This window comes from Vibrio sp. SCSIO 43009, assembly GCF_023716525.1.
Taxonomy (GTDB): Bacteria; Pseudomonadota; Gammaproteobacteria; order Enterobacterales; family Vibrionaceae; genus Vibrio; species Vibrio alginolyticus.
Genome location: NZ_CP071842.1, coordinates 2,766,779 through 2,997,464 on the forward strand (window position 1 = coordinate 2,766,779; position 230,686 = coordinate 2,997,464).

Annotated in this window: 188 protein-coding genes, 5 tRNA genes, 3 rRNA genes, 1 other RNA gene, 3 pseudogenes and 2 other annotated features (2 of these 202 cut by a window edge); of the genes and pseudogenes, 75 read left to right on the forward strand and 125 right to left on the reverse strand. The window is 45.1% G+C overall.

Translation table 11 applies throughout. The features are described from left to right. Window positions 1-1,140 carry the 5' portion of a malate synthase A gene (aceB, locus tag J4N43_RS12850; RefSeq protein WP_017820561.1) on the reverse strand. 489 nt of this gene lie to the left of the window's left edge, so 1,140 of the gene's 1,629 nt are visible here — the first part of the coding sequence; its start codon is at window positions 1,138-1,140; its stop codon lies beyond the left edge, outside the window. 606 nt (window positions 1,141-1,746) lie between these two features. After that, entirely contained in the window at window positions 1,747-2,652 is a 906-nt protein-coding gene (locus tag J4N43_RS12855) for a hydrogen peroxide-inducible genes activator (RefSeq protein WP_005383681.1), read from the reverse strand. A gap of 199 nt (window positions 2,653-2,851) precedes the next feature. Here J4N43_RS12855 and J4N43_RS12860 point away from each other — a divergent pair, with 199 nt between their 5' ends. From J4N43_RS12860 to ppk2, 3 genes are all read left to right on the forward strand, one after another. Continuing rightward, complete coding sequence (locus J4N43_RS12860) at window positions 2,852-3,463, forward strand: peroxiredoxin C (protein ID WP_005381738.1); 612 nt, start codon at window positions 2,852-2,854, stop codon at window positions 3,461-3,463. A 283-nt stretch (window positions 3,464-3,746) separates the two neighbouring features. Beyond that, the gene (locus J4N43_RS12865; protein ID WP_154205211.1) at window positions 3,747-4,490 is read left to right on the forward strand and encodes a copper homeostasis protein CutC; all 744 of its coding nucleotides are present in this window, start codon (window positions 3,747-3,749) and stop codon (window positions 4,488-4,490) included. Window positions 4,491-4,560: 70 nt separating this feature from the next. Next, window positions 4,561-5,337 carry a polyphosphate kinase 2 gene (gene ppk2 / locus J4N43_RS12870; RefSeq protein WP_158159566.1) on the forward strand — a complete coding sequence of 259 codons (777 nt, stop codon included), beginning with the start codon at window positions 4,561-4,563 and terminating at the stop codon, window positions 5,335-5,337. 62 nt (window positions 5,338-5,399) lie between these two features. Here ppk2 and phoU read toward each other — a convergent pair whose 3' ends face one another. From phoU to J4N43_RS12890, 4 genes are read right to left on the reverse strand one after another with little or no spacing between them, the layout of a single operon-like run. After that, the gene (phoU, locus tag J4N43_RS12875) at window positions 5,400-6,098 is read right to left on the reverse strand and encodes a phosphate signaling complex protein PhoU (RefSeq protein ID WP_005381744.1); all 699 of its coding nucleotides are present in this window, start codon (window positions 6,096-6,098) and stop codon (window positions 5,400-5,402) included. A gap of 30 nt (window positions 6,099-6,128) precedes the next feature. After that, window positions 6,129-6,947, reverse strand: a complete 819-nt coding sequence (gene pstB / locus J4N43_RS12880) for a phosphate ABC transporter ATP-binding protein PstB (protein WP_005381745.1) — start codon at window positions 6,945-6,947, stop codon at window positions 6,129-6,131. Window positions 6,948-6,949: 2 nt separating this feature from the next. Next, window positions 6,950-8,623, reverse strand: coding sequence for a phosphate ABC transporter permease PstA (gene pstA, locus J4N43_RS12885; RefSeq protein ID WP_017633926.1), 1,674 nt, complete (start codon window positions 8,621-8,623; stop codon window positions 6,950-6,952). A 30-nt stretch (window positions 8,624-8,653) separates the two neighbouring features. Continuing rightward, window positions 8,654-10,858, reverse strand: a complete 2,205-nt coding sequence (locus tag J4N43_RS12890; protein WP_158159565.1) for an ABC transporter permease subunit — start codon at window positions 10,856-10,858, stop codon at window positions 8,654-8,656. Window positions 10,859-11,065: 207 nt separating this feature from the next. On the opposite strand from J4N43_RS12890, the gene ppk1 reads away from it, so the two are divergent. Together ppk1 and ppx are read left to right on the forward strand one after the other, a co-directional pair. Next, complete coding sequence (gene ppk1, locus J4N43_RS12895; protein ID WP_054579026.1) at window positions 11,066-13,156, forward strand: polyphosphate kinase 1; 2,091 nt, start codon at window positions 11,066-11,068, stop codon at window positions 13,154-13,156. Next, window positions 13,140-14,645, forward strand: coding sequence for an exopolyphosphatase (ppx, locus tag J4N43_RS12900; RefSeq protein ID WP_054579025.1), 1,506 nt, complete (start codon window positions 13,140-13,142; stop codon window positions 14,643-14,645). The genes ppk1 and ppx overlap by 17 nt, the downstream gene beginning before the upstream one ends. A gap of 34 nt (window positions 14,646-14,679) precedes the next feature. Here ppx and J4N43_RS12905 read toward each other — a convergent pair whose 3' ends face one another. The 3 genes from J4N43_RS12905 to phoB are packed head-to-tail and all read right to left on the reverse strand — an operon-like array spanning window position 14,680 to window position 17,667. Beyond that, window positions 14,680-15,639, reverse strand: a complete 960-nt coding sequence (locus J4N43_RS12905; protein WP_054579024.1) for a PstS family phosphate ABC transporter substrate-binding protein — start codon at window positions 15,637-15,639, stop codon at window positions 14,680-14,682. Next, complete coding sequence (gene phoR, locus J4N43_RS12910; RefSeq protein WP_005383667.1) at window positions 15,639-16,937, reverse strand: phosphate regulon sensor histidine kinase PhoR; 1,299 nt, start codon at window positions 16,935-16,937, stop codon at window positions 15,639-15,641. Before phoR ends, J4N43_RS12905 begins: the two co-directional genes overlap by 1 nt. Window positions 16,938-16,977: 40 nt before the next feature. After that, window positions 16,978-17,667: a phosphate regulon transcriptional regulator PhoB gene (phoB, locus tag J4N43_RS12915; protein WP_005381752.1), complete on the reverse strand. Its 690-nt coding sequence runs from the start codon at window positions 17,665-17,667 to the stop codon at window positions 16,978-16,980. A gap of 224 nt (window positions 17,668-17,891) precedes the next feature. Here phoB and rdgC point away from each other — a divergent pair, with 224 nt between their 5' ends. From rdgC to J4N43_RS12930, 3 genes are all read left to right on the forward strand, one after another. Further along, window positions 17,892-18,806 (forward strand): recombination-associated protein RdgC, encoded by a 915-nt coding sequence (gene rdgC / locus J4N43_RS12920; protein ID WP_017633930.1) that lies wholly within the window; start codon window positions 17,892-17,894, stop codon window positions 18,804-18,806. A gap of 165 nt (window positions 18,807-18,971) precedes the next feature. Then, entirely contained in the window at window positions 18,972-20,372 is a 1,401-nt protein-coding gene (trhP, locus tag J4N43_RS12925) for a prephenate-dependent tRNA uridine(34) hydroxylase TrhP (RefSeq protein WP_005383665.1), read from the forward strand. A gap of 2 nt (window positions 20,373-20,374) precedes the next feature. Next, the gene (locus J4N43_RS12930) at window positions 20,375-20,629 is read left to right on the forward strand and encodes a YfhL family 4Fe-4S dicluster ferredoxin (protein ID WP_005381763.1); all 255 of its coding nucleotides are present in this window, start codon (window positions 20,375-20,377) and stop codon (window positions 20,627-20,629) included. Window positions 20,630-20,671: 42 nt separating this feature from the next. Here J4N43_RS12930 and J4N43_RS12935 read toward each other — a convergent pair whose 3' ends face one another. From J4N43_RS12935 to rluD, 13 genes are all read right to left on the reverse strand, one after another. Beyond that, a complete protein-coding gene (locus tag J4N43_RS12935) occupies window positions 20,672-20,980 on the reverse strand; it encodes a hypothetical protein (RefSeq protein WP_005381765.1) in 309 nt (102 codons plus the stop codon). A 323-nt stretch (window positions 20,981-21,303) separates the two neighbouring features. Next, entirely contained in the window at window positions 21,304-22,140 is an 837-nt protein-coding gene (gene mepA, locus J4N43_RS12940; RefSeq protein ID WP_062730732.1) for a penicillin-insensitive murein endopeptidase, read from the reverse strand. A 26-nt stretch (window positions 22,141-22,166) separates the two neighbouring features. Then, a complete protein-coding gene (locus tag J4N43_RS12945) occupies window positions 22,167-22,499 on the reverse strand; it encodes a DUF1904 domain-containing protein (RefSeq protein WP_005381768.1) in 333 nt (110 codons plus the stop codon). A gap of 474 nt (window positions 22,500-22,973) precedes the next feature. Continuing rightward, a tRNA-Trp gene (locus tag J4N43_RS12950) sits at window positions 22,974-23,050 on the reverse strand. 35 nt (window positions 23,051-23,085) lie between these two features. Then, window positions 23,086-23,162: transfer RNA gene (locus J4N43_RS12955), tRNA-Asp, on the reverse strand. A 77-nt stretch (window positions 23,163-23,239) separates the two neighbouring features. After that, window positions 23,240-23,356: ribosomal RNA gene (gene rrf, locus J4N43_RS12960) — 5S ribosomal RNA — on the reverse strand. A 94-nt stretch (window positions 23,357-23,450) separates the two neighbouring features. Then, a 23S ribosomal RNA gene (locus J4N43_RS12965) occupies window positions 23,451-26,335 on the reverse strand. A gap of 303 nt (window positions 26,336-26,638) precedes the next feature. Further along, window positions 26,639-26,714, reverse strand: a tRNA-Glu gene (locus tag J4N43_RS12970). Window positions 26,715-26,724: 10 nt separating this feature from the next. Next, a tRNA-Ala gene (locus J4N43_RS12975) sits at window positions 26,725-26,800 on the reverse strand. Between the two features lie 95 nt (window positions 26,801-26,895). Further along, a 16S ribosomal RNA gene (locus J4N43_RS12980) occupies window positions 26,896-28,448 on the reverse strand. Together the 16S, 23S and 5S rRNA genes with 4 tRNA genes alongside form the textbook arrangement of a ribosomal RNA operon. 522 nt (window positions 28,449-28,970) lie before the next feature. After that, window positions 28,971-31,544 (reverse strand): ATP-dependent chaperone ClpB, encoded by a 2,574-nt coding sequence (gene clpB / locus J4N43_RS12985; RefSeq protein ID WP_005381873.1) that lies wholly within the window; start codon window positions 31,542-31,544, stop codon window positions 28,971-28,973. 144 nt (window positions 31,545-31,688) lie between these two features. Then, complete coding sequence (pgeF, locus tag J4N43_RS12990) at window positions 31,689-32,417, reverse strand: peptidoglycan editing factor PgeF (protein WP_005381874.1); 729 nt, start codon at window positions 32,415-32,417, stop codon at window positions 31,689-31,691. A gap of 1 nt (window position 32,418) precedes the next feature. After that, the gene (rluD, locus tag J4N43_RS12995) at window positions 32,419-33,396 is read right to left on the reverse strand and encodes a 23S rRNA pseudouridine(1911/1915/1917) synthase RluD (RefSeq protein WP_005381875.1); all 978 of its coding nucleotides are present in this window, start codon (window positions 33,394-33,396) and stop codon (window positions 32,419-32,421) included. A 136-nt stretch (window positions 33,397-33,532) separates the two neighbouring features. Here rluD and bamD point away from each other — a divergent pair, with 136 nt between their 5' ends. The 5 genes from bamD (at window position 33,533) to yjjX (ending at window position 38,522) form a co-directional block, all read left to right on the forward strand. Next, window positions 33,533-34,261 carry an outer membrane protein assembly factor BamD gene (bamD, locus tag J4N43_RS13000; protein ID WP_053350232.1) on the forward strand — a complete coding sequence of 243 codons (729 nt, stop codon included), beginning with the start codon at window positions 33,533-33,535 and terminating at the stop codon, window positions 34,259-34,261. 148 nt (window positions 34,262-34,409) lie between these two features. After that, on the forward strand, window positions 34,410-35,891 hold the full coding sequence (locus J4N43_RS13005) for an MltF family protein (protein WP_313895346.1): 1,482 nt from the start codon (window positions 34,410-34,412) through the stop codon (window positions 35,889-35,891). Between the two features lie 325 nt (window positions 35,892-36,216). Next, complete coding sequence (hpf, locus tag J4N43_RS13010; protein WP_005381889.1) at window positions 36,217-36,543, forward strand: ribosome hibernation-promoting factor, HPF/YfiA family; 327 nt, start codon at window positions 36,217-36,219, stop codon at window positions 36,541-36,543. 108 nt (window positions 36,544-36,651) lie between these two features. Next, window positions 36,652-36,773 (forward strand) — a sequence feature (Phe leader region). A 12-nt stretch (window positions 36,774-36,785) separates the two neighbouring features. Beyond that, on the forward strand, window positions 36,786-37,964 hold the full coding sequence (gene pheA, locus J4N43_RS13015) for a prephenate dehydratase (RefSeq protein WP_017636154.1): 1,179 nt from the start codon (window positions 36,786-36,788) through the stop codon (window positions 37,962-37,964). 24 nt (window positions 37,965-37,988) lie between these two features. After that, window positions 37,989-38,522, forward strand: a complete 534-nt coding sequence (gene yjjX / locus J4N43_RS13020) for an inosine/xanthosine triphosphatase (protein WP_053350230.1) — start codon at window positions 37,989-37,991, stop codon at window positions 38,520-38,522. 110 nt (window positions 38,523-38,632) lie between these two features. Here the strand turns inward: yjjX and trpR are convergent, their stop codons facing one another. Next, window positions 38,633-38,941 carry a trp operon repressor gene (gene trpR / locus J4N43_RS13025; protein WP_005381892.1) on the reverse strand — a complete coding sequence of 103 codons (309 nt, stop codon included), beginning with the start codon at window positions 38,939-38,941 and terminating at the stop codon, window positions 38,633-38,635. A 13-nt stretch (window positions 38,942-38,954) separates the two neighbouring features. Further along, a complete protein-coding gene (sltY, locus tag J4N43_RS13030) occupies window positions 38,955-40,901 on the reverse strand; it encodes a murein transglycosylase (protein WP_031812891.1) in 1,947 nt (648 codons plus the stop codon). Window positions 40,902-41,265: 364 nt separating this feature from the next. On the opposite strand from sltY, the gene ettA reads away from it, so the two are divergent. The 3 genes from ettA (at window position 41,266) to J4N43_RS13045 (ending at window position 44,564) form a co-directional block, all read left to right on the forward strand. After that, complete coding sequence (ettA, locus tag J4N43_RS13035) at window positions 41,266-42,933, forward strand: energy-dependent translational throttle protein EttA (RefSeq protein WP_005381894.1); 1,668 nt, start codon at window positions 41,266-41,268, stop codon at window positions 42,931-42,933. A gap of 230 nt (window positions 42,934-43,163) precedes the next feature. Continuing rightward, the gene (locus J4N43_RS13040; protein ID WP_005381897.1) at window positions 43,164-43,523 is read left to right on the forward strand and encodes a PilZ domain-containing protein; all 360 of its coding nucleotides are present in this window, start codon (window positions 43,164-43,166) and stop codon (window positions 43,521-43,523) included. A 39-nt stretch (window positions 43,524-43,562) separates the two neighbouring features. Beyond that, on the forward strand, window positions 43,563-44,564 hold the full coding sequence (locus tag J4N43_RS13045; RefSeq protein WP_005381900.1) for a M23 family metallopeptidase: 1,002 nt from the start codon (window positions 43,563-43,565) through the stop codon (window positions 44,562-44,564). A gap of 77 nt (window positions 44,565-44,641) precedes the next feature. Here the strand turns inward: J4N43_RS13045 and tyrA are convergent, their stop codons facing one another. The 3 genes from tyrA to nagZ all read right to left on the reverse strand — a co-directional run bounded on the left by tyrA (window position 44,642) and on the right by nagZ (window position 48,058). Further along, window positions 44,642-45,769 carry a bifunctional chorismate mutase/prephenate dehydrogenase gene (tyrA, locus tag J4N43_RS13050; RefSeq protein WP_005381901.1) on the reverse strand — a complete coding sequence of 376 codons (1,128 nt, stop codon included), beginning with the start codon at window positions 45,767-45,769 and terminating at the stop codon, window positions 44,642-44,644. Window positions 45,770-45,790: 21 nt separating this feature from the next. Further along, a complete protein-coding gene (locus J4N43_RS13055) occupies window positions 45,791-46,867 on the reverse strand; it encodes a 3-deoxy-7-phosphoheptulonate synthase (protein ID WP_053350229.1) in 1,077 nt (358 codons plus the stop codon). Between the two features lie 207 nt (window positions 46,868-47,074). Further along, window positions 47,075-48,058, reverse strand: coding sequence for a beta-N-acetylhexosaminidase (gene nagZ / locus J4N43_RS13060; RefSeq protein ID WP_053350228.1), 984 nt, complete (start codon window positions 48,056-48,058; stop codon window positions 47,075-47,077). Between the two features lie 99 nt (window positions 48,059-48,157). Here nagZ and J4N43_RS13065 point away from each other — a divergent pair, with 99 nt between their 5' ends. Together J4N43_RS13065 and murQ are read left to right on the forward strand one after the other, a co-directional pair. Then, on the forward strand, window positions 48,158-49,270 hold the full coding sequence (locus tag J4N43_RS13065; RefSeq protein ID WP_053304359.1) for an anhydro-N-acetylmuramic acid kinase: 1,113 nt from the start codon (window positions 48,158-48,160) through the stop codon (window positions 49,268-49,270). Between the two features lie 36 nt (window positions 49,271-49,306). Continuing rightward, window positions 49,307-50,236, forward strand: coding sequence for an N-acetylmuramic acid 6-phosphate etherase (gene murQ / locus J4N43_RS13070; protein WP_053350227.1), 930 nt, complete (start codon window positions 49,307-49,309; stop codon window positions 50,234-50,236). Window positions 50,237-50,286: 50 nt separating this feature from the next. Here the strand turns inward: murQ and J4N43_RS13075 are convergent, their stop codons facing one another. Beyond that, window positions 50,287-50,559, reverse strand: a complete 273-nt coding sequence (locus tag J4N43_RS13075; protein ID WP_053350226.1) for a hypothetical protein — start codon at window positions 50,557-50,559, stop codon at window positions 50,287-50,289. A 113-nt stretch (window positions 50,560-50,672) separates the two neighbouring features. After that, window positions 50,673-51,014 carry a DUF2799 domain-containing protein gene (locus tag J4N43_RS13080; protein ID WP_005381912.1) on the reverse strand — a complete coding sequence of 114 codons (342 nt, stop codon included), beginning with the start codon at window positions 51,012-51,014 and terminating at the stop codon, window positions 50,673-50,675. A gap of 280 nt (window positions 51,015-51,294) precedes the next feature. Here J4N43_RS13080 and J4N43_RS13085 point away from each other — a divergent pair, with 280 nt between their 5' ends. From J4N43_RS13085 to J4N43_RS13100, 4 genes are all read left to right on the forward strand, one after another. Further along, a complete protein-coding gene (locus J4N43_RS13085) occupies window positions 51,295-52,779 on the forward strand; it encodes a carbon starvation CstA family protein (RefSeq protein WP_005381914.1) in 1,485 nt (494 codons plus the stop codon). A 193-nt stretch (window positions 52,780-52,972) separates the two neighbouring features. Further along, window positions 52,973-54,643 carry a sensor histidine kinase gene (locus J4N43_RS13090; protein ID WP_005381915.1) on the forward strand — a complete coding sequence of 557 codons (1,671 nt, stop codon included), beginning with the start codon at window positions 52,973-52,975 and terminating at the stop codon, window positions 54,641-54,643. A gap of 31 nt (window positions 54,644-54,674) precedes the next feature. Continuing rightward, on the forward strand, window positions 54,675-55,403 hold the full coding sequence (gene btsR, locus J4N43_RS13095) for a two-component system response regulator BtsR (RefSeq protein WP_005381917.1): 729 nt from the start codon (window positions 54,675-54,677) through the stop codon (window positions 55,401-55,403). 71 nt (window positions 55,404-55,474) lie between these two features. Continuing rightward, window positions 55,475-55,948, forward strand: a complete 474-nt coding sequence (locus tag J4N43_RS13100) for an arsenate-mycothiol transferase ArsC (RefSeq protein ID WP_053350225.1) — start codon at window positions 55,475-55,477, stop codon at window positions 55,946-55,948. A 46-nt stretch (window positions 55,949-55,994) separates the two neighbouring features. Here the strand turns inward: J4N43_RS13100 and ispH are convergent, their stop codons facing one another. From ispH to murJ, 6 genes are all read right to left on the reverse strand, one after another. Continuing rightward, on the reverse strand, window positions 55,995-56,960 hold the full coding sequence (gene ispH, locus J4N43_RS13105; protein WP_005381920.1) for a 4-hydroxy-3-methylbut-2-enyl diphosphate reductase: 966 nt from the start codon (window positions 56,958-56,960) through the stop codon (window positions 55,995-55,997). A gap of 24 nt (window positions 56,961-56,984) precedes the next feature. Next, complete coding sequence (gene fkpB / locus J4N43_RS13110; RefSeq protein WP_005381922.1) at window positions 56,985-57,416, reverse strand: FKBP-type peptidyl-prolyl cis-trans isomerase; 432 nt, start codon at window positions 57,414-57,416, stop codon at window positions 56,985-56,987. Window positions 57,417-57,560: 144 nt separating this feature from the next. Continuing rightward, entirely contained in the window at window positions 57,561-58,067 is a 507-nt protein-coding gene (gene lspA, locus J4N43_RS13115; RefSeq protein WP_053350224.1) for a signal peptidase II, read from the reverse strand. A gap of 73 nt (window positions 58,068-58,140) precedes the next feature. After that, window positions 58,141-60,969: an isoleucine--tRNA ligase gene (ileS, locus tag J4N43_RS13120; protein WP_053350223.1), complete on the reverse strand. Its 2,829-nt coding sequence runs from the start codon at window positions 60,967-60,969 to the stop codon at window positions 58,141-58,143. Between the two features lie 64 nt (window positions 60,970-61,033). Beyond that, entirely contained in the window at window positions 61,034-61,969 is a 936-nt protein-coding gene (gene ribF / locus J4N43_RS13125) for a bifunctional riboflavin kinase/FAD synthetase (RefSeq protein WP_005381933.1), read from the reverse strand. Between the two features lie 69 nt (window positions 61,970-62,038). Then, complete coding sequence (murJ, locus tag J4N43_RS13130; RefSeq protein WP_005381936.1) at window positions 62,039-63,601, reverse strand: murein biosynthesis integral membrane protein MurJ; 1,563 nt, start codon at window positions 63,599-63,601, stop codon at window positions 62,039-62,041. A gap of 305 nt (window positions 63,602-63,906) precedes the next feature. On the opposite strand from murJ, the gene rpsT reads away from it, so the two are divergent. Beyond that, window positions 63,907-64,167 carry a 30S ribosomal protein S20 gene (gene rpsT, locus J4N43_RS13135; RefSeq protein ID WP_005381938.1) on the forward strand — a complete coding sequence of 87 codons (261 nt, stop codon included), beginning with the start codon at window positions 63,907-63,909 and terminating at the stop codon, window positions 64,165-64,167. Between the two features lie 133 nt (window positions 64,168-64,300). Here rpsT and tnpA read toward each other — a convergent pair whose 3' ends face one another. From tnpA to nhaR, 3 genes are all read right to left on the reverse strand, one after another. Then, window positions 64,301-64,735: an IS200/IS605 family transposase gene (gene tnpA / locus J4N43_RS13140; RefSeq protein WP_017633711.1), complete on the reverse strand. Its 435-nt coding sequence runs from the start codon at window positions 64,733-64,735 to the stop codon at window positions 64,301-64,303. A 350-nt stretch (window positions 64,736-65,085) separates the two neighbouring features. After that, window positions 65,086-65,394, reverse strand: coding sequence for an ArsR/SmtB family transcription factor (locus J4N43_RS13145; RefSeq protein WP_005381940.1), 309 nt, complete (start codon window positions 65,392-65,394; stop codon window positions 65,086-65,088). A gap of 288 nt (window positions 65,395-65,682) precedes the next feature. Then, window positions 65,683-66,573, reverse strand: coding sequence for a transcriptional activator NhaR (nhaR, locus tag J4N43_RS13150; protein WP_005381942.1), 891 nt, complete (start codon window positions 66,571-66,573; stop codon window positions 65,683-65,685). Window positions 66,574-66,959: 386 nt separating this feature from the next. Here nhaR and J4N43_RS13155 point away from each other — a divergent pair, with 386 nt between their 5' ends. Continuing rightward, window positions 66,960-68,105 (forward strand): Na/Pi symporter, encoded by a 1,146-nt coding sequence (locus J4N43_RS13155; protein ID WP_025768431.1) that lies wholly within the window; start codon window positions 66,960-66,962, stop codon window positions 68,103-68,105. A 147-nt stretch (window positions 68,106-68,252) separates the two neighbouring features. Continuing rightward, complete coding sequence (locus J4N43_RS13160) at window positions 68,253-69,395, forward strand: flavohemoglobin expression-modulating QEGLA motif protein (protein ID WP_062730733.1); 1,143 nt, start codon at window positions 68,253-68,255, stop codon at window positions 69,393-69,395. A 70-nt stretch (window positions 69,396-69,465) separates the two neighbouring features. Here J4N43_RS13160 and J4N43_RS13165 read toward each other — a convergent pair whose 3' ends face one another. From J4N43_RS13165 to rppH, 5 genes and pseudogenes are all read right to left on the reverse strand, one after another. After that, complete coding sequence (locus J4N43_RS13165; RefSeq protein ID WP_005381947.1) at window positions 69,466-70,317, reverse strand: thymidylate synthase; 852 nt, start codon at window positions 70,315-70,317, stop codon at window positions 69,466-69,468. A 9-nt stretch (window positions 70,318-70,326) separates the two neighbouring features. Further along, window positions 70,327-71,148, reverse strand: coding sequence for a prolipoprotein diacylglyceryl transferase (gene lgt, locus J4N43_RS13170; RefSeq protein ID WP_005381948.1), 822 nt, complete (start codon window positions 71,146-71,148; stop codon window positions 70,327-70,329). Window positions 71,149-71,235: 87 nt separating this feature from the next. After that, the gene (locus J4N43_RS13175) at window positions 71,236-72,027 is read right to left on the reverse strand and encodes a sulfite exporter TauE/SafE family protein (protein ID WP_005385965.1); all 792 of its coding nucleotides are present in this window, start codon (window positions 72,025-72,027) and stop codon (window positions 71,236-71,238) included. Window positions 72,028-72,033: 6 nt separating this feature from the next. Further along, a pseudogene (gene ptsP, locus J4N43_RS13180) lies at window positions 72,034-74,281 on the reverse strand (phosphoenolpyruvate--protein phosphotransferase). Window positions 74,282-74,283: 2 nt separating this feature from the next. Next, on the reverse strand, window positions 74,284-74,805 hold the full coding sequence (gene rppH, locus J4N43_RS13185) for an RNA pyrophosphohydrolase (protein WP_005381953.1): 522 nt from the start codon (window positions 74,803-74,805) through the stop codon (window positions 74,284-74,286). A 619-nt stretch (window positions 74,806-75,424) separates the two neighbouring features. On the opposite strand from rppH, the gene mutH reads away from it, so the two are divergent. Next, a complete protein-coding gene (gene mutH / locus J4N43_RS13190; RefSeq protein WP_005381770.1) occupies window positions 75,425-76,105 on the forward strand; it encodes a DNA mismatch repair endonuclease MutH in 681 nt (226 codons plus the stop codon). Between the two features lie 15 nt (window positions 76,106-76,120). Here mutH and J4N43_RS13195 read toward each other — a convergent pair whose 3' ends face one another. Beyond that, a complete protein-coding gene (locus tag J4N43_RS13195; RefSeq protein ID WP_005381772.1) occupies window positions 76,121-76,432 on the reverse strand; it encodes a DUF6482 family protein in 312 nt (103 codons plus the stop codon). 154 nt (window positions 76,433-76,586) lie between these two features. Between J4N43_RS13195 and J4N43_RS13200 the strand changes: the two genes are divergently transcribed. Further along, window positions 76,587-77,621 (forward strand): NADP(H)-dependent aldo-keto reductase, encoded by a 1,035-nt coding sequence (locus tag J4N43_RS13200; protein WP_017821502.1) that lies wholly within the window; start codon window positions 76,587-76,589, stop codon window positions 77,619-77,621. A gap of 134 nt (window positions 77,622-77,755) precedes the next feature. On the opposite strand, the gene J4N43_RS13205 is transcribed toward J4N43_RS13200, so the two are convergent. The 7 genes from J4N43_RS13205 to xerD all read right to left on the reverse strand — a co-directional run bounded on the left by J4N43_RS13205 (window position 77,756) and on the right by xerD (window position 86,487). Beyond that, window positions 77,756-78,007 carry a hypothetical protein gene (locus J4N43_RS13205; RefSeq protein WP_005381776.1) on the reverse strand — a complete coding sequence of 84 codons (252 nt, stop codon included), beginning with the start codon at window positions 78,005-78,007 and terminating at the stop codon, window positions 77,756-77,758. A 529-nt stretch (window positions 78,008-78,536) separates the two neighbouring features. Further along, window positions 78,537-79,871: a cyclic-di-GMP-binding transcriptional regulator VpsR gene (gene vpsR / locus J4N43_RS13210; protein WP_017635067.1), complete on the reverse strand. Its 1,335-nt coding sequence runs from the start codon at window positions 79,869-79,871 to the stop codon at window positions 78,537-78,539. 243 nt (window positions 79,872-80,114) lie between these two features. Beyond that, the gene (gene lysS, locus J4N43_RS13215; protein WP_005382861.1) at window positions 80,115-81,632 is read right to left on the reverse strand and encodes a lysine--tRNA ligase; all 1,518 of its coding nucleotides are present in this window, start codon (window positions 81,630-81,632) and stop codon (window positions 80,115-80,117) included. A 34-nt stretch (window positions 81,633-81,666) separates the two neighbouring features. Continuing rightward, window positions 81,667-82,765 (reverse strand): peptide chain release factor 2 gene (gene prfB, locus J4N43_RS13220; protein ID WP_100068604.1). Its coding sequence is split into 2 segments (ribosomal slippage): window positions 81,667-82,689 and window positions 82,691-82,765, totalling 1,098 coding nucleotides; the frame shifts between segments, so codons are not numbered across the junction. 173 nt (window positions 82,766-82,938) lie between these two features. After that, window positions 82,939-84,678, reverse strand: a complete 1,740-nt coding sequence (recJ, locus tag J4N43_RS13225; RefSeq protein ID WP_017635068.1) for a single-stranded-DNA-specific exonuclease RecJ — start codon at window positions 84,676-84,678, stop codon at window positions 82,939-82,941. Between the two features lie 43 nt (window positions 84,679-84,721). Further along, window positions 84,722-85,510, reverse strand: coding sequence for a bifunctional protein-disulfide isomerase/oxidoreductase DsbC (dsbC, locus tag J4N43_RS13230; RefSeq protein WP_005381786.1), 789 nt, complete (start codon window positions 85,508-85,510; stop codon window positions 84,722-84,724). Between the two features lie 59 nt (window positions 85,511-85,569). Beyond that, window positions 85,570-86,487, reverse strand: a complete 918-nt coding sequence (gene xerD / locus J4N43_RS13235) for a site-specific tyrosine recombinase XerD (protein ID WP_005381788.1) — start codon at window positions 86,485-86,487, stop codon at window positions 85,570-85,572. A 157-nt stretch (window positions 86,488-86,644) separates the two neighbouring features. Here xerD and fldB point away from each other — a divergent pair, with 157 nt between their 5' ends. After that, window positions 86,645-87,163, forward strand: a complete 519-nt coding sequence (gene fldB / locus J4N43_RS13240; RefSeq protein WP_005381790.1) for a flavodoxin FldB — start codon at window positions 86,645-86,647, stop codon at window positions 87,161-87,163. A gap of 85 nt (window positions 87,164-87,248) precedes the next feature. Here fldB and brnQ read toward each other — a convergent pair whose 3' ends face one another. Then, window positions 87,249-88,559 carry a branched-chain amino acid transport system II carrier protein gene (gene brnQ / locus J4N43_RS13245; protein ID WP_005381792.1) on the reverse strand — a complete coding sequence of 437 codons (1,311 nt, stop codon included), beginning with the start codon at window positions 88,557-88,559 and terminating at the stop codon, window positions 87,249-87,251. A 330-nt stretch (window positions 88,560-88,889) separates the two neighbouring features. Between brnQ and J4N43_RS13250 the strand changes: the two genes are divergently transcribed. Continuing rightward, on the forward strand, window positions 88,890-89,609 hold the full coding sequence (locus tag J4N43_RS13250; protein WP_158159564.1) for a tRNA1(Val) (adenine(37)-N6)-methyltransferase: 720 nt from the start codon (window positions 88,890-88,892) through the stop codon (window positions 89,607-89,609). Window positions 89,610-89,716: 107 nt separating this feature from the next. Beyond that, window positions 89,717-90,940, forward strand: a complete 1,224-nt coding sequence (gene srmB / locus J4N43_RS13255; protein WP_005381797.1) for an ATP-dependent RNA helicase SrmB — start codon at window positions 89,717-89,719, stop codon at window positions 90,938-90,940. Between the two features lie 109 nt (window positions 90,941-91,049). Here srmB and yaaA read toward each other — a convergent pair whose 3' ends face one another. Continuing rightward, window positions 91,050-91,826 carry a peroxide stress protein YaaA gene (yaaA, locus tag J4N43_RS13260; protein ID WP_062730737.1) on the reverse strand — a complete coding sequence of 259 codons (777 nt, stop codon included), beginning with the start codon at window positions 91,824-91,826 and terminating at the stop codon, window positions 91,050-91,052. 110 nt (window positions 91,827-91,936) lie between these two features. Continuing rightward, entirely contained in the window at window positions 91,937-93,370 is a 1,434-nt protein-coding gene (locus tag J4N43_RS13265) for an alanine/glycine:cation symporter family protein (RefSeq protein WP_005381800.1), read from the reverse strand. Window positions 93,371-94,091: 721 nt separating this feature from the next. Between J4N43_RS13265 and J4N43_RS13270 the strand changes: the two genes are divergently transcribed. Continuing rightward, window positions 94,092-94,277, forward strand: coding sequence for a DUF3545 family protein (locus tag J4N43_RS13270; protein WP_005381805.1), 186 nt, complete (start codon window positions 94,092-94,094; stop codon window positions 94,275-94,277). A gap of 236 nt (window positions 94,278-94,513) precedes the next feature. On the opposite strand, the gene J4N43_RS13275 is transcribed toward J4N43_RS13270, so the two are convergent. The 3 genes from J4N43_RS13275 to nfo form a co-directional block, all read right to left on the reverse strand. Continuing rightward, window positions 94,514-95,065, reverse strand: a complete 552-nt coding sequence (locus J4N43_RS13275; RefSeq protein WP_005381807.1) for a hemerythrin domain-containing protein — start codon at window positions 95,063-95,065, stop codon at window positions 94,514-94,516. A 113-nt stretch (window positions 95,066-95,178) separates the two neighbouring features. Further along, window positions 95,179-95,859: a uracil-DNA glycosylase gene (gene ung, locus J4N43_RS13280; RefSeq protein WP_005382846.1), complete on the reverse strand. Its 681-nt coding sequence runs from the start codon at window positions 95,857-95,859 to the stop codon at window positions 95,179-95,181. A 289-nt stretch (window positions 95,860-96,148) separates the two neighbouring features. Continuing rightward, the gene (nfo, locus tag J4N43_RS13285) at window positions 96,149-97,033 is read right to left on the reverse strand and encodes a deoxyribonuclease IV (protein WP_005382844.1); all 885 of its coding nucleotides are present in this window, start codon (window positions 97,031-97,033) and stop codon (window positions 96,149-96,151) included. A 326-nt stretch (window positions 97,034-97,359) separates the two neighbouring features. Here nfo and grcA point away from each other — a divergent pair, with 326 nt between their 5' ends. Continuing rightward, entirely contained in the window at window positions 97,360-97,737 is a 378-nt protein-coding gene (gene grcA / locus J4N43_RS13290; protein ID WP_005381814.1) for an autonomous glycyl radical cofactor GrcA, read from the forward strand. A gap of 111 nt (window positions 97,738-97,848) precedes the next feature. Here grcA and J4N43_RS13295 read toward each other — a convergent pair whose 3' ends face one another. The 5 genes from J4N43_RS13295 to thrL form a co-directional block, all read right to left on the reverse strand. Then, entirely contained in the window at window positions 97,849-98,508 is a 660-nt protein-coding gene (locus tag J4N43_RS13295) for an NADPH-dependent FMN reductase (RefSeq protein ID WP_158159563.1), read from the reverse strand. Window positions 98,509-98,647: 139 nt separating this feature from the next. Next, window positions 98,648-99,928 (reverse strand): threonine synthase, encoded by a 1,281-nt coding sequence (gene thrC, locus J4N43_RS13300; RefSeq protein WP_005381818.1) that lies wholly within the window; start codon window positions 99,926-99,928, stop codon window positions 98,648-98,650. Continuing rightward, window positions 99,925-100,881: a homoserine kinase gene (gene thrB, locus J4N43_RS13305; RefSeq protein WP_033906103.1), complete on the reverse strand. Its 957-nt coding sequence runs from the start codon at window positions 100,879-100,881 to the stop codon at window positions 99,925-99,927. Before thrB ends, thrC begins: the two co-directional genes overlap by 4 nt. A 20-nt stretch (window positions 100,882-100,901) precedes the next feature. Further along, window positions 100,902-103,361: a bifunctional aspartate kinase/homoserine dehydrogenase I gene (gene thrA, locus J4N43_RS13310; protein WP_104978801.1), complete on the reverse strand. Its 2,460-nt coding sequence runs from the start codon at window positions 103,359-103,361 to the stop codon at window positions 100,902-100,904. Between the two features lie 53 nt (window positions 103,362-103,414). Further along, window positions 103,415-103,534: a sequence feature (Thr leader region), on the reverse strand. After that, window positions 103,470-103,547 (reverse strand): thr operon leader peptide, encoded by a 78-nt coding sequence (thrL, locus tag J4N43_RS13315; protein WP_074192076.1) that lies wholly within the window; start codon window positions 103,545-103,547, stop codon window positions 103,470-103,472. Its footprint overlaps the feature before it by 65 nt. Before the next feature lie 423 nt (window positions 103,548-103,970). On the opposite strand from thrL, the gene J4N43_RS13320 reads away from it, so the two are divergent. Further along, window positions 103,971-104,441 carry a hypothetical protein gene (locus tag J4N43_RS13320; protein ID WP_047102035.1) on the forward strand — a complete coding sequence of 157 codons (471 nt, stop codon included), beginning with the start codon at window positions 103,971-103,973 and terminating at the stop codon, window positions 104,439-104,441. Here J4N43_RS13320 and J4N43_RS13325 read toward each other — a convergent pair. Both J4N43_RS13325 and J4N43_RS13330 read right to left on the reverse strand, forming a co-directional pair. Continuing rightward, window positions 104,438-104,920 carry a putative 4-hydroxy-4-methyl-2-oxoglutarate aldolase gene (locus tag J4N43_RS13325; RefSeq protein WP_005381822.1) on the reverse strand — a complete coding sequence of 161 codons (483 nt, stop codon included), beginning with the start codon at window positions 104,918-104,920 and terminating at the stop codon, window positions 104,438-104,440. The genes J4N43_RS13320 and J4N43_RS13325 overlap by 4 nt on opposite strands. Window positions 104,921-104,984: 64 nt before the next feature. Then, entirely contained in the window at window positions 104,985-105,392 is a 408-nt protein-coding gene (locus J4N43_RS13330) for a DUF3293 domain-containing protein (protein WP_053306886.1), read from the reverse strand. Between the two features lie 361 nt (window positions 105,393-105,753). Here J4N43_RS13330 and arcA point away from each other — a divergent pair, with 361 nt between their 5' ends. Then, the gene (gene arcA / locus J4N43_RS13335) at window positions 105,754-106,470 is read left to right on the forward strand and encodes a two-component system response regulator ArcA (protein WP_005381824.1); all 717 of its coding nucleotides are present in this window, start codon (window positions 105,754-105,756) and stop codon (window positions 106,468-106,470) included. 85 nt (window positions 106,471-106,555) lie between these two features. Here arcA and J4N43_RS13340 read toward each other — a convergent pair whose 3' ends face one another. From J4N43_RS13340 to mnmL, 4 genes and pseudogenes are all read right to left on the reverse strand, one after another. Then, a complete protein-coding gene (locus J4N43_RS13340) occupies window positions 106,556-107,005 on the reverse strand; it encodes a putative periplasmic lipoprotein (protein WP_158159562.1) in 450 nt (149 codons plus the stop codon). 1 nt (window position 107,006) lies between these two features. Further along, entirely contained in the window at window positions 107,007-109,361 is a 2,355-nt protein-coding gene (gene arcB / locus J4N43_RS13345) for an aerobic respiration two-component sensor histidine kinase ArcB (RefSeq protein WP_005381826.1), read from the reverse strand. A gap of 237 nt (window positions 109,362-109,598) precedes the next feature. Next, a pseudogene (locus J4N43_RS13350) lies at window positions 109,599-111,343 on the reverse strand (sensor domain-containing diguanylate cyclase). Window positions 111,344-111,378: 35 nt separating this feature from the next. Further along, window positions 111,379-112,338, reverse strand: a complete 960-nt coding sequence (gene mnmL / locus J4N43_RS13355; protein WP_017633631.1) for a tRNA modification radical SAM protein MnmL/YtqA — start codon at window positions 112,336-112,338, stop codon at window positions 111,379-111,381. 551 nt (window positions 112,339-112,889) lie between these two features. On the opposite strand from mnmL, the gene gltB (J4N43_RS13360) reads away from it, so the two are divergent. The 10 genes from gltB (J4N43_RS13360) to J4N43_RS13405 all read left to right on the forward strand — a co-directional run bounded on the left by gltB (J4N43_RS13360) (window position 112,890) and on the right by J4N43_RS13405 (window position 129,992). Further along, window positions 112,890-117,440, forward strand: a complete 4,551-nt coding sequence (gltB, locus tag J4N43_RS13360) for a glutamate synthase large subunit (RefSeq protein WP_158159561.1) — start codon at window positions 112,890-112,892, stop codon at window positions 117,438-117,440. After that, a complete protein-coding gene (locus J4N43_RS13365; protein WP_138938955.1) occupies window positions 117,440-118,909 on the forward strand; it encodes a glutamate synthase subunit beta in 1,470 nt (489 codons plus the stop codon). Before gltB (J4N43_RS13360) ends, J4N43_RS13365 begins: the two co-directional genes overlap by 1 nt. 448 nt (window positions 118,910-119,357) lie before the next feature. Continuing rightward, window positions 119,358-123,821 carry a glutamate synthase large subunit gene (gene gltB, locus J4N43_RS13370; protein WP_158159560.1) on the forward strand — a complete coding sequence of 1,488 codons (4,464 nt, stop codon included), beginning with the start codon at window positions 119,358-119,360 and terminating at the stop codon, window positions 123,819-123,821. Between the two features lie 20 nt (window positions 123,822-123,841). After that, window positions 123,842-125,254: a glutamate synthase small subunit GltD family protein gene (locus tag J4N43_RS13375; protein ID WP_005381833.1), complete on the forward strand. Its 1,413-nt coding sequence runs from the start codon at window positions 123,842-123,844 to the stop codon at window positions 125,252-125,254. Window positions 125,255-125,345: 91 nt separating this feature from the next. Next, entirely contained in the window at window positions 125,346-125,774 is a 429-nt protein-coding gene (locus J4N43_RS13380) for a DUF1499 domain-containing protein (RefSeq protein ID WP_158159559.1), read from the forward strand. A 63-nt stretch (window positions 125,775-125,837) separates the two neighbouring features. Beyond that, a complete protein-coding gene (gene mtnN / locus J4N43_RS13385) occupies window positions 125,838-126,533 on the forward strand; it encodes a 5'-methylthioadenosine/S-adenosylhomocysteine nucleosidase (protein ID WP_005381837.1) in 696 nt (231 codons plus the stop codon). A gap of 11 nt (window positions 126,534-126,544) precedes the next feature. After that, window positions 126,545-127,498 (forward strand): cobalamin biosynthesis family protein, encoded by a 954-nt coding sequence (locus J4N43_RS13390; protein ID WP_158159558.1) that lies wholly within the window; start codon window positions 126,545-126,547, stop codon window positions 127,496-127,498. Next, window positions 127,498-128,319 carry a vitamin B12 ABC transporter substrate-binding protein BtuF gene (gene btuF / locus J4N43_RS13395; protein ID WP_181881276.1) on the forward strand — a complete coding sequence of 274 codons (822 nt, stop codon included), beginning with the start codon at window positions 127,498-127,500 and terminating at the stop codon, window positions 128,317-128,319. The genes J4N43_RS13390 and btuF overlap by 1 nt, the downstream gene beginning before the upstream one ends. A 69-nt stretch (window positions 128,320-128,388) precedes the next feature. After that, on the forward strand, window positions 128,389-129,009 hold the full coding sequence (locus J4N43_RS13400; protein WP_005387377.1) for a TRIC cation channel family protein: 621 nt from the start codon (window positions 128,389-128,391) through the stop codon (window positions 129,007-129,009). A gap of 128 nt (window positions 129,010-129,137) precedes the next feature. Continuing rightward, window positions 129,138-129,992: a LysR family transcriptional regulator gene (locus tag J4N43_RS13405; RefSeq protein WP_017821479.1), complete on the forward strand. Its 855-nt coding sequence runs from the start codon at window positions 129,138-129,140 to the stop codon at window positions 129,990-129,992. Here J4N43_RS13405 and J4N43_RS13410 read toward each other — a convergent pair. Beyond that, window positions 129,934-130,713 carry a TSUP family transporter gene (locus J4N43_RS13410; RefSeq protein ID WP_005381847.1) on the reverse strand — a complete coding sequence of 260 codons (780 nt, stop codon included), beginning with the start codon at window positions 130,711-130,713 and terminating at the stop codon, window positions 129,934-129,936. The two genes, J4N43_RS13405 and J4N43_RS13410, sit on opposite strands and share 59 nt — an antisense overlap. A gap of 249 nt (window positions 130,714-130,962) precedes the next feature. Here J4N43_RS13410 and ssp4 point away from each other — a divergent pair, with 249 nt between their 5' ends. Both ssp4 and J4N43_RS13420 read left to right on the forward strand, forming a co-directional pair. Continuing rightward, complete coding sequence (ssp4, locus tag J4N43_RS13415) at window positions 130,963-131,877, forward strand: Ssp4 family T6SS effector (protein WP_005381852.1); 915 nt, start codon at window positions 130,963-130,965, stop codon at window positions 131,875-131,877. Beyond that, the gene (locus tag J4N43_RS13420) at window positions 131,867-132,286 is read left to right on the forward strand and encodes a hypothetical protein (protein ID WP_169644219.1); all 420 of its coding nucleotides are present in this window, start codon (window positions 131,867-131,869) and stop codon (window positions 132,284-132,286) included. The genes ssp4 and J4N43_RS13420 overlap by 11 nt, the downstream gene beginning before the upstream one ends. A 75-nt stretch (window positions 132,287-132,361) precedes the next feature. Here J4N43_RS13420 and carB read toward each other — a convergent pair whose 3' ends face one another. The 5 genes from carB to secA form a co-directional block, all read right to left on the reverse strand. Next, window positions 132,362-135,595 carry a carbamoyl-phosphate synthase large subunit gene (carB, locus tag J4N43_RS13425; protein WP_158159557.1) on the reverse strand — a complete coding sequence of 1,078 codons (3,234 nt, stop codon included), beginning with the start codon at window positions 135,593-135,595 and terminating at the stop codon, window positions 132,362-132,364. Between the two features lie 16 nt (window positions 135,596-135,611). Then, the gene (gene carA, locus J4N43_RS13430; protein WP_158159556.1) at window positions 135,612-136,751 is read right to left on the reverse strand and encodes a glutamine-hydrolyzing carbamoyl-phosphate synthase small subunit; all 1,140 of its coding nucleotides are present in this window, start codon (window positions 136,749-136,751) and stop codon (window positions 135,612-135,614) included. A 481-nt stretch (window positions 136,752-137,232) separates the two neighbouring features. Beyond that, the gene (gene dapB / locus J4N43_RS13435) at window positions 137,233-138,042 is read right to left on the reverse strand and encodes a 4-hydroxy-tetrahydrodipicolinate reductase (protein WP_005381860.1); all 810 of its coding nucleotides are present in this window, start codon (window positions 138,040-138,042) and stop codon (window positions 137,233-137,235) included. Window positions 138,043-138,152: 110 nt separating this feature from the next. Further along, entirely contained in the window at window positions 138,153-138,551 is a 399-nt protein-coding gene (gene mutT / locus J4N43_RS13440; protein ID WP_005387387.1) for an 8-oxo-dGTP diphosphatase MutT, read from the reverse strand. Between the two features lie 155 nt (window positions 138,552-138,706). Then, the gene (secA, locus tag J4N43_RS13445) at window positions 138,707-141,436 is read right to left on the reverse strand and encodes a preprotein translocase subunit SecA (protein ID WP_005381868.1); all 2,730 of its coding nucleotides are present in this window, start codon (window positions 141,434-141,436) and stop codon (window positions 138,707-138,709) included. Between the two features lie 407 nt (window positions 141,437-141,843). On the opposite strand from secA, the gene J4N43_RS13450 reads away from it, so the two are divergent. Next, complete coding sequence (locus tag J4N43_RS13450) at window positions 141,844-142,302, forward strand: DUF721 domain-containing protein (protein WP_005381869.1); 459 nt, start codon at window positions 141,844-141,846, stop codon at window positions 142,300-142,302. 113 nt (window positions 142,303-142,415) lie between these two features. Here the strand turns inward: J4N43_RS13450 and lpxC are convergent, their stop codons facing one another. From lpxC to rsmI, 16 genes are all read right to left on the reverse strand, one after another. After that, on the reverse strand, window positions 142,416-143,333 hold the full coding sequence (gene lpxC, locus J4N43_RS13455; protein WP_005381871.1) for a UDP-3-O-acyl-N-acetylglucosamine deacetylase: 918 nt from the start codon (window positions 143,331-143,333) through the stop codon (window positions 142,416-142,418). A 101-nt stretch (window positions 143,334-143,434) separates the two neighbouring features. Then, a complete protein-coding gene (gene ftsZ / locus J4N43_RS13460) occupies window positions 143,435-144,673 on the reverse strand; it encodes a cell division protein FtsZ (RefSeq protein ID WP_017633617.1) in 1,239 nt (412 codons plus the stop codon). Window positions 144,674-144,703: 30 nt separating this feature from the next. Continuing rightward, window positions 144,704-145,966: a cell division protein FtsA gene (gene ftsA / locus J4N43_RS13465; protein ID WP_005372946.1), complete on the reverse strand. Its 1,263-nt coding sequence runs from the start codon at window positions 145,964-145,966 to the stop codon at window positions 144,704-144,706. Next, window positions 145,959-146,741: a cell division protein FtsQ/DivIB gene (locus tag J4N43_RS13470; RefSeq protein WP_005387393.1), complete on the reverse strand. Its 783-nt coding sequence runs from the start codon at window positions 146,739-146,741 to the stop codon at window positions 145,959-145,961. Before J4N43_RS13470 ends, ftsA begins: the two co-directional genes overlap by 8 nt. 192 nt (window positions 146,742-146,933) lie before the next feature. Continuing rightward, a complete protein-coding gene (gene murC / locus J4N43_RS13475) occupies window positions 146,934-148,391 on the reverse strand; it encodes a UDP-N-acetylmuramate--L-alanine ligase (RefSeq protein WP_005387395.1) in 1,458 nt (485 codons plus the stop codon). Between the two features lie 23 nt (window positions 148,392-148,414). Then, window positions 148,415-149,482 (reverse strand): undecaprenyldiphospho-muramoylpentapeptide beta-N-acetylglucosaminyltransferase, encoded by a 1,068-nt coding sequence (gene murG / locus J4N43_RS13480; RefSeq protein ID WP_158159555.1) that lies wholly within the window; start codon window positions 149,480-149,482, stop codon window positions 148,415-148,417. Then, window positions 149,469-150,665 (reverse strand): cell division protein FtsW, encoded by a 1,197-nt coding sequence (gene ftsW, locus J4N43_RS13485; RefSeq protein ID WP_005372933.1) that lies wholly within the window; start codon window positions 150,663-150,665, stop codon window positions 149,469-149,471. Before ftsW ends, murG begins: the two co-directional genes overlap by 14 nt. Window positions 150,666-150,683: 18 nt before the next feature. After that, window positions 150,684-151,997, reverse strand: a complete 1,314-nt coding sequence (murD, locus tag J4N43_RS13490) for a UDP-N-acetylmuramoyl-L-alanine--D-glutamate ligase (RefSeq protein WP_053304337.1) — start codon at window positions 151,995-151,997, stop codon at window positions 150,684-150,686. 39 nt (window positions 151,998-152,036) lie between these two features. Beyond that, window positions 152,037-153,119: a phospho-N-acetylmuramoyl-pentapeptide-transferase gene (gene mraY, locus J4N43_RS13495; RefSeq protein WP_005372931.1), complete on the reverse strand. Its 1,083-nt coding sequence runs from the start codon at window positions 153,117-153,119 to the stop codon at window positions 152,037-152,039. Next, complete coding sequence (locus J4N43_RS13500; protein ID WP_005387401.1) at window positions 153,119-154,483, reverse strand: UDP-N-acetylmuramoyl-tripeptide--D-alanyl-D-alanine ligase; 1,365 nt, start codon at window positions 154,481-154,483, stop codon at window positions 153,119-153,121. The genes mraY and J4N43_RS13500 overlap by 1 nt, the downstream gene beginning before the upstream one ends. After that, window positions 154,480-155,961, reverse strand: a complete 1,482-nt coding sequence (gene murE / locus J4N43_RS13505) for a UDP-N-acetylmuramoyl-L-alanyl-D-glutamate--2,6-diaminopimelate ligase (protein ID WP_053304336.1) — start codon at window positions 155,959-155,961, stop codon at window positions 154,480-154,482. Before murE ends, J4N43_RS13500 begins: the two co-directional genes overlap by 4 nt. A gap of 62 nt (window positions 155,962-156,023) precedes the next feature. Further along, window positions 156,024-157,817: a penicillin-binding transpeptidase domain-containing protein gene (locus tag J4N43_RS13510; protein ID WP_086046525.1), complete on the reverse strand. Its 1,794-nt coding sequence runs from the start codon at window positions 157,815-157,817 to the stop codon at window positions 156,024-156,026. After that, window positions 157,814-158,131, reverse strand: coding sequence for a cell division protein FtsL (gene ftsL, locus J4N43_RS13515; protein WP_005387405.1), 318 nt, complete (start codon window positions 158,129-158,131; stop codon window positions 157,814-157,816). The genes J4N43_RS13510 and ftsL overlap by 4 nt, the downstream gene beginning before the upstream one ends. A 5-nt stretch (window positions 158,132-158,136) precedes the next feature. Further along, complete coding sequence (gene rsmH / locus J4N43_RS13520; protein ID WP_005372918.1) at window positions 158,137-159,087, reverse strand: 16S rRNA (cytosine(1402)-N(4))-methyltransferase RsmH; 951 nt, start codon at window positions 159,085-159,087, stop codon at window positions 158,137-158,139. A 175-nt stretch (window positions 159,088-159,262) separates the two neighbouring features. Beyond that, window positions 159,263-159,693: RNase P RNA component class A (rnpB, locus tag J4N43_RS13525), an RNA gene on the reverse strand. A 167-nt stretch (window positions 159,694-159,860) separates the two neighbouring features. Further along, entirely contained in the window at window positions 159,861-160,724 is an 864-nt protein-coding gene (gene rsmI, locus J4N43_RS13530; protein WP_005372907.1) for a 16S rRNA (cytidine(1402)-2'-O)-methyltransferase, read from the reverse strand. A gap of 68 nt (window positions 160,725-160,792) precedes the next feature. Between rsmI and J4N43_RS13535 the strand changes: the two genes are divergently transcribed. Genes J4N43_RS13535 through J4N43_RS13550 form a run of 4 tightly spaced genes read left to right on the forward strand, consistent with a single transcriptional unit; the run spans window position 160,793 to window position 164,243 of the window. Then, window positions 160,793-162,604 carry a penicillin-binding protein activator gene (locus tag J4N43_RS13535; RefSeq protein WP_005372905.1) on the forward strand — a complete coding sequence of 604 codons (1,812 nt, stop codon included), beginning with the start codon at window positions 160,793-160,795 and terminating at the stop codon, window positions 162,602-162,604. Beyond that, a complete protein-coding gene (locus J4N43_RS13540) occupies window positions 162,591-162,959 on the forward strand; it encodes a YraN family protein (protein ID WP_005372903.1) in 369 nt (122 codons plus the stop codon). The genes J4N43_RS13535 and J4N43_RS13540 overlap by 14 nt, the downstream gene beginning before the upstream one ends. A 3-nt stretch (window positions 162,960-162,962) precedes the next feature. Further along, a complete protein-coding gene (locus tag J4N43_RS13545; RefSeq protein ID WP_005372901.1) occupies window positions 162,963-163,553 on the forward strand; it encodes a phosphoheptose isomerase in 591 nt (196 codons plus the stop codon). 21 nt (window positions 163,554-163,574) lie between these two features. Further along, window positions 163,575-164,243: a BON domain-containing protein gene (locus tag J4N43_RS13550; protein WP_017633609.1), complete on the forward strand. Its 669-nt coding sequence runs from the start codon at window positions 163,575-163,577 to the stop codon at window positions 164,241-164,243. A gap of 71 nt (window positions 164,244-164,314) precedes the next feature. Here J4N43_RS13550 and sspB read toward each other — a convergent pair whose 3' ends face one another. The 8 genes from sspB to zapE all read right to left on the reverse strand — a co-directional run bounded on the left by sspB (window position 164,315) and on the right by zapE (window position 171,003). Continuing rightward, window positions 164,315-164,800: a ClpXP protease specificity-enhancing factor gene (gene sspB / locus J4N43_RS13555; protein ID WP_005387408.1), complete on the reverse strand. Its 486-nt coding sequence runs from the start codon at window positions 164,798-164,800 to the stop codon at window positions 164,315-164,317. A 17-nt stretch (window positions 164,801-164,817) separates the two neighbouring features. Next, a complete protein-coding gene (gene sspA, locus J4N43_RS13560) occupies window positions 164,818-165,453 on the reverse strand; it encodes a stringent starvation protein SspA (protein WP_005372897.1) in 636 nt (211 codons plus the stop codon). A 96-nt stretch (window positions 165,454-165,549) separates the two neighbouring features. Continuing rightward, a complete protein-coding gene (locus J4N43_RS13565) occupies window positions 165,550-166,287 on the reverse strand; it encodes a cytochrome c1 (protein ID WP_005372881.1) in 738 nt (245 codons plus the stop codon). Continuing rightward, window positions 166,284-167,549, reverse strand: a complete 1,266-nt coding sequence (locus tag J4N43_RS13570) for a cytochrome b (protein ID WP_005372880.1) — start codon at window positions 167,547-167,549, stop codon at window positions 166,284-166,286. The genes J4N43_RS13565 and J4N43_RS13570 overlap by 4 nt, the downstream gene beginning before the upstream one ends. Further along, window positions 167,549-168,139: a ubiquinol-cytochrome c reductase iron-sulfur subunit gene (gene petA, locus J4N43_RS13575; protein ID WP_005372877.1), complete on the reverse strand. Its 591-nt coding sequence runs from the start codon at window positions 168,137-168,139 to the stop codon at window positions 167,549-167,551. The genes J4N43_RS13570 and petA overlap by 1 nt, the downstream gene beginning before the upstream one ends. A gap of 672 nt (window positions 168,140-168,811) precedes the next feature. Further along, window positions 168,812-169,204: a 30S ribosomal protein S9 gene (rpsI, locus tag J4N43_RS13580; protein ID WP_005372876.1), complete on the reverse strand. Its 393-nt coding sequence runs from the start codon at window positions 169,202-169,204 to the stop codon at window positions 168,812-168,814. 15 nt (window positions 169,205-169,219) lie between these two features. Beyond that, on the reverse strand, window positions 169,220-169,648 hold the full coding sequence (gene rplM, locus J4N43_RS13585) for a 50S ribosomal protein L13 (protein WP_005372872.1): 429 nt from the start codon (window positions 169,646-169,648) through the stop codon (window positions 169,220-169,222). Window positions 169,649-169,899: 251 nt separating this feature from the next. Continuing rightward, window positions 169,900-171,003 carry a cell division protein ZapE gene (gene zapE, locus J4N43_RS13590; protein WP_005387411.1) on the reverse strand — a complete coding sequence of 368 codons (1,104 nt, stop codon included), beginning with the start codon at window positions 171,001-171,003 and terminating at the stop codon, window positions 169,900-169,902. A 195-nt stretch (window positions 171,004-171,198) separates the two neighbouring features. Here zapE and zapG point away from each other — a divergent pair, with 195 nt between their 5' ends. The 3 genes from zapG (at window position 171,199) to degS (ending at window position 174,465) form a co-directional block, all read left to right on the forward strand. Further along, a complete protein-coding gene (zapG, locus tag J4N43_RS13595) occupies window positions 171,199-171,642 on the forward strand; it encodes a Z-ring associated protein ZapG (protein ID WP_005379861.1) in 444 nt (147 codons plus the stop codon). A gap of 200 nt (window positions 171,643-171,842) precedes the next feature. Then, window positions 171,843-173,210 carry a Do family serine endopeptidase gene (locus tag J4N43_RS13600; RefSeq protein WP_025768400.1) on the forward strand — a complete coding sequence of 456 codons (1,368 nt, stop codon included), beginning with the start codon at window positions 171,843-171,845 and terminating at the stop codon, window positions 173,208-173,210. Window positions 173,211-173,400: 190 nt separating this feature from the next. Then, window positions 173,401-174,465 carry an outer membrane-stress sensor serine endopeptidase DegS gene (degS, locus tag J4N43_RS13605; protein ID WP_017633606.1) on the forward strand — a complete coding sequence of 355 codons (1,065 nt, stop codon included), beginning with the start codon at window positions 173,401-173,403 and terminating at the stop codon, window positions 174,463-174,465. Window positions 174,466-174,502: 37 nt separating this feature from the next. Here degS and parC read toward each other — a convergent pair whose 3' ends face one another. The 6 genes from parC to nudF all read right to left on the reverse strand — a co-directional run bounded on the left by parC (window position 174,503) and on the right by nudF (window position 181,515). Beyond that, complete coding sequence (gene parC / locus J4N43_RS13610; RefSeq protein ID WP_017633605.1) at window positions 174,503-176,788, reverse strand: DNA topoisomerase IV subunit A; 2,286 nt, start codon at window positions 176,786-176,788, stop codon at window positions 174,503-174,505. A gap of 3 nt (window positions 176,789-176,791) precedes the next feature. Next, window positions 176,792-178,672 (reverse strand): DNA topoisomerase IV subunit B, encoded by a 1,881-nt coding sequence (parE, locus tag J4N43_RS13615; RefSeq protein WP_005387417.1) that lies wholly within the window; start codon window positions 178,670-178,672, stop codon window positions 176,792-176,794. A 249-nt stretch (window positions 178,673-178,921) separates the two neighbouring features. Continuing rightward, a complete protein-coding gene (gene yqiA, locus J4N43_RS13620) occupies window positions 178,922-179,506 on the reverse strand; it encodes an esterase YqiA (RefSeq protein WP_005379875.1) in 585 nt (194 codons plus the stop codon). A 47-nt stretch (window positions 179,507-179,553) separates the two neighbouring features. After that, complete coding sequence (cpdA, locus tag J4N43_RS13625) at window positions 179,554-180,360, reverse strand: 3',5'-cyclic-AMP phosphodiesterase (RefSeq protein ID WP_005387419.1); 807 nt, start codon at window positions 180,358-180,360, stop codon at window positions 179,554-179,556. A 61-nt stretch (window positions 180,361-180,421) separates the two neighbouring features. Next, entirely contained in the window at window positions 180,422-180,865 is a 444-nt protein-coding gene (locus J4N43_RS13630; RefSeq protein ID WP_017633603.1) for a DUF1249 family protein, read from the reverse strand. After that, the gene (nudF, locus tag J4N43_RS13635) at window positions 180,865-181,515 is read right to left on the reverse strand and encodes an ADP-ribose diphosphatase (protein ID WP_025768397.1); all 651 of its coding nucleotides are present in this window, start codon (window positions 181,513-181,515) and stop codon (window positions 180,865-180,867) included. The genes J4N43_RS13630 and nudF overlap by 1 nt, the downstream gene beginning before the upstream one ends. 229 nt (window positions 181,516-181,744) lie before the next feature. Here nudF and tolC point away from each other — a divergent pair, with 229 nt between their 5' ends. Beyond that, window positions 181,745-183,073 (forward strand): outer membrane channel protein TolC, encoded by a 1,329-nt coding sequence (gene tolC, locus J4N43_RS13640; protein ID WP_005379884.1) that lies wholly within the window; start codon window positions 181,745-181,747, stop codon window positions 183,071-183,073. 177 nt (window positions 183,074-183,250) lie between these two features. Here the strand turns inward: tolC and hldE are convergent, their stop codons facing one another. The 3 genes from hldE to J4N43_RS13655 all read right to left on the reverse strand — a co-directional run bounded on the left by hldE (window position 183,251) and on the right by J4N43_RS13655 (window position 188,962). Then, window positions 183,251-184,681, reverse strand: coding sequence for a bifunctional D-glycero-beta-D-manno-heptose-7-phosphate kinase/D-glycero-beta-D-manno-heptose 1-phosphate adenylyltransferase HldE (gene hldE / locus J4N43_RS13645; protein WP_017633601.1), 1,431 nt, complete (start codon window positions 184,679-184,681; stop codon window positions 183,251-183,253). A gap of 67 nt (window positions 184,682-184,748) precedes the next feature. After that, window positions 184,749-187,592, reverse strand: coding sequence for a bifunctional [glutamate--ammonia ligase]-adenylyl-L-tyrosine phosphorylase/[glutamate--ammonia-ligase] adenylyltransferase (gene glnE, locus J4N43_RS13650; RefSeq protein ID WP_064368976.1), 2,844 nt, complete (start codon window positions 187,590-187,592; stop codon window positions 184,749-184,751). 113 nt (window positions 187,593-187,705) lie between these two features. Beyond that, window positions 187,706-188,962, reverse strand: coding sequence for a methyl-accepting chemotaxis protein (locus J4N43_RS13655; protein WP_005379890.1), 1,257 nt, complete (start codon window positions 188,960-188,962; stop codon window positions 187,706-187,708). A gap of 105 nt (window positions 188,963-189,067) precedes the next feature. On the opposite strand from J4N43_RS13655, the gene J4N43_RS13660 reads away from it, so the two are divergent. After that, a complete protein-coding gene (locus tag J4N43_RS13660; RefSeq protein ID WP_025768395.1) occupies window positions 189,068-189,841 on the forward strand; it encodes a potassium channel family protein in 774 nt (257 codons plus the stop codon). Window positions 189,842-189,882: 41 nt separating this feature from the next. Here the strand turns inward: J4N43_RS13660 and J4N43_RS13665 are convergent, their stop codons facing one another. Then, on the reverse strand, window positions 189,883-191,415 hold the full coding sequence (locus tag J4N43_RS13665; RefSeq protein WP_158159554.1) for a CYTH and CHAD domain-containing protein: 1,533 nt from the start codon (window positions 191,413-191,415) through the stop codon (window positions 189,883-189,885). Window positions 191,416-191,627: 212 nt separating this feature from the next. Here J4N43_RS13665 and J4N43_RS13670 point away from each other — a divergent pair, with 212 nt between their 5' ends. The 3 genes from J4N43_RS13670 (at window position 191,628) to J4N43_RS13680 (ending at window position 194,489) form a co-directional block, all read left to right on the forward strand. Then, window positions 191,628-192,308, forward strand: a complete 681-nt coding sequence (locus J4N43_RS13670) for a TIGR00153 family protein (RefSeq protein WP_005379896.1) — start codon at window positions 191,628-191,630, stop codon at window positions 192,306-192,308. Between the two features lie 131 nt (window positions 192,309-192,439). Continuing rightward, entirely contained in the window at window positions 192,440-193,699 is a 1,260-nt protein-coding gene (locus tag J4N43_RS13675) for an inorganic phosphate transporter (protein WP_005379898.1), read from the forward strand. A gap of 178 nt (window positions 193,700-193,877) precedes the next feature. Beyond that, on the forward strand, window positions 193,878-194,489 hold the full coding sequence (locus J4N43_RS13680) for a TIGR04211 family SH3 domain-containing protein (RefSeq protein WP_005379900.1): 612 nt from the start codon (window positions 193,878-193,880) through the stop codon (window positions 194,487-194,489). 88 nt (window positions 194,490-194,577) lie between these two features. Here J4N43_RS13680 and ggt read toward each other — a convergent pair whose 3' ends face one another. From ggt to J4N43_RS13695, 3 genes are all read right to left on the reverse strand, one after another. Next, entirely contained in the window at window positions 194,578-196,308 is a 1,731-nt protein-coding gene (gene ggt / locus J4N43_RS13685; protein ID WP_025768393.1) for a gamma-glutamyltransferase, read from the reverse strand. 273 nt (window positions 196,309-196,581) lie between these two features. Continuing rightward, complete coding sequence (locus J4N43_RS13690; RefSeq protein ID WP_005379904.1) at window positions 196,582-197,268, reverse strand: general secretion pathway protein GspB; 687 nt, start codon at window positions 197,266-197,268, stop codon at window positions 196,582-196,584. After that, window positions 197,268-198,884, reverse strand: a complete 1,617-nt coding sequence (locus J4N43_RS13695) for an ExeA family protein (protein WP_025768392.1) — start codon at window positions 198,882-198,884, stop codon at window positions 197,268-197,270. Before J4N43_RS13695 ends, J4N43_RS13690 begins: the two co-directional genes overlap by 1 nt. A gap of 138 nt (window positions 198,885-199,022) precedes the next feature. Here J4N43_RS13695 and J4N43_RS13700 point away from each other — a divergent pair, with 138 nt between their 5' ends. Continuing rightward, the gene (locus tag J4N43_RS13700) at window positions 199,023-200,243 is read left to right on the forward strand and encodes a multifunctional CCA addition/repair protein (protein ID WP_158159553.1); all 1,221 of its coding nucleotides are present in this window, start codon (window positions 199,023-199,025) and stop codon (window positions 200,241-200,243) included. A 52-nt stretch (window positions 200,244-200,295) separates the two neighbouring features. On the opposite strand, the gene J4N43_RS13705 is transcribed toward J4N43_RS13700, so the two are convergent. From J4N43_RS13705 to folB, 3 genes are read right to left on the reverse strand one after another with little or no spacing between them, the layout of a single operon-like run. Further along, window positions 200,296-201,099 (reverse strand): undecaprenyl-diphosphate phosphatase, encoded by an 804-nt coding sequence (locus J4N43_RS13705; RefSeq protein ID WP_137281697.1) that lies wholly within the window; start codon window positions 201,097-201,099, stop codon window positions 200,296-200,298. Between the two features lie 14 nt (window positions 201,100-201,113). Further along, window positions 201,114-201,596: a 2-amino-4-hydroxy-6-hydroxymethyldihydropteridine diphosphokinase gene (gene folK, locus J4N43_RS13710; protein WP_005387457.1), complete on the reverse strand. Its 483-nt coding sequence runs from the start codon at window positions 201,594-201,596 to the stop codon at window positions 201,114-201,116. Continuing rightward, window positions 201,593-201,952 (reverse strand): bifunctional dihydroneopterin aldolase/7,8-dihydroneopterin epimerase, encoded by a 360-nt coding sequence (gene folB, locus J4N43_RS13715; protein ID WP_005387458.1) that lies wholly within the window; start codon window positions 201,950-201,952, stop codon window positions 201,593-201,595. Before folB ends, folK begins: the two co-directional genes overlap by 4 nt. Before the next feature lie 250 nt (window positions 201,953-202,202). On the opposite strand from folB, the gene plsY reads away from it, so the two are divergent. Further along, entirely contained in the window at window positions 202,203-202,814 is a 612-nt protein-coding gene (gene plsY, locus J4N43_RS13720) for a glycerol-3-phosphate 1-O-acyltransferase PlsY (RefSeq protein ID WP_005379857.1), read from the forward strand. Between the two features lie 34 nt (window positions 202,815-202,848). Here the strand turns inward: plsY and J4N43_RS13725 are convergent, their stop codons facing one another. Together J4N43_RS13725 and tsaD are read right to left on the reverse strand one after the other, a co-directional pair. Next, window positions 202,849-203,664, reverse strand: a complete 816-nt coding sequence (locus J4N43_RS13725) for an alpha/beta fold hydrolase (RefSeq protein WP_031781123.1) — start codon at window positions 203,662-203,664, stop codon at window positions 202,849-202,851. 176 nt (window positions 203,665-203,840) lie between these two features. Then, on the reverse strand, window positions 203,841-204,857 hold the full coding sequence (tsaD, locus tag J4N43_RS13730; RefSeq protein ID WP_005379854.1) for a tRNA (adenosine(37)-N6)-threonylcarbamoyltransferase complex transferase subunit TsaD: 1,017 nt from the start codon (window positions 204,855-204,857) through the stop codon (window positions 203,841-203,843). Window positions 204,858-205,087: 230 nt separating this feature from the next. Here tsaD and rpsU point away from each other — a divergent pair, with 230 nt between their 5' ends. From rpsU to J4N43_RS13760, 6 genes are all read left to right on the forward strand, one after another. Beyond that, window positions 205,088-205,303, forward strand: a complete 216-nt coding sequence (rpsU, locus tag J4N43_RS13735; protein WP_001145625.1) for a 30S ribosomal protein S21 — start codon at window positions 205,088-205,090, stop codon at window positions 205,301-205,303. Between the two features lie 27 nt (window positions 205,304-205,330). After that, complete coding sequence (locus J4N43_RS13740) at window positions 205,331-205,774, forward strand: GatB/YqeY domain-containing protein (protein ID WP_005379720.1); 444 nt, start codon at window positions 205,331-205,333, stop codon at window positions 205,772-205,774. Between the two features lie 149 nt (window positions 205,775-205,923). Further along, window positions 205,924-207,690, forward strand: coding sequence for a DNA primase (gene dnaG, locus J4N43_RS13745; protein WP_005379719.1), 1,767 nt, complete (start codon window positions 205,924-205,926; stop codon window positions 207,688-207,690). 99 nt (window positions 207,691-207,789) lie between these two features. After that, a complete protein-coding gene (gene rpoD, locus J4N43_RS13750; RefSeq protein ID WP_005395986.1) occupies window positions 207,790-209,652 on the forward strand; it encodes an RNA polymerase sigma factor RpoD in 1,863 nt (620 codons plus the stop codon). Between the two features lie 155 nt (window positions 209,653-209,807). Then, window positions 209,808-209,883: transfer RNA gene (locus tag J4N43_RS13755), tRNA-Ile, on the forward strand. Window positions 209,884-210,270: 387 nt separating this feature from the next. Then, window positions 210,271-210,456, forward strand: a complete 186-nt coding sequence (locus tag J4N43_RS13760) for a hypothetical protein (protein WP_158159552.1) — start codon at window positions 210,271-210,273, stop codon at window positions 210,454-210,456. A 393-nt stretch (window positions 210,457-210,849) separates the two neighbouring features. Here the strand turns inward: J4N43_RS13760 and J4N43_RS13765 are convergent, their stop codons facing one another. From J4N43_RS13765 to J4N43_RS13780, 4 genes and pseudogenes are all read right to left on the reverse strand, one after another. Beyond that, a complete protein-coding gene (locus tag J4N43_RS13765) occupies window positions 210,850-211,344 on the reverse strand; it encodes a hypothetical protein (protein WP_158159551.1) in 495 nt (164 codons plus the stop codon). A 77-nt stretch (window positions 211,345-211,421) separates the two neighbouring features. Continuing rightward, on the reverse strand, window positions 211,422-211,742 hold the full coding sequence (locus tag J4N43_RS13770) for a hypothetical protein (protein WP_164667181.1): 321 nt from the start codon (window positions 211,740-211,742) through the stop codon (window positions 211,422-211,424). A gap of 116 nt (window positions 211,743-211,858) precedes the next feature. Next, window positions 211,859-213,049 (reverse strand): site-specific integrase, encoded by a 1,191-nt coding sequence (locus J4N43_RS13775; protein ID WP_199266803.1) that lies wholly within the window; start codon window positions 213,047-213,049, stop codon window positions 211,859-211,861. A gap of 10 nt (window positions 213,050-213,059) precedes the next feature. After that, window positions 213,060-213,422 (reverse strand): annotated as a pseudogene (locus J4N43_RS13780) (hypothetical protein). A 238-nt stretch (window positions 213,423-213,660) separates the two neighbouring features. On the opposite strand from J4N43_RS13780, the gene J4N43_RS13785 reads away from it, so the two are divergent. The 3 genes from J4N43_RS13785 (at window position 213,661) to J4N43_RS13795 (ending at window position 216,771) form a co-directional block, all read left to right on the forward strand. Then, a complete protein-coding gene (locus J4N43_RS13785; protein ID WP_140062342.1) occupies window positions 213,661-214,575 on the forward strand; it encodes a zeta toxin family protein in 915 nt (304 codons plus the stop codon). Then, window positions 214,572-214,865, forward strand: coding sequence for a hypothetical protein (locus tag J4N43_RS13790; protein WP_039479183.1), 294 nt, complete (start codon window positions 214,572-214,574; stop codon window positions 214,863-214,865). The genes J4N43_RS13785 and J4N43_RS13790 overlap by 4 nt, the downstream gene beginning before the upstream one ends. A 1,102-nt stretch (window positions 214,866-215,967) precedes the next feature. After that, window positions 215,968-216,771, forward strand: coding sequence for a MetQ/NlpA family ABC transporter substrate-binding protein (locus J4N43_RS13795; protein ID WP_137281695.1), 804 nt, complete (start codon window positions 215,968-215,970; stop codon window positions 216,769-216,771). Between the two features lie 94 nt (window positions 216,772-216,865). Here the strand turns inward: J4N43_RS13795 and J4N43_RS13800 are convergent, their stop codons facing one another. Further along, on the reverse strand, window positions 216,866-217,141 hold the full coding sequence (locus J4N43_RS13800; protein ID WP_005379716.1) for a hypothetical protein: 276 nt from the start codon (window positions 217,139-217,141) through the stop codon (window positions 216,866-216,868). Between the two features lie 223 nt (window positions 217,142-217,364). Further along, a complete protein-coding gene (locus tag J4N43_RS13805) occupies window positions 217,365-218,084 on the reverse strand; it encodes an SIMPL domain-containing protein (RefSeq protein WP_054576654.1) in 720 nt (239 codons plus the stop codon). Window positions 218,085-218,317: 233 nt separating this feature from the next. Between J4N43_RS13805 and J4N43_RS13810 the strand changes: the two genes are divergently transcribed. The 5 genes from J4N43_RS13810 to dhaR all read left to right on the forward strand — a co-directional run bounded on the left by J4N43_RS13810 (window position 218,318) and on the right by dhaR (window position 226,577). After that, complete coding sequence (locus J4N43_RS13810; RefSeq protein ID WP_213893936.1) at window positions 218,318-220,081, forward strand: bifunctional lysophospholipid acyltransferase family protein/GNAT family N-acetyltransferase; 1,764 nt, start codon at window positions 218,318-218,320, stop codon at window positions 220,079-220,081. Window positions 220,082-220,676: 595 nt separating this feature from the next. Continuing rightward, on the forward strand, window positions 220,677-222,629 hold the full coding sequence (locus tag J4N43_RS13815; protein WP_005379710.1) for a PTS mannitol transporter subunit IICBA: 1,953 nt from the start codon (window positions 220,677-220,679) through the stop codon (window positions 222,627-222,629). A 111-nt stretch (window positions 222,630-222,740) separates the two neighbouring features. Next, window positions 222,741-223,889, forward strand: a complete 1,149-nt coding sequence (locus J4N43_RS13820) for a mannitol-1-phosphate 5-dehydrogenase (protein ID WP_005379709.1) — start codon at window positions 222,741-222,743, stop codon at window positions 223,887-223,889. A gap of 86 nt (window positions 223,890-223,975) precedes the next feature. Continuing rightward, window positions 223,976-224,506 (forward strand): MltR family transcriptional regulator, encoded by a 531-nt coding sequence (locus J4N43_RS13825; RefSeq protein ID WP_005379708.1) that lies wholly within the window; start codon window positions 223,976-223,978, stop codon window positions 224,504-224,506. Between the two features lie 145 nt (window positions 224,507-224,651). Further along, window positions 224,652-226,577, forward strand: a complete 1,926-nt coding sequence (gene dhaR, locus J4N43_RS13830) for a dihydroxyacetone kinase operon transcriptional regulator DhaR (protein ID WP_252094117.1) — start codon at window positions 224,652-224,654, stop codon at window positions 226,575-226,577. Between the two features lie 80 nt (window positions 226,578-226,657). On the opposite strand, the gene ptsP (J4N43_RS13835) is transcribed toward dhaR, so the two are convergent. The 3 genes in view from ptsP (J4N43_RS13835) to dhaK are tightly spaced (at most 15 nt apart) and all read right to left on the reverse strand, a layout consistent with a single transcriptional unit that may run on beyond the window. After that, the gene (gene ptsP / locus J4N43_RS13835; RefSeq protein ID WP_252094118.1) at window positions 226,658-229,057 is read right to left on the reverse strand and encodes a phosphoenolpyruvate--protein phosphotransferase; all 2,400 of its coding nucleotides are present in this window, start codon (window positions 229,055-229,057) and stop codon (window positions 226,658-226,660) included. Window position 229,058: 1 nt separating this feature from the next. Continuing rightward, window positions 229,059-229,694, reverse strand: coding sequence for a dihydroxyacetone kinase subunit DhaL (dhaL, locus tag J4N43_RS13840; RefSeq protein ID WP_213961948.1), 636 nt, complete (start codon window positions 229,692-229,694; stop codon window positions 229,059-229,061). A 15-nt stretch (window positions 229,695-229,709) separates the two neighbouring features. Then, window positions 229,710-230,686, reverse strand: the 3' portion of a protein-coding gene (gene dhaK / locus J4N43_RS13845) for a dihydroxyacetone kinase subunit DhaK (protein ID WP_005379704.1). Its footprint extends 82 nt past the window's final position; the window shows 977 of its 1,059 coding nt (coding positions 83-1,059); its start codon lies beyond the right edge, outside the window — the gene reads right to left on this strand; the stop codon is at window positions 229,710-229,712.

Genomic DNA, 230,686 nt, shown 5'->3' on the forward strand with positions numbered 1-230,686 from the left:
CAAACCTGGATGAGCCACCCAAGTACCGTCGTGGCCGTTGTTAGCTTCTAACGATTTGTCAGTCTGGATCTTGTCTAATACTTTTTGATTCTCTTTCGGGTCTTTAGCTGGGATAAATGCGGCCATTCCTCCCATCGCGAAAGCACCTCGTTTATGGCAAGTACGTACCAATAATCGCGAGTAAGCGTTTAAGAATGGCTTGTCCATCGTTACCACTTGGCGATCTGGCAGTACTCGGTCTGAGTGTTTTTTCAATGTTTTGATGTAGCTAAAGATGTAATCCCAGCGACCACAGTTCAAACCAACGATGTGTTCTTTAAGCGAGAACAGAATCTCGTCCATTTCAAATACCGCTGGTAAGGTTTCAATCAGCACAGTCGCTTTGATCGTGCCTGTATCCAAACCGAAATAGTCTTCCGTGAAATGGAACACTTCGCTCCACCACTTCGCTTCGTGATGCGATTGCAGTTTTGGAAGGTAGAAATAAGGGCCGCTGCCTTTTTGAAGTAACGCTTTGTAGTTGTTATAGAAATACAGAGCGAAATCGAATAGCGCACCTGGAATGATCTGACCGTGCCACGTAACGTGTTTTTCTTTTAAATGAAGGCCGCGAACACGGCAGATCAACACCGCTGGGTCATCTTCCAGCTGATAATGTTTGCCATTGCCAGGATTGGTGTAACTGATGGTGCCATTAACAGCATCGCGCAAGTTAATTTGACCATCTAGCACTTTACTCCATGCAGGAGACATTGAATCTTCGAAGTCTGCCATGAACACTTTTACATTCGCATTCAGTGCGTTAATCACCATCTTGCGGTCAGTTGGTCCGGTAATCTCCACACGGCGATCTTGCAGATCTTGTGGGATTCCTAGGATCTTCCAACTTCCTTCACGGATGTCTTGTGTCTCTGGTAGAAAATCTGGTAGCTCACCAGCATCAATACGTGCTTGCTTCTCTTCTCTTGCTTCCAGCAACTGTTCAACACGTCCGGCAAATTTTTCACACAGTAGAGATAAAAAGGTTTGGGCTTCAACAGGGAAAATTGCTTGATGTTCTGGAGCAACGACTCCATTCACCTCAAGCATGCCTTGGGTTTGCTTTAGTTGTTGTGTTTTTTGTTCTGTCTGAGCAAGCATAATCATTCATCCTTAACGTGCTTTATCAATCTTGGGCAGTCAGCGTAAAGCTACATTTGTAAGTTATGAACAACAAATTACATCCTTTAACTTTGTGTTCAACTCGTCTAGCCATGCCGATAGATTGCGTAATGCTACGTGTATTTTCAATCTAGACATAAGTCGTATCGGCCTTTAAATAAGCTATATCAACAAGGGGTTTAGTGAAACCCCCAATATAAACAAAACAGAAAATTCAAAGTTTTATTCCGCAAGGTAAAAACCATCTATCAAGCGCCTTATTTTGTAAGTTATTACGTAATAAAATTACATTAAATTTAAAGTCGTTTTATCATTTCAAACAAGCGTATGAATATAGACTGGTAAACAAACACCTTGTATTCACAAGGGCTGAAGAGATGTATTTAAACAGGGGTCAAACAAGGTATGCAGGGCTTTGTGTAAAATTAACATTGTGAAATTTCACTATTTTATGAAAGCTTCATCAAAGAAGGGCTGTAAAATTTTACAAGTCAAAGTTTACCAACAGAATAAAATACTAGAAAGCGCACTGTTTCCAGTGCGCTTTTAGATAAATAATGGAGAAGTAAGGGCTAATACTAATAGCTAAAGCAGCTCTGAAACGACTTCTGCAAGTTGATTAAATGTTTTCGTTCTTGACGAGCTCGGACGCCAAACTAAGCCGATTTCGCGATAAGCTTGTTTACCAGGAGGATCGATCACGACTAAATTCTGGTTATGCAGCAAGCCATGGTCGATAGCCATTTGAGGAATGAACGTTGTTCCCAAACCATTCGCAACCATTTGCACCAGTGTATGGAGGCTGGTTGCCGTAAACGGATTGATTTTTTCTTTGTCTGTTAATTTACACGCTGATACCGCATGTTCCGTTAAGCAATGTTCTTTCTCTAGTAGAAAGACGGATTCGTCAGGTAAATCCGCGTAACGAATCGGCACAGGGACCGATTGGGCTTGATTAGCGCTTATAACCATTCGAAATGGATCCTTACCCACTACTCGGCTTTCCATCCCATCAATTTCGACTGGTAACGCTAAAATAAGCACATCCAGCTCACCATGTCTGAGCGCTTGAAGTAAGTTTGTCGTCGTGTCTTCTCTTAATAAAAGATTCAGTTGTGGAAAACGGTAGTTCACCTCTTGTACCAAATCACACAGTAAAAACGGAGCAATTGTTGGTATACATCCTACTTTTAGCTGGCCTTGCATATCGTCGCCTTGGCACATACGTCCAAGCTCGACCAAATCTTGCCCTTTTGCTAACAGCTCTCGCCCCTGCTTTACTACCATTTCTCCTGTTTGGGTAAAAACCAGTGGACTTTTCTTATCTTTCTTTTCATATAATGGACAGCCAATCAATTCCTCTAAGTTTTGAATACCCTTACTTAAAGTCGACTGACTGACAAAACAACGCTCTGCAGCGTCACTAAAATGTCTTGTTTCATGCAGTGTGACTAAATAGTGTAACTGCTTCAAACTGGGCCATTTATTCATAATTGTATTTGTATCTACCGCCGTTCCAGTGATCGAGTTAAGAGTTTTGTTATTATCGTTTTTTTCGATTAACTCAATCTATTTATTTCGCTTTTTTCAATACTACAATCTGTACTATAGTTTGTCTCGTACAAACACGAACCAAACCGACACAACTGAATTCGGTTTGGAGCTAACCATACTTTTTAGGAGCAAAAAAATGGTACTAGTAGGTCGTCAAGCCCCTGATTTTACTGCAGCAGCTGTTCTAGGTAACGGTGAAATCGTTGAAAACTTCAACTTTGCAGAGTTCACTAAAGGTAAGAAAGCAGTAGTATTCTTCTACCCACTAGATTTCACTTTCGTTTGCCCATCTGAGCTAATCGCATTCGACAACCGTCTAGCTGACTTCCAAGCTAAAGGTGTTGAAGTAATCGGTGTTTCTATCGATTCTCAGTTCTCTCACAACGCATGGCGTAACACTGCTATCGAAGATGGCGGTATCGGTCAAGTTAAGTACCCACTAGTTGCTGACGTTAAGCACGAAATCTGTAAAGCTTACGACGTTGAGCACCCAGAAGCAGGCGTTGCTTTCCGTGGTTCTTTCCTAATCGACGAAGAAGGCGTTGTACGTCACCAAGTAGTTAACGACCTACCACTAGGCCGTAACATCGACGAAATGCTACGCATGGTTGACGCTCTTAACTTCCACCAGAAGCACGGCGAAGTATGTCCTGCACAATGGGAAGAAGGTAAAGCAGGTATGGACGCATCTCCAAAAGGTGTTGCAGCGTTCCTATCTGAGCACGCAGCTGACCTAGGCAAAAAATAATAGACCTTCACCCTAGCTCAACGGGTGTGATGGTTGGATGTATATAAAGCAATAAGCTAATGCGGAAAACCGCAAACGCCAATCAGTCTAAGTAAAGTCCTATCAAAGCCCAGAGCCTCTGCTCTGGGCTTTCTTTTTCCTTCAGATAAACCGCCAAAATGAGGTAACGCTTTAGCGTAAACTTTACCTCTATTTATCATCCCCTCCATACAGATTCTGCTTACTGGCCCTGTTAATATCTTAGCCACAACACTTATTTGTAACGTTAGCAGGATGAATGAACGTGGTTACTCACCTAGAAGTCTGTATTGATAATATTGAATCTCTGCACTACGCCATTGCTGGCGGCGCCACTCGGATTGAACTTTGCTCCTCTTTGGCTTTAGGCGGACTAACACCCAGTTATGGTTTTATGCAGCAAGCGGCTAAGCTTTCGAGTGTTCCAGTTTATGCCATGATCCGCCCACGCCAAGGTGACTTCTTCTACAATGAAGAAGAGATCGAAATGATGCGTTGGGATATTGAAGCGGCTCACCAATCAGGCTTGAGCGGTGTCGTGTTCGGCGTGCTCACTCAAGACGGTGATATTCATATGCCTTACGCGGCTGCGCTGTGTGAATTTGCTCAAGCGCTTGGCTTAGGCGTGACCTTCCATCGTGCCTTTGACCAGTGTCGTGACGCTGAAAAAACTTTGGAAGAAGTGATCAGCTTAGGTTGTGAACGTATTTTAACCTCCGGTCTTGCGCCTTCAGCACCACAAGGGATCGATGTGCTTAGAGCTTTGGTTAAGCAAGCCCAAGGACGCATAGCAATCATGGCGGGGGCTGGCGTTAATGCGAGTAACGTACGTGAGCTAGTAGAAGACACTCAAGTTCCTGAAATCCATCTGTCAGGCAAAACCACACGCCCTAGCCAAATGACCTTTGTTGCTGAACAAAGCAAAATGGGCGCATCCGATGTCGATGATTTTTTAATCCCCATCACAAGTACACAAGCCATTACCGATGTCGTAGCAGCTCTCAAATAGACTACCGTAACCTCACGCGCATAGCTTTTGAGTGCTAACATATTGTTTATCAAGGAGTGAGGAAAGGTGTATGTCTAAATTGAAGAAAAAGGAATACGAAAAGGAGCTCAAAAACCTTCAAGTTGAGCTCGTAAAACTTCAAGAGTGGGTCAAACACAAAGGGTTAAAAGTGGTGGTTCTGTTTGAAGGACGTGATGCTGCGGGCAAAGGCGGAGTGATAAAGCGAATTACAGAAAAGCTAAACCCGCGTGTTTGTCGCGTAGTGGCTCTGCCTGCACCGACAGAAAAAGAAAAAACGCAATGGTACTTCCAACGTTACGTCGCTCATTTACCATCTGCTGGTGAAATCGTTTTATTTGACCGAAGTTGGTATAACCGAGCAGGTGTCGAAAAAGTCATGGGGTTCTGTACTCCAGACGAATACGAGGAGTTTTTACGCTCTTGCCCTGAATTCGAGAGAATGTTGCAACGCTCTGGGATTATTCTGATTAAGTATTGGTTTTCGGTTTCAGACGAAGAGCAGGAAAAACGTTTTCTAGGTCGAATTAATACGCCGATCAAACGTTGGAAATTCAGCCCAATGGATTTAGAGTCACGTCATCGCTGGGCGGAGTATTCGAAAGCAAAAGATAAGATGTTTGCCTATACAGACACGAAAAACTGCCCTTGGTGGGTCGTCCCTTCTGATGACAAAAAGAAAGCGCGCTTGAACTGTATCAGTCATTTACTAAGCCAGATTGATTACAAAGCACTTGAGTACTCACCTATCGAATTACCTGAACTCAATAAAGAAGGTTACGTCAGAGCGCCCATTGATGATCAGACCTTCGTTCCTGATAAATATTGACGTGCTTTCCTTCTCCCTAATAAATAGACCAGCCTAAAAGCTGGTCTATTTATTGAAGTCAGTTACTTCAGTACGTCATCAATACTTTGATCACCTAGATGGCGTACATCTTTCCCTTTTACGAAGTAAATAATGTATTCACAGATGTTCTGGCAGCGGTCCCCCACGCGTTCAATCGCGCGTGCCGACCACATCACTTGCAGAATATTAGGGATATTTTTTGGATCTTCCATCATGTAAGTCATCAACTGACGAATCACCGCTTCATACTCGGCGTCTAGTTTGTCATCTTGTTTATGCACCTCTGCTGCCGCTTCTACATCCATGCGGGCAAACGCATCTAAAACCTGATGCAGCATGTTAATTGCCTGACGGCAGAGAGGCTCTAACGACACTTGGAATTGTCGTTCTTTTGATGATGGGCTTTCGATGGCAACGTAAGCAATGCGTGTCGCCACATCACCGATGCGTTCTAAATCAGTGATCGTTTTGATGATAGCCATGATTAAGCGCAAGTCTTTTGCCGTTGGCTGACGCTTAGCAATAATGCGTGTACAGGCGTCATCGATCGAGACTTCCATCGCATTCACTTTATGATCGTCACGCACAACCTTACGCGCCAGTTCGATGTCTTCTTTATGCAAGGCTTGAATAGCATACGAAAGCTGCTGTTCTACCAAGCCCCCCATGGTTAATACATGAGTACGAATCGATTCTAGCTCTACGTTAAATTGTCCTGAAATATGACGTCCAAAGTGCATGATGTTCCTTATTCCGTATAGAGTCGCGACTTAACCGTAGCGACCCGTAATGTAATCTTCGGTCTGTTTCTTCATTGGCGAAGTGAAGATCGAGTCCGCGTCAGAGTATTCAATTAACTTACCCATATGAATGAATGCAGTATGATCGCTCACTCTCGCCGCTTGTTGCATGTTATGGGTAACGATAACGACAGTATATTGAGTCTTCAGCTCATTGATAAGCTCTTCAATAGTTAAAGTTGAGATTGGATCCAACGCTGATGTTGGCTCGTCCAATAACAGGACTTCCGGCTCAATCGCCACCGCGCGCGCAATGACCAAGCGCTGTTGCTGCCCCCCAGATAAGCCAAATGCGTTCTCATGCAAGCGGTCTTTTACCTCATCCCACAACGCCGCCGAGCGCAAGGATCGCTCCACTGCGTCATCTAAACTGCGGCTGTTTTTTACACCTTGTAAGCGTAAGCCATAAACTACATTTTCATAAATAGACTTAGGAAATGGATTGGGTCTTTGAAACACCATTCCCACTCTGCGTCGAAGTGTCGCAACATCGACATTAGGATGATAAACATTCTTGCCATGGAGACGCACTTTACCTGTGACTCGACACCCTTCCACTAAGTCGTTCATGCGATTGATGCAACGTAATAACGTCGACTTTCCACACCCTGAAGGACCGATAAAAGCGGTGACTCGCCCTTTGGGAATTCGCATCGAAATATCATGCAGCGCCTGAGTTTGACCATAGAACAGATTAAGGTTCTCGATTGAGATGGCTGTTTGTTCATCCGTTAAATTATGAACATCCAATGGTGGCTCATAACCTAATGTACTATCAAAATTAAACATACTTAATCTTGTCCTAACGTTCTGTATTTTTCTCGTAAATTATTGCGAATACTGATTGCTGTTAAGTTTAGCCCGACAATCACTGTCACGAGTAAGAAAGAGGTAGCATAAACTAATGGTCGCGCCGCTTCGATGTTGGAGGTTTGAAAGCCAACATCGTAAATGTGAAAACCTAAATGCATGAACTTTCTATCCAAATGCACATAAGGGAATTGTCCGTCAACCGGTAAACTGGATGCCAATTTCACGACCCCCACCAGCATCAGTGGCGCTACTTCGCCAGCTGCACGTGCAATCGCAAGGATCAAACCTGTGATAATAGCTGGCGTCGCCATAGGTAAAACCACACGCCATAGTGTTTCGAACTGAGTTGCACCAAGCGCCAGAGAACCATGTCGTACTGAGCTCGGAATACGAGTTAAACCTTCTTCAGTAGTCACAATCACAACTGGAAGCGTCAGCACGGCAAGAGTTAGTGCAGACCATAACAAACCCGGCGTACCAAAGGTTGGTGCCGGTAGCTTCTCCGCATAGAATACGTTGTCGATAGAGGCACCAATCGTATAAACGAAGAAACCTAAACCAAACACGCCATAAACAATCGATGGAACACCCGCTAGGTTTATAACCGCAATACGAATAACTCTGGTTAGAGCGTTATTCTTAGCGTATTCATGTAGATAGATAGCGGCGATCACCCCGAGTGGCATCACAATGATCGACATAATGAGTACTAAGAAAACCGTACCAAATATCGCAGGGAACACGCCTCCTTCGGAGTTAGACTCTCTTGGATCTTCAGATAAAAACTTCCAAACCTGTTTTCCCCAATGCATGACTTTATCAGGCAGTGACATTTGGTTTGGATACCAGTAGTCCAAAATATCTTCGAGCGGAATCGATACTTGTGACCCCGTCATATCCTCGACAATCAAGGCATAGTCAGAGAGCTGAAGTCGTAAACCATCAAGTTGCAAATCTAACGTCGCAAGCGCTTTTTCTATCTGCTCTTTTTTCGTCTGATTTTCCTTTAAGAAGCTTTCTGTCAGCGTGTCATTCAATTCATGCTTGCGCTTTTCTAATCGCAACTGCTCTAGCTTCCAACCAAGCTCTTTAAGCTGATCGACCACCAAAGAATCAATCTCATGGCGCAGAGTTTCTGCATCATCAAGCTTTTTATTTAGTATCGATTGAATATCACTGGTGTATATATTATCGCCATCTTGAAACGCCACCAGCTTACCAAAGAAATAACCACCGCTACTGCGCTCTATCACCGCCCACTCTTTTGGCGTCGTGGGCTCATCCAACTGCATTTGCAATACGGAGATAAAATCGGCGGGATACAACTCTCGGTTAGCGATTTTGATGTTGAGTCGCGTGGCAAAATCTTCATCGTCTTCTAACTGTTGTGCTGCGCTTTCAGGCAAATAACTCTTCGGTACAAAGCTGCGCTCATACACTTGACCAATCAGAATAGTATTTTCATGTAGCACTTCACCTTGTACAGGAGTCAGCGCTGCAACATTCCACTGATACAAGGGCGCTGGCCAAAAGTAAGTCAGGCCTTTCCAGCCGATAAGGAGTAACAACCCTAATACCGACAACAAACTGATGCTGACTGCACCGCCTGTTAGCCATATCCACGGTGCGCCAGAACGAATCCAATTTAACACGTTATTACTCGCTCTTTATTCAAACCATTATTACAACGCACGGTACTTATCTCTCAGTCTCTGACGAACCCACTCCGCAAGCGCGTTTACTGCAAACGTAAACACAAATAAAATCAATGCAGCTAGGAACAGCAGGCGATAATGCGAACTTCCAACTTCCGACTCTGGTAACTCAACGGCGATGGTCGCCGACAGGCTGCGCAATCCTTCCAAAATATTCCAATCCATTAATGGCGTATTGCCCGTTGCCATTAACACAATCATAGTTTCGCCAACAGCGCGTCCTAGGCCCATCATAATGGCAGAAAAAATACCTGGGCTTGCTGTAAGCAAGACAACATAGATTAAAGTTTGCCAAGGCGTGGCCCCTAATGCCAAAGAGCCATCCGATAAATGCTTCGGTACAGAGAAAATGGCATCTTCGGCAATGGTAAAAATCGTCGGGATAACAGCAAACCCCATCGCTAACCCCACCACCAATGCATTGCGTTGATCGTAACCAATACCATGCTCGGTTAAGAATAAGCGCATATCGCCACCAAAGAACGTCTGCTCAATCGTAGGCGAAATCCACACTCCAAGCCCAATCAGTACCAATATGACAGGCATGAGCACTAAAGCATGCCAACCATTAGGCAGACGATTCCGCAAAGGCTGCGGTATTAATGCCCATAGCCCGCCCATAATCATGGTGCTCAAGGGCAAAACAAACAGCATAACGACGATCGTAATCAAATGATCTTCGACAATAGGCGCGAACCACAATCCCGCGAGGAAACCTATGATCACCGTCGGCAGTGCTTCCATTAGCTCAATCGACGGTTTTACTACACGACGCATGCGTGGCGACATAAAGTAAGCCGTATAAATAGCACCTAGCACTGCGAGCGGTACTGAAAACAGCATCGCAAACATCGCCGCTTTTATCGTTCCAAACGCAATAGGTACTAGGCTGAACTTAGCCTCAAAGTTATCGCTCGCCGAAGTCGATTGCCACACAAATTCAGGCTCAGGATACCCTTCGTACCACACTTCTTGCCATAATGAAGACAATGAAATTTCCGGATAGGCATTGTCCACTTCCGCAACATTTAACGCATTATTTTGCCAAGTGATTAAGTAGCGTTCATTGTTAGACATTGCTGCGATTGCGGGCGCTTGATGGTACGCACGCTTAAACAACACCAGTTTTTCACTGGTTGTATAATGGCTTTGCAACGTGCCGTTGGTGTAAAAGCTATAAAATCCTTTTCGATGAGAATCCGGCAACAAATACTTAAGCTCTGATGCCAATTTAAAATCACGAATATGCGTTAACGTGCGTTTTTCTTCTTGCAGCGTATCAAACCATTGCGACACCCGACCATCGTTGTGCGTCACCAAAAGCGAGTAAGCACCAGCCAATAAGTCTATCGTACGAACGGAATGCTTCTTATCACCTTGAGTGAGATCGACCACCTCTCGCACAGCAAATTTACGTGCGGTTTTCTTTAACACGATCAACTCAGAGCCATCGCGCAAATAAAGCGTTTCACCGTCAGGTGTCAATAACATTTGCTGAGGCGTATCAAAACCTGAAGAGAACGTAAAATCGATCGTTGTAGGAGGCGTACTCAAAGACGAAGCCACTTGCCAGCGAGCTTTCACTTCACCGCTTTGCGTCTGCCAAACAACCGTTGGTAAGGGCGTCGAAGCTGCAAATACAAACTGAGTCACAGGATCTTGAGGCGTACTTAGTGTCAGATCCATGCTGGTGTCTAGTTCAATCACTTCCGGAGGACGTGTATTTTCTCTCAACGTGGCATTAAATTCTGGCTTGAAAAGGTTCGCTTTACCCTGCCCATCAACAAATCCATACCAACCTAGCCCAGGAGCAGATTGAGAGAAAGCGACGGGTTTCTGGACGATTTGCTGTTTATACACCGCAGGTTTCGTAGGCTCGTCCATCGACAAATATTGAATCTCACCACTTTGGGTTAGGACGAACGCAAGCTGAGCGTAATCATCCACTGAAATCGCAAGTGGTGTTTCAATATGAGTGGCTCGAATAGCTTGGTTGGTTTTGATCTCCGCATCAGAAAAAAGCGGAATGATCACCATGGCGAGGTAGACAAAGATCAAAATAAGCGCGGCGAGTACGCCGACACCACCGGATGTCACTGCAAGTCGAACTAAACGATCTTTTATCAGTCGTTTCTTATCTTTTTCCTGCAATGAAAACTCGGCTTGTGCCATTTAAATCTCTACCTTTTTTGACTTAGTACTAGAATATGTCGTTAAGATGACAATTATATTACAGATCACATTAAACACCTGAAAAGAATACAACTCTTATGCAATGCGTGGTATGAAATAAATCTGTAATGAAAATCTCATAATGTTCTCACTCATCCATTTTTCCAAGATGAGTACGTAATACTTCACTTTTGGCTAGGTAAGGTTATGAGCGCAGAAAAACTATATATAGAAAAAGAACTGAGTTGGTTGTCTTTCAACGAACGAGTATTACAAGAAGCTGCCGATAAAACCGTCCCTTTGATCGAACGTATTCGCTTTCTTGGGATCTTTTCCAACAATTTAGATGAATTTTACAAAGTACGCTTTGCGGACGTGAAGCGCAGAATCCTAATCAGCCAAGAGCGCGGTGGCAGTGATAGCCCTAAACGACTGTTAACCAAAATGCAGTCGAAAGCACTAAAGCTTAACGAACAATTTGATGAGCTTTACAGCGAGTTGATTCGAGAAATGGCGCGACGTCGCATTTTCTTGGTCAACGAGCAACAACTGGATGAATCGCAACAAAAGTGGATCGCGAAATACTTCCGTAGAGAGGTAATGCCGCATATCACTCCCCTCCTAATGAAAGACGAGATCGATGTTCTGCAATTTCTCAAAGACGAGTACGCTTACATCGCCGTAGAACTGCGTAAAGAAGAACATTACCAGTACGCTCTGATCGAAATTCCGACCGATCACCTTCCCCGCTTTGTGATGGTACCAGAACAGAAAGGAAAGCGTCGAAAAACCATCATCTTACTTGATAATATTATCCGCCACTGTTTGGACGAGCTGTTCAAAGGCTTTTTTGATTATGATGAGCTTAGCGGCTATGCGATGAAAATGACGCGTGACGCTGAATACGATTTACGCAATGAAATCGAGTACAGCTTGCTTGAACAAATGTCAGAGGGTGTCAATCAGCGACTGACAGCAAAGCCCGTTCGCTTCGTCTACGAACGCGATATGCCGCCTCAAATGTTAGAGTTTCTGTGTAACAAACTTAATATCTCTAACTACGATAACCTTATCCCCGGCGGACGCTATCACAACTTTAAAGACTTCATCGGCTTTCCAAATGTTGGACGAGAATATCTTGAAAATAAACCTCTCCCGCCAATGAAATGTGCCGATTTCGAAGGTTATGCCAACAGCTTTGACGCGATTAAAGCGAAAGATATTCTGCTCTATTATCCCTACCACACTTTTGATCACATTAGTGAGTTAGTGCGCCAAGCCTCCTTCGATCCCAAAGTACTTAGTATCAAGATTAACATTTATCGCGTCGCGAAAGATTCTCGCTTGATGAACTCTTTAATTGATGCGGTGCACAACGGCAAAAATGTCACTGTGGTCGTCGAACTGCAAGCTCGCTTTGATGAAGAAGCCAATATCGAATGGTCAAAAGTATTAACCGAAGCGGGTGTGCACGTCATCTTTGGTGCGCCTGGTCTTAAGATTCACTCAAAGCTACTGATGATTAGCCGCCGCGAAGGTGAAGAAATTATTCGCTACGCACACATCGGCACAGGCAACTTCCATGAGAAGACGGCACGAATTTATACCGACTTCTCCCTGCTTACGGCAGATCAAGAAATCACTAATGAAGTCCGTAATGTCTTCGGTTACATTGAGAATCCATACCGACCAGTGAAGTTCAATCACCTTATGGTATCTCCTCGTAATTCTCGAACCCAAATCTACCGCTTAATTGATAATGAAATTGCGAATGCCAAGCTAGGGAAAAAAGCCGCTCTTACGATCAAGGTCAATAACCTAGTCGATAAAGGCATCGTCAATAAGCTTTATGGAGCAAGTACTTCCGGTGTAAAAATAAACATGATCATTCGAGGTATGTGCTCATTAGTACCGGGCATTGAGGGGATCAGCGACAATATTCGCATCATCAGTATTGTTGACCGCTTTCTTGAGCACCCTCGCGTGGTGATCACCCACAATGATGGCGATCCGCAAGTTTATATCTCCTCCGCAGACTGGATGACAAGAAATATTGATCACCGTATCGAGGTAGCAGTACCAGTCCGTGATCCACGTTTGAAACAGAGAATTATTGATATAACGAATATCCATTTTACCGATACAGTAAAGGCTCGTTTGATAGATAAAGAAATGAGTAACGCTTACGTACCACGAGGTAATCGCAAAAAAGTTCGCTCTCAAATCGCTATCTATGACTATCTTAAAAATATAGAAAAGCAAACTAGAAAACAAAATTCAGATGCCTCAAATTCTTGAACAAGATACTCGCTACATTGCCGCGATAGACCTCGGCTCAAACAGTTTCCATATGGTGGTGGCCAAAGTTGTCGGCAGTGACCTACAACTGGTTAGTCGTCATAAACAACGTGTTCGCTTAGCATCAGGACTCGACAGTGAATTGAACTTAAGTCACGCCGCAATGGAGCGTGCGCTAGAATGCTTAGCCATGTTCGCTGAGAGGCTGCAAGGGCTTGATGAGTCAAATGTACGTATCGCCGCCACACACACACTAAGACGCGCTAAAAATGCCCACCTTTTCATTGAGCGTGCGAAAGAAGTGATGCCTTTCCCGATAGAAATTATCCCTGGAGAAGAAGAAGCCCGCCTGATTTACTTAGGCGTCGCGCACACTCAAGTAGAATCCAACTCCAAACTAGTCATCGATATCGGAGGCGGCAGTACCGAGATGATTATTGGACAAGAATTTGAGCCTGAGCTTCTCAACAGTAAACAGATGGGATGCGTCAGTTTTACAGAGCAATACTTTAAAAACGGCAAACTGTCAGGAAAAAACTTCAGCAAGGCGATGTTAGCGGCCGAACAAAAACTCGAGTGCATCGCTTCAACATATCGTAAAAAGGGCTGGGATATTGCTCTCGGCTCATCAGGAACCATCAAAGCGATTCAAGAAGTGCTAGTAGGATTAGGTTTTGAAGATGGCCTGATCACAGCGAGTCGACTGGATACACTTATCGAAACTCTGTGTAAATTTGATTCCATTGAAGATATTGAACTGGCGGGTCTAACAGAAGAACGTAAACCCGTATTCGCAGCAGGCGTAGCGATTTTGTCCGCGATTTTCAAAGCGCTTCGCATTGAGCAAATGTTTTTCTCCGATGGTGCTCTACGCGAAGGCCTGTTGTACGAAATGGAAGAGCGTTTTGCGCGCTCCGATATTCGTATGCGCACCACAGAAAATTTAGCCAACAAGCACCGGGTCGACTTAGAGCATGCCGCTCGTGTGAAGGGGCATGCACGTGAGATGTTATGTCAGGTACGCTCTGAACTAGGCATTAAGAAAAAGAGTGAGTTATTTGACTTACTAGAGTGGGCAGCGTTGCTTCATGAAGTCGGATTAAGTATCAACTTGCGTAGTTTCCATCGCCACTCTTTTTATATTCTGTTGCACTCCACCCTACAAGGCTTCAACCGTGAGCAGCAATTAGTGCTCGCAACATTAGCTCGCTTCCAGCGTAAAGCGCTCAAATTGCAAGAACTACCAGATTTCAACCTCTATAAACAGAGTGACGTTATAAGCCTCATCAAAATATTACGACTTTCTATCGTATTAAATGGGCAGCGTAATGAAGATCCATTGCCTGATATCACCTTATCTATCAAAAATGACGAATGGATTCTCACATGCACAGATGAAGCATGGCTAGAAAACAATAAATTACTTCACGCGGATTTACAGGAAGAACAAGAACGTTGGGACAGCGCGAAGTGGACACTCACTTTCTGATCTCGTACAGTCCATACCTAAATAAAAAGTCGGCTTACAGGCCGACTTTTTTTAACTCTTCTTCTGCAAAGTCTGCCGTAATGGGCACATAACCATCTTTCTCAACCAACGCTTGTCCCTGAGCAGAAAAGATAAAGCGAATAAACTCAGCTTCAATTGGTGTTAATGGGTAATCAGGGTGCTTATTCACGTAAACATATAAGTAACGTGATAGTGGGTACTTACCACTAACAATATGTTCTCGCGTTGGAGTCACGTAGTCATTTCCCATTTTAGCCACAGGGACTAAGCGCACGCCTGCCACTCGATAACCGACACCGGAATAACCAATTCCACTGATGGTTGACGCTACAGCTTGCACAACTGACGCGGAGCCTGGCTGCTCGTTAACTCGAGTCTTGAAATCGCCGCCACACAAGGCATTGCTTTTGAAGTAACCATAAGTTCCAGAAACGGAGTTACGACCAAACAACTGTACGTTTCGCTTTGCCCACTGTGATTCAAGACCGAGTTGCTGCCAGTTTGTGACAAATTGACTTTCACCACAGCGCAGAGTTGCAGAAAACAAAGCATCTAACTGACTAAAGTTGAGCCCTTGAATTGGATTGTCTTGATGGACAAAAATACCGATAGCATCGATGGCTACCCTAAGCGCCGTTGGCTTGTAACCATGTTCACGTTCAAACGCTTCAACCTCTCTTAAACGCATAGGACGGCTCATGGGACCAAACTGAGCTGTTTGTTCGGTCAATGCTGGGGGAGCAGTGGAAGAGCCAGACGCTTGGACTTGCGCATTAATATTCGGGTAAATGGATTTAAACTCTTCCACCCAAAGTGTTGTCATGCCTGCAAGTGTATCGGATCCAACAGAGAGCAAATTCCCGACAATCCCAGTCGTTTTATGATAATTCGGCAATGGTTTATCTTGAGCGATAGCCATACCGGAACAAGCAAGAGCCAGGAGACTGAACACTTTTGCGACTCTTAATGCCATTATTTCACCACCAAACGTTCAGGCAATACAAAAGAAAACTTACTGCCCACGCCCACTTCACTGTGAATTTCCAAATGAGAATCATGGTGGCTCAGCGCATGTTTCACAATAGCCAACCCTAACCCACTCCCTCCGGTATCGCGTGATCTTGCTTTATCGACGCGATAAAAACGCTCAGTAAGTCGATGGAGGTGCTGAGGCTCTATACCATCACCACTATCCTCCACCTCTAAGCATGCGCCTTGAGAGGTCTGGAACCAACGAACATTAATGTTCGCGCCAGGCGGTGTGTATTTGACAGCATTATAAACGAGGTTAGAGATAGCACTACGTAACTGGTCATCATCGCCCAGTACGCGTAGGCTAGCATCAACATCAAATTTCAATTTATGTTGATTGTCCCCACTAAGGCTAACTGCCTCTTTTTCTAACACTTCAAGCATCGCAGGCACATTCACGACTTCCTCAAGTTCATGCATAGGTGCCGCTTCAATTTTAGATAGTGTCAGTAGTTGGTTCACCAAACTGTTCATGCGGTTGAGCTGCTCCGTCATGACACCATGAGCTTTGCTCCACATTGGACCCACGACCATATCAGGGTCTTCTGTCATCTCAAGATAACCTTGTAGCACCGTCATTGGTGTACGCAGTTCATGAGATACGTTGGCAAAGAAGTTGCGACGCATTCCCTCAAGTTGTTTTAACTGGCTAACATCACGCACCACCATCAAATGTTCACCTTCGGTATACGGTACGATACGTAGTTCTAGCATGCGTTCGACATTGAGTGGTGAACGCATTTCTAATGGCTCTGAGAAGTCTTTCTTGTTGAGGTACTTGATAAAATCAGGTGTACGAATGAGATTGGAGATAGGTTGACCTGAATCTTCTGGCCAATGGAAGCCCAGTAAGTGCTGAGCCAGCTTGTTGCACCAAACAATATTACCTTCAGCACGGAATACCACTACGGCATCGGGTAGCGATTCTGCACCATTTCGGAATCGACGAATAAGATTAGTAAGCTCTTTTCGTTTACGGCGTTGGCGCTGTTGTAAGCGATACAACCCATTGAACAAAGATTCCCAGTTACCACTACCAGATGGTGGCGTGAGGCGTTTTTCATCCCATAACCAAGAAGATAAACGTACTTGGTTATGCAAATGCCACACAAGCTGCAATGCCGTAGCAGCCAAAAGCAACCACGGCATATAACCGAATATCCAACCTACTATCACCCATGGGGTGTAAAAAAAAGCCAGCTCCCAGGCCAGCTTTTTCCACGTTAATCTTTCAACCACTCATAACTCCAGAAATGGTACCGATAAGCTGCGTGTTAATTTATGCCTTCGTCGAGAAGCGGTATCCAGCACCACGAACAGTTTGGATCAGCTTATCATGCCCTGCTGCTTCCAACGCTTTACGCAGACGGCGAATATGGACATCGACTGTACGGTCTTCGACATACACGTTGGTGCCCCAAACATTGTTTAATAGCTGCTCACGGCTGTATACGCGTTCTTGATGCGTCATGAAAAAATGAAGCATCTTAAATTCTGTTGGGCCCATGTCTAATGGCGCATCATTAGCCGTAACACGGTGCGATACAGGGTCAAGCTTTAATCCCTGTACATCAATTACATCTTCTAGTGCAGTCGGGGTAACGCGACGAATCACCGCTTTTAAGCGTGCAACCAACTCTTTAGGAGAGAATGGCTTGGTAATGTAGTCATCCGCACCGACTTCTAAACCGCGCACTTTATCTTCTTCTTCACCACGAGCGGTAAGCATCACAACTGGAATGTTGCGCGTTAATTCCTCTCGCTTCATATGTTTGATGAAGTTAATGCCACTACCGCCTGGTAACATCCAATCCAGTAAAACTAAATCAGGGAAGGGTTCAGCCAGTTTGGTTACTGCAGTATCGTAATCTTCCGCTTCTACCGCTTGGTAACCTTTCTGCTCAAGTACGAAGCACAGCATTTCGCGAATAGGAGCTTCGTCTTCAACAACCAGAATCCTTCTAGACATAATTGAGTAACCTTATGTTCGTTGAGCTAATGAATTTAAGAGACAAAGCGCCTCTCTATGCATAAGCATTATCACTACCAATTATGACACTTTTGTGACCTTTGAAAACAAATTTTCATATAACTTTCTTTTGAGGTTCATTCGGATATTTTTCATTTCTATTAAGACATCAGCACAAAAATTCCCTATGATTAGTCCCTTGTCATCAAGCCTAGAGAAGATTTATGTGGTTTAAAAACTGTCTGGTATACCGCGTTAACCGCGAGGTTACTTTTAACGCCGAACAACTAGAAACTCAGCTGTCTGAATTCCAATTCACCCCGTGTGGCAGTCAAGACAAACAGAAATTTGGCTGGGTCAGTGCAATGGGTAGACATGGCGATATGATGACTCACGTGTCAGAAAACCGCATTCTGATTTGCGCCAAGAAAGAAGAGAAAATGCTACCTGCCTCTGTGATCAAAGAATCATTGAATGCAAAAGTAGAAGCAATGGAAGCGCAAGAAGGTCGTCCTCTGAAGAAGAAAGAGAAAGACAACCTGAAAGATGACATCGTAATGGATTTACTGCCGCGCGCATTCAGCCGCAGCAGCCACACTCACGTGCTCATCATGCCAAAAGAAGGTTTTATCCTTGTTGATGCAAGCAGCTATAAAAAAGCAGAAGATGTATTAGCATTGCTTCGTAAAACCATGGGTAGTCTACCTGTTGTTCCTGCTATTCCAGAAGTGGCGATTGAAACTACGCTAACCGAGTGGGTGAAAAGCGGTGACACACCTCAAGGTATCAGCATGATGGACGAAGCTGAGCTAAAATCCGTACTTGAAGAAGGTGGTGTGATTCGCTGTAAGAAGCAAGAGCTAACCACTGATGAAATCCGCAACCACATCGCTGCGGATAAAGTCGTGACGAAACTTGCGCTTAATTGGCAAGATCGTATTGAGTTCATTATGACGGAAGATGCAGGCATCAAACGTCTAAAATTCTCTGATGAATTGAAAGATCAAAACGATGATATTCCACGTGAAGATCAAGCAGCTCGATTTGATGCAGACTTCTCTCTAATGTGTGGAGAGTTCAGTGCTTTCCTTCCCAACCTATACGATGCGCTAGGCGGCTTACCGAATCCTAACGCTTAATTTTGTATAAAGGTTAACCATAACGCCCTCACTTTTTTTGAGGGCGTTTTTCTATCTGAAGCACAATTACCCTAGTCACAGTTCACATTTTGACGTAAAATTTGCGCCCCATTTCCATTAGGTGGAATTGGCCTGACTTGTGATCAGATAAAAGAGAATTGAGCAATGACAACTGAGAAAGCATTCGTGCCTGAGCTACTATCTCCAGCGGGCAGCCTGAAAAACATGCGTTACGCATTCGCCTACGGGGCAGATGCAGTTTACGCTGGCCAACCTCGCTACAGCCTTCGCGTACGTAACAACGAGTTTAACCACGAGAACCTAAAAATCGGTATCGATGAAGCCCACGCCCTAGGCAAAAAGCTTTATGTGGTATGTAACATTCAACCACACAACTCGAAGCTAAAAACGTTCATCCGTGATCTTAAGCCAATCGTAGAGATGGGTCCTGACGCATTGATCATGTCAGATCCAGGCCTAATTATGATGGTTCGTGAAGCTTTCCCAGAAATGCCAATTCACCTTTCTGTACAAGCGAACGCTGTAAACTGGGCGACCGTTAAGTTCTGGGCAGCGAATGGCGTGGAACGTGTGATCGTTTCTCGCGAGCTATCTCTAGAAGAAATCGAAGAAATTCGTGAGCATTGCCCTGAAACTGAGCTTGAAGTATTCGTTCACGGTGCATTATGCATGGCTTACTCAGGTCGTTGCCTACTTTCTGGCTATATCAACAAACGTGACCCTAACCAAGGCACTTGCACTAACGCATGCCGCTGGGAATACAAAGTTGAAGAGGGTAAAGAAAACGACGCTGGTGATATCGTAGAGAAATTCGACCCGACTGAAGCACAGCCTGTCGAAGTACAAGACGAGCGCCCTGAAACCACAATTGGTCGCGGCAAACCAACAGATGAAGTCGTTCTGCTTTCTGAAGCGCACCGTCCAGAAGAAAAAATGGCGGCTTACGAAGATGAGCATGGTACTTACATCATGAACTCTAAAGACCTACGAGCGGTTCAGCACGTTGAACGCTTAACTAAGATGGGTGTTCACTCATTGAAAATTGAAGGTCGTACTAAATCGTTCTACTACTGCGCACGTACCGCTCAAGTTTATCGTAAAGCAATTGATGATGCTGTAGCAGGTCGACCATTCGATGAAAGCCTAATGGGTACACTAGAAAGCCTAGCTCACCGTGGCTACACTGAAGGCTTCCTACGCCGTCATACACACGATACTTACCAAAACTACGATTACGGTTACTCAGTCTCTGATGCTCAACAGTTTGTTGGTGAATTCACTGGCAAACGTCGTGGTGACATGGCTGAAGTAGAAGTAAAAAATAAGTTTCTTGTCGGTGATAACCTTGAACTAATGACGCCAAAAGGCAATATTGTTTTCACGCTAGAGGCAATGGAAAACCGCAAGTCAGAGTCTATTGAAGACGCGAAAGGAAACGGTCACTTTGTATTCATTCCAGTACCAGCAGAGCTAGATTTAGAATATGGCCTATTAATGCGTAATCTAAACTCAGGGCAGGACACCCGTAACCCGACTGGTAAGTAACCATGGCCTTGCTCATTACTGATAAATGCATTAACTGCGACATGTGTGATCCCGAATGCCCCAATGGGGCAATCAGTATGGGAGAGAGCATTTTCGAAATTGATCCAGCGCTATGTACAGAGTGTAAGGGGCATTACGAAAAGCCGACCTGTCAGTCAGTGTGTCCAATTACAAAATGCATAATCACTGATCCGAACCATGTCGAAACTGAAGAGCAGTTGCTTGAAAAATTCGTGATTATTCAAGGGTTAGCATAAGAGCAATTAGGTTCAACTTTGGCATCAAAGTTGAACCTTTTCTCAACCTGATTTTTCAATAGGGATAATATTGCAGAACAGCTCTTTTTCAAAATGATACTCTAGTCTCTCACGCCAATTTTCCGCTTGAGAAACAGGTATTAAATAAAAGTTTTCTCGGCTCGTATCAGTAACGAAAGCCATTCCATATTGCATCAGCTCATAATGCACATCATTAACAAAACCCGGATCAAGGCGTTGACGCCCAGTCAGGTGATTCACATCCTCTCGAGTCAAAGAGACTCCTTTAGTATCACTGCTAAATCTGTGTCTTAACCACTCTGCAAATTCTTTTGCACAAATCATAGTCATGGTTTTGTCCTTGATTTACTCTTCTAACAGGAAAAGGGCATATCCCTGCCTTACACACTTGTCTGCGTTGTTATCGCTTTTTAGCCAACTGACAGACATATTGCTAAGAAACCAGAGTATCGCGACGAAAGATCTTTTTCTAAACAGAGAAGTTACAACTTCCCCATACTACAACTCTTTGTTTAATTTAGATTTCTATAATATGTCCCCAAAACTGATTGGGTTAGTTTTTGTATTGGTACTATTCAATGTAGACAAAAGTATGATGTTTCTCCAGTTTCATAAAAGAGATCACCAAGTACAGATAAACCTGAAGAGTAACACTAATTAGGATTGATAAGCGGTAAGCATTGAGGTGGAACGACTTTTTTTCGTTTGGGCTTAGAGGTTGTTTTTACCCGTGGAGGGGTATCAATAGGTTTTGCTTTCGGGGCCCAACTTGCGAGCTCAACACCGCAGCCATCGCCTACTGGAGGTGGTGCTTGATCAACACAATAGTCGCTCGAATCAGGACAAGACAACCTGACGTGAAAGTGGTAATGATGCCCCCACCATGGACGCACTTTACGTAACCAAGAACGATCTTTGCCGTTTTCTTGCAAGCAAAGTTGCTCCTTAATAACAGGATGTACAAAAATTCGTGCAACATCCTTACTTTTTGAAGCGTACCGAATTAGCTTAAAGTGCCGTTCTTCCCAGCGATGATTAAGTATGGAATAACCTTTTAAATCCACCACACTCATGGGCTTAGGAAGTTGTAATTCGTTATAAGAAAGCGGTTGGTCAGCAAGTCTTAACCAGATATCGATATCTAACCCGGTTTGATGACTAGAATGACCAGAGGAGAACCTTCCACCTCTAGGTAAAGATAAATCACCAATCAGCAGAGTGGCGTTGAGATTTTGATGAGCTTTAAGCGCCAGATTTTCAATAAACTCTATCGTTTTAGGGTGCCCATAGTAGCGCTTCGTTTTACTACGTAAGACTTGATAACCAACGCCATCAAGAGGCAAGGGTAATGCACCATCTAAACAACCGTTAGCATAACTACCAATAGAGGAGGAAGAGTTTCGGGTAGGATTAACCGCGGACTCCCAAGGAGTAGAACATACTGAAGCTGAGAAACATAAACCCAAAGTTACAATGAAACTCAGCCTCATAACCTTTAACCTTTAACCTTTAACCTTTAGTAGTGTTCGCCATTATCGTAATAAGCTTTAGGAGATAAGGCGGAAAAGATAACTGCAACATCAATGTCGGCACCAGCGATACCGCGCACTTGTTGCGTAATAAGCTTGGCAACTTCATCTTGCACTTCCTGGCCACGGTCGAACCAAAGCACTTCGACAAAAGGATATGCAGCACTCACCTCACCCTCATTGAAAAACGTAGTGTAGATATACTCAAAAGTAAAATCCTCACGCGGACAGTCCATTAGAGGCTGAAGTTCATCCGTAAGAGGTTTTGATAATGCCTGAACAGCTTGTGGCTCTACAGCACGGAATCGAAAATGTGGCATAAACTTACTTCCTAATTATTAGCATCAATGCATGATGATAACAGGAACCAAGTCAGTAATCATCCAAGCCAATGTAACCACTGACCTTTCAATAGATTGTGAATCAGATGTGCTCGATAACGAAGAAAAAGCGTTATGAAAATTCGAAGGTAAAACAGAAAGAGCAAAGCGATACATCAACATTTAATAATTACATTACTAGAAAATAAAACTATCTGAAGCAAAGGTACGCCATATTCGTTGGATAAACATACACCTGACGTCGAAACTATACGTTAGGAATAAAAGAGCCCCTGACCTAAGCCAGAGCTTATGAACATGGGGGATAGGTGAAGTGGACCAATATCCCGGAGATATGAGCTTTCAATCCCCCGATACTTTGGTATCAGAGGAATCGACAACTCTCCAACTAGTCAGATTCTCTTTTCTTCAGATGCAAAAAAGCCCCAGCATTACTGCTGAGGCTTTAGAGTATGGCAGGGGTGGAGAGATTCGAACTCCCAACACGCGGATTTGGAATCCGCTGCTCTGCCAATTGGAGCTACACCCCTGTAATTCGTGTTTATTGAGACGACGCTCAAATAAGTGGCGGAGTGGACGGGACTCGAACCCGCGACCCCCGGCGTGACAGGCCGGTATTCTAACCAACTGAACTACCACTCCGCAGTGGTATCACTTGCTTTAATAAGCAAGCGTCCGCTTTTGTCTTCACTTTTCGAAAAAGTGAAAATAAAACTAAAGCCTGGCGATGTCCTACTCTCACATGGGGAAGCCCCACACTACCATCGGCGCTATTTCGTTTCACTTCTGAGTTCGGCATGGAAATCAGGTGGGTCCAAAACGCTATGGTCGCCAAGCAAATTCTTTAATCTGGAAAGCTGTTTTTTTAATTCTCGTTACTACACATTCAATGTTCTTTCATTGAGTCCATCAAAACCCCTTGGGTGTTGTATGGTTAAGCCTCACGGGCAATTAGTACAGGTTAGCTCAACGCCTCACAACGCTTACACACCCTGCCTATCAACGTCGTAGTCTACGACAACCCTTTAGGATACTTAAAGTATCAGGGAGAACTCATCTCAAGGCTCGCTTCCCGCTTAGATGCTTTCAGCGGTTATCGATCCCGAACTTAGCTACCGGGCAATGCGTCTGGCGACACAACCCGAACACCAGAGGTTCGTCCACTCCGGTCCTCTCGTACTAGGAGCAGCCCCTTTCAATTCTCCAACGCCCACGGCAGATAGGGACCGAACTGTCTCACGACGTTCTAAACCCAGCTCGCGTACCACTTTAAATGGCGAACAGCCATACCCTTGGGACCGACTTCAGCCCCAGGATGTGATGAGCCGACATCGAGGTGCCAAACACCGCCGTCGATATGAACTCTTGGGCGGTATCAGCCTGTTATCCCCGGAGTACCTTTTATCCGTTGAGCGATGGCCCTTCCATTCAGAACCACCGGATCACTATGACCTGCTTTCGCACCTGCTCGAATTGTCATTCTCGCAGTCAAGCGGGCTTATGCCATTGCACTAACCTCACGATGTCCAACCGTGATTAGCCCACCTTCGTGCTCCTCCGTTACGCTTTGGGAGGAGACCGCCCCAGTCAAACTACCCACCAGGCACTGTCCGCAACCCCGATAAGGGGTCGACGTTAGAACATCAACACTACAAGGGTGGTATTTCAAGGACGGCTCCACGCAATCTAGCGACTGCGCTTCAAAGCCTCCCACCTATCCTACACATGTAGGGTCAATGTTCAGTGCCAAGCTGTAGTAAAGGTTCACGGGGTCTTTCCGTCTAGCCGCGGGTACACTGCATCTTCACAGCGATTTCAATTTCACTGAGTCTCGGGTGGAGACAGCGTGGCCATCATTACGCCATTCGTGCAGGTCGGAACTTACCCGACAAGGAATTTCGCTACCTTAGGACCGTTATAGTTACGGCCGCCGTTTACCGGGGCTTCGATCAAGAGCTTCGACCGAAGTCTAACCCCATCAATTAACCTTCCGGCACCGGGCAGGCGTCACACCGTATACGTCATCTTGCGATTTTGCACAGTGCTGTGTTTTTAATAAACAGTTGCAGCCACCTGGTATCTGCGACTCTCAATAGCTCCATCCGCGAGGGACTTCACCGTCGAGAGCGTACCTTCTCCCGAAGTTACGGTACCATTTTGCCTAGTTCCTTCACCCGAGTTCTCTCAAGCGCCTTGGTATTCTCTACCCGACCACCTGTGTCGGTTTGGGGTACGATTCCTTACAATCTGAAGCTTAGAGGCTTTTCCTGGAAGCATGGCATCAATGACTTCACATCCGTAGATGCTCGACGTCGTGTCTCAGCCTTAGAAAACCGGATTTACCTAATTTAGCCTACGCACTTGAACCTGGACAACCGTCGCCAGGCCCACCTAGCCTTCTCCGTCCCCCCATCGCAATTGTAAGAAGTACGGGAATATTAACCCGTTTCCCATCGACTACGCCTTTCGGCCTCGCCTTAGGGGTCGACTTACCCTGCCCCGATTAACGTTGGACAGGAACCCTTGGTCTTCCGGCGAGGAGGTTTTTCACCCCCTTTATCGTTACTCATGTCAGCATTCGCACTTCTGATACGTCCAGCATGCGTTACCACACACCTTCAACCGCTTACAGAACGCTCCCCTACCCAATATACAAAAGTATATTGCCGCAGCTTCGGTTTACTACTTAGCCCCGTTACATCTTCCGCGCAGGCCGACTCGACCAGTGAGCTATTACGCTTTCTTTAAATGATGGCTGCTTCTAAGCCAACATCCTGGCTGTCTGAGCCTTCCCACATCGTTTCCCACTTAGTAGTAATTTGGGACCTTAGCTGGCGGTCTGGGTTGTTTCCCTCTCCACGACGGACGTTAGCACCCGCCGTGTGTCTCCCGGATAGTACTTACTGGTATTCGGAGTTTGCAAAGGGTTGGTAAGTCGGGATGACCCCCTAGCCTTAACAGTGCTCTACCCCCAGTAGTATTCGTCCGAGGCGCTACCTAAATAGCTTTCGGGGAGAACCAGCTATCTCCAGGTTTGATTGGCCTTTCACCCCTAGCCACAAGTCATCCGCTAATTTTTCAACATTAGTCGGTTCGGTCCTCCAGTTGATGTTACTCAACCTTCAACCTGCCCATGGCTAGATCACCTGGTTTCGGGTCTATATCCAGAGACTGAACGCCCAGTTAAGACTCGGTTTCCCTACGGCTCCCCTAGATGGTTAACCTTGCCACTGAATATAAGTCGCTGACCCATTATACAAAAGGTACGCAGTCACAGGACAAGCCTGCTCCTACTGCTTGTACGTACACGGTTTCAGGTTCTATTTCACTCCCCTCACAGGGGTTCTTTTCGCCTTTCCCTCACGGTACTGGTTCACTATCGGTCAGTCAGTAGTATTTAGCCTTGGAGGATGGTCCCCCCATATTCAGACAGGATATCACGTGTCCCGCCCTACTCGATTTCACTGAACACACGTCGTCAACTACGGGACTATCACCCTGTATCGTCGGCCTTTCCAGGCTGTTCGTCTAACGCGTGTAAAGCTTAAGGGCTAGTCCAATTTCGCTCGCCGCTACTTTCGGAATCTCGGTTGATTTCTTTTCCTCGGGGTACTTAGATGTTTCAGTTCCCCCGGTTCGCCCTGTTGAGCTATGTATTCACTCAACAGTAATACCTTATGGTATTGGGTTTCCCCATTCGGAAATCCCAGACTCAAATGGTTTTTACTACCTAATCTGGGCTTATCGCAAGTTAATACGTCCTTCATCGCCTCTGACTGCCAAGGCATCCACCGTGTACGCTTAGTCACTTAACCATACAACCCGAAGGAGTTTCGAGTTGATGTTCAAATCACCAAAGTTGTCTCTCATTATTTGAATGAGCGAGAGACATTCGATTTTGCCGGACTCATCTCTTTACCTTCATTTTTATAAAAAATGAAAACAAAAAGCCAAGAACACTTGAATGTGTTTTTTGGTGTTTGTCATAAAGACAAACATTGAGAACTTTACAAACAACAATAAATTGTTGTTTTGTCAGCTTTCCAAATTGTTAAAGAGCTAATCACTTCTAATGAAGTAACCATTTTTAAAAACTCTCAAGAGAGAATGTTTAAAGATGGTATCCCGTAGGGGAGTCGAACCCCTGTTACCGCCGTGAAAGGGCGGTGTCCTAGGCCTCTAGACGAACGGGACACTGAGTATGTGGTGGAGCTAATCGGGATCGAACCGATGACCTCTTCGCTGCCAGCGAAGCGCTCTCCCAGCTGAGCTATAGCCCCACATAAATTGCTTCAGCATTTTATGCAGAACCAATTTTGCTCTGAAATCTAAACCATATCAATCTGTGTGGACACTCATCGTAATAATCATCGTATAAGGAGGTGATCCAGCGCCAGGTTCCCCTAGCGCTACCTTGTTACGACTTCACCCCAGTCATGAACCACAAAGTGGTAAGCGTCCCCCCCGAAGGTTAAACTACCTACTTCTTTTGCAGCCCACTCCCATGGTGTGACGGGCGGTGTGTACAAGGCCCGGGAACGTATTCACCGTGGCATTCTGATCCACGATTACTAGCGATTCCGACTTCATGGAGTCGAGTTGCAGACTCCAATCCGGACTACGACGCACTTTTTGGGATTCGCTCACTTTCGCAAGTTGGCCGCCCTCTGTATGCGCCATTGTAGCACGTGTGTAGCCCTACTCGTAAGGGCCATGATGACTTGACGTCGTCCCCACCTTCCTCCGGTTTATCACCGGCAGTCTCCCTGGAGTTCCCGACATTACTCGCTGGCAAACAAGGATAAGGGTTGCGCTCGTTGCGGGACTTAACCCAACATTTCACAACACGAGCTGACGACAGCCATGCAGCACCTGTCTCAGAGTTCCCGAAGGCACCAATCCATCTCTGGAAAGTTCTCTGGATGTCAAGAGTAGGTAAGGTTCTTCGCGTTGCATCGAATTAAACCACATGCTCCACCGCTTGTGCGGGCCCCCGTCAATTCATTTGAGTTTTAATCTTGCGACCGTACTCCCCAGGCGGTCTACTTAACGCGTTAGCTCCGAAAGCCACGGCTCAAGGCCACAACCTCCAAGTAGACATCGTTTACGGCGTGGACTACCAGGGTATCTAATCCTGTTTGCTCCCCACGCTTTCGCATCTGAGTGTCAGTATCTGTCCAGGGGGCCGCCTTCGCCACCGGTATTCCTTCAGATCTCTACGCATTTCACCGCTACACCTGAAATTCTACCCCCCTCTACAGTACTCTAGTCTGCCAGTTTCAAATGCTATTCCGAGGTTGAGCCCCGGCTTTCACATCTGACTTAACAAACCACCTGCATGCGCTTTACGCCCAGTAATTCCGATTAACGCTCGCACCCTCCGTATTACCGCGGCTGCTGGCACGGAGTTAGCCGGTGCTTCTTCTGTCGCTAACGTCAAATAATGCAGCTATTAACTACACTACCTTCCTCACGACTGAAAGTGCTTTACAACCCGAAGGCCTTCTTCACACACGCGGCATGGCTGCATCAGGCTTGCGCCCATTGTGCAATATTCCCCACTGCTGCCTCCCGTAGGAGTCTGGACCGTGTCTCAGTTCCAGTGTGGCTGATCATCCTCTCAGACCAGCTAGGGATCGTCGCCTTGGTGAGCCCTTACCTCACCAACTAGCTAATCCCACCTAGGCATATCCTGACGCGAGAGGCCCGAAGGTCCCCCTCTTTGGCCCGTAGGCATCATGCGGTATTAGCCATCGTTTCCAATGGTTATCCCCCACATCAGGGCAATTTCCTAGGCATTACTCACCCGTCCGCCGCTCGACGCCGTTATCGTTCCCCGAAGGTTCAGATAACTCGTTTCCGCTCGACTTGCATGTGTTAGGCCTGCCGCCAGCGTTCAATCTGAGCCATGATCAAACTCTTCAATTTAAGATTTTGTTCGGCTCAATGAATACTGAACATTCCTTTCGCTAATAAATAGCAGAAGTAATGTTTGAATTGACTGTGCTGAATCTTTCGATTCAATGGTCACTTCGTATCATTGAAACCTAATTTGAAGCCTAAGCTTCTAATTGGATTATCATCAACGAGTGCCCACACAGATTGATAGGTCTATATTTTTAAAGAGCACACTTCGAAGTTCTCTTCAAAGTGGACGGCTATTTTAGCTAGATAACTTATCGTGTCAAACACTTTTTTAAGTTATTTATCTGCGAGTTAATTTTAACTCACTAACCGTAGTTGTTTAGGTTCCGCTTCACTTGCTTTCCCGTGACAACGGAGGCGCATTATAGGGAGTTCATTAAAGAACACAAGTGCATTTTTTAAAAAAACTCACCTTTTTAGTTTATTCGTATAGAAAACAGACAAAAGACTCTAAAAAACTATAGAAAAGGGGCCAAACGGCCCCTTTAGTGTGATTTTTATCTCAATTTTACTGTATCCATACAATTATTGATGAGCACAAATTTGGTCATTAGTAACAATTAGCTGCACTGTCTTGTCTGGAACGATTTCACCAGAAAGAATTGATTTGGCTAACGGGTTCTCGACATTCTGCTGAATTGCACGTTTTAAAGGACGCGCACCATACACAGGATCGAAACCAACTTGAGCGATCAAGTCGAGTGCTTTGTCGGAAACTTCTAGTTGATAGCCTTTCTCCTCTAGTCGTTTCGCCAAACGTTCCAATTGAATAGAAGCAATGGACTTAATGTGCTCTTGACCAAGTGGATGGAACACCACGATTTCGTCAACACGGTTCAAGAACTCTGGGCGGAAGTGTTTGCTAACCACATCCATCACTTCACTCTTGATACCTTGATAGTCTAATGTTGCGAAATTCTCTTGGATACGAGATGAACCCAAGTTAGATGTCATGATCACAACCGTATTACGGAAGTCAACAGTACGACCTTGACCATCCGTTAAACGCCCATCATCGAGAACTTGCAGCAGAATGTTAAATACATCCGGATGCGCTTTCTCTACTTCGTCTAACAAAATTACCGAATACGGCTTGCGACGAACCGCTTCAGTTAAGTAACCACCCTCTTCATATCCGACATAGCCTGGAGGAGCACCAACCAACCTTGCCACTGAGTGTTTCTCCATGAACTCAGACATATCGATACGGACCATCGCATCTTCACTGTCGAACATAAAGCTCGCAAGTGTCTTACAAAGCTCTGTTTTACCCACACCAGTTGGACCTAAGAATAAGAAGGAGCCAATTGGTCGGTTTGGATCAGAAAGCCCAGCTCGACTACGACGAATGGCATTCGATACAACAGAGACCGCTTCGCTTTGCCCTACCACACGATTATGCAGCACGTCTTCCATACGAAGTAGTTTCTCTTTTTCCGCTTCTAGCATCTTGGATACCGGAATGCCGGTTTGCTTAGAAAGTACTTCTGCAATCTCGTTGTCGGTTACTTTATTACGCAATAGCGTCATTTCCTGCATTTCAGCTTGGGTTGCAAGATCTAACTGCTTCTCAAGTTCAGGAATACGACCATATTGAAGCTCCGACATACGGTTTAGATCGCCAGCACGGCGAGCAAACTCCATGTCCATACGAGCTTGTTCAAGCTCAGACTTAATATGTTGAGTGCCAGAAAGAGCTGCTTTTTCTGTATTCCAAACCTCTTCTAGTTCAGCGTACTCACGTTCTTTTTCATTGAGTTCTTCATTAAGCGCTTTCAAACGCTTTTCACTCGCTTCATCGTGCTCGTTACTTAGTGCTTGTTGCTCAATTTTGAGTTGGATGATTTTACGCTCAAGCTTATCCAAGGACTCTGGCTTAGAGTCAATTTGTAAACGAATGCTTGAAGCCGCTTCGTCAATCAAGTCAATCGCTTTATCCGGCAACTGACGGTCGGAGACATAGCGATGTGACAAACTCGCCGCAGCAACAATCGCTGGGTCGGTAATTTCGACGTGATGATGAAGCTCATAACGCTCCTTCAAGCCACGTAAAATCGCCACGGTATCCTCAACGGTCGGCTCATCCACCAGCACTTTTTGGAAACGACGTTCTAATGCTGCATCTTTTTCGATGTACTGACGATATTCATCCAATGTTGTTGCGCCAACACAGTGCAGCTCACCACGAGCTAATGCCGGTTTTAGCATGTTGCCCGCATCCATTGAGCCTTCACCTTTACCAGCACCGACCATAGTGTGTAGTTCATCAATGAAGAGGATGACGTTGCCTTCTTCTTTAGCAAGTTCATTCAATACTGATTTTAAACGCTCTTCAAATTCCCCACGGTATTTCGCGCCAGCAACCAGTGCGCCCATATCCAGTGATAGCACACGGCGACCACGCAGACCTTCAGGTACTTCATTGTTAACTATGCGCTGCGCTAAGCCTTCAACAATTGCTGTCTTACCTACGCCTGGTTCACCGATAATCACAGGGTTGTTTTTAGTACGACGCTGCAATACCTGGATAGTACGACGGATTTCATCATCACGGCCGATAACCGGATCCAATTTACCTTGCTCTGCACGTTCGGTAAGGTCTATGGTGAACTTTTCCAATGCTTGACGAAGCTCTTCTGCATTCGGATCATTGACCTTTTGACCACCTCTGATCTTTTCGATTGCCTGGCTGACTTTTTGCTCTGTTAAGCCGATCTCTTTGAGCAATTGCCCCAATGGTCCGCGATCTTCTAAAGCGGCAAGCAGGAAGACTTCAGACGAGATATAGGAGTCTTGACGCTTTTGCGCCACTTTGTCACACAGGTTAAACAATGTGCCCATCGAGCTAGAGAGCTGAACATCCCCACCGATGCCACTGACTTTTGGTAATCGATCTAACATTTCACTCAATTTAGAGCGTAAATGCGTTACGTCCACATCCAGCATAGTAAGCAATGGACGAATTGGACTGCCATTTTGATCAAGCAAAGCCACCATGAGGTGAACTGGCTCGATATATTGATGATCGCGCCCTAACGCTAGTGATTGAGCATCAGAGATAGCGATTTGAAACTTACTTGTGAATCGATCAAGACGCATATCTACCTTCCTAACCTCAACTAAAGGAAATTCTTTTGACAGTTAGAAAGATGGATACTCAGGAGGGGAATTTCAAGGGAGTGAATGAATAAAGATAGCTTTGCAAAAATAGTAGTATGCATCTAAGCACTTTGGTGCTTATAGCTAGTCTTCGATCCAAATAAAGGTTGCTTGTCGACCTGTCTTACCATCACGGCGATACGAGTAAAAAGAGGCTTTATCTTGGTAAGTACAAAGTCCAGAATCAAACACTTGTGTCACACCAGCTCGGTTTAAACGTTGCGTTGCCAGCACCGACATGTCAGCAAACCATTTACCGTCGATATCGCGTGGAGCAAATGCTTGATTCGCCTGTGAATCAAAATCAACAAAAGCTTGCAGAACATCTTCACCCACTTCGAAGGCTTGAGGGCCAATGGCAGGGCCAAGCCACGCTATCACTTCACCAGAAAACAACGCTAACGCATTTTCGACAATGCCATTTGCTAAGCCGCGCCAACCTGCGTGAACAGCGGCTACTTGCGTACCTTGTGTATTAGTCAATAATACAGGTAAACAGTCGGCGGTCATCGCTGAACAAACAACATGGCTTGAAGAAGTAAATACACCATCCGCATCAAGCACCTGTGTTGTTGGTTCATTTGCTTGAGCCACAACGGTTGAATGCGTTTGGTTTAACCAGATTGGCGCATTTGGCATGCTTGCCTGTTGCGCCAACCAAGCTCGGTTCTTCTCTACTAAAGACAAATCATCCCCAACGTGAGTACCTAAATTTAGCCCTTGGTAAGGGCCTGTCGAAAATCCGCCTATGCGTGTTGAGGCGAAAGCTTTGACATTTTTAGGCGCTGGCCAATTCGGAATGATCGTCTTCATATTAGAATTCTTCCGGTAAGCCGTGCTCTTCTGTATCTTGACGAAGCGCTTCAGTCATCACAACCATGTCATCAGGCACTGGAGCATGAAACTCAAGAACTTCGCCCGTAATTGGGTGCTCAAAGCGCAGCATTACTGCGTGCAATGCTTGGCGATCGAAGCCCCGGATCATTGCCGTTAGCTCTTCAGACGCACCTGTCGGGATGCGAGCACGTCCACCATATGCAATATCACCGAGCAACGGATGCTGAAGGTAAGACATGTGCACACGAATCTGGTGCGTACGACCCGTTTCTAGACGCAAGCGAATACGCGTGTGTTCGCGGAAGCGTTCAGCAACACGGTAGTGCGTTACTGCTGGTTTGCCCATTGGTGCTACCGCCATAAGCGTGCGCTTAGTAGAGTGACGACCAATCGGCTGATCCACTTTACCGCCCGCAGTCATACGACCAATAGCGATCGCTTCGTACTCACGAGTAATATTACGTTTTTGCAGTGCGCGAACCAGACGAGTTTGTGCAGGAACGGTTTTCGCCACCACCATCAAACCCGTGGTGTCTTTATCCAAACGGTGCACGATACCTGCACGAGGTACTTCTGCAATATCAGGGTAATGATGCAACAACGCATTAAGCACAGTGCCATCAGGCGTACCAGCGCCCGGATGAACCACAAAGTCACGAGGTTTGTTGATAACGATAATATCTTCATCTTCATAGACGATATCTAGCGGGATATCTTGCGCTTCCCAGCGTTCTTCATCTTCTAACTCGGCTTGCAATGTAATTTCCTCGCCACCCATTACTTTGGTACGAGGTTTAGTGACAACTTCACCATCAACTTGAACTTTCCCATCAAGCAGCCACTCTTTTAGGCGCGAGCGAGAGAAGTCCGCGAATAATTCGGCGATAGCTTGGTCTAAACGTTGACCTAACTGGCTATCTTTTACGGTATTTGTTAATACAATCTGCTGAGCCATATCGAACTTTTTTAAAAACTGTGAGACTAATGCTCACGACTGTGAAAAAATAGACTATTACGACATTGTATCTGTTACTGGAAAGAAAGTAACGGCAGCTTAAGAAATATTTAGATTCAAGGAACAGACTCCTGATATGAAACGTCAGACTTTAACAGGCCTTTTAGCGGTATCCCTTCTGTTTGGATGTACAAGCAAAGAAGAAATCGTTCCTGATGTGCCGCCTTCGGAACTGTATGCAGACGCACAGATTTCTCTTCAAAGTGGTAATTGGCTTTCTGCAATTGAGAAACTGGAAGCATTAGACTCACGTTACCCATTCGGTGCCTACTCAGAACAGGTGCAGCTTGACCTAATCTATGCGTACTACAAAAACGACGACCTTGCTTTGGGCTTGGCAACCATTTCTCGCTTTATGCGTTTAAACCCAACCCATGAAAAGATGGATTGGGTGCTGTACATGCGAGGTCTAAGCCACATGGCGCAAGATCGTAACTTTATGCATGATTTATTCAGCGTAGATCGAAGCGATCGCGATCCTGAACCGGTAAAAAAAGCGTTTGATGACTTCAAAAAACTACTTCAACGTTACCCGAATAGCCCATATGCAGAAGATTCACAAAAACGTATGGTCGCGCTGAAAAACCGTCTAGCGAACTATGATTTAGCGACTGCTGACTTCTACCTTCGCCGTGAAGCTTGGGTCGCTGCTATTAATCGCAGCCAAGAGCTACAAAAAGCGTATCCAGACACAGAAGCTGCACGTAAGTCACTGACTATCCAGCTAGAGGCCTACAAGCAACTTGGTTTGGAAGACGCCGTAGCAAGAACTGAAAAGCTTATCGAGCTCAACCCTGTGAAGTAATTGAACTTGCTTTAAACTGAACCGCCACCGTTTTTACCGTGGCGGTTTTTTATTACTCTCAATAGTGTATTCAGCCCTTTCTTGATGATCTTCCTAGCTCCACATATGCTTAAAGTTCTCCTCCCCCCTTTATAAAAAGGATGTGAACGTGACGATATCTAAGCTTTGCGCAGTTATGCTGCTCCTATTGTCTGCTTCCGTTTGCGCACTGCAAATCTCGCCGCTCAAACAGCCTCCTTACACTGGGGACCTCGATGTCATCAAAGATAAGAATGTACTGCGCGTCTTAGTTTCTGCCGATTTAGGCTTTTACTACATTGAGGGCGGCACACCAAAAGGCATAGGCGCGGAATTGCTGGCGCATTTCGAAAAAGACCTTCGTAAACTCAAACCAAAGCTTAACGTACAAATTATTCCTGTTGCCCGCGACCAGCTACTGCCAGCCTTAGAAAACGGTTCAGGTGACTTAGTTGTCGCCAACCTGACTATTACCGACACGCGCAAACAGAAAGTGGAGTTCAGTTCACCCATTCTCACTGACATTCAAGAGTGGGTAGTGACAAACAAAAGCACACCAACGATGACGAAAATCGAACAACTGAGCGGCAAAGAGATTTGGGTGCGCGCCAGCTCTAGCTACTTTGAAAGCATTCAGACACTAAATAAGAAACTAAACAAAAAAGGCTTACCGCCTGTTATCGTGCACTTTATTGAAGAAACACTTCAAGATTATGAGCTGGTCGGAATGCTCAACAATGGTTACGTCAAAGCCATTGTTCTCGATAGCCATAAAGCCAAGCTTTGGCTGAAAGTGATGGATGATATTCGGGTGCACAAAAAAATTCCTATCCGCAAAAATGGCAAAATTGCTTGGGCAATGCGAGAAAATAGTCCCAAATTAAAAGCCGTCGTGAATAAGTTCATCCAGAAGTCTCGCTCTGGGACACTACTCGGTAACGTTATTTACGGTAAATACATCGATAACACGGGATGGTTGAACAGAGCTCTTAACCCTAAGAAAATTGCTCAACTAGAAAAACTCGCAGCGCTATTTTCACGCTATGGTGAGAAATACGATATCGACTATTTACTGATCGCTGCAATCGCTTACAAGGAATCAGGATTTAATAACGACCTAGTTGGAAGCCGAGGTGCCGTTGGCATAATGCAAGTCCTACCCAGCACCGCTCAAGATCCGAATATCAATATCAAAAATGTTCGACAATTAGAAAACAACATTCATGCTGGAGTGAAATACTTAGCTTTTTTGCGTAAGCAGTACTTCAGTGATCCTGATATTACTGCACAAAATAAACTCTACTTTACATTGGCGGCTTACAATGCGGGCCCCGGCAATGTAGAGCGTATTCGTAAGCGTGCAGCCCAACAAGGTTACGATCCTAATGTTTGGTTTAATAACGTGGAAGTCGTTATGCGGAAAAGTTTAAGCTCAACGGTTGGGTACGTCACAAGCATTAATCGCTACTACATAATATACAAACAACTAGAAAGTTTGGACCAAGTCAAAAGTCTAGAAAGGGTTTCACTAGCCCCAAAAGACCCCATTTTCATGATACCGCTACGAAAAGTCAGCCAAATGCCAGGCAGTAAAAAGCCGCTTGTACAGTAAGCGGCTTTTTAAATGGATTCATTGGAGAGACTCAGTGATCGCCATCACACCTTACATGTAGTTAAATTTTAACCACCTCAAATATTAGGCCGTAAAACTTCCCTAAAAACGAGGCCGTTTTCAGCTGAGTATTCTATCCAATCTACGGATTTACTAACCGATAACAAGCAATTTCACGATAAATCTCAGAAGTTCTTGAGTGAGATCACATTCATTTTTCATCATAAAAAACCCGAGCAAAATAATGATCTGAATCACATTTTTTTATGCTTAAAGCGGTAATCTGAACTCAACCCATGAGGGATGCAACAGAGGAAAAACACTTATGACAATGAATATCACTGGCAAAAACATCGAAATCACCTCTGCAATCCGAGCTCATATTGAGAGCAAATTTAAAAAACTGGAGAAATGGCAAGTAGACCTAATTGGTTGCCAAGCAACTTTCAGTGAGGAACCAAACAAACAGAAGAAATTCGAAGCGGTTATCAAAGTTCCTAAAGGCCAGCTCATTGCCTCAGCAACTCACGAAGATCTTTACGCAGCTATCAACGAAGTGGAGCAAAAACTAGAACGACAATTGAACAAGCTGACCCACAAACCTGAAGCTCGACGTGCAAGTAAGCCTGAGCTAGTAGAAGAAGAAGAGTAAACTGAACAGATTGAGGAAATAGCGCCGAAAGGCGCTATTTTTTTGCTTGACGCTCTCCCCAGCCTTGCTTATTGTGTTTAAACACTCATAAATTAAGCACTATTTATGCATTTAACCTCACTGTTTATTTTTGACTTCTTTTTCCTCCCATAGTTGGAGGGGCGAACTCGTTTGTGAAAGAAAAGTCAAAAACAAACAGAAAGCCTCCCAAATCGGGAGGCTTTTTTATAAGGAAAGAATTGATGACTGACCAACCTATTTCCCTCGAAGAAATTCGTTTACGCTTGAATGAGTTGGATGACCAACTTCTCAGCTTATTGTCTGAGCGCCGTAAACTCAGCATTGAAGTAGCCAAAAGCAAAGTACAAACCTCAAAGCCTGTTCGCGACGCCGTCCGTGAACAGCAATTATTGGTCAAGCTGATTTCTAATGGCCAAGATAAATACGAACTTGACGCGCAGTACATCACCAAACTTTTCCATACCATCATTGAAGACTCAGTTCTGCTTCAACAAAGTTATCTGCAAAATCTCGTTAACCCACAGCAAAGCCGTAAGCCACTTGCTCGCGTCGCATTTTTAGGAGCCAAAGGCTCTTATTCGCACTTGGCAAGTCGCGAATACTTCAGTCGTAAAAATACGGAGCTTATCGAGCTCAACTGCGAGCACTTTAAAGAAGTGACTCAAACGGTTGAATCTGGCCATGCTGATTATGGCGTTCTGCCAATCGAAAACACCAGCTCAGGCTCTATTAATGAAGTGTATGACTTACTACAACACACGACGCTTTACATCGTTGGAGAGCTAACTCAACCAATCGAACACTGCTTGGTTGCGAAAAAAGACATTCGTCTGGAAGATATTAAAACGCTGTATTCTCACCCTCAGCCACACCAACAGTGCAGTGAGTTTTTAAGCCGTATGAAAGGAGTAAAGCTGGAGTCCTGCGCGAGCACAGCAGATGCAATGCAGAAAGTCCAAGAGATGGATCGTGATGATGTAGCTGCAATTGGTAATGCATCAAGCGGTAAGCTATATGGCTTGCAAGCAATTCAAGGCAACATCGCAAACCAAACCGAAAACCATACTCGCTTTATCGTGGTTGCTCGTAAACCGGTTGAAGTTTCTACTCAGATTCCAGCAAAAACCACATTGATCATGTCGACCTCCCAAGAGGCAGGTTCATTGGTTGAAACACTATTAGTGCTGCAACGTTACGGCATCAATATGACCAAGCTAGAATCACGCCCAATTATGGGGAACCCGTGGGAAGAGATGTTCTACGTAGACTTGACATCACATCTTGCTTCGACAGAAATGCAACAGGCACTTGAAGAGCTAACAAAAATCACTAAGCACTTGAAAGTATTAGGCTGTTACCCGAGTGAGAACGTAAAGCCTACGCAAGTAAAATTGAGTTAATAGACACCAGTGAGTAAAAAGATCATGGCAACCCAAAAAGTCGTAATCGCATCGCTAAACCCAGCCAAAATTAATGCAGTTCAAAGTGCATTTCGTAATGCATTTCCGCATCAAGAATTCAACTTCGTTGGCATCAGTGTACCGAGTGAGGTCGCAGATCAGCCCATGACGAATGAAGAAACTCATCGTGGTGCGCTAAACCGCGTTAAAAACGCAAAAGTAAAGATGCCAAACGCGGATTACTATGTCGGTCTCGAAGCGGGAATTGAAGCAAACGTGACGTTTGCTTGGATGGTGGTTGAATCAGAGACTCACCGCGGTGAATCTCGTTCTGCAAGCTTAATGTTGCCGCCAAAAGTCTTGGAAAAACTCAAGGATGCGAATGAATTGGGAGATGTAATGGACGAAGTGTTTGGTACTGATAATATCAAACAGAAAGGTGGCGCTATTAGCCTGCTAACCCAAAACCAGCTAACTCGAAGCTCGGTCTATCACCAAGCCTTGATTCTGGCTTTAATTCCATTCACAAACCCTGAGCATTTTCCTTCAAATTTATAACACTCAGCCTAGTCTCTAGATACGCAAAAGGGCGGATATTTCCGCCCTTTGTAATACGTTATCTTAGTCACTTGTAACACCAAGGCCTAAAAGCAAATTGGATATACTGTCTACTTAGATACCGCAACTTGTTCTAACAAGACTTTCAACTTGTCTTTTTCTTCATCAGATTTCGACTTTAGTTCGTTAGAGCCACGAGTAATGGTGGCAATGCCCACACCAAGCATCTGACTGATCTGACGTTGAGATAATTCTCCTTTAAGAAGTTCGTTAATTATATTAACGCGTGATATTAATGACTCTCTCTCATCACGTGACATCAGCATAGTTAACAGCATGTCATCTTGCTGGGTGCCCATACTTGTTCGAATTAGCTCAATAATCTGTTGCCAGTCTTTGTACTCGGGTTCGTGCGACATCAAGTTACCTCACTCAATACTTGGTATTGATCTCATGTTGATTCAAGAACGCGCCATCGATACCCAAAAGATCACGATAGTATGTTTCAAACATCAAGATGTTTTGTACATAACCGCGCGTCTCTTTAAATGGAATTGCCTCAATAAAGGCATAAGCATCCACTTTTCCTTGGGTACGCTCTCGCCACGTTTTTACTCTGTTAGGACCTGCATTATAAGCAGCAAGAGCAAAAATACGATTATTATCGTAATCCTCTAATAAACCTTGCAAATAATGGCTACCAATTTCGATATTTTTTCCTACATTGTAGAGATCCTGCGTACCTTGATAACTCAACTTATATTTACGTGCCGTGTACTTCGCCGTCGCAGGCATGATCTGCATAAGACCACGAGCGCCAACTGGAGAGCGGGCTTCAACATCTAACGCACTTTCCTGTCGAGCGAGAGACATCATCGTGACGGGATCAATGTTGTGCTTTTTCGCATAAAAGTTAAACCACCAGCGGTGTGCTATTGGGAACCTAAGTTCGATATTATCCCACATCTGCGCTTGAATACTCGCGGTCACCGTTAGGTGATGCCAACGTTTAAATGATGCATAAGCCGCCAACATCGCCTTTTCATCTTTTCCTACGCGGCGCAGTAAGTGTGCCCATTCACTCTTCGCTGCTGCGATTTTATCCGTCGCGATCAACTCTTCGATACGAGCTAACGAGTCTTGATAGGGTTGAACAACTTTCTTATCCAACTTAACCGTATGCGTTGGGTATTTGATTGATTGTCCGATTGCATTGGCGGCAGCCACACTGTAGAAGTTTCGTTGCCCAAGCAGAGTTGCTAAACGCTGTTTCCCCGCGATGTCATCACCTAACGCTATTTCACTTCTTCCAAGCCAATATTGCCAGCGTAGCGTGGCTTGTTCTTCTTTATTTAGAACAGCAATCCACTCTTGTACGCCTTTCCAATCTGCATTTTGAATCGCTAAGCGGATGCGCGTTTCAATCAACGGTAAGTACTGACTGGTTTTCGTTTTATCATCGCGCCATTTAGCTAATGACTCAGACTCCGTACGAGTCAATCGAAATGCAATATAGTCGGCAAGTTCTTGCGCTTTTTCTGGAGAAAACTTCTGTCCTTTAATGACGGCATCGTACGCACCTTGTGCTTGGCTAGTGTTCATACGAGCCAACTTTTCTAACGCATATTCACTTTGCGCTCGATTAAAATCATTCGCAGGTTTTTTCTTCGCGAATTCCGCAACACTTGAAGGATTATCAAACAACGCTTTCATTTCTTTGGCTTGTTGCTTTGCCTGCGCTGATTTAGGCAGTTTGAGCAAGTAACTCATCAAACCGCCATTACGAGCATCAAACGCCAGTAACATACGCTGTAGAATCAGTTCATCGGTACGCTCACCCGCCTTGTCCCATGCTTCAAATAATGGGTCACACTCATCAGCAATGCTGATGCCACGTAACCACATATGTTCAGCCCCTTTAAACGCCGCGACTTTCTTGCCTTGCTTTAATTGAGCGACGTAGAAAATACATTGGTAACGCTCACCACTAGGAATGACTTTTTGAAACTCAGTAATAGTTTTCCAATCTTTTTGCTTATAAAGATGATTGAGGTATGGAGCGCGAACTCGACGAGAAAATGGAAAAGACTCGTGCTCAGAAATAAACTCGTTCACCTGTTGTGGTGACTTTTCCGGTAACTGTCTAATAAAAGTGCGGTAATCCACATAAGGCGTTAGTGGATAGTCAGAAATTTTAGGACGAATCGAAAGGTATCCGTCGATGTCATTTTTATCTAATAAATCTTGAGCTTGCTCATATACTTCGCGCTGCTTTTCCAAACTCAGCGCGGCATTAGCACTCAAACTCATAGCACACAACGCGGCGGCGCAGCATACGTTTTTAGCCAATTCAGATACGTTGAATCTCATTTGTGTCATTTTCCCCAGACATATACTGCCCTAAAGCCTAGTTTTGTTAGAGTTCATGTGATGTTAAGGCAATTTTCACACATGCATCTATTTACACAGAATGCAGATGTCCATGTAAAGCAACTTAGTGTATTAAAAATTGTACTCGTCAAACTTTTAAGACGATGGAGACAAAGCGTTTCTAACTCGCATAGAAAACACTTCGTCATTCTTAACGAATAACAAAAGTGTATACCCTAACCGTGTAAGTTTCCGGTCAGCTCAAAATAAGAAATCCATTCGTTAGGGAAATTCTTGCAATGCGGTAACAAAAACAAAGCACTTGGTATAAAATGATGGGTTTGAATGACAGTTAATTTAGGAACGATCGGCAATGGCTGAATACGTATATACCATGTCGCGGGTGAGCAAAATTGTGCCACCTAAGCGTCAAATTCTTAAAGACATCTCTCTGAGCTTCTTCCCTGGTGCGAAAATCGGTGTTTTAGGTCTGAACGGTGCAGGTAAATCCACACTGCTACGTATCATGGCAGGTATCGACACGGATATCGACGGTGAAGCGCGTCCACAACCTGGTCTAAACGTAGGTTACCTACCTCAGGAACCAGTATTAGACGAATCAAAAACCGTTCGTGAAGTTGTTGAAGAAGCGGTTGCTGACGTTGCTGACGCTCTGAAACGTTTGGACGCAGTCTACGCAGCATACGCTGAACCAGATGCAGACTTCGACGCACTTGCAAAAGAGCAAGGCGAGCTAGAAGCCCTTATCCAAGCGAAAGATGGTCACAACCTAGAAAATGCGCTTGAGCGTGCAGCAAACGCACTACGTTTACCTGAATGGGACCAAAAAATTGCGCACCTATCAGGTGGTGAACGCCGCCGTGTGGCTATTTGTCGCTTGCTACTTTCTAAGCCAGACATGCTATTGCTTGATGAACCTACCAACCACCTAGATGCAGAATCAGTGGCTTGGCTAGAGCGCTTCTTAGTGGATTACACAGGTACCGTAGTAGCCATCACCCACGACCGTTACTTCCTAGATAACGCTGCGGGCTGGATCTTAGAACTGGACCGTGGTGAAGGTATCCCATGGGAAGGCAACTACACCTCATGGCTGGAGCAAAAAGACGCTCGTCTACAACAAGAAGCCTCCCAAGAGAGTGCTCGCCAAAAGACTATCGAGAAAGAGCTTGAGTGGGTACGTAAAAACCCTAAAGGTCGTCAAGCGAAGTCAAAAGCACGTATGGCTCGCTTTGAAGAACTGCAAAGCTCTGATCACCAAAAACGTAATGAAACCAATGAACTGTTTATCCCACCAGGTGAGCGTCTAGGTGATAAGGTTATTGAAGTGAAGAACCTGACCAAGTCATTTGACGGTCGTGTTCTGATTGATGACCTGTCATTCAGCATCCCTAAAGGTGCAATTGTTGGTATCATCGGTGCTAACGGCGCAGGTAAATCGACGCTATTCAAGATGTTAAGTGGTACTGAACAACCAGACTCGGGCACAATTGAGATGGGCGATACAGTAAAACTGGCATCGGTCGATCAGTTCCGTGACAGCATGGACGATTCTAAAACCGTATTCCAAGAGATCTCTGAAGGTGCTGATATCATTAAGATCAACAACTTCGAAATCCCAGCTCGCGCATACTGTTCACGCTTTAACTTTAAAGGCAGTGACCAACAAAAGATTATTGGTGAACTATCGGGTGGTGAGCGTAACCGTGTCCACCTTGCGAAGCTTCTTAAAGCGGGCGGTAACGTGTTGCTACTCGACGAACCAACCAACGACCTTGACGTTGAAACACTGCGTGCTCTAGAAGAAGCATTACTAGAGTTCCCTGGTTGTGCAATGGTTATCTCGCACGACCGTTGGTTCCTTGACCGTATCGCGACTCACATCATTGACTACCGTGACGAAGGCCAAGTTAACTTCTACGAAGGTAACTACACAGAGTACATGGATTGGTTGAAGAAAACATTGGGTCCTGAAGCCGCAGAACCACACCGTATCAAATACAAGCGTATTGCAAAGTAATCGCAACCCACAAAGTTTGATTGTAATTTGTACAAAGGCCGCTATCATAGCGGCCTTTGTTTTCTTTGTTATAAAAAGAGCTCATTAGCCCGTCTCGTTCGTTAAGAACATGACATAGCACTTACGTCACTCTGTAGCGACCTCGACACTTTTCAAACAACAATCGAACATTTTTTGTTCGTATTGATATACTATTCAATTCTGTTTGACGACCTGACGAGAATATTCATATGACAGAGAGACGACGCTTTTCACGTATTCTCCATCAAGCTCCAGCTAAGATAGAACAACGTGACTTGGCAATTGAAGCTAGGATTCAAGATCTTTCCTTGCATGGTTTACTCATGAAAGTGGAAGAGACTGAGGCTTTGGATCCAACCCTTCCAGTCCATGTGACTTTTTCATTTGATCAATCCGAACAAGTGATTACGTTAAAAGCGCAAATTGTGAATGTCTCTAAGTGTGAGATTAGGTTGAAGATCGCTAAGATAGACATCGAAAGCATTAGCCAACTAAAACGATTTATAGAATTGAATGTAGGCAATAACGACCTTCTGAATCGAGAGTTAGAGCACCTCTCTGGTTTTTAGGAGAAAAATAAATGAACGCCTATTTAAGTAACAATAACTATGTCTAAAAAAATCATCATGCAGATCCCGACGAAAGACGGCGATCAGCAGTTCTATTTGGGCCGCAGTTCGGTCCTAGCAGTATTTGCTTCAGTATTGGCATTACCCGCCGTCGTTGGTGGCGCGTGGTACCTTAATCAGCAGCAGATGCACAATAAAGACGAACTAACACAAATCATCGCCAAACTGGAAAGTGAAAAGGCCGAAGTGACGGCTCTTTACGAAGAACAGCTTGATACCAATCATTCGCTTTCCCAGTCTTTGACGGACAAAAACAATCAAATTCAGCTATTGGGCAAACGGGTATTCGACGTTGAATCGGTTTTAGGTCTCGCAGACGAAGAGTTGATGATCGATGAGAACAGCATGGGGTTAGAGGAGCGAATTGACGCAGCCGCTATCGATTCTGCTGTTCGAGCGACGATGTTCCGTTTGATACCAAATGACAGTCCAGTCACATACCAACGTATTTCTTCTTCTTACGGCAGTCGTATTAATCCGATTTCAGGTAAGAGGCATGTTCATACTGGTATCGATCTGACTTGTAAAAGAGGAGAAGAGATCCTGGCACCGGCTGACGGTGTGGTGGAAACCGTTCGCCCGAGCAATCGTGGTTATGGTAACTATGTCACCATTCGTCACTCATTTGGCTTTATGAGCTCCTTTGCTCATCTACAACGCTTCAAAGTGAAAAGCGGTCAGTTTGTTAGTAAAGGCGACATCATTGCTCAATGCGGTAACTCTGGCAACTCCACAGGGCCACACTTGCACTATGAAGTACGCTTCCTCGGACGAGCACTCAACCCTCAATACTTAATGGAGTGGACGCCAGAAAACTTCAACGACGTCTTTGAAAAAGAGAAAAAAGTGAAATGGGGACCTTTGGTTCAATTGATTGATAACGTTGTGCGCCTACAAGTCAATTTAACCAATTCACCCTATCGCGATACCAGTATCAACACAGTATCAAGTGAAGATACGAGTAATACTGCGACGAACTGATTTGTCCATCAACACGAAAAAGAGCAGCTTACGCTGCTCTTTTTGTTTCGGACTCTGCACGGCTAAATGACCCGTGATTAGCCGCGATGAATATTATCATTCGCCTGTTTGAGTAAGTTTTGGCTCTCATTCATAAATTGTTGAGAATAAGTACCAAACCAATCACTCACCTGCTTAAAGCTTTCGATGAATCGCGCTTTGTCTCTGCTATCCAGAATCGCTACCGCATCACCTAAACGCTGATGGAATCGCTTGATCATATCGATATTCTCTTGAGAAGAGAAAATGATATCACCGTACAAGTTCGGATCCTGACCAAACAGTCGTCCCACCATCGCCAATTCAAGGCGGTAGATTGGCGAGCTTAACTTCAACAACTGATCGATGTTCGGATTCTCTTTGCTAAGGTGCATACCGTAAGCAAACGACGTGAAGTGGCGCAGCGCCTGAATCAACGTCATGCCATGATCGTGCTCTTGTGCATCGATTTGGCACAAGCTTGCGCCCCATATCCCAAACTGTTGCAATAGCCATTGGTAATGCTCGTGACCACGGCCATCACAGTACACAATAACCTGCTTGGCAAGGCTCGGAACATCTGGGCCAAACATTGGGTGCAAACCAACCACAGGACCTTGGTGCACATTCAACATTGCTTGCAGAGGCTTCGACTTGATAGAAGTCAGGTCACACAGAATGCAGTCTTGCGGCAAGTTCCCCAGTTTTTCGATCACCCCTTCCGTTAGATGAATCGGCACCGTGACCACGACTAAACCCGCGTTGTCTAGAATCTCATCCGCATGATCCCAGTCTTTACTACCGAGAACTTTGACCTGGTAGCCCGACAATTTGAACATACGCCCAAACAGGCCACCCAATTGACCATTACCACCAATAATAACAACTGAGCGTAAATCAGGGTTCAAACACTTAAAACCGGAATCTTTCTCGCTGGCATAAGACTCACGCATTGTTCGACGCAGAATATCTTCAATAAGCTGTGGAGGAATTCCCATTTTTTCAGCTTCAGCGCGACGAGAAGCTAACATCGCCGCTTCGCGGTCTGGAGCATAAATTGGCAAACCATGTTCGCTTTTTACTTCCCCAACTTTCTCTACGAGCGCTAAACGCTGAGCCAATAGCTCCAACATTTGCTTGTCGACTGCATCAATCTGATCGCGTAATGCGTTAAGTTCAACTGCCATTGATGTTCCTTAAATCCTGTATTAATTAGCCTTTAGACGATTTTCTAAGAAAGGCACTAGCTCTTCATGTGCATGACGTAATAGTGCCTCAGTTGAATCCCAATTGATACATGCGTCAGTGATAGATACACCGTATTTCATCTCTTCAAGAGCTAAGTCAGAAGATTGATTTCCTTCATTGATATGGCTTTCAATCATAAGACCGATAATAGATTTATTGCCTTCACGGATTTGATGAATCACATCCTCCGCGACTAATGGCTGGCGACGGTAATCTTTACGTGAGTTGGCGTGACTGCAATCCACCATTAATGAAGCATCAAGACCAGATTTCGCCATCTCTTGCTCACACTCAGTGACTGATACCGAATCGTAGTTAGTTTGCTTGCCGCCACGTAAGATCACATGTCCATTAGCATTGCCCTGGGTGGTCAACAGTGCGACTTGTCCCTCACGGTTAATTCCCATAAAACGGTGGCTAGAGGACGCAGCTTGCATCGCGTTAATTGCGGTTGCCAAACTGCCATCGGTGCCATTCTTAAAACCGATTGGCATAGACAGGCCGCTTGCCATTTCACGGTGAGTTTGTGACTCCGTCGTACGAGCACCGATGGCTGCCCAGCTAAAAGTATCCGCCAAGTATTGTGGGCTAATTGGGTCTAGAGCCTCAGTCGCGAGCGGGATTTCCATCTCTGCCAACTCCACCAGAAGTTCGCGTCCAACATGCAGACCGTGTTCAATATCGAAACTGCCGTCTAGGTGTGGATCATTGATCAAGCCTTTCCAGCCGACCGTGGTGCGCGGCTTCTCAAAGTAAACACGCATAACAATATACAGTTGGTCACTTAGTTGTTCAGAGAGTGCTTTAAGTCGCTTTGCGTAATCCTTCGCCGCTTCTACGTCGTGGATAGAACATGGACCGCATACAACAAGCAGGCGGTGATCCTTCTTGTGAATAATATTAGCGATAGTTTGACGAGACTCTTGAATAAAGCGACGTGCTTTTTCACTCAAAGGAAGCTTGTTTTTTAGTTCCTCCGGAGTAATAAGAACCTGTTCTTCGATAATATTAATATTGCTCAACTCACTTTTCTGCATAACTCTAACCTGTATATTTATTTTTACACCCAACCAAACCCTTGGTGAGACAACTAAGCTTTAACGACAAGATAACAGGCTAAAAAAGAAAAACAAGCGTACATAATAAAAAACATTTAGTGTAAATTAAAGTTTACAGTTAAATAAAAAGCCAAAGCATAATTAACTTTGGCTTCTCATCGCTGTTTTGAATCTTTTACAAGAGGTTTAGCTAGTCAAGCGTTTCATCGCTTCACTCGCCGCTTTCCACTCTTGAGATAGCTTAAGTTCGCTTGGAGAAAATGACTGTTTTTTCAGTAATGCATCCGCGAGTGGCACGGTTGAAACCGGTAAGTTGTCTAATATCTCAACGTGCGCTTCTCGTTTATTACACATTAACAACATATCGCAACCAGCTCTCAATGCTTGAGCACCTCGCTCGGCTGGGCTGCCCATAATCGCAGCGCCTTCCATGGTCAAGTCATCCGAAAAAACCAAACCTTTAAAACCCAATTGCTGACGCAGGACCTGTTTTAACCAGTATTCAGAACCGCTGGCTGGTTGAGCATCATAATGTGGGAAAATCACGTGAGCAGGCATCATGGCATCTAAAATACCGGCATCAATTTGCGCTTTGAAGATCGCCATATCTTGTTCAAAAATATCACTGCGCTCGTCGTATGGTGTTTCTAGATGTGAGTCTGCAATCACGCCACCATGTCCAGGGAAGTGTTTGCCTGTCGTTGCCATGCCAACACTCTTCATTCCTTGCATATAAGCAGTGCTATAGCGAAGAATGGTATCGGCATCTTCACCGAATGCGCGGTTACCGATCGCTTTACATTGATGGCCTTGGTCAAGTACCGGGGCAAAGCTTAAATCAATATCATGGGCAATCAGCTCTGCTGCCATTAACCAACCGCCCATACGAGCAAGCTCTTCACCATTTTGATGTTTAGCGTACTCATCAGCAGCAGGAATTAATGAGAAACCTTCACGAAAGCGCTGCACTCGGCCGCCTTCTTGATCCACACCGATCAAAAACGGGCGCTTAGCCGCCTTTCGGATGGATTGAGTAAGTGCTTGAAGCTGTTCGCTATCATGATAGTTGCGAGCAAATAGAATTAAGCCACCAACCGTAGGATGCTCCAAGATTTCTTTGTCTTCAGCGGTCAGTTCATACCCCGCAACGTCAACCCATAACGGTCCCATGTTTTCTCCTCAAAATCGGCTGAATATCTCGTATTCGATGAGGTTATTCGCTTCAGATTTGCTTTACAATAAGTGAATGAAGAATTGACGAGATCGGCTATGAAATTTAACGAACTGTACATTGGTGTGATGTCTGGAACGAGTATGGATGGTGTTGATACCGCTCTAGTTGAAATAAGCGATGAGCACGTTCGCCTGATTGCGCACGACGACTACCCAATGCCCGCAGCACTAAAAGACATGCTGTTATCTGTTTGTACCGGTCAAGCAACAAATTTAAAAGCCATAGGTGAACTTGACCACCAGCTCGGCCACCTATTTGCAGATGCTGTGTTACAGCTACTCAATAAGTCTGGTTACGTCGCAGAGCAAATTCGTGCGATTGGTAATCACGGTCAAACAGTATTCCATCAGCCTACCGGAAACTTGCCGTTTACCACTCAATTGGGCGATGCAAACATTATCGCAGTCAAGACAGGCATTGATACGGTAGCGGATTTTCGTCGTAAAGACATGGCGCTAGGTGGACAAGGTGCCCCACTCGTCCCTGCTTTCCATAAAAGCATTTTTGCGATGCAGGATTCCACAACTGTGGTACTTAACATTGGAGGCATTGCCAATATCTCGGTACTGCATCCAGAACAACCAGTCATTGGCTATGACACAGGCCCGGGCAATATGTTGATGGACGCATGGTGTGCGCTGCATACTGGGCAAAGCTTCGACGAAGATGCACAATTTGCACTTAAAGGAACGGTAAACGCTACTTTGTTGACTCAATTACTCAAAGAAGCTTACCTCGCCATGCCTGCCCCTAAAAGTACCGGGCGAGAACTGTTCAATATTGACTGGCTGCATCAACAACTGGCCCATCACAATTTACCAATCGAAGACGTACAACGTACACTTTGCGAGTATTCTGCAATTACCATTGCCAACGAAGTCGACAAGTTTTCTCATGGCATCACACCTCAGCTATTGGTCTGTGGCGGTGGAGCAAGAAACCCGCTTTTGATGCAACGACTGGCCAAGTTATTGCCACAATGGAGCGTTGCGACAACGGCAGAAAAAGGTGTTGATGGCGACTACATGGAAGCAATGGCGTTTGCTTGGCTTGCGCAGCGCCATATTCACGGCCTCCCTAGCAACTTACCGGAAGTTACGGGGGCAAGTCGTCTCGCTTCACTGGGTGTACTCTATTCAAAAAATTAAGGGCAATAGATCCTAAACAAAAAGGCTTAATTCATTATGACGAACGATGCACTTATCGCAGCTTTATCCCATCTGGTATCTGAAGGGCGAAATCCAGACACCATGGACATCGACTTGCTGCCTTCTCTCGATATTGTTCAACGCATCAACCAACAGGACAAACTCGTTCCTCTTGCCGTTGAAAAAGTGTTGCCTGAGATCGCTGAAGTCGTTGATAAGATCACGGAAGCATTTAAGGTCGGAGGTCGGTTGTTTTACATCGGTGCGGGTACCAGTGGTCGACTTGGCGTTTTGGACGCTTCAGAATGTCCACCAACTTTTGGCACAGATCCAGAGATGGTCGTTGGTATTATTGCCGGTGGAAAAGAGGCAATGTTCCGTGCAAAAGAAGGGGCGGAGGACGACCCTACATTAGGCGAGCAAGATCTTAAAGAGAATACGCTAACACAACGCGATGTCGTCGTTGGTATTGCGGCAAGTGGACGAACACCTTACGTGATTGGTGGCTTAGAGTATGCGAACGAGCTTGGTGCCACCACTGTAGCACTATCTTGTAACCCTGACTCTCCGATTGCAGATATTGCTGATATTGCGATTAGCCCCGTTGTTGGACCTGAAGCGTTAACGGGATCCACTCGCTTAAAATCAGGGACGGCACAAAAACTCGTACTGAACATGCTCACTACCGCAAGCATGATTCGCCTAGGCAAAAGTTATCAGAACTTAATGGTAGATGTGAAAGCGACGAATGCAAAGCTAGTTGCAAGAGCGGCTCGTATTGTTATGCAAGCAACAGATTGTACTAACCAAGAGGCTAAAACGGCGCTCAAAGAAACGGACTACGACGCCAAGTTAGCGATTTTGATGATTTTAACCGGGCTGGATAGAGAAAGCGCGACTGAGCAACTGAACGCCAAGCAAGGATATTTAAGAAAAGTCGTGATCGCGCAAACTAATCAATCTTAATCAATAAAGCGCCTCACTTATTTAAAAGTCAGGCGCCTTTATGGCTCAATTTAGTAGTTCAATCGTTCAATGTGAGTAATACCGACTTTACCTTCAAGGTCACTGAACATATGAACCATTGCTGGGTATGGTTGTGCTCCAGGGTAGACAACTTCTGCATTACAGAAAAACGCATAGTTTTGTCCGGCTACGACTTGAGTAGCCACAACCAAAGGGGAGTATTTGACACCGACAAACCCCTCGATACCTTTAGCAAATACTTCTTTATTATCTGCTGTGAGTTCATGAAATGGACTCCAGCCACCAGCCATTTGCGTTGACATAATGTGATTCCTTTTTTCTGTGCTCACTATCAAGCAGTATGAATATAGTTTAATAAGGAAGACTTTGCCACATTTATGTGATGCAGACAGTGTAACAACGGCTTTATTGACTATTAATTTGAGTATTCATTCCAACCACGTTGCCATTCCATGCGGAATTTTTGCGCTTGCTCAGTACCTTCACAAACCCCTTCGTAATACTGACCAGATAACCCCATTTGATACGCAAAAGCAGGATTACAGTACTCACGTAAACCTTCTAAATAACCTTGGTCGTAGTCACTTTGCTTAACACTACCCAATTCACGAAGCTCGCTCATCGTGCGCGATGTGTGTCCGGTTATGCCATCTTGATATCCGATCTGATGCCAATCTCCCGACTTGGCAAGATCTGCTGTCGTTGCTGTGCATCCTGCAAGTAAAGCCAGTGCCAGACCTACCGTTACCTTTTTCATGGTTCTTCCTTAAGTAATTGTTTTCAAAAATAAGCTTACCACTAATTATTGGCGCTTGCCGCTGAGCTTGCAGATTTAACCACTGATGACTCAAATCAGCAGCTCAAGACTGTCATCAACCTTTCGCCATTTTTAAAAACCGCTCAAGCAGCATATCGACCACTCAGTGCTCTATTCGACCACTCATCTACTAACCGAATGCATTTAACACAAGTGACGCATAACATGCATCCTGAGATTAAAAAATTACCCTACCCAACTAAGACCAAGGACAATTGCTATGATGTGGTTTCTAACCTGTGTCGCAGCCCTAATCGGCGGATACTTCATCTACGGCGCTTTCGTCGAGAAGATTTTCGGCATCAATGAAAAACGCCAAACGCCAGCTCACACCAAATCGGACGGTGTTGACTTCGTTCCAATGTCAACAAAGAAAGTTTACCTAGTTCAACTACTTAACATCGCAGGTGTTGGTCCAATTTTTGGCCCGATCATGGGGGCACTATACGGTCCTGCGGCGATGCTTTGGATTGTAGTCGGTTGTATTTTTGCTGGTGCAGTACACGATTACTTCTCAGGCATGCTTTCAGTGCGTAACGGCGGTGCATCTGTACCTACCATTACAGGTCGCTACCTAGGTAATGGCGCAAAACACTTTATGAATATTTTTGCCATTGTCCTATTGCTTCTAGTTGGCGTAGTGTTCGTTTCAGCCCCTGCTGGCATGATTACTAACCTCATCAATGATCAAACAAGCTTGAGCGTAAGCATGACGACGATGGTTATTGCTATCTTTGCTTACTACATCATTGCTACGATTGTTCCTGTCGATAAAATCATTGGTCGTTTCTACCCACTGTTTGGCGCCCTACTTATCTTTATGTCTGTTGGCCTAATGACAGCCGTTGCTTTCTCTAGCGAACACACAGTAATGGGTGACTTCCAAGTTTCGGACATGTTCTCTAACCTCAACCCAAATGACATGCCGTTATGGCCTGCATTGTTCATCACTATCGCATGTGGCGCTATCTCTGGCTTCCACGCAACTCAGTCTCCACTGATGGCGCGTTGTATGGAAAATGAGAAAAACGGTCGCTTCGTATTCTACGGTGCAATGATTGGTGAAGGTGTTATCGCGCTAATTTGGTGTGCTATCGCTCTGTCTTTCTTCGGCTCTCTAGACGCTCTATCAGAAGCTGTGAAAAACGGTGGCCCTGGTAACGTGGTATACAGCGCATCATTTGGTCTGCTAGGTGTGTTCGGTGGTATCCTTGCGTTCCTGGGGGTGGTTATCCTACCAATTACGTCTGGCGATACAGCGTTCCGTTCAAGCCGCTTGATCCTTGCTGAATACTTCAACATGGAACAAAAAACGCTACGTAACCGTCTACTGATGGCACTTCCACTGTTCGTTATCGGCGGTATCTTAACTCAAGTAGACTTCGGCATTATCTGGCGCTACTTCGGTTTTGCAAACCAAACAACAGCGGTAATGATGCTTTGGACTGCGTCCGCTTACCTACTGCGTCACAACAAGCTGCACTGGATTACCACTATCCCAGCTATCTTCATGACCACGGTATGTGTCACGTTCATCTTAAACAACAGCTCGCTAGGTTTTGGTCTGCCAATGCAACTATCAACTATCGTAGGTATTGTGTTTGCCCTAGCTGTGACAGGTTACGTTATCAAAACCTCTAAGGGTAAAGGTGAAACTGAACTGGCTGACGAAGAGAAACCACAAGCCGTATCAGAAACAGCGTAATACTCGTCACATCTGCGTGACTAAGATAGGAGCCTGCCAATTGCAGGCTCTTTTTGTTTTATACCCAAGTCACTTTAAGACTCAGAAAGCACAGCGCAGCATCATTTACTTAGCTGTTCTTATCTATCTGAGCCAAGCATCTTGAGGTTACTTAGGTATACAATAACAACATTGATTCTAGGTTAGGTTCACTATGGAACTGGTCATCTCCCTTTTACAACAGATGTGTGTGTACTTAGTTTTGGCTTACATGCTAAGTAAAACGCCAATCATCTTACCTTTGCTGAGTATTTCTTCGCGCTTAAGCCACCGCCTAATTTGTTACGTACTCTTCTCTGGCTTTTGTATTCTCGGCACCTATTTCGGTCTGCACATCAACGATGCTATTGCCAATACTCGTGCGATCGGCGCAGTTATGGGCGGGCTGTTTGGTGGACCTGTTGTAGGTTTCGCCGTCGGATTTACTGGTGGCATCCATCGATACTCTCTTGGTGGCTTTACTGACCTAGCCTGCGCAATTTCAACCACCGCCGAGGGCGTAATTGGTGGCTTGCTCCACGTTTACCTTATCAAGCGAAATAAAGGCGCATTGCTGTTTAATCCAAGCGTCGTATTCAGCGTCACGTTTGTTGCAGAAGTGGTGCAAATGATTTTGCTGCTCGCCGTCGCGAAACCTTTTGATCAAGCCTATGAACTGGTGTCCGCTATTGCAGCGCCTATGATCATCGCGAACTCATTTGGTGCGGCGTTGTTCATGAGTATCCTGCAAGACAGAAAAGCAATCTTTGAAAAGTTTTCTGCGACGTTTTCGCGTCGAGCGCTCACCATTGCTGATCGCTCAGTGGGAATTCTAAGCAACGGCTTCAACACCGAAAACGCAGAGAAAATCGCACGTATTATTTACGAAGAAACCAAAGTGGGCGCTGTCGCGATTACTGACCAAGAAAAGATCTTGGCGTTTGTGGGCATTGGCGATGATCACCATAAACCGAACACGCCGATTTCATCGCAAAGCACATTAGACTCCATGGAGAAAAACGACATCATTTATCTTGATGGTGCGGAGCGTCCATACCAATGCTCCATTGCAAAAGATTGCAAGCTCGGATCTGCGCTGATCATCCCACTGCGTGCAGGGAAAGAGGTCATTGGTACCATAAAGCTGTATGAACCGAAGCGTAAATTGTTCTCGACGGCCAACATGTCGATGGCGGAAGGAATAGCCCAGCTTCTATCTAGCCAAATCCTTTATGGCGATTACCAACAACAACAAGCCTTACTCGCCCAAGCAGAAATAAAATTGCTTCACGCTCAGGTGAATCCACACTTTTTGTTTAATGCACTCAATACTATTAGTGCGATTACTCGTCGTGACCCTGACAAAGCGCGCGAGCTAATCCAAAATCTATCGCACTTCTTCCGCAGCAATTTAAAGCAGAACATTAATACCGTGACGTTAAAGGAAGAGCTTGCACATGTGAACTCGTACTTGAGCATCGAAAAAGCGCGTTTTACGGACCGCTTAGAGGTTGAAATCGATATTCAACCTGAATTGCTGGACATCAAATTACCAAGCTTTACACTCCAGCCTTTGGTTGAGAATGCCATTAAGCATGGCATTTCAAACATGCTTGAAGGTGGTAAAGTTCATATATACAGCGAAGCACACCCACAAGGTCACTTGATTACCGTCGAAGACAACGCAGGCAGTTTTGAGCCGCCAAAAGAAAACCACTCAGGGCTAGGTTTAGAAATTGTCGACAAGCGTCTCACTAATCAATTTGGACGTGATGCAGCGCTAAAAATTACGTGCGAGCCACATCAATTTACTAAAATGAGCTTTATCATTCCCCCAAAATCATAAAAGCACGCTGAAGCAATAAAGGTAATGTTGGATGTTAACCGCACTCGTCATTGATGATGAACAGTTTGCTCGTGAAGAGCTAGCAGAGTTACTGGATGAAACAGGCCAAGTTGAGGTCGTGGGCGATGCCTCAAACGCAATCCTCGGCCTAAAAAAAATCAATGAACTCAAGCCTGATGTGGTGTTTCTCGATATCCAAATGCCTCAAGTCACGGGGATTGAATTACTAGGGATGCTTGATCCAGAAACCATGCCTTATGTGGTTTTTGTCACGGCTTATGATCAGTATGCGATTCAAGCATTTGAAGACAATGCCTTTGATTACTTGCTCAAACCTGTCGACCCATGCCGGCTAACTAAAACGGTAAAACGACTAAACAAAGTCATTAGCCAATCCGCCCTAACGCAACAACTGTCTGCTATTACACCTGACACGTTGGATCAGATACCGTGCATCGGACACAACCGCATCGTTATCATGGCCACCGACACGGTGGAATGTGCTTACAGTGATATCAGCGGCGTGCATGTACGCTCCACCAGCCAAACCGCGAGCACCCAACTGACATTAAAAACGTTGGAAGAGAAAACCCCTCTAGTCCGCTGCCATCGTCAATACTTAGTCAGTATTAAAGCGATTAGCGAAATCAAGTTACTGGAAAATGGGTTAGCGGAAATCATCACCAAAACAGGCTTTGAGATACCAGTAAGCCGCCGCTACTTAAAGGTGCTCAAAGAGATGCTCGGCATTAGCCACTAACACAAAAACTTCACACATCATCGCTGAGTTTCCGCTAGCGTATAAATAGGACGCTCTGAAAAGACGAGGCGATGATGTATAAAGTTTTATTCATATGTAAGCACAACGCTGGACGAAGCGTCCTCGCGGAGTCAATCGCAACCAATATCCTGTCAGCAGATTTTAGTGTCACCAGTGGAGGCTCACATCCCACAGGCAAGGTGCACCCAGTGGTGCAAAAATACTTAGATGACCACCAACTCCCCATTCCGCATACCCACACACATTCATGGGAGGAGCGAACTCAGTTTCTTCCCGACATCGTTATTATTCTCTGTGATTCTTTACATCAAGAAACCGCTCCTCAGTGGCTTGCAGGTGGTGTTCGAGTAAACTGGCAAGTTGATGCTTTTCCGACCGATGGTTCTGATGAAGACATGTACGCACATTGCGAAAAGGTTGCTCAATCGCTTGAGCGAAGAATCACGAAGATGTCTGATATGATTATCGATGGTTTAGGAAAAGACCAAATTCGTGATTACCTAAATGAGTTAAGAGAGATATAAAAAAGGCGACCCACATGTCGCCTTTTGAATATTCGATAAATGGAGACTAATCCACTTGCTTGATTTGCAGTTCTTTAGGTACTTCAAAGAACATATTCTCTTCACGGCCAAGTACTTCATCAACCGCTTCGGCACCAACGAGTTCTTTGATTCGCTCTAGAATCTGATTAACGAGCTCTTCCGGAGCAGATGCTCCCGCAGTCACGCCGACCTTTGTTTTGCCTTCGAACCACTCAGGTTTGATATCTTCCGGACAGTCGGTTAAGTAGCCAGGTGTCCCTAGCTTTTCAGCTAGCTCTTTAAGACGTGTAGAGTTTGATGAGTTTTTAGAACCCACCACAACCATCACATCTACGTCACCAGCTAATTCACGTACGGCATCTTGGCGGTTTTGTGTCGCGTAACAGATATCGTCTTTACGTGGACCTTGGATATCTGGGAACACGCGGCGTAGCTCTTCGATAACATCGGCAGTTTCATCGACAGAAAGCGTCGTTTGGCTTACGTAATGAAGATCGGATGGATCTTTCACAATCGCCTTCAGTTTCTCAACATCGGCTGGAGTTTCAACCAAGTACATACCACCGGTTTCACTGGCGTATTGCCCCATCGTACCTTCGACTTCAGGGTGACCTGCGTGACCAATCAGAACCACTTCCATATTACGACGGCTCGCACGCGCCACTTCCATATGCACTTTGGTTACTAAAGGACACGTTGCGTCAAATACGGTCAAATCACGCTGCTTGGCTTCCTGACGAACCGCCTGCGATACACCATGAGCGGAGAAAATCACAATGTTGTTGTCTGGCACTTCGTGCAGTTCTTCAACGAAGATAGCACCACGCTGTTTTAGACCTTCAACCACAAAACGGTTATGCACCACTTCATGACGCACATAAATCGGTGGCTGATACATCTCTAGCGCACGCTCTACGATGCTAATCGCGCGGTCAACACCAGCACAGAAACCACGTGGGTTAGCTAACAGGATTTTCATTTCATTGCTCATGGAAGTTATCTTTTATTTGGTTCGCTATTCTACTGACAAAATTTCGACTTCGAAAGTCACGTCTTGTCCCGCGAGTGGATGGTTGAAGTCCACAGTGACTGAATCGCCTGCAATCTCTGTAATAATGCCCGGGATTTCCATGCCATCAGGGCCACTGAAGGCCATGATTGTACCAACTTCCACTTCTGCATCACCTACAAATTTAGTGCGATCCATATAGTGAATATGATCAGGGTTTGGCATACCAAACGCGTCTTCTGCCTTTAGCTCAATCGCTTTTTGTGCGCCTGTTTCGAGGCCTATCAAGCACTGCTCAAAGTTTTCACTCAAGCTGCCATCACCCATAACAAACTTCGCTGGTTTACCCATGTTATGAGTACTATCTGCAACCGATCCGTCTTTCATTTTAATCGTAAAGTGAAGGGTTACTACCGATTCATTGGTTATTGTTGTCACGTTAATGCTTCCTTGTTCTTGGGTTATTACGCTGTCAGCTTGGTCTTTTTATACATTGATATGCTGATTGGCGCTCCAACATAATAAAAAGCGTCGCTCGAATCAACGGACGACGCTTAGGGTTATTCGATATACCGCAAAAGATTACTTGTCAGCGTCTTTTTTACGGAAGCCATCCAGAATAATCATTGCCGCACCAATACAGATCGCCATGTCAGCAAGGTTGAATGCTGGCCAGTGGTAGTTACCCCAGAAGAAGTCTAGGTAATCAACAACAAAGCCATGAACGACGCGGTCAAACACGTTGCCCACTGCACCACCAATAATCAGTGCATAAGCAATGTTGTTCCATTTTTCTTTTGCTGGAAGCTTACTCATCCAGTAGGTCAAAAGACCCGTAACAACAAACGCGATACCTGTAAATAACCAGCGCTGCCAACCAGCTTGATCGCTCAAGAAGCTGAAAGCGGCACCGTAGTTATGAACGTAAAGTAGGTTGAAGAATGGCAACACCTCAATTCGGTTTGCCCATCCGTAGCCCATGTTGCCCATCACCACCAATTTGATGCCAATATCTGCAATAAATACCAGAATTGCTAACCACAGCCAGCGAACTCCAGATTGCTTTAACGTCAGTGCTTTTTCACTCATTACTTTACCTACAAACAGCCCCAGTAAATACTGGGGCTGTTAATTTTAAAAAAAGTTCAGTCGTTCTAGGCAATTACGCGAATTTACGTACTTCACCTTCGCCGTCTACGTTAGACACACAACGACCACAGATCTTCTCGTGACCTTCGATTGTGCCTACGTCTGGCGTGTGGTGCCAACAACGGTCACACTTCTCGCCTTCAGCTGCTGCTACTTCAACAAACAAGCCTTCGATATCCGTCGCTTGTGCTGCATCCGTCTTCTCACCTAGAGGCTTAACTTTCGCAGCAGATGTTAGTAGAACAAAGCGCAGTTCATCTTCAAGTTTGTTGATCTTCGCCGCTAGTGCGTCATCAGCAAATAGAGTCACTTCAGCTTGTAGTGCACCACCAATGATTTTCTCTTTACGCGCATCTTCTAGAAGTTTGTTTACTGCACCACGAACCGCTTGGATCTCAGTCCAGAATTCGTTGTTCAGCTCTTCACCTTCAGCAAGACCGAATAGACCGTCGAACCACTCACCAGTGAATACGAACTTGTCGCGTTGACCTGGCATTTCGTTCCAGATTTCATCTGCAGTGAACGACATGATTGGCGCCATCCAACGAACTAGCGCTTCTACGATGTAGTAAAGTGCTGTCTGACAGCTACGTTGAGCGTTGCCGCCACGTTTTGCTGTGTACTGACGGTCTTTAATTACGTCTAGGTAGAAAGAGCCCATTTCGATTGAACAGAATTGCATTAGACGCTGAGTTACACCGTGTGTGTTGTACTCTTCGTATGCTTTAACAATCTCTTCTTGTGCTGCTAGTGCACGACCAACCGCCCAGCGATCTAGCGCAACCATCTCTTCAACAGGAACGATGTCTGTTTCAGGGTTGAAGCCGCTCAGGTTAGCAAGGAAGAAACGCGCTGTGTTACGGATACGACGGTACGCATCTGCGCTACGTTTTAGGATTTCATCAGAAACCGCAACTTCACCAGTGTAGTCTGTAGAAGCAACCCATAGACGAAGAATGTCAGCACCTAGCTTGTTGGTTACGTCTTTTGGCGCAACCACGTTACCGATAGATTTAGACATCTTACGACCCTGACCGTCAACCACGAAACCGTGTGTCAGTACTTGTTTGTAAGGCGCTTCGTCTTTCATCGCAATAGATGAAATTAGAGAAGACTGGAACCAACCACGGTGTTGGTCAGAACCTTCTAGGTATAGGTCTGCACTGTTGCCGTTGTACTCTTCACGAGCATCAACAACAGAGAAGTGAGTCACACCTGAATCGAACCATACGTCTAGCGTATCTAGCACTTTTTCGTATTGGTCAGCGTCAGCACCTAGTAGTTCAGCGGCATCTACATCCCACCATGCTTGAATGCCTTTCTCTTCAACCAGCTTCGCGACTTTCTCGATCAGCTCTAGCGTGTTTGGATGAAGTTCTGCTGTTTCTTTATGAACAAACAGAGCAATTGGCACACCCCAAGTACGTTGACGAGAGATACACCACTCAGGGCGACCTTCGATCATGCCTTCGATGCGGCTTTGACCCCACTCAGGCATCCACTCTACATTCTTGATTGACTCTAATGCTTTAGCACGTAGGCCAGCTTGGTCCATAGAAACGAACCATTGAGGTGTAGCACGGAAGATGATTGGAGTCTTATGACGCCAACAGTGTGGGTAGCTGTGCTCGTAAGCGTGGTGGTGTAGTAGTGCACCTTTTTCTTTTAGTACTTCTACTACTGCATCGTTCGCTTTAAATACGTGCTGACCAGCAAATAGCTCTGTATCTGGTAGGTAAACACCGTTTGAGCCAACTGGGTTTGCTACTTCTAGGTTGTACTTGTTACCAACCGCGAAGTCTTCTTGACCGTGACCAGGAGCAGTGTGAACAACACCAGTACCTGAATCAGTCGTAACGTGATCACCAAGGATCGCCGGTACAGTGAAATCGTAGAATGGGTGTTGGAATTGAGAAAGCTCTAGGTCCGCACCTTTAGCAAAGCCAAGGTTGTGGAAGTGCTCGATACCCGCACGGTCCATTACGTCTTTCGCTAGCTCAGCAGCAACGATGATACGCTCAGCGTTGTCGCCTTCTGTTTGGATAAGCACGTACTCTAGATCATCACGTAGACATACTGCGCGGTTTGCTGGCAGTGTCCAAGGTGTTGTTGTCCAGATAACGATAGATACGTCACCGTGACCTTCATGACCTTCAGTCAGCTCAAATTTAGACAACAGTGCCGCTTCGTCAGCCGCTTTAAAACGAACGTCGATAGATGGCGATACTTTATCTTTGTATTCTACTTCCGCTTCAGCAAGAGCAGAACCACAGTCTGTACACCAGTGAACAGGTTTGAAACCTTTTAGCAGGTGACCATTGCTTGCGATCTTACCAAGAGCACGAATAATGTTCGCTTCAGTAGCGAAATCCATAGTGCGGTATGGCTTGTCCCACTCACCCATGATACCAAGGCGTTTAAAGCTCTCTTTCTGACCTTCAACCTGACCTGCTGCGTATTCACGACATTTCTCGCGGAATTCCGCTGCTGTCACTTTTTGGCCTGGCTTACCTACTTTCTTCTCTACCATTAATTCGATTGGTAGACCGTGGCAGTCCCAGCCTGGGATGTAAGGTGCGTCAAAACCTGAAAGTGTTTTGGATTTAATAATAATGTCTTTAAGAATCTTGTTTAGTGCGTGACCAATATGAATGTCACCATTTGCGTAAGGAGGGCCATCGTGCAATACGAATGACTTTTTGCCTTTCTTAGCTTTACGGATTTCACCGTAAAGATCTTCTTTGTACCAACGCTTAAGCATTTCTGGCTCACGATTGGCCAGGTTGCCGCGCATTGGAAACCCTGTTTCAGGTAAGTTCAGGGTATCTTTATACTCACTCATCGATTCTTAATTCCGTTATATTGGGCGAAAATTAGACATTATGTTGAACGGTGGAATAAACCGCTCAACGCTTAAGCTGACGCAGCCACACCCTTGCTGCTTCAGCATCCAATTCGATTTGTTGTTTAAGTGCTTCAAACGACTCAAACTTTTGCTCATCTCGAAGTTTATGCAAAAGTTCCACTTCTAGTTGCTTGCCATATAAATTGGCATGAAAGTCGAATAAGTGCACTTCTAACTGTTGGCGAACACCATTGACGGTTGGTCTTTGACCAATATTAGCAACACCACCAACTGGCTTATTTCCTAAGCCAAGCGCTTGAACAACATAGACTCCGGAAACCGGAGAAACACAGCGTTTCAAAGGAATATTTGCAGTAGGGAACCCAATGGTTCGACCTAGCTTTCTTCCGTGAGAAACACGACCGCTGATGCTGTAGTTTCTTCCCAGCATCTGTTGCGCGGAATGCAAATCGTCACGCGCCAGCGCTTGACGGATAGCCGTACTGCTGACACGTAATTGTTGTAAACAAAAGCTCTGGGTACTTACGACATCAAAGCCGTATTTTTCCCCTGCTTCCTGCAGCATTGCAAAGTTACCTGTACGGCCTTTGCCAAAGCAGAAATCATCACCAACGACAAGAAACTTAACACCCAAACGCTCGACCAACAAGTCACGGATAAACTCTTCCGCGGTTAAACTTGCAAAATGGCGATTGAAATTGACACACAGTAAGCGGTCAATATCGAGCTTACTCAATTGCACGAACTTATCGCGTAATCGCGTCAACCTTGCAGGTGCCTTGTCTTTGGCAAACAGCTCCATCGGCTGAGGTTCAAAGGTCATCACAACAGAAGGCAAGGATAGCCTGTCCGCTTGCTCAGACACTTGCTGCAATACTTGTTGATGGCCTTTATGGACACCATCGAAATTGCCAATAGTCAGCACACAACCATGATGTCGCGGGTTGATATTGTGAATGCCTCTAATCAGTTCCATTGGATACTGCTTTCTGCCTCTGTTTTACTTTACACTGTGTGAAACTGACGGATTATATACTAATCACCCTCAGTCTGTCCCAGCTTTTAGGTCTTTTAAACGCGCACCAGTTAAAAATAGAACCACTAGGTAAACCACTGCTCCTAAACCGATCAACATCCCTAGCACCGCGCTTCGGTGAGCAAAGCTCCAGCCCAGCCATACTGACATATCTTCCAGTTGCCATAAGATTGCCGCCACCATCGCCGCGCCAGCAATAGCTAAACGTATAATAAAGAAGACGGTTCGCTTAGTGATTTGGTATACCTCTGCGATGTGCAGGCCACGATACAGTAGTGCCATATTCACAAATGCCGATAGTGCTGTCGCGATAGCCAAGCCAACGTAGCCATAGAAGTACGCAAAAATTGCATTAAATACCATGTTGGTCACCATCGCAATGATGCCGTATTTCACTGGCGTTTTGGTGTCTTGACGCGAGTAATACCCCGGAGCAAGCACTTTAATCAGCATAAAGTTCAACAAGCCTGAAGCGTAAGCAAAGAGTGACAGTGATGCTTGATGTACGTCTTGTGGCGAAAACTCACCTCGCATGAATAACACCATCAACATAGGTTTTGCCAGTACCATCAAACCAAGCATTGCAGGAAGGCCAAGTAAGATCACCATGCGCACCCCCCAGTCCATGGTTTGTGCGAATCCTTCATTTTGTGCGTCAACATGTTTGCGTGATAATGCTGGTAAAATCACCGTTGCAATAGCAATACCAAACAGACCTAACGGGAATTCCAACAAGCGATCTGAATAGTACAACCAACTGATCGAACCGGTTTGCAGAAAGCTGGCAATAAAAGTATCAAACAACAAGTTGATTTGGCTTACCGACACACCGAACAAAGCAGGAATCATTAAGGTTCGGATCTTCACCACGCCCGGATCGCGCCAGCCCCATTTTGGCTTAACCATAACCCCCGCTTTAATAAGGAAAGGGATTTGAAATAAGAACTGAACCAAACCACCAAGGAAAACACCGATGGCAAGACCAATCTCTGGCTGTGACATCTGCGGCGAGATAAACCATGCTGCCAAAATGATCATTACGTTGAGGAAGACGGGAGTAAACGAAGAAACCGCAAACTTACCTAGTGTATTAAGAATGGCTCCCGATAGGGCAACAAAAGTGATGAACCATAAATAAGGAAAGGTAATCTTGAGCATCACGCTAGCAAGTTCGAACTTCTCAGCCGCGGGACCACCATGCATCCAGTCTAGGAACCAACCAAAACCAAACAGTGCAGTCACCACACCGGAACCTAGAACACCTAAGATGGTAACAATTGAGACTATCACCCCCAACGTGCCCGCTGCACGAGCAATGAGCTCCCGAGTTTTATCCATGTCGCCTTGAGCATGGCTTTCCGTTAAAACAGGTACAAACGCTTGGGAAAAAGCACCTTCAGCAAACAAACGTCGTAAAAAATTAGGAATTTTATTGGCGAAGAAAAAGACGTCTGCGCTTGCTCCTGCCCCCATTAAATTTGCCACTACAACATCACGAACTAGGCCAAGAACGCGGGAAATAAATGTCATAGCACTGACGATCATGCCAGACTTGAGTAGTCGTTTACTCACTGTAACCTCGGAATATCACCATAAGACAGCTAACCCTATACTGTTTCTCTGACAGGTGCTGCAAATAGACGTCAAAAATCTATCCGCGGGTTGTAAGGAATAAGTGTGCCTTTCGCGGATAATTATTAGCATTGGTATAAAAATGCTGTTAGAATCCCCGCCATCTTAACCGCGATAACCTCTCTTACCAAAATTTGTTTTGGCTTAGATCGGTTTTTGCACAAATCATTTGACATTTAAGCGCAAATGAGGGATATTCCTCGCCCTTAAATTGTCACAGAACTAAGTTTTTGGGAGTTAGACCCTTGGCAAATAGTAAATCTGCTAAGAAGCGCGCTATCCAAGCTGAGAAACGTCGTCAGCACAATGCTAGCCGTCGCTCAATGATGCGTACTTACATGAAGAAAACTGTTGCTGCTATCGAAGCAGGCGACAAAGAAGCTGCAACTGCTGCATTCGCTGTAGTTACACCTATCCTAGACCGCATGGCAACTAAAGGCCTTATTCACAAGAATAAAGCAGCTCGCCATAAGTCTCGTTTCGCTGCACAAATCAAAGCTCTTTAATAGAGTCCTGATTTTACAGTGAAGAAAAAACCGACCTTGTGTCGGTTTTTTTATATCTACAAAATTTTCTTAGTAAATTACCACCTTCTAAAGAAGGTGGCTTTGTGTGAGCCCCCTAAAAGGGGGCCTTTGTTTAGTCCAGCGCCAATTGCTGCTGCTCTACTCGCTCTTGCTTCTCTTGATGTCTTACATATCGGCGTATTATTTCTTCATTGATTCCAACACTATCGACAAAATAGCCTCTTTGCCAAAAGTGATTACCCCAAAGCCTGTTCTTCCTAAGGTGAGGAAACTTGCTAAATAGCTTTAAGGCTATTTTGCCTTTCAATACCCCCATCAACTTGGATATCGAAAGCTTTGGTGGGACCTTTACAACTAAATGTACGTGGTCAACTTGTACGTTTAGCTCTACGACTTCACATCCAAGTTGATTACAGTAAACATAAATACATCGATAAACTTCTTTACCTATATTGTTCTTCAAGATCCTAAATCGATACTTTGGCGTCCACACTATATGGTATTGACAACGCCAAAATACGTGGGAAGCTTGATTGTATCTACTCATGTTATTTGTCCTCTTTGACTTCTGGAAAAATCAAAGACGCATTTAGCATGAGTAGTTTTACAGGCAAAGCCGAAACGGATGATAACCACCTACTGAAGTAGGTGGTTTAGGGCTGAAAATAAAAAAAGCTGGCAATGCCAGCTTTTCTTTTTCTGAATGTCCCATTTAAAGACATCAGCTTATTCATTACCCATATAACGCTCAAACTAGAAACCACTAATAAAACACTTGAGAACAAAGCAAATTGGCCGATGAGTAGTACCCTATCATCAAAAGTTTAACGCCACTCTCAAATATTCCAACAAGTTAGATTCACACTCTAAGATGAGCAGTATATTAGGACTATTTAATTAATGTTGAGCACTCTCAGCACAATAAAGACTATGCAGTGTTTTTATTAACGCTTTCACTTCATCACTCTTTAATGTGTAGTACACCGTTTGTGCTTCTTTCCTTGTCGTGACTAACTCATCACGGCGAAGCCAAGCAAGATGCTGAGATAATGCCGACTGGCTTAGCTCTAACTTTGCACACAGCTCTCCCACGGACAGCTCTTGGTTATGCAGCATACAAAGGATTTGTAGGCGTCTCTCGTTTGCCATCGCTTTGAGCAACACGACGGCTTTTGCGGAGTTCTGCTCCATTTCTTGTAGATTCATGTGTTGGACCTCTAGCTACAACTTACTTATTCCAACCCTGGCCAGCTTGTTGTGTTGCACTGATTTATATATCTAAGAAAATCAAGATACACTTCCAGAGTCTTCATTATTAGAACCTCTAATTTAGTTGTTAGTGATACACCAATATTATCCACCAAGGATTTTAATTGGTGCGCCATCAATAATTAATAGTTTTGCTCACTAAAACAAGTATCTTGCTTACTTAGATATTATTTAGAATTATATTTTTATTGATAGTAATCTATTTATTTACGCAACGATACGGGTTTACTCAAACATTTGACTGAAATCAGCATCACAAACATTTTTTACCGCGGGGTGTTGGATCATTCGTTCCGCAAAAATCACGTAGTACTCTTCTTTTAGCCCATCGACATGGCCAATTAGCTGTAAATTTCGGTCGTCTTCAATCTCCGACATGTATACGGTCGGTGCCAAGAAAATCACATCATCGTGGTACCGAGCAAAAGCTTTCATCAACGCAACATCATCAAACTCCCCCAGCACATTGGGTTGAAGACCTTGACGATCAAACCATTGAATAACTTTACGCCCCATAGCCGTTCGGCTCGCGGGAATCAGAAGTTTTTTTTGTTCCAAGATCTCAGGGAATCGCACATTTTCAATTTCAGAAGAAGCAAAAAAGCTCATGCTACTTTCACCTAACTTTTTACTATAAAGGCCAGGACTTTGAGTAGAATCAACGGGACAATCCGAAAGGATCATATCTAGCTTGTGCTGAGAAAGGCGTTCAAGTAGCAGTTCGTGGGTCGATTCATAACAGCGTAAATGAATACTGTTATCTTCCGGGACGGTCGTCATCAGTACTTTACTGACCAAGCGTTTAGATAATGCATCGGCTACACCAACTTCAAATAGAATGTTCGAGTGCTGGCTGTAATTGACGATATCTAACATCTCATAGCTCAAACCGAACATCCGGTCGGCGTACTTAAACACAAGCTGACCTAACTCAGTGGGCTCAACTGTACGACCATTGCGCTTGGTTAACTTTCCTTTCATGCGCTCTTCAAGCGCTTTAATCTGTCCTGTCACGGTTTGCGGTGTCAGGAAGAGCGCGTCAGCCGCCTTAGTTACAGAGCCCTGTTTGCACACCATCCAGAAATAATAGAGATGGTTGTAGTTTAGATGTGACATGATCGAGTCCCGAAAAGAAAGTGATACTTTTTATACCAAATGTGACAGAGACAAACAATAAACTCGACAAAACCATACAATACCTTACAAAAGCATAAGTTTTACCGAAAGTATAAAGTCAACACTGTCATAAAAGTTGAACTGAGGCGCATTTTCTCTACAAAAAAAACGCAAAAACCAAACAAAACGAAATCAAAATTTAACCATTAAAATCAACAATTTAAAAATTAATTTTCTTCCTCTTTTACGCCATTATCAAAAAGAACAATAAAAATCTCTCACAGCAAGAAATCTGTAATATTACTGAAATATTTGTTCTCTAACATCGCCCGCAGATTCAACTACAGACCGAAAAATGAACTGAAAGGTCAACGGAGAAAATTATGATGAACCAAGCTACTTCAACAGTGGCACCAATTTCGAGCACAGCTCGTTGGTTACGCTGGGCTAACTTGGCATTCATGTTATATCTGCTTCTTCTAGCAGTATCTATGGTTGGTAGTGGCTTTAAATGGGCAACTGGCGATCAAGCTAAGGTGCTATTTGAATTTGCCGCACACCCAGTTGCAGGTCTAATGATCGGCTTGGTGGCAACAGCCTTAATTCAGTCTTCAAGTACTGTAACGTCTATTATTGTAGGCTTGGTTGCAGGTGGCTTACCTGTAGAAACCGCTATCCCTATGGTGATGGGTGCTAACATTGGTACCACAGTGACCAATACGCTTGTATCTCTTGGCCACGTGCGCTGTAAAGAAGAGTTCAAACGTGCATTTGCAAGTGCAACCATTCACGACTTCTTCAACTTGCTTGCTGTCGCTATTTTCCTTCCGTTGGAAATGATGTTCGGCATTTTAGAGAAAGTTTCTCACTGGCTTGTTTCTCCACTGCTTGCTACTGGTGATATGAGCATTAAAGGCTTCAACTTTATTAAACCAATTACAAAGCCAGTCGTAGGCGCAATTAAAGAGCCACTTTCTACCTTCGGTGATACTGTTGGCGGCGTCATGCTTATTGCTTTGGGTATTGCGACTATCTTCGTTGCAATCACAGTGATGGGTAAATTAATGAAGAGCCTAATGGTTGGTCGCGCACGTGAAATTTTGAAAAACGCCATCGGTCGTGGTCCTATTCACGGCATCGTATCAGGCTCAATCGTGACCGTTCTAGTACAATCTTCCTCAACCACGACAAGTTTAATGGTTCCGTTGGTTGGTACTGGCGTGTTGAAAGTACGAGATATCTACCCTTTCACTCTGGGTGCTAACATTGGTACTTGTATTACGGCACTACTAGCAGCGACAGCGGTATCTGGAGAGTTCGCAGTATTCGCACTACAAATCGCTCTAGTCCACTTAGTATTTAACATCATGGCGACGCTGTTTATCTTTGGAATTCCATTCCTACGTGAGATTCCGGTTAAAGGCGCTGAGATGATTTCTGAAATGGCTATTAAGAATAAAGCAGTTGTTGGTGGTTACCTAATGTCAGTATTCGTTATTCTACCAGGTGCAATTCTAGCCCTAACAACGTAACAACAACGACATACCATCGCTTATTGTTTAGGCTCCACATCGTGGAGCCTTTTTTATGATAATTAAACTGTTCAAATCGATTGTCCGGTGATAATTTGAGCCACATCAGCATGCTTATGCTGAGCTATCTCATTTGGAGTCGACAACATGACGCAGCTTAATGACGCTATTTCTGATCAGCTACTCGCAATAGACGAAAACCTAACCCAACTGGTTGCTGATATTGATATCCTTAGTAGCGTGAATCCTCTTAATTATGCTCAAGAAAGAGAACGTTTCATTAAAAACAAATATTCTCAAGAGCCTAATTTTCAATATTCAATTACTAACGTAGATACCCACAGTGCAAAGCGACGTCTATATGAGCTACCTCTAGAAAACATTCAAGACACCCAACTGCAGAGGCTGTACGCGGATGTAATTCAGTCTTATGCAGATAAACTGGATCAAGTGAATACCATAGGCACGCAAGAGTTTCTTTATAACTCCTTACGCTATTATGGGGAACCGAGCGCCAAAGATATTGCCAACGCCCATTTCATATTGCACCTTCCTACAGAAGAAGAAAAAGAACCTCAGCACGATAGCCGTGCAATAGCACGTTTCATGCAAAATTTTGCTCAACGCAATGGGTATGAATGTGAAATACAGGTGTTGGACGGGATGTTAGCAAACGCACTAGTTTCAGGGTCTCGAGTCAAAATTAACCACGCGGCGTACATCACCACTGATGAGCTGGAGGCTCTTGCACATCATGAAATGGGAGTACATCTCCTGACTACGCTTAACGGTCGTCAACAACCGCTAAAAGTCCTGAGCTTAGGTTGTCCTGCCAATACCAACACTCAAGAAGGGCTGGCTATATTATGTGAGTATCTGTCAGGACATTTCAGTATCAAGCGCCTAAGAACCTTAGCCTTACGAGTTCTGGCAGTAGAGTCGATGATCAAGGATCGCGATTTCCGCCATACGTTCATGCTATTAAAAGAACAGTATAAAGCTTCTGATCTTCAAGCATTTACAACGACTGCCCGAGTCTATCGAGGTGGAGGTTTAACGAAGGATTACTTGTATCTTAGAGGATTCCGAGAGGTGCTCAATGCCTATGATAAATTGGGCGATGACTTTTCACTATTGTTGTGCGGGAAAACTGAGCTGAAGTACTTTGAGCTTATCCGTTCATTAGTGAGTAAAGAAATATTCACTCAACCTAAGTTTATTAGCCCGGCACTATCCACACCGATGCAGACCAGCCCAATTCACCGTTATATTGTCAGTGCACTAAAATAATACCTTCTAAGTACAAAAAAGAAAAAAGCTCCACTCGGAGCTTTTTCTATATCTTGAAGAACGATACTCGTTACACTGAGAATGGGTAACGAATAGGATCGTGATGCTCGTACCCTTCAACCCAAAAGTCATCCAGTGTGACCCATGTTTCCAAATCTTCTAGAGATTTAATCTCTGGGTTGATATGGAACGTCGGCGCTTTTAATGGCTCACGCTTCAACTGAACATCGCGCATCAGTTCAAGCTGGTCTTCATAAATGTGAGCATTCACAATCTTATGAAATGCCTGACCAGGTTTCTTGCCCGTAATTTGCGCCATAATCGCCAAGAATACGTAAACTTGAACCATATTGAAGTTTAAGCCAAGCGGTACATCACACGAACGCTGAGTACTATTCAGGTAAAGCGTATCATCCAGCAATGAAAAATGGTGACTGTACATACAAGGACGCAAGCACCCCATGTGGAACTCACCCGGGTTGTAGAAGTTCAAGATTTCACCGCGATCATCAACACCACGCGTTAAGTCATCCACTATCTTACGTAGCTGGTCAACATGACCACCATCAGGTTTCGCCCAGGCGCGCCCTTGAACCCCATAGACACGGCCCATGTCGTCTTCGCCTTTACGGTATGGGTTATTCAACCAGGCATCATTTAGGTTGGCATTGGCATCCCAGGTTTTCGTGCCCAGCTTACGAAAATCTTCCGCATTATCGTAACCACGAATATACCCTAATAGCTCTGCAACGGCCGCTTTCCAAAAACTTTTACGTGTGGTGACCAACGGAAATTGATTGTTCGCAACATCGTAGGTTAAATCCGCGTTGATTACGGTCAGGCAGCGCTTGCCTGTACGCTCATTTTCAACCCAAACACCTTGGTCAACGATGCGTTGACACAAATCTAAATACTGTTTCACACCAATACCTTACTTCGTCTTTTGTGGTAATTCGTCTTTGTAATGACCACGTTTGTATGCCCAAACCATCATGAGGACACCGATAACCACCATTGGCAGGGATAAAATCTGTCCCATGGAAATAAAGCCACCGAATAACCCCAAATGAGCGTCTGGTTCGCGCACGTATTCTACTAGGAAACGGAAGGTTCCGTAACCCGCAAGAAAGAGTCCTGAAACAGAACCTAGAGGACGAGGTTTCTTGATGAACCAATTCAAAATGAAGAAAAGGACGATACCTTCAAGCGCCATTTCATAAAGCTGTGATGGATGACGTGGCAGTGGACCGCCATTTGGGAAAACGATCGCCCAAGGCACATCCGTTACTCGGCCCCACAACTCGCTGTTCATGAAGTTACCTAAACGCCCCATACCCAAACCAAATGGCACAAGCGGCGCGATAAAGTCAGCAACACCGAAGAAAGTTCGCCCGTTTTTGTGTGCATACCAGAACATCGCAGTAATCACACCCAGTAAGCCCCCGTGGAAAGACATACCACCGGTCCACACTTTAAATAGATACAAAGGGTCAGCCAGGAAGAGCTCAAAATTGTAGAAAAGCACGTAGCCTACACGGCCACCAATCACCACGCCAAGGAAGCCTGCGAACAACAAATCAGAAACCTGCTCTCGTGTCCAACCACTTCCAGGCTTATCCGCACGTCGGTTCGCTAACCATAGAGCAAACATAAAGCCAACAAGGTACATCAAACCGTACCAACGAACCGAAACAGGACCAATAGAGATTAAAACCGGATCAATATTGGGAAATTCAATATATCCCTGAGACATAAATCATTCTCTTCTTATCACAACAAAATAAATATACCCAAGTAACCTCTAGATGCTTGGTTCAGCGAGAATGACTTGGGTACAAACTTAGAGCAGCATGGTCGCTGCAACAAACATTAAGAACACCGCGAATATCTTTTTTAATACCGCAGTTGGAAGGTTAGTTGCGAGCTTCGCACCCACTTTTGTTGTGAGCATCGAGGCCATAGCAATCGCTAATAAAGCGGGAAGATAAACATAGCCAATACTGTATGAAGGTAAGCCTTCCACTTTATAGCCATGTAAGATGAAGCCGATCATACCAGAAATAGCAATCACGCAACCACAAACGGAGGATGAGCCCACCGCTTTACGCATCTCTATCCCATGTTTATTTAAAAATGGTACCGACAGTGAGCCACCACCAATACCAGCAAGGCTTGATACGACACCAATTCCCGTGCCGTAAACTACAGTCACAGGGCTGCTCGGCATAGGTTTACTGCTCGTAACTTTAATGGAACGAAACATTTGTACTGACAGGCAAAGAACAATGACACCAAACACTTTCGGCAAATAGTGTGTAGGGATCCACTCAGCAATATTGGCACCAACAAAGCCACCAATGACCACACCAGGCATCAACCATTTTACGACAAACATATCGACATTGCCGAGCTTAAGGTGATTCATCGCCGATGAGCCAGACGTGACAATAATACTCGCTAACGAAGTGGCTAAGGCCATGTGCATACTCATTTCTGGAGAGATCCCAGCAAGAGGAAGCAAATACAACAAGGCAGGAACAACAATCAAACCACCACCGATACCGAGTAACCCCGCCATCACACCCACAAAAGCGCCTAGCGCCAACAATAACAAAAATAAAGAGACGGTCACGATTTCCTACTTTTTACCTGCACGGATAAAGCCCGCAAAGCCCTGTTGAATGAAGAAGTCATGCATCATTTGATGAATGTCCTCCCCATAGGACTTTGTCATTGCTTGCTCCGCTAATTTTTCTAATTCTTCTTGTTGGCTATGACGAATCAAATATTTCACCTTAGCCACATTGGAGGTGTTCATACTCAAACTGGTATACCCTAACCCAAGTAAGAGAAGAGCGCCAAATGGATCACCCGCTAGCTCACCACAAATACACACGGGCACCTGATATTTATCACACACCTCATGGATTTGCTTAAGCGCTAACAGTACCGCAGGATGCATAGATTCATAGACATCCGCTACGCGCGAATTGTTCCTATCTACCGCTAATAAATACTGAGTTAAATCATTTGTCCCGACAGAAACAAAATCAACACGGTGAGCAATCGTTGGCAACAGATACACCATCGATGGTACTTCAATCATGACCCCAATTTGTGGGAATTGAATTCTATCATCAAGCAAAACGGCTTCGCTGTGAGCTTGATTAATCAAGCTAATGGCATCGTCTAGCTCTTTTACCCCTGACACCATTGGCAATAAGATACTTAAGTTTCCGCTTTCTGCACTCCCTCTTAACATTGCACGCAGCTGGATCAAGAAAATGTCTGGATGATCCAATGTAAAACGAATGCCACGCCAGCCTAGAAACGGATTATCTTCTTCGATGGGCAAATACGGCAAAGGTTTGTCACCACCAATATCCAAAGTACGCATCACTACTCGTTGATTCGGATAGCTGTTAAGTATTGCTTGGTATTGATGATACTGCTCATCTTCCGAAGGAAAGTGATGCTGAAGTAAAAATGCAATCTCAGTTCGGTACAACCCAACACCATCAACACCTGTGTTGATGGCAATATTACTGTCTGCACTGAGTCCCGCATTCAGCATAATTTCGATATGGTGATTATCTTGCGTAACCGCAGGGAGTGCGAGGTCCTTTGTTTACCATGGCAAACAATTCAGACTCTTCGCTTACTAAGCTGCGATACTCTCGCAACAACTGGCGGTTTGGCTCTAAGAAGATCTCACCCGTATAGCCGTCGACTATCCCGAGTTTGCCATTAACCACATCCGGATTAATGTTGGCGCCCATGACTGCAGGGACCCCAAGAGCTCGAGATAAAATGGCAGCGTGAGAGTTAGCGCCTCCCTCTAATGATACGACAGCTAACAAAAACTCTTTAGGTACAGAAGCGAGCAAGGTGGCAGTGAGTTCATTCGCCACCAAAATAATGGGACGATTAATTGCAGAATTTTCTTGCTCGCTGTTGTGTAGAAAATAGAGCAGCCTTTGCCCTAACTCTCGGATATCTTGCGCTCTTTCACGCATGTATACATCCGACATTCTGGCAAATCGATTCGAGTATGACTCTACAACTTGGCGTAACGCCCAGTCTGCCCTATCTCCTTTTTCAATCTGCTTCTTCAAATCACCGCGAAGCATCGGATCATTCAGTAAGTGAGTAAACAGATCGAAGATCGCAAGCGCATCTTTGTTGATTTCACTGTCCAGCTTTTTCCGCATACGGCGAAAGTCATTTAACGCTCGCTCTATGGCCACCAGTAGTGTCTCGTGCTCGCGTTCCTTATCTAACGTGGACGAAGGGAAAACATCCGATAAACTCGGCTGGGTATTGTCGAACCAAAACTCTCCAATCGCGACACCAGTAGACGCAGGCAAACCTTTTAATACCGTGGGTTTAGATGCTAACTGCCAATGCCCAAGATTCTGCGCATGTGCAATGAGCACCGCTAACTGAGCGGATAAGGTAACAAGAAACGATTCTTCCATTTCACTAAACAAGCGCGGCGTTTTTTGTTGGATCACCAACACACCTAAAACTTGTTTACGATGAATGATTGGAGTAGCTAAAAAAGAGTGGTAAATCTGTTCGCCGAGTTGAGGAAAGAATTTGAACTCGGGGTGTTTTGAGGCTTCGGCAAGGTTAAGGGGTTCAGCGCTTCGTTTTACCAACCCAACCAAGCCTTCATTGAAGTTGATATGAATACTATCACCTTCAAAAATAAGGCCTTGAGTTGCCATTAACTCAAGGCGCTGCATTTCTTCATTAGCAAGATAGATAGTACAGCACTCAGTACTAAGGGCAGCACAAGTCTCTTTCACCAATATATCGAGTGCCAGATGCACATCATCGACCCTGGAGACTTTCTCAACTATTTCCCTTAGCTGACTGAGCATGATTATCCTCTACGTTGCTTTTTTCTTTTCCCTTTCGCTTTTCTCTCTCGAAAAGGCATGGCTAAGGATGCAAATTCTTTCATCGCTCGTCGATAAACATCTCGCTTGAAAGAAACAACTTGCCTAACTGGATACCAGTAACTTACCCAGCGCCAACCATCAAATTCAGGGGATTTTCCGCGTTGCATATTAATGCGAGACTCATCGCATTCTAATCTCAGCAGAAACCATTTCTGTTTTTGGCCGATACAAACAGGCTTGGAGTCCCAACGCACCAATCGCTTTGGTAGCTTATATCTTAACCAATGACGACTTGTTGCAATGATCTTAACGTCTTTTTTCGTTAAACCGACTTCTTCGTATAACTCCCTGAACATGGCTTGTTCAGGGGTTTCACCTTCGTCAATCCCACCTTGTGGAAATTGCCATGAGTGTTGCCCGTATCGTTTAGCCCAGAAGACCTGACCATGGTTATTACATATCACAATACCAACATTAAGTCGGTAACCATCGCCATCTATCACTGGCTAACCTCTATGAATAAATTTTTTATTACCGTGATTTTTCCACATATCCCCATTACTAGCAAACTTACTGATGTGATATGAGCAAGATTTATTACCTTTTCAGCATTTTTGGATATCTTTTAATCAAACCATACCTTATCAACACAAGAGTGAGACATTGCCCACATTTATTCACCTTTTCTGTGAATAACTTTGTGAAGAATTCAATTCAAATGAGTAATTCAGTTCAATCCCATCAAAAGCAAAACAAATAAAGAAACAAAAAAACAAACATAAGACATTGATAAAAAAGTATTTATTTTTAAAAATAACGATAATTAGATCTTCAGTTTCTTGATGATCTTTTCACCAAACTCAGATCGGTCAAAGATCCACCAATAGGCTATTTATCCACACTCACCTGCTATTCGTTTAGATGATTACAACAAAATCAACCCCAAAAATGCATTTTAACCCCTGTTTATTCATACAGACCCCGTCAGGATCTTATCTATATCTCCTCCACCTGTGGATAAGTTATGAATTGATCGTTCTTACACCGCCTCGGTGAAATCTTAAACAGTAGATTTGGTCGGAGTTTGATAAACTATATTTTTTGTAATACCACCTTGTAACTATGAAACCAGAACCACAAACAGAAGCAGAGCTATTGGAACGAGCGCATGATATGGCAGGACTCAGTTTTGCTGAGTTGGCCGCCGAGGCGAATATGATTGTTCCTGAAAACTTAAAACGTGATAAAGGTTGGGTGGGTCAATTACTCGAATGGCACTTGGGCGCTCCAGCTGGCAGTAAACCTCAACAAGATTTCGCAAAACTAGGGATCGAGTTGAAAAGTATTCCAATCAGTTATTCTGGCAAACCTTTAGAAACAACCTTTGTTTCTGTGGCTCCCCTCACTGGTGTTCATGGTCTTACATGGGAAACAAGTCATGTTCGAAACAAGCTATCTCGTGTGCTTTGGGTACCCGTAGAAGGAGAACGAGAAATCCCACTCCCAGAAAGACGTGTGGGCAGTCCACTCATTTGGTCACCAGATGAAGAAGAAGAGCGGATTTTGCGAAATGACTGGGAAGAGTTAATGGAGATGATCGTCTTGGGAAGATTTGATCAAATTTCCGCCAGACACGGAGAAGCGCTGCATCTTCGCCCTAAAGCCGCAAATGCAAAAGCGCTCACCGAAGCATACAACTCAAATGGTAAGCCGATGAAAACTCTGCCCCGAGGCTTTTACCTTAGAACACAGTTTACTGAACAGATCTTACTCAAGCACTACATTAACACTCAACCAGAATAAAACCATATCAGCTATTTAGTGCGTCACGAGCGATAACTCAATATCGCAGTACGAGGCTGCCTCTTCAGTGCCACATTCGTCATACGCATTGCGCAGCCTTAAATACGCTTTATCGACCCCTAGCCTCAATAGTTCTTCTTTTACTAAGTCTAGAGAGCCAAAATGTATCGGGTCTTCACCGTCTTTAATCGGCTCAAGTTGATGCTTGTACTCCACAGCTAAAAGATAGTCAGAGACATCAGAACACCCAATCACAAATACTTTGGGAGTTTTATAAGTATCTTTATGTGGACCATGTAGCCACATGTCCAATTGATGCTTCTGCATAACATACCTCCTTCACACGATCATTTAAGTGTAGTTAGGCTAACTGTAGCTTTCGAGTTTGCTCTTCCTTTATACGTAAATCATTTGCGATTGCGGCTAAAAATCCCCTATATTGGAGTCACTTATTTAGTCGGTAACTCTTCAAGGACGTGATATGCAATACACAAAACTACCGCACTCATCACTTGAGATCAGTAAAATCTGCCTCGGCACTATGACGTTTGGCGAGCAAAACACAGAAAAGGACGCCTTTGAACAGCTCGACTTTGCCCTCGATCATGGGGTGAACTTCATCGATACCGCAGAGATGTACCCTGTACCGCCAAGATCGGAAACACAAGGGCTTACCGAGCAATACATCGGTAATTGGTTAGCAAAAAGCGGCAAAAGAGAAAAAGTAGTACTGGCAACAAAAGTGGCAGGCCCTCGCAATGTTCCTCACATTAGAGACAACATGAGCCTTAATCGTCGCCACATCCATACAGCAATTGATGACAGCCTTAATCGTCTACAAACCGATTATGTCGATTTGTACCAACTACATTGGCCGCAGCGTCAAACCAACTGCTTTGGTCAACTCAACTACCCATACCCTGACAAACAAGAAGAAGTCACGTTAATTGAAACGTTGGAAGCGCTTACTGAATTAGTGAATGCAGGTAAAGTGCGCTATATCGGCGTATCCAACGAGACGCCGTGGGGGGTGATGTCGCTACTGCGTTTGGCAGAAAAGCACGATTTGCCAAGAATTGTCTCCATTCAAAACCCATATAACTTATTGAACCGCAGCTTCGAAGTTGGCTTGTCTGAAATCAGCCATTACGAAGGCGTTCAGTTACTTGCCTACTCTCCTTTGGCATTTGGCTGCCTGAGTGGTAAATACCTAAACGGGGCAAAACCTGAAGGCGCTCGATGCACTAAGTGGGAGCGTTTTGCGCGCTACTTCACTCCACAAGGTGTTAAAGCGACCGAAGCTTACGTCAATTTAGCTCAAGAGCATGGTCTAAACCCTGCACAAATGGCGCTCGCGTTTGTCAATCAGCGTCCATTTGTTGCTTCTAACATTATCGGAGCAACAAACCTAGACCAATTAAAAGCCAATATCGACAGTATTGATTTGCAACTTAGCGACGAGCTACTTACTGAAATTCAAGCAATAGGTACAACTTACTCGAATCCTTGCCCTTAACAGTAAAGCTCCCTTCAAACGAAAACAGCTGATCTTCAAGATCAGCTGTTTATCCAATGAAGTCATACTTCATATAAAAAGTTAAGCGTGTTGAATGACTCGTTAGCAACTCAGTCAGTCCAACACGCTAACGATTACGTCATTATTCGCGACGTTAAGACTCGACGAAGGTGACGAACTCGACGTTCAACTTTTACTGCATCCGGAACATTGGCACGTGTAGAACGACCATCGCGATCTAAACCAATATCCCTCAATAGATGAACATTCGTCCATGGAATATCATGAGCAGTTCGGCGTATGGTACGCTGCCATTGTTTTTCTTCGCGTTTAAGGTCTGCTTTCAATAGCAAAGTGGCCAATTGTAGGTAAATAGAGTGACGCATAATATTTTCTCCGATTATCGATGTATTCGACTGGGAAAAAATAGTGCGTAAAATGAACAGAAATATTCTGTTGATACTAAGCCGCTACTTTCCCGCAGCCTAGTAATAAATATGATAGGTTACGGATTAATTTTTATCTTGTGAGCCAGTGGTATTGGTATCATCCGATTTAAGGATTATCGGAGCGATAGGCATACGATCAGCGCAAGCAGTGGTGTTAACAACGTAATGTTTCATCTTGCGCCTCCTAGCTAAAAATTAATCCGTTTATGAAAGGTATAACTCATTGAGTTACGGTTAAATTGTAAGCTTTGATGAATATATATCAAACATTTTTTGCCTTTTTGATTAAAAACAAATCAATACACCGCAATTTAGTTTCATATACTTTTACGTATAACATATTCACCTGAGGAATATATAAATTTGCGGATTTTATAAATCAAACCAAACAAAAATAAAAAGAGCGGCTCTGTGGCCACTCTCTTTTATTGTATTTATTCGCCTATTTAACACAGGGAAAGGCCAACTACATGGCTTGTTCGGAAATCAAGTTATGTTTATTAAGTAGTCGATACATGGTTGCACGCGAAACTCCGAGCTCTTTCGCCGCATTTGAAACTTGACCAGAATGAGATTCCAAAACAACCAGCAACGCATCACGTTCACTCTTCTCACGGATTGATTTCAAGCTGCGCTTTGAGTCATTACGTTGAGGTAAATCTAAATGATGCTCTTCAATCATTACGCTGTCGGACATTAATACCGCTCGCTTCACTTGGTTCATCAGCTCACGCACATTTCCAGGCCAGAAATAACGTGTCAGTGCCTTGAATGCATCCTCAGAAAAGCTTTTTGCTTGCGAGTTGTACTCTTTTGAGAACTCTTGTAAGTAGAAACGAGCCAGCAATGCGATGTCACTCGCACGTTCTTTCAAGCTAGGGACATTGATGCGCAGAACGTTGATGTAATGGTAAAGCTCTTCATTGAAGTCACCGTCAATCAAAGCTTTTTCAACATCTGACGAGTTAGCAGCAAGAATACGCACGTTAACCGCTTTTACGCCATCTTTGGTATCAATGGTGCCTTCTTGCAAGAATCTCAGCAGATTCATTTGCTGCTCTTTTGAAATGGTAAGAATGTCGTTAAACAACACGGTGCCGCCATCTGCTTGTTCAAGCAGGCATGCTTCCATATCTTCATCGGCGTTAATACCAAATACTTCAGCTTGGAAACGTTGTTCATTGAGTGCGCGACAGTTAATTGCCATAAACGGTTTATGAGAGCGTGAAGAGACTTTATGGATGGCCCTAGCAACCGCCTCTTTACCAGTCCCACTTTCCCCAGAAATCAGAATACTGACGTCCGTTGGACCAATGCGCTTCACTTGATCGCGTAAACGTTTCATCGGGATAGATTCACCGATCAAACCCATATCTAAACTGCTACCAAAACTAGGCCAAACTTTTTTCTCCAACTTAAGCATGCCAAGCTGGTGACCTATTGTGCTTAATAACTGTGCATCTGGGATCGGCGCTGTGAAAAAATCGATACAAAAGTTAACAATGAACTGGCATATGGTGTCAGTGCCAAGCTGAGATTCACGAATAAACGCTAACCAACGTACGTGTTTGTGAGAGCTGACTAAGTTCGCCAAACCATTCAAGCTGAACTCGTCATGGCTGAGATCAACAATACCGATACATGGACCAATATCTTCTAACAGCGTATTAGCTTTGCGTAAGTCACCTACTTGGTGACACTTCCAGCCCACTTGCTCCAGTACCGATAACCAAGGCTCATAAGTACCGCCAACTACCACAAGCGATCCCGGGATGGAATCCATCTTAAACTGCCCAGCCATTCTCTAACCCTTTTTCATTGTTAATAGAAATTTTGTGCCACAAACTTATCTTTGCGAGCGGGTAACATTATCGAGACTCCGCCCCCTCACGTCTGTCTCAGTATTAAGACTATGCAATAGATTGAGATTTGGCGAATGTTTATTTGCATATCCCATTAAAAAGCAAATGCAACAACTTGAATTAACTTAACTAAAAGGCAAAAAAAAACCACCCGAAGGTGGTTTTTTACTCATCCTATCGAATTACGCTTGCGGGCGCATTGCAGGGAATAGGATCACGTCACGGATAGTGTGCGTGTTAGTCAGTAGCATAACCAAACGGTCGATACCGATACCTTGGCCTGCTGTTGGCGGTAGGCCGTGCTCTAGAGCAGTGATGTAGTCTGCATCGTAGAACATTGCTTCGTCGTCACCAGACTCTTTCGCTTCAACCTGTGCTTTAAAGCGTGCATCTTGGTCTTCAGCATCGTTAAGCTCTGAGAAACCGTTCGCTACTTCACGGCCACCGATAAAGAACTCAAAGCGGTCTGTAAAGAACGGGTTATCATCGCTACGACGAGCCAACGGAGAAATATCTGCTGGGTAACCAGTGATGAACGTAGGCTGCATTAGCTTAGGTTCTGCTGTTTCACCAAAGATCTCTTCAAGAAGCTGACCACATGTCCAGAAAGGTTCTACTTCAACATGAACAGATTTCGCGATAGAAACCATTAGATCACGGTTTTGTAGGTCTTCTTCTGTTAGCGCTTGGATTTGCGCGTGGTCTGGGTTGTAGTGCTTGATTGCTTCGAACATGCTCATACGAGTGTAAGTACCACCAAACTCAACCGTTTCATCACCGTAAGGCATTGACGTTGAACCTAGAACTTCTTGCGCCACTGAGCTTAGTAGTTCTTCAGTTAGGTCCATCAGATCTTTGTAGTCTGCGTACGCCATGTAGAATTCCATCATTGTGAATTCTGGGTTGTGGCGTGGAGAAAGGCCTTCGTTACGGAAGTTACGGTTGATTTCGAATACGCGATCAAAACCACCAACAACTAGACGCTTCAGGTATAGCTCTGGCGCGATACGTAGGTACATTGGCATGTCTAGTGCGTTGTGGTGCGTGATGAATGGACGCGCACTCGCACCGCCAGGGATAACGTGCATCATTGGCGTTTCAACTTCCATGAACTGCTTAGAGATCATGAAGTTGCGGATTGCAGACATTACTTTAGAACGTACTACGAACGCTTGACGAGAGTCTTCGTTAACGATCAGGTCAACGTAACGTTGGCGGTAACGCATCTCTTGGTCAGTTAGACCGTGGAACTTTTCTGGAAGTGGACGTAGTGCTTTGGTTAGCAACTCGTACTCTTCCATGTTCACGTATAGGTCACCCTTACCAGACTTATGAAGTGCACCTTTAACACCGATGATGTCACCGATATCTAGACCTTGGTATTTTTCTTTAAGTACTTTTTGAACCGCTTTGTCAGCATAAGCTTGGATACGGCCAGAAGTTTCTTGAATTACCAAGAATGGACCACGTTTAGCCATGATACGGCCAGCGATTGCTACTACGTGGTTAAGCTCTTCTAGCTCTTCCTTCGTCTTTTCACCGAACTCTTTCTGAAGGTCGCCCGCTAGTGCGTCACGACGGAAGTCGTTTGGATGGCCGTTCGCTTTGCAGCTCTTTCGGATTGCATCCAGTTTAGCGCGGCGTTCAGCAATCAGCTTATTTTCTTCTAGTACAGTTTCGTTTTGAACAGCATCAGTCATTTTCGATGTATCCTGTTTTTGTCGGTGAAAAGCTTTATAGACCTGATTTCAGGCTAGCTTCAATAAATTTGTCCAGATCGCCATCAAGAACCGCTTGAGTATTACGGTTTTCAATGCCCGTACGGAGGTCCTTAATACGTGAGTCATCCAATACGTAAGAACGGATCTGGCTACCCCAGCCAATGTCAGACTTAGCGTCTTCATTAGCTTGTTTTTCCGCATTTTGCTTTTGCAATTCAAGCTCAAATAGCTTCGCTCGAAGCTGTTTCATTGCCTGATCTTTGTTCTTATGTTGAGAACGGTCATTCTGACACTGAACCACTGTGTTCGTAGGTACGTGCGTAATACGTACCGCAGATTCTGTGGTGTTTACGTGCTGACCACCTGCGCCTGACGCACGGTAAACGTCAATGCGTAGGTCGGAAGGATTAATGTCGATGTCGATGTTTTCATCAATCTCTGGATAGATGAACGCAGAAGCAAATGACGTATGGCGACGACCGCCTGAATCGAACGGAGATTTACGAACAAGACGATGAACGCCCGTTTCAGTGCGTAACCAACCGTACGCATATTCACCAGAGATGCGAACTGTTGCCGACTTAAGACCCGCGACTTCACCTTCAGAGACTTCAATCACTTCAGCTTTGAAGCCCTTCGCTTCTGCCCAACGTAGGTACATACGCAGCAGCATGTTAGTCCAGTCTTGTGCTTCTGTACCACCAGAGCCAGCTTGCAAATCGATGTAACAATCAGAGCTATCGTGGTCGCCAGAGAACATACGACGGAATTCAAGCTTTTCTAGCTTCTCTTCCAACTCAGCAAGTTCTGGTTCAATTTCGTCAAATGTTTCTTGATCTTCTTCTTCTACAGCCAGCTCAAGAAGACCTTCTACATCTTCCACACCTTGCTCTAGTTGATCAATGGTTTCAACAACCGCTTCTAGTGATGCACGCTCTTTACCCAGTGCTTGCGCACGCTCAGGTTCGTTCCATACATCTGGTTGTTCAAGTTCTGCGTTGACTTCTTCTAGACGCTCTTTCTTCGCGTCATAGTCAAAGATACCCCCTCAGGACATTTGTGCGCTGAGACACGTCCTGCAGACGGTTTTTAATTGGATTGATTTCAAACATGTTTACTCAACATTTTAGAATAGAATTTAACCGAGAAATTCTACTGAAAAATGTGACCGAGATACAGGAAAATTTCGGATGAGAAATCAGATTGCGGTGAGAGAGAGCACGGTCATAAAATTTTACACCCACTTAGGGACAACCGTACTCTATAAGAAAGGTTAATCTAGGTATTACTTAGCTTCGATATGGTCGATCATCAATTGCAATGATTGATTACCACGAAATTCATTCACATCCAGCTTATACGCGAGACGTACTGTTTTAACCGATGCATCTGGCCATCGACGTAGATCAACATTGAATGCGATACCGTCGATCATCACATTGGTAGGGTGACCTTTATAAAGCGGCTCTAACATCAATTTAAGATGCTTCTCACCCACCAGCTTTTGATGCAGTACTTTAAACTCACCATCAAAGATTGGCTCTGGGAAAGCTTGTCCAAAAGGGCCACCCGATCGCAGCTGTTCAGCAACATGCATAGAGAACTCTTCCGGCTTAAGTTCGCCATCGGACATGATCACGCCTTTTAGCGCCGCTTCATCGAGTTCCTTTTTTACCACTTCATCAAACAAACGACTGAAACGCTCAAAATCCTGCTCTTTAATCGTTAAGCCTGCTGCCATGGCGTGTCCACCAAACTTGATGATCAAACCCGGGTTTTGCGTGTCGATGAAATCCAACGCATCGCGCATGTGTAGCCCCGGAATAGAACGACACGAGCCTTTAATCGTCCCTTCTCCGCCATCAGCAAATGCAATGACTGGACGGTGAAACTTCTCTTTAATACGCGAAGCCAAAATACCAATCACACCTTGATGCCAATCACGTTGGAACAAGGCTAGGCCATAAGGAAGCTCATTGCCTTCACCAAACTGAAGGCGCTCACAGAAAGCCATCGCTTCTTGCTTCATGCCTTCTTCAATCTCTTTACGAGTTTGGTTCAAGCCATCCAATTCACTTGCCATGCGACGAGCAGCGTGGATGTTGTTACACATCAATAGTTCAACACCGAAAGACATGTCATCAAGACGACCTGCAGCGTTAATACGTGGACCTAAAGCAAAGCCAAAATCGGACGCAACTAAACGACGCGCATCGCGCTTCGCGACCTCAATTAATGCCTGGATGCCGGGACGCGCTTTGCCCGCACGAATACGTTGCAAGCCTTGGTGTACAAGAATGCGGTTGTTTTCATCCAATGGAACGACGTCGGCGACGGTACCCAGTGCAACAAGGTCAATCAGTTCCATCAACTTGGGCTCTTGCATCCCCTGTTCTGCAAACCAATTGTGTTTTCGCATATGAACGCATAGTGCCATCATGAGATAAAACGCGACCCCTACACCCGCAAGCGCTTTAGATGGAAAGCTACAGCTCTCAAGGTTTGGGTTCACCATTGCATCCACATCAGGCAACACTTGTCCTGGCAAGTGGTGATCGGTAACAAGCACGGTAATGCCATTTTCTTTTGCGTAACGCACGCCTTCGATTGATGAGACGCCGTTATCCACCGTCATGATCATCTCAGCGCCAAGCTCTAAGGCTTGGTCAACGACTTCTGGGCTTAACCCATAACCGTCTTCAAAACGATTTGGCACTAGGTAATCCACATTGTGACTACCAAGCATGCGCAGCGCGAGTACTGATAATGCTGAGCTTGTCGCGCCATCAGCGTCAAAATCACCGACAACGATGATGCGTTTTTGTTCTTTTATCCCCTGAAACAAAAGATCGACAGCTTGCTCAATCCCCCCGAGTTTTTGATATGAATGCAACCCACGGGCCGACGTTTCTAATTGTGAAAGATCCGTTATCCCACGGTTGATGTAGATACGTTTAAGAATCGGAGGAATGGAATCAGGAAGAAGGGAAAGATCAGGTTCAGGACGTCGTTGAATTTCTATCATGCTTAAAAGAGCCGACAACTTTGCCGACTCTGCTCCTAATGGATTATAGTTGCTTTAAACGTTTCAATAGCTCTGCAGGTGGTAGGTAGCCACCAACCATTTCGCCATTCGGTAAGAAGATTGCTGGCGTACCAGAAATACCCAATTGGCGACCTAGATTGTAATGCGCCTGGATGGTTTCTTTACACTGTTTCAGGTCTTTCGCAGGGTTATCAAATGTACGATTCACTTTCGCGTTGTGCATTGCCGACGCCGGATCTTCAGCACACCAAATCGTTGCCATTTGTTCTGCCACAGGGCCAGTTGCACCTTGGCGAGGGTAAGCCATGTAACGCACTGTAATACCTAGATCATTATAGCCTTGCATTTGGCTATGCAGACGCACACAGTAACCACATGTGATATCGGTGAATACGGTCACAACGTACTTTTCATCGTCGGCTTTGTATTCGATCATGCTATCGGAGAACTGCGCAATTTTCTCGGCGTTAAGCGGCGCTTGACGCTCTGCTATGACATCTTTGTAACTGCCATCATCATTAATGGCATAAAGCGTACCGGCGATAAAATGGCTACCATCATTTGAAGCAAACAGGATCCCGCCATTGGTTTGAATTTCCAATAAGCCAGCGACGTCTGATGGTTGAATATCAACGATAGATAAACCAAGCTTTGAGAACTTAGTTTTTAATGCTGCTTCATCAAAGCCGCTTTGTGCAGCTGGCGCCACTTGTTGCGCAGGAGTCTCCGTTTGAGCCTGACTTTCTTCTGCACCACAAGCGGTAACAAAAAATGGTAAAGTCAGCAGAGTTAGTCGGCGTAATACGCTCATGAAATTCACCTTAATGTAAAATCGTTTTTCCAAGAGGACATGGATGAATCTAACCATTGTTATGCTCTTGGGTGGTGTTGACTGTGGATCTGCTTCAATCGTTCAGTCGCCACGTGAGTATAAATTTGCGTGGTCGATAAGTCACTATGTCCTAAAAGCATCTGTACGACCCTGAGATCTGCGCCATAGTTCAATAAATGCGTGGCAAAGGCATGACGCAGTACGTGCGGCGACAGCTGATCAGTATCAATCCCTGCTATCAAAGCATAGTATTTAATACGGTGCCAAAACGTCTGACGAGTCATCTGTCTTGCGCGTTTACTAGGAAAAACAATATCAGATGATGTATCACCAAGTAACGCAGGGCGCCCTTGTTGAATGAACGTCTCGATCCAATCGACCGCGTTTTCCCCCATAGGAACCAGGCGTTCTTTACCACCTTTACCAGTCACGCGCACCACCCCTTGGCGCAAGCTAACATTTTCCATGGTCAAACTGACGAGCTCTGTCACACGCAACCCTGTCGCGTAGAGTAGCTCTAGCATCGCTTTATCGCGCAATTCTATAGGGTCATTCGGGTCTGGCGCTTCGAGCAACGCGTCCACTTGCTCTTCACTAATATCTTTGGGTAAACGTTGTGGCAGTTTAGGGCTAACCAAGAGCGCACTCGGGTCATCAGCACGCACCTTCTCGCGATGCAGGTATTGAAATAAACGACGAATAGCCGACAACATACGCGCACGGGACGTCTGTTTGTAATCTAAGTCTACAAGGTGGCTTTGATATTCTTGCAAGCCAGACAAACTGATAAAATCAAGACGGTATCGATGTTTTTCCATCCACACGAGCAGCTTCATTAAATCGTTTCGGTAGGAAGCCAACGTGTTCTCTGATAGACCACGCTCCATCCACATCGCATCTAAGAATTGCTCAACAAGCGAAAAATCTTGTTGATTGACAGGCTGTTGTGCCGTCATGAATGCTTCCTTATCTGTTTATATTTACAGTATTTAGATTAAAGCACCTGCCAATCCAATACCATAAAAAATCATCCCACATAGGATATTCGCTGCAATCTTCCTCAATTTATGGTTAGAATCTTCCACAACAGCAACACAAATAACGACGAATATAATGAAAATCGGACTCTTTTACGGCTCAACGACCTGCTACACAGAAATGGCAGCAGAGAAAATTCGTACCCTTATTGGTGAAGACCTTGTCGACATTCACAATGTGAAAGAGACACCGTTATCACTAATGGCGGACTACGACTTATTACTCCTTGGCATCTCAACTTGGGATTTTGGTGAAATTCAAGAAGATTGGAACGCGATTTGGCAAGACATCGCGACCACACCACTGAAAGGCAAAGTTGTAGCGCTGTTTGGTCTGGGTGACCAAGAAGGTTACGGAGAGTGGTATTTAGATGCGATGGGCTTACTTCACGATGAATTACAAGCCACAGGCGCAACCTTTATCGGTTACTGGCCAAATGAAGGCTACGAATTTGAAGCATCGAAAGCACTGATCGAAGATGGCAGCAAGTTTGTTGGACTTGCGTTAGATGAAGACTCACAGTACGAACTGAGTGATGAACGCATCGAAAAATGGTGTGAACAAGTTCTTGTGGAATTCCACGACACGCTTTAATAGCGCAAACACGTCATCATTAAAAAGTAAAAAGCCCGATGAAGTAATTCATCGGGCTTTTTATTATCTTGATAACGCGAAGTGATTACGCGGTTTCTTGTGCTAGTTCTGGGCGAGGTTTCGCGATGAAGAACATGCACACGATAGCCGCAAATGTTGGAAGCACCCAACCCATGCCGACTTCGAATAGTGGCAACATGTTAAACGCAGAAACATCAATACCCGATACTTTTGCCGCATCAACCAACGCAAACAACAGAGATACAAGCAGTACCGCGCGGTAAGCAAAACGTGGATTTGGCAGTTTGCTGCGCACAAATGTTAGTGCAACCAACGCAATCGCCACAGGGTACAGCGCAAACAATACTGGCACTGACAGAGAAATCAGCTGTGCAAGACCAACGTTTGCAACCAATGCACAAACAGAACCATTAATCAGTACCCATTGCTTGTATGACAGTGGTGTTTTCGAGCTGAAGAAATCTGAACACGCAGAAATCAAGCCAATCGCGGTTGTCAGACACGCTAGCAATACGATGACAGACAGAACGATTTGACCGTATGGACCAAACAACGCTTGAACGTATTGGCTAAGCACTAGGCCACCATTATCAGCACCAGCAGCAACCGTTGCACTCGTCGCACCTAAGTAAAATAGTGAGATGTAAACAAACGCAAGACCAGCAGCAGCAATACAACCTGCATAGATCAGATATTTAGTAGTTGCAGAGCGCTCAGTAATGCCTTTACCGCGCAGTGCATCAACCATCAGCATACCAAACATCAATGACGCGAACGTATCCATTGTGTTGTAGCCTTCTAAGAAGCCTTTGGTCAGAGGCTGCGTTAGGTATTCACCGTGCGCGCCAATCATATCGCCCTGAGGATCAAGGAAGACAGCGACAGCAAGAATGATCAAACCAACGAACAATGCTGGTGTCAGTACTTTACCGATAAGATCGATCAAACGGCCTTGGAACCATGAGAACATCATTGCTGCGATAAAAAAGATCACTGAGAACGCTGTCAGATGCGTTTGTGATGCCTCAAGGAAGAAAGGTTTCACCGCCATCTCGTAAGCCACTAGGCCAGTACGAGGCGCTGCAAACGCAGGACCAATGATGATGAAAATCAGTGCAGCCATAAGAACTGCCGCTTTTTTCGGAAGATCTTGCGTCAAGTGATCCCAAGAACCACCAGCAACAGCAATAGCAACGATAGTAATAAGAGGTAGACCTACCGCTGTTAGCAAGAAACCAAACATAGCTGGCATTAAGTTTTCACCCGCTAACTGACCCGCTAGAGGTGGAAAGATAATATTGCCCGCACCTAAAAAGAACGCAAATAGCATAAAGCCTACTGCGATAATATCTGTTAGTTTTAACGTCTGCTTCACAGATAACCCTTGTCTTTTAATTAATGAATGTTGTGTATGCTTAGACCACTTTTTGTATACCTAAAGTCAATAAGTACACGTGGTTCAATCTATAAAATTTTCGCCGCATAATGACGAAAGACTCATCATTTGGCAACCTTTAAGAAAAAAACACCATATTAATTTAGTTTTCAAACTTAAAAGCAGTGGATATAACCAGATCCAAATAACAGACCAGTTCTTTATCTCGATCAATTAACAATACAATTTAATAACCAACAAAACAACAATCTATACAATTAATAAACAATAGAGCAATCCACTTAATTATTGAGCAAATATAAAACAATCATGAAGAACAAAAAACTGAAAACTAAAGGCTTCAATTTTAAGCAATTTTGTATTGAGGGCGGCGAGAGTGGTATGCCAGTCAGCACAGATGGGGTAATGCTTGGTGCTTGGATTCAAAGCCCTAACGACGCTAAAATTCTCGATATTGGCACTGGCACTGGCCTGCTTGCCCTGATGTGTGCTCAACGCTTTACAGAAGCTCAAATAACCGCGGTCGATATCGAATTAACAGCCGTTGCTGCCGCGCAAAAAAATATGGCCCAGTCTCCTTGGTCAGATCGTGTAAGTGTGCATCACACCGACATACTGCACTTTACGCCGACACATCCATTTCAACGCATCATTTGTAATCCGCCCTACTTCAACAGCGGCGAACAATCGAAACACAGTCAACGTGCAACCGCGAGGCACACTGATACGCTAGGCCATAACACATTGCTACAGCGTTGCTATCATTTGCTTGATGACGAAGGGAGGGCTAGTTTTGTGTTGCCAATCACCGAAGGCGAGCAGTTCATTGAGCTAGCATTAAACCAAGGTTGGTATCTATTGCGGATCTGTCGTGTGCAACCATCAGAAAAGAAACCAGTACACCGACTGTTATTTGAACTATCAAAACGACCTTGCGATTCGCAAACGTCACATTTAATTATCCGTTCAAATGACGGCTATAGTGATGATTTCATCCAGTTAACTCGCGAGTTTTATCTTAAGATGTGAAATAACATGTGATCCTTATCACCAATCACTTTATAATGTGCGACCTTTTTGTATTCTATGCTGTTGTGGCGAACCATTAACCAAGCTTTGCTTGTGGAGAACTCATTGTGATCAGAACCTTTGCTGAACTTGATCTAGACCAAAACCTACTTGAAGCCATTGAAGAGATGGGTTACGAACGCCCAACAAAAATTCAGGCAGAAGCGATTCCACAAGCGTTGGACGGTCGTGACATTCTAGCGTCAGCGCCAACAGGAACTGGTAAAACGGCCGCCTTCGTCCTGCCAGCATTGCAATACTTGCAAGACTTCCCTCGTCGTAAGCCTGGGCCTGCGCGTATTTTGATCCTAACGCCTACTCGCGAACTGGCGATGCAAATTGCCGATCAAGCACGTGCTTTGGCAAAAAATACCAAACTCAACATTTTCACCATCACTGGTGGTGTTCAGTACCAAGAGCACGCCGACATCCTTGCAACAACACAAGACATTGTGGTTGCGACACCTGGCCGTTTAAAAGAATACATTGATGCAGAGCGTTTTGATTGTCGTGCAATCGAATGGTTAATCCTTGATGAAGCAGACCGCATGCTAGATATGGGTTTTGCTCCTACTGTCGATCGCCTATCTAACGAATGTCGCTGGCGTAAGCAAACCCTTCTGTTCTCAGCAACGTTAGAAGGGAAAGGCGTAGAAGGCTTTACCGCTGATCTGTTGAATGACCCTGCAGAGATCGACGCAAAATCACCTCTGCGTGAGCGTAAGAAAATTGCTCAGTGGTACCACCGAGCTGATGATGCAGAACACAAACTGGAATTACTAAAACACATTATTACTCAGCAGGCTGAACGCACTATCGTCTTTTTAAAGACTCGTGAGCGTTTGGCTGAGCTACGAGCGCAGCTTGAAAGCGCACAGATTCCATGTTCTTGGATTCAAGGTGAAATGCCGCAAGATCGTCGTAACAATGCGATTTCTCGCTTCCGCGATGGAACTGTGAACGTGCTGCTCGCGACGGACGTTGCTGCGCGTGGTATCGATCTTCCGGATGTATCACACGTTATCAACTACGACATGCCGCGCACGGCTGATGTTTACCTTCACCGTATCGGCCGTACGGCTCGCGCAGGTAAGAAAGGTAACGCTATCTCAATCGTAGAAGCACACGACCAACCAATGATGGATCGCGTTGCACGTTACGTGAAAGAAGACATCAAAGAGCGTTTCGTGAAAGAAATGCGTCCTAAACACAAAAAGCCTGTGTTTAAGAAGAAAAAGAAAAAAGACGACAAGAAAAAAGTAGCGAAAAAGAAAACCGCTAAGAAGAAGTAATCTTGTTGGGGCGAAGTAGCTCAAGCTAGAAAATAACAAAGGGTTGGCAATGCCAACCCTTTTTCGTTTGTGCTGATAGAGATTAACGTAGACTACGTCTCAATCAGCTTTATTTTTGCTCTTCGCGTTTAAATACTAACTCTGTTGGCGTCGATTCATCTTCCACAAAGTAGTAACCCGCCGTATCAAACTTAGTCAGGTCTGCCACGCTCTCAACACGGTTTTCAATGATGTAACGCGCCATCATACCGCGCGCTTTCTTCGCGTAAAAACTGATGACCTTGTATTGACCATTCTTACAATCTTTGAATACTGGCGTGATCACTTGCGCATCTAAATTCTTTGGCTTAACCGCTTTAAAGTATTCATTTGATGCAAGGTTGATAAGGACATTATCACCTTGAGCAGAAATCGCTTCGTTAAGCTTGTCCGTAATTACATTGCCCCAAAACTGGTACAAGTTCGTACCCTTGTCGTTTGCAAGCTTGGTACCCATTTCAAGACGGTATGGCTGCATCAAATCAAGTGGTTTTAGTAAACCATAAAGACCCGATAGCATACGCAGATGATCTTGAGCATATTTGAAGTCCGCTTCAGATAAACTTTCGGCGTCTAGCCCTGTGTAAACGTCACCTTTAAATGCAAGAATGGCTTGTCGTGAGTTTTCCGTGGTAAACGTTTCACTCCACTCTTGGAATCGGCCCACATTTAAATCGGCAATCTTGTCGCTCACTTTCATTAAAGAGGCAACATCAGCAGGAGTCAGTTTGCGGCAAACATCAATAAGCTCTTTTGAGTATTCGACCAACTCAGGTTGAGTAAATTTTTCTGTCGCTAACGGAGACTCGTAATCAAGAGTCTTCGCTGGAGAAACTACGATAAGCATGACTTTCCCTTCTCTAATTTTGTTTTTAATAGGGTACAAAAAAAGCCATGCATTGTCTGCATGGCTTTTTACATCGTACTAATAGCTTTCAACTATGAGTGATAGCTCACTTAGTCTTTTTTATCGTTGTACCAAATGCCTTCTTCAAGCTGAGATTTCAGCTCAGGGAAGTCATTCGCATCAAATGTTGGCACTTTGCCTTCACCAAGCTGGCGGTTGTAATCTTTTGCCAGTTTAATCACGATGCCAGATAGCAAGATGATCGCCACCAAGTTGACTATCGCCATCAGACCCATAGAGACGTCAGCAAGCGACCATACGACTGGTAACGAAGCTAGTGCACCAAACATCACCATACCAAGAACAATAACGCGGAAAATGCTTAAGCCCGCTTTGTGATTGTGCTCTAGGAAGATTAAGTTCGTTTCAGCGTACGAGTAGTTTGCAATGATTGAAGTAAACGCAAAGAAGAAGATTGCCACAGCAACAAAAATGCCGCCCCAATCGCCAACTTGTGAGCTCAATGCACGCTGAGTTAGCTCGATACCCGTCACTTCTGTTGCTTGACCGACATACTCACCAGACATCAGGATGATAGCCACTGTTGCAGAACAGATAACGATCGTGTCCATGAACACGCCTAGCATCTGTACGTAACCTTGAGACGCTGGGTGTGGTGGGTAAGGTGTTGCTGAAGCTGCCGCGTTAGGTGCAGAACCCATACCTGCTTCATTCGAGAATAGACCGCGCTTGATACCGTTAATCATTGCCTGTGCAATTGCGTAGCCAAGACCACCTGCTGCTGCTTCTTGCAGACCAAATGCACTCTTAAAGATAAGCATCAATACATCAGGTAATTTCTCTAGGTTAGAGAACATGATGAACAACGCTAGGGCTAGATAAAGTAGTGCCATGATCGGAACGATCATCTCAGCAACTCTTGCGATACGCTTGATGCCACCGAAAATAACAATTGCAGACAGTAAAACAACGGCAATACCGACATACAGGTTATTCCAACCAAATGCGTTGCTCATTGCATTGGCAATTGAGTTAGCTTGTACTGCGTTGAATACCAAACCAAAAGCGATGATTAGGAAAACTGAGAACAACACGCCCATCCAACGCATGCCCAGGCCTTTTTCCATGTAGTAGGCAGGGCCACCACGGTAGTTGCCATCATCATCTTTGGTTTTGTATAGCTGCGCCAGTGTGCTCTCAGCAAACGATGTTGCCATACCAAGCATTGCAATCAGCCACATCCAGAAGATCGCACCAGGACCACCCGCAGTCAATGCAACTGCAACGCCCGCCATGTTACCTGTACCAACACGTGCAGCAAGACTAGTACAAAGCGCTTGGAAAGAGGAAATACCAGCTTTGTCTGCTTTACGGCTGTTCTTAAGAACAGAGAACATGTGGCCGAAATGGCGGAACTGAATGAACCCTAATCGAACGGTGAAGTAAATACCAACACCAACAAGAAGATAAACCAGAATCGAGCCCCAGAGGAGATCGTTCATCAAATTGATTAAGTCTGTCATGTGTACCTCAAAGTGAGTTGCGCCAGTCTATGCGTCCTAGCCATCCACCAAATTGCCTGCTAAGTGTCAAAGTGTGCTTAGCTTTTTAAGTAATGTTTATGGGCAATCTAGAATCGTAAACGTCGCTTCATGCATCCATTTTACGTACCAGCGTATTTTTTGACGGGCGGATAATGCAACCTAGGAGCGCAAAAATCAATATGCAACAATAAGAATAACATTGTTATTTTTCACTATAAAGTCACCAAAAAATAACATAAATAGAAGACTTAACACTCAAACTGCGCAACATTTCAATTACCAAACACCAACATAAATAATTATTCTTCATTAAATGGAATGGTAAACCGTATAAACAAGAACAAGCTAGTATTCACAAGGTGTTACATAAATTTACGCTAGTGACTTACCATCTAATTGAACACTATTTCATCAAACTGATTTTATGCAACTTTAACCTTTGCGCAGTGCACCCATTCATCAAATCGAATTAACATAGAAAATCTCTCTATTTAATCGTTTTCTTGAGATCGTTTGTGCATTTTTTATCCACATCGTTGCAATAAAAAGTGTGATTTTGAGAATATTTTTGCACGAAAATGTCATGCTACCGACACAAATGCGAAATATATCATGGTTATTCTCACGGCTATTGTGGTACTAAAAAAACTCCACAAGGACTGGTTACAACAGTTTAGCTTAAGAAAGGTAAAGGTGGCTTATGGAAGGCTTTCAACTAGATGACATTTTTAATCTGGATACTACCTCAACAACCAAATCTCGTGCCAAACCAGTAAAGCGAAAGTGGCGTGAAATAGAAGAGATGAACGACAGACGCAATTTGCTTAAAGAGCTGCGCGAACTTGATGTCTGTACCGATTATAACTTGGAAGACATTAAACTCTAATTCAAACAAAAGGCACCTTACAGGTGCCTTTTGTTTTTTGTTTACAGTGACCGTAAACACCGTGAGTTTATGTACCAAGGTTTAAGTATGAATACCATTATTACTCAATGAGAATCTTCCGTACTTTTTGCCGAGAAATATGCACACTAAATTTTCGGTTGATTCCCAATAAATAAGAAATGTATCTCACAAACCCGAGAGACGGCTTTCGCTCGCTCAGGTTTCATCATTCAGTCTTAAACATATTCAGTATCACTTTGACGAACACGTTCGGCCAACTGCTTATAACGATCAGCAATCGTGTCACCAAACACAGGATCATCCTCACTGACGCTCCATAAGCTCTCGACATGCTGCCAATCTTCTGTGGTAAATAACTCTTCAATGAGAGGCAAAATTTTTCGCTCTTCTAGCTCCAAGTGGTGCCTTTGCGATTCTATGAAATCTTCTAGGTGAGCGACAAACATGTCTTGTGGCACAACGGCATCCTGAAGGATCATCTCTATCACGGATGAAAACTCTCTGGTTTTACTCGCTAACTCTAGATGTTCTTTCTCTAAATTTTCCATGGTTTGTTGCTTACCATAGTGTTCAAGAAAGTGGTGATAGAGGATATCTTCTTTCGGGTGGTGTACTTTCTCCGAATGATTAGAGAGGTAATCAACAATCTCGCTTACTAACGCATAGTTGATTACACGTTCTTTTTTTATCTCATTAAGCTTATGGCGCAGTATCGCCAACAGACGAACCATATAACCATGTTCGCGTCGAATTCTTTCGATCATCATAGCGTCTCTCCTTAACACCTACTTTTAGTAAGTGTACATGAGAAATTTACTATCAGCCTCGAGCGTGCTCAAAAAAACAGCGATCATACCATCCATGATCGCTGTCTCTTCATTTATACCGTTAATGGCAAATGCCAGTTAATTGGTGCTTTTTCTTGTGATGTAAGCAACTGGTTTGCTTGAGAGAAATGCTTACAACCGAAAAAGCCTCGATGTGCAGAAAGTGGCGATGGGTGTGGGGCAGCTAACACATGGTGCTTATTGCGATCGATAAAACGACCTTTCTTCTGCGCGTGTGACCCCCACAGCAAGAACACTACACCTTCTTGATGCTGATTAATGGCTTCAATCACTCGATCAGTAAACGTTTCCCAACCTGTCTTTGAATGTGAATGCGCTTTACCTTGCTCCACCGTTAATACCGTATTGAGTAACAATACGCCTTGTTCAGCCCAGCTTTGCAAAAAACCATGCTGAGGGATTTGGAAACCTTCAATATCTTGCGCCAGCTCTTTATACATATTAACCAGTGACGGTGGCGTTTTAATGCCAGGAAGTACAGAGAAACACAGGCCATGCGCCTGATTTGGGCCGTGGTATGGGTCTTGTCCTAGAATCACGACCTTAACGTCTTTGAACTCGGTAAAACGAAACGCGTTAAAGACATCTTTTGCGGGAGGAAAAATAGCTTTGCCTGCGGCGCGTTCGGCTTCAACAAAATTCAAGGTGTCTACAAAGTAGCTCTGCTTTTTCTCTTCGCCGATCACATCGTGCCAAGTGGGTGACTGATTCATGGAAAGTTCCTGTCCTAAATTTTGCTTCTATTCTAACGAGCGAAACTCAAACAAACAAAAACTTACCACGAACTTGAGACAAGTAATAAAAGACTAATGCTTCTGTGGCGTTCGAAAATGCCCCTGTCCGGTAATGTGACGATTAGGCATCGGTAAGCGAAGCACGCGACGAGTGAAAGCATAAGGAGTAAAAGAGAGTGGTCGAGACATGTTGGCATCCTTCTTTGCTAATTCAGAGATTGATGTTCAATGACTAAGAAAGAAAGGTGCCAACTTTGTGGTTACGCCATTAACTGGCAATGGCCGCTAAATGGAATTGACGCAATGTGTTGATCTCTTGCTGCCAAATATCTGGATCAATTGTTTCCAAAATCAGAGGGATACCATCAAAACGAGGGTCTTTCGCGATGTACTCAAAGCAATCCCACCCGATCTCTCCTTTACCTAGCGAATGGTGGCGATCTACTTTGCTGGCAAACTCTACTTTTGAATCATTTAGATGCATTGCTCTTAAATAGTGCATACCTACGATACGGTCGAACTCTGCAAAGGTGCGCTCGCAATCTTCTTTTGTACGTAAGTCATAACCAGCCGTAAAGGTATGGCAGGTATCAATACAAACGCCGACACGATCTTTATCTTCCACTTGCTCGATGATTTCAGCAAGGTGCTCAAACTTCCAGCCTAAGTTAGTGCCTTGACCTGCCGTATTCTCGATAACAGCGATCACATTCGGCACCGCTTTATGCGCAAGATTGATCGACTCGGCGATCGTTGCGAGGCACTCCTGTTCAGAGACTTTCTTTAGGTGACTACCCGGGTGGAAGTTAAGCAAAGTCAGCCCTAACTGATTACAACGCTCCATTTCATCAATAAATGCCGCGCGGGATTTATTCAGCTTTTCTTCTTCCGGCGCACCCAAGTTAATCAGATAAGAATCATGGGGAAGAATATGTTCTGCTCCGAAACCCAGCATTTTACAGTTCGCTTTAAACGCACTGATGGTTTTTGCTTCTAAAGGCTTCGCCACCCACTGGCGTTGGTTTTTTGTAAATAGTGCGAATGCATTCGCGCCAATTTCACGAGCTCTCAACGGAGCTTGATCGACCCCACCAGCAGCAGAGACATGTGCACCAATGAGTTTATTCCCAAGCTTGTTTTTCATGTTTGTCATTTAATCACTTTAGACTTTCAGTATTGCTACCTAAATACAGATAGTTGCGTTAACCAGTTTAAACTTTAATCTCAATTTGTAGTAAATTTACAACAAAACTAGTTATTAAATATTTTTTATATTATCAAATAAATTGTAATTAGTTTGTTTTCAAAGGTTTTATTGATTTAACTCAATAAAATTACCTTAATAAAAATAATGTTTTTGGTTGTTTTTTGACTTAAATCAATATTAAAATAGTGGATATTAGCTATATAATACTCAGCTCAACGAAAATTCGAAAATTAACACCAATAATCACCACGTAAGTGGTCTAGGAGATAGTGATGATCCAAGGTATCCAAATTACAAAAGCGGCAAACGACGACCTACTAAACTCTATCTGGCTATTAGATAGCGAAAAAAATGAAGCTCGTTGTGTTGCTGCAACTGCTGGCTACGAAGCAGACCAAGTTATCGCAATCAGCGACCTAGGTGAATACGAAAGCCGTGAAGTTGCAATCGAAACTGCTCCTCGTATCGAAGGCGGCCAACACCTAAACGTGAACGTGCTTAAACGCGAAACACTAGAAGATGCAGTTGCACACCCAGAGAAATACCCACAACTAACTATTCGTGTTTCTGGTTACGCAGTACGTTTTAACTCGCTAACTCCAGAGCAACAACGTGATGTAATCGCTCGTACTTTTACTGAGACTCTATAATCTCTCAGTAAACTAGCTCGCTAGAATTTAAAAAGCTTGGTCAGCAATGACCAAGCTTTTTTTGTTTCAGAATCCTTCTAAACCCTTTCTATAATGGAAAGCAACTCGCCTCTAAGGTGCATTTCTTTGCGAAGGATCTTTCTGAAACGCTTGCGCTAAAGAGGTTGGATCACGCCTATCTCTTTGCAGTGACGCCCCTTCTGCCCACCAAATCAATTGATGCATAGTGCGATTCATATAGTTGTCCCACTGCGTCTGCTCCGACTCATCCTCAGCAACGCCCTGTTCATCAAACACTTCTTGCGCTTTCGGAATGTGGATCATCGCAGAGACAGGTAGACATCCAAGTTCAGATAAGAAGGTACGCATAGAAACGGCAGCTCTAACACCACCCCATTGTCCGGCAGAATAGGTCACGATAGCACTCGGCTTGTAAGAAAACAGCGAACTGCCGAAATGGTTAAGCGTGTTCGCCAGAGCAGGACTCATCGAATGGTTATATTCCGGGCTAACCATCACATACCCATCCGCATGTTTGATTTTGTCTGCCAGCTCACTTAGGTGCTGCGGAACTTTAGAGCGGTGATAAGCAAACTCGGGCTTAAACACATCACCAAAGTCGTAATTCAAAGGGTCGATGATTTCGACCGTATGTTGCGAATGTTGACTCGCGATGAGTTTTTCACACGCTTTACTGACTCGCATTCCTAAACGGGCTGGTCGTGGTGGCGTGCTGTCTCTCACTGAGCCAAGAAAAATCAAAAAATGCATGCTTCTCTTTCCATCTCATTTAGTTAAGTTCGTTTCTCAATCATAAAGAGAGTCAAAACTTACCGACAATAAAAAAGGTGAATGATTACTCATTCACCTCTCGTTATTTCTGTTTTTGATACTTACTATACTTTGAAGCTTACTGCACGCGGCGCAGTACTTGTTTCAATGCGTCAAAGTCTGCGTCGAGCTCTTCCGATAGCAGCTCCATCGCAGCGTGCTTCGCTAGTGGCGCAGGAAGCTCGATATCGGATTCTAGAATATCATCCACGACTTCTTTGAACTTCGCAGGGTGAGCAGTACATAGGAACAGACCGGTTTCACCGTCTTGCAATTGTTCTTCAAGCACTCGGTAAGCAATCGCACCATGCGGTTCGCATAGGTAGCCTAGAGCATGTAAATCTTTCACTGACTGTGCGCTTTGCTCATCAGATACTGCGCCTTTACCTAACGTCTCCAAGCCCCACTCTTTCACGCGGCACAGCTCTTCAATACGAGGCCAGTTGTTTGGTTGGCTCACGTCCATCGCGTTCGATGTTGTTGCGACTGTTGGTTTTGGCTCCCACTTACCTGTTTCTAGGTAGCGAGGAACAGTGTCATTGGCATTCGTTGCAGCGATAAAGCGTTTGATAGGCAAGCCCAGCGCTTTTGCCAGTAGACCAGCAGTTAGGTTACCAAAGTTACCACTTGGTACTGATACCACTAGGTTTTCACGCTCTTGCTTGCTCATTTGCGCAGCGGCTTCAAAGTAGTAACAGATTTGCGCCATCAAACGGCTGATGTTGATTGAGTTTGCAGAGTTCAGACCGATCTCTTCACGCAGTGCAGAATCATCAAAAGCTTGCTTGACCAGTGCCTGACACGCATCGAAGTCTCCATCGATCGCGACAGTATGGATGTTCTTACCAAGCGTACAGAATAGCTTCTCTTGCAGTGGGCTGATCTTACCTTTCGGGTAAAGAATCACAACGTTGATGTCTTCCATACCGTAGAAAGCATGCGCAACGGCTGCGCCAGTATCGCCAGAAGTTGCTGTCAGAATGGTGATCTTGCCACCGTCCGAAACGGCTGCAAGAGATTGCGCCATAAAGCGACCACCAAAGTCTTTAAACGCAAGCGTTGGGCCATGGAACAGCTCCAGTGCGTAAACACCATCTTTTACTTGGTTGATAGGCGCAGGGAATTGGAATGCAGCATCAACAAGAGCATTCACTTGCTCCTCTGTAAGTTCATCTCCAATTAACGCCGATAGAATCTTAGTGCTACGAGAGACAAAGTCTTCTGCAAGCAGCGCATCGATATCTTCAAATTTTGGTAATTCCGATGGGAAAAATAGACCTTGGTTACGGCCTAACCCTTGGCGAACGGCTTGGCCAAAGGAAACTTGTTCATCATTTTCTTTTATATTGTAAAGCTTCATAGCTCACTTCCTGTTACTTTCGAACCCTGCTTATCTAGACGACAAACGTGGACGAATCCTTCTTCGTTTTGTACGTAGTTTTGTTCTAACCAGCGAGCAACTCGCTCAGCGACATCTTTCTCTTTGCAAATACTGAACAGTGTCGGACCACTGCCAGAAATACCGGTTGCCAATGCACCCGCAGACGCTGCGTATTGACGTGCATTCGCAAAACCTGGAAGCAGTTTCTCACGATACGGTTCTGCGATCACGTCTTTGATCATTTTTGCAGCAAGTTCTGGCTGACCAGAATGACACGCATGAATAAAGCCCGCAAGGTGGCGACCATGAGCAATGATATCTTGTCGGCGGTATTGAGATGGTAGGATCTCACGCGCTTCCGCCGTTGATACCTTGATACCCGGATACGCCATCACCCAGTACCAATCATCAAAGCAAGGCACTTCTTGACTGATGATACCCAACTCTTCAAGCATCAGTTGCACACCACCAAGGTAACATGGCGCAACGTTGTCGTAGTGAATACCACCAGAGATCTTGCCTTCCATCTCTCCCATCAGCGCCAATAATTCTGTCTCGTTAAGTGGCTGTCCATGGAATCGGTTCAATGCATCTAATGCAGCGACGATAGAACATGCACTTGAGCCTAAACCAGAGCCAATTGGCATGTTCTTTTCTAGCGTCATCTCAAGTGGTTTTAGCTCAACGCCTTTTTTGTCTAACTCACGAGCAAACACGAGCCAACAGTCGTAGACGATGTTGTCTTTTGGTTCAGTTGGCAATTTCTCAACAAAATCACCCGCCGTTTTAAGGCTGAACGGATCAGCCCCAGATTTCACCAATACACGGTCACCCAATAGTGTGCCATCCACTGGAGACACGGCCGCCCCCAGCACATCAAAGCCAACGCTTACATTACCAATTGATGCTGGGGCATAAACCACTACATCCATATCACTTGAACTCATTATTGTTATACCCCTAGTTTCCAACCTAAAGTACGCATCACGTCAGAAAATACACCCGCAGCCGTTACTTCGGTGCCTGCACCATAGCCACGTAACACTAGTGGGATTGGCTGATAGTAACGGCTGTAAAATGCCAGTGCGTTTTCACCGTCCTTGATTTTATACATTGGATCGTTTTCATCCACCGCTGCGATGCTTACTGTGCACTTGCCCTCATTAATCTCACCAACGTAGCGCAGTACTTTGCCTTCTTCCGCTGCCTTTGCAGATAATTCTTTAAAGTAAGCGTCTGCTTCAGGTAAACGCGCCATAAATTCATCAACGCTACCAGAATCATCAAAACCTGGTGGCAGTGCTTGATCAACCACAACGTCTTCTAGTTCTAGAGACATGCCTGCTTCACGAGCTAGGATCAGAAGCTTACGCGCGACATCCATACCAGAAAGATCATCACGAGGATCCGGTTCAGTAAAACCATTTTCTTTTGCGATATTAGTAGCTTCACTTAGGCTCATACCTTCATCTAACTTACCGAAGATGTATGACAGAGAGCCAGAAAGAATACCGCTAAAGCGCTCTAGCTCATCACCCGCTGAGATTAGGTTTTGCAGGTTTTCGATTACCGGTAGACCCGCCCCCACAGTTGTTTCGTACATCAGCTTGCGACGAGAGCTGCGCGCAACATCGCGAAGCTGATGGTAGTAAGCCATGCTTGCTGTGTTTGCTTTTTTATTTGGTGTAACGACATGGAAACCAGCAGCTAAGAAATCAGCGTATTGGTTCGCGATATCTTCACTTGATGTACAGTCAACCAATACTGGGTTGATGATGTGGTTACGTTGAACCAAAGAAATCAAACGCGCTAGGCTGAACTCTTCTGTCGCTGCCGACATACGATCACGCCAATGCTCGAGTGGCAGACCTTCACTATCAAGTAAAAGACCTTTGCTGTTTGCCAAGCCACACACGCGAATAACGATGCCTTTTTCCGCAAGCTTCGCCTGTTGACGCTCGATCTGATCCACCAGCTCACCACCAACGCCACCAATACCAACCACGAATACGTCTAAGAAGTGCTTAGAGTTGAAGAGGTTTTCGTGACACGCTTTGATTGCTTCAGAGATTTTATCTTCAGGAATCACGGCTGAGATAGCACGCTCAGATGAGCCCTGTGCGATGGCTACAATGTTTACGTTCACTTCAGCAAGAGATGAGAAGAAGCGAGATGCAACACCGCGCGATGTACGCATGCCGTCACCAACCAACGTTATGATTGAAACATTATCAATAAACTCGACCGGCTCTAATAAGCTATCTTTCAGTTCCAACTCAAACGCATCGGCCAGTACTTGTTGCGCTTTTGCTTTATCTTCTGCCTCAATACAGAAGCTAATGCTGTACTCAGAAGAAGACTGAGTAATAAGAACAATAGACACACCAGCGGAAGACATTGCGCCAAATACGCGGCTTGCCATGCCAACCATACCCTTCATACCTGGGCCGGAGACGTTAACCATGGTTAGGTCGTTTAGCGTCGTGATACCTTTGATCGCCAGATTGTCTTCACCAGTGTCTTGCCCAATCAGGGTACCTGCACCTTGTGGGTTAAAGCTGTTTTTGATCAGACATGGGATGTGGAACTGCGCGATAGGAGCAATGGTTTTCGGATGCAAAACGGAAGCACCGAAGTAAGAAAGCTCCATTGCTTCTTGGTAGCTAAGAGATTTAAGCAGGCGAGCATCTTCTACTAAACGAGGGTCACAGTTGTATACACCATCTACGTCTGTCCAGATCTCACAACAATCTGCGCGCAGACACGCTGCAAGAACCGCCGCTGAATAATCAGAGCCATTGCGACCAAGTGTTACCAATTCACCTTTCTCGTTACCTGCGGTAAAGCCTGGCATGATGTTCACATGGCCCAGAGGAAGAGGGTTTTGGCGGAAGTTTTGCGTTGAAACGTCTACATCAACCATGGCTTCAAGGTGATCACCTTTTGCGTATAGGTATTCAACTGGGTCGATAAGATGTGCAGGCTGGCCTTTGGCTTCTAACACTGCTTTCATCAATTGAATCGAAACGCGTTCGCCTTTGCTAATAATACGTGCATTAACATTGTTTGGGCACATGCCAAGAAGATTGATGCCATGAACGAATTGGCGTAATTGAGAGAGAGAAGTTTTCACTTGGTTATCGAAAGCTGAACCATCGATATTGGGTAGTACTGCTTGGACTTGAGTGAAGAGCGTTTTAAACGACTCCTCCAATTCTTTGATTTGTAGTTCTGCTTCACCATTGCGCAATGCGCCTTCAATGACCGAAACCAATTTGTTTGTTGTTTTACCAGGAGCGGAAAGAACAACCGCCACTTCTTCTTGTTGAGCGTTATTGGCAATAATGTCTGCCGCTCTCAAAAAGCGATCTGCATCAGCTAGTGATGATCCGCCAAACTTCAATACTCGCATCCCTTCCTCCGGTATATCTTCTTAAATTTGTCTAAATTCTGGATAAAAAAGCATAAAAAAAGGCCTGTATCTTGTTGGATACAGGCCTTTTTTGTGAATTTCTTTCGCTCAGCAGCCTGCCCCAACATGTGTCGTGTCGGTAATAATAATGGTCGTGGTCATTACTACTAGGCTGTTAGATGGCATAAATAAATATTCAACGTTAATTGTGTTTGCTTAACTCTACGTTTACCGAGTTTCTGATACATAGTCAACAAAAAATTGTTTGTTTTTCCATCTTTCAGAGATTTCTGCTAAGCAATGTCATTGATATTTATAGTTAATTACACATTATTGATCATTTGAAAATCTACAGTTAGTTTTTGTAAAGGACTTAACCATCATCACCAGTTCGGTTTTTTATCTAATAACTAGTCTGATCTTTGCCATAAAACGTACGATCAAATAATTCGAGAGGGTTGTGACACATAACAACAACTTAACTGTGACTTATGTTCATAGGATCGAATTATTTAGAAAATAGGTGAGCTAGCTTTCATATTCTATGCTTTAATAGTGAGAAGCTTTGGGCGCATACTAATAAAAAAGTTGACACAAGGAGTGGTGAACATGAAAAGATGGCTTTTTCTGTTGCTGTTTTTTGTGCCTGGTGTTTGTCTAGCAAACGAGCTTCCGCCGCTTCCAGGTAAAACATCCCCTTCTCCTCATAAACTATTCATTTCCAGCGACAGTTATCAGTCTGACAGTTTTGATGTTTGGAATATCGATACGGGTTACGCTTACGAACTTTTTGATTCGGTAGACGTTTATGTCGGTGCGCGAGTCAATAACTCTCCTACCCAAAATCAAAGTGGTTTTTTGAGTGGGATCAGCTATCACTTTAATGATCGTGTCACGCTGAAAAGTACAGTTCGCTCTTACAAGAACGAAACAGCGGAAGGTATTCGCCAAGACGACAGCAGCCTCGCGGCTGAAGTATCAAGTCGCGTAAAAATTACCGATAAACTGGATCTTCACGCGACTCTTGATTACCAAGATTGGCAACAAGGCTTTGAGGTTGGTTTAGGCTTTCGTTTTTAGAAGTCCAGCTTTTGCTTAGAAATCAATACACCGTTCCAGTCCGCGTAAACGTAGTGCTTAGGTTGAACGATTTGGTTTTGCATCGTTAAGGTTACGTTTACCTCTCCTATCCCGCGTTTCTCTGTTTTAAACGGGTTGGTGCCAAGAGCTTGAACGCCAATGTCCATTTGAGATATTTGTGCTACATCGCGTATTGCACCATAGACAATGATGCCTTCCCACCCATTTTCTATTCCGAGTATCGCTAATTGATCGCCGAGTAATGCTCTCTGACACGATCCATGTCCGTCAACAATCAATACTTTACCCGTTCCATCTTCGCCCAGTACTTCACGCACTTTCGAGTTATCGTGATAGCAGCGCACCGTAACGATTTCACCGTAAAAAGCGCTACGTTGACCAAAGTTCTGCAATGGTAAAGTAAGCAAGCTCACTTGGTCTTCAAATTGGTCACAAATATCGGGTGTAATGTCTCTCATATTTCCTCCGTGAATTTTCTCACCCAAGCGATGCTTCAGTGAGCAGTATCCTTTTCTATACCTTCTATACGAGTCGAGGCTTAATGGAGCCTAACGTATGAAAAACTTTCGGCTGCGAGCACGCAATAAGATAAAGTTGGTCATTAATGACGTAATAAATCGCGTTTTGTTGAAAGTCATTCGCCAATTCAACGGCTACCTCTGGCGACAACTCGACGGCAAAGCTTTCCTCATACCATGTAAAAGCGCTATCACCTACCGTGACAGGCGCGTAATTAACGTGCTGTAGCTGTTTTTCTAACGCGTGATTGTTTATGCTGTTCTCTTCTTTGGACCTCAAGTTACTGTATGGGTTCCAAGCGGTTATCACAGCATAGTTTGAAACACGCCACTCGGCTTCGAATCTGAAAAAAGATTCTGAATAAGCATTCCATAACGATGCGTCTATGTTCGTATTACTTTTTTCTATCATAAGTCTTAAACGATTAATAACAGTTACATTTCATCAATTGATATAAATCAACAAACTGAATGGAATTAACATTTGAGCATTGTTAGCATGCTGTTAACAATATAAAATCCGCTCAATATCTTAGGGTGTTTACGTTTCAGGCCCCACTGAAAGCAGGAAATGAAAGGTAAACAAGCCCTTTAGAATAAACGTCGCCATTGGATACTGGTGAGTTGGCAAAATTCCATGGAGGGCGGATAACTGAAAGAAGTGTTTTTTTGATCAACTTGATTTATTATCAAAATCACATTACCTGTATGTTATATTTTTGCCTAGAATTTATTCTATTAGCACAATTTTGTCACAAATTTAGGTACCGCCAATGCAAACCCCGCAGATTCTTATCGTTGAAGATGAGCAAGTAACTCGTAACACTCTTAAGAGTATTTTTGAAGCAGAGGGATACGCTGTTTTTGAAGCCAGTGACGGTGAAGAGATGCACCAAGTGTTGTCTGATAACTCAGTCAACTTGGTTATTATGGACATTAATCTTCCAGGCAAGAATGGCCTTCTACTAGCGCGTGAATTACGCGAGCAAGCGAACATTGCTTTAATGTTCCTGACAGGCCGTGACAATGAAGTAGACAAGATCCTAGGTCTTGAGATTGGTGCAGATGACTACATCACTAAACCATTCAACCCACGTGAACTAACTATTCGTGCACGTAACCTACTTAGTCGCTCAATGAGCTCTAACGCGGTGCAAGAAGAGAAGCGCTCGGTAGAAAAGTATGAATTCAACGGTTGGGTACTAGACATCAACAGCCGCTCTCTAGTAAGCCCTGCTGGTGATAGCTACAAGCTACCTCGCTCTGAGTTCCGCGCACTACTGCACTTCTGTGAGAACCCGGGTAAGATTCAAACTCGTGCAGATCTTCTTAAGAAGATGACTGGTCGTGAACTTAAGCCACACGACCGTACTGTAGACGTAACGATTCGTCGTATCCGTAAGCACTTTGAGTCTGTTTCAGGTACGCCAGAAATCATCGCCACTATCCACGGCGAAGGTTACCGCTTCTGTGGCGATCTAGAAGACTAGATTTAACCGCTAATATCCGAAGGGCTTGCTCATTGAGCAAGCCCTTTTTGTTTTAGGTCTAACGACTAATGCAACATCATTGCGGTTAATAAACCTTGTTAATCTTCACGTACTTTTCGACTAACCAACGCTGTTTACCCGCATCGTCTAGAAGCACTGCGATATCAACCGATTTTTCTGTGTTCACATCAATGTGAGACGCGAACGCCACCTCCCATCGGCTTTCACTGTGCGTTCGAGTATCTAAAGACGCACTGTCCACCAACCACTCTTTTTGCCCCTGTTTAATAATAAGAGCTTCTGCCGTTAGATTTGCAGGAAGTAACTGATCTCCTTCGAGGTAAAGTGCACCTTGAATACTTTGCTCTTCCACGTCCCCAATATTCGGCATGAGGTTAACCCATAAATTACTTTTGAGCTCAACATTAACCTCATTAATCGTAATCTGACTGTTTTGTTGCCAATTCACATTTGGAACGGAACTACAGCCTGCCATCAATGCCATGACTAACGCCAATGGTGCGATTCTTTTCATGTTATTTCCTTTGTTCCAACCAACTTTTGAGGACTTGAATATCGTTTTGGTATTCATTTTTGATCTCTTCAACCCAGTCTGAAATGTTTTCCCACCATGCAGGCATATCGGGCGATTGTGCTTTTTGCGCCACACTTTGGATACGTTTCAGGCCAATTGAACCTGCAGCACCTTTGATTTTATGCGCTTCAGAAACAATCCCATCTTGATCTTTCGCTGTCATGTTCGAATCTAAGACATCGATATAGTCTGGCATCATATCTTCAAACATTTTTATGCTGTCGTAGACAGGTTTTGCACCAACAATGTCGACGTAAGACTCTAACATATCCATATCGAGCAAATGTGTCTCAATCACAGGAGAAGGCACTGGCTCTTCCACTGTTTCGGGACCGCTCACCACTTCCTTAGGTTGTTCTAACTGGTGAGCGAAGAATTTATCAATCACTGACTGAATAGCATTCACTGCCAGCGGCTTACTGATCGCATCATCCATGCCGTTATCTAAGTATTCACGACGATCTTTCATTACATTAGCAGTTAAGGCGACCAATGGAGGAAGATTGTTATAATGCTTGCGGTAATAATTGGCGACATCAAAGCCCGTCATATCAGGCAGTTGGATATCCAACAACGCTAAGTCGTATTTTTCTGGCACAAAGTTCACTAACGCTTCTTGGCCCGTCATTGCCACGGTGACAGAGTGCCCTAGGCTCTCAAGTAACGATTTAGCCACAGTTACGTTAAGCTCGATGTCTTCGACCATAAATATGTTGAGGCGCACATTGTCGCGTTTCGCATCAATGACTGGCTCAGCTAGTTCAACAATCGGAACGTGGATCGATACAGTAAAAGTGCTACCAAAGCCTTCCTCACTGGTAACCGTAATGTCACCATCCATCATATTGATCAGTTGCTTAGATACCGCCAAACCAATACCTGTACCGACCGCATGCAGGTTGTCCTTGCCTGATTTCACTTGGTAGTACATCGCAAAGATCTTATCTAGCTCTTCGTCTGGAATACCAATACCTGTGTCTTCCACTTCCATAATAATGGTCGCAAAATCGTCTTCGACATCCGCACTCACTGTCATCACAACGCCACCTTCTTTGGTGAACTTCATTGCGTTGCTGACTAGGTTCCAAATCACCTGACGTAGACGGGTTGCATCCACTTCAATTGCTTTTGGCAAGTCGCTTAAACGTTCTAAATCAAAGCGTAACCCTTTTTGTTCCGCCATCAGAGCTGAGATACTCTCAATCTCTGCGACGAAGTCTTCGAAGTTAAGTGGCGCAGGTAATAGTTCTAACTTACGGCGATCAAATTTATCCATATCGATAATATCGTTGAAGATGTTACCTAGCGTAATCGCACTCACATTGATGGTCTGCATGTGTTTACGCTGCTCTTCTGTCAACGGACTATCTAGAAGCATACGACTTAAGCCTACAATGCCATTCAGCGGCGTTCGCAGCTCATGACTGATGGTTGAGATGAAGGTAGTTTTGTCGCGGCTTGCTTTCTCTAACGACTCTTCATGGCGCTTACGTTCAGTGATATCACGACCGAACCCAACGAGACCAAGGTGGCGGCCATCTTTGCTGTAAAATGGCACTTTACGAAGCTCAAAGTAATGCTTGCGACCATCTGGGTATTCGAGCCATTGCTCGTAAGTAATCGCTTGATTATCGGCAAAAACCTTTTGGTCAGTATCAACGATATGCTCGGCGATTTCTTTGCTATACACATCCCAAGGGCTTAATCCGACTAACTGGTGCTCTTTCTTGCCCGTTAGCTCTTCCATCGCGCGGTTACAGCCAGAGAAAACACCATCCGCATTGCGGTAGTAAATTAAGTCTGGTGAGGCATCAATAAATGAACGCAGTAATGCGGTACGTTCTGCCAACTCTAATTGAGTACGTTCGCGTTGGAACACCTCATTTTCGAGGTCTTGCATCGCCTCTTCACGTGCTTCTTCCGCTTTAATACGCTCTTCAATTTCTTGGTTAAGCTTTTCAATGTTTTGTTGAAGTTGGTAATTCAGCTCTTGATCTCGCGAACGCATGTCCTTCAGTTTGGACACCAGCTTAGTTAAACGCTGGCGAGACTCTTCTAGTTGATCGACAACCACAGAGAGGAAGTAAACCGCCCAAGGGGTGATCAATAGACCAAAAAACACCGAACGGACAATGTCGATATCATCTACTCGCCCTTTAAGAGCTAAAGTAATCCCTACCTGCACCACAACAGCTAATGCCACCAGCGCAAGGGCTAGCAAAATAGAGAAGCGAACAATCCCCAGTTTGACTAGCAAGTCGACATAATACTGGGCGAGATTTTTCATGGGTTTCATTAACTACTCCATGGTGGTGGCTAGATAGCGCCATTCGATGATGAAAAACAGGTAAATGCACTCGACCTAACGCAATTTAGGTCTGTTTGATTAGTGAAAAACACACGGTGCGATCTGCGCTTGTGACACGAGATAGAAAGATAAACCAACGAGCGCACAGGCTTCTGTAAGTTTAACGTGTTTAATACGGTGATTTAAACAATCAGCTATCAACTTAGAGCAAGCGGTCACAAAGCGTTAGCAAGAACTGGGGTGAATACAGGTGCGATTACGTCCATCAGCTTTAGCTTGATATAACGCACTGTCAGCCATAGCGATGCCCATTTCGGGTTCATCACCATGCTGAGGAATGTAAGAGACCAGACCGATACTGACGGTAAGGCGTTCAGATGCTTCTGAACTGTCGTGTTCCATATCAAGCTGTAGAATTTTCTCATGAATACGCTGCGCCGTTGCGCGCACCTTCCGTGGTGGTATTCGGCAATATAAAACCAAACTCCTCGCCACCATAACGCGCAACACAATCCGAAGAACGATTGATGACTTGTGTAAACACGGTAGCGACACTGACTAACGCTTCATCACCTTGTTGGTGACCGTAGCAGTCGTTGTAATCTTTGAAAAAGTCGATGTCACATAACATGATGGTGAGCGGCAGCTTTTCCTCTAGCATGGTGGTACCACAATACCTGCAGTTGTTCGTCGAAACGGCGTCGGTTCGATACTTGAGTTAAGCTATCCATAAAGCTCAATTTTTCTAACTCTAGGTTGGCTTTTTCCAACTTTTGTTCTGCAAGATAACGCTCAGAAATATCACGCGCCATGATCAGCACACCATTCGTTCCTGATGCTTTATCTTTAAAAGGCGATTTCACCACATCAAACCACGTACTTTTACCATCACTACTCACGACTTTATCTATGTATCGAACTGGCTCTAACTGGCGTAATGCTTCTAAGTCACTGTCTGCTAAGCGCGCGTACATCTCTTTAGGAATAACGTCTTGGAGGCGCTTACCTATCAAATCAGAAATTTTTGAAATGCCTAACGCCTTAACAAAAGGCTGATTACACGCTTGATAGACCATGTTCTCATTGAAAATACCAATAGAGTCCGGACTGGCATCCAGAATCGTTTGTAAGATAGTATCTCTTTGCGCTAGCGCCACCTCTGTATCTTTGCGACGCTCCATTTCATCTCGCAGATTCTGTTGCATCTTGTGCCATTCAGTCACGTCATGACTAATAGACAGCGTACCGATAAGCTCACCACTCGGCGAAACAAGAGAGTTTTGATTGACTTCCAATAAGCAACTTCGACCTTGTGGATCCGTTGTCCATTTACGTTCGCTCTTTCTGGTCATCTCACCCAAGGCCTTGGATGCGCAAGCTTCTTCCCTTCGCCCTTGCCAGAATTGATCAAATGCTCGATTGGTCGTTAACAGATTGCCTTGGCGGTCTTGGGTACAAATTAGCTCTGAAAGTGAGTCTAATGCCGAACGTGCGATGATTAATTGGGCAAGTTCTTGTTGCTGCTCTTGGTGAGTGGCTTGATATGGCTGAGCATAAAGAATCCAAACTCGATGATTGCGCAATAAACTCTTTCTGCCTGACAGCTCCACTTTAATAGATTCACTATCAGATAGTCGCCAGTCAAAAGCCTGCTGACGAAAATGACGACTAGAGAAGCGCTCGAGAAACTGCTCAAGCTCATGAATATCGAATAAAGCAGGATACAAATACCCCGTTCCCAAAGAGCGAATGCCTAATAACTGCATCGCAGCCTGGTTAGATAGCAAGAGCTGAGCATGGCTAGTGTCCACCACTATGACTGGATAGGGAGAATCCGTTACTAGTTGCTTAAGTGACGTCTGAAAGTGCAAATAGATCAGTGCTAACGCGCACACGCCTGCGATTAACAACAAGACGACATAGCCATAACCGCCTTGACCACCCCAAAGCCAATTGAGTAACTGATCCATCGTTTAAACCTTCAAAGAACACTGGTTAAAATATATCAGTTATTTATTGAGCGATCTGCTATTAATTCCGGTTTAGTATAGATAAAGGTATTCCCCGTAAGACTCCCTTGAGCACCATGAGCACTGAGATCTCGACCAATTTCCGTCATCGCTAGCCAACGGTTTTCACACCACAGAGGCGATAATAACGTGGGCCTCCTGGCTGCTGATGAAACGCGATGATAAATCACATCTGGTGGTGTCATACGAATCATTTCACTGGCGATCGCAACATATTCTTCTAATTCAGGGGCTTCTAGCTTTCCAGCACGCCAAGCTTTCGCCATGGTGCTACCTTCGACAATATGCAAGCCATGTAACTTGATGCCATCCGTTCCCACGGCCAACACTTTTTGCAGCGTTTCAATATTTTCGGCGCGGGTTTCTTTGGGTAAACCCACAATTAAGTGAGTACAAACCTTGATTCCGAGTGTTCGAGCACGCTTAGTGATTTCGGCATAACACTCAAAGTCATGACCACGATTGATACGTTTTAGGGTGTCATTGTTGGCGGTTTGAAGACCTAGTTCTAGCCAAATTTCATAACCTTGCTGTACATAGCCCGACAGTAAATCCAATACCGCATCAGGGACGCAATCAGGACGCGTCCCCACACAAAGACCAACCATGTCTGCAGCCTTTAGTGCTTCCTCATACATGTTTTTGAGAACTTGTACCTCGGCATAGGTACTGGTGTAGGCCTGAAAATAAGCGAGATATTTCTTCGCTCTGTGAATTTCACCTGCGCGATCTTTTAACTGTTCGTGAATGCTTTTTATCTGGACTTCTTCATCTGCAAACGAAGCCACATTGCAAAATGTACATCCTCCCCGCCCAATCGTGCCATCGCGGTTAGGGCAACTAAATCCACCGTGCAATGTTAACTTATGAACCTTTTCACCGTATCGACGCTGAAGATCTTGGCCGATTGTATTGACCAACTCATGTAACTGCATAAATTCTCACCAACAATAAATCGTAATCAATCTCACTACGATCTGTGTAAATAAATTACATCCCTGCAAGAAAAAACACACAATATTAATCAATTCAAACACCCATCATGCGGGTCAAAATCAATAAACTTGCATAATTAAAGACAAAAATCGTTCATGTTGCGTAAATGTTAAACTAAAAATGCATAATTAAACGAAAAAATTGGGTCACAACGCCGAGTTTTTCATTGCATTCTGAAGTGACAAAATTGTAGGATACTTACACAACCCCGTTATTTTTGTGACTTTTATTACAAAGCACACTGCGGGATTTGTCGGTGTTATCCCACTCCTACCTATATAAATCACTAGATAGTGATAATAAATAAAGGGATACCACCAAGGATTGTTTTTCTCGCAAAACTTTTCCTGCGAGATACGGAAAGGAATCAAGACCGGTCAACCTAGATCGGTGGCGATAATAAATATAAAGGACAAGACGTAATCAATAGTCTAGGTAGTATTTGCTGCCCGGTACTTTTGCGTCGACATTGAACTGGAAGGATGTATCTATGGTAGATAGAGAGCAAAATCCACAGGGTCTGTACACTCCGGAACTGGAGCATGACGCTTGTGGTATCGGTTTTGTTGCTCACCTTAAAAACCGTAAATCTCATGAAGTAGTGACTCAAGCATTGGATATGCTGGCTCGCATGGAACACCGTGGTGGTCAAGGTTGTGACCCATGCAGCGGTGATGGTGCGGGTATCTTGCTACAAAAACCTCATGAATTCCTATTAGAAGAAGCCGTTAAGCTAGGCATTAAACTGCCTTCGTTTGAAAAGTATGGTGTTGGTGTCGTTCTTTTCCCGAAAGACGAATACAAACGCGAGCAATGCCGTGACATTCTAGAACGTAACGCACAACGTCTAGATCTTGAAGTTATCGGCTACCGCGTATTGCCAACCGATAACTCAATGATTGGTGCAGACCCACTAAGCACAGAGCCTCAGTTTGAGCATGTGTTTATCTCTGGTGGCCCTGGCATCACACCTGAAGAACTAGAACGCAAACTGTACGTGCTTCGTAACTACACAGTACGTGTTTGCCTAGAAAGCGTTTCGAACATTGGTGACGACTTCTACATTAACTCCATGTCTTACAAGACATTGGTGTACAAAGGTCAGTTAACGACCGAGCAAGTACCTCAGTACTTCCTCGATCTGCAAAACCCGACCATGGTGACTGCACTGGCACTGGTACACTCTCGTTTCTCTACCAACACCTTCCCGAAATGGCGTCTTGCACAGCCTTTCCGTTACATTGCCCACAACGGCGAAATCAATACAGTTCGCGGTAACTTGAACTGGATGAAAGCCCGTGAAGCAATCCTAGAATCAGACCTGTTTACTCAGGCTGAAATCGACATGCTTCTTCCAATCTGTCAGGAAGGCAGCTCGGATTCATCTAACTTCGATATGGCACTTGAGCTCCTAGTTCTTTCTGGTCGCAGCCTGCCACACGCATTGATGATGATGATCCCGGAAGCATGGCAAGAAAACAAAAACATGGATCCTAAACGTCGCGCGTTCTATCAGTACCACGCGAACATCATGGAACCATGGGATGGTCCTGCTTCAGTATGTTTTACTGATGGTGTTCAAGTTGGTGCGACACTAGACCGTAACGGTTTGCGCCCTTCTCGCTACACAGTGACCAAAGATAACTTCCTAGTGATGGCATCTGAATCTGGTGTTGTGGATATTGAACCAGAGAACGTAGAGTTCCGTGGTCGTCTACAACCGGGTCGTATCTTCGTTGCAGACCTAGAGCAAGGTCGCATCATCTCCGATGAAGAAGTGAAAGACACCATCGCAACGGCACAGCCTTACGAGAAATGGGTAGAAGAAAACCTACTGAGCTTGAAGAAGCTGCCAGATGCGAGCAACCAGTTCAGCCAACCTAAGCCAGAACACCTTCTACACCGCCAACAAGCGTTTGGCGTAAGCACTGAAGAAGTGAACGAAATCATCGTTCCAATGGCGAATGACGCGAAAGAGCCATTATCAGCAATGGGTGCCGACTGGCCTCTTGCGGTTCTATCTCATCAGTCTCAACATCTTTCTAACTACTTCAAGCAGCTGTTCGCACAGGTAACCAACCCACCGATCGACCCGATCCGTGAGCGTATGGTTATGTCGCTGAACACTTACTTGGGTAAAGACCAAAACCTTCTGACTGAAACACCACTTCACTGTCAGAAAGTCGAATTAGAATCGCCGGTTCTGGCGAACTCAGAGCTTGAAAAACTACGTGCGATCGATAACGAGCACCTACAAGCGAAAACGTTGGATATCGTATTCCAAGCTAGTGAAGATCAAGGCAAACTTGAGCGTGCATTAAAACGTATCTGCCAATACGCAGAAGACGCGGTTATCGATGGTTACTCAATCATCCTACTCACTGACCGCGCAGTGAATTCAAACCACGCGGCGATCCCAGCAATGCTGGCAGTTGGCGCAGTGCACCACCACTTGATCCGTAAAGGTCTACGTGCGAAGTGTGACATCGTGGTTGAAACTGGTGACGCGCGTGAAACGCACCACTTTGCAACGCTACTTGGTTACGGTGCGAATGCGGTTAACCCTTACCTAGTGATTGAAACCATCATTGAACTTCAACGTACGAAGAAGTTGGATCCAGAAGCGAACCCTCGTGATCTGTTCAACAACTACCGTAAAGCGATCAATGGCGGTCTTCTGAAGATCTTCTCGAAGATGGGTATCTCGACGCTACAGTCTTACCACGGCGCACAAATCTTCGAAGCGTTGGGTATCCACAAGTCAGTGGTCGACAAATACTTCACAGGTACGGTTTCTCGTATCCAAGGTCTTACCCTTGATGATATCGCCAAAGAAGTGCTGATCCGTCACCGCATCGGTTACCCACAACGCGAAATCCCAATTCAAATGCTGGATGTTGGTGGTGTTTACCAATGGAAACAGCGTGGTGAGAAGCACCTATTCAACCCAGAAACCATTTCTCTACTGCAAGAGTCTACGCGCAACAAGAACTACGATCAGTTCAAGCAATACGCGACTGCTGTAGATAAGCAAGGTGACAACGCGGTAACCCTACGTAGCCAACTTGAGTTCATTAAGAACCCAGCTGGTTCTATCTCTATCGACGAAGTCGAGCCAATTGAAAGCATCGTGAAACGCTTCGCGACCGGTGCAATGTCATTCGGTTCTATTTCTTACGAAGCACACTCCACACTAGCTGTTGCGATGAACCGTCTTGGCGCGAAATCGAACTCTGGTGAAGGTGGTGAAGACCCAATGCGTTTCGAGCGCAAAGAGAACGGCGATTGGGAACGCTCTGCAATCAAGCAGGTGGCTTCAGGTCGTTTCGGCGTAACCTCTTACTACCTAACTAACGCTGAAGAGCTGCAAATCAAAATGGCTCAAGGTGCGAAGCCAGGTGAAGGTGGTCAGCTACCAGGCGATAAAGTAGATGACTGGATCGGTGCAACGCGTCACTCGACTCCGGGCGTTGGCCTTATCTCTCCACCACCACACCACGATATCTACTCAATCGAAGATTTGGCTCAGCTTATCTACGACTTGAAGAACGCGAACCGCGCAGGCCGTGTAAACGTGAAGCTGGTATCAGAAGCAGGCGTAGGTACGATCGCTTCTGGTGTAGCGAAAGCGAAAGCGGACGTTGTACTAATCGCAGGTTTCGACGGCGGTACAGGTGCATCACCAATGTCTTCAATCCGCCATACCGGTCTTCCTTGGGAACTTGGCTTGGCAGAAACGCACCAAACGCTACTGAAGAACGGTCTACGTAACCGTATCGTGGTTCAAGCAGATGGTCAGATGAAGACACCTCGCGACCTTGCAGTGGCAACACTACTTGGTGCAGAAGAATGGGGCGTAGCAACCGCAGCATTAGTGGTTGAAGGTTGTATCATGATGCGTAAGTGTCATAAGAACACTTGTCCTGTTGGTATCGCGACTCAGAACAAGACGCTTCGCGAGCGCTTTGATGGCCGCGTAGAAGACGTCGTTACCTTCTTCCAATACATGGCACAAGGTCTACGTGAAATCATGGCTGAGCTTGGCTTCCGCACTATCGATGAAATGGTCGGTCAAGGTCAGAAACTGAAGATCCGCCAAGACATTTCTCACTGGAAATACAAGAACCTAGATCTGTCTCCTGTTCTCCACGTTGAGCAACCACGTGAAGCTGATGGTGTATTCAACCAAGCTCAACAGAACCACAACCTAGAAGAAGTGCTAGACCGTAAGCTGATTCAAGCAGCGATTCCTGCACTAGAGAAAGGCGAAGCGGTGAATGCCGAGTTCCCTATCGTCAACACGGACCGCTCTGCAGGTACCATGTTGTCGAACGAAATCTCGAAAGTGTACAAAGATGCGGGTCTACCTCAGCCAATGAACGTGAAGTTCAAAGGTTCTGCGGGTCAGTCATTCGGTGCATTCCTAGCTAAGGGCGTGAAGTTCGAAGTGGAAGGCGACGCGAACGACTACTGGGGTAAAGGCTTATCTGGCGGTACCTTAGTACTTTACCCAGATGCAAAATCAAGTATTGTCGCGGAAGACAACATCGTGGTTGGTAACGTGTGTTTCTACGGTGCAACTTCGGGTGAGTCTTTCATTCGCGGTATGGCTGGTGAACGTTTCTGTGTTCGTAACTCAGGCGCGAAAGTAGTAGTAGAAGGCGTCGGTGACCACGGTTGTGAATACATGACGGGCGGTGCAGCAATTATCCTAGGTTCAACAGGTCGTAACTTTGCCGCAGGTATGAGTGGCGGCGTGGCATACGTATGGGATAAATCAGGTGACTTTGAGTCGAAACTGAACCCAGAGCTAGTAGACCTAGATCCAATCGAGCAAGAAGACAGAGATCTATTACTCGACATGCTAACTAAGCATGTTCAATTCACAGGAAGTGAAGTCGCTCAGTCTTTCCTAGACAATTTTGAAGCTAGCCTAGCCTCTATGGCTAAGGTAATGCCGCGTGACTATAAAGCGGTTCTTCAAAAACGCAAAGCTGAAGCACTGTCTCAAGGAAACGAAACTCAAGTGGAGGCCGTATAATGGGTAAGCCTACTGGATTTTTAGAGCATGGTCGTGAACTACCACAGAAGATTGACCCAGCTGAACGCATCAAGAACAACAAAGAGTTCGTTCTGAACGAGGAGTTTGGTGACAAGATCAATACTCAAGCTTCTCGTTGTATGGATTGTGGCGTGCCGTTTTGTCATAACGGCTGCCCTATCGGTAACATCATCCCAGAATTTAACGACGCGGTTTATCGTGATAGCTGGGAAGAAGCTTGGAACATCCTAAGCTCGACGAACAACTTCCCAGAGTTTACTGGTCGTGTTTGCCCTGCTCCATGTGAAAGTGCTTGTGTTCTTGGTATCAACCAAGACCCAATCACTATCTGTAATATCGAAAAAACCATCGTAGAAACGGCGTATCGTGAAGGGTACGCCAAACCAAAAACACCACGCTCTCGCACTGGCAAAACCGTTGCGATCATTGGTTCAGGTCCTGCTGGCCTTGCAGCTGCTGAGCAGCTAAACAGCGCAGGTCATACTGTGACGGTATTCGAGCGAGACGAGAAAGTGGGCGGTCTACTACGTTTTGGTATCCCAGACTTTAAACTGAGCATGGAAGTCATTGATCGCAAGATCAATCTAATGGCAGAAGCTGGCATTGAGTTTAAAGTAAACCAACACGTCGGTGTTGATGTAAATGCTCAACAATTGCGTCAAGAGTTCGATGTGGTTCTACTAACCGGTGGCTCAACGGTTCCACGTGATTTGCCCGTTCCGGGTCGTGAGCTCAAAGGCGTTCACTTCGCGATGGAATTCCTAGGTCAAAACAACCGTCGCGCCAATAACATGGACCTGAAAACGGAAGAGATTCACGCAAAAGGTAAACATGTGGTTGTCATTGGTGGTGGCGATACCGGTTCAGACTGTGTAGGTACGTCAAACCGTCACGGCGCAGCAAGCGTAACTCAAGTGGAAATCATGCCGATTCCACCAGAGAAGCGCCCAGCCAATATGCCTTGGCCTCAATACCCAATGATCCTACGTACTTCGACCTCTCATGAAGAAGGTGTCGATCGTCACTGGAACATCCTGACCAAAGAGTTCATCGGAAATGACAAAGGTGAAGTCACAGGCCTTCGTCTTGCTGATATCGTTTGGCAAGATGCAAAACCAGGCGAGCGCCCAAGCTTCAAAGAAGTAGAAGGCAGCGAGCGTGTGATTCCATGTGATATGGCATTTCTAGCGATGGGCTTCCTACACCCTGAACCAACAGGCGTACTTGCTCAACTGGATATCGCACTAGACGATCGCGGTAACGTAGCAACTCAAGATTTTGCTACTAACCAAGAAGGCGTATTTGCTGCTGGTGATATGCGAACAGGCCAATCTTTGGTGGTTCGTTGTATCAATGAAGGCCGCGAATGTGCCCGTGCTATCGATGATTACCTAATGGGTGGCACAAACCTAGAAGCAAAAGCAGATTCACTGATGCTTTCTGCTTAACGAAGCAGTCATGCTTCTCTCTTTCAATTGCCTAATAGCCATCAGCAATATCGATGGCTATCGGTGAAGAAAGAAAACAATTCCTTCCAATCTTTCTATTTTGACCAGCATTTTATGCTGGTCTTTTTTATCTCCCACAGAATCAAATGTTACTTTTTTGTAACAATCAATTTTCTATCTATTTGAAATTATTAAACTATTTTAGCTTATTAAATGGTAAATCGTATATTCACGTGATGATCCACTAATAACTTGACCTTTTTTACAATAAGCTATAGCTTGTGAAGTTGATGAAAATAAAACACTCAAAAAATGTTAAATATTTCACAACTTTTACTGAATAATTATACATAAAGCTATAAAGATGACGCATAGTTAGTCATCGATATCAACGTAAGCAGTGTTGATATATCTGTCGGGATGACGGATAAGCAAAGGGAGAATTGCAATGGCTCTTTATGATCCAAGTCTTGAGAAAGACAACTGTGGATTTGGCTTGATCGCGCATATGGAAGGCGAACAAAGCCACAAGCTGGTACGTACAGCAATTTCTGCACTTGACCGCATGACTCACCGTGGTGGTATCGCCGCCGATGGTAAAACTGGTGATGGTTGTGGTCTTCTATTACAAAAGCCCGATTCCTATTTACGTCTTATTGCCGAAGAAAATGGTTTCAACCTTGGCAAGCAATACGCCGTAGGGATGATTTTCTTCAACCAAGATCCAGTCAAAGCTCAACTCGCTAAAGACATCGTCAACAAAGAACTGGCGCAAGAGACGCTAACTGTGGCTGGTTGGCGTGAAGTACCAACTAATTCAGAAGTACTCGGTCCAATTGCGGCCAACTCGCTTCCAAATATTCAGCAAGTCTTTGTCTCTGCACCGGCAGGTTGGCGCGAACGCGACATTGAACGTCGTCTCTACATCGCACGCCGTCGCATCGAGAAACAAATCACCGAAGATCCGGATTTCTACATCTGTAGCTTATCGACTCAAGTTTTGGTGTACAAAGGCCTATGCATGCCTGCGGACTTACCGCGCTTTTATCTTGATCTTGCCGATCTACGTATGGAATCTGCTATCTGTCTGTTCCACCAGCGTTTTTCTACCAACACTCAACCGCGTTGGCCATTAGCTCAACCGTTCCGCTACCTTGCTCATAATGGTGAGATCAATACCATTGAAGGTAACCGACAATGGGCACGCGCTCGTGCTTACAAGTTCTCGTCACCACTGCTGCCTGACCTACAAACTGCAGCACCGTTTGTGAACGAGACAGGCTCAGACTCGTCTAGCCTAGATAATATGCTAGATCTCTTTTTAGCTGGCGGCATGGATATCTTCCGTGCCATGCGTATGCTTGTGCCGCCAGCATGGCAAAACCACCCTGACATGGATCCGGATTTGCGTGCGTTTTACGATTTCAACTCCAAACACATGGAACCATGGGATGGCCCAGCAGGTATCGTACTGTCCGATGGTCGTTATGCTGCTTGTAACCTAGACCGAAACGGTCTACGTCCTGCGCGTTATGTAATTACCAAAGACAAGTTGATCACTCTGGCGTCTGAGGTAGGGATTTGGAATTACGCCCCAGATGAAGTTGCCAAAAAAGGTCGTGTAGGTCCGGGGGAATTGCTCGTCATCGACACTCGTAAAGGTAAGCTTTGGCAATCTAGCGAGATCGATAATGACCTGAAATCTCGTCACCCTTATCGCGAATGGATGGAGAACAACGTTCGCAAACTAACACCGTTCTCTCAGCTGCCTGAAGATCAAGTAGGTGAGCGCAGCTTTGATGAAGACTTGCTTAAGACTTATCAAAAGCAGTTTGCTATGAGCAATGAAGAAGTCGATCAAGTATTGCGTGTCCTCGGTGATATGGGGCAAGAAGCCGTCGGTTCGATGGGTGATGACACCCCGATGGCGGTTCTTTCTTCGAAAGAGCGCTTGGTGACTGATTACTTCCGTCAGAAGTTCGCGCAGGTCACCAACCCACCAATCGATCCACTGCGTGAGAAACACGTCATGTCGCTGGCGACCAGCATCGGCCAGGAGATGAACGTCTTCTGTGAAACCGATGGCCACGCGCATCGTGTAACCTTTGATTCTCCAGTACTGCTCTATTCAGACATGCAGCAATTACTAGAGCTGAGTGACGATCATTACCGTAATACCATTCTCGATATCAACTACGACCCACAACAAAAAGATCTTAAACAAGCCATTGATGATCTGTGTGAGCAAGCAGAGCAAGTCGTTCGTGAAGGCACGGTTTTAGTGGTTCTTTCGGACAGAGCCTTGGTCAAAGGTAAGTTACCAATTCCGGCAGCAATGGCAGTCGGCGCCGTTCAAACTCGTCTGATTGACGCGAACTTACGTTGCGATGCCAACATTGTTGTCGAAACCGCAACAGCCCGTGACCCACACCAATTTGCCGTCTTGCTTGGTTTTGGTGCCACTGCGGTTTACCCATACCTTGCTTATGAAGCGTTAGGTAAACTGATTGATGATAAAGCACTAGAGAAAGACTACCGCGATGTGATGCAAAACTACCAATACGGCATCAACAAAGGCCTGTACAAGATCATGTCGAAAATGGGGATCTCAACCATCGCCTCTTACCGCTGCTCACAACTGTTTGAAGCAGTTGGCTTGAGCCAAAATGTGGTCGATCTGTGTTTTAAAGGCGTCACAACTCGAATTGAAGGCGCGAATTTTGACGACTTCCAGCAAGATCTTACAAACTTATCTCGTAAAGCATGGGCGAAACGCAAATCGATTGATCATGGCGGCTTGTTAAAGTACGTCCATGGAGGTGAGTATCATGCTTACAACCCGGATGTCGTCGGCACGCTGCAACAGGCCGTTAAATCTGGCGAAAGTAACGACTATCAGAGCTTTGCTAAGCAGGTAAACCAACGCCCTGTTGCCATGCTGCGTGACTTAATGTCGCTGAAAAAATCAGACTCACCGCTGCCACTTGAGCAAATAGAACCACGCACTGAACTGTTCAAACGCTTTGACTCAGCGGCAATGTCCATTGGCGCACTTAGCCCAGAAGCGCATGAAGCACTTGCAACGGCGATGAACCGTCTTGGTGGTTACTCTAACTCGGGTGAAGGCGGTGAAGATCCTCGCCGTTTCGGTACTGAGCGTAACTCACGTATCAAACAGATTGCTTCTGGCCGATTTGGTGTAACGCCGCATTACCTGACTAATGCGGATGTACTGCAAATCAAGGTGGCACAAGGTGCGAAACCGGGTGAAGGTGGACAGCTACCAGGACACAAAGTCACCGCAGAAATCGCAAAACTGCGTTATTCGGTACAAGGCGTGACTCTGATCTCCCCTCCTCCGCATCACGATATCTATTCGATTGAAGATTTGGCCCAACTGATCTTCGACCTTAAACAAGTCAACCCGAATGCGCTGGTTTCGGTAAAACTCGTCTCCGAGCCAGGTGTCGGCACCATCGCAACGGGTGTAGCCAAGGCTTACGCTGATCTTATTACCATTTCGGGTTACGACGGTGGTACCGCAGCAAGCCCATTAACTTCGGTAAAATACGCTGGTAGCCCTTGGGAGTTGGGGTTGGCAGAGACACAACAAGCTCTGGTTGCTAATGGTCTGCGTCATAAGATCCGCCTACAGGTAGACGGTGGTCTAAAGACTGGTTTAGACGTAGTTAAAGCCGCAATTTTAGGTGCAGAAAGCTTCGGTTTTGGTACTGCGCCAATGGTCGCTATGGGTTGTAAGTTCCTACGAATTTGTCACCTCAACAACTGTGCAACTGGGGTTGCGACTCAAGACGAGACACTGCGTAAAGAATATTTCAAAGGTCTACCAGAAATGGTGATGAATTACTTCATCGGCCTGGCAGACGAAGTGCGCGGATTACTCGCCGAACTTGGCGTTGAAAAGCTGACGGACTTGATTGGTCGTACCGATTTACTTGAGGCAGTAGAGGGATTTACAGCGAAACAGACCAAGCTGGATCTATCCAATATTCTAGAAGCTCCAGTATCACCTGAGGGCCATCCGCTATTTTGGACAGAGCCAAACAAACCGTTTGATAAAGCTGAGCTCAACCAAAAGATCGTTGATGATGCCATGCATGCGGTCGAAAACAGTCAATCGGCAAGTTTCTTCTACAATGTCATCAACACTGATCGTTCTGTTGGTGCACGCTTATCTGGCGAAATAGCAAAACGCTATGGCAACCAAGGGTTGGCGGCTTCCCCTATCAAAATCTATCTTGACGGCACCGCAGGCCAGTCCTTTGGTGTTTGGAACGCAGGTGGTGTAGAGCTTTACCTCACGGGCGATGCGAACGACTACGTGGGCAAAGGCATGGCGGGTGGTAAAGTGGTTATCAAACCTCACCTTGGCACTGCATTTAAGTGTAATGAAGCAACCATCATTGGTAACACCTGTCTGTACGGCGCGACCGGCGGTAAACTATTTGCAGCCGGTAAAGCAGGTGAGCGTTTCGGCGTACGAAACTCAGGTACGATAGCCGTCATTGAAGGTGCTGGCGATAACGCTTGTGAGTACATGACTGGCGGTATTGTTGCCATTCTTGGTGCGACAGGTGTGAACTTTGGCGCGGGTATGACTGGAGGCTTTGCCTATGTTCTGGATGAGAACCAAAGCTTTGAAGGTCGAGTTAATACTGAGTCTGTCGAAGCCATCTCATTGTCCGATCTTTACATCCACCAAGAACATTTGCGTGGCCTAATTGCGGAACACCTTGAAGAAACAGGGTCGAGTCATGCTGAAAATATTTTGGCGAACTTTGATGAATGGATTCCAAAGTTCTATTTGGTGAAACCACAAGCGGCAGATCTTCGCACGCTACTTGGTCACCAGAGCCGCAGTGCCGCAGAGCTGCGTGTTCAAGCACAGTAATCATGGAGGATGTTTGAATCATGAGCCAGAACGTTTATCAATTTATCGATGTGCAGCGTGTAGATCCTGCGAAAAAGCCTATCAAAGTTCGTAAGATCGAGTTCGTTGAAATCTATGAACCGTTCACTAAACAACAGGCGACTGCACAAGCGGATCGCTGCTTAGATTGTGGCAACCCATATTGTGAATGGAAATGCCCAGTCCACAACTACATCCCTCAATGGTTAAAACTTGCTAATGAAGGTCGTATTCTTGAAGCGGTTGAACTATCGCATCAAACCAACAGCCTACCGGAAGTATGTGGGCGCGTTTGTCCTCAAGACCGCCTATGTGAAGGTTCATGCACGCTTAATGATGACTTTGGTGCCGTCACCATCGGTAACATAGAAAAGTACATTACCGACAAAGCGTTTGAAATGGGCTGGAAGCCAGATATGTCCAAGGTGGAGTGGACCGATAAAAAGGTCGCAATCATTGGAGCAGGCCCAGCTGGCTTGGCTGCCGCGGATATCCTAGTGCGCAATGGCGTTAAGCCAGTCGTGTTTGACCGCTACCCTGAAATTGGAGGCCTTCTGACCTTCGGTATTCCTTCCTTCAAGCTTGAAAAAGGCGTGATGGAAAACCGCCGCCGTGTGTTCACTGAAATGGGCGTCGAGTTCCGCATGAACATGGAAGTAGGCAAAGATGTCCAAATGCAAGAGCTACTTGATGAATACGATGCTGTTTTCTTGGGCGTTGGCACCTATAAATACATGCGTGCAGGTCTAGATAATGAAGATGCGCCGGGTGTGTATGACGCGCTGCCATTTTTAGTTTCGAACACCTACAAAGTCATGGATCTTGAGAGTAACCAACCCTTTATCGATATGGCAGGAAAGAAAGTCGTCGTACTGGGTGGTGGTGATACAGCAATGGACTGCGTTCGTACCTCAATTCGCCAAGGTGCCTCCAACGTAGTTTGTGCTTATCGTCGTGATGAGGCCAACATGCCGGGATCTCGTCGCGAGGTAAAAAACGCAAAGGAAGAAGGCGTGAAGTTCATGTTCAACCTTCAGCCTTTGGGAGTGGAAGTGGATGCGTCAGGCAAAGTCTCGGGGGTCAAAGTGGTGAAAACCGCACTTGGTGAACCTGATGAAGCGGGTCGCCGACGTCCAGAGCCCGTTGAAGGCAGCGAGCACGTTCTACCAGCAGACGTTGTTATCATGGCGTTTGGTTTCCAGCCGCACAAAATGGACTGGTTAGCACCGTTTGATGTCGATTTGGATCAATGGGGTCGTATCAAAGCCCCAGCGAAGCAAGAGTTCCAATTCCAGACCAGCAATGAAAAGATCTTCGCGGGTGGCGATGCGGTACGAGGTTCTGATCTTGTCGTAACCGCAATTGATGAAGGACGAAAAGCGGCAGAAGGCATTCTCGATTACCTAGAAGTTTAATCTCAGCTAACCTCACAAAAAGGGTCCTGTTATTGGATCCTTTTTCTTTTGTATCCATATAATTAGAAACAAAATTATAAGAGTAAATATAATGAAAAAAGCCGCTCTCCTTTCCATTACTTTGCTCGGCTTAACCGCTTGTAGCCAAGGAGTCACAACCATGACGGATCGTTCTCAATCACCTTGTGGTGACAAACCAAACTGCGTCTCCACCCAAGACACGCGAGAAAAATACAACCTAACGCCATTTATCTTAGTTGATTCAGCGAACATCGACGCTATTGAGCAAGTTGCGCTTGAACTGCCAGGCGCGAAAACCGCGGTGAAAGAAAGCAACTACCTTCGTATCGAGTGCACATCTAAAATCATGCGCTTCGTGGATGACCTCGAACTAAAAATAGCAGGAGACCAACTGATTGTGCGCTCGGAATCTCGTGTGGGCTACTCTGACTTTGGCGTAAACAGAAAGCGCGCCGATCAATTACGACAAAAGCTCACTCAAGCTAAGCTCATCAAATAGAAAACTGCCAACGGGGAGTGCTATACTCTCGGCCAACTAAAATATTTACCTAAAGAGAGTGTTATGAAAGTTGGTATCATCGGTGCGATGGAACAAGAAGTGACCATCCTGAAGCAAGCAATTACAAACTGCAAAACTGTAAATAAAGCAGGTTGTACGTTTTTCTCTGGTCAAATTAACGATGTCGAAGTCGTCGTACTACAATCGGGCATCGGTAAAGTTGCAGCGGCAGTGGGCACGACAATCCTTCTTGATGAATACCAACCAGACGTTGTGATTAACACAGGCTCTGCTGGCGGTTTCGATTCAAGCTTAAACCTTGGCGATGTAGTTATCTCTACAGAAGTTCGTCATCACGATGCAGACGTAACCGCTTTTGGTTATGAAATTGGCCAAATGGCCGGTCAACCAGCTGCATTCAAAGCGGATGACAAGCTAATGGACTTAGCAGAAAAAGCCCTAGCACAAATGGAAAACACTCATGCGGTTCGCGGCCTAATTTGTACTGGCGATGCGTTTGTTTGTACTGCTGAGCGTCAAGAGTTTATTCGTAAACACTTTCCGTCTGTTATCGCTGTAGAAATGGAAGCATCTGCTATCGCTCAAACTTGTCACCAATTCAACACACCGTTTGTTGTTGTGCGTGCAATCTCTGATGTCGCTGATAAAGAATCACCAATGAGCTTTGATGAGTTTCTACCTCTAGCAGCAAAAAGCTCTTCCGAAATGGTATTCAAAATGCTGGAACTCATTAAGTAAACGACTCATTCATGGAAGAAGTTTTTCAGTCATTTTATGCCAACGGTGCGCTCCTTATAATGTGGGGCGCACTGCCCTTGCACCTTCTAGTGCCAATCCCCCATTCAGCGCACCCCATCACTTTATGGCGAAAGCTAGCAGAACAGCTAGCCAACAAAGTGAACAATAATCACAATTACTCACAGAGTGTAATCTCAGGCAGTCTTGCACTAGGCTTGATGCTGTTTCCTTGTTTGATATTACTGATTGCAGTAAAGCCATTTGTTTGGCAAATCCCTTTATATGAACTGGTTCTATTGATCCTTGCGCTAGACTGGCGCAACAGCGAAACGTTAACGAAACAGCTCGTAACTAGTATGTCTTCGGAAGACAAAGCTCAGTGTCGAGCATTACTGAGACCATACCTTAATCGCGATACTGGTAGCCTCTCGATCGTTGGCATAGGTAAAGCTGGCTCAGAAACCCTGATTATGGGATACAGCCGCAACGTGATCGGTGTGCTATTTTGGTACGCACTAACAGGTGGCATTGGTGCGTTAATGTATCGACTCACAACAGAATTAGCGCGAGTGTGGTCCCCTAGCCGACGCCAATATTTGCCGTTTGGTAAACCTGTGATTCAACTGGTTGCTACTCTGGATATTATTCCACTTCGTCTCTTTGCCATACTTTTAGCTGCCGGAAAGAATACAAGTAATGTGCTCTCTGGAATACAACAGCAAGCGAAGTCTTGGCCCTTACCAGGACCTAGCTGGGTGTTATGTACTATCGGACACAAACTACAACTGTCTTTATGCGGCCCTGCTATCTATCAAGGTGTGCGTGCAGAGCGCGCAAAAATCGGTGGGCGCATTGCGCCATCGGCTATTCACCTTTCACAAATACATACGCTGCTCGTTTGGCGCGTCCTGGCTTGGATCGCAATCCAAAGTTTGCTTTTAGGAATAATTTATCAAGGATTATGATGAATAAATTATGCTTCGCATTAACGCTGTTTGTTTCGACAGCGACCTTCGCTCAACCCGCTCAACGCATTATAAGTTTAGCTCCACATGCCACCGAAATTGCCTTTGCAGCAGGGCTAGGAGACCAGCTTGTTGCTGTCAGCGAAATGAGCGATTATCCAGAACAGGCAAAGCAGCTAGAAAGAGTCTCAAATTATCAAGGAATTAAATTAGAGCGCATTATTGCTCTTCAGCCGGACTTAGTGATTGCTTGGCCAGCCGGAAACCCCGCTAAAGAGTTGGAGAAAATTAAACAGTTCGGTATTCCTATCTATTACTCCACTACAGGTTCATTAGAAGATATCGCCAACAATATTGAGCAACTCAGCCAATACAGCGAAACTCCACAAGTAGGAAAAAAGGCCGCTGAAGATTTTAGAACGCAACTGAGTACACTAAAAGAACAGTACAACACGAACGAGAAAGTTCGTTACTTTTATCAGTTGAGTGAAAAGCCTATCATCACTGTCGCCGGAAAGAACTGGCCAAGTGAAGTCTTTACTTTTTGCGGTGGTGAGAACATTTTCGCCACATCTAGCGCGCCTTATCCTCAAGTTAGCATCGAGCAAGTCATTACTCGCCAGCCAGAGGTTATTTTTACTTCTCGTCACGCAATGAGTAACGATGGTATGTGGGCTGAGTGGAGTAATGAGCTTCTTGCTCTTAAAAACAAACACATCTGGTCCCTAAACTCTGATTGGATTAACCGTCCGACACCACGCACATTGAACGCGATCAAGGAAGTGTGTGAGCACTTTAAAAGCGTTCGTCAAAAACGCTAACGATTTCGTGGCAAATACCGTACAATTTCCGCCCATTTTTTCTCACACTATTTAAAGGTACTAAGTAACATGGACTCCATGCTGCTTTATATGATCGATTTGTTCGGTACCGCTGTTTTCGCTATCTCTGGCGTATTACTGGCTGGCCGTTTAAAAATGGATCCATTCGGCGTTATCGTACTCGGCAGTGTGACTGCTATAGGTGGCGGAACAATCCGAGACATGGCGCTTGGTGCCACTCCCGTATTTTGGATAACAGATACGACTTACTTATGGGTGATATTTGTTACGTGTCTACTAACCATGCTTGTTATTCGAAGACCCAAGCGACTCTCATGGTGGGTATTACCCGTTTGTGATGCCATCGGTCTCGCTGTATTTGTGGGAATAGGAGTAGAAAAGGCACTCGCCTACAATGCTTCTGGGATGGTCGCGGTGATAATGGGGGTTATTACTGGCTGTGGCGGTGGCATTATACGAGACGTGCTGGCTCGCGAAGTTCCTATGGTATTAAGAAGCGAAGTCTATGCTACGGCATGTATTATTGGCGGCATCTTCCATACGATGGCGGTAAACATGGGTTATGACCACTCAACGGCTTTACTCGCTGGTGTAATCTCAACGCTCATTATACGTCTCGGTGCGATTCGTTGGCATCTATCCCTGCCAACTTTCGCCATTAACCGTTAAACACAAACAACATCACTCACCATGGAGTCGACCAAGTGTCGGCTCCTCTCATTTATGCTCATTTGATTCGCCAATTCTTGGGCAATTCGCTAAATTATCTCAACCATTCCTAACTTTCATTAATCATTATGTTGCTTGAAGGTATTGAAACGTTACTTGTCCTCAGTAAAGAAAAAACCATGAGCCGCACGGGCAGTCAACTCTATATTAGTCAATCTGCCGTGAGTAAACGTATTTCAAATCTAGAGAAGAAGTTAGGAAAAAAATTAATAGAGCCAAATGGTCGGCACATAAAGCTGACCTCCGATGGCCTTGCCCTCATCAACACGATCGAGCCAACGTTCAATGAGTTAAGAGGTCAGATCTATGATCAACAACAAATAGAAGATACTTCTTTGATCAAGATAGACTGCTCTGAAACCTTAGTCGCTGGATACCTCAGCATGATCATGGCAGAACACTTTGCCCATGATCAGTACATACGAATATCGACCAATCATACGCCACGCATTATTGAGAATGTGAAATCAGGCAAAGCAACATTGGGATTTTGCGCTGGCTATCTACCACCTCATCATGGATTAATGAGCCTTCACCTCGCCGATGAACCTTTCTCAATTGTCAGTCGACATTCACTTTCACAACTACCTAAAGCTATTTTGACCAATGACCTAACTAACCCTGCCAACACATATCAACAAGCTATTTTATCCAAACACGGAATCGAACCTTTGATGGAAATGGATTCGTATACTGCGGCAGCACAACTGGCTTTGGGAGGTATGGCTCCCGCTTTAATCCCTAAATCTATCCTAACGACACTTAATATCACATCTAAGTTCTGCTATGACTTTGAAGAGCTAGATCAGTTAGTTCGACCAATACATATCTGCTTACGTCACAGCACATATCGTAGCGAACGAGTTAAAGCACTGACAGAATCCATTGCTGATGTTGTTGCCAAAGAAGTTTCGTTGCCATAAGCATCGACATCACTATAACTAGAGGACGAATCCATTTTTGTCCTTTACTTACCACGACCTTCGCTCCTAACTGAGCACCAAGAAAACCGCCAACAGCCATGGTTAAGCCAAGCTTCCACACGGGCAACCCAGCGAAGATAAAAAAGAGTAGTGCCGCAATGTTTGACGTGAAATTGAGAATTTTGGTTCTAGCAGTGGCTTCGACCAAAGAAAAGTGACCTAGTGCAACAAAACAAACAGTAAAAATAGATCCAGTCCCAGGGCCAAAAAAGCCATCATAGAAACCGATTCCGCCACCAATGCATAGCGCAAACATCGCTTCAGATAACTTTGGTTCTCCATCGATTTTTCGCGTACTTGGCGCGAGTAAAAAATAGAGGGAAATGGCTATCAAAAGAACAGGGATCAAACTGGTGAGTACGCTAGCATCAATAAACTGCACAGCCTCGGCACCGATTGCAGCGCCTATAAAAGTGCAGAGTATCGCAAAACGCATTTCCTTTAAGCTGACAATACCGTTACGCACGAAATACCAGCTAGCAGAGAAACTGCCAAACGAACTTTGTAACTTATTGGTTGCTAGAGCTTGAGTCGGACTCAACCCCGCAGCCAAAAGCGCAGGGAGCGTAATGAGCCCCCCCCCACCAGCCATCGCATCAATAAAGCCTGCGGCAGTCGCAACCAAAAATAAGGCCAACAAAATCTCAACCGTGATTTCCACTACACTTCCTTTTTGAAGAGGTATCAAAGAGGAAGAAACGGTAGCACTTATTCACAAAACTACCAATGGAAAGTCAAGACACCAATCTATTCCTAATTTTCATCAGTCAATAAATCTAGAGAATGATACATTAAAAATATCAATTACATCCAAATATAGAGCCTCACCTCAAGAGCCTCTTAATATTTTGATAGAAAAAGAAAATGCTGTCTTAATAGGAAATATTTAATCTGATAAAAAACGAAAATAATGGAAGCCTTACTGACTCGACCATCAATAAAAGAACAGCAATTACGCTTAAAAATCGAACAGATAGTGAATGTTAATCAGCTATTCAACGTTATTGACGCTAAACCAGAGACTAGCGGTGCGGGTGTAATTTATATTGATAACAAATTCACCGTTGTACGCTTAAGAGACTTTAAATCCACATGCCATATCAATCCTACCTTTATCATTCTACGAGAACCGATAAAATTACAATCATCTCAAGAATTTGCAAAAAAAATAAAACAGGAAGAATCAAAATCAAGATTCAATCAAGAGCTTCTATCAGCGAGCATTAGCTGTATTGGTGCAGCAATTGGCTGGATTGGAGTAGTTGGTTCGGGGCTAACAATACCAGTAAGTGGTCCTGTGGGCGTAACTATGTCCTATATCTCACACGCCGCTACTGTTGCTGCCACAGCTCAATGTGCTATTGGAGTAGCAAGAACCCGTATGGTATCTAAATCACCAGATAAATTATCGGATATAGACAGTAATGAGTGGTATCAAAATACAACTAAAGCTTTAGATTACATCTCCTTAGCTGGAGCGGGTGCTAGCGGATATCAAACGATAAAAATGGTTCAATCTCTTAAGCAAACCACTAAGAAAGGCGTTCCCGAGATTCTAAAAGGCTTAAACAGACAAGAGAGAACAAGATTAACTAAAGAAATCATCCGTAAAAACCTTCCGAGTATTTCGAATAAAGCTCGTAAACAGCTAATGTTGTCAGGAGAAATTCCTAAGAGGTATTCGCAAGCAACAATATCCGCATCCATTTCTCATCAGCTTCTAGATGCAATTGGAGGCTCAATTAGCATAGTAGGAAGTGGTTATTCGGGAGAGTTAAGAAATCTTGCAATTGGAATCTATGAGGAATTGAAAGTTGAATACTAAATCAATTAGCATAGCAAACATCTCACTAAGTATATGTTTATACTTGGCATTGACTATTGGTCTGGCTATTAGCTTGAGCATTTGGAATGACTGGTTTTCTTTCACTCAACACATTGCTCTAGATACTTACCTTCTTACATTGGGAGCTATTACGGTTGTTGTTGTATGCATTCCAAACATTCTGACAATAAGCAAAGGATTAAGTATTGCTGCAAAAATAAACTTACTTACTATCTCTTTTATCATTCTCACTTGCAGCATTAATTTTGTTGCAGCAAGTGGTAGTACTATTTCTTCATCTTTGGGTACATTGCTTGCCATCATTAGCTTAATGATCTTCAAAAGCGAAGCATACCAATCGTTCCTAGCACACTTTAATGCTCTTCATTTTAGAAAAACCTCGATATAAAAAAGCCCGCTCAAATGAGCGGGCAATGAGGTTGTCATGTAAGCCCTGATTAATGAGCTTACTGATTTTTATCTGTTACGCGTCTAGACTCGCTTTCACTTTAGCGTGTAACTCTTGAACCGAAGTTACTGACGCTTTTGCGTCTGCAGTATGAGACATACATGTAGCGAACGCTGCATTCAGTGTCGTTGTGTAGTTCACTTTTTCTGCCAGTGCACCACGGCGTAGAACTTTCGAATCTTCAATCGCTTGACGACCAGCAGCCGTGTTTACGATGTAGGTGTATTCGTTGTTCTTGATGCGGTCAAGAATGTGTGGACGACCTTCGTGTACTTTGTTTACCAAACGTGGGTTAATACCCGCTTCGCCCAGAATTACAGCAGTACCGTGTGTCGCATCCAACTGGTAACCCAGTTTCACTAACTTAGAAGCTAGGTCAACAACACGCTCTTTATCACCTTCACGTACAGACAGTAGCGCACGACCACCTTCAGGATAAACCGCACCACAACCTAGCTCTGCTTTCGCGTAAGCTTCTGCGAACGTTGCACCCACACCCATTACTTCACCTGTTGAGCGCATTTCAGGGCCCAATAGAGGGTCAACACCAGGGAATTTGTTGAACGGCAGAACCACTTCTTTCACTGAGTAGTAAGGAGGGATAATCTCTTTAGTAAAGCCTTGTGACTCTAGAGATTGACCCGCCATTACACGTGCAGCGATTTTCGCTAGAGGAGCGCCTGTCGCTTTCGATACGAATGGTACCGTACGAGCAGCACGAGGGTTCACTTCAATTAGATAAACGTCGTTATCTTTCACAGCAAACTGCGTGTTCATCAAACCGCGTACACCGAGTTCGAATGCTAACTTCTCAACTTGCTCACGCATCTTGTCTTGAATTTCCTGACTTAGCGTGTACGCAGGCAGTGAACATGCAGAGTCACCAGAGTGAACACCCGCTTGTTCGATGTGCTCCATGATACCGCCGATAACGACGCGTTCACCGTCACAGATAGCATCAATATCAACTTCGGTTGCATCATCCAAGAAACGGTCTAGCAGAACTGGAGACTCGTTCGATACGCTTACTGCTTCGTTGAAGTAGCGACGCAGGTCTTGCTCGTCGTATACGATTTCCATCGCACGACCACCGAGTACATAAGATGGACGAACAACTAATGGGAAGCCAATTTCTTTCGATTTCTCAACCGCTTGCTCCATCGTTGTTACTGTCGCGTTTTCTGGCTGAAGTAGACCTAAACGGTCAACAGCGGCTTGGAAGCGTTCACGGTCTTCCGCACGGTCGATAGCATCTGGGCTAGTACCAATGATTGGCACACCAGCCGCTTCTAGAGCACGAGCCAGTTTAAGTGGCGTTTGACCACCGTACTGAACAATCACACCTTTTGGTTTTTCAACGCGAGCGATAGACAGTACATCTTCCAGAGTTACTGGCTCGAAGTACAGACGATCAGACGTATCGTAGTCAGTAGATACCGTTTCTGGGTTACAGTTAACCATAATGGTTTCGTAACCGTCTTCACGCAGCGCAAGTGATGCATGAACACAACAGTAATCGAATTCGATACCTTGGCCGATACGGTTTGGACCGCCACCAAGAACCATGATCTTATCTTTGTCTGTTGGGTTTGCTTCACATTCTTCATCGTAAGATGAGTACATGTAAGCCGTGTCAGAAGAAAACTCTGCTGCACATGTATCCACACGTTTGTAAACCGGATGAATATCAAACTGCTCACGAGCACGGCGAATTTCACTTTCAGCGACACCAAGCAATTTAGACAAGCGAGCATCAGAGAAGCCTTTGCGTTTCATCTGACGAAGCACTTCTTTGGTCAAACCTGCGTAGCCGCCCGCCTTGACTTGTTCTTCGAGTTTTACAATTTCTTCGATTTGAACCAGGAACCAGCGGTCGATTTGAGTCAAGTTGAACACACCGTCGACTGACATACCCGCTCGGAATGCATCGGCGATGTACCAGATACGCTCTGCACCTGCTTCTTTAAGTTCGTGACGAATCTTAGTCAGTGCATCTGGCGCTTCCAGATCGACCATCTCATCAAAACCAGTTGCGCCAACTTCTAGGCCACGCAGTGCTTTGTGAAGAGATTCTTGTTGGTTACGACCAATCGCCATTACCTCACCAACCGATTTCATCTGAGTTGTCAGACGATCGTTTGCACCAGCAAATTTCTCGAAGTTAAAGCGAGGGATCTTAGTTACGACGTAGTCGATAGTTGGTTCAAATGACGCAGGTGTTGCACCACCTGTGATGTCGTTTTGTAGTTCGTCTAGCGTAAAGCCAACAGCCAGTTTCGCTGCAATTTTCGCGATTGGGAAGCCTGTTGCTTTTGATGCTAGCGCAGAAGAGCGAGATACACGCGGGTTCATCTCGATGATGACCATACGACCATCTTTCGGGTTGATACCAAACTGTACGTTTGAACCACCTGTTTCAACACCAATCTCACGTAGAACGGCTAGCGATGCATTACGCATAAGCTGGTATTCTTTGTCAGTCAGTGTTTGTGCTGGAGCAACCGTGATTGAGTCACCCGTATGGATGCCCATTGGGTCAAAGTTCTCGATTGAACATACGATGATACAGTTGTCCGCTTTGTCACGAACGACTTCCATTTCGTACTCTTTCCAACCGATGAGTGACTCATCGATAAGAAGTTCGTTGGTCGGAGATAAGTCCAGACCGCGACGACAGATTTCTTCGAACTCTTCTTTGTTGTACGCAATACCACCACCAGTGCCACCCATGGTGAACGATGGACGAATGATACAAGGGAAGCCAACCATATCTAAAACTTTGTAAGCTTCTTCCATGCTCTTCGCTGTATCTGCGCGAGGACACTCAAGGCCGATAGACTTCATCGCTTTATCAAAACGAGAACGGTCTTCCGCTTTGTCGATTGCATCAGCCGTTGCACCAATCATCTCTACGCCAAACTCTGCGAGAACGCCGTGCTTCTCTAAATCTAACGCACAGTTAAGTGCTGTCTGACCACCCATAGTTGGCAGAACTGCATCAGGACGTTCTTTCTCGATGATCTTGCGTACAACTTCCCACTGAATCGGCTCGATGTAAGTCGCATCTGCCATCTCTGGGTCAGTCATGATGGTTGCTGGGTTAGAGTTAACCAGGACAACTCGGTAACCTTCTTCGCGAAGAGCTTTACACGCTTGTGCGCCAGAGTAGTCAAACTCACATGCCTGACCGATAACAATCGGACCAGCACCAAGAATTAGAATACTTTGAATGTCAGTACGTTTTGGCATTATCTACTACTCCGAATTAAGCGCTGTGTTTTTTGATTAGTTCGATAAAGTGGTCAAATAGCGGTGCCGCGTCATGTGGACCAGGGCTCGCTTCTGGGTGACCTTGGAAGCTAAATGCTGGCTTGTCTGTGCGGTGGATACCTTGCAAAGAGCCATCAAATAGCGATACGTGAGTAGCACGTAAGTTTTCCGGTAATGTTGCTTCATCTGCCGCAAAGCCGTGGTTTTGCGAAGTGATCATCACAACGTTACGCTCTAAATCTTTTACTGGGTGGTTTGCACCGTGGTGACCAAACTTCATTTTCACCGTTTGCGCACCTGATGCTAGCGCCAGAATTTGGTGACCTAGACAAATACCAAAAATTGGCAGGCCTTTTTCTAGGAACACTTTGGTTGCTTCAATCGCGTAAGTACATGGTTCTGGGTCACCAGGGCCGTTCGATAAGAATACGCCATCTGGATTTAGTGCCAGAACTTCTTCCGCTGACGTTTCTGCAGGTACAACCGTTAAGCGGCAGCCGCGGTCAACCAACATTCGTAAGATGTTGCGTTTTGCGCCGAAGTCGTAAGCGACAACGTGGTATGGCAGCTCGCTGTCATCTTTCGCCTCTGGAAGTCCACCTTCAAGCGTCCACGAACCTTGCTTCCATTGATACGCTTCTTTTGTTGTAACTTCTTTCGCAAGGTCCATGCCTTTTAAGCCTGGGAATTCTTTTGCTTTCGCTAGTGCCAAAGCTTCGTCTAGGTTGTTGCCCGCAACAATACAGCCGTTTTGAGCACCTTTTTCACGCAGGATACGAGTGAGCTTACGAGTATCGATATCAGCGATGCCAACGATATTTTGAGACTTAAGATAATCAGTGAGGGATTGTTCGTTACGGAAGTTAGAAGCGATTAGAGGAAGATCGCGAATCACAAGGCCTTGTGCATGAATGGAAGAGGATTCTTCATCTTCGGAAGTGGTTCCGGTATTGCCAATGTGAGGATAAGTGAGAGTGACGATTTGCTGAGAATAGGAAGGATCAGTGAGGATTTCTTGATACCCCGTCATCGAGGTATTAAAAACGACTTCACCAACGGAAAGACCATCTGCCCCTATGGACACTCCGCGGAACACTGTCCCATCTTCTAGGACCAACAGTGCTAATTTACCCAAGACAACCTCCAGAATAAAAATGCAAAAAAAATAAATCAAACTGCAAACATGCCTTCCTTTACCTATAAAATCTACATAAATAGGTATTTCAGACAAATTGGCGGTATTCTAAAGTTGGACTCGAAACCTGTCAACCTACAATCAAAAATAAATGATTAATTTCTAGCGAGTAAGGTCATTTTGAATCAGTAAGGCCCAAAAAGATAACTTTTACATGCTATTACATAGAGAGGCATAGAGGTTTAATGAATTTTACAAATTTGAACTTTTTAGAGATCACAAAAAAGTATGTATTTTTCACGCAAACGTTCACCCAACAAAAAAGACATTAGTTTTTAGACATCAAAACCAAAAATACCCACAAAACAACCAAAACAACAACAAAAGTAAGCACCAAAAGACTTTCTGTTAGAATCATTTCATTTACAAATAATTCTATAGATATAAAAAAGCCGGCTACCGCCGGCGAATAATTATGTATTTAGAGTTCATTCAATCCCAAAACATCTGTCATGGTATAAAAGCCTGCTGGTTTGGCACTCAACCAAACAGCGGCCTTGACGGCGCCATTAGCAAACGTCATACGATCGGTCGCTTTGTGCGTTATCTCCACTCGTTCCCCGATATCAGCAAACATGGCTGTGTGCTCACCGACAATATCGCCAGCGCGAATTGTAGCAAAGCCGATCTCATCTTTAGTACGTTCACCTGTGATACCTTCTCGCGCATAGACAGCTACATCATTCAGCTTGTTGCCCATCGCACCAGCAATGGCTTCGCCCATCCCGATAGCGGTACCAGAAGGAGCATCAACTTTATGACGATGATGTGCTTCGACAATCTCAACATCACAGTAGTCGCCCATCACTTTGGCTGCTTTCTCAAGAAGCTTAAATACTAGGTTCACACCAACAGAGTAGTTAGGAGCCATGACAACAGGCACTTGCTTAGCGGCTTCGTCAATCAGTTCACGCTCTGCATCACTGAAACCAGTCGTCCCAATCACAATACTCTTTCCATGCTTCTTACACAGTTCAAGATTCGCCAACGTACTTACTGGGGCAGTAAAATCGATGATTACATCAAAATTATCGACGTCTTTAGCAAGATCATCCGTTAAGAACACATCGAATTTGCCTTCACCACAAAGTTCACCGATATCGACACCGACAAGTGAGGACTCAGGTCGTTCTGATCCCGCGCTCACTGTCGCCTCTGGGTTAAGGTGTGAAGCTTTAACCAAATTACGGCCCATTCGGCCTGCTGCTCCTGCGATTGCAATACGAACCATTGCGCTTTCTCTCCTTCTCTGGATAACGAGGTTTGCTCTCGTTCTCTCGTTTCGCTTAATCTGTTTAAACTAACAACATACCGTGGTTACCACAAGCAAGTTCATCAGGCTTAAGCGAACTCTTTTACGACACGCTCCAAGATAGGCACGTTCGCTTCAGGAAAGGCATAGTTACCCAATTCTCTTATCTCAACCCAGCGACCTTCTTGACCTTCTCGGCCGTAAGGCTCATTACTGAACTTAGATACCGTAATAAAATCAAACTTAAGTGATTTGTCTGGATAGTCATATTCCAAATGCTCGAAAAGGGCTTGCTCAGTAACTTCAATTCCTACCTCTTCTTCAAGTTCTCTTGCTAGAGCATGTTCAATACTTTCTCCTGACTCGACTTTCCCGCCGGGAAACTCCCAAAACCCGCCTTTATGCTTGTCGTCTGGACGCTTTGTAATAAAAATTTTTGATTTGTCTTGGTTAAAAATAATAGCCGCGACTATGTGAATTCTTTTCATAGGGGTTCCTAACTCTCAAGCTGTTACACTTCAACGGTCTTTGAATCTCTAAAACTATCCGATGCTATCAAAACTTATGAAATTCGACAGCCACAGAATTTGCTTAAAAAAAGAGCCGCCTAGGCGACTCTTTAAAAAATTATCTGACTAATACGTTAGTCGATCTTGCCGTGGCACTGTTTATACTTCTTACCACTACCACAAGGGCAAGGCTCATTGCGACCTACTTTACGTTCATCACGTACCATTGGCTGACTTGAACCTTCTTCAGATTCTTCACCTTCAGAAAGAGGGTTTTGTGCTGCTGCGTGTTGCGCTTGAGCACGACGAGCGGCCTCTTCAGCTTGCGCACGACGTTGCTCTTCCATACGTTCAACTTCTTCTTGTTGCTGAACTCGAACGCGAGATAGAACAGTAATCACATCAGTTTTCAGCGCTTCTAGTAGACCTTCAAACAGTTCAAACGATTCACGCTTGTATTCCTGTTTCGGGTTCTTCTGCGCATAGCCGCGTAAGTGAATACCCTGACGCAAGTGATCCATTGCTGCCAAGTGCTCTTTCCAAAGCGTATCCAGAGTTTGAAGCATAACCGATTTCTCGAAGTTACGAAGCACTTGGGCACCCACCACTTCCTCTTTCTCTTTGTACACTTCAACGGCTAGATTGATGATCTTCTCGCGTAGCGCCTCTTCGTAAAGCTTATCGTCTTCTTCAAGCCATTGCTTCACTGGCGCATCAAGATCGAAGTCTGCTTTCAAGCGCTCTTGTAGACCTTCAACGTCCCACATATCTTCTAGTGATTGTGGCGGGATGTACTCATCAATAACCGCGGTTAGCACATCTTCACGGTTTTGCTCGATCATACCGCTGATGTCTTCAACGTTCATCAATTCGTCGCGCAGCTCGTAGACAACCTTACGCTGATCGTTCGCCACATCATCGTATTCTAGTAGCTGCTTACGGATATCAAAGTTACGGCCTTCCACTTTGCGCTGTGCTTTTTCAATTGAGCGAGAAAGCATTTTCGATTCAATAGCTTCACCTTCTTCCATACCACTTTGAATAAGGCTCGCCATACGATCAGAAGTGAAAATACGTAACAAAGAGTCTTCCATAGATAGGTAGAAGCGCGATGAACCCGCATCACCTTGACGACCAGAACGACCACGTAGCTGGTTATCAATACGGCGAGATTCGTGGCGCTCAGTACCAATGATGTGTAGACCACCAGCATCTAGTACTTGATCATGTACCACTTTCCACTCTGCTTTAATCGCATCGATTTGTTCTTGAGTTGGGTTCTCCAAAGCTTCCACTTTTGATTGCCAACTACCGCCAAGCACAATATCCGTACCACGACCGGCCATGTTGGTCGCGATAGTTACCGCACCAGGCATACCCGCTTCAGCAACAATTTCCGCTTCCTTCTCATGGAATTTCGCATTCAATACGTTGTGTTTGATCTTCGCTTTCTTCAATGCGTTAGAAAGAAGTTCTGATTTTTCAATCGATACGGTACCAACCAATGTTGGCTGACCTTTCGCAACGCGCTCTTTGATATCTTCAATGATTGCAGCAAACTTCTCAGCTTCGGTACGGTACACCACATCCGGCATATCGTTACGAATCATTGGTTTGTTGGTTGGGATAACCACCGTTTCCAAGCCATAAATAGATTGGAACTCAAACGCTTCAGTATCCGCAGTACCTGTCATACCAGACAGTTTTTCGTATAAGCGGAAGTAGTTCTGGAAGGTAATCGAAGCCAAAGTTTGGTTTTCGTTTTGAATCTTAACGCCTTCTTTCGCTTCTACTGCTTGGTGAAGACCTTCAGACCAACGACGACCTGGCATTGTACGACCAGTATGTTCATCAACAATTACTACTTCACCTTCGTCAGTAACGATGTAATCAACGTTGCGCTCAAACAACACATGAGCACGCAAAGCGGCATTCACGTGATGTAACATGCTGATGTTAGTCGGAGAGTAAAGTGTGTCACCCTCTTCCATAAGACCATTTTTCACCAACAGTTCTTCAACGTACTCTTGGCCCGTTTCTGTGAGGTATACTTGCTTTGATTTCTCATCAACAGTGTAGTGACCATCACCACGATATTCTTCAGAGTCTTCTTTGTCTTGCTTTTTAAGATGCGGGATCAAAAGGTTGATTCGGGTGTATAGCTCAGAGCTATCTTCAGCAGGACCAGAAATGATTAAAGGGGTACGAGCTTCATCAATTAGGATTGAGTCCACCTCATCGACAACTGCAAAGAAGCGTTCACGTTGTACGCGATCTTCGCTACGGAAAGCCATATTGTCACGAAGGTAGTCAAAACCAAATTCATTGTTCGTTCCGTACAAGATGTCAGCTTGGTACGCTTCTTTTTTCTCTTGAGGAGGCATGTTTGGCACGTTTACGCCAACAGTCATACCTAAAAATTCAAATAGAGGGCGGTTTGTCTCTGCATCACGTTTAGCTAGATAATCGTTCACTGTTACAATATGAACGCCTTTACCAGCTAGGGCATTTAGGTAAGCAGGGAGCGTTGCCGTCAGCGTTTTACCTTCACCCGTACGCATTTCAGCGATTTGACCCGCATTTAGAACCATACCACCGATAAGCTGGACGTCGAAGTGGCGCATACCGTAGACACGCTTAGATGCTTCACGAACCGTAGCAAAAGCTTCTGGAAGTAGTTTATCAAGAGTTTCACCCTTCTCTAGGCGCTCACGGAATTCAACCGTCTTTGCTTTTAACTCTTCGTCACTTAGAGCTTCGAATGTTGGCTCAAAGTTATTAATTTCTTTTACAATTTTTCTAAGGCGGCGCAGTGTTCGGTCGTTGCGACTGCCAATCACTTTTGTCAGTAGCTTAGTTATCATTTTTCGTGAATCTCTCTTTATTCAGACCGTTCCCGATCTACTCATAATGCCTTCAGTCTCTGCCAGTTTGGAACTAAGAATACTGAGATAAATCATTTATCAAAGATATTGAGTTCAAACATCCATATTTCAAGGCTAAGTTTTGAAACAATGTGGCTTAGTGTAAGGATTTTTAATCGATACAACCATAAATAGACGTATTTGTTTGAAGCACTCTGAAGTTTTTACTTAAAGTGGTGACTGATTAGCCGATATTGCATACCGCAATATGTGTAATCCATCCAGAGCAAACTTTGCTTTTTACCTTGCTACATTGTAAAACTGAAGCTAAAGACGTTAATGTAAACTATACCTTGATAGAAAGCTGCTCTAGAATAGCTATATCTCAACAAAATTAGATTTTACCTATGCGTGATCACCGTCCAACCTCGACTGAAGATGTTATTGCTGAGTCACAGTTCAAGCAGATTCAAGAACATGCTGGAGAAATCTTACAGCTTAACCAAGCTTTGCAAGAGGTCTTACCCATGGGGACGGCCGATCATTGCCGAGTAGCGAATGTTCGTAACGGCCATCTATTGATCGATGTCTCTAGTGCCGCGATCAAAATGAAGATCGATTACGATCGCCTCATGATCCTAAATAAACTTCGTACTCAAGGCTTTGCCAAGCTGATGAGCGTTGAAGTGAGGATCAATCCTTCACTATATAGAAACCGCTTTCAACAAGACGACAGACCTAAGCGTCCACCACTAACAGAATCTGCAGCAAAGTCATTAATGACGATTGCCGACATGGCGCCACCTAAAATTCAAGAGCGTTTAAAACGATTAGCCGATATGGCAGAAAAGGAAGATCGTAAGTGAACGTTATTTCAATATGCTGAAAGCTTGAATGTTATTGATAAGTCGAAGATTAAAGCCAAATAGCAAAAAACCAGGCACAAACCTGGTTTTTTATTAATTCTAATGCCAAGTATTTACGCAAGCACCATATTTGGTTCTGCGAATGCTACTGGTGAGCCGACTTCTTCTTCGAATGTAGTCCACTCCCACGCTTCCTGATCTGCAAGAACAGCACGTAACAGTTGGTTATTTAAACCGTGGCCAGATTTAAAGGCACGGAATTCACCAATGATTGGATGGCCACACATGTAAAGGTCACCAATCGCATCCAACACTTTGTGAGTCACAAACTCATTTTCAAAGCGTAGACCTTCTTCATTAAGAATACGGTAATCATCCAAAACGATAGCATTATCAAAACTACCACCCAAAACTAGGTTTTGAGATTGTAGATATTCGATATCACGCATAAAGCCAAACGTACGTGCTCGAGAAATCTCACGAACAAAGCCTTTTGACGAGAAATCAAACAGCAAACGTTGCTCGTCTGATTCAATCGCTGGGTGATTAAACTCAATTTCGAAGTCCATACGGAAGCCGTTAAATGGTACAAATTCTGCCCATTTATCACCATCTTCAAAACGAACTGGCTTTTTGATGCGGATGAAGCGTTTTGGCGCATTTTGCGTTTCGATACCTGCTTGTTGTAGCAAGTATACAAATGGGCTTGCACTACCATCCATGATCGGAATTTCAGGTGCGTCTACTTCGACAACAATGTTATCGATGCCCATACCAGCAAGTGCCGCATTCAAGTGCTCAACAGTTGAAATACGCACACCTTCATCGTTTACCAATGCAGTACAAAGCATGGTGTCACGAACCGAAGCTGGATCAGCTGGAAAATCTACAGGTGGATTTACATCTGTACGACGGTAAATGATACCTGTATTTGCAGCAGCCGGGCGCAGAGTAAGTGTGACTTTACGACCAGAGTGGAGACCCACACCAGTTGTTTTCACTATTTCTTTCAGAGTACGTTGTCTGATCATCTGCTTGCCTCTCAAAAATTTGCTACAAAACACGGCCGTCTGTAACGTCGACCGTGAATGCTACCATAATTTTGAGCCATGTCAAATTTATGGGTTAAAGATTAATCAGCCTGACGACGCAAAAATGCCGGTATATCTAAATAACCACTTTCCTTTTCTTGCTTTGGAGCCGCAGAACTTTGGCTCGACGAAGCTGGAGAAGAAGGAGCAGTGTTTGTCGGCTGAGGAGTTACCTGTGGCTTCTCTTGCACTTGATTATTTTGCAAGGTCTGTGCCGGTTTTTCTTCAGCTTGCGTTGCCGCTGCTTGTTGCTGTGGTTGAGCTTGCGGCGTCGGTGCCACTTTAGCTTTACCACCCGCAACTAGCGTGATATCTGGCTTTTTCTCATTACCAATACCTGTCGCTACAACTGTTACGCGGATTTCGTCAGTCATATCAGGGTCTAGAGAAGTACCGATAACAACAGTCGCATTGTCAGAAGCGAATGCCTTCACTGTATTACCAACCGTCTCAAACTCGTCAAGACGCATATCCAGACCAGCAGTAATATTGACAAGAACACCACGAGCGCCCGCTAGATCGATGTCTTCCAGAAGTGGGCTAGAAATTGCCATTTCAGCCGCTTCTTCAGCACGGTCTTCACCTTTGGCGATGCCGCTACCCATCATTGCGTGACCCATTTCAGACATTACAGTTCTTACGTCTGCAAAGTCGACGTTGATCATGCCAGGGCGAGTAATTAGCTCAGCAATACCTTGAACGGCATTCTTAAGAACATCGTTAGCGCTTGCAAAAGCTTCTAGTAGTGTTACACCACGACCAAGTACTTTAAGTAGCTTTTCGTTTGGAATCGTGATCAAAGAGTCAACATGCTTAGACAGCTCATCGATACCTTGCTCAGCAAATGCCAAACGCTTTTTACCTTCAAAACTAAACGGTTTAGTTACTACCGCTACTGTTAGAATGCCAAGCTCTTTAGCCACTTCAGCAATAACAGGCGCTGCACCAGTACCGGTACCGCCACCCATACCAGCTGCGATAAACACCATATCGGCGCCAGTCAGGGAATCTTTAATTCGATCTCTGTCTTCGAGAGCTGCGTCACGGCCAACCTGTGGATTAGCACCTGCACCCAGACCTTTAGTGATATCACCACCGATCTGAATAACATTGCCAACGCTTGTCTTACGAAGTGCTTGCGCATCAGTGTTGACGCTGATGAATTCCACACCTTCGATGGATTCACGCACCATGTGTTCAACGGCGTTACCACCGCCGCCACCAACCCCAACGACCTTGATTACTGCATCGTCAGACATTTCCATCATCGGTTCAAACATGTGTTGTCTCCGTTTATCCTGCAACTCAGGTTAAAACTCTTTTTGTATCCAGTTACGCAATTTATCGAAAAAGCCAGTTACAGATGAGCGTTTAGGTTCATTATAATCGCTATCGTCGCTAGACTGCATGTCTCTTGCGTAATGAAGTAATCCAACTGCCGTAGAATGGTACGGCTCTTTTACATAGTCAGTTAATCCGCTGACTTCGAGCGGTTTGCCGACCCTTACTTGATTGCGGAATACGCGTTCCGCACATTCTACCACTCCGTCCATTTGCGCAGCACCGCCGGTGAGTACAACTCCCGCAGCCAGATGGTGCTTGATACCCTCTTCGCGCAATTTTGCTTGTACAGAGTCGATAGTTTGGTTAACCAGTCCCATAAGCTCAGAGTAGCGTGGCTCAATCACTTCTGACAACGTTTGACGTTGCAGGCTACGTGATGGTCGTCCACCTACGCTTGGTACATTAACCGTGTCATCCTTACTGACCAGTTCACTCAAAGCACAGCCATATTTGACTTTTATTTCTTCAGCATCGCTCACTGGCGTGCCAAAAGCAAAAGCAATATCACTGGTTACAGCATTTCCTGCGTACGAAAATACTTCTGTGTGACGTAACGCACCGCCAGTCCAGATGGCCACATCCATCGTGCCGGCGCCAATATCAACCACACAAACTCCAAGCTCTCTTTCATCCTCGGTGATTACTGCGTTACTAGCAGCAAGCCCAGAAAATACAAGTTGTTCTACTTTAAGGCCGCAGCGTTCTACCGCCTTAATAATGTTGCGTGCCATGTCATTATGGCATGAGATAAGGTGGACACTCACTTCCATTCTTACCCCAGATAAACCAAGCGGATTTTTGATTCCTTCTTGGTAATCAATGGTGAACTCTTGTGGGATCACATGAAGAATTCGCTGTTCATCACCGATTTTAATCGATTTTGCGGTATGGATAGCGCGATCCATGTCTTCTTGAGACACCTCTTCATCAGAAATCGTGCCCATACCTTTTTCAATTCGGCTTGCGATATGCTTACCAGACAACGAAATGAAGACTCGGCTGATCTGGCACTCTGCCATTAATTCAGCTTGATCAATTGCACGTTGTACTGATTTTACAACCGACTCCAAATCATTCACGCCACCTTTATCCATGCCACGTGAGGGGCTACTACCTGCGCCAATAATATTAATTTGACCGTCTGGTAAAACCTCACCCACTAGAGCCGATACGGTTGCAGTGCCTATATCAAGACCAACAATAATGTTGTCATCAGCGGCCTTAGTCATCTGTACTCTCTTCTAACTCTTGTTCAGGAAACCAACCAACTGCGGCTCCTGTATCGTACCTAAGATCGATATAACTGATTCTTTGCGTGTCACTGCCAAGCTTGTTATAGAGCTTAAAAAAGCGCTCTATACGCTCAAGAAGAGACTCTTTACCGAGCTCTAATCGAATACCGTTATCAAGGATGATTTGCCAAGCTCGTCGCTCGTTTAATACCAGAGACGATATCGCTAAACCCAATTGCTGAAACTTAGGACTCAAATCACGGTAAGTCTGTAAGACTTCCGGTCCGCTATCTTTGGGTCCGTACAGCTTCACTTTTTCTTCTTGCAACAGAGCAACATCTCCATCAAAAACGAACCCGTTTTTATCTAACAGTTCGTTGCCATTCCAAATGGCTTCTGGTTGATGCTCCGTCAAAAAAACTTTTACTGTATCCGGCCACTGCTTTCGGATTGCGGCATGCGCTACCCATGGCAGAGCTTCGACACTTTGCTGTAATACATCAATATCCTGAGACATAAATGTACCGATGTGATCAATTCGACTAAATGCAGCCTGCACATCGTCAGCTTGGACATACTCCAGTTTCCCCTGAAGTACTATTTTGGAGAGAGGTAACCTTTGGTCATCCCACATCCAACTGATCGCCGCGTACAAAACAGAACTAATTAAAGTCACAACCACAACGAAAAATAACGCACCCAAGATTTTTTCTTGGCGACCACGGTTGTTGCCCGTGTTTGGTCGCTCGTCATTCAGTGCAATATTCAACAACGTCTTCGTTTCCTGACTTTTGTCCTGTACTTTTTACCCATATAATTGCGCAGAGGTAAAAGTCTTGACTTTAACCTTGGGATTATACTGAGCTCTTGTAAACTATCAAACACTGATAGCAATAAATCACAATGATATTGACGCAAAATCGAGATCTGAGTCTTTATCTGTCCTTCGCATCAACAATATGTGTCAGCCAAGCATCTTGTTTATATTCAATTTAAGACCTGCCAGCTGTTTCGCCACTTTACCAATATCACCCGCACCTTGCGTTAAGATTAGGTCGCCGTCTTGTATAACGTTAGCTAAAACTGAAGGTAATTGCTCGATTTCTGGAACAAAAATCGGGTCTACCTTGCCTCGGCTGCGAATTGTGCGACATAAAGCGCGCCCATCAGCACCTGCAATCGGCTTTTCACCCGCTGCGTAAACATCCAGCATGATCAATACATCCACCTGTTCAAGCACATTCGCGAAATCATCGTATAAATCACGAGTACGGCTATAACGGTGCGGTTGGAAAATCATCACCAAACGCTTGTCTTGCCAACCACTGCGTGCTGCATTAATGGTTACATCCACTTCTGTTGGGTGATGGCCGTAATCATCAACAAGCATTGCATGGCCGTTGCCAGTATCAAACTCGCCAAGGTGATCAAAACGTCTTCCCGTACCTTGCGTACCAGCCATTGCCTTTAGGATCGCATCGTCTTCAATGTCATCTTCAGTAGCAACCGCAATCGCAGCAGACGCATTCAATGCATTGTGACGACCTGGAATATTCAGCGTGATATCTAAGTTAGCTCGCCCTTTACGTACTACCGTAAATTTGCCTTGCTGCCCCTCTTGACGATAATCTTCAATACGTACGTCGGCATCTTCAGAAAAACCGTAAGTTATCACTTGACGACTAATACGTGGGATTAACTCTCGAACCACAGGATCATCAATGCAAACAATTGCTTGGCCGTAAAACGGTAGATTATGAAGGAAATCGATGAAGGTTTGCTTTAAGGTTTCAAAGTCACCACCATAGGTATCCATATGATCGGCTTCGATATTGGTAACAATGCTCACCATTGGTTGCAAGTGCAGGAATGACGCGTCACTTTCATCTGCCTCTGCAATTAGAATACGACTCGAGCCTAGACGCGCATTTGTACCTGCGCTTTTCACCAAACCGCCATTCACAAACGTTGGATCAAGACCGGCTTCAGAATAGATTTGAGTGACAAGAGCGGTCGTCGTGGTTTTACCGTGTGTACCCGCAACGGCAATACCGTGACGGAATCGCATCAATTCAGCCAACATCTCTGCGCGGCGTACAATAGGGATGCGTAATTCACGTGCCGCCATCACTTCTGGGTTTTCTTCGTTGATCGCCGTTGACACAACAACCACACTTGCTTTTTCTACATTACTGGCTTGATGACCAATAAATACCGTCGCACCTTTTGATACCAAACGCTCTGTCACAGCGTTCTCTGATAGATCAGAACCTGTGATTTGGTAGCCTTCGTTCAACAGCACTTCTGCAATGCCGCTCATGCCCGCACCACCAATACCGATGAAGTGGATGGATTTCACGCGGCGCATCTCTGGCACCATTGCGCGAATCTGAGCTAAGTCTTGTGTATGTTGGATTGTCATCAATTCTATTCTCAATAATTCGGTTAACGCTTTTCGGTCAAAGCGACAATGGCTTGTGCGACAACTCGGTCAGCATTCAATTTTGCAGCGCCACGCGCTTGCTCAGCCATTGTAAGTAAAGCTTGGCGATCCAATTGTTGGATCTGCTGAGTCAGAGACTCAACGGTTAAATCTGGTTGTTCAATCATTTTCGCCGCGCCGCAATCCACCAAGTGGTCTGCATTAAGTGCTTGCTGGCGGTCTTTGTGCATGAATGGAACAAAAATAGCGCCTACACCTGCCGCCGAGACTTCAGATACGGTTAACGCTCCAGAGCGACAAACTAAAAGGTCAGCCCATGCGTAAGCTTCTGCAACGTCATCAATGAATTCCATTACTTCTGCATTTACCACACCATTAGCTTGGTATGCTGCATTCACTTCTTCGGCGGCACCTTTACCCGCTTGATGACGAATACAGTAATCTTCGCCCAATTTCGACATCACTTCTGGCAGAGTTTGGTTAAGAATACGTGCGCCTTGGCTGCCACCCATCACCAAAATGCGAATTGGACCTTGGCGCTCTTGCATGCGCTCAGTTGGCGCTGCTAATTGAGTCACGTCTTCACGAACTGGGTTCCCAACCACTTCGGCATTTGGAAAAGCGCCTGGGAAAGCCTGAAAAACCTTCTTAGCGATTTTCGATAACCATTGGTTCGTTAAACCTGCTACTGCATTTTGTTCATGCAGAACAACAGGAATACCACTCATCCAAGCGGCAATACCACCCGGGCCGCTAACATAACCGCCCATACCAAGCACTGCGTCTGGCTGCCAGCGTTTCATGTGAGCACGAGCCTGCATAATGGCATTGATAATTTGAAATGGTGCTGCAAGAAGACGTTTAACGCCTTGACCTCGTAACCCTTTCACTTTGATAAAGTCGATTTCAATGCCATGTTTTGGCACCAAATCCGCTTCCATTCGATCCGCCGTACCTAACCAACGGATCTCCCAACCTTGCTCTTGAAGCTGTTTTGCTACCGCCAAACCTGGGAATACGTGACCGCCAGTACCACCAGCCATCACCATCAAACGTTTATTTTGTTTCATTAGCTTGTTGTTCTGATTGTTGTTGCTCGCGTTTCAAGCGGCATTCGTAATCGATACGCAGTAATATGGACACTGCGACGGACATAATTATTAGACTAGAACCACCATAACTGATGAGTGGGAGTGTTAAACCTTTAGTTGGAACAATACCGGCGGCAGCTCCAACATTAACCAAGGTTTGAAACGCAAACCAAATACCAATTCCGAAAGCAAGATAACCACCGAACATTTCGCCTTCTTCAAATGCACGCTTTCCGATGTAAACCGCTTTTAGCACCAAGCTAAAAATCAGCATTAAGACCAACACTACGCCCACGAAACCAAGCTCTTCAGCAAGTACGGCAAACACAAAGTCGGTATGTGCTTCCGGTAGATATTCCAGTTTTTGAATTGAATTACCGAGACCTTGACCGAACCATTCACCACGACCAAACGCCATCAAAGACTGAGTCAACTGATAGCCACTGCCAAATGGGTCTTCCCACGGGTCAAGGAAGGAGGTTACTCGTCGCATACGGTATGGCTCGACGAGAATCAAACCTACCACAGCGCCGATACCTGCCACCATCAAGGCGAGAAACTGGGTTAGTTTTGCACCTGCGATAAAAAGCATGCCAAACAGCGTGACCAGCATCACGACGACCGTCCCCAAGTCTGGCTGACCAAGTAGTAATACTGCGAAGAAGGCAAACACCATGATTGGCTTCATAAAGCCACCAAAGAACGTTTGTCGTACTTCGTCTTGCTTTCGAACTAAGTAACCAGACATGAAGATAAACAGCGATAGCTTCGCGACTTCCGCTGGCTGAAGGTTAAACAGCCCAAGGGGAATCCAACGAGACGCACCATTAACCGACTTACCCGCCAAGAGCACGATGATCAACAGTGCGAAAGAAGCCCAAAGTAAGTAATGGCTCTTCTTAAACCACTCTTGCAAAGGCACTTGCAAAATAACAGCGGAGGTCCCTAACGCCAGCACGAGAAACGTCGCATGACGAAACATAAAGTGGAACGGCTGTTCCGTTAATCGAGAGCTGATTGGAAATGATGCAGAGGTTACCATGACCAAACCAGTCAACATCAAACCCAGTGCAATCCACACTAACTGACGATCAAACATCGCCTCTGGGGCTGGATGCTTGAGCCAATTGCCAATACTGCGTTTAACGTTACCTAAACCCACGAAGTGTGTAACCTTTAATTATGCATATTTCTGAGCAAGAGCAGCGAAAGCATCACCTCTTGCCATAAAGTTGTCGAATTGATCAAAGCTAGCACATGCAGGAGACAGCATCACCATATCACCTGGTTTTAACTGCGAAGATACTTGTTGAATCACATCTTCCATAGTGTCGAAACGTATTGCAGATTCATGCAGTGGCATAAATTCATCGCCATCAGCGCCAAAGCAACACAGTTGCAAGTTAAGCGTCGCGAAGATCGGTTTTAATGGCGAGAAGTCAGCACCTTTGCCAACACCACCAACGAGTAAGTAGAGCTTGCCTGTCGATTCCAAACCAGATAGCGCAGCCATAGTGCTGGCAATATTAGTTGCTTTAGAGTCATTCACCCATTTGACGCCTTGATTATCCGCAACCACCTGGCATCGGTGTGTCAGTCCCGTGTAATTTTTTAGTGCATTCAATGCGTTGTGATAGTTTACGTCCGCAGCTTTTAATAGCGCTAAAGCAACCAGAGCGTTAGATAAGTTGTGCTTACCAACCAACTTAAGCTCATCACTTGCGACAACTCGTTGACCGTGATCGAGCAGCCAAGTACGGTTGCCATCCACCTCGAGACCAAAGTCCTGATTGTCGCTGCCAAATGTCACCAATGGCATCTCTGCGTCTGGGAAGGTGTCTTGATCATCACGGTTCACGACTGCAAGAGCAGCATGGTTAAAAATACGCAACTTAGCTTGTCGATAGTCAGACATGCCTTGATAACGATCCATATGATCTTCAGAAAGATTCAGAAACGCAGCGGCTTTGAGCTTTAAGCTTGACGTCGTTTCTAACTGGAAGCTCGAGAGTTCGAGTACATATAGGTCTGCGTCTTGTTCTAACAAATCCAGTGCAGGCACACCGATGTTACCACCAACGCCAACATCCAAACCTGCAGCCTTAGCCATCACACCTGTGAGGTCGGTTACTGTGCTCTTACCGTTTGAGCCCGTAATCGCAATTACGGGTTTCTGCACCGCCCAAGCGAATAACTCGATATCACCAACTACTGCCGTACCTTTTGCTAAGACGGCTTGGATCTCTGGTGTCGCTAGCGCAATACCAGGGTTGGTCACGATAAGATCCGCGTCAGAAAGCCAGTCCGTATTCCAACCACCACTATGCAGTTGAACACTTTCCGGCAAGCGCTCTGCACCTGGAGGGTTTACACGAGTATCAATGACTTTGACCACAAGTTGTGGCTGATTTTTTCTTAGGTGTTTAACGACAGAGAGCCCGGTAATACCGAGCCCTACGACGACAACACTATGTATGTTTTGCCAACGTTCCATATTTGATCACACTGTAAATCTTGTTCTTGGAAAGCGCGATTAACGCACTTTCAATGTCGCAAGACCAATCAGAACAAGAACCATAGAAATAATCCAGAAGCGCACGATTACGCGAGGTTCTGGCCAACCTTTCAATTCGTAGTGGTGGTGAATTGGTGCCATACGGAAAATGCGCTGACCACGTAATTTGTAAGAACCTACCTGCAGGATGACTGATAGCGTTTCCATTACAAATACGCCACCCATGATCACCAACACCAACTCTTGACGAACTAGAACAGCAATGGTGCCCAATGCACCGCCAAGCGCTAGTGAGCCGACATCACCCATGAACACTTGTGCTGGGTAAGTGTTAAACCACAAGAAACCAAGGCCTGCACCTACGATTGCTGTACATACGACAACTAACTCAGAAGCATGTGGTAAGTATGGTATATGAAGGTATTCAGAGAAGTTAACGTTACCGGTCGCCCATGCAATAACCGCGAAGCCTGCTGCAACAAGAACCGTTGGCATGATTGCCAAACCGTCTAGACCATCAGTCAGGTTAACCGCGTTACTTGTACCTACAATGACAAAGTAAGTCAGAATGATATACATCAAACCAAGCTGCGGCATGATGTCTTTAAAGAATGGCACCACTAGCTGAGTTGCTGCTGTGTCTTTACCGTAAGCATACAATGCGAAAGCGACGACAAACGCGATCAACGACTGCCAGAAGTACTTCCAACGCGCGATCAAACCATCGGTATTTTTTCGCACCACTTTACGATAATCATCAACAAATCCGACTGCACCGTAGCCAAGCAAGACCGTCAATACCGCCCATACATATGGGTTGGATAAGTCTGTCCATAGCAAAATCGTGATTGAGATGGCCGCTAAGATCATGATACCGCCCATAGTTGGAGTACCACGCTTACTAAAGTGAGATTCAGGACCTTCGTTACGTACTACCTGACCAATTTGCAGCATTTGCAAACGCTTGATCATGATTGGTCCCATCCATAATGACAGACCTAGAGCGGTTAATACGCTTAGGATTGCTCGAAAAGACAAGTATTCAAACAATCGGAAAAAAGACAGGTATGGCTGTAGCAGCTCGGCAAGCCAAATAATCATTAATAATACTCCTTCAAAGCAGCAGCGACTTCAAACATACGTGCACCGTTCGCTCCTTTCACCAATATCGTATGGTTTTCAGGAACGGCTTGGTCTAGATGCTGCTTGATGTATTCAATCATCTCTTGGTGCGTCTCAAAATGAATGCCTTGGCAAAGATCACTGATCACCTTGGCGTCTGCACCATATGTGAGAACATGTTCAAATTTTTGTGGGGCAGCATGTTCCCCGACTTGACGATGAAGTGCAAGACTTTCCTCGCCCAATTCCGCCATATTACCTAAAATCAGCCAGCGTTGACCTGGGAAAGCGGCCAATAAATCAACTGCCGCTTTCATGGCTGGCACGCTCGCGTTGTAGCTGTCGTCAATCAATTTTATCTTTTCGCTCAGCGCTTCAACCTCGACGCGACCTTTCACTTTGTTCAAATGTTTAAGGCCAGCGCGAACCTCTTCTAATGTGGCGCCCATTTGTAACGCAATAATAGAAGCAGCGATCGCATTCGCAACGTTGTGTTGACCTATAATACCCAGAGACAGTTCAATTTCTTGTGAGCTTGCTGCGATATGTAAGTCAAAGCTTGCTTCACCTGCGGCGTTCAATACGATGTTAGAAGCGAAGAAGTCTGCATCAGTATTACTTTGTGAAAAAGTAATGACTTTCTTATCTGCTAACACTTCATCCCACTTGGCTTCACCATTGCTGTCTAGGTTAACAATCGCAATACCACCAGCTGAAAGGCCTTGGTAGATTTCACCTTTGGCTTGTTTCACGCCATCGATAGAACCAAAGCCTTCAAGGTGAGCGGCGGCTACATTGTTCACTAACGCGATATCTGGTTTTACTAACTGAGTCGTGTAAGCAATTTCACCTATATGATTAGCACCAAGCTCAATCACGGCATAATCATCATCCTGCTGTGAGCGCAATAATGTCAACGGAACACCAATATCATTATTGAAGTTACCCGCCGTGAATAACACTTTGCCTTTCAATTGCAGGATACTCGCAACCATTTCTTTTACGGTCGTTTTACCGCAACTTCCGGTGATGGCAACGGTAGGTGTTTTGCATGCTTGATGCACCCAAGAAGCAAACTCACCCAATGCAAGTTTGGTATCCGACACCACAATTTGCGGCACATTCACATCTAAGCGTTTTTCTACGAGTAAAGCACCGGCACCTGCATCTACCGCTTGTTGGCAAAAGTTGTGCGCATCAAAGCGCTCCCCTACTAACGCCACAAATAGAGCCCCACGATCAATCGTTCGTGTATCAGTAGAAACCGCGTCAATAAGTAGATCGTCGCCGAATCGCTCACCACGAGTGATGTCTGCAATTTGAGATAACGTTACTTTGATCATGAGGTCAATCCTAAAAGTTGCATTGCGGACTCGCGGTCGGAGTAATGAATCGTTTCGCCATTACGAATCTGATAATCTTCATGGCCCTTCCCTGCTAACAAGATAATGTCGTTTGGCGAAGCATTCTCAATGGCATAAGACAGTGCTTTGAAGCGGTCATGCTGAACAATCGCTTCAGCAGGTTTTGACAGCCCAGCTAACATGTCTTTCACAATCTGAACCGGGTCTTCGCTGCGTGGGTTATCGTCAGTCAACACCACTCTGTCGCCTAGACGCTCTGCAATTTCCGCCATCATTGGGCGCTTACCTGCATCGCGATCGCCACCGCAGCCAAAAATAGCCCACAGCTGGCCTTCACAATGAACTCGTAAAGCTTGCAGCGCTTTTTCTAAAGCATCAGGAGTATGGGCATAATCAACCACGACTTTGGCACGATCCTCAGTTTGGAATAACTCCATTCGGCCGAGTACAGGTTTCAGTTGACCTGCGGTTTCGAGTAACGCTTGTTTCTCTTTACCTAAGCTTAATAAGGTCGCAAAAGCGAGCATTAAGTTGGTTGCATTAAACTCACCAATCAATGGCGCGTGCAATTCACCTGAGCCAAATTTACCATCGAACTTAATAGTAATCCCTGACTCCGCGTAACTGACTTCCGTCGCCCAAATTGCGCTTTCAAATTCAGTATTCGGTTTGAGCGAAACAGCGACCGCATTACTTAACTGCGACGCCCATTGATGACCTACTTCATCATCAACATTGATAATGGCACGTTCACATTGGTGTTGCGTGAACAACCCAAGCTTTGCATTGGCATACTCTTCCATCGTGCCATGGTAATCAAGATGGTCACGACTTAAGTTAGTAAACACGCCCGCCGCAAATGATAATGCTTTGACACGACCTTGCGTCAGGCCATGGGAAGATACTTCTAGCGCGGTGTATGTGGCTTGTTGATTTGCGAGAGAGGAGAGCGTTTTCTGAATTTCAACGGCATTCCCCGTTGTATTCGCAGCTTGTTGCAAGTTATTGAGGAAGCCATTTCCTGTTGTTCCCATTACCGCCGCTTTATGGTCAAGCAGTTCTAGCCATTGCGCTATTAACTGGGTAATGGTGGTTTTGCCGTTGGTGCCGGTGACACCAATCAAATCCATATCAGGGTAAGCATAAAGCTTTCCAGCAATTGCGGATAAACGTTGGTCCAACCTATCAATGTAAATGACGGGAACATCATCAATGATTTCCACCGTACCATGTGTTTTGACATCGCAGGCTTGCGCCAGGGCTGCATTTGCACCTTGCTCAATTGCAGAGGCAATGAATTTACGCCCATCCACAACATGGCCAATCACTGCTACAAACGTGGTTCCAGGTTGAACTCTTCGGCTGTCGAGCTCCAATTCAGAAACAAGAACGGACGATAAGCTAGGGCAATCCACCCAAGGGGAAAGCAGCACGTCCATACTGATGGCTTTAGTCATATTTGTTCTCCGAGCTTTGGCTCAGGTTTTCTTAATTTTGTTTGCTCAGTAAACCACAGGGCTTACTGTTGGAATTTGTTTTCGTCAGGTGCAACATTGAGTATTTGTAGCGCGCCTTTCATGATTTCAGAGAAGACAGGAGACGCTACCGAACCACCATAGTAGTCATCGCCTTGAGGCTCGTTTACGATCACTACTAAAGCAATTCGCGGATCGCTAACCGGAGCAAGCCCAGCCGTGTAGGTGATGTACTCGTCGCTGTACCCACCGGCAGAAGCTTTACGTGATGTACCCGTTTTCGCTCCTACTCGATAACCAGGAACTGCCGCTCTGCGAGCCGAGCCCCCTTTTTGAGTTACGGTTTCCAACATGTCTAATACTTGACGCGCATACTTCGCACTCACCACTTGACGTGACATGTCATGATCATTGCTTTCAATAATATGAATAGGCTCGTATTTGCCAAGGTTTCCAAGCGTCGCATAAGCATGGGCTAGCTGGATTGGTGTAATTGATAGACCGTAACCAAACGCAATCGTGGCGCGCTCAATTGGCGACCAACGAGTTCGTGTAGGAAAAATACCCGTCACTTCCCCAACTAGGTTTAGGCCAGAAAGCTCACCAAAACCCACTGAACTGTACAGCCCAAGAAGCGCCTCTACCGGCATTTGCATTGCTAGCTTCGTCACACCGATATTACTCGACTTTTTAAGGATCGTGGTCAAGCTCGCTTTGCCTACGCGAGAGACATCTCTGACTCGACTACCACCTAAACGTAGGACACCATTACCGGTATCTACGATGGTATCTTTATCGGCTATCCCATTTTCTAAGGCGGCTAAAATAACGAAAGGCTTAATGGTCGAACCGGGCTCCATTGAGTCCGTGATCACTCGGTTACGCATTTGATAGCTTTGCCAATCGCTACGATTGTTAGGGTTGTAAGAAGGAGCATTAACCATGGCCAATACGGCGCCCGTTTTTACATCCAACATGACAACGGAACCTGAAGTGGCGCGGTGGTCCGCAACGGCTTGCTTAATCGCACGATACGCAATCGCCTGTAGGCGCTGATCGATGGTTAACTGAAGTGATTTACCTTCTTGCTTGTCTTGCCAAGCAATGTTTTCCACAACACGACCATAACGGTCTTTACGAATAGTTTTCTTACCCGCCGCGCCAGTGAGCCACTCATCGTAGCTACGCTCCACACCTTCTAGGCCATGCCCGTCAATGCCTGTTACACCGACTAAGTGAGCACTAACCTCACCTGCAGGATAATAACGACGAGATTCCGACTTAAGGCCAACACCTGGCAGCTTTAGCTCACGAATATAGTTCGCCATGGCCGGACTGACCTGGCGCTGCAAGTAGATAAAGCGGCGTTTTTCATTGCGCTTGATTTTGTCTATTAACCCTTGTCGGTCAATACCAAGAACATCCGCTAATGCATGCCAACTTTTGGTCTGGCTTAACGCGTTTTCTTTAAATATCGTGGCAGGATCTGCCCAAACCGCCTCAACCGGTACACTGACAGCAAGCGGCTCACCATTTCGATCCGAAATAATACCGCGAGCAGAAGGAATGGATTTAACACGAACCGAACGTAGGTCACCTTGTTTAATCAGGTTATCTGGCTCAATGATTTGGATGTAGGCTACGCGTGCCACCAAAAGGGCAAATGCACAAAAAACAAAAAACAGTAATAGATGGAAGCGCCAACGAATCAAGAAAGATTCTTCGACCGCCACTTTCACTGCTTTGTTATCGGTTTTCTTATCCCCCGTAGCCGCTTTCTCTTTTGCTACAGGTTTACGCTTATTGGCTTGTTTCGTGTTGGATTTTTTTCTAATCATTTGAGCGTGACAACCACTTCTTTATCGCCATCAGGTCGTTTCATTTCAAGTTCTTTTTTGGCAAGGTCTTGAACACGACTGTGTTCCGCGAGGGCAGTTTCTTCCAACATTAAGTTACGCCATTCGCTATCTAATCGTTCTCGTTCAACCAACGTATGGTCTTTCTCGGTAATCGCTTGACGCGCATGGTGGGTAGCAAATACCACTCCCATTGCCGATGCCACGATCAATAGCAACAACAGTAATGGCCAGCGACCAACGGTGAGGAGATCCGTCGCAATCAACTTAGCAAGATTAGGAGTGGGTTTCGTCATAATAATTAAAGCTTTTCCGCAATTCTTAACACAGAGCTGCGCGAGCGAGGGTTCATTTCAATTTCTTGTTTGCTTGGCTTAATCGCTTTGCTCACCGCTTTCATATTCGCACTACCAAGAGCACGAATTTGCTCTTCCGTCATTGGAATACCGTGTGGCACTTCAGGCCCTTTGCTCTCTTTACGGATAAAACGTTTGACCATACGGTCTTCCAGAGAGTGGAAGCTAATCACAGATAAACGGCCTTCAGGAGCCAGAATGCTCGCCGCGCCTTTAAGTGCCGTATCAATTTCTTCTAACTCACTGTTGATGTAAATACGAAAAGCCTGGAAAGCACGAGTCGCAGGGTGTTTTTTCTCTTTAAAACTTTTCGGTGCGGCATCTGAAATCAATTTTGCCAGCTGACCAGTGCGAACCATTGGCTCATTTTCTTCGTCTTCACGGTAGGCAACAATCGCTTTTGCAATACGGCGCGCATGTTTATCTTCCCCAAACTCGCGAATGACCCAAGTGATATCATCGAGGTCTGCTTCCATCAACCATTGAGATACTGGAACACCTGATGTCGGGTCCATACGCATATCTAGCGGACCGTCTTTCATAAAGCTAAAGCCACGCTCTGCGTCGTCTAACTGAGGAGAAGAAACGCCTAAATCCAGCAGAACACCATCCACTTTTCCAACTAGCCCATACTCTTCAGCATACTCAGCAATACCAGAAAATGGACCATGAATAATGGTGAAGCGAGGGTCATTGATTTTGCCTGCCTCAGCGATCGCTTGAGGGTCACGGTCGATACTGTACAGTCGGCCATTTTCACCGAGTTTAGATAGAATTGTCCGGCTGTGACCGCCACGGCCAAATGTTCCATCAATATAGACGCCGTCTGGTTTGATAGCTAAGCCATCAATGGATTCATTTAATAACACGGAAATATGTTGGAAGGTTTCGGTCATAGCTTTCTCGTTGAATGATCTTGAAGCGATTCTTTAGTGTACTGATTTCCTACATCATCGCCACCACAAGTCTAAAGTTAGACGTGATTTACGCCAAGTTTATTGGTAATGACATAGTTTGCGTCAATTAAATGCAAAAAACCCATCACTACCGAAGTAGAGATGGGTCTCGAATAGGTGGAGCCGACACATAAGCCGGGTTCTGTTCCGCTTGCGCGGCGGTAGCCATTCGTCTAGGCCAGCAATCACTCACTGGCTCGAGCAACCTACCCGCCTCCTTACGCGAGCAACGCAATGTGGAGGCCTATTTGGTCTTGCTTCAGGTGGAGTTTACCCTGCTACGAACTATTGCTAGTCGTCCGGTGCGCTCTTACCGCACCCTTTCACCCTTACCTGTACCCTTACGGGCCATCGGCGGTCTTCTCTCTGCTGCACTTGTCGTAGGCTTGCGCCCCCCAGGCGTTACCTGGCACCTTGCTCTATGAAGCCCGGACTTTCCTCCCCTTTGTCAGTCTCCCGAAGGACGTCAACGTCAGTCTCCCAAAGGGACTTCGACGTCAGTCTCCCGAAGGACATCAACAAAGCAGCGACTACCCAGTCAGCTCCGAGGGCGGATTGTATAGAGTTCTCACTTCAGAGTCTAGTTAGATCACAGATATGATGAAATGAATGCACTAAGTGATGACTTTTTAGTCAACGTGCCAAAAATAGATAATAAAAAGGCCGATGCCTAAACATCAGCCCTCATTGACCATTTATCTCGCTAGTGGCACTTAGTCTAAGTTTTCTAAGCCCCATTTATATAACGCATTCTTCTTCAAGTTATGTATTTCTGCCACCAAAGCAGCTGCTTTTTTCAAAGGCAGCTCTTTGGTCAAAATGCCTAACGTGCGTAAAGCATCTTCAGGTAGTGAGTCGTCTGTTGTTTCACGATGGCCATGTACCAACAATACCATTTCACCACGCTGTTGGTTATCGTCACTTTTCACCCATTCAATCAGCTCACCTAACGGCATGCCTTGAATGGTTTCAAAGGTTTTTGTTAGCTCTCTTGCCAACACAACTTCTCTATCTGGGCCAAGAACGTCTAACATGTCTTGTAGAGAGTCTAAAATACGGTGCGGTGACTCGTAAAAAATACACGTACGCTCTACCGAAGCAATCTCTAGGAATTTATCCTTACGACCTTTGCTTTTCGGTGGTAAAAAACCTTCGAAGCTAAAGCGATCCGATGGCAAGCCAGAGGCACTTAACGCCGTAATGACCGCACAAGCACCTGGAAGAGGCACAACTCTAACGCCCGCTTGACGACATTTTGTCACCAAATGGTATCCTGGGTCGCTGATAAGTGGCGTACCAGCGTCAGAAACTAATGCGATAGACTGACCGGAAAGCAGCTTTTCTACCAAAACTTGTGCTTTTTGCTGCTCATTGTGGTCATGTAGAGCAAAAGTTTTGGTTTGAATATTGAAGTGAGACAGTAATTTGCCCGTATGTCGAGTATCCTCAGCGGCAATGATGTCCACAGTCGACAGAATTTCGATAGCACGTTGGGTGATATCCGCTAAATTTCCGATTGGAGTCGGTACGATATAGAGAGTTGGCCCCTCATTCGGCAACTTATTTTTATCTGTCATTTGTTTACCATCACTTCAACGATTAATATAGAGACAATTTTGTACAAAATTATAGAGAACTCACGGCAATGATTAACCATAAGAGACTCAGTGTACCACGCATACTTACTCCTGTTGCACTAGCAATTACGCTCGCCGCCTGTTCTTCAGGTCCAAGACAGCCTGATGGCGTTGATGTAACACTTGAGCCTACTCAGTCTGTTCAGAACTATATGATCCAAGCTGATAGCACGGAAGGCAGTTTACAAAATGACTGGTTGATCATGGCAACCAAAGCCGCGATTCAAGCAAACCAGTTTGATCAAGCAGAAATGTTGATCAAGCGCCTGGCTCGTCAACAGTTAACCGAAGTTCAGCAAGCAGAGTGGCAACTAGCGCGTGCGACCATACAGCAAAAACAGGGTAATTACTCTCAGTTGCTGCAATTGTTGAATTTTAAACCTTGGTGGAAGTTGCCAAATGAGCAATGGAAAGACTATTACTTGATGCGTGCCGACGCTTATCAAGGTCTTAACCAAGCGTTTGAGGCAAACCGCCAACTGGTTGCATTTGGCCAATATGCATCGTCCGCGGAGCAGAGAGAGATTTCTAGCCGTATTTGGATGAACTTTGGCAGCTACTCCGAGTACGAACTGACCTCATTAGAAACAGAGCCAAATGAAGATGTTTTGGATGGTTGGCTACAACTCGCTATTTATGCGAAAACGCTGTCGGGCAACTTATCCCAACTAAAAAATACCCTAGAACGCTGGTTAAACGAGAACCCATCGCACCCAGCCGCTATCTACACACCAGAAGAGATTCAAAACATTCTCTCTCTAGATATCGTTAAACCAAACAACACCGCTTTGTTACTGCCGCTTACTGGTAAATTCTCGCCACAAGCGCAATTAATTCGTGATGGTTTTGTGTTTGCGATGATGAATGATCGTAACCGTGATCCAAGCGCTACCCTCACGGTAATAGACACTAATGCGTATAACGCCGACCAAATTAAACAACGTTTGATCAATGAAAACATCGATTTTGTTGTTGGTCCTCTAGAAAAAGAGAACGTTGAGCTATTGCACACAACCATGGATGGCTCAGAAAATGGTCCTACGATTCCAGCCCTTGCGCTAAATATTCCCGAAGATGTGCAACCAGATAGCAATATTTGCTACTTGGCATTATCACCGGAACAAGAAGCCGCACAAGCAGCGAAACACTTGTTCAGCGAAGGCTATAACTTCCCTCTGATTCTGGCACCAAAGGGCAGCTTTGGTGAACGTGTAACTGAAGCGTTCAACAAAGAGTGGCGCAAGTACAGCTCTAATAAAGTCGCAGCAAGTTATTTTGGTGACAAGCGCCAACTTCAAAAAGACATCAATGAAGTATTTGGTCTGCAAGAAAGCAAACAACGTATTGCTCAGATGCAATCACTAATGCGTATCAAGCTTGAAACACAGCCACGTAGCCGTCGTGATGTCGATGCGGTTTATATTGTTGCTAGAAGCACGGAACTGACCTTGATTAAGCCGTTTATTGAGGTAGCGATTAATCCAGACGCCAAAGCGCCACAAATTTTCTCTAGCTCGCGTAGCAACAGTGGCGGCGCGACTTACGAAGATCTAACAGGCATCATCTACAGCGATATTCCATTGCTGATTGACCCAGACCCTAGCGTGACCGCTGAAATGAACGAGTTGTGGTCAGAGCAATCTAACATGGAAAAACGTTTGAAAGCACTGGGTATGGATGCGTATAAATTGATTGGGGAGCTGCCACAAATGAAGGTCGTTCCGGGCTACTCAGTTGGCGGCCAAACCGGTATTTTAAGTATCGACAATAATTGTGTTGTACAGCGTGAGCTAAGCTGGGCTGAGCGTGGGGCTCTTTAGCAAGCGCCAAATCGGAAATCAATATGAAGCTCTGGCGAAGCAGTATTTACAACGCCAGGGCTTAAACTTTATTGAACAAAATTTTCTGACTAAGGTCGGTGAGATTGATTTAATCTTCCAACAAGGTGAAACTATTGTGTTTGTTGAAGTCAAATACCGTAAGAACAATCACTTTGGCTCGGCAGCAGAAATGGTGACGCACGCTAAAATGCGCAAGCTAGTCAAAACCGCACAAGTTTGGCTTAGCCAACAAAAGCGCTTAAAACACAATATCGATTATCGATTTGATGTCATCGCCATTCATGATAATGGTCGAGATATCAACTGGATAGAAAACGCAATCTCTGAAGGATAAGCGATGCTAGACAGCATTAAAGACAGCTTTACAGAAAGTATTCAAATTCAAATCGCAGCAGCAGAGGCGCTGCCTGATGCCATTACTCATGCAGCTCAAGCGATGGTGTCGAGCCTGCTTAATGGCAATAAAATTTTATGTTGTGGTAATGGCGGCAGTGCTTCAAACGCTCAACAATTTGTTTCTTGTCTTTTAAACCGTTTTGAAACTGAGCGCCCTAGCCTACCAGCAATGGCCTTAACCGCCGATAATACCACCCTAACCGCAGTGGCCAACGATTACCACTACCAGGAAATCTTCTCAAAACAGGTACGAGCGTTTGGTCAACCAGGCGACATTTTGCTTGCCATGTCGACTAGCGGTAACAGTAAAAATATTATCAAAGCGATGGAAGCAGCCGTAACTCGAGACATGACGATTATCGCGCTAACAGGAAAAGATGGCGGAGAGATGGCAGGACTGCTCGGTGAGAACGACGTCGAAATTCGTATTCCATCACACCGCACTGCACGTATTCACGAAGTACATATGGTAACACTCCATTGCCTTTGTGATCTTATTGACCAGGTGCTTTTCCCTGCTCACGAAGAGTAACCAAGACTGAGAATCAGAATTATGATACGTAGCCTTGTTATCTTATTAACAGCATTGAGTTTAAGTGGTTGCGCAGGTTTGTTTATCGCAGGTGCAGCAACCACAGCGAATATTGTCACGGACACACGCACGACAAAACAAATCTGGCAGGACAATAACATTGAATTCGAAGTTGCGGCGATCGGCAATAAAGCACCGTTTAAAGGTGAAGTACGTGTCGTTGCCAGTTCATATAATGGGACTGTAGTCCTTATGGGACAAGCTCCGACACAAGACCTTATCCTTGCTTTAGAGCGAAGGGCTCGAGAAGTTAGTGGTGTAAAAGTCATACACAATCAAATCAAACAAAAAGAGCCACTCACTGTTACCCAGATTAGCAATGACAGCTGGATCACAACCAAAGTAAAGTCAGCTTTGCTTACTGATTCTGAGCTTAATGGTGTTAAGGTTAAAGTGATCACCGAAGATGGCGACGTTTTTCTGTTTGGTTATGTCACGCCAGAGCAAGGCGATCGAGCGACAGAAATCGCGCGTAATATCTCAGGCGTAAAACAAGTCATTAAAGGGTTCCAATACGGCGAAATGGAGCCTGTTGAAGTAGACTTACCGAGTGACGGTGTACAAACAATAGAAAGTGAGGCAAGTACAGAAAGTGAAGAGAACGTCGAAGTCTTTACGATTAGTGAGTAATTTCCAAAGTCTGGCTTGAAATCATCTTCAACAAGTTAAAAAGAAAAAAGCAGCGTTACGCTGCTTTTTTATTATTTAATCACTCTTAAGCTTGGTTTGCCTTTTGGTCGAGGAGCATCGTCCTCTTCGGCATCTGAATCAGAAACTAACTCAGAAGGCTCATCGCTAACCGTTGTGAACGATGGGGATGATTCTTCCTCGGTCATCGCTTCTTCTTCGATGTGAGTGTACGCTTCTTCTGGTTCAAACATAGTACCAGCACCATTCTCACGTGCATAAATAGCTTGAACAGCATACACAGGCACGATCACTGAGTGCGGACGACCGCTAAAGCGAGCATGGAAGGTAATCGCATCATTACCTAACTCAAGATTACCCACTGCACGTGGCGCAATATTCAAAATAATTTGACCATCTTGAATAAATTCAACCGGGACACGCACCCCTGGCATTGTTGCATCCACAACCAAGTGAGGAGTCAAGTCATTGTCTACTAACCAGTCGTAAAATGCGCGAAGCATATACGGGCGGCGAGCAGTCATTTTTGCAATATCCATAACGTGTTTTAAATCGCTTAGCGAACTAGGCGCATTTCACGTTCAGCTTCAGTCAAAGAAGCAAGGAACGAATCACGTTCAAATACGCGGTTCATGTATACCTTGATTTCTTTTGAACCAGGGCCAACAAGATCGATACCAAGTTGAGGCAAACGCCACAATAGTGGAGCTAGGTAACAATCGATCAAGCTGAATTCTTCGCTCATGAAGTACTCATATTCAGCAAAAATTGGCGCTAACGTCAGAAGATCATTACGCAGCTTTGTGCGTGCTTTTTCTGATTCTTCCGCATTACCTTTCATCACTTTTTCAGCGAGTGAATACCAGTTGCGTTCGATACGGTACATCATCAAGCGGCTGTTGCCACGAGCAACAGGGTAAACCGGCATTAGAGGTGGATGAGGGAAACGCTCGTCCAAGTACTCCATGATGATTTTTGAATCGTAAAGAGCTAGCTCACGGTCAACAAGAGTTGGCACTGATTTATATGGGTTTAGCTCAACAAGCTCAGCAGGAAGGTTTGCTTCGTCAACAAGCTCAACTTCAACACTTACGCCTTTTTCAGCTAGTACAATGCGAACCTGATGGCTATACAAATCTGATGCACTTGAGAAAAGAGTCATCACAGAACGTTTATTGGCAGCTACAGCCATGGAGCCCTCCAGTACACTTACAAATAAAAACAATGGAGGCTAAGCCTCCATTGTACATCAATTAAAATTGGGAATTAGCACGGTATTTTAGCACAATTAATGCACATCGCGCCAATACTCTTTCTTGAGCATCACAACAACGATGGTTAGAAGCACTAAGAAGCCCATTACCCACCAGCCTAGAGCATGACGCTCAAGCTGCACTGGGTCACCTGAATAAACTAAGAAGTTAACGAGATCGCCAACCGCTTTGTCATATTCGCCTTCACTCAGCTCACCCGTGCCATCGGTTTCAGTACCAACAACAACTTGTACTTCTTCGCCATCTACGATTTTCGTATCGTAAATCGGCGTCGGGATGCCCTGTAGCTCTTCAAGCACATGCGGCATACCAACACTCGGGAAGACGATGTTGTTCACGCCGAATGGACGAGATGGATCAACATAGAAAGAGCGTAAGTAAGTGTATAACCAATCAGCACCACGAACTCGTGCAACCAACGTAAGATCTGGTGGTGGAGCACCAAACCAGTTTGCCGCTTGCTTCGGTGGCATAGCATTGACCATTAGATCACCGATTTTCGCTTCAGGATTGAAAATCAGGTTTTCTTTCATTAAGTCTGTTGGAATTTCCAAGTCTGTTGCTACACGCTCGTAACGCTGGTATTGCGTAGAGTGACAAGCAAAACAGTAGTTCATGAATAACTTCGCGCCGTTTTGTAGCGAAGCTTTATCCGTAAGGTCAACATTCGCTTTATCCAGCGGAACATTGGCCCCAGCTGCCATCGCTAGTGATGGCAACATAGCAAATAGAATTACAATCCACTTCTTCATTTGAATGTCACCCTCTCTGGTAATGGTTTGGTTGCTTCATTTTTGCTGTAGAAGAACAGCAACACAAAGAACATGAAGTAACACAAGCTAAAGATCTGAGATAGTAGTGTGTACGTTGGTGTCGCAGGTAACGCACCTAAAATACCCAGAGCGATAAAGGCGATGGTGAACTGTACAATATTCAATAGATGAAGTTTGCTACGGTAACGGTATGAACGAACTTTACAACGATCCAACCAAGGTAGAACAAACAGCACTGCAATTGACGCGCCCATTAGGATAACACCTAATAGTTTGTCTGGAACCGCACGTAAGATTGCGTAGAACGGCGTGAAGTACCATACCGGAGCAATATGCTCTGGTGTCTTCAGTGGGTTTGCAGCTTCAAAGTTAGGAGGCTCAAGGAAGTATCCACCCATTTCTGGGTTAAAGAACAGCACGTAACAGAAGAAGAACAAGAAACCAGCAACACCGACCAAGTCCTTAACCGTGCCGTACGGATGGAAAGGAATCGAATCAATGATGTCATATTTCTTCGTGTAGTAATCGTGGAACTTGAATTGCGTTTTGTAATCGTCGCCCATTGAGCCTTTTGGCAGCTTAGTTTCGATACCATCCGGGTTGTTTGAGCCTACTTCGTGCAGCGCCAATACGTGCAGAACAACAAGAAGAAGCAAAACGATAGGCAGTGCAATAACGTGTAGTGCGAAGAAACGGTTTAGCGTTGCACCAGAGATGATGTAGTCACCACGAATCCAAAGTGTTAGGTCATCACCGATAACAGGAATAGCACCAAACAGGGAAATGATTACCTGCGCACCCCAGTATGACATCTGACCCCATGGAAGTAGGTAACCCATGAACGCTTCAGCCATGAGAACTAGGAAGATCAACATACCGAAGATCCACAACAGTTCACGAGGTTTTTGGTATGAACCGTAGATCAAACCACGGAACATGTGAAGATACACAACAACGAAAAACGCTGACGCTCCAGTGGAATGCATGTAACGCAGAAGCCAACCGTACTCTACATCACGCATAATGTATTCGATAGACGCAAATGCACCGTCACCTGAAGGAACATAGTTCATCGTTAGCCAAATACCCGTTAGGATTTGGTTAACAAGAACCAGCATCGCCAGAGAACCGAAAAGGTACCAAAAGTTGAAGTTCTTAGGCATTGGGTATTCAGACAAATGCTTTTTATAAGCATTCATTGCAGGAATACGCTTTTCAACCCAATCTAACATTGCTTGCATTATGCATCTCCCTCATCAACACCCACAATGAGCTTGGTATCGCTCAAATACATGTGCTTAGGAACGACAAGGTTCAACGGAGCAGGTACTCCTTGGAACACTCGACCAGCCATGTCGAACTTAGAACCATGACAAGGACAGAAGAAGCCAGATCTTACGCCCTGCACCTGCTCTGAGAAAGAGTCAGGTAGATAGGTTGGTGAACAACCTAAGTGGGTACAGAAACCAACTGCGACGAAAAACTCTTCCTTAATCGAACGAAACTCATTCTGAGCGTACTCAGGCTGCTGCTCCATTTCAGATTGTGGATCGCGAAGCTTATCACCGATCGATTTTAAGTTATCCAGAACGCTTTGAGTGCGGCGAACAATCCATACAGGTTTTCCCTGCCACTCAACACGAACCAGCTGACCTGGTTCAATTTTACTTATATCCACTTCCACCGGTGCGCCCGCCGCTTTGGCTTTAGCACTCGGATTCCATGATTTGATAAAAGGCACGGCGACGGCGACTGCCCCTAACCCACCAACAACTGCCGTTGTAGCGGTTAGAAAACGCCTGCGACCGTTATTTAAAGGCGCGTTGCTCATCCAAACATTCTCCCATTTGCTCCCTTTGGATCGTTATTATTCCGCTTATAAGAGCATGGCTAACAAATAATGAATTTAGTTCTATTTATTGGAGGGAAATGATAAAGAAAACCCTACTTTTTGACAAGATAAAGCTACCTTTTTGTAACATTTGTGAGGCAAATCGCTCGCGTCGTCACAAAAGCGGCAGAATTATAAAAAATTGATGTGATTTGTAACAAGAAAGCACCACATAGAAGCCCCGCTGAAAGCTGATAAAACCTTTTATCTTGGTAGTTTTCAGTTAATTACACAGAGAAATATTTCGTATTACGCGTTCAGCTTACTGTGTTTATATTTTCAATTTTGTAGCACGCAGAATGCTCAAAAAGGAGCGTAAGTCATTTTAAAACATGTTACAGGAAGAATAAGATACAAAGACATTCTTGCTGATGAATACATCTATGCTGCATCGCAAGAGAAAGCGTGGTGAGTCGCGATTAAATAAGGCACAGATATAAAACGGCACTGGCACCTTTCGACGAAGAGGACGAATAAGAAGGCCTGCTCGGAGTGTGATGATAAGTGAAGGCTGTTCGTTGCTTTAAATACAAAAAAGCCCGGCATAGAGCCGAGCTTTTGGTACACAGTTTCCAGAGTAACTCTGAAAGCATAATTCCCGATAAGAGGAAATTAACGCTTAGAGAACTGTGGACGACGACGTGCTTTACGTAGACCAACTTTCTTACGTTCAACGCAACGAGCGTCACGAGTAACGTAGCCAGCTGCGCGTAGAGCAGGACGTAGAGACTCATCGTATTCCATAAGCGCGCGAGTGATACCGTGACGGATAGCACCAGCTTGACCAGAAATACCGCCGCCTTTAACTGTTACGTAAAGGTCTAGCTTTTCAGTTAGTTCAACTAGCTCTAGAGGTTGTTGTACAACCATACGTGCTGTTGGACGACCGAAGTATTCGTCAAGGTTACGCTTGTTTACTACAATGTTACCGCTGCCTGGTTTAATGAAAACACGTGCAGCTGAGCTTTTGCGACGGCCAGTGCCGTAGTATTGATTCTCTGCCATTTTCGAAATCCCCAATTAGATGTCTAGTACTTGTGGTTGTTGAGCAACATGGTTGTGCTCAGCGCCCGCGTAAACTTTTAGCTTACGGTACATAGCACGGCCTAGAGGACCACGTGGAAGCATGCCTTTAACTGCAAGCTCAAGAGCCATCTCAGGTTTACGATCGATCAACTTTTCAAAAGTGATAGATTTTAGACCACCTGGGAATTCAGAGTGACGGTAGTACACTTTGTTCTTAGCTTTGTTACCAGTTACAGCAACTTTCTCAGCGTTGATAACGATGATGTAATCACCAGTGTCAACGTGAGGAGTGTATTCAGCTTTATGTTTGCCACGTAGGCGAGATGCAATTTCACTTGCTAGACGGCCAAGAGTTTTACCTTCAGCGTCTACAACGTACCAGTCGCGTTTTACAGTTTCTGGTTTAGCAACGAAAGTTTTCATGCTAACAATAACCCGTTAATTAAATTTTAAACTTTAAAGGAACACCCAATAGTGCTCCCACACTGTCTAAGAGCCCAGTCATCACCCCTTCGAGTCGTTGGTACTCTCGACCTTCAATTTCGAAATAACTTCGATAATCAGGTCTGCAGTAACGGTGGGTCGCAGGATTATAGAGAAGAGCGAAGAAAAAATCACCTTTTTTTGCGCCAAATCACTAATTTTTTCTTCACTTTTTTAAGAACCCATTGGATCTAGGCCAAATGTTCACGCGCGAGATACTCATGACTTTGCATCTCAGTAAGCCGAGACAAACAGCGCTTAAATTCGAACTCTAACTGCCCGTCAGTATATAAGTCGGCCATTGGCACTTCAGCAGAAATAATCAACTTAACATTGCGCTCGTAAAACTCATCGACCAGCGCGATAAAGCGTCTCGCCGCATCATCTATTTTTCGGTTCATTTGTTGAACATCTGCCAGTAATACCGTGTGGTAAATACGAGACAATTCAATGTAGTCATTTTGACTGCGAGCAGTTTGACACAACTGAGCAAACGACGCATGCAGCACCCCGTCGCTTGCTTCAATCACCGCTAGTTGACGGTGGTTAACTTCGATTTGATGAGCAACAAACTGACGCTCTCCAGTCAGCTGCTGATAATATTTGTTAAGGTTTATGCTAGCCTGCTCATCAAGCGGGTAATGGTATATTTCAGCCTGTTCTAACGTTCTTAAGCGATAATCAACGCCACTATCGACATTCAACACTTCACAACGTGCCAAAATCATATCGATCGCGGGCAAAAAGCGCGCTCTTTGCAAACCGTTACGATATAAGTTCTGCGGCTCAATGTTTGAAGTCGCGACTAGGATCATCTGCCGCTTGAACATTTCTTGAAGTAGCGTTGCAAGGATCATCGCATCAGTAATGTCGGAAACAAAAAATTCATCAAAGCAAACCACATCTGCTTCTTCTTTAAATTTATCCGCCACTTTTGATAGAGGATTTTCGACATCACCTAACAGCTTCAACTCATCATGTACTCGATACATAAATCGATGGAAGTGGACGCGCATTTTTCTTTGGGTCGGTAAAGCATCAAAAAATGCGTCCATAAGGTAGGTTTTACCGCGACCTACCCCACCCCAAAAGTAAAGGCCTTTTGGTGGTTCAGGCTTGTCGATTTTTTTCCCCATTAGCTTTTGCCATTTGGAAAGCTGAGGCACAGGCGCTGACTGAAATTCAACGATAGCATGGTAAAGCTTGTCTAATGCAACGACCGCTTGATACTGAGCTTCATCACGCTGAAACCCGTGTTCTGCTATGTCTTTTTGATATTGTTGTAGTGGTGTCATCGTATTAAGTCGTATAGAGGTATAGAGAAAAGGGTTACCTCGGGGTCAACTTTGAGAATAGAGAGAAGTAGTTATCAGTCCCCGAAGACATACTGCTATTTTTCTTTATCGGCTGTTCAAGCCATAGTAACATGGACAAGCACCGCGTGTAACTAAGTAGTAAAAGACTTGTTAAAACAACTATAAGGAGCAGTTATGCCTTGGATTTATGCCATTGTGGGTTTGCTGGTCGGTACAATCGTAGGCGTAGTCATTAGTAGACTAACCACCCCTGAATACAAGAAACAAAAGTCTGTGCAGAAAGAACTTGAAGCGGCCAAGTTTGAATTAGAGCAACAACGTCAAGAGCTCGTCGATCATTTTGCACAAACCGCAGAGATGTTGGACACCCTAGGTAAAGATTACACCAAGCTATACCAACATATGGCCAAGACCTCTTCTGAGCTTTTGCCAAACTTACCAGAACAAGACAACCCGTTTGATAAGAAAACGGCAATGTCGTCTGAAACCATTGCAGAAGATCAACCAGAGTTCAACGAACAACCAAAAGACTACGCTAATGGCGCCACCGGTCTTTTGAAGGATCAAGAGAAAGAAATCATTAATGCTCCCGAAGCGGTAACCGCAAAAGCATCATAATCCTCTCTTACTTCTATCTAGGGCCGATACATTTGTATCGGCCCTTTTTTGAACTTTTTCACCTCACCTTCGCTCTAACTTGGATGTGCACTGCCTCCCCTTTTGATTGTCCGAACTAGACCCTATATTAGTTGTTAACAAAGTGAACTAACCGTTCGGATATTTCTTTTTGGCAGACATGTTTCAAGAGGAGTTATTGGATGAAAAAACCACTGCTTGCGCTCACCGTTCTATCTCTGAGTTTGGGGTCGATTATTGCCCCAGTTCAAGCCACTGCCGCATTACCTTTGAATGTGGATGGCCAACAGTTACCTAGCTTGGCACCAATGCTTGAGAAGGTGACCCCAGCTGTTGTGAGTATTGCTGTAGAAGGTAAACAAGTACAAACCAGCCGCATTCCCGAGCAATTTCAATTTTTCTTTGGCCCAGACTTTCCTATGGAACAAAGGCGAGAGCGCCCGTTCAGAGGTTTAGGTTCTGGTGTCATTATTGATGCGAAGAAAGGCCATATTGTCACTAACTACCATGTGATTAAGGGGGCAGATGAGATTCGAGTTCGCCTCTTTGACGGGCGCGAGTATGACGCTACGCTCGTTGGCGGTGATGAAATGGCCGATGTTGCGTTACTTAAATTAGAGAAAGCGAAAAACTTAACGCAGATTAAGGTCGCGGATTCCGACAAACTGCGTGTCGGTGACTTTACGGTTGCGATTGGTAACCCATTTGGACTCGGTCAAACTGTGACTTCGGGTATTGTTTCAGCCCTTGGTCGTAGCGGCTTAAACGTTGAAAACTTCGAAAACTTCATCCAAACCGATGCCGCAATTAACAGCGGTAACTCTGGTGGTGCATTGGTCAACCTTAATGGTGAGCTGATCGGTATTAATACTGCGATTTTAGGCCCTAACGGCGGTAATGTGGGTATTGGCTTTGCGATTCCATCAAACATGATGAAAAACCTCACTGATCAAATTCTAGAGTTTGGTGAAGTCAAACGCGGCATGTTGGGTGTGCAAGGTGGCGAAGTAACCTCTGAGCTAGCTGATGCATTGGGTTACGAGTCAAGTAAAGGGGCCTTTATTGGTCAAGTCGTACCGGACAGCGCAGCCGATAAAGCAGGGTTAAAAGCCGGTGACGTAATTGTATCGGTGAACGGCAAAGCGATTAATACTTTCTCAGAGCTCCGCGCAAAAGTGGCAACACTGGGAGCAGGTAAAGAAATCACATTAGGTGTGGTTCGAGATGGTAAGAATAAAACCTTTGATGTAACGCTTGGCGAATCTACGAATATGAAAGCTAAAGCGGAGACATTACATGAGGGACTCAAAGGTGCGGAGTTAAGCAATACAACACCAAGTGATGTAATCCAAGGTGTTAAAGTATCGAGCGTTGCAGATAACTCTCCAGCGGCTCAATATCAATTACAACAAGGTGACATTATTATCGGTGTGAACCGTCAACGAGTGAAAAACCTTGCCGAGCTTCGTACAATCGTAGAGAAACACAAAGGTGTACTGGCTCTTAATATTCAACGTGGTGAACGTACTATTTATCTTGTCATTCGTTAACCACTTTCAAAGTGATAGGAAATAAGGTTTTCGATGCATAGTACTGAGTGATAAGGCTCGATCACTTTTCCTTATCGCTCAATAACTAATGAAAAGGGCAGCGCGATGACGTGCTGCCCTTTTGTTATTTTTCAATGTAATGCTATTCTTCATCTTCGATGCCATTTTGGCGCTCACACATGGAGAGGATATGCTCAGCTTTTTATTACGTTCTGTCTTTTTAGGCTTGGCTACTGCCGCAGTGGTATTACTGGCGGTTCCATCTTTGCGCAACAACGTAATTCCTGCCGCGCTTGATCCTCAACCTGTTAATATCGCATCAGTCGAGTTGACGTTTAATCAAGCGGTCCGAAGAGCAGCGCCTGCAGTGGTAAACATCTACAGCCGTAAGTATGTTGAGAATGATCGCAGTAAACTCTCGACTCAAGGTCTGGGGTCAGGTGTCATTGTTAGTGAGAAAGGCTACATCATTACTAACTATCATGTGGTTGCTCAAGCTGATCAAATTGTTGTGGCATTACAAGACGGCAGAGCCGCAGCGGCTCAGCTCGTAGGGACAGATAAACGTACTGATATAGCCGTGCTGCGTGTCGAAGGTTCGAATTTGCCCGTAATCCCTCTGAACTCTAATTACAAACCACAAGTGGGCGATGTAGTACTAGCCATCGGTAACCCATACAACCTTGGACAAACCACAACGTTCGGCATTATTTCTGCCACAGGTCGTTCATCTATTAGCGATGGTCGTCAAGCATTCATTCAAACCGATGCCGCCATCAATGAAGGTAACTCTGGTGGAGCCCTAGTGAACACACAAGGCGAGCTCGTCGGCATTAACACCGCCTCTTTTCAGCAAGCGACAGACTTAGAAACTTACGGTATTTCTTTTGCGATCCCTGCGCCGCTAGCCAGTAAGATCATGCAGAAAATCATCGCTGATGGCCGCGTGATTCGTGGTTATATTGGAATCGACGGCCAAGACATTAATGCGGTCACTGCTCGCCTACTTGGAAATGAACACATAGGTGGTATTGTCGTACTTGGTATTGATCCAAATGGCCCAGCCAATGCGGCTGGCTTTCAAAAACAAGATATCATTATCAGTATTGATGGCAATAAGGTTCAGGGGCGTCAGAGCGTTATGGATATCGTCACCGATTTACGTCCTGGCACCACCGTGGACGTCGGTATCATTCGCAAAGGAAAAGAGATGACCTTGAAAGTCACCATTGCTGAAGACAAGCAAGAAGCATAAAAAATCCCAGCCATTGGCTGGGATTTTTATTTGTGCGTTACTCGCTATCGCTCGGTGTTTCCGTCGTATCGGAATCATCCAGCTCAACTTCAATGCGAGTGACTCGCTGCAAACCTCTCGGTAATAACCCACCTCGGCGACCACGTTCGCCACGGAAGTTATCAAGGTCAGACGGTTTAAGACCCAACTTTCGCTTACCCGCGTACAGCGTTAACGATGCACCTTTTGGTAAAGACATTAAGTGAGATAGTACTTCTTCTCGCTCTTTTGCTTTAGCAGCAGGAATGTTGATGATCTTATTCCCTTTACCTTTCGCCAGTTGTGGCAAGTCTTTGATTGGGAACAGCAGCATGCGACCTTGGTTAGTGATTGCTAAGATTTCATCAGAGTCTAAATCTTCAATCTCTTTTGGCGTCATGATCTCAGAGTTGGCAGGTAAAGTGACGAGCGCTTTACCACTGCGGTTTTTAGACAGCAAGTCCGCGCCTTTACATACAAAGCCGTAACCTGCATCTGAACCCACCAGCCACAGCTGATCTTCTTCACTCATGATGACTTGGCGAATACTGCTACCAGCCGTAATATTCAAGCGACCGGTAATCGGCTCACCTTGACTACGAGCAGAAGGCAGTGAGTGCGATTCCAGAGAGTAACTTCGACCGTCACTACCTAGGAATACCGCAGGCTGATTACTCTTACCTCGAGCATGCGCTAAATACTTATCACCCGACTTATAGTTTAAGCCTTCGGCATCCACGTCATGGCCTTTCGCGTGACGAATCCAACCTTTCTCAGAAAGCACAACCGTGATTGGCTCACTTGGTACGAGGTCACGTTCAGTCAGCGCTTTTGCTTCTGCACGCTCAACCATTGGAGAGCGACGGTCATCACCGTATTTCTCTGCGTCTGCTTTGATTTCTTTTTTCAGTAGTGTGTTCAGACGACGCTCAGAACCGAGTAGCTGTTCTAGCTTCTCACGCTCTTTCTCTAGCTCGTCTTGCTCACCACGGATCTTCATCTCTTCTAGTTTTGCTAGATGACGAAGTTTGGTATCTAAAATTGCATCCGCTTGGATATCGGTAATACCAAAGCGTTCCATCAGCACAGCTTTTGGATCGTCTTCAGTACGGATGATCTCAATCACTTCATCTAGGTTGAGGTAAGCAACCAACAAACCTTCCAAGATGTGTAGACGAGCCATTACTTTGTCTAGGCGGTGTTGTAGACGACGACGCACAGTCGTACGACGGAACTCGATCCACTCAGATAGAATTTGCACCAGACCTTTAACTTGAGGACGGTTATCCAAACCAATCATGTTCAAGTTAACGCGGTAACTGCGCTCAAGATCCGTTGATGCGAACAAGTGGTTCATCAACAAGTCACAATCGACACGGTTTGACTTAGGCACCACAACGATACGCGTTGGGTTCTCGTGATCCGATTCGTCACGAAGATCGTCAACCATTGGCAGCTTCTTCGCACGCATCTGGTTAGCGATTTGCTCAAGCAGTTTGGCACCCGATACTTGGTGAGGCAAAGAAGTGATAACAATATCAGAACCTTCTTTATGCCAAACCGCGCGCATTTTGATGCTGCCACGACCGTTGCGGTAAATCTTCTCGATATCCGCTTGCGGCGAGATAATTTCTGCTTCTGTTGGGTAATCTGGACCTTTGACATACTGCATCACGTCCGGCAGTTCTGCTTTCGGGTTGTCGATCAAATGAATAGTCGCATCTGCGATTTCACGAACGTTGTGCGGTGGGATGTCTGTTGCCATACCAACGGCAATGCCGGTTACACCGTTAAGCAGGATATGAGGCAGACGTGCTGGCAACATTTGTGGCTCTTTCATTGTGCCATCAAAGTTAGGTTGCCATTCAACCGTGCCCTGACCAAGTTCGCCAAGCAATACTTCAGCAAACTTAGACAGTTTTGCTTCGGTATAACGCATTGCCGCAAATGATTTCGGATCATCTGGCGCACCCCAGTTACCTTGACCATCCACTAATGGATAGCGGTAAGAGAATGGCTGAGCCATCAATACCATCGCTTCGTAACACGCTGAATCACCGTGCGGATGGTATTTACCTAGCACGTCACCAACGGTACGTGCAGATTTTTTGTATTTTGCTGATGCAGAGAGACCAAGCTCTGACATCGCATAAATGATGCGTCGTTGAACCGGCTTTAAGCCATCACCAATGTATGGCAAGGCGCGGTCCATGATTACGTACATCGAGTAGTTCAGATAAGCGTCTTCAGTGAACTTGCGCATTGGCAATTGTTCGACGCCATCGTAGGTAATTTCTGTAGACATCCGTTACACCTCTGCCAAGTCGCCGTTGTTTTGTAGCCAAGAACGACGGTCATCTGCACGCTTTTTACCTAGCAGCATGTCCATCATTTCCATGGTCGCCGTAGAGTCGTCAATGGTTAACTGCACTAAGCGACGCGTGTTCGGATCCATGGTGGTTTCACGCAACTGAAGTGGGTTCATCTCACCCAGACCTTTGAATCGTTGCACGTTGATTTTGGCTTTCTTCTTCGACAAGCGCTCTAAAATGCCATCTTTTTCATCATCATCGAGGGCGTAGAACACTTCTTTCCCGCAGTCGATTCGATACAGAGGCGGCATCGCCACATAGATATGACCCGCTTCCACTAGTGCGCGGAAGTGACGAGTAAATAGAGCACAAAGCAGCGTTGCGATGTGAAGACCATCCGAGTCCGCATCGGCAAGGATACAGATCTTACCGTAACGAAGACTCTCGAGGTTGTCGCTATCTGGGTCAATACCCAAAGCAACTGAGATATCGTGTACTTCTTGAGACGCAAGAACTTGATCGGCAGAGACTTCCCACGTGTTCAAGATCTTACCACGCAGTGGCATCACAGCTTGGAATTCACGGTCACGTGCCTGTTTTGCCGAGCCACCCGCAGAGTCACCCTCCACAAAGAAGATTTCCGTGCGACTTAAGTCCTGTGCAGAACAGTCGGTCAACTTACCTGGCAGTGCCGGGCCAGAAGCCACTTTCTTACGTACGACTTTTTTCGCCGCTCGCATACGACGATGCGCGTTAGCGATACAGACTTCTGCCAATTGCTCTGCGAGCTGAGGCTTTTCGTTCAACCAAAGACTGAACGCATCTTTTACAACGCCAGAGACAAATGCCGCGGTTTGACGAGAAGAGAGACGTTCCTTGGTCTGGCCTGCAAATTGTGGATCTTGAATTTTAACCGACAGCACGTAAGAACAGCGGTCGAAAACGTCATCACCCGTTAGCTTCACACCACGAGGTAATAGATTACGGAACTCACAGAATTCGCGCATCGCTTCCAACAAGCCTTGGCGTAAACCATTAACGTGCGTACCACCTTGAGCGGTTGGGATTAGGTTAACGTAGCTTTCGGTGATCATTTCACCGCCTTCTGGCTGCCAAATTACCGCCCAGTTTGCCGCTTCAGTATCCGCCAAGAACTCACCAGTAAATGGTTCTTCAGGAATAACTGGATAGCCTTTTACACCTTCCGCAAGATAGTCTTTAAGACCGTCTTCGTAGTACCACTTATAGTCTTTGCCATTAACTTTGTCGGTTAATGTGATTTCTAAGCCCGGACACAAAACCGCTTTTGCGCGCAGGTTGTTGACTAAGCGCGTCACAGAGAAGTTAGCCGAATCGAAGTACTTCGCATCAGGCCAGAAATGTACGCTGGTACCGCGATTGCGACGACCACATGTGCCAGTTACGGTCAGATCAGACACTTTCTCGCCGTGTTCAAATGCAATTTCATACACTTGACCATCACGACGAACTGTTACTTCAACGCGTTTTGACAACGCGTTTACTACAGATATACCTACCCCGTGCAAACCACCAGAGAATTGGTAGTTTTTGTTAGAGAACTTACCACCCGCATGTAGCTTACATAGAATTAGCTCTACGCCTGATACTTTCTCTTCTGGGTGGATATCAACAGGCATGCCTCGACCATCATCGATCACTTCGAGTGATTGGTCAGCATGTAGGATGACTTGTACTTTTGAGGCATGTCCGGCTAGCGCTTCATCGACACTGTTGTCGATAACTTCTTGGCCCAAATGGTTTGGGCGCGCTGTATCCGTATACATCCCTGGTCGGCGACGTACTGGCTCTAAGCCATTCAGTACTTCAATGGCACCAGCATTATATTGTTCAGTCATAATACGGAATTATTCTCAAAGTTTACTTGTTGCCTGAGTATCACCAATGGGCGTACCCATACTCAGGAAACGAAAAAGCCACCCTGTTCACATCACTAAGAGTTTGTAAACATGATGCATAACAAAGTAGCCAGGGTCCTCGACCCTTAAGATCTTTTGGCAAAACATAGTCGGAAAGCATACCGCCCATGTCAAGAAACGGTTGGATATATCAATAAAAACTATGAGCCTTTTCCAATCGCTTTCGAATTACAGTTCTAGAAATTCGATAATCTGTGCAGGATAACGCTCAAAGCCTACAAAACTGTGATCACCGCCTTGTTCTACTGTTTGCTTAGCGTCTGCAAACTTATCTACCGCTTGTCGATAGTCTAAAACCTCATCTTCTGTTTGTTGCAATAACCAAAAAGAATGTGGCGACGCGATGCTTTGTACATCAAGAGCTTTTAACTCGTCAATATGACAAGCTTCAAGTGTATAGGTTTCATGCGTATATGGGTTAGTTTGCTTACCCAAATAATCTACTAGCAACTCATAAGGCTTGACTGCGGGGTTGACCACTACCGCTTTAAACCCAAACTTGTCATTTAGCCACGTTGACATAAAACCGCCTAATGAACTGCCCACTAGACCAATTTTATAGTCGTCTTTATATTGCTCGATAATATCCAACAACATTTTCGCCGCTTGCTGAGGATAACAAGGTAACTGGGGAACAATCACCTTGATATCAGACCTATGTTGCTCGCAGTAGGCTCTCATCACATTCGCTTTCATGGAGAGTGGAGAGCTATTAAAGCCATGGATATAGAGAAGAAGTGAAGGTTTACTCATAGATATCTCGCACAAAAAAGCGAGCCCGAACAGAGAGCTCGGGCGCGTTAGTAGCCGTTAGAAGAGAAGTCTGGTTGGAACTGGCCATCAGGAAGCCGACCTACTTGGGTCGTAATATCGCCACAAGCGTGTAGTTGCAGCTCCCGCCAACCAGGCGAAGTGGTATCAAGGGCAAAATCATCCGAGTTAGGCTTAAACTGAACACAAGTTGAGGGTGTTGCCATCACTCGAATGCCCTTGTGAAGCACATTCATATCTTGATGAACATGACCACAGAGAATGCCTTTCACGTTATCAAAACGCTCGACAACCTGCCAAAACGCTTCGGCATCTTTTAAAGTATGTTGATCAAGCCACGCGCTTCCCACCAGTAACGGGTGATGATGCAACAAAACAAGTGTGTGTCTTTCTGGGTGTTCGGCTAGCTTTTCTTCGAGTAGCGTTAATTGCTGATCACTCAAGCGCCCATGAGGAACGCCAACAACTTGCGAGTCTAAAAGAATTAACTGCCAATGCTCGCCAAGCAACACATGCTCTGCGGCTTTGATTTGTGGCGAAGGCAAAACACTGCCCATATTAGGCTTGTAATCATGATTACCAGGTAGCCAAAAGCAGTCTTTCTCTAGCGGTTCAATGCCGTTGGCAAAGCGCTGATAAGATTCTGCACTATGGTCTTGGGAAATATCGCCCGTCGCCAAGATGTAATCAAACGCCACGTTGCGGCGTAAAACATCAGCAACAACAGCATTAAAGCTATCGACTGTTTTTACGCTTAGCAAACTTCCCTCATCGGCAGCAAACAGATGAGTATCCGTAATTTGTAAAAGTTTGATGCTGTCACTAGATGATTGCAAAATGAAAACCTGATTCGTCCACTATATCGTTATTTGTTATTTTCCTTTAGTGACGTGACGATCAATTGAAGGCAAGTGGTGTTCTACTGATACCACTTCGTAAACAAAACGTCAGCCATTCACCGAGGAATGTGTTTAATTGATGCTTTTCATCTTTCTGCATCAGTTGGTCATTGGGATAATCATACTTAGCTTTTATGCGAGAGAACTCTCCGCTTGAGCATACTTCGGCTACTCTCGCATCATGATAAAGCCTGACAGACATCGTCGGTAAAGGAAACACTGGCGTTTCATCACTCTGACATATCTCAACAACTGTGGTGTATTTTGTGATTTCATTCACGGTCAATTGGTAAACCATGTTCGCCGCTTGGTAGCAACGTACATCCCCAACTTCGGCAGAAGCAGGCAATAAGGCGTTCAACTTAGCGTAGTTGGTCTCATACGTTCTCATAAGACCAGCTAAATCAACATGATATTGTTGTTTTTCAGCCAATTGTGCCATTACTCACTCTCCACCGTTTGGGATTGTCCCCATTCTGACTTTAACTCTTGATGGTGTAATTGCAGCCATTGCAACGCAATAATCGACGCACCATTTTCAAATTTCCCGTCCTTCACCCATTGATACGCCGTTTCACGACTCATGACATGAACTCGGATATCTTCATTCTCATAGTCTAAACCATGAATGCCGTGCGCTTTAGACGCATCCACTTCACCAACAAAGACGTCTAGCTTTTCCGAGCAACCACCAGCCGAAGGATAATAAGAAGTGACAGGTATAACGCGCCCCACCTGAATCCCCGCTTCTTCGACAGCCTCTCGACGAATTACGGCTTCAGCTGATTCATCGCGGTCAATCATACCGGCGACAATTTCTAGCTGCCAAGGGTGTTCATGTTCCAACGCGCCAATACGAATCTGTTCAATGATTACGACCTGGTCCGTCTTTGGATCATAAGGAAGCATCGCTGCTGCGTGACCACGCTCGAACATTTCTCGTTCGACAACTCCACTCCAACCACCAGCAAATAGCCTATGCTGAAAGCGGTATTTCACCATTTTGAAAAAACCTTCAAATAAGGTTTCTTTCGAGATGACTTTTACATCTCGCGAAGTAAAATCTTGTTGTTGTTTGTCACGCTGTTGCATTCAACACCTCTCTGAGTGAATCCTGTAGTTTACTCATTGTTATTCGCTTGCTCAAAGGACTTGGCTCAACTTTTTGTATAATAGTTACAAATTAATTTAAGTCTTTGCTAAAAATTTATTGCACAAGTGGATAATTACGTGTAAAAAAGTGCAAACTTTAGAGTAAATATCGTGCAAATTGAGTTAAACTACTGAGAATTAACCAATCTATGGACCGCGGGAATAGAAAATGAAAAAATTGCTTCCACTATTTATCAGTGCAGCGCTAGGTAGCATGAGTACGTCTGCGTTCGCAGACTCTTTGGCTGAAATCTACGACTTGGCAAAACAAAATGATCCACAATTGCTCAGTGTAGCAGCACAACGTGACCAAGCTTTCGAAGCAATCACCTCAAGCCGTAGTGCTCTATTACCACAAATTAACCTTACTGCGGGTTACAATTTAACTCGTGGTGATACTGAATACGATTCAAATCTAATTAGCGACGTATCAAACGATGGCAACGCACTAACCGCTGGCGTTAGCTTTTCACAAGCACTTTACAACCGCGCATCTTGGATCTCTCTAGATACTGCTGAGAAAAGTGCTCGCCAAGCAGACGCAACTTACGCAGCGACGCAACAGGCACTGATTCTTCGCGTGTCACAAGCGTATTTTGAAGTTCTACGCGCACAAGATAATCTTGTTTTCGTACGTGCAGAAAAAGCCGCGGTTGGCCGTCAACTTGAGCAAACTAAACAGCGTTTTGAAGTAGGTTTGTCTGCAATCACTGACGTGCATGACGCACAAGCTCAGTACGACCAAGTGCTAGCGGACGAAGTGTTGGCAGAAAACGCGCTCACTAATAGCTACGAGTCACTGCGTGAAATTACAGGCCAAGAGCACAAAGATCTCAACATTTTGGACACTGGCCGCTTCACTGCTAGCCCATCGACCGTACCTGCTGAATCGCTCATTGATGAAGCAAAAACCAAAAACCTGACCTTGCTATCTTCACGTATTCTTCAAGACATTGCGCGTGACAATATTTCACTAGCAAGCTCTGGCCACCTACCAACGCTCTCTCTAGACGGTGGTTACAACTACGGTGATACTTCTCATAGCTCTCGTGACAACACGACAGACAACTTCAATATTGGTGTGAACCTTGCAGTACCGCTATACACAGGTGGTAACGTAACCTCTCAAACCAAACAAGCTGAATACGCATACGTGGCAGCAAGCGAAGATCTTGAAGCACAGTACCGTAGCGTAGTCAAAGATGTTCGCGCACAAAACAACAACATTAACGCCTCTATCGGCGCATTACGTGCGTATGAGCAAGCGGTTATTTCTGCACGCTCTGCACTAGAAGCAACAGAAGCTGGCTTTGATGTAGGTACTCGTACTATCGTTGATGTACTGGACGCGACTCGTCGTCTATACGATGCGAACAAAAACCTATCGAACGCTCGTTACGACTACATTTTAAGTGTTCTTCAGCTACGCCAAGCAGTTGGTACGCTAAGCGAACAAGACATCTTGGACGTTGATGCAGGTTTGAAAGCGGCAAAATAACCGCTAACTGAATACTTCAGGTCTTAATAAATAAAAACGCCAGTTGAGTTATCAGCTGGCGTTTTTTATTACTTGTAGTTCAGAGCCTAAAAGTGTCTCTGAGCATCAAGTATCAAAAAGGCCGCACTTAGCGACCTTTATGAGCAAATAGCATTTCAATGCTAACAAACAGCAGGCTTAGCCCTTACCGCCTTTGATTGCATTAATGATCTCACTGGTCGAGCAGCCATCTTCAAAGTTCAATACACGAACTTCACCACCCGCCGCAATGACTTCTTTACCACCAGCAATCTCTTCTGGTTTGTAGTCACCGCCTTTTACTAGCAAGCTTGGTAGAACTTCTGAGATCAAACGCTGCGGCGTATCTTCACTAAATGGTACAACCCAATCCACAGCGCCCAAACCTGCCAACACCGCCATGCGGCGATCGGTTGGGTTTACCGGACGACCAGGGCCTTTAAGGCGTTTTACTGACTCATCGGTATTTACCGCAACGATTAGGCGATCGCCCAGTTCAGCAGCATGGTTTAAGTAAGACACATGCCCAGCGTGCAGAATATCAAAGCAGCCATTTGTCATAACGACTTTCTCGCCACGAGCTCGTGCTTTTTTCACCGCTTCGATCAGTGCTTTTTCTGAAATCACACCGTAATCCGTGTCTTGGCTGCCATGTACCGCTTCTGCTAATTCAATCTCAGAAAGCGTTGACGTGCCTAGTTTACCAACCACAACACCTGCCGCTGCGTTTGCTAATGCACACGCTTCTTCAAATGATTTGCCTGCGGCAACAGACGCTGCCAATACAGAGATAACCGTGTCGCCCGCACCTGTCACGTCGTACACTTCTTTCGCTTGAGTTGGAAGGTGGAACGGTTCCTGGCCACGACGAATCAAGGTCATTCCGTTTTCGCTGCGTGTCACTAAAAGCGCTTCAAATTCAAACTCTTCAACCAAAGCCAGTGCTTTCTCTACTAGCTCTTGGTCAGATTTCACTTTACCTACAACGTCTTCGAACTCTTTCATGTTTGGCGTAAGAAGTGTTGCGCCACGGTAGCGTTCAAAATCAGCACCTTTCGGGTCAATGAAAACCGGAATATTTGCTGCGCGCGCTTTTTGAATGTATGCCTGAACATGCTCTAACGAACCTTTTGCGTAGTCAGACATAATCACGGCTTTAACGTTTGGCAGTGCGGCATCCATACGCGATAGCACAGGCGCAGAATCTGTGTTTTCAAACTTGTCTTCGAAGTCGAGACGAATAAGCTGTTGTCCACGGCTCATTACGCGAAGCTTCGTAATCGTTGGGTAATCAGGCAGTGCAACGAAATCGCACTTCACATTGAGTGAGCTCAGCGTCTCCGTCAGCACTTTTGCAGGCTCATCTTCCCCAGTTAGACCAACAATGTGAGCATGGCCACCTAGTGATGCGATGTTCATCGCAACGTTCGCAGCACCACCAGGACGCTCTTCATTGTTTTCTACTTTTACAACAGGAACCGGCGCTTCAGGAGAAATGCGTCCGGTTGGGCCATACCAGTAACGATCTAGCATGACATCACCGATGATGAGCACACCAGCGCTGTTGTAATCAGGTAGAATTGGTTTCATTGTTGGTCTCCAAAAATTAAATCGAAGTGAGTTTATCACAGCCCTTATCGAGGCTAAATATATGGTCTTAACTGAACCACTGATTCCAAGCCTGTTTTACCCACTCCCTTTCGGCAACAAACTTATCTTCCACCACATCAGCGTCTAAATTAAGTAGATTTCGGCGGTGTATTTCGTTTCGCATTGTCGTGTAAGCACGTATCAACTGCATTGCTTGGTCTTCGTCCATAACATCTTGCGCAATGAGCGTTTCAAAGATGCGCACATTATCACACCAACGCGTCAATTTCGGCTTATCGTGACTATAGTTGAGCACTAGGTACTGAGCGAGAAATTCGATATCGGTAATCCCACCTACATCTTGCTTGAGCATAAAGCGGCCTGGCTTTTTCCCCCCAAGATGACCGCGCATTTTTTCTCTCATTTCGACAACGTCTTTTTTCAGTTCAGCTTGATCGCGTGCTTTGCACAACACATCATGCCGCGTATTGTGAAATGCAATTGCCAGTGGTTCATCACCATAAATCATGCGCGCGCGGACAAGTGCTTGATGTTCCCATGTCCACGCGTCTTGATGTTGGTAGTCGTCGAACGCGTCTGTTGGGCTAACCAACAAACCCGATGCACCGGACGGACGCAATCGGGTATCGACCTCGTATAAAATACCGGAAGCGGTGCGAGTGGAGAAAATATGAATGATACGCTGTGCTAAACGAAGGTAGAACTGACGACCATCAATCTCTTTCTTGCCGTCAGTGTAGACATTGACGGGGCAGTCATGCATGAAGACAATATCCAAATCGGAGTTATAGCCGAGCTCCCACCCTCCGACTTTACCATAGCCAATTACAGCAAAGCCTTTACCTTCACGATCTTTCACATGCGTTGGCTCGCCGTACTTTTCAGACACTTGCAACCAAGCCTGACTGATCACCGCATCAACGATAGCTTCCGCTAAATAAGTTAAATGGTCACTCACTTTCATCACTGGCAATGCGCCAGCAATATCTGCCGCTGCAATACGCAAAATACAAATTTGCTTAAACTGACGCAACGCTTCCATTTGCTGTTCCATATCATCTTCAGGAATACGCGCCAAATAATCACGTAGCTCTGTACGGTAACTGTCTAATGGAATGGGATTGTACAGCTGCGCAGGGTCGATCAACTCATCAAGCAAGATAGGATAACGAGACAGCTGCTCTGAAATCATTGGGCTTGCGGTACACAAACGTACGAGCTGCACCAGAGCCGCTGGATGCTCATCCAATAATTCCAAGTAAGTCGTGCGAGTGCAGATGTTGTGTAGCAAGTGAAGTACACGAGATAAACCAAACTGTGCATCAGGATGGGCAAAGACCGCATCAAACACTTTCGGCATCAAACGATTGAGCACTTCGCGTCCACGTGGGCCTAACGTTTTTTTGGCCAGATCGGTTTTAAAGTTGATGATGGTTTTCGCGCATGAAGCAAAGTCTTCAATCTGAATATCCTGCTGCAAGATATGCTCAAGAACGTCTTGTTTGTCGGCCATATCCCATAGCTCATGAAAATGACGAGCAACGGTAGTCCCCTCGTCTTCTTCATCATCACCAATTAGTGATTCAAAAACTTGGTGAACATTTGCCATATGCTGCTGGGTTTGCTCAATCAATTGCTCCCAACAGCTCATTTTCATCGCGGTGGCGAGCTTTAAGCGTTCGGTTTCGCAATCAGGCAGCGTCTGGGTTTGCTTATCCGCCATTGCTTGCAACAAGTTTTCTAATTGACGCAAGTACTTGTATGCGGCTTCTAGATCGCTGACTTCTTGTGGAGTAAGCAATGCCAGTTCTTCAATGCCTTGCAGCGTTTCCAACAGCCCTCGATTACGTAAAGAAGGTTCTCGACCACCTCGAATCAATTGAAAAACTTGAGCGATAAATTCAATTTCTCGAATGCCACCCGCACCTAGCTTAATGTTGTTATTCAACCCTCGGCGGCGAACCTCGCTACTGATCATCGACTTCATTCGACGCAAAGATTGAATCGCACTGAAATCAATATAACGACGAAAAACAAAAGGGCGCAGCATTTGGCGTAGCTCTTGATACTGCGGGTACATCTCACATCCCATCACCCGAGCTTTGATCATCGCGTAACGTTCCCAATCTCGCCCCTGCTCTTGGTAATAATCTTCAAGTGCGGCATAGCTCATTACCAAGGGGCCACTTTCTCCAAATGGGCGAAGTCGCATGTCGACGCGGTAGCAAAAACCATCGAAGGTTTGTTGGTCGAGCGCTTTGATGATGCGTTGACCAAGACGAGTAAAGAACTGGGCATTGGCAATGCTGCGGCGTGCGCCTTGGGTTTCGCCATTCTCTGGATACGTGAAAATTAGATCAATATCGGAAGAAAAGTTTAGCTCGCCACCACCCAGTTTCCCCATGCCGATAATTAACATCGGCTGCACTTCACCGTCCTCACTTGTTGGCGTGCCCCACTCCTGACAACACACTTGATATTGCCATTGATAGGTTTCAAAAATCATCGCTTCTGCCAACTCAGATAAGTGGCTTAAAGACGTCTCTAGAGACCATGCATGCGTGAAATCCTTCCACGCAATGTACACCATTTCTCGATTGCGAAACTGACGCAATACGCGATGACCAGACATCTCATCAGGACATTGTTCCAACAGTTCAGCAAGGCGTGAGCGGTAAGACTCCTGACGACTTGGCTGCGCTAACATACTTGGCAACTCACGGGCTAGGACTTCATCGCGATGAATGGCTTCAGTTATAAACTGGCTTAAGCCCGCCACATAACGAAATTGCTGCGCAACCTCATCGGGCCAAAGGGGAAAATAACCTGCGTCTTGGGCGTTTTGTACGGCAGATTCAGCGATAGAAATCAGTGGCGAAGGCAGCTGCATTTTTCTTCCTTGTTTGAAAAGCACGGTAACTCATTCTTTATACCAGACTGAAAGCAAATAAAAACGCCCACAAAAGGTTTGTGGGCGTTTTATCAAAAGTTCGGGATCGAATATTAAACTTGGAAAGATTTGATCTTCTTGTCTAGCTCACCTGCATTATTTTGCATCATTTCAGAGGTTTCTAGCAGCTCGGTAACAACAACAACTGAGGCTTCAACCAACTCACGTACATTGGTGAGGTTTTGGCTCATCTCTTCTGCAACACTGCTTTGCTGACCAGACGCCGTCGCGATCTGGAAGTTCATGTCATTGATTTGCGTCACTTGCCCAACAATACCATCGAGCTCAGATCCAGCATTAGAAACCAGCTCGTTTCCATCTGCCGCTTCTACAACGCTTTTTTCCATGAGTTCTACCGCAGATTCAGCACTGGTTTGCAGCTGTGCGATCATCTCTTGAATTTCTACCGTCGCTTGTTGTGTACGTTGGGCAAGGTTACGAACTTCATCTGCAACCACAGCAAAACCCCGCCCAGCCTCGCCAGCTCGCGCCGCTTCAATCGCCGCATTCAGTGCAAGCAGGTTGGTTTGTTCAGAAATGCCTTGAATCGTCCCTACAACGCTACCAATGGCTTCAACACGTTCTTCAACTTGGTTAACCGCTTGTGCCGATGAAGCGATATCCGACGAAAGTTCACTCATTTTCGCCATTGTACTTTGCAAGAACTGCTGACCAGAAATTGCTTGTGCGGAAGCTTGCTCTGTCAGAGAAGAGGCCGTCTGGGCATGTTCCGCAACCGTTTGGACCGTCGACGACATTTCACTCATCGCCGTAGCAAGTTGATCAATTTCGTTAAACTCTTCTTGCGCCGATTCCTTCGTTTCCGACATGCTCAGTGTCATGACTTCGGTGAGCGTTGATAATTCATCAGACGCATTAATTTGCATTTGAATAACATCGTGCAATTGTCGACGTGTCTTTTCTAATTCACGTGCCACGTCTCCGTATTCATCTTTACAATCCATACCAAATGGAACAGAGAGGTTCTTGCTCGCCATCAGTTTGATCGCGTCGCTCAGATACTGTGTTTGACGCAACATCACTCTAGCCGCCGCTAATAAGAGCACGACAAAAACCACAATCAATAAGGCGGTTTGCCAAGCAACTTGCGTTAAATATGCTTCATAATGCTGTTGGGCAACTTGCGCGTTTTGTGTCGCCGCTAAAAGTGAGTCGTAAAAAGTGTTTGCGTCCCACAGTTGTTTTGCCACGATCAGGACAGTACTGAAGACCATCAACATGACCATTTTAGGCACCAGTCGAATGTCGGATATGACCCTTTCCCATGGCTTAAATGCCAGCTTTTCCATTGTCAGTTCTCCACCGAGTCTTATATAGTCTTTATCTATAATCTTTATATTACTTATAGTTATGTTCGCGCTTTGCGTGGTTACGCGATTTATTTTGAGCTTCGTATGAAAAACAATGATATCAAAGACAGCACACGACCGATGGGCCTGTTGTCACTAATATTGTCTTTTATGGCACTATTTGTGATCTCTGGCTTGTTGTTTTTCCCGATCGATCACGAAACCCGTCAAGTTCTTATCGGTCTGGATTTCATAATCTGTAGTATTTTTCTACTACAGCTCACCATTGATTTGATCCGGTCCACAGATCGCTGGTTATTCCTTAAACGTCATTGGATAGATTTCGTGGCGAGTATCCCATTGATAGAGCCCCTGCGCTTTGCTCGTATTTTTCATATTATGCGAGTGGTATTAGTACTGCGTTCGTCAAAGTTCATTTTGCATCAGCTCAAAGAAAACCGCCGCGAAACTACGGTCGCCTCTATACTGCTATTGATGGTTATCCTCATAACGCTCGGTTCTAGTGCAATGCTGTTTATCGAAGCGAAAAACCCAGAAGCGAATATTCGCACTGGCGCCGATGCTTTGTGGTGGGTATTTGTAACGATCTCAACGGTTGGTTACGGCGATCATTATCCTGTGACCTCCATAGGAAAGTTTTTGGCTGTCATCATCATTGTTTGCGGGGTGGGTATCTTTGGTATGATCTCGGGTCTTATCACCTCTATCCTTACTGCCCCAACGAAACAACAGACACACAGTTCAATCAATAAAGAACGTATGCTCGAGCAGCTCCTAACCCAACAAGCGCAAATACTAGAACGACTCGATTTCATGGAAAAAGAGCTACAACAACGTAAAACAGAGACAAAAAAATAGGACCATGCGGTCCTATTTTTTTGTCGTTACCACCAGAACGATCATTCACGCCAATAAGGCTGTACTTCCATACTGATCGCTCGGGTTTGATCCATTGCATGCAAAATTGAGCGCTCTTGACGGTGCAACCAGCGTTCTAACTGCTCTTTTTCTGCGTCTTCCAGCATATCAACCAACGGGAGCAAGTGGTTCAGCATTAGCAGATCATCGATACCATGCACCAGATCCGCCCATGGTAAACGGAAGCTGTTACGCTCATCCGAGTTATACAAACTCGCGAAACCAATACCAGTATAGAGGTTACGCAATAAGCGATAACGCTGATCAACGTACTCTTGCGCCGTCAAATCGCGCTCTGCTGGGAAAGCTTCCATTAGCTCAGCCCAAGTGCGATCGAGCTGAGTAACTGAAAACGGCATGATGTTACTTGCCATTTTTTCACGTGCTTTTTCATCAAGAAATGGCTGCCAACCGCGCGCCAAGATCCAGCGGCTTAGATCCAGCAGTAACCCTGTGTAACGCGCGGAATTGAGCAACCCTAGCACTTCTTCACGGCTTGGCAACTCTTGTAACTGCTGAGTCAACTCAGATACTAAGAACTTACGCGCATCCAACTTGCGCAGCACATTGCCTTTGTCATCTAAAAGCTCTTCAAGGTGTGCATGCTCATCCAACCAACTCAGTTCTTCTTCCAACCATTTAAGCTCTTGGCGCAGAATCGCGCTCGCGCGACGAGGGACAATCCCGCCAAAAATAGTCAATGTTTGACGAATGAAACGAATGGCATTATTGATTTCACGCAGTGCTTCCACGCTGTCACGCTCAGCATAAATTTGCTCGTGATAATGCCAATGAGACAAAGCGTGCTCTAAAGAGTTGATCAAGCAAAATTCAACGGTATCCGTCGGACTACTGTCCACAAGTGCCAATGATTTTACTTCATCACCCGCATAACCACTTGCAAGTCGATAACCTTTCGCCGCTTTGCTCAAGTTACCCAAGCGCATACCGCCTTGCTCGCAAAAGCTGCGTGCCAGCGTGAATAAAGCTTCGGTTTGGCCTGACTTAAGTTCCAGTTCAACTTCGCAAATCGGCTCTTGCTTCTCTTCTTCGTCTTCACCTTTGGCTACAACTAAGCCTTGGTCAAAGGCAACTTCAATCTGACTGCCATCGGGCATGCCAATCAGCCATTGTTCACGTGTGAAGTTGGTCGAGAATAATGGCATAAGCTCGGATTGCAGCGTTTCTGCATCTTTACCTGGAGGCCAAATATCTAGAGGATGAAGCGACAGATTAGGCTCGTCGCTAGTGTGCTCAGCATTGTATTCTGGTCTTTGATGTAAGCCTGCGACGACGCGTCCTGCTGTCTTTACGGTTTGGACGAATACATCATCAAAACGGCGAATTCTTAAACCAATGTCGTGCTTTCGAAGCCATTTATCGGCAGTATCAAAATAGGTGTTACCCAAGTCACGACAACTATGCTGAAGTACTTTTGTCTCAGAAATTTTTTCTTTTAAAGTTTCTGAAAATTCAGGAGAAACAAAAAACTTCAGTTCTATTTCGGTTTCCATAGCTATACCTTTCAAAGCAGATAGAAACAGGATATTGCGTAATTTCTCACACGGCAAGAGAGAAATATCGCCGGAATGATGATCTAAAACAGTTTTAATGAGCGATTTAATGCGTTACCATGCGCGCCTTTATAGCCATCGTTCAACATTTCGCCAAGCACTCAGAAATGGTGTATGTTTTTTTAAGGTTATAGTTATTAGGTTGAATGACCATGCCAGTAAATACAATTATGGGGTTATTTGCAAAGTCCCCAATTAAGCCTTTGCAACGCCACGTTGTGTGTGTCAACGAATGTTGTTCACACTTGGTGAAATTCTTTGAAGTATCTTCAAAGGGTGATTGGGAAAAAGCAGCAGAAATCCGTGCACAAATTTCTCACCTAGAGAAAGAAGCGGATGTGCTGAAACGTGAAATCCGTCTAAAACTGCCTCGCGGTTTGTTCATGCCAGTCGACCGTACTGACATGCTTGAGCTTTTGACTCAACAGGACAAACTTGCAAACCTGGCAAAAGACATTGCTGGCCGTGTATATGGTCGTCAACTTGTCATCCCTGAGGCTCTCCAACCAAACTTCCTCGCTTACGTTCAACGTTGTCTTGATGCTGCCGATCAGGCGCAAAAGGTAATCAATGAACTTGATGAATTGCTAGAAACCGGCTTCAAAGGCCGTGAAGTGACGCTCGTCGCTGAAATGATTCATCAATTAGACGTTATCGAAGATGATACCGATGCCATGCAGATTGAACTTCGCCAACAGTTGATGGTGATTGAAGCTGACATGAACCCTATCGATGTCATGTTCCTATACAAGATTCTTGAATGGGTAGGTGGTATTGCCGACCAAGCGCAGCGCGTAGGTGCTCGTTTGGAAGTCATGCTATCTCGATCTTAAAACATAAAGTTAACGACATAACGAAGAGCATAATTAACACGTGTCATAGGGACGATGACTATTTTCATCGTCTTATGGTTTGGCGCGCGTAAAATTTTGTTCCGCTTGTTATAAAACAACTAGGTATTACGATGGATATCCTTGCGAACTACGGCACTGTCCTGATTATTGTTGCAGCGATTTTTGGTTTCATGATGGCGATTGGTATTGGCGCGAACGACGTTGCTAATGCGATGGGTACATCTGTAGGTTCAAAAGCGCTAACTGTAAAACAAGCTATCATCATTGCGATGATCTTCGAATTTGCAGGTGCTTACCTTGCAGGCGGTGAAGTAACCGACACTATCCGTAAAGGTGTAATCGAAACTTCTTTATTTGCTAGTCAACCAGATGTTCTTGTCTACGGCATGATGTCTGCGCTTTTAGCAGCAGGTACATGGCTGCTTCTTGCTTCTTACATGGGCTGGCCAGTATCAACGACTCACTCAATCATCGGTGCAATCATTGGTTTTGCATGCGTATCAGTAGGTACTGAAGCGGTTGACTGGGGCAGCGTTCAAGGCATTGTTGGTAGCTGGATTATTACGCCAGTGATTTCAGGTTTCTTTGCTTACGTTATCTTTGTCAGCGCACAGCGCCTGATTTTTGATACTGAAAACCCTCTGTTTAACGCGAAACGTTTTGTACCTGTTTACATGTTCATCACAACAATGGTGATTGCACTTGTAACCATCAAAAAAGGTCTAAAACACGTTGGTCTTCACCTGACCAATGGTGAAGCCTGGATGTGGGCAGCAGCAGTTTCAGCACTTGTGATGATTGGCGGCTACGTATACATCCAGAAAAAATTCGCTAATCGCGAAGAAGACCGCAGCTTTTCTGGCGTGGAAGGTATCTTCAGCGTTCTGATGGTTATCACCGCTTGTGCGATGGCATTTGCACACGGTTCAAACGACGTTGCAAACGCCATTGGTCCACTGTCTGCTGTCGTATCGACTGTTGAACACATGGGCGAAATCAGCACGAAAAGCACCATCGCTTGGTGGATTCTACCTCTTGGTGGTATTGGTATCGTGGTCGGTCTTGCAACACTAGGTCACAAAGTAATGGCAACCGTTGGTACAGGCATCACTGAGCTAACGCCTAGCCGCGGTTTTGCAGCACAGCTAGCAACAGCATGTACGGTAGTTCTAGCGTCTGGTACAGGCCTGCCAATTTCAACCACTCAAACATTGGTTGGTGCGGTTCTCGGTGTTGGCTTTGCTCGTGGTATCGCAGCACTGAACCTAGGCGTAGTTCGTAACATCGTGGCATCATGGATCGTTACACTACCAGCGGGTGCGTTATTGGCCGTAGTATTCTTCTACGGACTTCAAGCGATGTTCGCTTAAGACACTCGTCAATAGAATGTAAGCGCTTTGTCATTATTGACTCAAACGCACAGAAAGGGAGGCTTTGCCTCCCTTCTTTGTTGCACCGAAGTTTGAAACTGCATACTATTCGTCTATTTCCGGCTCCAATCATTCGGTGCCAACGCTGTCTCCAAGAAAAATCGTTAAGGGATTTACTGTGAAAAAACTAATCATCACGGTTTTGTTTACTTTGCTAGCAGCGCCAGCGGCCCTAGCAGCAGACCGTTATATTTCTGATGACCTCTTCACTTTTATGCACTCAGGTCCAAATAACACCTACCGTATTATTGGTAGTGTTAACGCCGGTTCTAAAGTACAACTGATTAAAACCAACCGAGATACTGGCTACACGCAAGTTCGTGATGACCGTGGTCGCACTGGTTGGGTACAAAGCAAGTTTGTGACAAACCAAGAGAGCATGGCAATTCGCCTTCCTCGCATTGAGAAAGAGCTAGCCGAAGTAAAAGAGCAGCTTGCTAATGCTCGTCAAACTTCTGATGCAGAGAAAGCAGGTCTTGTTACCTCTCTCGAAACACGTAACCAACAAATTTCAGATCTAGAAAATAAATACTCTGAGATCAGTGATCAGCTTACTTCTGTTGAAACAGAAAACCGCGAGCTACGCGCAAAGCTGGATACACAAAAAGATGACATGCTGCTTAAGTACTTCACTTATGGCGGCGGTGTTGCAGGTTTAGGTTTACTATTTGGTTTGATTCTTCCGCATGTCATGCCTCGTAGAAAGCGCTCTCCTGCGGGTTGGGCATAAACCCTTACGCTTTTATCTTTAAAAAGAACGCAAAAGCCAGTCGATATTGACTGGCTTTTTAGTTTGCTTCGTTTGATAGAAGTGAGTACTACTCCCCCATTGAACTAGAGGCTCGACGACGATCCGTTGCGCCATAAAGCTTGCCATCTTTTAGCTCAATTGCATTCAAACCGCTTACCACTGGAATAACGTGCACTGGGTAGCCAAGCTCCATAAACTCAGGCACCAACATTTCTGCGAACGTTTTCTTTTCCACCAGCAAACCAGTCGGGTCATAAGACTTGGTGCGGTCTATCTTAGTGCCATACTGGATGTTTGGTAAGTCAATAGCCTCTTGCGCTGATAAATTCCAATCCAGCACCCCAACCACGGTTTTGAGTACATACCCCGGGATTTGTGAACTACCTGGTGACCCAACCACCAAACGCAAGTTATCATCACTGTCCATCACCATTAATGGCGTAATAGCCGAACGTGGACGCTTGCCCGCTTCAATTGAGTTTTGCGTAGGCTTGCCGTTAACCGTTGGCTGAGGTGAGAAGTTAGCCATCTGCGCATTCAAGATAACGCCATCGACCATCACACCCGAGCCCATACCCGTTCCTACCGTGCTGGTCATCGCAATTGCATTTCCATCTCTATCGACGATAGAAATATGCCCTGTATCTTTGCTCTCGAAGCCTTGATATTGCGCATACTGAGTTTGCGTTATCTGTCCTGCTTTTGGATCCTCTTTTAAAGTGCCATTATCAGGGATTAAATCACGTCTCTGATCTAGATAGGCTTTAGACAACAACTGTTCAACTGGCGTTTCCACATAATCCGGATCTCCGGCATACGCAATACGATCGGCTTTTGCAATTCGCATCGCTTCAGTCATGAGACGCCAAGGTTCCACATCCGTTTTCGCCATATGGGCAATGTCATAGGGTGCGAGCAGTTCAAGACTCTGAGCGACCATCACACCGCCCGAAGCTGGGTAACCAAAAGAGACGATTTTATTCCCACGGTAGTCGCTCTCAATGATGTCACGCTGCTTCACTTGGTAATGTTTAAAATCTTCTAAAGACAACTTCTCGTGTTGGTCATCAATACGACTATTAACCGTCTCTACGATGTGCTGACCAAGCTCACCACCATAAAGGTAACGATCGCCTTGTTGCGCGATCTTCCTCAGCGTCTCAGCCATCTTAGGGTTCTTCATCAAGGTTCCCGTCGGCTTAATATCGTCCCCTTGCCAATACAAGGCTTTCACTTCCGGATCTTGCTCAAGTCGGCTTTGCTCTCTTACTACGATGTCGTAGGTGTAGCTGTTCATCGCGTACCCATTGCTCGCCAATGTAATCGCCGGCTTAATCAGCTCTGCCCATGGCAACTTGCCATATTGTTCATGAGTGGTGTAAAGCAACCGCAATGTGCCCGGAACCGCAACAGAACGAGGGCCTAATATTTCGTTGCGACTGAGTACTTCCCCATTCTCAACAAACATTTCAGGGTTCGCGCTAGAGGGCGCTTCATCTCGACCATCAAGGGCCAGAAATTTTTTCTCGTCATGTTGATAAAACAGCGCGAAAGTCCCGCCGCCAATTCCGGTCATATCTGGCTCAACGACAGACATCACCATCTGCATCGCGACCATAGCATCAACAGCATTACCGCCTTCTTTCAATATTGAGTAACCGGTACTGCTCACGTAAGGATTCGTCGCACTGACCATGAAATCTTGCCCGCGACTATCTGGTGTAACTGGGAATGGGTCTGGCTTTGCTGCATAGCTTGTCGATGCAACAATGCTTAAAGAAAAAATCAGAATACGCATGTGTCTCTGTTTAGACTCCTATTATGTGATGGGGTCTAACGTGGACCAAGTCATTACTCCGAAGTTCGTGAAGATGGTGTCTTTTTACACAACGCTGACTGGAATCGCGCTATCAATAGATGAATGATATTGGTGCTATTTAAACGACTGAGGAAAGCTATATTTTGCTTGTTTGAGTATCTAGAAATCATCACCAGAATAGATGCAAAAGATGCTCTGAAAAATAAAAAGCCAGCGATATGATTTCGCTGGCTTGATGTGTTTCTACAAGAGTTACCCTTTCCACTCATACAACGCTGGTATACGAATTTGCTCACCTTGGAACTCAACAATCACAGCTTGCGGTTGTATTTCTCTTAGAGTGACCTGATCATCAACGACATCCCCCTGATGATACTCAACATTGTTAATTTTCACCCAACGGCGATTTTCATCACTAGCGTACATATGGGTTTGCAAATTAAGCGCAGGTAGACGCCCTTGCCACTGGTGAGCGTTGCGCTCTAAATCGTTCACGCGTGCCGTTTGTGATGACGAATTGTCATCATCTCGGGATAAGGCATTTTCGACCTTCCTAGCTAAATCTGGAGATAATGAGGATAAATCCAGATCATCCAAAGACAACCCGAGGTCCTCTTCAGCAGCAGAAGTCGTTTGGGTTGATGCTGAGTCGCGTGTTTCATCTCTGCTTGGTGTATGGCTCGTGTATTCATCGGGGGTGGTAAATGTACCAAAATCACGCGATAGCTCTGCACTTGGCCACTCTCTTGGCAATTGGGCCAACTGGGTGTTCTCTGGATAGTCTAATACTTTGAAAGGTGATACCACTTCGACCTTTTCTATCGGGGACGTTGTATCTACTTCAACACTCGGTGCAAAGAGATCTAAGTACCAAGCGACTCCGATAGCAGAAGCAGTGATTGGCAGCAAGAAGAGACCTATATGTTTCACAGCTGACATTATGCGTCCTCCTTCTCTATTCTCGCCAGTTGAGGCGCATCTGGCTGAACATTTTGCTGAAGTCGGTCTAGCGTTCGCTTACCTGCAATACCATCGACACCAATTCCTTGCCAACGTTGAAATAACTCGACTCGCTCTTTCATCGCACCATCAAAAATAGACGTTTCAAGCAGTGGCTCACTCACCGCTTCTGCTAATAATCGGTCTAATACTTCAATCGCAGGGCCTTCCATGTCTAAACGTAATGTTTCATTCAGCGGAGCATGCCGCAGTTCGATAATATTGCCCTGCCACAACGGCTTTAGCCACGAAACTGGCAGACGCAGACGCTGCTTGCCATTGAGCACTTCAGCTTGGTCATTACCGACGGCATATAGAATGACATACCCAACATCACCTTGATAATTCAACTCCAAGATCACAGGGCGATTTTGTTGCATCAACAGCGGCCAAGTCGCCATTTTACGCTCACAACGCATAGTCGACTGCGGTTCTGACAAACAAAGATTATCGCGAACCGATGCTTGATACCCCCACAAACGATACAAATCATTTACAGCGAGGTTCGACTGTTTTTGTGTTAACAATAAATCACGCTGCTCATCCGTTAACTGTTGGCTTACGACGGTTGGTGTTGGCTCTACTCTTGGCTCCGTCACTTGTGTCAACACTGACGTCGCTTGAGCTGGCATATAATTCACGACCGCCCACCCCGTACTTAATGCAGCAATAAGGCCTACCGTGACAGAGCCCCAAGCAGGCCAACGGAAAGTCCGGCGCTCTTTTTTATCTTGCTGATAAATATCTGCCTGAAACTGCATCACCTCTTCACAGGCCTGCTGAACGGTTTGCTTATCCACCACCACATTACCCTGGTGATAACTAATGTTGAGGGATTTGTCACAGATAAGGTTGATGAGCCGCGGTATACCGTGACTGTATTTGGCTATAAGTTTACAAGAAGCACGATTAAACAGTTGCTGGTCGCCACCTGCTGTATGTAGTCGAAATGCGATGTAATCTTCTGTCTCTTTTTCATCCAACGGCAACAGGTGATAACGCCCGGTAATACGCTGGGCAAGTTGGCGTAGTTGTGTTGTTTGTAATAACCGCTGCAATTCAGGCTGCCCGACCAACAACACTTTGAGCAATTTTCTGGTATCGGTTTCCAAGTTGGTCAACAAGCGCAACTGCTCTAGAACGTCGGCAGCAAGGTGTTGAGCCTCATCAATGACCAGCAATGTCTGCCAGCCTGAACGATAATTACGCAGCAAATATTGATGGATAACCTGGTTTAGCTGTTTGAGGTTTGCATCTGGCGGATAGGTGATTTTGAACTCATCGCAAATGGCTTCGAGCAAGTCTCTACTCGAAAACGTGGGATTGAGAATAAGACCCGCTTTGGTGTTATCACCCAAATTCGCCAGCATCGCTTTTGCGACGGTCGTTTTGCCTGTACCTACTTCGCCAGTAAGCATAGCAAAGCCACCGCCATCGCCTAGCCCAGCTTGGAGATGTGTGATTGCCTCTTTGTGACGTTGGCTTAAATACAAATAACGTGAGTTTGGAACAATCGAAAATGGTTGTTCGACAAACCCAAAAAAGTCCTTATACATTAGGCTCTCCAGCTAAAAAACCACCTGAGAATAGTCAGATATAATATAAACATAGCCGCATCTACTCTCGGGAGTAAAGAAAAGTACCATTGCTTGCTACAATGTCCAACGGCATATCCATAAATTAAGAGGTAATTCGTGCAAGTTTATTTAGTAGGTGGCGCAGTTCGAGATAAATTGCTCGGAATTGATAGTTATGACAATGATTGGGTGGTCGTAGGCGCGACGCTTGAGATGATGTTGTCCCAAGGGTACACCGCCGTTGGTAAAGACTTTCCTGTATTTCTGCATCCCAAAAGTAAAGAAGAACATGCCCTTGCACGAACAGAGAGAAAGTCAGGTTCTGGTTACACTGGCTTTGAATGTTTCTTCGATCAAAACGTCACCTTAGAAGAAGATTTGATACGTCGTGATTTAACCATTAACGCGATGGCAATGGAGAGTGATGGCACGATCCATGACCCATATGGTGGCCAGCAAGATCTCAACGATAAACTGCTACGCCATGTATCAGACGCCTTTATTGAAGACCCTCTACGCGTTTTACGTGTCGCTCGCTTCGCTGCAAAGCTGGCTGATCTAGACTTTACGGTTGCCGACGAAACTATGCGGTTAATGCGTCACATGGCAGAGTCCGGAGAGCTGAGCACACTGACTCCCGAGCGTGTTTGGCAAGAATGGCATAAATCTCTCTCTACTCCTCGCCCTGATATTTTCTTATCGGTTCTACGAGACTGTGGTGCATTAACCGTGGTGTTACCTGAAATTGATGCACTATTTGGCGTACCTCAACCTGAGAAGTGGCATCCAGAAATCGATACTGGCATCCATACTTTGATGGTGGCAGAGCAAGCCGCAAAATTGAGTAACTCACTCCCCGTCAGGTTTGCCGCCCAAGTGCATGACTTGGGTAAAGGCGTGACGCCAGAGAGCGAATGGCCAAGCCACAAAATGCATTGCCATACAGGATTAAAACTGATCAAAAAGCTGTGCGAACGTGTCCGGGTACCAAATGAGTTTCGTGATTTAGCGTTGATGGTGTGCGAACAGCACTCCAATATTCATCGCGCAGCTGAACTTAAACCACAAACCATAATTAAAATACTCAATAAACTTGATGTGTGGCGTAAGTCCGAACGTCTGCAAGATATCTTGCTTTGCTGCCAAGCGGATCACGCTGGTCGTAAAGGACTGGAAACGCAACCATATCCACAGGCGGATATTTTTAGGCAAGCCTACCAAGCAGCAGCGGCAGTTGACGTTCAAACCATAATCAAAGAGGGCTTTAAAGGCCCTGCGATTCGTGACGAGCAAGAAAAACGACGTATTGAAGCAGTGAAAGCAGCACTTAAGAAGTAACGAACAAACAAAAACGCCCGCGGATTTCACGGGCGTTTTTCGTTAACATCAATTATGCACTTAATAGAAAAGCGAACAAACCGACGCCCAAAATCAGACGGTAAATCACAAACGGTGTCATGCCCATGCGTGAAATCATCTTCAAGAAGAAGTGGATACAGATGTACGCACTGATAAACGATGTGATAATGCCAGTCAGTAAGAAACCAACATGGACAGGTTCACCACTGGTCACTAACTTCATACCTAAGTAGCTACCAGCTAATGTAATGATTGGGATCGACATTAAAAATGAAAAGCGGGCAGCCGCTTCTCGAGTAAAGCCAAGGTAAAGCGCTGCTGTAATGGTCGCCCCTGAACGTGAAGTTCCAGGAATCATCGCTAAGGCTTGGGCAATACCGATAAATACAGCTTTCTTCCAACCCGTTTGGTATTCATCGGCAACGAGTTCAGCGTTTTTGTCTACCCACCATAGCAACAAGCCAAATACGATCGTGGTAGTCGCGATGACGTAAGCGCTACGTAGATACACTTCAATGATGTCTTTCATCAATAAGCCGAACACACAAGCTGGAATCGTCGCAATCACGATCATCCAAGCCAATTTAGCTTCTTTACTGCGATCTCCTTTAAAGATCGAAGCAAATAACGCTTGAAACAAAGTGATTACTTCATGACGAAAATAGATCACGACAGCCATTAATGTACCGACGTGAACAGCAACATCAAAGGCCAGACCTTGGTCTTCCCATCCTAAAATAGCGGAAGGCAGGATCAAATGGGCAGAGCTTGAGATAGGCAAAAACTCTGTCAGCCCCTGAATCAGAGCCAATATAAAGGCTTCAAAATAACTCATGTAAACAACTCAAATTAAAAATGAAAGGAAACGGGTTTGAGCGAATCGACTGGCTGCATAGCATGCCAAATGTCTGCGACTGTGCGTCCATCGCCTGGGATCACTAATTGCGGTTCGAGATCATACAGCGGCTTTGTGACAAAAGGATATTTGTAGATATCACTGCGAGGTAGCTCAGGTTTTTTCTTGGAGACGCGCTCACCGAACAACACTATATCGAGATCCAGTGTTCGATCCTGATACTTTTGCGCGTTTTCTTCGCGTCCCCACTTAAATTCAATCTCGCGTAGTTGATGGCTCAACTCTTCTAATGACAACTCGGTACGCATTGCAACGACAAAGTTGTAGAAATTCTTGCTGCTAAAACCAATAGGTTCGCATTCATATATCGGTGATACGAGGAGATTTTCTCCAAGCCGTTGCAGCTCCTGATACGCAGCAAGCACATGTTGCTCTCTTTCTACGTTCGTCCCAACACCGATATAGGTGGTGATCATGCTCGGCCTCGCTCAATCACCACACCAACAGCACGTGCTTGTGGCACGGCGCCAGGCTTCGCTAGGCGGATTTTCACCCAAGGCACAGAGAAACGCTGCATGATAAGCTCTGCTACTTCTTCAGCCACGCGCTCGACCAGTAAGAAACGACCATTTTCAATGTGGTTAAGTACCGCCTCACTCACCTGCGAATAATCCAGTGCATCTTGCACATCATCACTTTTGCCCGCAGGTTTATTATCGTGTGCCATTTCAATATCTAGAACCAACTTTTGTTTGATTTGTTGTTCCCAGTCGTACACGCCAATTGTGGTGATTACTTCTAACTGTTCAATAAAAACTTTATCCAGAGCCATCTTATGTCCTTCTATTACAGAGGTCGGATACCCGTGAGGGGTAATTTGATCGTAGTATTCTATACCTAAGTAACATTTACTTTGGTCATCACAATGTTACTTAGGTATAAACTGCGAAAGCATCTTTATATACAAGAAATCACATAATGCAAGCTCTATCACAGTGAGGATTTCTGCATTATGTAAATTCGGGGTATGATAGCAACTACGCGGGAACCGAGCATTAAATTCCAATCCATCAAGGACTTCTATGGACGCACTGGCACTGATAATGACAATGGCCGCCTATTTATTAGGTTCGGTTTCCAGTGCGGTTTTGATCTGTCGACTCTTAAAACTGCCAGACCCACGCAGTGTGGGATCTAACAATCCTGGAGCAACGAACGTATTGCGTATTGGCGGACGAGGAGCCGCTGTTTCAGTCTTGTTGTGCGATATGCTCAAAGGCACTATCCCCGTGTGGGGCGGATACTTTCTTGGTATCGACCCTATCATTCTTGGCGTCATCGCCATTGCTGCCTGTCTTGGCCACATGTACCCTATCTTTTTCCACTTTAAAGGCGGAAAAGGTGTCGCAACCGCGCTTGGCGCTATCGCTCCGATTGGTTTGGACTTAACAGGATTGGTAATGTTAACTTGGCTGTCAGTAGCCGCGCTATTCCGCTATTCATCCTTAGCGGCTCTCGTCACGGTTTTGGTCACTCCGTTTTATACTTGGATGTTTAAACCGCAATACACGTTACCTGTTGCTATGCTGTGCTGCTTAATCGTATTTAAGCATCATCAAAATATTCGTCGGCTTTTGTCTGGCGACGAGCCAAAAATCGGCGAGAAAAAACTGACACAAAAAAACTCGGCTTAATGCCGAGTTTTTCGTTTAAAGAAGGATGTATTGGTTATGCATGAACTCGATTCAGGAAGTTCAACAACATCTGGTTGACGAACTCAGGTTGCTCTAAACAACTGATGTGTCCAGCTTGGGGAATCTCCACCAACTCACTGCCTGTGATACAGTCTTTCATTAAATAAGATTCAAAAACTGGACGTGGTTTATCTTCACAGCCCACTGCAATTAACGTCGGCAGAGCAAATTTTTCCGAATCCTCAATCACATCACGGCGACCAAACACCATGCGCCCTATGCGAGCGACTTCCACCGCACGCTCACCATTCAGGTCTTCTAAACTGCGTTTGAATGAAGCGACAAGTTTAGGATTATCCTGATTGACGTTGTTGGCAAAGAACAGCGGCACAACGACTTCAATAATTGGCGCAGGCACTGCTTGGACTTGGCTGATGGTATCAAGCATTGCAAAATACTTCTTATACGTAACTTCTGGCTCCCAGCCAATGAAGGTATCCATCAATACCAGTGACTTAACACGTTGCGGCGCTTGAGCCGTTAGCTCTGCTCCCCACATGCCGCCAACAGATAAGCCCACTATCGAGAACTCTTCGATATCTAAATGATCCATCAATGCCAACATATGTTGTGCATAGTCGGCCAATGACTGTGTCGATGCAGGTGCAGCATCCGATTCACCATGTGCCCAAAGATCTGGCACAATACAACGGAATGACTGGCTTAAAACCTCAACTTGCGGCGCCCACATTTGGCTATCCCAAAGGTAACTATGACCAAATAGAAGCACAGGGCCCTCACCTTTATCTAGATAAGCAAGTTGCTGACCTTCAATTTCAAACTTATTCATTGTTATATCCATTTCTTATTCTTCCACGTCATCCTAGCACTGAAACAATAGCGAACTGCTCGCATCAGTCAGAATGTAAAACGAGGCGGTTCATTGAATAATTAAAAATAAAGGCCTCTGAGGAGCAGAGACCTTTATTACACAGAACCGGTTTCAAACCTACCGCATAAATTTGACTAAGCGACAGGTGTTAGTTGATCAATTGGCCAACGTGGACGAGCCTCTACTGACATATCAGCCACTTCGCCATTCTTCAAGCGCTGCATGCCTGCGTAAGCGATCATCGCACCGTTATCTGTACAGAACTCAGTACGTGGGTAGTAAACTTCGCCGCCAACTTTCTTCGCTAACTTCTCTAACTCAGCTCGCAAACGACGGTTAGCACTCACACCACCAGCAATAACAATACGTTTCATGCCTGTTTGCTCAAGCGCGCGCTTACATTTAATAGCCAACGTAGCACACACAGCTTCTTCAAATGCTAATGCGATGTCCGCGCGAGTTTGCTCGTCATCACCGTTTGCAGCAATCGTGTTAGCCGTAAAGGTTTTTAGACCAGAGAAACTCATGTCCAAACCTGGCACATTCGTCATTGGGCGCGGGAACTTAAAGCGACCCGGTGTACCTTTTTCCGCCAGTTTAGATAATAGTGGACCGCCTGGGTAATCCAAACCCATTAGCTTCGCTGTTTTATCAAACGCTTCGCCCGCCGCATCATCAATCGACTCACCTAGAATTTTGTACTCACCGATGCCTCTCACTTCCACCATCATAGAGTGGCCGCCCGATACTAATACCGCCACAAACGGGAACGGTGGAGGGTTATCTTCCAACATTGGGGCCAATAGGTGACCTTCCATATGATGAACAGGTACCGCTGGCACTCCCCAAGCATAAGCAATACTGCGACCGATAGTCGCACCCACTAATAGCGCCCCAACAAGACCAGGCCCCGCGGTATACGCGACACCATCGATGTCTTTTGAAGTTAAGTTCGCTTCTTTTAGTGCCTCTTTAATAAGAGGAATGGTTTTCTTTACGTGGTCACGTGAAGCCAACTCAGGCACCACACCGCCGTAATCTGCGTGCAGTTTTACTTGGCTGTATAGCTTGTGTGACAAGAGACCGTTTTCATCGTCATAAATTGCGATGCCAGTCTCGTCACAAGAGGTTTCAATACCAATAATGCGCATGGTTTTCTCAGTATGCTTTCTGTATAGAGGAAATTTGGGCGTCATATTACCTCGCCTTGGTGCTGCAAACAAATTTTGTACAGACAATAATCGACAAAAGGCTTTACAAAGTAGTTGTGATCGGATTAAAATTCCGCACCATTTTTGATCAAGCTGGTAAGAGACCTAACAATTGTGATTTGGTCTGTTGAATACCAGCGTTAACGAATAACCCCTGAGGTGAAAGGCATATGCCAGTAGTTAAAGTACGTGAAAACGAACCGTTCGACGTTGCTCTACGTCGTTTTAAGCGCTCTTGCGAAAAAGCAGGTATCCTTTCTGAAGTGCGTCGTCGTGAGCACTACGAAAAACCAACTACAGTTCGCAAACGCGCTAAAGCAGCAGCTCAAAAGCGTCACGCTAAGAAGCTAGCTCGCGAAAACGCTCGTCGCGTTCGCCTGTACTAATAACTGAGCTCCAAAAGGAATTTAGTTATGGCTCTGATTGATCAACTCAAAGAAGAGCAAAAATTAGCGATGAAAGCCAAGGACAAATTGCGCCTTGGTACTATTCGTTTAGCCCTATCAGCAATCAAGCAACGTGAAGTTGACGAACAGATTACTCTGAACGATGACGACATTCTTGCAGTATTGACCAAGATGGTTAAACAACGTCGCGATTCTGTAGCGCAGTTTGAAGCAGCGGGTCGTCAAGATCTTGCTGATGCGGAACAAGCAGAAATTACCGTTCTTGAGGACTTTATGCCTCAACCACTGACAGACGAAGAAGTAGCGGCTCTCATCGAGAACGCGATTGCTGAATCTGGCGCAGCTGGCATGCAAGACATGGGCAAAGTAATGGGCGTTCTGAAACCGCAAATTCAAGGGCGTGCAGATATGGGTAAAGTAAGCGGTTTAGTTCGCGCTAAATTGGCTTAAGGTACCCCACCCAATTGCAGCAAGCCGTGCTATCCTTTGGAGCGCACGGCTTGTTTGTATCTGGATGGATGGAATGAAATCAATGGGCAATACGCTCATTCTTTTAAGGCATTCACTCCACTCATCATCTTCTTTTTTTGTTAGGTTTTATGGCTGGACACATCCCTCGCAGTTTTATCGATGACCTTCTAGCTCGACTTGATATTGTCGATATCATCGACGCACGTGTGAAACTTAAGAAAAAAGGCAAAAACTACGGCGCATGCTGCCCGTTCCACAACGAAAAGACACCCTCATTCAGTGTCAGTCAAGAAAAGCAGTTCTACCATTGTTTTGGTTGTGGCGCGCATGGAAATGCCATCGATTTTTTGATGGAATTCGACCGACTAGAATTCGTCGAAGCCATTGAAGAACTCGCTTCATACTTGGGTTTAGATGTTCCTCGCGAACAACGTAGCGGCGGTAATGGTTCGTTTCAATCAGGCCCACAAGCAAGCAGCAGTGAAAAACGTAACCTATACGACTTAATGGGCAGCATTGCTCAATTTTATCGTAACCAACTCAAACAGCCAGCAAGTAAGGTGGCGATTGAGTATCTAAAAGATCGCGGCCTGTCTGGTGAAATCGTCCAGAAGTTTGGCATCGGCTATGTGGCTGATGAATGGGATTTAGTTCGTAAGAACTTTGGCCAGAATAAAGAAAACCAAGACATGCTCGTCACTGGCGGCATGTTGATTGAAAACGATAAAGGCAACCGCTACGACCGATTCCGTGGTCGAGTGATGTTTCCTATTCGAGACAGACGCGGTCGAGTAATAGGCTTTGGTGGTCGAGTATTAGGTGATGGGACACCAAAATATCTCAACTCACCCGAAACCCCGATATTTCATAAAGGTAAAGAGTTGTATGGCCTTTATGAAGTACTACAAGCGTACCGTGAGCCACCACAAATTTTAGTGGTTGAAGGCTATATGGATGTTGTCGCGCTTGCTCAATATGGCGTAGATTATTCCGTTGCCTCATTGGGAACCTCGACAACGGGCGATCACTTGCAAGTGTTATTCAGGCAAACAAGCACCGTCGTGTGTTGTTATGACGGTGACCGCGCAGGCCGTGAAGCCGCGTGGCGTGCCATGGAAAATGCATTGCCTTACCTAACGGATGGTCGCCAGTTAAAATTCATGTTTTTGCCGGATGGAGAAGATCCCGACTCTTATATCCGACAAAACGGAAAACAAGCATTTGAGCAGCAAGTGTCTAATGCGATGCCCTTGTCTGAATTCATGTTCAGCTCATTGACTCAGCAGGTCGATATGAGCACGAAAGAAGGCATGGCAAAACTGAGTACTCTTGCGGTTCCTCTCATTGATAAAGTCCCTGGCGGCACTTTAAGACTATACTTGAGAGAATTGCTTGGCCGCCGTTTGGGTTTGGTTGATGAACGCCAACTACAGCAGCTAATTTCAAAACAAGGTAAAGAGGATAAAAGGCCTCAACCTCATAAAGAAATCAAGCGAACGCCGATGCGAGAAGTGATCGCGTTACTGATTCAAAACCCACAATACGTAAGTATGGTGCCAGATCTAACTAGCGTTAGAGATTTGCCCATTCCTGGTCTAAGTTTATTTGTTGATGTACTTGATAAATGCCAAGCGCATCCCCATATCAACACAGGCCAATTATTAGAGCATTGGCGAAACAGCCAAAATGAGACCCTTCTGTCTCGTCTCGCGAGTTGGGACATTCCACTCGATGAGGACAACCAAGAAGAAATCTTTTTAGACTCACTGGATAAAATTATTGCCCAGTGCGTAGAAAAACAAATTGAAAACCTGCAGGCCAAAGCAAGAAGTGTCGGTTTATCAGCCGAAGAGAAAAGGGAGCTGCTAGCACTTATGCTAGATTTAAAAGCGTAACCCTGTTTAATTAGTCAGCAACGATTTAATTTGTTATAGTAAGTGGTTTGCATTTCGCATACTGATTCCTTCACCAGATTACGAAGTTGGATACCGTCTATGGATCACAATCCGCAGTCACAGCTAAAGTCACTTGTTATTAAAGGCAAGGAACAAGGCTATCTGACCTACGCCGAAGTAAATGACCACCTACCTGCTGAAATCGTAGATTCAGAACAGGTAGAAGACATCATTCAGATGATCAACGACATGGGCATTAAGGTAGTAGAAACTGCTCCTGATGCTGATGATTTAGCACTGAACGATGACACAAATATTACCGATGAAGATGCAGCCGAAGCTGCAGCCGCTGCACTTTCTAGCGTAGAGAGTGAGATTGGTCGTACAACAGACCCAGTACGTATGTACATGCGTGAGATGGGTACTGTCGAACTTCTAACTCGCGAAGGCGAAATCGACATCGCAAAACGTATTGAAGAAGGTATTAACCAAGTTCAATCGTCTGTTGCTGAATACCCAGGCACAATTCCGTACATTCTTGAGCAATTTGACAAAGTTCAAGCTGAAGAACTACGTCTTACAGACCTAATTTCAGGTTTTGTAGATCCAGATGCTGACGACACCGCAGCACCAACGGCAACACACATCGGTTCTGAACTGACTGAATCTCAGTTAGAAGAAGAAGACGATGAAGACGTTGATGATGACGAAGATAGCGATGACGATTCAGATGATTCTGAAGAAGATGTAGGTATCGATCCAGAATTAGCGCTAGAGAAATTCAACCAACTACGCAGCACCTATCAAAATCTTCAATTAGCAATCAACGAGTACGGCTATAACAGCCCGAAAGCAACCGTTGCTAATGAAATGATGCTAGACGTATTCCGCGAGTTTCGTCTAACGCCTAAACAGTTTGATCACTTAGTGAATGAACTGCGTACTGCTATGGATCGCGTTCGTACTCAAGAGCGCCTGATCATGAAGTCTGTGGTTGAATACGGCAAAATGCCGAAGAAATCATTCATCGCGCTGTTCACTGGTAATGAATCAAGTGAAGCTTGGTTGGATGAAGTTCTTGCTTCAGACAAGCCATACGCTGAAAAGATCAAACGTAACGAAGAAGAAATCCGTCGTTCAATCGCTAAGCTAAAAATGATTGAAGAAGAGACTTCTCTAAACGTACAGAACATTAAAGACATCAGCCGTCGTATGTCTATCGGTGAAGCAAAAGCTCGCCGTGCGAAGAAAGAGATGGTTGAAGCGAACTTGCGTCTTGTAATTTCTATCGCGAAGAAATACACCAACCGTGGTCTACAGTTCTTGGATCTCATCCAGGAAGGTAACATCGGTCTGATGAAAGCGGTAGATAAATTCGAATATCGTCGTGGTTACAAGTTCTCGACTTACGCAACGTGGTGGATCCGTCAGGCAATCACTCGTTCAATCGCGGACCAAGCACGTACGATTCGTATTCCGGTACACATGATCGAAACGATCAACAAGCTAAACCGTATTTCTCGTCAAATGTTGCAAGAGATGGGTCGTGAGCCACTACCGGAAGAACTGGCAGAGCGCATGCAAATGCCAGAAGACAAGATTCGTAAAGTACTAAAAATCGCTAAAGAGCCTATCTCAATGGAGACACCAATCGGTGACGACGAAGATTCGCATCTAGGTGATTTTATCGAAGATACAACGCTAGAACTTCCGCTAGATTCTGCAACTGCAACTAGCCTTAAAGTGGCAACAAAAGACGTGCTTGCAGGTCTAACGCCACGTGAAGCGAAAGTACTTCGTATGCGCTTTGGTATCGACATGAACACTGACCATACTCTAGAAGAAGTTGGTAAGCAGTTCGACGTTACTCGTGAACGTATCCGTCAGATCGAAGCAAAAGCACTACGTAAACTTCGTCACCCAAGCCGCTCAGAGACTCTGCGCAGCTTCCTAGACGAATAATCGCAGCGCATATAAGCTTTTAGAAATCAAAAAAGGTGACTTTAGGTCACCTTTTTTATTATCTACTGTTCTAAGTGGATAAAAACTAAGCGCAATTGCCCTAGTTGGTATCTAGACACCTTGCAACGCTTCCCCTATAATCGTTGTCCTATTAAGGCCCCTTAGCTCAGTGGTTAGAGCAGTCGACTCATAATCGATTGGTCCGCAGTTCAAGTCTGCGAGGGGCCACCATATTCCGAAAGGCTCGTAGAGAAATCTACGGGTCTTTTTTCGTTCTAGTCCTTTTCATATCCGGTCCGCAATTACTTCCGGTAAGCTCTGGTCCATTGGCTCAGCCGAAAGACTCCACGTAGTCACCACAGAGTCACTCTTCCCCTATCAGAGTAATATCCACCATCAGAACCTTCTCTCGTCTGTACAACGCGAATCAGAGCAGATACATACCACTCAACATCAGACCGGAACCCCAGAAAAACTTCGCGCTGGAACCAACAAAAATATAACCAACATTCTGTCCCATTAGGTCTAGTTATTAATATAAATATAATTTAGATAACTGAATGGGGTTCTAGCTGAGATTACGCAGGAGACTCAGCACCGAAGATTAGGACAAGATGAATGTTGAATCATGATGACCGATTACCCTCAGTGGTAATCGGTCTGTCTTTCTCTAATGTAATTTCGGCCAGTAATCAGCAACACTCAACCACAGCACCAGAAACAGCGGCTAATCAGGGGACTGGTATTCATACTGGAACCGGAAAAACCGACGGCATACTGGATTACAGCGCGAATCTGGTATGAGTTAGGGCTACGAGTTGGGTTAGTCGAATAGGATGGGAATCTGGCTGGTTACTGTCGGGACTGTCACGGTTGTCATGACCGTCGCAACTGTCAGGGCAACAGGAAAAAATGCATCTACTGCCGCCGCCGTCGGCAAACTGGACGGAAAACCTAAATAAGAAATTTACATTAGGGTTCGTGTCCAGCTCGGTATCTAGCCAAAATCACAGCTAAAGACCGGATAGGGACCGGACCGACGACGCCGTCGCGATAATTGCAGAAACTACATCATGCAGGAAGTTAGGCAGGATAAGCCTTAGAGAGAGATTTCAGGGTCAGTCTGATGTGACCGACCCAGCGATCTAGGATTTTAGATTGGGGGTTGGGGTGTTAGGTGGTTAGTTATCTAGATTTTTACTTTTTAGTTTGTTTTATATGAGCAAGCTCACCTAAAAAAGCAGACCAATCAATGTTGCCCGAGTTATCAAACATGTTTCTACCGTCACCTAAACGAAATACTTTGGAATATACCTCAGTTTTAATTCCTGAATATAAAGTAATTTCAATTGAGGCGTCCTTTCCATATTGTAACTCTAAATAAGAATTCATGTATTTAATAAGGTTTAAATTGTTCACGTATCTGAGTTTGGCAGGTTCATCTGATGGTGGAACATAGTGTTGTTTATCTAGCTCCATAGCTTCCAGGAACGGTTCTAAACCTTCTAGCTGAAATCCAATATTGATACTAATCGTTTCCTTTTTGCCTGGATAAATGAGTACAGGATCATTATCTTGAGGTAAAAAAGACATCCCACCAAAATTTTGCCCTTCTCTACTTAATTTCCCATTCGTTTGAGTAAGTGATGCCTCCGCTGAGGTAATCAAAATTGGCTCATTAGATAGGTTCATAACATCCATAGACAAGAACGCTAACGGTTTGTCGGAAAAAAACAGGTACCATGGCGTCATATAAGACTTAGTGATAATTAACTCATGTTTTTTTTTTGCTTATGAGACTCAATGCAATCATAGTACATTTTCTTTAGAGCTAATTTTTCTTGGCCAGTCATGCCTGATTGATCAACTACAATCCCTTTACTTTCACTGCTAGCCCCACCCGAGATCCGAGCTTTTTCCTTTAGGTACTCACCTTCTAGGTATACCATTTGATCGTCTGAAAACTGACTCGCACATATGGCTATTGAATTTTTTGTCTCAGAGGTTATGTCTGACGTTACAGCACTTTTTTGTACATACTGCCCCGAACAACCCAGAACGAAGACTGATAAAAAAATTAAGTATTTCATTTTGTTACCTTTGCATACATTATATTTAGAATAATAACGTAAATTTTCGCTTAAGTAATATACTTAATTAATTAACCCAAAAAAAAACAGCCAGTAACTCACTGGCCGCTTCTGGTCTATCTTTGACTTACATCTCCCACCAACTCCGCCACATTAGCACTTACCTCCCTCAGCCTTGAACTAGCCAAATGAGCATATCTGGTGCTGGTTTGCGGAGACTGATGCCCCAACAAATGCTGAACATCATATAGCGTGGCATTACCTGAATTGATTAGGATCGATGCAAAGCTATGCCTGAGGTCATGGATACGAAAATTATCGGTTATACCAGCAGCTTTCTTGATTCGGGCGAATGCCTTCTTCGGATGGGCGATAGGTCTACCGGGTGCATCTCCGGCAAAGATATAGGGGTTCTTCGGTTGTTGAAATCGTAGTTGGTCATTTATTACTCTCTCAGCTAGATTATTTAATAGGACTGTTCTCGACAACCCAGACTTTGTGTGTGGTAGAAATAAGCTCCAATTGCCGTCGTCGTCGACGGTAAGGCACTCCCATTTCGAACTGGTAATTTCCCCGATTCGCATCCCAGTAAGCAGAGCGAATTTCAATGCGTTAGATTGAGTGCGATTGGGTTCTTCGTTACATGCTTTGATGAATCTAGAAACCTCGGCCCGTGAAAGGAACCTTTGCCTTACATTATTCTCCTTGAGCTTTCGTATGTACTGACCGGGATTCTTGTCCACGAATCCCCATTCCATTGCGAGTCTGAACATGCGAAGGACTAAGGAACGTAGACGGTTTACCGTGGCTGGCTTTCTTCCTTCTAGTAACCCGTCCAACAATTTCTGAATGTCCTGCTGACCGATATCAGTGAGAGGTTTCTTTCCCCATTTTGGATAGAAATGGAGCTTGAGACTACCCGCATCACTTTTAGCAGTGAGCTTATTCATCATTGCGTAGGGCAAGTAATGTAGCTCAGAGAATTCCTGAAATGTGAGTATGTTGCGCTTCTCATCACGAATAGCCTTGGGGTCATTACCGAGAGCAATTTCCCGTTTATGGTCATTGGCAATCTGACGAGCAGTGTTGATGTCTAGTCCAGGATACTCACCTAACTGGATGGATTTCTTGGTTCCGTGGAGGGTATATCTGAACAAGAAACGCTTCCGACCTTGGCGGTTGACGATCATCTTGAGGCCAGAACATAACTCGTCAGTGTATTCAGTTTCCTTACTTTTGCTTGTCGTCGGCGTCGGTGGAAGTGAGTCGAGTTGGCGTTTATTGAATTTGAATTTTCGGGATTGCATCACTGCCTCCTTAGTCATTCTCGATGGAGAAGTATTGGCGTAATTCGGTGAGTAGTGTCTTAGGCATCAGCATGTAGATACCCTTGCCAGAGTCCTCGACAATGCTCAGAGTGAGTACTGCTCCATAGTCCAGGTCGTCTTCGAATTCGGTGTAGGTCAGTGCTCGTTTTAGCATTTCGATATCGTCGACGACGACGGCAGATAGGTCCGAAATTGAGGTTAGGAACTAGAGCTCACATTGCAGTTCATCCCATGTCTGTTGGGTTTCAGATTCATCGTGAAATGGCTCGGTGAGAATGGATTTGACTTGTTCTTGTAGTGTTGTGGTGATTGGTAGGATTGTGATTTGTTGAAGGGTAGTTAGCTTGATCATAATTAACTCCATGATTATCAGTATCATAGTGTTAATATGTTTTTGATTTTAAAACTGATTCGGCAATTCCAAACACTTTGAAACGTAATTTTCTCTAATCAGGTTTTCCAGACAAATAACCTCCGCGAAATAAAGGCGAGTTTGAAAATTAGATCTGTATTGCAGAAACTGTTATGTGATAAGTTTTATATTTATGTACAAAACTTGACCGGAAAAATCTCATAGCAGGAGGCATTAAGTGAGATACTATTCAAGGCCATTAGACCAAAATAAATTGGCAGTAGACTTCTTAACTAAGGTGTTAGGCTTAAAAAACACTATTGAACTCGGTGATCATATTCAAAAGCTCGTCGCAGCGGAGAAGCTACTATCTGCAACAGTAAATCAGCCGACGTTAACAAGTGAAGATAGTCGACATACATCCTATCGCACTAATGAACTAAGAGAAGATTTAAGAAGTAGGATATTTGAAGAGCTAATTAGCAACACACGCCTTGATGATGACGACCAGATTAAACTAGGGCGCGGAGGAATCCTGCCTCAAAGCGGGCTAAAGTATGAGCAAGAAGCGGTAATTGTTACTGGTTTACCTGCGTCAGGAAAATCCACCGTATCAAACCTAATTGCAGAACTAAAGGGAGCGGCAATCATTGACTCAGACTATGCAAAAAGAAAGTTTCCTGAGTTTTGTATCCCTCAAGGCGCAAGCTTAGTACATGCCGAATCATCGTTACTTACATCTGGAAGTACCAAGCCTGAATTTGAGGAAGAAAAATCTGTACATGAGTTCATGGTGTCAGAAGGCGCCAACATAGTAATACCTAAAATAGGCTATGATTGTTCTTCTATACGAGGCTTGCGCAATGCATTGATTGAAGCTGGCTATAAAGTCCATTTTGTTTTTGTTAGTGTAGACCGCAAAGTTTCTGCTAACCGCGCCTTTTCTCGATTCTTGAGTACTGAACGTTATGTACCACTCGGACTGGTATTTGATGAGTATTCAAATGACCCAACGTTAACCTATTACCGCATGAGGGATGATTCAGAATGGAGCTCTGTTGGTAAGGTAAATACAGAGGCAGATACTCCCAATGTCATCTATGCTACAGAGGAAAGTCCGCTTATCTCAATTTATGGAGGGGTTGGAGCATGATTGATAGCAAAGACAAAAAAAAGAAGAAAAAGAAAGTAACCGTCGCATACTATAATGGTGTTTACGCCACAGGCTCTAGTGCTCGAGTAGCCAAGGATAATGCGAAAAAAAACAGTAACTATCAAGAAAATGTTTCCTATATATATGAACGAGAAACTCGAGAAACTAGGGCTGTGATAAGAAAAACAAGGGATGCTAGGGCAAATAAACATAAGCTTGCCCAGAAGTATTCAAAATACAGCCAAAAATCTAATGATTCATCTGAGTGTGACTCTCACAAATCATACTAACTAAAATCCTAGATCGCTGGGTCGGTCACATCAGACTGACCCTGTAATCTTTCTCTAAGGCTTATCCTGCCTAACTTCCTGCATGATGTAGTTTCTGTAGTTATCGCGACGGCGTCGTCGGTCCGGTCTCTATCCGGTCTTTAGCTGCGATTTTAGGATTATTTGAGTTGTGCATTTCCTCCCGACGGCGGCGGCAGTAGATGTATTTTTTTCCTGTTGCCCTGACAGTTGCGACGGTTCTGACAGCCGTGACAGTCCCGACAGTAACCAGCTAGATTCACATCCTATTCCACTAACCCAACTCTTAGCCCTAACTCATACCAGATTCGCGCTGTAATCCAGTGTGCCGTTAGTTTTTCCGGTTCCAGTATGAATACCAGGCCCGTGATTAGCTGCTGTTTCTGGTGCTGTGGTTGAGTGCCGATGATTACTGACCTAAATCACTTAAGAGATAACAGACCGATTACCACTGAGGGTAATCGGTCATCATTGAATGCTGTTTTTTCCTGACTGGCTAGTTCTGAGAGCTTTAGGATCATGGGTATCCTTCCCGCCACTGAACTAGCTATCCATCCCATATCTATATTAATAACTTCAGCTAATGGACAGGATGTTGGTTATATTTTTGTTGGTTCCAGCGCGAAGTTTTTCTGGGGTTCGATTCTGGTGTTGAGTGGTATGTATCTGCTCTGATTCGTACTGTACAGACGAGAGAAGGTTCTGATGGTGGATATCACTCTGAGACAGGAAGTGTGACTCTGTAGTGACTACGTGAAGTGTTTCGGCTGACCTGATGGACCGGAGCTTACCGGGAGTAATTGCGGACCAGATATGGAAAGGACTGGAACGAAAAAAGGCTTACGGATTTCTCCATAAGCATTTTTTGTATCTTATATCTTTGGGTACAGTTTCGGTTGCGGTAACTCGTCACTAACCTCGTAATAGCTTTTCCTCTTCCCCTTTTCTTTAACTATTATCTGGCTTTCTATATGTAGCAATGAAACAAAATGTCCGCTCGTGATTTAAACCATTGACCCTCAGACAACTTCTGATAGGATGGACATACAAACGTATAGACGTCTAAAATAAAAATGGAGCTACAATGAAAAGTATTGGTCACTTAAAGAAACTAGCTTTGATTCTCACGGCAGTAGTCGGCTTAAGCGCTTGTGGAGAAAAAGATGACTCTGTCATTAAAGTGGGCGCGACAGTTGGACCACATGCACAAGTAGTCGAGGCGGTAGCGAAGGAGGCAGCGAAGCAAGGTTTGAATGTCGAAGTCATTGAGTTTTCTGACTACGTGACACCTAATGCCGCCCTTAGCGACGGTAGCATCGATATTAACAGCTATCAGCACCAGCCATTTTTAGACAACTTCAACAGTAGCCATGACGCCCAATTAGTATCAATTGGTCAGTCCATTCTTATGCGTATGGGGCTTTATTCTAATAAGTATCGCTCACTGCAAGAGCTTCCAAACAATGCACGTATAGCGCTTCCAAATGACCCTACCAACGGTGGTCGTGGTCTGTTGCTACTCGCCGATGCAGGTTTAATTGAGCTGAAACAGGGTGTTGGTCATAAAGCCGCCCTAACTGATATCACAAAAAACGCAAAGTCATTTGAATTTGTCGAGGTAGATGCCGCTCAGCTACCAAGAACATTAGATGATGTGGACGCGGCTGCGATTACAATGAACTACGTAATGTCTTCTGGTTTAGATCCGAAGAAACAAAGTATCTATCTTGAAGCAAAAGACGCCCCATTAGCAGTCATGGTCATCGCCACTCGTGACGCAGACAAAAATAATGAAGCGTATAAAAAGTTCGTTTCTATTTATCAATCTCAAGCGATTCGTGATTATCTCGATCGCACTTTCAAAGGCACAATCGAAGCAGCTTTTTAATCAATAAAGCAACGAATACTTTGCTCACTAATCAGATAGGAAAGAGGCTAATGTTTTCTCATAGCCTCTTCTTTTCATTACTCACTAAATTGACTCATTGTCGACTTTCAGCTTCTAACTTCATTGCCAAATAAGCTTGGTCAGCAGAAACCAATTCAGGGCGGTTAATCAACTTCCAGAGGAAGTATGGTGGGATTAAAAATACGATGAAGTAGAGAGATTCATGGAAGAAAACATCGGCTATCGTTTGCTGATGCTCCCAAAGTGCCGTCAGTGCAAAGAGCTCTAACATCACGCCTAATACACCAAAGACGACAGAGACAACAATCGCTAAACCCAGTAGTTCTCTAACAAAGTGCTTGTATGCCATGATACTAATTCCTTCTAGCAATAAGTCATACTAACTTACGCTCATAAGAAACAAGTGAGCTTGATTATTATCAAACTCACCTCATCACTGTTAAGAACTTAGTTTTATAAAAAAGTACTTGTATATAGCGTCAGCGAAGACTGATTTCCCTATCACAGAGCATAGATACCTCTACAAACAGAGGGTGATGGAACGACCAACTATTGGCTATATGAGCGCGACTTTAATCAGATAAGTAATATTGAACCGTCGATACCACTCGTACTTTCTTAATGTAAGGCGTGTTGCTGTCTCGGTCATAAATCGAGAACTGCCCTTGAGTTGCACGTTTGATCTTACCCAGTGAACTCTGTGAGTCTTTCGCAAATTTCTCAGCCACTTCACGCGCATTCTTAGTCGCTTCTTCGATCATGTCTGGCTTCACATCATTCAGCTTAGTAAAGCTGTACTCAACACGATTTGCATAAGGATCTTGGTTAAGCAAAACGCCTTGTTTTCCTAGCTCACCTATTTCATTGATTGCCGCTCGAACAACATCAACACTCTGGCTGTAAACCGTAACGGTTCGCGAGGCCAAATAACGATACTCAATGTCTTGCTCGCTCCCATATTGCTGTGCTTTTCTGTCAATGACCGCTGGGGAAGAAAGGGAAACGCTGGTTTCAGGAAGCCCTTTGGCAGTTAGAAAGTCCAAAATCAAACGGGTTTGCTGGTCAATTTCATCAAACATGGCTCCCATATCATTACTCGCCAGAGTAAATTGAATCGGCCAAATCACCGTATCAGCAGGATACTCACGCTCCGACAAACCTTTTACTGTCACGACTCTTTCATAGGCTCGGTATTTCACCGCCGTCTGCTGCATAAAATAGCCAAGGATGCCAAGACCAAGTATCAAACTTAGCCCAATCCAAAGTGCTGCTTTATTGGAAACTCGTTCCATTATTTCCCCCTGATAAATATCAACTTAGCTTAATCTTTGTTCTAGATAAGATAGCCTATCTATTGTTTTAAGAGGGAGACATAACGCGAGTTTTGATTCATAGCACAGTGATATACCGTTTTCTTTAGTCAATAAAGCTTCATTGGTTTGTCACCAAAGGCTCATGCTTTTGCCTCTGAACTGTCATCTGTAATTTCTACTATCCAATCAGCAACTTGTACGCTGAGGTAAATATGGATAGTTCAACCCCTTTTCGTCTCCCTCGTAAAACGCCGTTTGGCATTGGTGAAAACGTTGCTGAATGGGCAACCGGTTTAAACCAACTTGATAAGTTCTACGCCCAACGCCCCGTTAATGCCGATACCAAAACTTTTCTCCGCTTCACGCTGGATATCTTAGGTATCGATTATCGCATTGCTCATGGTTCACTCGACTCAGTACCTAAACAAGGTGCTACCGTCATTGTGGCGAACCATCCGCTTGGTTGTGTGGAAGGCGTCATCTTGGCCGAACTCTTGTTGATGGTACGAGACGATATCCAAATTCTAGCCAATCAATACCTTAAAACCGTGCCGGAGTTAGATCAGCTCTTTATTGGTGTTGATGTGTTTGAAGGCAAAGACGCCGTCAAATCGAATATGAAAGCACTGAGAGCTGCCAATAAACACCTCGCGAAAGGCGGCTTATTGCTTGTCTTTCCTGCCGGTGAGGTTTCCCAGTTAGTCGATGCCAAACAGCAACGCTTGGAAGACAAATCGTGGAGTCGAAGCGTAAGTAGCCTGATCCGCAAAAACAAAGCAACGACAGTTCCAGTATTCATCAGTGGTCAGAACTCGAAACGCTTCTATATGGCAGGGAAAATCCATCCACTTTTGCGTACCCTACTGCTTGGTCGAGAGCTCCTAAATAAACAAGCACAAACCATCGACTTATCTTTTGGCCAATCAATCAAATTCAAAGAGCTCAGCACACTTAACGATGATCAAGTGGTGAACTATTTACGGCTCAACACTTACTTGCTCAATCGAGAGACCCAATCGATGAAACCCTCTTCCTCATCAGAACGGCTCTCTCCAATAGCGGCAGGGTTACCCGTAGGCGAATTGCTTGAAGAGCTGAACAACTTACCAAAAGAGTCCAAGCTGCTAACAAGTGGTGAGTTCGATGTCTACTGCACGGAGTCGCAGAATATCCCTTCCCTACTGCATGAAATTGGTCGCCTACGTGAGCTCAATTTTCGACAGGTTGGCGAAGGGACGGGACTAGCAATAGACATTGACCATTTCGATCATGATTACCTGCATCTGTTTGTGTGGGACAGAGAAAACCAATGCTTGGTGGGCGCGTATCGTTTAGGTCTGGTTGATCAACTGATTGAAAAGCACGGCGTAGCAGGTCTGTATTCACGAACGTTGTTTAACTATGACCAACGCTTTATCGACCAAATGGGTAAATCCATCGAAATGGGGCGCTCAGTGATTGCACAGCAATATCAAAAGAGCATGAGCGCGCTACTGCTGCTGTGGAAAGGCATCGCAACCTTCGTGCATCAAAACCCAGATTACACGCACCTATTTGGTCCGGTAAGCATTAGCAACGATTATAGCGATACTGCACGTCAATTACTGGCTCAATCAATGACACTGCACCACTACGACAACAATTGCGCAGAGTACGTCACACCTTCTAACCCACTTCCTGAGCACCACCGTGACTGGAACACCAGCATGCTCACTGCTCTGGGTGATTTACAGCTATTGTCACGTGTCATTGCCAGAATCGATGAAGGGAAAGGAGTGCCCGTTTTGCTGCGTCAGTACTTAAGCCTCAATGGCAAGCTGGTATGCTTCAACGTCGACCCTGCATTCAATAACGCTCTAGATGGATTGATTATGGTGGATTTGCGCGATGTTCAAGAAAAGACGTTGGCAAGGTATATGGGACGCGAGCAAGCTCATGACTACCTCGTCTATCATACTAATAGCAACGATGATTAAGAACAGTGATTAAGTAGAGAGTTGGGAATCATAAGAAGAACCGTGTGGCGACTCTCTTTATTTACCCTTTAATTAACTAATTAGGCGTGCTCCGTGAAGTGCGCCGAAAAGAATCTTATAGATACAATCTATCGAAAGATCTAGATAGCATTTATCTCACCAATTCCGTCACAAACTTTCACAAAAAACAAAAGCAGACCCAAGTCACACTTTAAATCCACCACAACTCAACACAAAACGTGATATTGATCATCGCAAGTATTTAATTCGAATTTCAAAAAAAATCAAAAGTGATCAAAGTCACAAAGTATTTTAATTTTAAATTTGTCAGAAGATCGGATTGATCACTAAGATTTTTATTGACAGATTTAAAAGTGGCTTTTTGTTATTAAGTTACAAGTTAATAAGTTGAACTTGGTCACTTAAAAACCGTTTCTCAGCCTAAGAAATGCGGGCGTAGATCACGAAAAACCCGTTGTCAGTTCCAATTGGAAAATGTGTGGTAAATTGATTGGGTACTAAGCAATCAAACAAACGGTTTTGGCGAACCGTTTACTACAACAAGATTCATCAGAACATCGAACGGGGAATTGTTATGATATCACCAGATGCCAAGATCAAGATACAAAATTTTGGTCGTTTTCTGTCAAACATGGTAATGCCAAACATCGGCGCGTTTATCGCGTGGGGCTTTATCACTGCTCTATTTATCCCAACTGGATGGCTACCAAACGAAACGTTAGCCTCTATGGTTGGCCCAATGATTACCTACTTGCTGCCACTACTTATCGGTTACACCGGTGGTAAATTAGTTGGTGGCGATCGTGGTGCGGTAGTCGGTGCAATCACAACAATGGGTGTGATTGTCGGCACAGACATCCCAATGTTTATGGGTGCAATGATGGTCGGCCCAATGGGCGGCTGGGCTATCAAGAAATTCGATAACTACATCGATGGTAAAGTAAAAAGTGGCTTCGAGATGTTGGTTAACAACTTCTCTGCGGGCATCATCGGCATGCTATGTGCGATCCTTGCTTTCATCTTTATCGGTCCATTCGTAAAAATTCTTTCTGGTGGCTTGGCGGCAGGCGTTAACTTCCTAGTTTCTGCTCACCTACTACCACTAACTTCAATCTTCGTTGAACCTGCGAAGATCCTGTTCCTAAACAACGCGATCAACCACGGTATCTTCTCTCCGCTAGGTATCCAACAAGCGTCTGAAACAGGTCAGTCGATCTTCTTCCTAATCGAAGCAAACCCAGGTCCTGGTCTTGGTATCCTGCTAGCTTACATGGTGTTTGGTAAAGGTACGGCTCGTCAAACTGCAGGTGGTGCATCAATCATCCACTTCTTCGGCGGTATCCACGAGATTTACTTCCCATACATCCTAATGAACCCTCGCCTAATCCTTGCGGCTATCGCAGGTGGTATGACTGGCGTATTCGTACTAACTATCTTTAACGCAGGTATCGTTTCTCCAGCATCACCAGGTTCAATCTTTGCAATCTTGTTGATGACTCAGAAAGGCTCAATCGTTGGTGTTCTAGCGTCTATAGCTGCAGCAACAGGCGTGTCATTCGCCGTAGCAGCACTGCTAATGAAGACACAAACGTCCACAGAAGAAGACGGTGATGAAGCAGCACTAGAAAAAGCAACATCACAAATGAAAGACATGAAATCTGCATCTAAAAACGATGCGGTGGTAAACAGCCAAAGCAAAGGTGACGTAGACCTAGCGACAGTACAAAGCATCATTGTCGCTTGTGATGCGGGCATGGGCTCGAGTGCAATGGGCGCGAGCATGCTACGCAAAAAGGTTCAAGACGCAGGTCTGAACATCCACGTAACCAACCTTGCCATTAACAGCTTACCAGAGAGTGCAGATATCGTGATTACTCATAAAGACTTAACGGATCGTGCACGTAAGCATGCTCCAAACGCACACCACATTTCATTGACTAACTTCCTAGACAGCGAGATGTACAACCAGCTAGTCACCAAACTACTAGCAGCGCAAAACCAATCCGCAGCCAATGACGACCAAATGGTAAAAGTTTCGCTCGTGGCAGCAAACGACGACAACTTCGAGCCACAGCAAACGTCGGTGTTCCAAATCCAGCGTGAAAACATTCACCTAGGTTTGAAAGCTGCCAACAAAGAAGAAGCGATTCGCTTCGCGGGCAACAAGTTGGTCGAACTTGGCTACGCAGAACCAGAATACGTAGACGCGATGTTTGAGCGTGAAGCATTGGTTCCAACTTACCTAGGCGAATCTATCGCAGTGCCTCACGGCACGGTAGAAGCGAAAGACCGCGTGAAGAAAACTGGCATTGTAATCTGCCAATACCCATCGGGTATCCAATTTACTGAAGACGACGATGATGTAGCGAAACTGGTTATCGGCATTGCCGCTAAGAACGATGAGCACATCCAGGTGATTACCACCATTACGAACGCGCTCGATGAGCCGGAGGCAATTGAGAAGCTAACCAGCACCAACGATGTGGAAGAGATTCTAAACATCCTTGGCGGTCAACAAGCGGCTTAATTACCCCTTTAATTTGCTCCTGAGGCAAATGAGGTCAGCTGTCACCCCCTATGCGGTTGGCCTCCCCCTAGTTTCGTAAGTCAACATTTTAGACATTGGTAGGTAAGAATTATGAAAAACGCAGTTCATTTTGGCGCAGGTAACATTGGTCGTGGCTTCATCGGTAAACTATTAGCAGACGCAGAAGTCGAGGTGACATTCGCAGACGTTGACGCTCCACTCGTCGATCAGCTGAGTCACAAGCAAGAATACAAAGTAAAAGTGGTGGGTACTGAGTGCCAAATCGACACAGTAACTCACGTCACCGCGGTTAACTCCGCCAGTGAAGATGTCATCGACCGCATTGTAAAAACCGACTTGGTAACAACAGCGGTTGGCCCTAACGTACTGGACATCATTGCAAAAACCATCGCTACCGGCATTGCTAAACGCTTTGCAGCAGGTAACGATAAACCATTGAACATCATCGCGTGTGAAAACATGGTTCGTGGCACCACACACCTAAAAGGTGAAGTGTACAAACACTTGGATGAATCATTACACGCGAAAGCAGACGAATTGGTTGGCTTTGTCGATTCAGCGGTAGACCGCATCGTGCCACCAGCAGAAGCGGCGAACGATGACCCACTAGAAGTGACGGTAGAAAGCTTTAGCGAATGGATTGTGGATGAGCAGCAATTCAAGGGCGAAATCCCTGACATAGCTGGCATGGAAAGAACCAACAACCTAATGGCATTCGTAGAACGCAAGCTATTCACTCTCAATACAGGCCATTGCATTACCGCTTACCTAGGTTGCTTGAAAGGCCATCGTACCATTCGTGAAGCAATTGAAGACCCAAGCATTCACGCTGAAGTAAAACAGGCGATGCAAGAGAGTGGTGAAGTGCTGATCAAACGTTACGGCTTCGACCGTGACATGCACAACGCCTACATCGAGAAGATTTTAGGACGCTTTGCCAACCCTTATTTAGTTGATGAAGTTGATCGTGTTGGTCGCCAACCAATTCGTAAATTAGGTGCAAACGATAGATTAGTGAAGCCTTTACTCGGTACAATTGAGTATGGCACTGAAAATCAAACACTTTTGAAAGGCATTGCCGCTGCGTTGAAGTACACTAACGACACTGACCCACAAGCCGTAGAGCTACAAAACTCATTAAAAGAAGTGGGTGTGAAGAAGACGCTAGCGACATACACAGGTCTTGCAGAAGACAGTGATGAAGTGGCTCAAATCGAGACACTTTACAACCAACTTTGATTTACCTAGGGGAGCTTGGCTCCCCTTCTATGTCCTTCTCTGCTTGAAGAGTTGGGATAGCTAATAATTAGAAATGTATTCAGTATATGGCAGATAACATCAACGAAACCGAGATCATTGAGCGATTAAACAGCGCACCATCGGTACGAGGCTTTTTCATTGCAGCAGTCGACGTTTTTAACGATTCGATCGACGGGTTGGTGCAAAGAATCTTTCGTAAAGATAACTTCGCTGTTCAATCGGTTGTCGGTCCGCTGCTACAAGACTCTGGACCGCTGGGCGATCTATCTGTTCGTTTGAAGTTATTGTTTGGCTTGGGAGTGCTCCCCGATGACATTTACCACGACATCGAAGACATCATCAAACTCAAAAACCAACTCAATAGTGACGCTTCAGATTACGAATTCACTGACCCGAATATTCTAGAACCAATTAAGAAACTGCACTTGGTGAAGAAAATGGGCATGGTGCAACTGGAAGTCAGCGAACCAGATGACGACATCGACCTTGAGTTTTATCAGCTACAACTGCAACGTCAACAACAAATCATTAAGTCAGGGCTCTCACTTGCCATTGTCGAGATTTGCAATGAGCTCGGCAAAGACAGCCCTTTTTAATCGAAAAACTGGCAAGGAAGCCTCCTCAACTCGCCCCTCTTTTTGCACATTCTTCTATACAACGTGCGTGAAAGCCATCACAGTCCATATTCCGATGTCTCTGTAACATCAGACCAATCTATCGCTAGTATTGAAACGGGATCGCATGCTTTCAATCGAAGACACTAAAACTAAGTGGGAGTTTTTCCAGAAACACCACTGGGTATCTCCAGAATTTTCCCGCACTCCCGTCCTCGAATCGTGGGAGCGTTGCATAAAGCAATGCAGCCCTTACACCTGGTCAAAGCCACATATTGCCTCTGGATTTACCTTCTCATCTCTGATGAAACGCAACGAGCACCTCATCGAATGCGCCACGACCGTACTTGAAGACACTTACGACATGCTAGGGGACGAAGACCTGCTATTGATGGTAACCGATGGCAACGGCTGTATTCTCTCCACCGTCGGGCACGACTCTATGCGACAAGAGATGCAAGCGCTCGGCATAAAACAAGGCTGTTTTCTCTCCGAAGGAAAGATAGGCACAAATGCAGTCAATCTCTGTATCAACACTCATATCCCGTGTGAAGTTTTTGCTGCCGAACATTTCAATCGCCACTTGCACTCTTATGCCTCTGTAGCGGCGCCTGTTTTCGACCAATTTGGCAAATTACGCGGTACAACATGCCTTTTCAGAAAAGCGGAAAGCTATAAGAAAGAAGACTTAGTCATCATCGCGTCGAGCGCGAAAGAAGTCAGCTTGCAAATCCACATTCAGTCGGAACAAGAAAACATGAACCGCCTTACTTGTGCGCACAACGCAACGTTAGAATGCATGGATGACGGCCTTCTGGCCTGGGATGAAGAAAGCCGTATAACCATGGTAAATCACCAATCAGAGCGCTTGTTAAACATTGAAGCCAGTCAGGTCTTGGATAAAGAAGTCTTTTCTGTTTTACGCTTCCCACCGAATGTCCTTACTAGTATTGAGTCAAGTGCGAGCATAAACCGTAAACTCACAACGGTAGAGGTTCGTGGCGAGTTTGTTGAGGCGATCATCACCTTGCGTCCACTCAACGACGGCACACACTTATTGTTCTTGCACCCTATCGATAAAATTCGCGAACTTGCTCAACAACAAATAGGTGGCAGTGCGCGCTATACGTTCAGCACTTTGCCCGTCATTTCACGAAAAATGAAGCATGTCATTACCGTGGCAAAACGGGCCATAAAGTCCAAATCACCGATTCTAATTACGGGTGAAGAAGGTGTAGGAAAAGCCACTCTCGCCATGGCGATTCATAACGAAAGCACCTACAAAGAAGGGCCGTTCATTACGCTCAACTGCCGCTCCATCAATACAGAGCAACTGGTCAAAGAAACCCTGGGGTATGACGAAGGGCAAGGCATGCCTTCAAAGTTTGAGCTCGCCCATGGCGGTACGCTCTTTTTAGAAAAGGTGGAATATCTGTCGCCCGATTTACAAGCCGTGCTACTTAAGTTGTTAAAAACTGGGCTCGTCAGCCGCAGCGACAGTTTGCGATTGATCCCCGTAGACTTTCAACTTATCACGAGCACCGCGTCAGAGATCAGCGAGTATGTCACTCAACGCTCATTTGGTCGGCAACTTTATTATGAAATCTCCTCGAACGAGCTGCATATTCCGCCACTACGAAAGCGTAAAGAAGACATTGAATTTCTCGTCCAGCAGCTTATCAGCCATTATGAACGCCGCCACAATGTGACTATCTCGATAGAGCCAGTCGCACTGGAAGCGTTGATGAATTTTCGTTGGTCAGGCAACAACTCTGAATTAAGAAATCGAACTGAGCGAATTTTGCTTAACCGCAGTTCCAACTTAATCAAGCTGAACGATATTCCTGAAGACATTAAACTGAATTCTCGCCATACCGCAGAAAATACGCCAGTAATCACGTTAGAAGAAGCCGAGAGAAGAGCTATCGTTCAAGCTTGGAATCAGTGTGATGGCAAAATGCATGATATGGCGAAAGCATTGCAAATTGGCCGCACGACCTTATGGAGAAAAATTAATAAGTTTGGGCTGCAGGAGCAAATGAAGCTGTATTAAGCCGTGAATTGGCGTTCCTATAACAAAAGTAAAACCGGCGTAAGCACGCCGGTACAGATGTACTAACGATAAGGTATCGATTAAACATCGACAGACAACTGACGAATCTGCGCTTTTAGTCCCGGGAGCATACTTGAACTGGCGCTGAATTTTCGCAACCCCACGCGAAGCAATGTTTCTGTGGCATTTGGATCGCCAGCCATCTCACCACACATACTAACCGGTATGCCCGCGCGATCGCCTGCTGCACACGTGAGCTCAATGGCTTTTAGTACCGATGGTTCAAAGTAGTTCACCAATTCAGCAACGGCGGCGTTACCTCGATCGGCGGCCATAACATATTGAGTCAAATCATTGGTGCCGATAGAGAAAAAGTCGACTTCTTGGGCTAACGCATCAGCATTTAATACCGCGGCTGGCACCTCAATCATAATACCAACGGGCAAATGAGTCGCATCCAAGCCGAGTTGGCTTGCTTGATGCGCCAACAGCACTTTTACTTTTCTCACTTCTTCAACCTGAGCCACCATCGGTATCATCAATTGAATATTCGATTGCTCGTGAAAGGCTCTCAGAATGGCTCGAAGTTGAGCGGTAAACAATGACTCATGTTGAAGGCACAACCGCACCCCTCTCAAACCTAAAAATGGATTATCTTCCGCTGGCATAGGATAAGCGGCTAAAGGCTTATCACCGCCAACATCTAGACTACGAATCGTAAGTGGCTTATCACCAAGTGCGGCGGCAATATCACGATACACTTGGTATTGCGCTTCCTCAGTTGGCAACTCATCACTGTTTTGAAATAGAAACTCAGTCCGAAATAGACCAACGCCCTCAGCTCCTGATGTTAGTGCATCATCAATATCTTTCGGTCCACCAATATTGGCGAATACTGGAATATGGACACCATCACAGGTGACTGCGGCTTGCTGAGCACTCGCTAGTGCACTTTGTCGGGTGCTTTGCCACTCAATTTGTTGCGCTTCTAATTCCTGTTGTATGGCATCTGAAGGAGAGAACCATAAATGCCCTCGAAAGCCATCAATAGTCACCACTTGCCCAGCACGCACAGCATCAAGACAACCCTGAGCTTTAACGATGGCAGGAATCCCCATCGCACGAGCAAGAATCGCACTGTGAGAGGTTTTCCCTCCTTCACTCAAACAGATACCAAGCACTTTAGGTTTATCAAGCCCGGCCACATCAGAAGGCATCAGGTCACGGGCCAACAAAATACTCGGTTCCTTAATGTCGATGGCATTAGGCGTTACGCCTGTCATTTCGACCATAACTTGGCGTGCTATATCATGCACATCTGCTTCGCGTTCCCGCATGTACTGACTTTCTGCCTGGCGAAACTCTTTGGCCAACGTTTGCAGTGATTCTACCCAAGCTTGCTCGGCTATCATGCCCGTTTGAATTCGCGACTCGACCGATGCCCATAATTCTGGGTCACTGAGCATCATGCTATGAGCGGAAAATATTTCCCCTTTCGGCTGCTTCGCTTGCTCCTGCAAGTGTTGAAAAACCACGCCTATCGCACGCTTAACCCGTTCAATTTCATCTTGTTCACTTTGGAAATCACGTTCAGGCACAGCTGGCATTTCATGAGTAAAAAGGACAGCAGGAGCAGTAGCGATACCGTCATTGACTCGAATACCAACAACAGCACCTTCAATCTGATTTGAGGCCATGCCATCGAGCAGAGTATCTGAACTTTCTTCAGGTTCGACAATGCCTTGCTCAACCGCCTCTTTTTCTCCGAAGTGCTCACTAGCTAAGGCTTCAAATGCCTTGATTGCTTCACTGGATTGAGGTCCAAGTGCGCATAAGGTGATCGTCTCTTGACTACGAACGCCAAGTTTCGCAATGCTGTTCAAGCTTTTCGCGTTCACACGGCGCTCGCCTTTTTTCAACCATAATTGGCAGTCGAAAGGCGCGAGTGCACCAACAATGGCCGCAGCGGGACGAGCATGTAATCCATGCGGATTTTGCACTACCCAATCAAATGTCCGTTCTTGCTCAAAGTTTTCTGATTCTGGCGCTATCTCAGCGGATGTTAGTGGCTGATCACCAAGATGCTCTTGTTTTACGCTTAACGCATTCTGTGCCTCTTCGACTACCGTCGATAAAGGTAGTCCGGCAGCAGCAGCCACCGACGCCGCCATGGTTCCTTCAACAATAGGTGCCGAGATAAGGGTGACATTTTCCCTCACATGATCATCAATCAGGTCCAGAGCCATTTCCGTGCTAAGCAACGCGCTGCCAAGATCCATCAACACAACAACCCCTTGTTGATCTTGTACCTGCTCAATCGCTTCCATCACGGCAATGGCATCGGTTCCGATCGGGTTCTCTGGATCATCAATCCCAGCAGCAATCGCAAGCTTGGCTTTGCCTTGCGTCATTTGGGTGGCAAGTTCTGCCACCCCTTCTGCAAGTCGACGACTATGAGATACAACTACAATTCCCACCATCTTAATTACCTGCTATTGCCTGCTGGAGTGCTTTAATCATTAACAAAGAAGAGGTTGCACCGGGATCTTGGTGACCAATACTACGTTCCCCCAGATAGCTTGCTCGCCCTTTTTTCGCCAACATTTCAATCGTGGCAACCACGTTCGTTTCTGCTAGCTCAACCATTTCATTCAGTAAGTGATCGGCGCTCATGCCATTTTCTAACGACGCCTTCACGCTAACTAAAACGGGTAACCAAACATCACACATGGTTTTATCACCCAGCTCTGCTTTACCACGAGACACCACGCCATCCACACCGCTTTTTAGTGCATCGACCAACTCTTCAAACGTTAGTTGCTCTCGGGTTCCGACAGCGGCAGCCGTGCGAATAAACAGCGTGCCATACAGCGGGCCACTTGCCCCACCAACACTAGAAAGTAAGGTCATGCCCGTATTCTTGAGAATGCTGCCGATATTTTGGTCCGCAAATTGCGGCAGTTTTTCAGCAACTTTTTTAAAGCCACGGTTCATATTGAGACCATGGTCTGCGTCACCAATATCACGATCAAGGTCGGTCAGAAAATCTTGATTCTCTTGATACGTTTTTGCACATAACTCTAGCCAGTGAACGATATGTTGTTTGTCAATTTGCATGTTTGCTCTCCCCTGTTACCACTTGATCGCGGCCGTATCGACAGGAGCATCGAACAGCTCCAACATCTCTTTATCTGCCTTCAGCAACGTAATCGAAACGCCTTCCATATCGAGTGACGTACAGAAGTTACCAACCATATTACGCACGATACGGAACCCTGCTTGCTCGCAGTTATGAGCCAGACGGCGGTACACTCCGTAAAGCTCTGAAGTTGGCGTACCACCCATACCATTCACCATCACGATGTAGTCGTGTTCAGCGGCGAAAGGCTCAATGCTGGATTCCACTTCATCCCATTCACCTTCGTCACGATTCCAAATACGCAATGTGCGCTGATAAGGTGTGTTTTCAGCAACTTCAGCAAACATTTCATCCACTAACGTATCGACATCGGTGTATTTCACTCGCTTGATACCTGGTTCACCATGGATACCAACACCAAACTCCACTTCATCATCTTCCAGAACAAAAGATGGTTTACCTGCTGCGGGTACAACACAAGCATTAAGCGCCACGCCAAATGAACGACAGTGATTATTAACGCGACGAGCCAGTGCTTCACATTGCTCCAACGAATAACCTTTGCTCGCGGCAGCCCCAACTAACTTTTCAACCAATACCGTTCCAGCTACGCCACGGCGACCAGCGGTATACAGGCTGTCTTTGACTGCAACATCGTCATCCACCAACACCGACCCAACTTTGATGCCATCGGTATGAAGCAGCTCCACAGCCGTTTCAAAGTTCAACACGTCTCCGGTGTAGTTTTTAATGATAAATAGCACGCCTTCACCAGTATTCACTTGGTTGCCACATTCGTACATTTGATCTGGCGTTGGTGAAGTAAATACCTCTCCAGGGCAGGCGCCTGTCAGCATGCCTTTACCAATAAAACCTGCGTGCAAAGGTTCATGACCACAGCCACCACCAGAAACCAGTGCCACTTGCCCCGGTGTTTCCTCGTGCCACATGTAACGAGGTTCGTAGTTCG

Bases quoted from the DNA above. Each gene is read 5' to 3' on its own strand.
- J4N43_RS13270 (WP_005381805.1), top strand. From the start codon at position 94,092: ATGGAAGGCTTTCAACTAGATGACATTTTTAATCTGGATACTACCTCA.
- J4N43_RS13770 (WP_164667181.1), bottom strand. From the start codon at position 211,742: ATGAAATACTTAATTTTTTTATCAGTCTTCGTTCTGGGTTGTTCGGGG.
- gltB (WP_158159560.1), top strand. From the start codon at position 119,358: ATGGCTCTTTATGATCCAAGTCTTGAGAAAGACAACTGTGGATTTGGC.
- parC (WP_017633605.1), bottom strand. From the start codon at position 176,788: ATGTCTACAGAAATTACCTACGATGGCGTCGAACAATTGCCAATGCGC.
- rsmH (WP_005372918.1), bottom strand. From the start codon at position 159,087: ATGACCGAAACCTTCCAACATATTTCCGTGTTATTAAATGAATCCATT.
- J4N43_RS13570 (WP_005372880.1), bottom strand. From the start codon at position 167,549: ATGCAAGCAATGTTAGATTGGGTTGAAAAGCGTATTCCTGCAATGAAT.
- dhaL (WP_213961948.1), bottom strand. From the start codon at position 229,694: ATGCAAATTGACAAACAACATATCGTTCACTGGCTAGAGTTATGTGCA.
- murQ (WP_053350227.1), top strand. From the start codon at position 49,307: ATGACGAACGATGCACTTATCGCAGCTTTATCCCATCTGGTATCTGAA.
- degS (WP_017633606.1), top strand. From the start codon at position 173,401: ATGCTCAGCTTTTTATTACGTTCTGTCTTTTTAGGCTTGGCTACTGCC.
- hldE (WP_017633601.1), bottom strand. From the start codon at position 184,681: ATGAAACCAATTCTACCTGATTACAACAGCGCTGGTGTGCTCATCATC.
- rpoD (WP_005395986.1), top strand. From the start codon at position 207,790: ATGGATCACAATCCGCAGTCACAGCTAAAGTCACTTGTTATTAAAGGC.
- J4N43_RS12855 (WP_005383681.1), bottom strand. From the start codon at position 2,652: ATGAATAAATGGCCCAGTTTGAAGCAGTTACACTATTTAGTCACACTG.
- J4N43_RS13765 (WP_158159551.1), bottom strand. From the start codon at position 211,344: ATGAACCTATCTAATGAGCCAATTTTGATTACCTCAGCGGAGGCATCA.
- J4N43_RS12860 (WP_005381738.1), top strand. From the start codon at position 2,852: ATGGTACTAGTAGGTCGTCAAGCCCCTGATTTTACTGCAGCAGCTGTT.
- J4N43_RS13325 (WP_005381822.1), bottom strand. From the start codon at position 104,920: ATGAGAGACATTACACCCGATATTTGTGACCAATTTGAAGACCAAGTG.
- J4N43_RS13660 (WP_025768395.1), top strand. From the start codon at position 189,068: ATGAAAAACAATGATATCAAAGACAGCACACGACCGATGGGCCTGTTG.
- zapG (WP_005379861.1), top strand. From the start codon at position 171,199: ATGCCTTGGATTTATGCCATTGTGGGTTTGCTGGTCGGTACAATCGTA.
- J4N43_RS13405 (WP_017821479.1), top strand. From the start codon at position 129,138: ATGTTGCTTGAAGGTATTGAAACGTTACTTGTCCTCAGTAAAGAAAAA.
- J4N43_RS13810 (WP_213893936.1), top strand. From the start codon at position 218,318: ATGGATAGTTCAACCCCTTTTCGTCTCCCTCGTAAAACGCCGTTTGGC.
- clpB (WP_005381873.1), bottom strand. From the start codon at position 31,544: ATGCGTCTTGATCGATTCACAAGTAAGTTTCAAATCGCTATCTCTGAT.
- J4N43_RS13090 (WP_005381915.1), top strand. From the start codon at position 52,973: ATGGAACTGGTCATCTCCCTTTTACAACAGATGTGTGTGTACTTAGTT.
- J4N43_RS13400 (WP_005387377.1), top strand. From the start codon at position 128,389: ATGGACTCCATGCTGCTTTATATGATCGATTTGTTCGGTACCGCTGTT.
- J4N43_RS13820 (WP_005379709.1), top strand. From the start codon at position 222,741: ATGAAAAACGCAGTTCATTTTGGCGCAGGTAACATTGGTCGTGGCTTC.
- rpsI (WP_005372876.1), bottom strand. From the start codon at position 169,204: ATGGCAGAGAATCAATACTACGGCACTGGCCGTCGCAAAAGCTCAGCT.
- petA (WP_005372877.1), bottom strand. From the start codon at position 168,139: ATGAGCAACGCGCCTTTAAATAACGGTCGCAGGCGTTTTCTAACCGCT.
- J4N43_RS13265 (WP_005381800.1), bottom strand. From the start codon at position 93,370: ATGACAGACTTAATCAATTTGATGAACGATCTCCTCTGGGGCTCGATT.
- J4N43_RS13075 (WP_053350226.1), bottom strand. From the start codon at position 50,559: ATGTCAACGCAAATGGCTGGTGGCTGGAGTCCATTTCATGAACTCACA.
- pgeF (WP_005381874.1), bottom strand. From the start codon at position 32,417: ATGAAGACGATCATTCCGAATTGGCCAGCGCCTAAAAATGTCAAAGCT.
- J4N43_RS13805 (WP_054576654.1), bottom strand. From the start codon at position 218,084: ATGGAACGAGTTTCCAATAAAGCAGCACTTTGGATTGGGCTAAGTTTG.
- hpf (WP_005381889.1), top strand. From the start codon at position 36,217: ATGACAATGAATATCACTGGCAAAAACATCGAAATCACCTCTGCAATC.
- J4N43_RS13760 (WP_158159552.1), top strand. From the start codon at position 210,271: ATGTTGAATCATGATGACCGATTACCCTCAGTGGTAATCGGTCTGTCT.
- J4N43_RS13055 (WP_053350229.1), bottom strand. From the start codon at position 46,867: ATGCAGAAAAGTGAGTTGAGCAATATTAATATTATCGAAGAACAGGTT.
- J4N43_RS13510 (WP_086046525.1), bottom strand. From the start codon at position 157,817: ATGATTAGAAAAAAATCCAACACGAAACAAGCCAATAAGCGTAAACCT.
- carB (WP_158159557.1), bottom strand. From the start codon at position 135,595: ATGCCAAAACGTACTGACATTCAAAGTATTCTAATTCTTGGTGCTGGT.
- nfo (WP_005382844.1), bottom strand. From the start codon at position 97,033: ATGACAAACATGAAAAACAAGCTTGGGAATAAACTCATTGGTGCACAT.
- glnE (WP_064368976.1), bottom strand. From the start codon at position 187,592: ATGCAGCTGCCTTCGCCACTGATTTCTATCGCTGAATCTGCCGTACAA.
- J4N43_RS13815 (WP_005379710.1), top strand. From the start codon at position 220,677: ATGATATCACCAGATGCCAAGATCAAGATACAAAATTTTGGTCGTTTT.
- mutT (WP_005387387.1), bottom strand. From the start codon at position 138,551: ATGAAAAGAATTCACATAGTCGCGGCTATTATTTTTAACCAAGACAAA.
- dapB (WP_005381860.1), bottom strand. From the start codon at position 138,042: ATGGTTCGTATTGCAATCGCAGGAGCAGCAGGCCGAATGGGCCGTAAT.
- nhaR (WP_005381942.1), bottom strand. From the start codon at position 66,573: ATGTCACATCTAAACTACAACCATCTCTATTATTTCTGGATGGTGTGC.
- murE (WP_053304336.1), bottom strand. From the start codon at position 155,961: ATGACTAAAGCCATCAGTATGGACGTGCTGCTTTCCCCTTGGGTGGAT.
- fldB (WP_005381790.1), top strand. From the start codon at position 86,645: ATGAAAATCGGACTCTTTTACGGCTCAACGACCTGCTACACAGAAATG.
- thrC (WP_005381818.1), bottom strand. From the start codon at position 99,928: ATGAAGCTTTACAATATAAAAGAAAATGATGAACAAGTTTCCTTTGGC.
- bamD (WP_053350232.1), top strand. From the start codon at position 33,533: ATGAAACGTCAGACTTTAACAGGCCTTTTAGCGGTATCCCTTCTGTTT.
- J4N43_RS13790 (WP_039479183.1), top strand. From the start codon at position 214,572: ATGATTGATAGCAAAGACAAAAAAAAGAAGAAAAAGAAAGTAACCGTC.
- btuF (WP_181881276.1), top strand. From the start codon at position 127,498: ATGAATAAATTATGCTTCGCATTAACGCTGTTTGTTTCGACAGCGACC.
- folB (WP_005387458.1), bottom strand. From the start codon at position 201,952: ATGGCTCTGGATAAAGTTTTTATTGAACAGTTAGAAGTAATCACCACA.
- J4N43_RS13600 (WP_025768400.1), top strand. From the start codon at position 171,843: ATGAAAAAACCACTGCTTGCGCTCACCGTTCTATCTCTGAGTTTGGGG.
- ileS (WP_053350223.1), bottom strand. From the start codon at position 60,969: ATGAGTGAGTATAAAGATACCCTGAACTTACCTGAAACAGGGTTTCCA.
- J4N43_RS13565 (WP_005372881.1), bottom strand. From the start codon at position 166,287: ATGAAGAAGTGGATTGTAATTCTATTTGCTATGTTGCCATCACTAGCG.
- thrA (WP_104978801.1), bottom strand. From the start codon at position 103,361: ATGCGAGTATTGAAGTTTGGCGGATCATCACTAGCTGATGCAGATCGC.
- J4N43_RS13740 (WP_005379720.1), top strand. From the start codon at position 205,331: ATGGCTCTGATTGATCAACTCAAAGAAGAGCAAAAATTAGCGATGAAA.
- sspA (WP_005372897.1), bottom strand. From the start codon at position 165,453: ATGGCTGTAGCTGCCAATAAACGTTCTGTGATGACTCTTTTCTCAAGT.
- J4N43_RS13705 (WP_137281697.1), bottom strand. From the start codon at position 201,099: ATGAGTTATTTTGAAGCCTTTATATTGGCTCTGATTCAGGGGCTGACA.
- J4N43_RS13320 (WP_047102035.1), top strand. From the start codon at position 103,971: ATGAAAAGATGGCTTTTTCTGTTGCTGTTTTTTGTGCCTGGTGTTTGT.
- J4N43_RS13155 (WP_025768431.1), top strand. From the start codon at position 66,960: ATGAACCAAGCTACTTCAACAGTGGCACCAATTTCGAGCACAGCTCGT.
- ung (WP_005382846.1), bottom strand. From the start codon at position 95,859: ATGAATCAGTCACCCACTTGGCACGATGTGATCGGCGAAGAGAAAAAG.
- btsR (WP_005381917.1), top strand. From the start codon at position 54,675: ATGTTAACCGCACTCGTCATTGATGATGAACAGTTTGCTCGTGAAGAG.
- J4N43_RS13100 (WP_053350225.1), top strand. From the start codon at position 55,475: ATGATGTATAAAGTTTTATTCATATGTAAGCACAACGCTGGACGAAGC.
- yaaA (WP_062730737.1), bottom strand. From the start codon at position 91,826: ATGCTTATCGTAGTTTCTCCAGCGAAGACTCTTGATTACGAGTCTCCG.
- J4N43_RS13080 (WP_005381912.1), bottom strand. From the start codon at position 51,014: ATGAAAAAGGTAACGGTAGGTCTGGCACTGGCTTTACTTGCAGGATGC.
- J4N43_RS13330 (WP_053306886.1), bottom strand. From the start codon at position 105,392: ATGATAGAAAAAAGTAATACGAACATAGACGCATCGTTATGGAATGCT.
- J4N43_RS13725 (WP_031781123.1), bottom strand. From the start codon at position 203,664: ATGAATAAGTTTGAAATTGAAGGTCAGCAACTTGCTTATCTAGATAAA.
- ppx (WP_054579025.1), top strand. From the start codon at position 13,140: ATGCCTCAAATTCTTGAACAAGATACTCGCTACATTGCCGCGATAGAC.
- ftsA (WP_005372946.1), bottom strand. From the start codon at position 145,966: ATGACTAAGGCCGCTGATGACAACATTATTGTTGGTCTTGATATAGGC.
- ppk2 (WP_158159566.1), top strand. From the start codon at position 4,561: ATGTCTAAATTGAAGAAAAAGGAATACGAAAAGGAGCTCAAAAACCTT.
- J4N43_RS13450 (WP_005381869.1), top strand. From the start codon at position 141,844: ATGCGTGATCACCGTCCAACCTCGACTGAAGATGTTATTGCTGAGTCA.
- J4N43_RS13545 (WP_005372901.1), top strand. From the start codon at position 162,963: ATGCTAGACAGCATTAAAGACAGCTTTACAGAAAGTATTCAAATTCAA.
- ettA (WP_005381894.1), top strand. From the start codon at position 41,266: ATGGCTGAATACGTATATACCATGTCGCGGGTGAGCAAAATTGTGCCA.
- ispH (WP_005381920.1), bottom strand. From the start codon at position 56,960: ATGAGCAATGAAATGAAAATCCTGTTAGCTAACCCACGTGGTTTCTGT.
- grcA (WP_005381814.1), top strand. From the start codon at position 97,360: ATGATCCAAGGTATCCAAATTACAAAAGCGGCAAACGACGACCTACTA.
- arcA (WP_005381824.1), top strand. From the start codon at position 105,754: ATGCAAACCCCGCAGATTCTTATCGTTGAAGATGAGCAAGTAACTCGT.
- parE (WP_005387417.1), bottom strand. From the start codon at position 178,672: ATGACTGAACAATATAATGCTGGTGCCATTGAAGTACTGAATGGCTTA.
- J4N43_RS13380 (WP_158159559.1), top strand. From the start codon at position 125,346: ATGAAAAAAGCCGCTCTCCTTTCCATTACTTTGCTCGGCTTAACCGCT.
- J4N43_RS13085 (WP_005381914.1), top strand. From the start codon at position 51,295: ATGATGTGGTTTCTAACCTGTGTCGCAGCCCTAATCGGCGGATACTTC.
- J4N43_RS13340 (WP_158159562.1), bottom strand. From the start codon at position 107,005: ATGAAAAGAATCGCACCATTGGCGTTAGTCATGGCATTGATGGCAGGC.
- mtnN (WP_005381837.1), top strand. From the start codon at position 125,838: ATGAAAGTTGGTATCATCGGTGCGATGGAACAAGAAGTGACCATCCTG.
- J4N43_RS13655 (WP_005379890.1), bottom strand. From the start codon at position 188,962: ATGGAAAAGCTGGCATTTAAGCCATGGGAAAGGGTCATATCCGACATT.
- J4N43_RS13535 (WP_005372905.1), top strand. From the start codon at position 160,793: ATGATTAACCATAAGAGACTCAGTGTACCACGCATACTTACTCCTGTT.
- ribF (WP_005381933.1), bottom strand. From the start codon at position 61,969: ATGGAACTGATTAGAGGCATTCACAATATCAACCCGCGACATCATGGT.
- xerD (WP_005381788.1), bottom strand. From the start codon at position 86,487: ATGACGGCACAACAGCCTGTCAATCAACAAGATTTTTCGCTTGTTGAG.
- trhP (WP_005383665.1), top strand. From the start codon at position 18,972: ATGACAACTGAGAAAGCATTCGTGCCTGAGCTACTATCTCCAGCGGGC.
- pstB (WP_005381745.1), bottom strand. From the start codon at position 6,947: ATGTTTAATTTTGATAGTACATTAGGTTATGAGCCACCATTGGATGTT.
- murC (WP_005387395.1), bottom strand. From the start codon at position 148,391: ATGACAATCCAACATACACAAGACTTAGCTCAGATTCGCGCAATGGTG.
- ssp4 (WP_005381852.1), top strand. From the start codon at position 130,963: ATGGAAGCCTTACTGACTCGACCATCAATAAAAGAACAGCAATTACGC.
- zapE (WP_005387411.1), bottom strand. From the start codon at position 171,003: ATGACACCACTACAACAATATCAAAAAGACATAGCAGAACACGGGTTT.
- J4N43_RS13795 (WP_137281695.1), top strand. From the start codon at position 215,968: ATGAAAAGTATTGGTCACTTAAAGAAACTAGCTTTGATTCTCACGGCA.
- ftsL (WP_005387405.1), bottom strand. From the start codon at position 158,131: ATGACGAAACCCACTCCTAATCTTGCTAAGTTGATTGCGACGGATCTC.
- J4N43_RS13200 (WP_017821502.1), top strand. From the start codon at position 76,587: ATGCAATACACAAAACTACCGCACTCATCACTTGAGATCAGTAAAATC.
- thrL (WP_074192076.1), bottom strand. From the start codon at position 103,547: ATGCCATCTAACAGCCTAGTAGTAATGACCACGACCATTATTATTACC.
- rplM (WP_005372872.1), bottom strand. From the start codon at position 169,648: ATGAAAACTTTCGTTGCTAAACCAGAAACTGTAAAACGCGACTGGTAC.
- plsY (WP_005379857.1), top strand. From the start codon at position 202,203: ATGGACGCACTGGCACTGATAATGACAATGGCCGCCTATTTATTAGGT.
- tnpA (WP_017633711.1), bottom strand. From the start codon at position 64,735: ATGAGTAGATACAATCAAGCTTCCCACGTATTTTGGCGTTGTCAATAC.
- J4N43_RS12905 (WP_054579024.1), bottom strand. From the start codon at position 15,639: ATGGCATTAAGAGTCGCAAAAGTGTTCAGTCTCCTGGCTCTTGCTTGT.
- lpxC (WP_005381871.1), bottom strand. From the start codon at position 143,333: ATGATCAGACAACGTACTCTGAAAGAAATAGTGAAAACAACTGGTGTG.
- yqiA (WP_005379875.1), bottom strand. From the start codon at position 179,506: ATGAGTAAACCTTCACTTCTTCTCTATATCCATGGCTTTAATAGCTCT.
- J4N43_RS13800 (WP_005379716.1), bottom strand. From the start codon at position 217,141: ATGGCATACAAGCACTTTGTTAGAGAACTACTGGGTTTAGCGATTGTT.
- J4N43_RS13205 (WP_005381776.1), bottom strand. From the start codon at position 78,007: ATGCGTCACTCTATTTACCTACAATTGGCCACTTTGCTATTGAAAGCA.
- J4N43_RS13500 (WP_005387401.1), bottom strand. From the start codon at position 154,483: ATGATCAAAGTAACGTTATCTCAAATTGCAGACATCACTCGTGGTGAG.
- nagZ (WP_053350228.1), bottom strand. From the start codon at position 48,058: ATGGGACCGTTATGGGTTGACGTTGCGGGGTATGAACTGACCGCTGAA.
- J4N43_RS13275 (WP_005381807.1), bottom strand. From the start codon at position 95,065: ATGATGATCGAAAGAATTCGACGCGAACATGGTTATATGGTTCGTCTG.
- folK (WP_005387457.1), bottom strand. From the start codon at position 201,596: ATGATCACCACCTATATCGGTGTTGGGACGAACGTAGAAAGAGAGCAA.
- J4N43_RS12935 (WP_005381765.1), bottom strand. From the start codon at position 20,980: ATGACTATGATTTGTGCAAAAGAATTTGCAGAGTGGTTAAGACACAGA.
- J4N43_RS12945 (WP_005381768.1), bottom strand. From the start codon at position 22,499: ATGCCACATTTTCGATTCCGTGCTGTAGAGCCACAAGCTGTTCAGGCA.
- thrB (WP_033906103.1), bottom strand. From the start codon at position 100,881: ATGGATGTAGTGGTTTATGCCCCAGCATCAATTGGTAATGTAAGCGTT.
- J4N43_RS12930 (WP_005381763.1), top strand. From the start codon at position 20,375: ATGGCCTTGCTCATTACTGATAAATGCATTAACTGCGACATGTGTGAT.
- rsmI (WP_005372907.1), bottom strand. From the start codon at position 160,724: ATGACAGATAAAAATAAGTTGCCGAATGAGGGGCCAACTCTCTATATC.
- ptsP (WP_252094118.1), bottom strand. From the start codon at position 229,057: ATGGTGGGAATTGTAGTTGTATCTCATAGTCGTCGACTTGCAGAAGGG.
- J4N43_RS13160 (WP_062730733.1), top strand. From the start codon at position 68,253: ATGACGCAGCTTAATGACGCTATTTCTGATCAGCTACTCGCAATAGAC.
- ggt (WP_025768393.1), bottom strand. From the start codon at position 196,308: ATGCGTATTCTGATTTTTTCTTTAAGCATTGTTGCATCGACAAGCTAT.
- sltY (WP_031812891.1), bottom strand. From the start codon at position 40,901: ATGACACAAATGAGATTCAACGTATCTGAATTGGCTAAAAACGTATGC.
- secA (WP_005381868.1), bottom strand. From the start codon at position 141,436: ATGATAACTAAGCTACTGACAAAAGTGATTGGCAGTCGCAACGACCGA.
- murG (WP_158159555.1), bottom strand. From the start codon at position 149,482: ATGAAACAAAATAAACGTTTGATGGTGATGGCTGGTGGTACTGGCGGT.
- nudF (WP_025768397.1), bottom strand. From the start codon at position 181,515: ATGCAACAGCGTGACAAACAACAACAAGATTTTACTTCGCGAGATGTA.
- tolC (WP_005379884.1), top strand. From the start codon at position 181,745: ATGAAAAAATTGCTTCCACTATTTATCAGTGCAGCGCTAGGTAGCATG.
- lysS (WP_005382861.1), bottom strand. From the start codon at position 81,632: ATGACTGATGCTGTTCAAAACGAAACTGTACTAGAAGAAAATAAGCTG.
- J4N43_RS13250 (WP_158159564.1), top strand. From the start codon at position 88,890: ATGAAGAACAAAAAACTGAAAACTAAAGGCTTCAATTTTAAGCAATTT.
- rpsU (WP_001145625.1), top strand. From the start codon at position 205,088: ATGCCAGTAGTTAAAGTACGTGAAAACGAACCGTTCGACGTTGCTCTA.
- gltB (WP_158159561.1), top strand. From the start codon at position 112,890: ATGGTAGATAGAGAGCAAAATCCACAGGGTCTGTACACTCCGGAACTG.
- yjjX (WP_053350230.1), top strand. From the start codon at position 37,989: ATGGCAACCCAAAAAGTCGTAATCGCATCGCTAAACCCAGCCAAAATT.
- J4N43_RS13390 (WP_158159558.1), top strand. From the start codon at position 126,545: ATGGAAGAAGTTTTTCAGTCATTTTATGCCAACGGTGCGCTCCTTATA.
- mnmL (WP_017633631.1), bottom strand. From the start codon at position 112,338: ATGCAGTTACATGAGTTGGTCAATACAATCGGCCAAGATCTTCAGCGT.
- J4N43_RS13775 (WP_199266803.1), bottom strand. From the start codon at position 213,049: ATGCAATCCCGAAAATTCAAATTCAATAAACGCCAACTCGACTCACTT.
- J4N43_RS13045 (WP_005381900.1), top strand. From the start codon at position 43,563: ATGTCTAAAAAAATCATCATGCAGATCCCGACGAAAGACGGCGATCAG.
- J4N43_RS13630 (WP_017633603.1), bottom strand. From the start codon at position 180,865: ATGGCACAATTGGCTGAAAAACAACAATATCATGTTGATTTAGCTGGT.
- dhaR (WP_252094117.1), top strand. From the start codon at position 224,652: ATGCTTTCAATCGAAGACACTAAAACTAAGTGGGAGTTTTTCCAGAAA.
- murD (WP_053304337.1), bottom strand. From the start codon at position 151,997: ATGGAACGTTGGCAAAACATACATAGTGTTGTCGTCGTAGGGCTCGGT.
- ppk1 (WP_054579026.1), top strand. From the start codon at position 11,066: ATGAGCGCAGAAAAACTATATATAGAAAAAGAACTGAGTTGGTTGTCT.
- J4N43_RS12890 (WP_158159565.1), bottom strand. From the start codon at position 10,858: ATGGCACAAGCCGAGTTTTCATTGCAGGAAAAAGATAAGAAACGACTG.
- dsbC (WP_005381786.1), bottom strand. From the start codon at position 85,510: ATGAGCGTATTACGCCGACTAACTCTGCTGACTTTACCATTTTTTGTT.
- mepA (WP_062730732.1), bottom strand. From the start codon at position 22,140: ATGAGGCTGAGTTTCATTGTAACTTTGGGTTTATGTTTCTCAGCTTCA.
- rluD (WP_005381875.1), bottom strand. From the start codon at position 33,396: ATGGCTCAGCAGATTGTATTAACAAATACCGTAAAAGATAGCCAGTTA.
- J4N43_RS13825 (WP_005379708.1), top strand. From the start codon at position 223,976: ATGGCAGATAACATCAACGAAACCGAGATCATTGAGCGATTAAACAGC.
- sspB (WP_005387408.1), bottom strand. From the start codon at position 164,800: ATGGATATTGCAAAAATGACTGCTCGCCGCCCGTATATGCTTCGCGCA.
- pheA (WP_017636154.1), top strand. From the start codon at position 36,786: ATGACTGACCAACCTATTTCCCTCGAAGAAATTCGTTTACGCTTGAAT.
- ftsZ (WP_017633617.1), bottom strand. From the start codon at position 144,673: ATGTTTGAACCGATGATGGAAATGTCTGACGATGCAGTAATCAAGGTC.
- J4N43_RS13665 (WP_158159554.1), bottom strand. From the start codon at position 191,415: ATGGAAACCGAAATAGAACTGAAGTTTTTTGTTTCTCCTGAATTTTCA.
- arcB (WP_005381826.1), bottom strand. From the start codon at position 109,361: ATGAAACCCATGAAAAATCTCGCCCAGTATTATGTCGACTTGCTAGTC.
- mraY (WP_005372931.1), bottom strand. From the start codon at position 153,119: ATGATTATTTGGCTTGCCGAGCTGCTACAGCCATACCTGTCTTTTTTC.
- recJ (WP_017635068.1), bottom strand. From the start codon at position 84,678: ATGATAGAAATTCAACGACGTCCTGAACCTGATCTTTCCCTTCTTCCT.
- J4N43_RS13065 (WP_053304359.1), top strand. From the start codon at position 48,158: ATGAAATTTAACGAACTGTACATTGGTGTGATGTCTGGAACGAGTATG.
- J4N43_RS13690 (WP_005379904.1), bottom strand. From the start codon at position 197,268: ATGTCAGCTGTGAAACATATAGGTCTCTTCTTGCTGCCAATCACTGCT.
- vpsR (WP_017635067.1), bottom strand. From the start codon at position 79,871: ATGGCTGGGCAGTTTAAGATGGATTCCATCCCGGGATCGCTTGTGGTA.
- lspA (WP_053350224.1), bottom strand. From the start codon at position 58,067: ATGAGTGAAAAAGCACTGACGTTAAAGCAATCTGGAGTTCGCTGGCTG.
- J4N43_RS13695 (WP_025768392.1), bottom strand. From the start codon at position 198,884: ATGTATAAGGACTTTTTTGGGTTTGTCGAACAACCATTTTCGATTGTT.
- rdgC (WP_017633930.1), top strand. From the start codon at position 17,892: ATGTGGTTTAAAAACTGTCTGGTATACCGCGTTAACCGCGAGGTTACT.
- J4N43_RS13040 (WP_005381897.1), top strand. From the start codon at position 43,164: ATGACAGAGAGACGACGCTTTTCACGTATTCTCCATCAAGCTCCAGCT.
- phoB (WP_005381752.1), bottom strand. From the start codon at position 17,667: ATGTCTAGAAGGATTCTGGTTGTTGAAGACGAAGCTCCTATTCGCGAA.
- J4N43_RS13195 (WP_005381772.1), bottom strand. From the start codon at position 76,432: ATGCAGAAGCATCAATTGGACATGTGGCTACATGGTCCACATAAAGAT.
- mutH (WP_005381770.1), top strand. From the start codon at position 75,425: ATGAAACCAGAACCACAAACAGAAGCAGAGCTATTGGAACGAGCGCAT.
- J4N43_RS13675 (WP_005379898.1), top strand. From the start codon at position 192,440: ATGGATATCCTTGCGAACTACGGCACTGTCCTGATTATTGTTGCAGCG.
- trpR (WP_005381892.1), bottom strand. From the start codon at position 38,941: ATGTCGCACGAACCCGAGTACAAAGACTGGCAACAGATTATTGAGCTA.
- J4N43_RS13365 (WP_138938955.1), top strand. From the start codon at position 117,440: ATGGGTAAGCCTACTGGATTTTTAGAGCATGGTCGTGAACTACCACAG.
- J4N43_RS13375 (WP_005381833.1), top strand. From the start codon at position 123,842: ATGAGCCAGAACGTTTATCAATTTATCGATGTGCAGCGTGTAGATCCT.
- tsaD (WP_005379854.1), bottom strand. From the start codon at position 204,857: ATGCGCATTATTGGTATTGAAACCTCTTGTGACGAGACTGGCATCGCA.
- tyrA (WP_005381901.1), bottom strand. From the start codon at position 45,769: ATGGCAGTTGAACTTAACGCATTACGCGATCAGATTGATGCAGTCGAC.
- phoU (WP_005381744.1), bottom strand. From the start codon at position 6,098: ATGCACTTTGGACGTCATATTTCAGGACAATTTAACGTAGAGCTAGAA.
- J4N43_RS13295 (WP_158159563.1), bottom strand. From the start codon at position 98,508: ATGCATTTTTTGATTTTTCTTGGCTCAGTGAGAGACAGCACGCCACCA.
- J4N43_RS13550 (WP_017633609.1), top strand. From the start codon at position 163,575: ATGATACGTAGCCTTGTTATCTTATTAACAGCATTGAGTTTAAGTGGT.
- dnaG (WP_005379719.1), top strand. From the start codon at position 205,924: ATGGCTGGACACATCCCTCGCAGTTTTATCGATGACCTTCTAGCTCGA.
- J4N43_RS13670 (WP_005379896.1), top strand. From the start codon at position 191,628: ATGCCAGTAAATACAATTATGGGGTTATTTGCAAAGTCCCCAATTAAG.
- lgt (WP_005381948.1), bottom strand. From the start codon at position 71,148: ATGTCTCAGGGATATATTGAATTTCCCAATATTGATCCGGTTTTAATC.
- J4N43_RS13145 (WP_005381940.1), bottom strand. From the start codon at position 65,394: ATGAATCTACAAGAAATGGAGCAGAACTCCGCAAAAGCCGTCGTGTTG.